Origin of the sequence: Reinekea marina (genome assembly GCF_030409715.1) — a bacterium.
Taxonomy (GTDB): Bacteria; Pseudomonadota; Gammaproteobacteria; order Pseudomonadales; family Natronospirillaceae; genus Reinekea; species Reinekea marina.
Map to the genome: position 1 here is coordinate 722,672 of NZ_JAUFQI010000001.1, position 230,686 is coordinate 953,357.

Here is a 230,686-nt window from a genome sequence, read left to right on the forward strand (position 1 = left end):
GAAGTCATCTTCGAAATGAGGAATTGGACCACCGTATTCGCCATAGTCATCTGAAAAGAACTCCCTTTCGAAACGGTAGTAGTATTGTGTGCCATTGTTAACGGTCTCATCAATATAAACTGAGTAGCTATTATTGGTATCTCCGACCCATTCATATGGACCCTCGAAATTTGTTGAGCGATAAATATCAACCCATGTTGTGTCTTCGTTATAATCCCAGGTTAACTGTACTTTTCCGGATTTTGGGCGAATGTCCAGATTGTTAATACAGGCTTCAGCACCATAAATGTAAACCGTATCTACATCTTGTAACTCACCATCACTCGCCGTAACTTGAGCGACGTAGTCGCCGGGTTCATCGGCAATGAAAGATGTATATCGGTATTCTGGGTCTTCAATAACGGCTAAGCTGCCCTCTGGCTTTTCAATGAGTTCCCATTTAACCGATACGCTGTCACCGTTACTGTCGTAGGTATAGGCACTGATATTGACACGGTCACCTGAGTAAATAGTTTGGTAGGTATCTAAATAAGCATTGACACTCGGCGCAACGTTCGCTGTTGTATAGGTTACCGTGTCTGCATTGCTCCATGCGGTGCCGTCAAACACTCGAAGCTGAATGACATAGTCGCCGTCGTAGCTAGGGCTAAAATACGGCGTCGCTGTATTGGCTTCGTATAGCGTAGGGCGATACCAATAACGCGGTGTGCTGATAATACTCCATTGATATTGCAGGGCATCGCCATCGGCGTCGAACGATTCATTACCGTCTAAGTAATTATTGCTGTAGCGTACTAAGCTGCCATCAGGACCGGCGTTCGCGACGGGAGGCACATTGCCAACGGTGACCGTTGTTCTATCCACATCACTGTTCAATGCGCCATCGCTTACGATAAGCTCGAAAACATAATCGCCTTGTACATCGATATCGAAGAAGGGCCGTGCTGACTTACCGTTGATCAATTTGGCTGTACTCGTAGGGGGCCGACTAATCATCTGCCAGTCGTAAAATAACTGGTCGCCATTCACGTCAAAACTTGATGAACCATCTAGAGTGACACGGTCGCCGACTTGCCCCGACAGTGTTGCTCCAGCATCGGCTACCGGGGCTAGGTTTCCAGCACTCAAGATCACTTGATCTTTGGCGACTCCGCCAGCGTCATCGGTTACGGTTAGCTCCGCAATGTAGACACCTTCTACGTCTACCTCAAAAGATGGCGAACCGGTATCGGGCTCAACCATTTGGGCGCTGCTGCCTTCTGGTTTTGAAACAAAAGACCAAGCGAACTCTAGTAAATCGTTGTCATCGTCGGTGGTGTTTAAACCATTGAGCTGTACGTTTTGCATCAATGTAATCAATTGATCTGGGCCGGCGTCAACGCTTGGTAGTCTGTTGGTTACCGTGATGCTCACTAACTTAGGTAAACTTTCTTCTGTACCGTTATTAACTGAGAGTTCAAAGGTATAGGTTCCCTGTTGATCAATTAAGAAAGTTTGAATGGGGTCTACTGCGTCTGTAAGTTCAATGAGTGAATTGTCTGGTTTATCAACTAATGTCCATTGGTAAGTCAGAGGTAAACCTTCGGATTCGCGGCTGCCTGTCGCATCGAGTGTTAGCGTATCGCCTACTTCGAGTGTTTGTGCATTTCCGGGCACCGCGATTAGATTATAGACATCGAATAGTGCTAAGCCTAAGGTTTTATCTATCCCTGCATTAGTCGTCTTAACGACACAAGCGAATTGACCTGTACTCAGCCCGGCAGCAGTTGAACCAATATAGGCTTCGTTTATTTCATCAAGCGCGGGTATGGTGATCAGCTTGATTCCCGAATCTGTTAATACTTGATTTGTAACATCCAAAATATTCGAAGTTATTTCAACATTGGCTTGGTCTCGAACACTTGAGTTTACAAAAGTCTCATGACAAGTTTGATCATCACCTCTGAGAAGCTCCGGGTGCTGTGCACTGACTGAGCCCGTAACGACTGAGTTGCTGTTCTCTAAAATATTGATTGTATAGCTACTCACACCGACTAAGTTATCGTCTGCATCGTAAAGGTAAATCCAAACCGTGTAGACACCGGGTGCAATATCGTCAAGTTGAAAGCTTTGGTTAATCGTCAGTGACTCGCCCGGTGCGACAGAACTCAATGTCTTTTCATGAGACTCCATAATTTGGCCAGTTGAATTAACCAATAGCACAACAGATCGGCCACCACCAAATATTTCATTTTGAGTTACGTTATTGATCTGGACTGAAACCGGGACGATATCTGTAGCACTAAAATCAACCTGTTCTATGATGATGCCGTTTCCGGCGTTCAAACCAATAGCGGCATCAATATCTAGGGGGTAAAGAACATCGGTTCCGCGTACTACTTGGAAAAGATAATTTGTTTCATTAACAATTTGATCTTCGCGTAGTAATGTTGCCTTCGCCGTATATTCACCCGCAAATTGGCCAGCGGAATTCCAATCCCAATTAATATTGGTTGTGGCACCGCCATCTAGTTGGGGTACATCGATAACAGTCACCGCTAAAGATTCTCCATTGGGTCCTATAATTTCTAATTGCAGCTCGGCATCAAATAGAGTGTCTGACAAGTTTTCTATTTGCGAAGTAATGATTATGTCGCTATTCGGCCCTACATTGTTGGTGTTGGCTGTTAAATTCAGCGCGAACGCCGATGAAGCCACCAAAACTGACTGTGGCCCCAGTGTTTTGACCTTCCTAGCGCTGTGCGGCTTGTTTAAATAAGAAAGGGTTAGTGACTTAGTCACGATGCGTTGCTCACCTTCTCTTGGTGCTAACAATGCTACGTCAAAATCAAACGCTTGAAGCTCACTGGATAACAGTTTATCAAACGACCATGTAATGGTTACATCATCTGGAGTCGACACGATACTGTCAGGCACTTTTGAAAAGCTAGCTTCATTAACGACAATGCGATCACCATTGACCACACTGACGACTTTAACATCGACAAGTGCAGACTCAGAGGGAACCTCAACCGGAATGCTCGTTTGGTTGCCAAAAAGATCTTCGGCGATAAGTGTTGCAGACCCTGGTAATCTGGGATCCATTGTTTTCACGCCAAACGCGAATAAAGGGTAGCGTGAGCTGGTCACGGAACGAATGTCGAGTTCAACATTTTGTGAGCCGTCAGCAAGTTTTAAGGTAACGAAACCAACATCTTTATCGAGTACACCGTTGCCATTTAGATCTTCACCGGGGTCTAAAATATTGTTGAAATTTGCATCTTCACTGCGACCGTCGATCAGGCCATTTCCATTTAGGTCTTCACCTGGGTCTAGAATGCCATTGGCGCTAAGGTCTTCATTGTCCGATACGTAACCTGCCATTTGATGACCGATGTGTCGCAATGAACTGATGTTGGGAGCATAACTATCGGCGCGTGGTGAAATATCCGCGAAGGCTTGACCTGCCGGGTAACCATAAGAGTCGTAAGCATTAAAACCATAGACATAAGCACCAAATGGTTTATCTGCGACCATAGCGTGCTGGCCAATACTCAGTGACAGTTGGCCACCAATATAGTTGCTACCTGGAATCTCGTTGAAGTTTGATATATCGACTAAATTACCATTAAGTAAAAGATTGGTTCCAACCTCAACGACAACGTTAACAAAGTTATTTACAAAACCATCCGCAGGTGTTGTAAATAAGTACTCACTTAAAAATTGTTCAAACGGAACAATGTTCATCATGAATGGATCAGCATTGATGTTATCTGCGCCTTGCCCCATCGCATATTGCGCAACCATAATAGGTTTGCTCGATGACACAGACATAGGGCCGTTGATAACGGCCTCATAAAACTCACCTGCTGCTAATATCGCCACGACCTGCCCGTTCACATCGACAGGCGTATTATCTTCAGACGCCATTACACGAAATACATCTCCTGAAAGGCGTGTTGCAAGTGGGATAAGATCATAATGATAGCCCCAGTTATTCACCGGAATCATGGTCTCTACTAAATAGTCACACCAACCAATTCGGCTATCTCGAGAAGGGACGTCGGCACATTCGTGTGCACCGTAAACGCCTATCGGCAAAGAAGCGCGAATAAAGGTACCCGAAACATCTTCTTCATACGAGCTGAGCTGAAAGGTTTGGCCTTTATTCAAGGTGATCTGTTGAAGTTCATGAGCTAAAAAGCTTGAGTTGATGTCAACACTTGGAATTATTTGAACTTGGGTATTGTCTTCGGTCGCGACAATGACAAGTTCTGAATCTAATCGCCAGTTATTTCGATTAAGAGGGTAGTAGCTCAGTATGTAATATTCGCGACCCAATACATCGTTTGGTAGTGCGGTAAAACCGTCTGTGGTGAATTTGACCTCATTCATACCATAGACAGAAATGTCTTGAGAGGATTCAACAAACACACCTAGATCTTTAATCTCACCCGAACCTAAGCGGTTTGCTGCTTGAGGTAAAGCGAGCGTGCCGACTTCACCTGCTAACACCTGTAGCGTTTCTTCAATGGCTAAACCTGGGATGGTCACTTTTACTTCTGTGTTTTCTTGCGCTGAGAAAAACAGTGTTGGTATACCTGAGCCTTCGTAGTTAGTCGGAAACGCGATTGTAAAATCTTTACCCAGTACATCATTGGCAAGGCTCAACATAGGTGTTGTCGCTAGTGCAAGGGTCGTTATTGCTGTATTACGCTGAGAATTATTCACCGAAGTACTCCTTTCCTTCTAACTGAATATTAACCGTGATTGCCTTTTCTTGATTTGGGTAGACAAGGTCGTCACTCAAAGATTGTGTTACGTCGATACGAATTGAAGGTGATGCCAGTAAGGGCTCACTCAAAACTTTATGTTGAATGCCATTAAGCGTTGATACGACTTCCAGTTGATGACTACCTTCGGTAAGAATCAAGACATCTATTGGCGGTAAATTGAGTGTTAGCTTTTGCGTGTTTAGATGCCACTCCTCCCTCAACAACTCAGATTTAGCAATGATAGAACCGCTCGGATCTATTATTTGATAATAAACGGTCAGGTTGCCATCCGTGTTTGATCCGTTGGTTAGCTCAATGGTGGGCTCAAAAAGTGTGAGTTCACCCACATCCAATGTATTTCCGACATGCAATAGGTTACTTGTTTGGATATTGTGGGTTGCTTCAATGACAACGTCCTTAAATACCTCATGTAACACCAAGCTATTCGGACCGACGCCGGAATTAGCCGTTAATAAACGATAGGCTGCCTGATAAGTGTCAGCTAAAAGGTTTTGAGATTCCCAACGGAGCTGAGAGGTGACTGAGCTATTAGCAGGCACCATAATACCGGTGTCTTGTACTACATTGCCCGTTTCATCTAACCCCCGTGTATAGGTCATCATTTCATTGTCTTGGTTAAACAAATTAAATTCGAGATGTACAAACTTGTCGGTCGCGGTGTTATTTACTAAGACAACATTTTCGATTACTTCTTGATAAGCACTAAATTCTAAAAAGTCCAAGTCTGAACGGTCTATAGACACGCCAACACCTGTAGAAAGCGCTAACCCAACATCGAACTGATGCGCGATAGGGCGGTCTAATTGAATTAAATGCGATTGCCGCGCATACCCAGAAGCGGCAACGATGATTGATTGCTCACCTAAGGCTAAGTTTTCCAGTACATAGTGACCAAACTCATCGGTGATTGCCGTTTGTTGACTGACTTGGCTCGCGATGAGTGCACCTGATAGAGGCGCAAGTGTCGTTGAATCAATAATACGGCCGAATAGCTTAGGGCTAGGTAATTGTTCTTCTAATAAGATATCTCCAAGCGCAACATTAGACCCCGGCGTAATTTGTATTGGGCGTACAAAATCAAAGTAGCCTGGTGCTGAAATATTTAGGTTGTAGGTACCGGGAATCAGCCCATCAAGAAGAATTTCGTGTTCAGATGCTGAGTTCCAAACATAGAGTGGAGCATCAAGGCTATCCACTAGCTCTGCTGTTGCACCCAATACCGGTTGTTGAGTAGATTCACTTAAGAGTAGGGCCGTGAGAGTCGATGTTCGCATATCAACGGCATCATCTTGTAATAATTCTACTTGTAGAGCTGAACGGTTTCCGGCAAATAATTCTACACTTCCCGATTCAGTTAAGTAGCCATTCCTTTCAACAGAGATGTGGACTGTTTCAGTTCCAAACTGATCAAAAGCTACAATGCCAGTTGCATTGGTTGTTAAAGATATCGATTGAGAGCCACTCACTGAAACCGAAGAGCCTTCGATAGGGCTTCCACTATTTCGGTCAAGGACGGTAACGATAAACTCTGAGTTAGTCGGTAAATTTTCTTGTGGTTCATGTGAGTCATCTACTGTCCCAGCCTCATCAGCCCCTGCAGGTTGCAACACGACATTTAGGTTGAAGTTATGGCCCATGACAATGGAAACTTGACTCGCAACAACGTTGTATCCCACTTTTGAAATTGTAAAGGTTAAATTCCCTTTGACATTAAACACTTTGGATACATGGCCATAACCGCCTGTTGATAGATGGATTGATTCAGAGTTGCCGCTAAAATCGCCACGAATCGCTGCATACTTAACGGGGTCTCCATTCACATCAACAACATTAAAAAGTACGCTAGATGTAGAGGGTGTTCCCGCTAAGGGGTCTGCACCTGGGTTGCTATTAGGTTTCAATGATGGGTTAAAGCTAAGCGTGCGACCTGCTACGGCTTCGGCTTGCGCAGATACTACTTGATAGCCTTCACGATTTACTCGAATAGATAAAGCGCCTGGTACAATATTTGGAATTTGGTAGTAGCCATTTGCATCAGTCAACACTTCCGTATTATGTGCGCCCGAAATGGTAACCTTAGCACCGCTTATAGCCGCATTGGATGTAGAGTCGAGAACCTTACCCATCAGTATTGCAGTAGTGGGAACGGCACTCATTTGAACTTCCGCAAGGGTACGGGTTGTATTTGGAACTACTGTAATATTTGAAATTATTTTTTGCTCATAGCCTTCAGCGCTTACAACTAAGTTATAGATTCCGCCTTCGATATTATTAAAAATAAAGTTTCCGTCGCTTCCATCTAGGCTATAAGTATTGAGAGGAGACTCTAGAATTGCACTAAAGCTTTGAATGGATCCGGAGCTGTCTCTGTCGACAATAGTACCCAGGATAACAGTAGGTACTGTTGATAATATCGCATCAGCAGCATCGGCGTTTAACGCTTGAATGGCCAGTGCCGTTTCATAAACTTTGCCTGCCCAACTGCCATCAGAATTTTGCTGTTGCTTTAAGCGTGATAAATAGGGTGTCATCGTCAATGGATCTGGATAGGTTGGAAAAATTGCATTGATGGCGGTAGCGCTGGTTGCTATATCTGACCATAAACCTGTAGAGCCGTTCACTTGGGATAAAATGTATTGCCTAGCTTGAAAGACGGCGGTGGTCGCATCTTGTTGTGTTAATCCGCGAGCCATCCATAAGGTTTCTGTCACCGATGCGGTTAGATATACCGATGGAATACCATCACTGTATCGCCATGCACCATCTGACCCTTGCATTGAAATCAGGAAGCTTAAACCTTGATTTAAAGCATTGTTATCAATATTACCTGAGACAAGCAACGCTGTAACTGCGTGAGCAGTGTCGACAACAGTAGATTCCGAGTTAGGGCCGCTACCAAAGCCACCATCGTAATTTTGGCGCTGTAACACGATGTTGACTTGCTCGCTTACATCAAGACCCGCTCGAACTTTAATGGAAATAGCTTTAGCTAAACTAATGGTATCGTTGGCACTAGTATCTACAAAAACCTGAATACTTGAGCTCTCTAGCGATTTTAAATTATTGTCTAACGACACCATGGCTGCGTAGGTAGAATCAATCGGGGAAACCATTTCATTGGTCGTTGCATAGAAGCCAACACCATCTATTTGCTGTTCTAACCAACTAAGCCCGTTGTCAACCTCTGTAGCAGAAAAAACCAATGTTGGTATAGACATCAACATCAGCAATGACAGGCGAGCAAGTTTGGCAAATATTTTTTTGGGTGTCATAAAAAGCTCCTTTTGAAACATCCCGATTTAAGTGGTGAATACCCGTACCACAATGCTAGTTTGAAGTTCGACGCACACGGTAAAGAGCGGCTATGCCAAGTAGAAACAGTGCAAAAGATGCAGGCTCGGGTACTTCACTGGGTGCAGCGACATCCACGTTGGAGACATAGGTTAAAAACCCGTTGAAAAAATACTCTTCATTGCTGTTCTCATCAAAATGGCGTAGCCCGCCAATGTTTGATTCACTTACTTGAAAGGTCAGCTCGAAAAATTCACCGATGTCTAATTTTTCTAGAAAAAAGCCTAATGAGAAGGCAACATCATCTTCAGTACCTTCTAGCGCGTTGGTGTTGTCGCCTTTTGCATAGTCGAGCATGTTCCAAACTAGATCTCCCGAGGTGTTACCAGGCTCATCAATTTCCCAGCTAACAGCTTCGGTATTGCCTAGATACTCACCGGACTCATTAGAAAATGAATTGTCGTACTGGCTTAACTCCGCATCCCAAAATACCGAGGTATGCATACCAAATATTGATTCTGAACCGTTGTTTGTGACGGTCCATGCGAATGAACCTAAATTGTTACTGTCTAAATTATTTTCAAATTCGACGGTAAGGCCATAATCACTAAAATCGGAATAGTCATAACCAATTTCATCGTGCTCGAGAACAGTGCCGATAGAGTCAGAATAGTTAAATAAAGCCAGTTCTTGAATATCAATGATTGCAGCGCTAACAGTACCAGAGAGTAAAGTGGTGATTAATATTGTCGAGGGGGCTAAATATTTCATGTGTGATCTATCCTAGATGCATTTATCAACTCTGGACTTTATCAGCTGAACATAGAAAAAACTAACACCCTTAGAATGAACATTTGGAATAAAAAAGACAGGATTCTGAGCATTAGTAAAAAAAATCGACACTTGATAATAAATATGAAAACTTGGATTTTTCTCTTTTTGAAGGATAAATCATGGGTAAAGATAATGGGGGTGTTTTTTGAGTGTCGAATTAATTTACATTTTTGGCTTTGATTTAATGTTTTTTGTCTAAGAAGACTCATAGATTAAAAAATAGTATTTTTTTAATATTTGCGACGTAGTTCAAATATGGGTGTGACCTTTTTCCTTGTTTTCATCGTGTTTGGCGACTTCCAGTTTGCTCCATGTAGATGCGTTCGATGTAATGCCCACTAGCCGTCCTTCTTTAGTGATCATGGCACTTTTATAACAAAAACTTCTTCGTTACTAACCTGAATGGTTTAATTCAATATATGCACCATAAATTTTACAATTGCCAGAAGAAAAGCTCCTACAATCAATGAGAAATAGGTAAATGCTTTATTAAAAGTATCAGTTGATAACATCGAAAATCGATGATGAAACGGGCAGTAGTGAACAGTCTTTGATGCTTCTAGTCTTTGTTTAACTCTTTTAAATTCACTTAAATTTTCAGTGCGTATTCGCTTTGCTAAGCCAATTCTATTTGAGCGCACTTCAACACCATCTACCACATAACTATAGACAGCACCGATGGTATATATGGTTGAACCCGATCGAATGTCGCTTGGTTTTGTATGAGTTGAGACAGTTAAGTCTTTGATTGATACAGTGGGCCAGTACTTTGTCCAAGCATTTAGTAAAAGGTAAATCGCGGCTTGAATGATAAGAAGAACACAGGTTATGGTGAAGGCTAATGTCATATTAGTTTTCTCAGTGCCACAGATTTGGAGCGATTAAAAATAGAAGCGGACCTAAAAGGATGAAGGTCCAAAACTGATATTTTAGTGTGTTGAAGTCGTTGCTAGGGGCATTACTTTCTATGTTCAGCTTTGAATAGTACGGGTGTTTGTGCAGTAGAAAAAAACTTGCGAGTGGTTTATCAAAAATCAGTATCACAACCGTTGCAAAGCTGGCTGGAATGACTGCTGTAGTAAACCCATGCGCTATTAACGCCGGTATAGCCAACAGCATAGGGAACACTAACGCGCACAGCCAGCGCTCAGTAAGATCAGGCATATTGTTTGATACTTTCATTGAGCGATATATGAAACCATGAGCGATAAATAGCAAAATGAATATAGAGAACAATAGCGCGAACCCTATGTGCTGGAAAGGGCTGATAAGTTCCTGAAAAAGTATAGGCGAAACGAGGTAGTGGGTTAATGTGAGCAGTGCAAAAAGGGTCGCGACGATAAGCAATGTAAAACATCCTTAATGTTGGATACTTTACTAATATCACGAAAGCGTGTGCTTCACTATAGATTCAAAGGAAAAATGTGAGAGGAGTCGGGCTTTGGGAAGTCAGTGAGCTCAATCCCTTGAACTCACTCGCAGCTTGAAGCTTGCAGCTAATAAACAAAGCTTAATCAGCCAAATCCGCAAACAACGGCGTAGATAAGTAGCGTTCACCGAAAGATGGAATAATAACCACAATCAGCTTACCCGCATTTTCTTCACGCTTGGCAACTTCTAAGGCACTCCAAACGGCGGCGCCAGATGAAATACCGACTAATAAGCCTTCTTTGCTGGCCATCGCTCTTGCGGTAGCGAAGGCATCTTCATTACTGACTTGTATCGTTTCATCCAGTATCGATACATTTAAGTTTTTAGGAATAAAACCAGCGCCGATGCCTTGAATAGGGTGTGGCCCTTTTGCGCCGCCTGAAATAACCGGTGACGCGGCTGGCTCAACGGCTATGGCTTTGAATTCAGGCTTTTTCGCTTTAAGTGTTTCTGCAACACCCGATACGGTTCCGCCGGTGCCAACCCCTGCGACTAAAATATCAGCTTTGCCATCGGTGTCGCGCCAAATTTCTTCAGCGGTGGTGCTGGCATGAATCGCAGGGTTGGCTGGGTTTTCAAATTGTTGTGGCAAGAAAAACTTAGACGGGTCTGCATCGGCAATTTCTTTTGCTTTCGAAATAGCGCCACCCATGCCATCGGGGCCAGGGGTCAGAACTAATTCAGCACCGTAAGCTCTTAATAACATGCGACGTTCTTTCGACATGGTTTCTGGCATGGTGAGTAAGCACTTGTAGCCTTTTGAGGCTGCGACCATGGCCAGTGCGATGCCAGTGTTGCCAGAAGTTGGCTCAACAATGGTCATGCCTGCTTTTAAAACGCCTCGCTCTTCCGCGTCGGCGATCATGGCAGCGCCAATACGATCTTTTACAGACTTACCTGGGTTAAAAAACTCAAGCTTCACAACGACTTCAGCTTGGCAACCTTCGGTTAAACGATTGAGTTTCACTAAGGGGGTATTGCCGATTAAATCAGTAACATTGTTTGCAATATTCATGTTCGCTCCTTTTTTGAATGTACCCAGTATATCGATCGCGTTGCGCTCTGTTTAATATCAATATGAACTACACAACAACCGAACAGTTATGAACCCGGTGTGCTTAGGCATCGTCTTTTGCTTTTAACCCGCAGCCCTTAGCCCGAAGTCCGGCGTCAAAAACCGCACCCAGTCTCCCAATTACCCTTGCTCGGTCGCTGTTCGCGCATCCCTGCGCCGCTAAGCTTCGGCATCCATGCCTCAGATTTCCGATCAAGGGTAATGGCGAGCCTAGGTGCTAACCGTGGAACCGTTTTTGTTTTTTGTTTAAACCCGCAGCCCGTAGCCCGCAGCTTAAAACCGCTCACAGCCAAAAACCGCCCCCAGTCTCCCAATTACCCTTGCTCGGTCGCTGTTCGCACCCCTGCGCCGCTAAGCTTCGCCATCCATGCCTCAAATTACCGAGCAAGGCTAATTGCGAGCCTAGGTGCTAACCAAGTTACCGTTTTGTTTTTTTGTTTAAACCCGCAGCCCGTAGCTCGCAGCCAAAAACCGTTCTTTTTCACTCACAACTTGCAGCTCCAAACTCAACACTTTCCCCTATTAATTCAAACGTCCATTCATCTTCTATCCATGTTGCCTTAACCCAACCTTCCAAATCTGTCTTCGCGTCGAGTTGAACGGGTTCTTGATCGCAGTTTTCAAACAGCCCAAGTGTGCCTTCTGTTACCCATAGAATCACTGGGCTTTCAGGTTGCACATCAACGTCAGCGGTTATTTCATACACACTGTCAGGCATCATGAGTGTTTCTAAGGGTTGGGCGTTACCGGTCGATTTAATTGCTTTCGCTTTTGCTTCGACGGGTGCGCTTTGGTAAACGGAATCACTTTCGATTTGATCGCCAGCGATTGCACGCTCGGTGTTCATTTCACCTGCTTGGTTAGCTACCGAAGGCGCGCTGGCGTTCGGTAAGCTTTGGGTTGCCGTTACGAACGCCATGTCTTCATTAAGTTGCTCGCGATTTGGAACGATGAGCACAACGGTCATGACACTGGCAAAGGCTATGGGTACGGCGAACTGCCAGCGAATAAATTTTTTCGCTTTTTGGTGTTTAATTTTTTGCTGCAATTGCGCATGCAATTCAGCCGGTAAGGTGTGGTTTGCTTTACGCTGTTGGTAAAGTTGTTCTAGGGTGACTTTTTTAGGGGAATCGTGTTTCATGCCATCACCTCTAAGCGTTCTTTCAGCGTTTTACGGGCAAATCGAATTCGGCTTTTGATGGTTTCGAATCCGTCGCCTGTTATTGTGCTTATGTCTTCTAGTGCAAAGCCTTCCAGCTGTAACATGAGCGCTTCACGTTGTGCAAAGGGTAATACCATTAAGGCTTCATCGAAGGCTTGTTGTAATCCTTCTCGTTCCAGCACTGAAAAATTATCGTCGTGATCATCGGTTGAAACCTCATCTTCTTCAATGGGTTGCCATTCCCATCGGGCGAGGCGTCTTAACTCATCTATTAAACCGTTACGGCCTAAGGTAAACAGCCAAGTACGAAACTTGGCGGTTTTGCGTTGATACGCATTTGGTTTTTCGATAACTTTTAACCAAGTGTGTTGCGATACATCTTCTGCTAAAAACGCATCGGCTAAGGTGAGTAAGAAGTGATACAAAGCATCACCGTGTCGGCTGATTAACGCTTCCATTAATTCGGGGTGCCTGCTGTGTATGTACTGCAATAACAGCTCAGCATCGCTTAAGTGGGTGGCGTTCGAAAACGGGTTCTTCGATTGCCACCAGTGTTTTAATGGGTTGGCGAGACTCATTGATTTCCTTGTACGCTTTGTGCATTTTTAACTAACTGTAGCAGTTGTTGGCGGTATCCCCAACGGTCATTCTCTAAGCCAGTTTTAACCAACGCTTCGGTATCTGCATAAGTGAAGTTTTGAACGTACGGGCTGTGGCGAAGCTGTTCTGCAAAACCAGCGACTCCAGTGACGAACGTCATGGTCGTTGAGCTTTGAGTAACCGTACGTTCTACCGGGATGTTCATCAACTCGCTGTGGCTGTTACTTGGCAGTTTGTAACGTACTTTTACAAAAGCCAGCTCATTTGAATCAGGCAATGATTTCGCTGTTTCGGTTGTGTTATATCGAAGCGGGTCGTTAAACCGAAACTCGCTGTGTGCTGGAACAACTTCGTACAGCGCGGTGACTGTATGGCCGGAACCCATTTCACCTGCGTCTATTTTATCGTTGTTAAAGTCTTCGCGCTGAAGCTGACGATTGTCATAGCCAATTAAGCGATACTCAGCGACATTGGCGGGGTTAAATTCAACTTGAATTTTGACATCTTTCGCGACCGTTTGCAGCGTTGCGGTGAGTTGCTCTGAGAATATTTTTCGTGCTTCTTGATAGCTATCAATGTAGTAGGCAACACCGTTACCGTGGTTACTGAGCTCTTCCATTAAGTGATCATTGTAATTGCCAGTACCAAAGCCGAGCACGTTTAAAAAGACACCGCTCTCGCGCTTAGATTCAATCAAGTCTTTTAGGCTGTCTATGCCAACGGTACCGACATTAAAGTCGCCATCGGTGCCTATGATGACTCGGTTAATGGAATCTTTATCAAAATTCGCTTGCGCCAGTTCATAAGCTAAATGAATGCCTGCGCTGCCGTGCGTGCTGCCGCCTGACCGAAGTTGGTTGATCGCGTTGATGATGGTTTGCTTTTGATCGCCCGCAGTCGGCTCAAGCGCCACGCCCGAATCACCAGCATACACCGCAATAGACACGCGGTCTTGAGGCCGTAATTGATCGACCAATAAGTTAAACGAGCGTTGCATCAGTGGCAGTTTGTCGGGGTCACCCATGCTGCCAGAGACGTCCAATAAAAAGACCAGGTTCAATGGCGGTAAGTCGGCCATATTGCTCTTATAGGCTTGTAACGATACGCGCATCAATTGGGTATGTTCATTCCAGGGTGTTGTAGTGAGCTCGGTTTCAATGGCGATGGGTTCTTGTAAGCTGGTGGGTGCTTTCAAACCGTAATCAAAATAATTGATAAATTCTTCAACGCGAATCGCGTCGGTTGGCGGCAAAGAACCGTGCTCTAAAAAACGGCGGGCATTGGTGTAGCTGGCGGTATCGACATCAGTTGAAAAGGTGCTAACAGGGTCATCGGCGACTATTTTGATGGGCGATAGTTTGGCATTGGCGTATTTTTCATTGTTCTGAACGGGCAGCCCCATGTCATTGTCGATTATGCTTCGCCCGTGTAACGCGGGTTCTACTAATGTAGTGACAGAGTCAGCGACGGAATCAGATTCGTATACCAAGGAATGTACTTTTTTGATGGCCTTGTGATTGGTCGCAGCGGGTGCGGTTGATTTAACTTCGGTTAATTCGGAAGGCGCTTTGTAAGGCTCGGCCATGGTTATATCGTTATGTGAGGTTCGTGCGCCGCAAGCTGAGATAATGGCGATAGTCAATAGGCTGAGTGGGGTCGATAGCTTCATAATTAAGTCTCATTGTGGGGTTGGTATGACTTAAACGGCTCAGCATGGGAAAAGGGGTAAATATTGTTCATATTTTTTTTGGTTAATAATCCACCTAAAAACTACAGCGCATGGTATATTGCGCGCCCGAAAAAATTGGCTTGCCCGAATTGACCGAGTGCGCCTTATTATTGAATTGAGATAAAGGTAGCACCATGTCAGACAAGTTTTTCTTCAAAGGTCGTCAAGAATCACGTCAACACCACACTCAGCTTGGTTATCAAACCAACCCTAGCCAGAAAATAGGCAGTAAGAAGTACCCATTAAACTTGGTGGTGACATCTGAAGAGCGTCAGCATGAGTTGGCTCATGTGGTGACCGAGGCCGGTTTATACGCGCAAATAATCTTAGATCGCAATGAAGGTGCGGTTGAATCCATTACCGAATTAACCACGGCGCTCAACAAAGTTGAAACGGTCGTGTTAGATAAGGTACCTGAGCGCAACGAACCTTGTCTTTGTGGCAGTGGCAAAAAATACAAAAAGTGTTGTGGCTAAGTTAGGCGCTTAAAGGCCGCTTAGCGCGGCTAACTCCCTTGAATGCTCCGTTTACGTTATTTTCACTAAGTTAGAGCCGTTTGTGATACACTGCGGCCGATCTACACATCTCCAACGTTTTCACATCTTTCCATCTTGCAGCACAGTTTCTCACTCTGCGTAAGAAGTACGTTCCCATAGCAACACTTTGTTACTGACGTAACACCCTGTTTCTAGTTACTCATTTCAACTTTTTGTTCGACTTTGCAAGTCACGCGGCTGCCTGTCGCTTTTAAATTTTTGCCTTGCTGATATAAAAAGTTGTCACACCTTAGGCCTATTATGACGATTAAAAACGATCCGGTTCAACCAACCATTTTGTCTTATGTTAAGGATCTGCCAAACCTATGTTCGTTAGCGGGTTTGCTCTGTACATTGCTGGCAATATACTACGCTATTTTAGGTGTCTATTCAGCCGCGATGATCGGCATGGTTTGGGCGGTTGGCTTTGATTGGGCTGACGGTTTAGTGGCACGAAAAATGAAAGGCCGAACTGGAAACGACAGCGCGTTTGGTGGTCAGCTTGATGTCTTAATCGACATTGTCAGTTATGGCGTGGCACCAGCCGTGTTGGTGATGAGCTATGGTCAGTTTAATCCAATTTATCTAATTGCCGCCTTTATCATGGTGTCGGCTGCAGCCATTCGGTTAAGTTATTTTAGCCTCTATGGCTTGGCCGGTGGTAAAAAATACACAGGCTTAGCACTTGATAACAACAGTTTAATTTTCGTCTTTGTTTTTGCGTTTGAACGTGCATTTCAACACGCGGTTTTTGCAGTCGTGTTGTTTATGACGGGTGTGATACTCGCTGGCTTAAACGTTTCCCAAATTAAAACCCCAAAACTGTCGGGTAATCCTCGGCACGTTTATATACTTGCTGGCTATACGCTGGTGATCTCTTTGTTCTATGGCTGGCAATTACTGTGAGTAACCGCTCATCAAGTGTTTGCCTCGCCGCTATGTTTCTATTTTTTCGGAGTTAACTTCACAATGATTGTATATACCGTTGGCACATTCGATTTACTGCACGTAGGTCATTTAGCCTTGTTGAAATTTTGTAAAACTTTAGGTGATACAGTGATTGTGGGCGTGGCCTCCGACAGCGTGGTGAATTCATACAAACCCAATGTTCCGGTTATTCCGTTAGACCAACGTCGAGAAATGTTAGAAGCCTTAGATTGCGTCAGCCAAGTGCAGCCTTATTACGAGCTTGAGTATGTAACGGCCTGCATGGATTTAAATGTTGATATATTTGTGATTGGCGAAGACTGGGGCAAGAAACCGCATAACTTAGCCGTTGAAGATTATTTGAAGTCTCAAGGCAAGCAGGTCATTCAGATACATTACAATCCAAGAACGTCTTCGACTCAAATTAAACGCAATGTGATGTCACAAATTCATCGTAAGCAGCAAGTTGAGTTAGCAAGTTAATTCGATCAGCAAAGAAAATGTTTAGGTAAGTTTGTTTGAATTTAACTGCGCTCCCCTAATGTGAGGGAGCGCAATTAAATAGAATTTTCAGACTAATCAAAACAGACGTATTTACACCAATTCCTCTTGCAGTAAATTCGCGTACACGCCTTGCTGTTTGACCAGTTCCTCATGTGACCCGCGCTCGACAATTTCGCCCGCTTCCAAAACCAAAATCTGATCCGATTCTCGAATTGTGCTTAAGCGGTGGGCAATAGCAACAACGGTGCGTTCCTCAAAAACACGTTCGAGGGCTTTTTGGATTAAGCTCTCGGTGACCGAGTCGATAGAACTGGTGGCTTCATCAAGTAATATCAACTGGGCGTTATTGGTCATGGCACGTGCGAATGAAATCAGCTGTTTTTGGCCTGCACTGAGTTGGTCGCCACCACTTTGTAAGTGAGTGGCATAGCCATTAGGTAAGCTTTCTATAAATTCATGAGCGTAAACGTACTTGGCGGCTTCCTCAACGGCGGGTTGATCGACTTTTGCTAATCCAATATTAAAGCTGACATCTTGATCAAACAAGAAAACATCTTGCTGCATCATTGAGAACAGTGATTCTAATTTCAACTTGGGTATACGGGCTAGCTCTAGTCCGTTAACTAAAACATGGCCTTCGTACCCTTCGTAGGTTTTTGTCAGTAATCGCATGATGGTCGACTTACCCGAACCCGTGCTGCCCACAAGCGCCAATTGTTGGCCTTGGTTCAAAGTAAAACTGACATTTTTCAATACATAAGGGTCACCCGCTTTGTAGCGAAATGAGACATCATTAAACTCGATGCTTTCGAATGTATCCAGCTTGCTGCCTAGCTCAGCGTCACTGTATAAATCGTGCTCAGCTTCTTCTAACGGCTCGCTGAAGAGTTCATCCAAATGTTCAAAGGCCGCGAACGATCTTTGAATCGCGGTGATCTGGCCAGTAAAGTCTCGAATCGGCACAAATATTTTTTCTAAGGTGTTAATGAACGCAATGACCACACCTATACCGACAGCGCTGCTAAGCACTAAATTTGAACCAGACCAAATTATTAACGCCATGGCAATGGTAGTGATCCCGGCGATGATCGAGAATAGTGCGGCATCCCAGCCATTGGCTTTAACTTGAGCGTGTAAAAATTCATCGGTCAGTTGAGTGTATTTATTTTCTACTTCTTGCTCGGCGGCATATAACTGAACGGTGCTGATACCACGAATACATTCTTGTAAATAACCGGTCGAACGCGCTAAAGACGAACGCGTAATCTGGTATAAGGTGCGCAACTTGTTTCGCACGTACTGGGTAATCATTAATATTGGCGGGAACAGGACTAAAATAACCGTTGCCAGTTGCCAGTTAATGACATACAAAAAGATTAACAGCCCAATGGTGTTGATCGAATCTTTTATGATGCCTAAAACACCGAGTACAAAACTATCGCCTATCGATTCAAGATCGCTGGTTAATCGCGAAAGCGTCATGCCGGTGGGTGTTTTATCAAAGTACGATCTCGGCAGTTTTATGATGCGGGCGATGAGTGCCTGGCGAATATCAAAAATAGTGCGTTGCCCCACCAAGCGTAAACTGTAGCTGTATACGGCATCGCTGATGTAGTTCATGATCAAAACACCGGTCATGTACAGCAACATCAATGGCAGTTGACTCAAATCACCTTGAGCTATTTGCTCATCGATAATTTTTATCATAAGCCAAGGGAACAATAGGTTGGCCGCAACACTAAATGGCATTGAGCTTAAACCTATAATAATGAGGTGTTTATACTTAGCCGCAAAGTGCCAGAAGCCGGTCAGAATTTGCCAGTCGGTTTTTATTAATGTGCTCATGCGCTGGCCTCCTGATCGTTTTGTTGCAGTTCCCAAGTTTGTTGATAGTAACTTGAAGTTTTTAATAGTTCTGAGTGTGTTCCCCGAGCGATAATTTCACCCTCTTTTAAAACGAGTATTTCATCCATTTCCTGCAATGCCGATACTCGGTGTGATACAACGACTAAACTGCGATCAACCAACTTACTGCTCAATTCACTCATTATTGCGCGTTCTGTATCGTAATCGACAGCCGATAAGACGTTGTCTAAAATAAGAATGTCTGCCGGGGTGTAAAGTGCACGCGCAATGCTAACGCGTTGTTTTTGACCGCCAGAAAGCATAATGCCTTTTTCACCGACCATGGTATTGCCTTGCTCAGCAAAGCGCTCTACATCGCTGCTCAATTGTGCTGCTGCAATGGCTTCTTCCACGCTTAGCGTCGGTGCGTTTGCATTGTGTTCGGAGCCGAATTTAACGTTCTCGTTTAACGTTGCTGAAAAGAGATAAGGGTCTTGGGTAATGGTTCGGACCTGCTTGTGCCAATCGTGTCGAGACCAGTCGGTAATATCGTGCTCCCCATAAATTAGCATGCCTGGTTCTAAATCGTACAAGTGGTTTAAGCAATTAACTAAGGTGGTTTTCCCAGAACCGACCGATCCTAAAATACCCAGCTTTTTACCCTGAGGTAATTCAAAGCTGATGTTCTTAAGTGTCGGCTCGTCAGACTCGCTGTTCGGATAACGGTAAGATAAATTGTTCACCTTCAAGGTTGAACGTTGTATGGCATTGCTGTCGGCTTCGGATAAACGTTTTAAATTTGTAGGGTCAATCTTACTGTTTAATATTGTCATTACACTTTCGATACTGACCATGCCCATTTGGATCACGCTGAGAATTCGTCCTAGACCACCGAAAGGTACTGCTAGCATGACGGAATAAGATAAAAAGGCGGTAATTTCGCCTACGGTGAGCTCTGCGTTTAAGACCATGACGGCACCTAAACCTAAGATTAAAATTTTCATCATTTGGTTCGCGTAATCGAGTACGGGCATAATGAAAACTTGAATGCGTTGAATTTTAACTGTGATGTCGAGCAATTCTTGATTCGCTTGTGCAATTTCATTTTGCACCCAAGGGCCCATATGCTCAGCTTTAATGACATCCATGCCAGATAAAAAGTGCACCAGTTGCTCGCTTAACCCTTGCAGGCTGTGCATTCGATCGGTCCAAAGTTTGCGCATTTTTACAAAGCCAATTCGATAAATAGCAAAGGCAAAGATGATGGGTAAAAATGAATAGACTGTGAGCGAAGGAGAAATTCGCCACATATAAAATGGCGTAAATGAAAGTGCAAAAATAATGTTGAACAGCTGCATAAAGCCAATGCCAAAAAATAACCGGATGCCGCTGATATCGTTGTTAATGATTGAGATTAATTTACCGCTGTTATTCGCACTGTGAAAACTGTCTGTTAAACGATTCAATTTTGCGAATAAATCGTTTTTAAGTTGAGCTTCAACAAACCGCCCAGGGTTTAAGCCAAACATACGAGAAAGCGTTCGTATGACAATTAGCACTAAAGATGCACCAATGATCATCCATACAGATGACATTAAAGCGTCTTGGTTATCAGCTACATTGGCCATTAGTAAATCGATGGCCGTTTTAACCATTAAAGGGATTTCAACTTGTAACCAGTTAACCAGCAAAATAAATAGAATGGCCAAACTGTAAGACAGGCGGTTTTGCCAAAAGTAGTGCCAAATGAGGTGGGCTTTCGATTGCGGTGCGTCTAACTGCATGAATTCTCCGAGGAAGGTTTTCAGCCCGTTAGTATCGGGGCTAGTTGGGTGAATTGAAAGGCAGTTGCGATTATTTTTTTAAGGTCATAAGCAATATTTTGCCTATTGTCGTTTACAGCTAAGCCAATCTTTGCTCAAAAAGCGTCGAAAACTCATAGTAGATCGGTTCTTTAGTATTCTGACGGCGCATTTAAGGGCAATACAGGGCGGTTGCAATTATCGGCATAGGCTTTGCAGTAGTCGATCGACCCAGATGCGCTTGCATCAAACACGACACTATAAAAATAATTGATCGGAGTAATGGTATGAAATTAAAAACAAAACTAGCGGTTTCCGCGGCGGTATTGGTTTCTTTCACAGCACCACAGGTATTTGCAGATACCCAGTGGAATGTATCGCTTTGGGGTAAGCGCCGCGCCTTCACGGAGCACGTTGAGAAATTAGCCGAGCTTGTATCTGCGAAAACCAATGGTGAGTTCACGTTAAATATTTCTTACGGTGGCTTATCTAAGAATAAAGAAAATTTAGACGGCATCTCTTTTGGTGCCTTTGAAATGGCCCAGTTCTGTGCGGGTTATCATCCCGACAAAAACCCATCAATTACGGTACTAGAGCTGCCATTTATGGGCGTTTCTACGCTTGAGCAAGAAATTGCCGTGTCAAAAGCGGTCTATAACCATCCTGCGGTCGTTAAAGACTTAGCTCGCTGGAATGCAAAACTATTAATGCCTTCGCCATTGCCGCAGTACAACATTGCAGGTGTCGGCGATGCGCCACAGTCATTGGCAGATTTTAAAGGGCTACGTATTCGTGCGACGGGCGGCATTGGGGAAGCCTTAACCATTGCCGGTGCCGTTCCAACGTCTATGTCAGCGACAGAAGTGCGTCAAGCGTTAGATTCAGGCGTTATTAATGCCGCATCGTTTGCACCGCATGCTCATATGTCTTTTGGTACCGTTGAATCGGCCGATTGGTGGACCACCAATCTAAACCCAGGCACGGTAAACTGCCCAGTGGTTGTAAATGTTGATTCATTAGCCGATTTAAAACCCGCACATCGCGATGCGTTGTTAGGGTCAGTTGATGAAGCCTTGAATCATTATGTTGATTACTACAACAACCAAACTATGGCCGCATGGGGACCAAAATTAGATGAAAAAGGTATTGAGCGCGTAACCTTGACCGAAGCTGAATTGAAGACCTTTAAAGACAAAGCCGCAGGTCCTGTGCACCAAGCTTGGATTGACAGCATGAATAAGAAAAAGCTGCCAGCACAAGAGTTGTACGATTTAGTATTAGACACGTTGAAGTAAAAGTCCTGCCATTGCGCCTCATTTTTGTGAGGCGCCTTTCATTAGAGGGTTTGATATGTCAGGTTCGGCAACGGTACTTGAAGATAGCAGTACACTGAGTAAGGCAGACCGCTGGTTATTTAAATTAGAAAGTCTGTTTACCTTATTCGGTGGAATTACCATTTTATTTTTAGTGGCTTTGGCGGTCATGAATATCTTAGGACGATGGTTGTTTAATATCCCCGTCTCCGGTTACGTAGATTGGGTAGAGCAAGCCATGGCTATTTTTGCGTTTGTGGGCATAGCCTATTGTCAGCGATTAGGTGGCCATATCCGCATGGATATACTGCTCAGTGTCATGAAAGGGCGCTTGCTCTGGATTGCCGAGTGGGTGTCGGTTTTATTTATGTTATTGATAACGTCAGTGTTGATATACGGAAGCTATCTTCACTTTTATCGCGCGTTTTCTAATGGCGACAGCTCTATGGATATTGGCTTGCCGATTTGGCCCGCCAAATTGATCGTGCCAGTGGCGCTTACGTTCTTAGCCATTCGCCTGGTGTTTCAATTGTGGGCTTACAGCGTGGCCATTATTCGTGCTTCTGAATCACCCGTGGCGGTGCCTTTAATCGAAGATGCCGCAACGCAAGCTGCGCGAGAAGCCGAAAGCTTAGACGGAGGCGCATCATGATTGAATTTATGATGAACGCTGAGCCGTTGCAAATAGGCGTGATTGTTTCAGTCGTGATGCTTGTCTTTGTTTTGCTGGGTGTTCGAGTGGCCTTTGCCACAGCCGGAGCAGGCTTTATCGGATTGGTGTGGATATTTTCGGCCAAGATGGGCTTTGAGCGTGGCTTTATGGTAGCGGTTAAAATGGCCGGAACGGTGCCGCATTCGAAAGCAACTACGTTGTCGTTATCGCTCATTCCTACTTTCATTTTAATTGGTTATTTGGCTTATCACGCAGGCCTAACCAAAGCCTTATTTGAGGCCGCTAAACGCTGGGTGGGTTGGTTGCCGGGTGGTTTAGGTGTGGCAACGGTATTTTCTACCGCAGGCTTTGCGGCGGTTTCAGGCGCATCGGTTGCAACATCGGCCGTGTTTGCTCGAATCGCAATTCCTGAAATGCTCAAGCTTGGTTACGACAAACGATTTGCCGCGGGTGTCGTTGCAGCTGGGGGTACTTTAGCTTCGTTGATTCCGCCTTCGGCCATTTTGGTCATTTACGCTATTATCGTAGAGCAAGATGTAGGTACCTTGCTGATGGCTGGCTTTATTCCTGGCATAGTGTCGGCACTTATTTATGCGGGCTTAGTGGTCTTTTTAGCCGTTTGGAAAAAAGACTTAGGGCCACCGGTAAAAGGCTTTACCTGGAAGCAGCGCTTAGAAGTGCTTCCGGGTTCGTTCCCCATATTTTTTGTGGTGTTCATCATCATGATTTGTATTTACGGCGGGGTAGGCACACCGACTGAAGCTGGCGCGCTAGGTGCTTTGGTCATTTTAGCCATGGCGCTCTATAAAGGTATGCGTTGGCCTAGTTTGAAAGGCGCATTAATGGAGTCGGCTAAGTTGACGGTGATGATCTTTACCATCATCTGGGGAGTCTTAATATATGTTCGCTTTTTAGGCTTTGCCGATTTACCCAATGCATTCTCTGACTGGATTGCAGGGATTGATCAAAACCCATTCATCACATTACTTTTTATACTCATGGCCTACGCTGTGTTGGGTATGTTTATGGATGCGATAGGCATGTTACTGCTCACCTTGCCGGTGGTGTTTCCAGCGGTCATCGCTTTAAACGGGGGGGAGATGGTTACGGCTGCAGATTCAGCTTTTGGTGTGTCGGCGGCTGGGTGCGCCATTTGGTTCGGTATCATCGTAGTGAAAATGGCTGAACTGTGCCTCATTACACCTCCGATAGGCCTGAACTGTTTTGTGGTAGCCGGGGTGCGAAAAGACATTTCAGTGCAAGATGTTTTTAGAGGAGCAACGCCATTCTTTGTGGCCGATGTCATCACCATTGCGGTGCTGATTATGTTCCCAAGTATTGTGCTTTGGTTACCTTCTTTAATTTAACCTATTAACACTAGGGCTGCGCACGCAGCCTTAGTTTATTCTAAAAAATCTTCTCGTTTTAAATCATATTTTTGCATTTTTTGGTTCAACGTTCTTCTCGGTAAATCAAGTACGTCCATCACCGCTTTAATATTACCCTTGTGATGTTTTAATTCTTCTGCGATGAGCATTTTTTCAACATATTCTAAGCGCTGAGAAAGCGAGCTGTCTGGATTGCTTGTTAACGCAGCCTTGTTGCCTACTTGCAGTAATTCTTGCAATGAAATACCACTGATGTTGTGTGTTAACAGATACCGCTCTGCGGTATTTTTGAGCTCTCGTACATTGCCTGGCCAATCGTGGAGTTCCAGTGTAAGTTGATCGTCTAATTGAAGATCGGGCGCTGTCATGTTGTTTGATTGCGCCGCAAGGTTCAGGAAATGTTGAAACAGCAATACGATGTCTTCTTTACGTTCACGCAGCGGTGGAATGTGTAATTCAGAAACCAGCAAACGGTAATATAAATCTTCACGAAACTCACCTTCAGCGGCGGCCGCTTTTAGGTCTTTTTTAGTTGCGGCAATTACGCGAACATCTAAAGCCTTTGGTTTATGAGAGCCTAAGCGAGTCACCTCCCGTTCTTGTAATACGCGCAAAATCTTAACCTGAAAATACATCGGCATACTTTCAATTTCATCTAAAAGCAATGTACCGCCATTCGCGTATTCAAATTTACCCACATGACGCTTGTTCGCGCCGGTAAATGCGCCGGCTTCGTGGCCAAATAATTCAGATTCGATCAAGTTTTCAGGAATAGCGGAAACATTAATGGGCACAAATTCGTGGTCTTTTCTTACGCTGTATTTGTGAAGGCACTGCGCAACAAGTTCTTTACCTGTGCCGGTTTCGCCGTGAATGACAACATCGGCATTAACTTGCGCCAACATACTCACCTGCTTACGCAGCAGTTTAATGGCAGACGAATGACCAATGATGTCCTTCTCTATACCTGATAGTTGTTCTAAGTGATCGTGACTTTGTTGGGTCTTCATGGCCACCTGCCTTTGACGGCAAGCTGTTTTAATGAGCTCAACTAATCGTTCGGGTTTATAAGGTTTTTCTACAAAATCGTAAGCACCGGCCTTCATTGCTTCAACCGCGAGTGCAATGCCGCCATGTCCGGTTATAAGAATAAAGGGAATGTCGGCTGGAACTCGTTGTAGAAACTCCATGCCATCCAATTCAGGCATTTTAACATCACTGACTATGACGCCGGGGTAATGTTCATCGATATTCACAAGTGCGTCTAAGGCACTGCTGAAGGTTTGAACATGAATGTCAGCGAGATCTAACCATTGTTCAAGTGATTCTCGAATGGCTGGATCATCGTCGACAATGATGGCGTGATATTCTTGGTCTTTCGATGACATCTTTAAACCCTTATCGTGTCAACTTAATCGTAAATTGAGTGCCGGACTCTACTTGGCTATCTACCGTCAGTTGTCCACCCATATCTGATACCAAACTATAACTGATGGCGAGCCCTAGCCCTAAGCCTTCATCAATTTGTTTGGCTGAGTAAAAGGGTTCAAAAATATGCGGTAGCTCTTCTTGGCTTAGGCCGATGCCATTATCTTCTACAACTAATAAAACTGAATCAGAATATGATCCCTTGATCGTTATTTGAGGGTGATTGACTTTAGCTACGGCATCAATGGCATTGCTCAATAAGTTCACTAAAACTTGCTCGAGCATCATGCTATTACCTCGAGCGCAGAATTGCTCGTCAACGTTGATTACGAGATCGACCTTGGCCTGCGCAAGCTTAGAGGCTAAAACATCTTGAGCATAATGAATGGCGGGTAATAGTTTAATATTCGACAACCCCGTGTTTCGTTTCCCTGACACCATTCTAAGTTGTCGGCTTATATACGATAGCCGATCAATTAGGCCGCTGATCTTTTTCAAATTCGATAAAACCTTTTCAGGCTGATTGCGTTGAATCAGTAATTCACTGCTAGCGGCATAGCTCGACAGAGCCGTAATGGGTTGGTTAATTTCATGTGCAATCGCAGAAGACATTCGTCCGAGTGATGCCAAGCGCTGCGAATGGTTGAGCTCTTTTTCGGCGGCACGTAATTCATTCGTCCGATCATGTACCCGCTGTTCTAATTCGTCATTGTTTTTAACCAGTTCATACTGAGCTTGCTTCAACTCACTCACATCGTGAATGGTGATTAGGTAGTCTGAGGGGTCAGATAATCCAATGGCACTAGAAGAAACCAATATAGGAAAAGTACTGCCATCAGAACGAATGCCCGTGGCATCTATGGCCTCTAACGAGGCATGCACGCCTCGCCAACCTTTAATGAGCTGTTTGATGTCGGGCAATGCATTGGTTTTTAGTCTAAATAGCCGCTGAGCTTGAGGGTTTACAAAGGTTGTTTTGCCATCGTGGGTTAGGTTGATCAATCCGGCATCGGTGCCTTCGATAATGGCGCGTTGATGAGACTCGCGTTGTGCAATTAACGTAGCCAACTTTGCTTGAGATTGTGCGTTTTTTACCCGCTCACGAATCCAAAGTATCGCGATGATCAATATTAAATACGCAAATACGATGGAATAAACAGACCGAGCAACCGCGGTTTCTATTTGTTGTGTGGCATACAGCCAGTTAATGTGCCAATTCACTCCTGGCATTTGCTGGCGAAATAAAACTTGGTTGCCGGTTAATGGCAGCGATACTATCGCCGTGCCATCGTTACGTTGCTGTGATTCCAATATACCGATCTCGTGATCACCGTATTGCTTAGTCTCTACCAAATGTTGGCTTTCTTGTAGGCTTAAAGGGCGTAACCCTTGGTACAGCCATCGAGAATCGTATGATAAAAAGATAATGTCTCGCTCGTCACTGATCCAAATCTTTTCACCCGATTGCGACCAGTTTGCTTCGAGTGCATCGAAGTTAATTTTGACCACAACAGAGCCAATAATTTCCAAATCTACAATCACCGGTTCGGCAAAAAATAACCCCGCCTTTCCAGTTGTAGCGCCCACGGCAAAATAGAAACCTTGCTCACCTTTAGCCGCCGATTGATAATAAGGTCGAAATGAATAATTTTGACCGACAAAGCTTGTTTTAGTGAGATAATTTGATGCGCCAATGGTAGTGCCTGCGCTGTCTAAGACAAATATTTCATCGGCACCAGAGCGATTATTGATATTGCTGAGTAACGAAGAGGTCGTAGTATCAGCCGAAGCAGACAATAGGGCTTTTTGAATCCGTGGATCGTTGGCAAGTACAGCCGGCAAGTACTCAAAGCGCTGAATGCTGGCTTGCAGAGCATTTTGATAAACCGATAAACGTTGGCTCGCTTTCTCTTGAATCGAGGCCATTTCTAACGCGTAAAATTGCTTGTTTGCAAACAGTAGTAAGCCAATCAGCACAAAAAAACTGATCACTAAGAACGCGATCATTTTAATGTTGGGGTGCAAGGTTTTTTGTTGCCAATTTGCCACGGTAATAATCAAGTTATGAGATAAGACCACCTTAGCAAAGGTGGCCTTATCTTACTATCACCTTATCGTGCTAAGACGCCGCTTGTTTGCGAGAAAAGCGGGATTTAATCCAGTTTAGGAATCGTTGCTGTTGATGATTCATACTTTCGATGTAAGTCAGTAGGCAAGGAATGACCAGTAATACTAACACGGTGCCATAGGCAATACCGAAGGCGAGAGATGCGGCCATGCTTTGCACTAATTGCGCTTGTATTGAGCTAGATAGAAGTAACGGAATGAGCCCACCGACGGTAGTAATCGAGGTGAGCATAACCGCTCGTAATCGTTGACAGCTGGCTTCAATAATCGCGGGCTTCATATCCATACCTTCTTCACGCAATTCTTGGAAGCGATTAATCAAAATGATCGAGTCATTAATGATAATTCCACTAAGCCCAAATAATCCAAAGAAAGATAAAAAGGTGAGGTTCATACCCAGTAGCCAGTGGCCAAATATCGCGCCCGTTAAGCCAAAAGGAATAGCCGACATAACAGCAATAGGCCAAGTGTAACTGCTAAATACCCAAACTAAAATGAAATAGACTAAACCGAGACTGGCAAACGCAGCCAGCGTTAAATTGCCGATCATTTCTTCTATATCCCGAGCGCTGCCTTGTATTTCAGCTTGTAAACCATATTGGTCAATAATCGGTTGAACTTCATCGGCTAATAGCTGGTTTGAAATCTCGCTGGCGTTGGCTTCTTCATCCAATAACGCTGCGCTGACGCGTACACCCAATTGCCCATTTACATGGAACATCGTGCCCAACCCTTTACGGATAGTGCTGTCAGCAATATCTCCAAAGCGAACATAGTCATTGTTCGGTGTTACAATTGGAATGTCTTCCAGACCCGCACTCGACTGATAAAGAGACTTAGGTAAACTAACAATAATATTAATGCTGGCATCGTGTTGAGTCAGTTTATCGGCTTGACTGCCCACAAGCGCTTGGCGCAACTGAGTCGCGACACTGGCTTCTGTTAACCCTGCAGACTTACCCGCCGAGTTGAGCTGAAAGATAATTTCATCGTCGCCATTGGGGAGATCGTCTGTGATGTCACTTAGGTAGTTGTAGGTTTCAAGTCGACGCTTGAGCTGTTCGGTCGCATCGACTAAGTCATCTAGTGAGCGACCCGCTAAGAAAAAGCTTACGCGGCTTCCGCCCGATGCAGACGAGCTGTCCTGCTTAATCGAGACATAACTGACTTCTGGTCCTATATCAATATGTTCCCCCCATTCTTTTAAGAAGTCAGCATTTGAAACAGGGCGATTATCGCGATCCACTAATTTGGCCTGCAGCTGTGTAAAGCCTTCACCGGCACTGGAAATTTCATAGACCTGAAGAACAATAGATTCACCTTCAACGGCAAATTTTTGATCGGCTGTTTCGATGGCACTGTGCAATGCTTGAGTATATTGATCAACGGTTTGCTGAGACACATCATCATGGAATTCGATATAAGCGGTGACCATATTATCTTCAACATCGAGTTCTGGTGAGAATGGCACGGCGCCAGTAATTGGCATTGCATAAGCAATCACGCACAGCGCAAAAGCCACGGCCACACTGATCGCGCGGTTATGGATTGCCGCGGTGACAAAGGGTCGGTAGTATTTTTCTCTGAAGGTTTCAAAGCCATTATCCATTTTCACGCGAAAGGCGCTGCGCACTTTCTTACGCTTAGACAAACTGTGATTAAGATGAGCGGGTAATATTAAAAAGCACTCGATCAACGAAGCCACAATCACTGAAATAATGACCACAGGCACTGGGCGCAACATTTCGCCAAAAGGCCCCGGTAACAACAGTAAAGGGAAAAAGGCCGCAATGGTTGTTAATGAACTTGCAATAATAGGAGAAAACATTCGCTTGGCCGCAATTAATGCCGCTTCATTGGCTGTTTTACCTTTTTCCATCTGAGTAACGGTTTCTTCACCGACCACAATGGCATCGTCGACGATGATGCCTAGCGCCATTAAAAATGCAAAAACTGACAAAAAGTTAATGGTGCCGCCGGTGCCAAACAAAAGCATAAAGGTACCCGCGATAGAAATTGGAATGCCAAGGGCACTCCACCAGGCGACTTGTCGGTTTAAAAAGAAAAACAAAATTACGATAACGAGAAGTAGCCCTACTAATCCATTGCTGATTAGCATATCTAAGTTACCCTGGACGACCTCAGATAGATCCCACCAAACGGTAATGTCGACGCCTTCAGGTAAATTGGGTCTCACTTCGCCTAACCAGTTTTGAATGATGTCACTGGTTTCAAGGCTGTCAATTTCTTCTGAACGAGAAATGAGCAGTCTAACGGATGCACGGTTCTCTAAAATATAGCGTCGCGTGCCTTCGGTATTCACTCGCTGTACGTCGCTAAAGGTATAAATGGGGGTTGAGCCCGCGCCACTGATTGACGACAGTGCGTTCACACTGTTTATTTCGTTATCTGTCGTCACTGAAATATTGGTAGCGCTCGACGATAATGACCCCGCAGGGCTGTTTGCGTTTGCCACGGCTATTGTTTGAGAGAGTCCATTAATACTGGTGTTTTGCTGGATCAAATTAGAGGCATTGGCTTCAACCCGAATTTCTTCGACGGGAAACCCAGCCACGTTGACGTGCGCAATGCCGCGACTTAATAGATCGTTCTTAAACTGTTGCACCAGTGGTCTAAGTTCGTTAACTGGACCATCGGTACTGATTAAGATCGAAAAAACATCTTCATTAAACTCATCGATACTCGCGCTGGGTTTTTCAGCACCTTCTGGAAGGTCAAAGTTTGTGATGTAACGGTTAACTTCTTCAACCGCGTCGTTAGGGTCGATGTTCATTTTGTAACGCAAATATATGCGACTAAAACCGGCATCAGACCAACTCCAGGCTTCCTCGACGCCTTTAAGGTTTAATAAACCCGATTCCAATGGAGTCGTTAAGGTAGATTCAACGGTACGACTGCTGGTATCTGGCCATGAGGTTGTAACCTGAACACCTGGAATCGTTAAATCAGGCATAAGCTGGGTATGCAATTGCTTTAAAGCCACCATTCCAGCAATAACAACCATGATCATGATTAGGTTAGCGGCGACCCTGTGCTGGCTAAAATATGCGAGTAGACCTTTGTCGTCTATTTTCCTCATGATTCGTCTGCCTCGCTTTCAGTTTCAGGTACGGGCTCTGGCTCTGGGTCTACGCCTCTTTCGAAAATCTTCAAGCCCGTGGTTGGGTTATTGAGGCGCGTAACTAGAATGCGTTGCTTGCTGGCTATGGACTGTGTGGGCGTTACTATAAGCCAATCTTGACTGTTTTCACGTACACGCCCTTGTAATGTTACTTCAATGGGTTTCAGCTTTTGTTCTTCATCAATGCTGTAAATCCATTTGTCTTGAAAAAGGGCACTGACCGGAACTTTAAAGGCGTTTTCGACACTGGGTTTGTGTAACGTAACATCGACTACTTCACCGACAATCCAATTTTCATCGTCGTCAATATCAAACCAACTTACTAACCCAGCTGAACCTGGCTGCACTTGAGTGTGACCATTGTTAAAACGAATATTCGAGTCTCGACCATTGCTTTCGATTCGGCCTGTGAGTTGTTGCCGCATTGCCGCTAGTGTGATGGGTAAGTTTACTTTCACTCGCATGTCATCGTGTGACACAAATTTTAAAAGCGCACTGCCTGGAGACACCAATTGATTCGCTTTAGCATGCAGCGCGGCTACCTGGCCATTAAAAGGCGCAACAATGGTGGCTTTATTAGCTTGTCGTTGGGCACTTTTTAGCGCTAAGTTTAGTTTTGTTTGCTGCAATAAAAGTTGCTGTCTATTGATCGGCGCGTTACTTAAGGTTTGTTGTGCTTGCTTTACCAAATAATTTTGGCGAGACACTTGTTGCTTTAAATCCGCCAACGTTTGCGCAGATGCGCCAACGGCTTTTTGCTGTTTGTATTTGTCATTTAGAAGTGAAAGCTGATCTTGTTCTAACTGCAGAGCTTCACGGTTCAACGCCTGTTGCGCTTCGAACAGTTGAATTTGCGCTGCAATATCCGCCGCATTCGCTTGAGCTTGGGCTAAAGATTGTTGTACATCAAAATCATCTAATTGAACTAAAACGACACCGGCGTCTACAACATCGCCACTGTTGATGGGTGTTTCTAGTACGCTGGCTGAAATTTCGGAAACAATGTCAAGTTGTTGGCTGGGCTCTATCTGACCGATTAAGCGAATTTCAGGCTGATAACTCGCTAAATCTAAGGAGATGGTTTGAACCGATGTGGTGGCTTCGGGTTTCGGAGCCTCCATTTCTGTCGCTTGCCCTGAGGCACCCATGACGCTAATTACACCTGCGGTCACTAGGCCGATTCCCACCAGAGATAAGCCCGTTTGCCAAATTTTCATATCATTCCCTTTGTTATATTTAGAAAGCCACCTAATATGAAAGTCTGACCGGAATATTATTAGTGCCTATGGTCATAATTTTCATCTATTCAAGGTGTTTTTTTTAGAAAAACAAACATTGTTAAGTTAAGAAATTTTGAGCTCAGCCGATAATTAGCTCTAATCGGAAAAAATGAAGGAAGGTAAGATGCGATCAGGTCAATTGTTCAACATTGTGAATCGTTACGATCAATATGTCATGAACAGTTTAATGGGCGTTTTGGCGGCTAATTTTGCGTTGGCAGTCGTATTGGGCGCATTAAATAGCGCCTTAGGTGTCGCTGTCGTTATTGGACTCCTGCTGGCCGTAGGGCCTGTATTGCTGCAAAAAATCAGCCCGTTCTCAACCCTTACCCAGTCGGCGATGGCTTTTTCGTATATGTCATTTGTAACGTTGCAGGTTCACTTGTCTAAGGGATTAATAGAAGTACATTTTGGCTACTTCATCATGCTCGCAATTTTATATGCTTACCAAAAAGTAACGCCCTTAATTGTGGGCGCTGCAGTAGCTGCGCTTTACCATATTGGCATTGCTATCATGCAACTCGGCGGTGGTGGTATTTATATATCTCAACCAACGAATGTTTTGTTAAACAATGGGATACCCTTGTTTATTTTTGTGCACGCAGCCTATCTTGTCGCGGAGACAGCGGTTTTATGTTACATGGCGCATATTACACAGCCAATGATACTGACGGCGCAGAAAATTATTCGTAGCAATGAGCTAATGCTCAAAGCCAATGGTGATATAGACCTTACGGTTGAGATCGATGATGAAGGCAATGAGCTAGTGGCCCAATACTCGCAGCTCATTCATTCCGTGAAGGATGTTATCCACAGCGCAACGGACACGTCTTTAGTAATGAGCGACAGTTTACGAGTATTAGAATCATCTTATGCTGATGTTCGCCGTGGCATGGCCGATCAAGAAAAACAATTAAATATTATCTTGGAATCTACTGGGCAGGTTACCGAAGCTGCAAAGTCGTTATCTGAAGTTTCGAGCTTTGTGAAAGATAAAGCCAGTGAGTTAACCCAACTGAAAAATGAGAGTATTCAAACGGTTCATCAATCTGCTGAAAAAACCGCGTTGAGTTCGAAGCACATTACCGAAACCAGTGAGACGATGTCAAAAGTAGACCAAGACACAACACTGATTTCAGGAATGGTTGAGTCTATTCAGAGTATCGCCGAACAAACTAATTTATTAGCTCTGAATGCAGCGATTGAGGCAGCCAGAGCGGGTGAACAAGGGCGTGGCTTTGCCGTAGTCGCCGATGAAGTAAGAGCGTTAGCAACCCGCACGCACCAAGCGACTGAAGAAATTAATGGTCTTATTCAAAACTTAACTCAAGGTGCCAGTGGCTCTATGGTGACTATGAAGTTGACGGTCGATGAAATTGAAAGCAGTCAAGCGTTAAACCATACTGCGACGGAGCAAATGTCTACGCTGGGCACCCAGATAGATGAAATTGCGCAAAGAACAATGAACATTGCCAGTGCTGTCTCAACCCAAACCGAGATTAATCAAGGCATTGATTCTCAAGTGCATGCCATTACAGACGCCGCGATTTCAATGGCGCAAAGTATCGCTTTATGCAGTGACCAGCTGTCTGATGTTTCGCAACGATTTGAAGCCTTAAATGAAAGCATTCAAAAGTTTAAAACCTAGTACATGGATGATATTTGGCGCACTGCTTTGGGGTGTGCTGGTGGTGTTTTTACTGTTTCAGTTTATCTCGGACCGATTGATCAGTTTTGACGAGAATCAAGTGATTCACCGCCAATTTACGACCGTAGAGGCCTACTTAGATGCGGTAGGTGCTGCTTTTGAGTATACAAACGATGGTCAAATTCAAATTATACGCGTTGAAGAGCAAGGATGTGTCTGTAATGGCGCCTCGGTTGGGCATTGGGCGCAAGTAAAACAGCAATATTCCGAGGTTTCCTTTCAAGACATGTCAGTGCGTTCTCTATCAGATGCACAACAAGCGTTAGTACCCGCGACGCCCATGGCGGTTATATTCGATACAGATGGCACGCTTATGTATGCCGGCCCTTTTAGTGATGCAAATTACTGCAATTCTGATAACAGCTTCATAGATGCCTATTTAAATGAATCGCTTAAGCAGCGGTTTTCACCCTTGGGCGCTGTCGGCTGCTACTGTAAAAACAGCAGAGTGCCTTTTGAATCAAGATGACCGCCCACTTCAGAGTGATCTGAACTAGACTGCTTTGTGTACATTAACTTAAGTTAACAGCCTTCGAAGAACACAATCATGGAAACAACCATTAAAATCGGTATCAGTAGCTGCCTTCTAGGCGAAAAAGTCCGCTTTGATTCGGGCCATAAACTGAATAAATACGCGACGGATGTATTAGGGCAATATTTTGAATTTGTTCCATTTTGCCCTGAAGTAAGTATTGGGCTGCCTATTCCACGCGCTCCGATCCGATTAATAGCAAAAGACGGGGATATTCGTTGTGTGGGCGTCAAAGACGATACGATCGATGTAACGGATGAGCTGAAAGCCAAAGCCGATGAACAAGTACATTGGCATCAAGACTTATGTGGTTACATCTTAAAACACAGTTCACCCAGTTGTGGCATGGAGCGTGTGAAAGTGTATACCAATGCTATGCCGACTAAGACCGGCGTTGGTATTTACGCTAAGCAATTGCTTAAAAACTTCCCTAACTTACCGGTTGAAGAAGAAGGGCGATTGGAAGACCCTCATCTACGTGAAAACTTTATTCAGCGTGTGTTTGTTTACTCTCGTTGGCGTGCACTTATTGCGGGTGATTTTTCGATTGGCCAATTACAAAAGTTCCATGCTCAGCATAAGTATATTTTTATGAGCCATGATCAAGTAGGCGCTAAAGCGTTAGGGGCGATATTAGCCAATACAAAAGACTTTGCGCTAGAGGAAGTTGCCGAACAATATGTCACGTCGATGATGCAATTGTTGAAAAAAATGGCGCCTCGTAAGGGCCATGTGAATACGTTGAAGCACATTCAGGGCTATTTAAAACGGTCGCTCGATACTGAAGACAAGCAGGAGCTGAATGACATTGTTGAGCAGTATCGACAAGGCTTGGTGCCGCTCATTGTGCCAGTAACCTTATTGCGCCATCATTTTCGTCGGCATCCACATGACTATATTGATCAGTCTTATTATTTGGCACCACACCCTAACGAATTGATGTTATTGAATCGTATATGAAAACAGTCACAGTGAATGATAGTTTCCAAACAAACTACCAATACCAACTTGTGGCGCCTATCGGGGAAAATTTTGACTCCGATTTCAAGCCGGAGCTGACGCCTCAAGAAATGTTGGCGTTGGGGGTATTTGGAGGTAAATATATTAATGAATGCGTTGATGAGTTTCCGGCTCAATGGTTCAAAGAGGCAAAGCTAGCGCCGCTGCGAAAGGATCCTTCGCTCAACTTTTTTGAAATCGATGCCTCACAACCCTTGGCCGAATGGCAAAGAAAGGGCTGGATACATGATCAAGACCCGCGTGGGTGGTTCCAATGGTATTGTCGTTACTACATGGGGCGAAGAACCGACGATGATGCTCGACAAATTAAGCGCTGGCGTGCATTTAGTCGCCACGCGGGCGCTGTTCGTAAAAATTGTCAGCCTTATGACCACGATTGCCGTCGTAAGCAGCGCCAAGCATTACTGCACTGGGCTTACGATTCCAGAGCCATGTAGTAAGTTGTGACTTCCGGCCTATCTTGAATTTCTCAGTTTAGCCTCAAAATAAGCGTTAGAATTATATTCGTTAATCGAGAAGGGTTTAAAATGCTAAGAACGTTGTTGTTTGTGGGTACTAACATTGCCATTGTGGTGGTGCTAGGAGCCTTTTTAAATATCGTTTTGCCTATGTTTGGGGTGTCTTTAGGTGATACCTCTGGGTTGTTGATTTTGTGCTTAGTATTTGGCTTTGGTGGCAGCTTCATCTCTTTGATGTTGTCTAAGTGGATGGCCGTTAAAGCAACCGGTGCTAAAGTCATTAGCCAGCCCAATTCTCAAATGGAGCGTTGGTTGGTTCAGACGGTTGAGCGGTTGTCGAAACAATCGAACATTCCTATGCCTGAAGTGGCTATTTTCCCTAGTAACAGCATTAATGCCTTTGCGACGGGTGCGAGCAAAAATAAGTCATTGGTGGCAGTTTCAACTGGGTTGCTTCAGCAAATGAGCCAAGATGAGCAAGAAGCCGTCATTGCCCACGAAATTGGTCACATTGCGAATGGAGACATGGTCACCATGGCCCTAATTCAAGGGGTGTTGAATACCTTCGTCATGTTTTTCGCGCGCATTATCGCTGGTGCAATCAGCAGTTTCGTCGCACGTGGCGAAGATGGCCGTGGCTTAGGGTTTATTGCTCATATCGCCGTAGTCTTTATTCTAGAGATGATTCTAGGTGTGCTAGCCAGCATCATTCAAATGTGGTTCTCTAGACAACGAGAGTTCAGAGCCGATGCCGCCTCAGCAAAATTGGTCGGCGCACCCAAGATGATTGCCGCATTAGAGCGTTTAAAGCAATCGGCAGAACCTGAGTTAGATGGGCAACTAGTCGCCTTCGGTATTCATGGCAAACGTTCAGAAGTGTTTGCCTCACACCCGAGCCTAGAGCGCAGAATCGCCGCACTACAATCTAGATAAAGCTACACCCGCAAAACCCGCCGACAAAGCGGGTTTTGCTCAAAGCAAAGACGCGATTGTTCTAATGTTTTGACCTTACTCGAAGCTTGAAGCTAAGAACTTGCAGCTTATCTCCCGCAGCCCAGCAAGCCTCACCCGCTTCGGCTGCGCGTTCCACTTCCGCGGGTCGCTGTTCGTGCATCCTGCACCGCTAAACTTCGCCATCCATGGCTCAGATGCCCGCTGCAGTGAAACCCACCCCCAAAGCTAATTTTTCCCACCAAGCTTAAGTAAGAGCGTTCGAAGCAAAGCGAAGACGCGAATGTTCTAATGTTTTGACCTTACTCGAAGCTTGAAGCTAAAAACTTGCAGCTTATCTCCCGCAGCCCAGCACAAGCCTCACCCGCTTCGGTTGCGCGTTCCACTTCCGCGGGTCGCTGTTCGTGCATCCTGCACCGCTAAACTTCGCCATCCATGGCTCAGATGCCCGCTGCAGTGAAACCCACCCCCAAAGCTAATTTTTCCCACCAAGCTTAAGTAAGAGCGTTCGAAGCAAAGCGAAGACGCGATTGTTGAAATGTTTTGACCTAACTTGCAGCTTGAAGCTAAAAACTGGCAGCTTATCTTTCACAACCCGCAGCCCAAAACTGCCACTAAAAACCACCCACCGCTTTTTGCACCTGACAACTGAACGGTGATTCCGTTAGCATAGGCTATATTAATAATGATAATAGTAATGCGAAGGTTGTGTGTTTATGTCTATAGCGAGTCGCTTAAGCAATGTCTTGGAAGCTGAACCGTTCGATGTTTTAGGGGTGTTCGATGTTGGTGAGGGTTGGCTGATCCGAGCTTTTGTTCCTGATGCTGAGACGATGGAGGTTTTTTCTCTCGATGGCCAATCGCTATTAATGCCTATGAAGCAAGTCGACAGTCGCGGCGTGTTTGAGTGCACTGTAAAGTCTGAGCATAAGCCTTTGTACAGTTTGGCGGTTTCTTCGGGGGGGCATTCTTGGCGCGTGGTCGATGCTTATCAGTTTCGTGATCGAGCTATGACAGATTTCACGTGCGATTCTGCAACTCTGTATAAAAATATGGGCGCGCACCGTTGCCATGTGGATACTTCTGAAGGGCAGGTCGAAGGTGTCCGTTTTGCCGTTTACGCGCCCAATGCACGTGCGGTCAGTGTGATCGGTGAATTTAATAACTACGATGGGCGTCGGCACCCAATGCAAAGTAGTGATGACGGCATTTGGCGGCTGTTTGTGCCTGGCTTACAAGCGGGCGATACCTATAAGTTTGAACTTAAAGATGCTCGCGAGCATGTGCTGCCTCATAAATCGGACCCTTATAACTTTTACTGCGGCCAGCACCCACATTTTAATTCGATTGTCTTTGATCATGATGTTTACCAGTGGCAAGACCAAGCTTGGCAAAATCGGCCGTTTGAGCAGCCTAATAAGTCGCCTATTTCCACTTATGAAGTGCATATAGGGTCTTGGCGACATAAAGATGGTCAGCCTTTAAGTTATCGCGAGCTAGCGCAAGCGCTGATTCCTTATTTAGTCGATATGAATTATACCCATGTCGAATTCGTGCCGGTCAGTGAGCATCCATTTGATGGCAGTTGGGGTTATCAGCCTTTGGGTTTGTTTGCGCCAACGAGCCGATTTGGTACGCCCGATGATTTCAAATTCTTTGTTGATCAATGCCACCAACATAATATTGCCGTGTTGGTCGATTGGGTGCCAGCGCATTTTCCCGCTGACCCTCATGGCTTAGGATTATTTGATGGAACCCCGTTATATGAATACGCCGATCCTCGGCGTGGATGGCATCCTGATTGGAATTCTCATATCTATGATTATGGTCGTTTTACGGTTCGTGATTTTCTCATTTCTTCCGCTGTTATTTGGCTCGATTATTTTCATGTTGACGGTATTCGAGTGGATGCCGTTGCTTCGATGTTGTACTTGGATTATTCGCGAAACGAAGGCGAGTGGATCCCTAATGTAGATGGCGGCAATCACAATTACGAAGCCATAGAATTTATCAAGCGTTTTAACGAAACCATTTACGGTCGCTACCCGAACGCTATTACCATTGCCGAAGAGTCGACCGCGTTTGATGGTGTTACTCGGCCTGTTTATGCGGGTGGGTTAGGGTTTGGCTTTAAGTGGAATATGGGTTGGATGAATGATTCACTTAACTACATGCAGCGAGACCCAATACACCGTTGCTATCATCACAACGACCTAACTTTCTCGCTGGTATATTCATTCAATGAAAATTTCGTCTTGCCGCTGTCTCACGATGAAGTCGTGCATGGTAAGGGCTCTTTGATAACCAAAATGCCGGGTGATGATTGGCAGAAATTTGCAAATTTAAGAGCTTACTATGGGTTTATGTATGCGCACCCTGGTAAAAAACTAAATTTTATGGGCAATGAAATCGCTCAACGCATCGAATGGAATCACCGTGGAGCACTTGAATGGCAAAGCCTTGAAGACGATCGGCATAAAGGTATTCAAAGCCTGATCAAAGATTTAAACCGATTATACAAAGAAGAATCGGCGTTGCATCAAGGCGACAGCGATGCATCGAGTTTTAGATGGATAAATCACGATGATTCGCAAAACTGTATTTTTAGTTTTATTCGCTACAGCGATGACGAAGATTTTGTCGTTGTTGTTTCAAATATGATGCCTTCACCCCATAGCCACTACCGAATCGGGGTACCGATGAGCGGCTGTTATCAGCTATTGCTTAACACCGATTCCCATTTTTATGGCGGCAGTAATTATGATGCAGGGTCTGAGTTTTATAGTATCGAAGACCCGACCAGTGGTTTGCCGCATGCTATTGATATTAAAATACCACCGCTAGCAACGGTGTTTATTAAACGAGTTTCATCTGACAACGATTAGCGATTGAATAGGGTTAATTTTTTATGATCACGCGTATTCAAGGAAACGCTGAATGCTTGCCAGGGCGCTCCACCCCGTTGGGTGTTCAAGTGACCCATCACGGAGTTAATTTTGCGGTGCACAGCCCTGAAGCCGAAAAGGTTGAGCTGTGTTTTTTTAATGAACATGATGAACAGATTTTTGCAAAGACAATGCCAGCGCGCACGGGCGATGTTTGGCATATATTTGTACCAGAAGCAAAGCCTGGGCAACGCTATGGCTATCGGGTTTATGGCGAGTTTAACCCTCAACAGGGGCGTTGGTTTAATCCGCATAAGGTGATGATAGATCCATACGCTCAGGAAATAAGTGCGCCCATTCACTATGATAATGCGATGTTGGCCTATCAGATAACGGCGCCCAATCAACTTACTCTGTGTGAACAAGATAACGCGCATTGTATTCCCAAAGCTATCGTGCCTCGGGATACGTTTTTTCACTGGACGGCTGATAAACCCGATCAAGAATGGCGCGATGTCATAATTTATGAAATGCATGTTAAGGGCTTTAGCCAATTAAACGAGGCGGTGCCGGAATCCATTCGTGGTACCTATTTAGGCGTTGCCCACAGCGCCAGTATTTCGCATTTGAAGAAATTAGGGGTTACTTGCGTTGAGTTGCTACCTTGTTTTGCCTTCATGTCAGAGCCACGATTATCGGAGCTTGGCTTAACCAATTACTGGGGTTATAACCCAGCTTTATTTTTAGCTCCTGAACCAAGATACGCTAAACAAGACGCGGTTAATGAGTTTAAAGAAATGGTTAATGCGTTGCATGAAGCGGGAATCGAAGTCATTTTAGATGTGGTCTATAACCATACCGCTGAAGGAGGCTATTTAGGTCCTTCTATTGCAAATAAAGGGTTGCATGCCAAAACATTTTATCGACACCAGGCGGGCGATTTTAGCCAATACATTGATAACTCTGGCTGTGGCAATTCCGTCAACTCTGATCACCCTTATAGTTTGCAGCTCATTTTAGACAGCATGCGTCATTGGGTCAGTGAATATAAAATAGATGGCTTTCGATTCGATTTGGCGGCTAGCTTAGGTCGAGAATCCGAAGCGTTTTCCAGCAATGCCGCATTTTTTAAAACCATTCAACAAGACCCAACCTTAGCCCGTGTAAAGTTGATCGCTGAGCCTTGGGATATTGCCCCAGGCGGTTATCAGTTGGGGCAATTTCCACAGCAGTGGTATGAATGCAACGATCAATTTAGAGATACCGTTCGGCGGTTTTGGAAAGGTGACCTTGGGGAAACAGCGGAGTTTGCTACTCGATTAATGGGCTCACATGATGTTTTCCAAAAAGGAGCAGCGCATACCACCTCTTCGATCAATTATGTCACCTATCACGATGGCTTTACGTTGCATGATTTAGTGAGTTACAACCAACGTCATAACTTAGCCAATCTAGAGAAAAATAAAGACGGTCATGGAGATAACCTAAGTTGTAACTACGGTGTCGAAGGCGAAACCGACGATTCTGTAATCAATGCGCTTCGCGCGAAACAAAAACGAAACTTTATCGCCACGTTAATGTTGTCGCAAGGGGCTATCCATCTATTGGGCGGAGACGAATTAGGGCGAACTCAACAGGGTAATAATAACGCCTATTGCCAGGATAATGAGATCAGTTGGTTTAATTGGGCACGGCGAGATTTAAAATTAGAAGCCTTTGTTCAGCAGATGATCGCGTTGCGTAAAAGCAGCTATCTATTTAATCGATTGGTGCTCAGTGACCAAGCAAAAGGTGAGTCGCCATTCAGTACCGATGAGGTGCATTGGTTACGGTCCGATGGTCATTTTTTAACGCAAGACGATTGGCATGACGTTAATTTACAATGCTTCGGTTTACTTATTTCAAACAGCGTAAAAAGTATTGAAAGTGATTTAAAGCATTGTGCCGAGTGTTATCTTATTTTGTTTAACGCCAGTGGACAAGACTTGGATTTTCATGTGCCTTCGGCTGGCGGTATAGAGTGGAACTTGTTATGCGATACTGCTCGTAATAATGGTTTACTGCCTGAAGAAACGCACCCCGCTAAATTACATTACTTAATGCAAGCGCAAAGTGTGGTGGTATTAGGAAAGGTAAAAAGCTGAACATAAAAAGGGGCTCCAAAGGAGCCCAAAAGATCGAGGAGTACAAAACCTCAAGAGAGGCTTGTTGCTAGCTGTAAGCCTCCGCTAGCACGAGTACAGCAAATCGAATTAGATTGAGAGTAGAAACTCTTCTCTTGCACCACGCTCTCGTTCAAATGCTTTATCGAAGAGAGAGGCTTGTTGCTTTGAAATAGGTGTCCAAGTGGCATCCGGCCAGCTTTTTTTCATTTCTTCTAACGCGGGAACGTAAGAAATTTCGCCATCTTTATTGATCGCTCCCCATGCAACCATGGTCGATGATTGAATGACTGAAGTTATTACTCCCAGTGACGGACGATAACCAGGATTCTTGCTGATAAACTTAAATACTTGGCTCATTGCATTTCCCATAACCTGCGCTCCTTTTTTGTTTTTGCCTGTTTGAAAAGGAATATAAGCGGAAGAATCGGCAAGCAACAGGATTATCTGCAAAGTATCATTTTATGATACTAAAGGTCGCAACATACTATCTTTTTCTGGATCAAGAGGTGAATCGGCAGGAATTGATCTCAGCCTTGGAAAGGGGTTAGGCTTGTTCTTGAGAGACAGGAAAGGTCAATGTTGCCTGCAAACCGCCTTGAGTCGATTCACTCAAGTCAAGCTGCCCATTTAACCAACGTTCCGCGTAGTGTTGTACCACGTTAAGGCCGGTACCAAGGTTTTCGTTGGGCTTTGACGTGACAAAAAGCTTGCTGACTTCATTAAGTTGGCTGCTTTCTAAGCCAATACCGTTATCGTCAATGGTGACAGTGAGTAAACCGCCTTGTGAGGATAATTTAATGGATATTTGGCCGCCCGTAGTACTTTCTAAGCCATGATATAAGGCATTACTCATCAACTCCTTTACTAACTGTGTCAGCAGTATTAATGGAATCGTAACCAAAAGCTCAGGCTGATCAGCCTTTACAATGAGTGAATGCGTGGTTTTATCAAACAGAGGTTGAAACTGTGATTGCCAATACTTGGCTACCGCGGCGCAGCTCACCGTTTGCCGTTTATCATTCGTAGTGGCGTGAACACGAGCATCAACAAAGCGAAAAATACGAGACAATCGATTCGCCGATGATTTAGCTGTATCTAATAAATCTATGTTCGCGGCATCAAACTGTTTAGGTGACAGCAGCGAGATAAAGTTTACTAAATTTCCAATATAACGAGTACTCATCGGGACGAGGCCGATTAACTTTTCAGCTAATATCATGCTCTCGCTGGAATGTTCGATATGAGTATCTAACCGTGCCAGTTTGCTTTGTGTTTCAGGTTGCGGTTGGTCTTTTACCGCTAGCGACTTGAGGGTGCTATTGAGCGTATCTTCAATTTTAGCGCGAATAATGAGCTGCCCAAGTACAGTTGAAAAGGTTTCCAGAACTTCAAATTCTTCTTGGCTTATGTCTTTACCATTCACTAAATTATCTACGAACAGCCAACCGAACAGCTCTTTCTCGGAGCTGACCATCGCTTGTACGTGCCAACCAACCCCTTGGGCTTCCCCCATATCATTGAGAGATTTATTTCGTATTAAGCGAATACTCTCGCTTGAATCTAGCATGAGGTGGTCATCGGTAATGGGGTAGCGCAGGCCATGTTCATTTCGAAGCTTTCCATGGGCGTCTATGCCCCAAGTCCCAACTTGTTCTTGGGTTTGAGCATCGAAAAGAAGAAACCCTGCTCTATCGAACCCAAGCGTACCCTTAACGGCTTTAATAGACAGCCTGAGCAAATCATCTAAATCTTTAGCGTTAGACAGTTGAGCATAAGCTTTATTTAATTTGCGCAAATAGGACATAAACTTTTATACGCCTTAGCCGATAAACCAGTTAATAAAGATGGAGTGTGCTGGCTCTGACAATTGTGACCAGCAAGTTGCCAATGTGCCGACACTTTACTACGCTTTGAATCAATATCACAGTAAGGGGTTTCGAATGTCTACAACCGAAATGTGGGTCGTTGTTCAACTCAACGGCGAGCCGTTGGCGTTTCCGGCTACGTTGATTAAAGAAGTCGTTCCATGGCAGCCGTTAAGCCCTGTACCAAGCCATGCGGTCGGCGTAATGGGGCTTATTAGCCTACGAGGTGAAACCTTAGCCGTAATCGATGTGTTGCAAATGCAAGGCAACGAAGGCATTGCTGAACCCAGTTTTATGCTGGTTCTCGATTTCCCGGAGTCTAGAGTTGGCATGGCCGTCGATAAAGTAGAAGGGGTGCATTACTTTAACATTGAAGAAATGGACACCAATATGGCCGGTGGCTATGTTCAGGGCACCGTTACCCGAGAAGATAGACTCTACCAATTGGTAAATTCTGTCGCTCTTGAGCAAATGATGGCGCAATTCACCGACGTTGCAACCCTAGCCAACGGCAGCTATTAACTACCCAGCATGAGCGTTGGTTCGTTATTTATTTAGAAACTCGGTAAAACACGAACCAATCTGCACGTTGTTTGCACATTTGTGCGTTAAACTTGGCGCACTTCTATTTTCCTAATGGGTTGATTGTGTTTTATTCACTTCGAACCAAGTTGTTTCTTAGTATTTTATTTATTAATACGCTGCTAATTGCAACCGTACTGTGGTTGAACAGTACAAGCTTTAACCAAAACTTCGCTGACTACGTTAATAAGCAAGAGGCAAGGCGATTACAGCCGTTGCTAGAATCTCTGGCGGCATATAATCAGCGTAATCAAGGCTGGCAAGCGCTGCAAAACAACCCTAAGCAATGGGTTGCTTTAATTAACCTGAGCTATCCAACACTCATGAATGATCGTCGCCGCTTTAGTCCTCGGCCGCCATACTTAGAAAGGCTGCTGCTGAAATCAGAACAGGGTGAGTTAATTGTGGGCCGAGAAGACCCAAACAAACGCTTTGTATGGGTTCCGATCACTAATGATGCATCGGACACCCTTGGTTACATCGGGTACCAGCCGAATGAGCGTCTCGATGCACAAGTCGACAATATCTTCCGGGCCCAATATAAAGAGCAAATACGCTGGATCGCCGTTGCACTATTAATAACCTCGGCGGTGTTCGCCATTTTTATCTCAGGTGTCATTGCACGTCCACTTCGTAAAGTGTCCACCGCGTTAGCCGAAATGGCGGCGGGGAATTATCATCAAACAATCACTCACAATAGCCAAGATGAATTAGGGCAGTTAGCACAAGATGTGAAGCAGCTGGCGGACACGCTACAAGAGAATCAAAAGTCTCGCTCGCAATGGGTTACCGACATCGCCCATGAATTAAGAACCCCAATTGCCGTGTTGCTTGCCGACATAGAGTCTGCCCAAGATGGCATACGCGAAACCAACGAAGATTGGCTTAAAAGCCTACAATGGCAAGCCGAGCGTATGGGGCGCTTGGTGAATGACTTAAATGAGCTGTCGGGCTCTGAGGTTGGCGCTTTGCAATACAAAAAAGCACCGGTCGATTTAAAACAACTTATGTTTGCCAGCCTGGAGCAATATAGCTCTCGGCTAAACGAGTCGAACATTAAACTGAGCATGAGCACAAAAGGAAAAAATTTCTTAGCGTTTATTGATGAGCAACGTATTGAGCAATTGTTTTCTAATTTAATGCAAAATACATTGCGCTACACCGACTCACCTGGCCAGTTGTCGCTCCAGTTGTTAGAACAAGACTCGATGCTATTGCTGACATGGTCGGACTCTAGCCCGGGCGTTGCAGAGACTGAATTCCCTAAGTTGTTTGATCGGCTTTACCGCGTCGATAGTTCTAGAAACCGAAAGACCGGTGGGTCTGGCTTAGGTTTGGCCATTGTGAAAAATATTGTTCATGCGCATCAAGGTACGGTGGTTGCCAAAAGTAGTGAATTGGGTGGTGTAACGATAGAGTTAACCCTACCTAAAGCTATTCAGGAGTAGTGATGGCACAAATACTCATTGTTGAAGATGAAGAGCGGTTAGCCGCTTTAGAGCGAGATTATTTTAAACAGGCGCATTATGATGTCGTTGTGCAGCACCGTGGTGATGATGCTGAGCAGTGGTTAAAGCACAATCAGCCTGATCTAATTGTGCTTGATTTAATGCTACCTGGGCTGGATGGCATTAGCCTGTGTAAAAAAATACGGGCCAATTCAAGCGTCCCTATCATCATGACGACGGCAAAGGTCGAAGAAATTGATCGTCTGCTCGGGCTTGAATTGGGCGCAGATGATTATCTGTGTAAACCTTTCTCATTAAGAGAGCTGGTGGCTCGCACGAAGGTGATTTTAAAACGAGTTCAACCCAATGAGATAGAACCCCCTCCTAAAACCAAACTGTGGCTCAATACGCAAACAGCACAGGTGAGTTTTGCTGAAAAAGCCAGTGAGCTCACTATTGTTGAGTTGAATTTATTGAGTGCATTAATGGACCGAAGCGGTCATATTTTATCTCGTGATCAACTGATCGATCGAATATACAAAGATCAACGGGTTGTCAGTGATCGAACCATAGATAGCCACATTAAAAAACTTCGCAAAAAACTCAATGAATTAGACCCTGAACACGATTACATTCACTCCGTATATGGAGCCGGGTATCGGTTTGATCCAAAGTAATTGTCATTAAAGTGTCATTGCACATTTCCTCCATATTGTTTGCACCTTGTGCGAATAAAGTATCTTCCAAGCAATACGAAGATTCCCCTCTTCAATGCTGATACAACCTAAACTTGGAGATACAACGATGACAAAAAAACTACTTGCAGGGTTATTAACCGTAACCATGTTAACTACCGCAGGCCTTTCGATGGCTAACAGTGGAAGCGCAGACCAAAACGGTGACAAGCGTGCCAAGCATTCGCAAATGCTAGGTAAAACGGTCAAGTTAGATTATATATTCGGTCAGTTAAATTTAACCGAAGAAACGCAAGCCAGTGTTACAGAGGTGCTTAAAACCTTTCAAGAATCTCAACGTGAGCTTATGAAAGCACAGCGTGAAGCAATGAAAGAGAGCGATAGTAAGCAAAGCCAAGAAGAAATGGCCGCGCTTCGTGAAGCCAAAAAGGCCGAGTTAAGAATCGCATTAACCGATCAATTAAACACTGTATTATCGCCAGAGCAATCTGAAGCGTTAGTTGATTACCTCGAAGCACATTCGAACCCAGCAAAGTTCGCCAAACAGCGACATAAAAAGCAATAAAACATTCTACCTAGTTAAAAGCGCCTCTGTGGCGCTTTTTTTCATTCTGATAAATTACCGCTCATCATCTGCGCGTTTTGGTCGATTACCCTATATAATGGTTATTCACATCTCATTTGGAGCTATTTGTGACGTCTAAAGCCAACTATTCTCAGGGGTTGCTGCTGTTTAGCTTAAAGAATAAGCGTCAATTTGCACTTGGAACCTTAAAAATTCGGGAGCTTGTGCCTTATCGGCCAGTGACACCTCTCATGAACTCGGCACCAGGAATAAAAGGGGCGCTCACCATTCGCGACCAGACGATTTCGGTCGTGGATATGGCTGAGGTCATCGGTTTAGGTGCCCTAACAGAAAGCCAGCTCAAAAGTGCCTACATTGTGGTGACCGATTGTCAGCGTAAGGTTGTTGGATTTATCGTCAGCGAGATAGAAAAAATCGTCGAAACGAACTGGCGAGCCATAAAACAGCCCGATGCGTTGTTGGGTAAAAATGTCTTTATTACCGGCACCGTCGAAGTGGAAGATAAGCTGGTTCAGTTAATGGATGTTGAACTGTTACTGAATAAAATTTACCCACCAGATCCGCAAGCGGCGATGGCCGTTGTGACTGATATTCAACGGGAAAAATTAAAACCGATGAACATCTTAGTCGTTGACGACTCAGCAACCGCTCGACGGCAATTGACCGATGTACTGAGCCTGCTGAATGTACCTTTCCATGTCACGAATGATGGCCAAAAAGCACTCGATTACATGAATACACAGGCCGCGGTAGGTCACCCCGTAAATTTATTGGTATCCGATATCGAAATGCCAGGTTTAGACGGGTATGAATTGGCTTTCGAAGTGCGCAGTACACAAGCATTGGCCGAGGCTTATATTATTTTGCACTCATCGCTGTCGAGTTCAATTAGTGTCAGCCAGGCAACCCAAGTAGGTGCGAATGAAGCATTGACTAAATTTGATGCGCAGGAGCTGGTGCTCTCTTTGATGCGTGGCGTAGAATTTTTTCAGAACAATTAGCGAATAAATCCCATATTTGTGTGTAAGAGTTCGCCATTGAAAGCAAGTGGTGAACTTTATGATTTTAATGATCAAAAAAACCACTAAAGAATAAATGTCCTTTAGGTTTATCAATGTTGGCGCTGGGTTACATTGCCGCGACAACAACAATAACCATAGGACACGCCATGACGTTAATAAAAGTTCAAAAAATAGCCTGCGGGCTCATGTTATTTATCCTCAGCAGTTCTGCTTTACATGCTGCAAACTTTAAGGCGCATTGTCGAGATAGATCGCCAGAGTTGATCCCCACGAGAATGGCTTGTATTGGTCCTGTTGCCGATGTTGTGCAAACGGCGCTGCAACGTATGGGGCATCAAATTAAGTGGGAGCATAAAACTTGGGATGAAACCATTGAAATTGCTGAAACTGGCGGCGTAGATTTGCTACTGCGACATTCAATGAGCGCAGAACGTAAGCAGTTTTTAGATGAGGTGGCTTATGGTTATGAAGTGAGAGAAGTTTTCTATTACTTATCGCCGAGTTATGCAGGGGATGTCCGAAATAAAGCAGAATTGAATAAACTCAGGGTTGGCGCTTTAGAAGGCAGCATCTATTCGGCAGAATTTGCTGAAAACTCTACAGTGACGAAGGTTGAGTTTTCAAACACTAACGATTTAATTGAGGCTTTAGAATCAGGCTCTGTCGATGCCGTAGTCACTTCATCGGCTCATGACATGGATAGGATACACATTGTGCCGCAAGCTAGAAGAGCGAGTTATATAGAGAACTTCTATAATGGACGATATGTCAGTATTCCTAAGGCCTCGAAGCGTTCTAAGTACTTCGAAGAATTTAAGCAAACGATTGAAGCCATGGCGAAATCGGGCGAAGTGACCGAAATTTTTAATCGCTATGGTTTAAAAGCACCCGATCAAATTAATTAAGGAAAGTACCAGCAGGCGGTTTACAATAGCGGTCTGCTGGGTTTTCCAAACTAATCGCGGAAATTATTAAACTGTAAGTCTTGTTCAATTTTTTCTTCACGCAGCATAGCCATAACGCCTTGTAGGTCGTCACGTTTTTTTCCTTCTACGCGAACTTTATCGCCTTGAATGGAAGCCTTTACTTTCGCGCCTTTCTCTTTAATCAGTTTTACAATGTTACGTGCTGTTGGTTGCTCTAAGCCATTTTTAAACTTCATATTGAGCGTAAAAGTTTTACCGACATGGACAGGCTCATCTTCAACCTCAGCAAAAGCTGCACTGATGCCGCGTTTAACACAGTTCTTAGCGGCGATTTCTTCAAGCTGACGTACTTGGAAATCGGATTCGCACTTTAACGTAATGGTATCATCACCGACCAATTCTATACTGGCTTCAACGCCTCTAAAATCGAAACGAGTGGCGAGTTCACGGTTAGCGTTGTCGGCGGCATTGCGTAATTCTTCTTTGTCGACTTCAGAAACAATATCAAACGTTGGCATGGGTCATCCTTAATAACTGGTTTAATTGAGACAAGCTTAAGAGGAAGTGCTTTCAGGAGCAACATCATCGTGCTTTGCAATGGCTTGGCGACATTCGCGCTCGGCGCGTTCTAACTCTATTAAGGTTTGCTCTAAGTCGCGCTTTTGCTGCAAAAGCGTTTCTTTGTGTCCGGTCAGCGTTTCCAAGTACACCTGTAATTGCGGCAATTTGTCATTCGGTGTTTCATAAAGTGTTACTAAGTGCACAATTTCATCCAAGCTGAAGCCCAGCCGCTTACCGCGCAGTATTAGCTTTAGTCTCGCTTTATCTCGTTTATGGTAAATACGCCTCTGACCTTGTCGAGTAGGCGTCACTAGCCCTTTATCTTCATAAAATCGAATGGTGCGCGTCGTAATGCCAAATTCATCGGCCAAATCGCGAATACTAAAGGTGTCATCTTGAGTGTGTTGGGTCATAAGGCTCGTTACAGCGGTCTCTGTTAATCGGGTGTTGTTCTGTTGCGAATTATTTACTGAGTAGTCTCAGCCGTCATTGGCTAACAAGTTGACGCTAACGTAAACGAAAGCTAGTCTATCACGCAAGTGGCTTGGTCAAATTATCTGTAAAACACTGAAAAAGTGACAAAAAATTACAAAAACTGGCTTAAAAGCAAGTTTTAACAATCGTTCAATCGGCTAAGCCAGCCAACAATTATAACAATAATGGCGGGAACACCTACTTCTTTAAGCGAGGGCAATCCCTTCGCCGCTGAGATTTTCCGCTTTTTAGGTCACCTAATAATCAAACAACACCAAGCTTACCCAGCTATTCGTGTTCAGATCGGAGAAATGTATGAGTGATGTGCACCCTTTACGCGTCGTAACCGCTGCTAGCCTATTTGATGGCCACGATGCTGCGATCAATGTTATGCGTCGGTTAATCCAAGACCGCGGTTGCGAAGTAATTCACCTGGGCCATAACCGCAGTGTTGATGACATTGTTAAAGCCGCACTGCAAGAAGATGCCGATGCGATTGCGATCAGCTCATACCAAGGCGGTCATTGCGAATTTTTTAAATACCTCGTTGATCTGCTGAAAGAAGCCGGCGCGGAACACGTCACTATTATTGGCGGCGGCGGCGGTACCATTACCTTAGAAGAAATTGCCGAATTACATGAATACGGTGTTTCCCGGATTTATCACCCGACTGACGGCATGAAAATGGGTCTGGTTGGGATGATCGACGATGCGGTCGATATTTGTAAAAAAGCTAAGCAAGAACGCGCCGAAGCATTATCGTCGAAGGCTCATGTCAGCCTCAAACAAGCCCGAGCGTTGACATTGATCGAACAAGAGCAAACGAAGGCAAGCCATGACCAGCGCGGTTGTCCTACCATTGGCCTGACGGGCACAGGCGGAGCCGGTAAATCGAGTCTTACCGATGAATTAGTGTTGCGATTTGCCACTACTTTTCCAGATCGTAAGTTCGCCGTATTAGCGGTTGATCCTACTCGTCGTCGAACGGGCGGAGCATTATTAGGGGATCGGATTCGAATGAACAGCATTCGCCAGCCCAATGTCTTTTTCCGCAGCATGGCGACGCGCAGGCAGCATCTATCCACTAACGAAGTTCTGAACGACGTCATTACCGAAATGAGTCACCAAGGCTTTGATTTGATCTTTGTGGAAACGGCAGGCATAGGTCAGAGTGATTCTGCCATTGTAGATTTAGTTGATTTGCCCGGCTATGTAATGACGCCAGAATACGGCGCGGCGAGTCAGTTAGAAAAAATTGACATGATTGATTTAGCCGATTGGATAGTGATTAATAAATTCGACCGTAAAGGTGCAGAAGACGCTCTGCGAGATGTGCGCAAGCAGTGGCGCCGTAATCGCAATGAGTTCAGTGCAGACGATAGTGAAGTCCCTGTTTTTGCAACCATTGCCAGCCATTTCTTAGACCCTGGTGTTAATGGGTTATTTAATGCCCTGTGCCAACAAGTTTCGACAAAATCTGAGCAGCCATGGCCGGCCAACTTGCCTGCCGGCCAACCTAAAAGCCATGTGTTAATTCCTGGTAAGCAACAACGCTACTTAGCTGAAATTGCCGAACTAGGGCGGTCTAAAAATGAGCACGTTAAGCATCAAGCTGCCATTGCAGCACAAGCGGAACATCTTTTTGAGAGTTTAAAGGCACTGGGCGTTGAGGTAAGTGACCCCTTACAAACCCTATCTACGGATAGCTTAGACAGCGCATTTAAACCGTTAGTTGAAAAGTATAACGAGCAAATAAAAGCACTCGATCAAGAAAGTAAAGATGCCATAGCCGGCTGGTCTGAAAAAATGACCGGTGTCAGCGCACCAACCTATCAATATCAAGTTCGCAATAAAACGATCGAAGGTGATAATTATCGGCAGAGCTTAAGTCAAAACCCAGTTCCGAAAGTAGTGGCGAACACCAAAAACGATTGGGGTGAGCGAGTTAAGTTTACCGGCCAAGAAAATTTACCGGGTCATTTCCCGTATACAGCGGGCGTGTATCCGTACCGACGTGAAGGTGAAGACCCTACACGCATGTTTGCCGGTGAAGGGACACCAGAGCGAACGAACCGCCGCTTTCATTATCTTTCGCTCGGTCAACCCGCTGCACGATTATCGACGGCTTTTGATTCTGTGACGCTCTATGGTGAAGACCCAAATATCCGACCCGATATATATGGCAAAGTAGGCAACAGTGGAGTATCGATTGCCACTTTAGATGATATGAAAAAGCTGTATTCAGGCTTTGATTTGTGCGCGCCATCGACCTCTGTTTCGATGACAATTAACGGCCCCGCCCCTGTTATTTTGGCTATGTTTTTAAACACGGCGATTGATCAGCAAGTAGAGCTCTATTTAAAAGAAAACGACCAATGGGACTCCGCGCAACAAAAAATTCAGCAGCTTACGGGTCAGCTTCCTCCGCAGTATCATGGCGATTTACCAGAGGGCCACAACGGCTTAGGGCTTGGCTTGCTAGGCGTAACGGGTGACTTGTTGTTAGATGCCGACACCTATAAGGGCATCAAACAACAAACGCTTCAAAAAGTCCGCGGTACTGTTCAAGCGGATATTTTGAAAGAAGACCAAGCACAAAATACCTGCATATTTTCAACAGAGTTTGCTTTGCACCTAATGGGTGATGTTCAAGAGTGGTTTATTCAAGAAGGGGTAAGAAACTTCTACTCGGTCAGCGTCAGCGGTTACCATATAGCAGAAGCGGGAGCTAACCCGATCACTCAGTTGGCTTTTACTTTGGCTAATGGCTTCACCTTGGTCGAGTATTACCGCGCGCGTGGCTTAGACGTAAATGATTTTGCACCGAACCTGAGCTTTTTCTTCAGTAATGGGATGGATCCAGAATATGCGGTGATTGGTCGAGTGGCTCGCAGAATATGGGCCCGAGCCATGCGCGACCGATATGGTGCGAATGCACGCTCACAGATGATGAAATACCATATTCAAACGTCAGGGCGTTCGCTGCACGCGCAAGAAATTCAATTCAACGATATACGAACGACACTCCAAGCCATGTACGCGTTGTTTGATAACTGCAACAGCTTGCATACCAACGCATTCGATGAAGCGATAACAACGCCTACAGAAGAGAGCGTACGACGTGCAGTGGCCATTCAGTTAATTATTAATAAAGAACTGGGCTTGAACCAAATAGAAAACCCTCTGCAAGGCTCCTTTGCTATTGAATACCTAACAGACTTGGTTGAAGAAGCTGTGTTTGCTGAGTTTGAGCGTTTAAGTGAGCGTGGTGGGGTATTAGGTGCTATGGATACCATGTATCAGCGCAGTAAAATCCAAGATGAATCCATGTTGTATGAACACAAAAAGCACTCAGGTGAGCTGCCATTAATCGGTGTAAATACTTTCAAAGGCAAAGAAACTGAGCAAGATGAACCAATCGAGCTGGCTCGATCCAGTACCGAGGAAAAAGACCAGCAAATTGTCGAGTTAGAAAAGTTCCATCAGCTGCATGAGCAACAAGCACAGCAAGCATTACAAACTTTGCAAGAAAGTGCCAAGCAACAAGAGAACTTATTTGACCAGTTAATGAGTACCGTGAAATTTGCCAGTCTTGGGCAAATTAGCCATGCTTTGTATGAAGTTGGCGGGGAGTACCGGCGTAACGTTTAGTTCTAGTGTTATCCCTTGTCGGACGAGTAATCTCGCTCGGCAAGGGATTGCTCAATTTCATCTCGCAGCTCAGTAACCAGGGCAATCTCTTCCTCACTGAAACCGTTTGGTTTGGGCATTAATCCGGAAAAATTCAGTGTTCCAAACACTTCGCCTTCTGGGCTGAGTATGGGTAAGCCAATGTAGGCTTCGAGTTGCATCGCAGTATAAATAGGGTGTAGCACCATACTTCGAATGCGCCCGACATGCGCGTAGCTGATGAGCTTCTGCTGAGCGATCACTTCTTTGCAATAAGTCTCTTGAATAAGATATTGATTACCACTTTGAATGGTATTGATGTATGAAAAAGTTTGCGCCACTGTATAGTGTGCACCCTCTATTTGGCTAATGATCCCGACATCAGTATTCAATAGGTTATTCAATTGCTCCAGCTTTTGTTGGTAGTCCTGTTTTAATGACATGAGAAAATTCAACTGATCATTTGCCCTTAAGCCTAGTTCAGTTTGAAGGCATGTCCATTTATTTTTGTCAGAATAAAGAGCAAATATAGTTACCTTTGTCAGGTTGTTGAATACTAACTAAAAGCGCATGATGGTTATACATTTAGCAAGTTTATAGGCTTAATATGACTAGAACTGTACTTTCTTTAGAAGAGATCCATCCTGCCATTCATTCGAAATTGGGTGGTGGGCACGACGCCGTTTTAAATCAAGTGAAGCAGGCGATAGCGAGTAATAAAGTAGTTGTAATCGGAATGAAGATAAACCCCTTTGTAAAAAAAGCTCGAAAGTTATTATCGGAGCAGGGAATAGAGTTCACCTATTTAGAATACGGAAGCTATTTTGCACAATGGCATCCTAGGTTAGCCATTAAAATGTGGACTGGCTTTAAAACCTACCCACAAGTGTTTGTGAATGGCACTTTGGTGGGTGGGTACAGTGATGTTAAAAAATTGGTCGATACAGGTGAACTGGCTAAGCTGCTTGGCAGCACAGCCCAAGCCTGAATGTGATAAAGATCACAAAAACATACACGGATGCTGAAATGCATCTTAAAATAGGAGCTGGTTCGCTAGAGAGATAATGAAATAGGCTATAGGGCGTGGTAATTTTACGGTACTTAAAGGGTAATTAGATACCGAAATCAGTATAAAAGGAACTCGCTGTGAAAACGCCACTCTATACCGCTATAGCCGTTGCGGCTTTAACTGCTTGCCAAACTCAATCAGTAGATACCACACCAAAAGTGACTGTCGCGCAAGTCAACGCAGAATATTCTATTAATGGAACATTAGTCCCAGACTTTAACGGTACGCAGGTCGTATATACGCAAGCCGATAAGCGCAGTATTCGCGACACCATAAAATTTAAAAACTTTCTAATGAAATGGGCTAACTCTGAAGAAGCCGATATTGCGCGAATTGATTTAAACAAAGCCTATAAAGTGAATTATAAAAAGAAAGAATACAGTGAGTGTGCACTGAGTGGCTGCCAAGAACAATCTATTCTCGATCAGTTTGAGCAATCTGAAGAAGAAACCGAAGACTATCAAGATTACGAAGAGCTAGGCTGCCAAGTGGAGCTAGTGACCAATGACTTTGACGTGACGAAAACTGGCAAACAACGCAAGATCAACGGCTTTGATGTTAGTAATTACCAAGTCATGTGGAAAACCGAATACCAAGATTCTACGGGTGCAAAAGATATAAATCTAATCAGTTTCGATTTTTGGACAACAAACCCCGATGCAAACATACATGAGGTTTGGAGTGTTCATGGTCAATTCCAAGATGCCATTGCGCAAAAAGCCGCAAACGACCCATTAGTTCGTATCTTAGGACCGAAAGGCTACAAAGCGCTCGCGGCTTTTACCGGTGATACCAATAATCAGGAGAACCAGTTTGGCGGTATCGTCGGCAAAAAACTTGCGCAAGTAGAAGGTTACCCCATTTCAATTAAGTTAGAATGGCTGCGTGACTCCAAAGCGTGTCAGGCCGAGAAGCAAGCCTATCAAGAAACGCTTAACTTAGATGAAGGTATAGAAGGTGTTGGTAAGCAATTGCTGGGTAATTTAGCTAAAAAAGGCACCGATAAATTGTTAGAAAGCTGGCAAAGCAAACCTTTAGTGCGATACGTCTATGAAATTAAATCGGTTGCTATGACCAATGTGCACGAAAGTAACTTCTCTGTTCCTTCCGATTACGATTTAGTTGATCGGCAATAAAATTGTTCAAAACCCGGAGGTGCCGACTTCCGGGTTTATTCATGCCTACTCTGGTAGCTTAAGTACCAAAATATCTCTCACAATAGATTCGCTCATACGGTGCGGTGCGGTAAACGCTTGTGCTTTAAATCCATGATTTTCAAAACATTCAATTAACTCAGCGCGTTTAGGAATATAGCTGTTGAATGCCAGCACAATGGCACCGTTTTTCTTTAGTGCTTTCTTCCAGCCAGGGATACATTCATCAATAACCGCGAGCGGGTTTCGAGTTTTGTCAGTCGTAAAGTGCTGCACGCCATAGGGCAAATCGCTGATAATTAAATCAAATTTTTCGCTTTTTATCAGAGTGGCGGCATCGCGACTGTCACCGTTAATAATCCGCATTTTTTGGTCATTGGTGGAAAACTCTAAAAATTTTCCCAGCCCTTTTTTGTTAGCTTTACCAATAAAGCCTTCAAGTATTTTATGTTTTTGACGATGCAGCTTGGTCCACTTTTTTAGGCTCTGTTTTATATCGTCAACGGCTTTAACATCTTGCTCAATACCTTTTGCATTTAACCCGTAGCGGAGCGCCCACAGCAAGGTCGTGCCGCGACCACACATAGGATCGAGAATGTTTATCGGCTGGTTTTGAGTGGGTAGGTTTGCTAAGCCAACATTAAGTAACAGTTGAGTCAGGTGTTCATTCGTTTTGCCGCGGTATTTTGAACCAAACACAAAGTCGTCATGCAATTGAAAATCTGCTTCACAATCGAGAGGAATGAGTTGGTCGGCTTCAACTTGAAACACACCTTGCACAAATGACAATCGTATGGCTTGTTTCAATTGTACTTCGGAAAGGTTCGCGTGGAAAAAATGAAATGGGCCGACAGGTTTGTGCTCTATAGCCTCGTCGCCAATGACCGCTTGAAACTCAGCCTGAGCAACGCTCAGTGTGTCCTTAAAATAGGCACCTTGAGCTTGTGGGTTGATGAGTAAAGCGTATCTAATCAATGTAGGGTTCCTTATGCGGTAATTAAGCGCCGATCAAATAAAGAACCCAGTATAACCTGTATGGTCAGATTGGTTAACCGAGGAGCTTTCGAAAAGGGTACCACATCTGTTTAAAGTAACCGCGAGGCAATGGTTTGGTAGTGCCATACTTGGCAGGCCAAACCCCTTTTGGCATGTGATAAGTCCCAAAAACCCAGTCAAACAACGTTGTGTGAGCCGCATAGTTGGTATCAATGGCAGGCTCCTCGGAGCTGTGGTGCCAGTGGTGGAATTGCGGCGTAACTAGGATGTATTTCAACACCCCCCAGTGAATTTTCATGTTGCAATGGATCACAATGGCTTGAATTGCGGCAATGATCACGTAGATATCGAGCGCGACTTTACTTGCGCCTAGCAAGTGCAGTACAACCAAGACCAAAGATCTTTCTACAAGTGTATGAACAATATGAGAACGGGAACCAGCTAACCAATCCATTGTTTCAACGGAATGATGCACAGCATGAAAAGGCCAAAGCTTTTTATGTTCATGAAACAATCGGTGTTCCCAGTACAGTACGAAATCTGCGCAGATAACCAACAAAAGTACTTGCAGCGCTAGAGGCAGGGCCAATACCCAATTATGTAAGGTTGGGTTGGCGACCCAGTCAAAAGAACTGACCACAAAGTTTCCAAACAATAGGAAGACTGAGATAAGTAAATGGTTAACGCAAAAATAGAAAAAATCTGTTTTCCATTCGTCACGTAAAACAACCTGATCTCGATATTTTGGAAACAGTTTTTCTAATGAGGTGAAAATAAAGAACGAGCCCAGCAAGGCAATGACCAGCCAATCCACACCAATGGCCAGTGGAAAGGGCTCTGTTGATCCAGAAGGTGAAACATTGGCGGCCAAGGCAAAGGCAATTAAGGTCAAAGAGACACCTGCAAAGCCTAAACGCTTCTTTTTGTTGATTATAAAATTGGTTAATCCAAACCCCAGTGACAGCCACATGCCGTATTTGAGTATGTATTGTAAGTCACCGATGTTATATATGGCTCGCAATTCTGCTGTCGTTAAATAGGAGGGGAAAAGGTAGGCCAACACCGCAAGTAGGCTAGAAAACCCCAATAATAATGAGAAATATCCACCGAGCCGGCCATTTTCTAGGCGAAGTTCTTTATCGGGTCTGGGGGTAACCTGGCGCTTCTTATACTGATACATATGTTTCTACTCCGATGGTCGATGTCTTATCGTATTTCAATAGTCACGCCATATGCCATAAAAATTATAAAAGTATCACTATAGTGACTATTGGTATCAATATAGTCAACTACTGGGGTTTCATTTAACATGGCGTATAATTACTGAACACGATTAGAGAGGCTCGTTTCATGCATTTCGATCTTATGTCACTAGAAAAACAGCAAGTATACCGCTTATTGACTCATACCATAGTTCCCCGGCCGGTGGCTTGGATACTGACAGAAAACGAAGATGGCAGTTTAAATATGGCCCCTTTTTCATATTTTAATGTTATTGCGAGTGACCCAGCATTAGTCATGATTTCGGTAGGGCAGAAGCGCGATGGTACAAAAAAAGATACTTGGCGAAATATTGAAGAACGTCAATTTTGCACCATTCACATTGCGAATACCGAGTTGATGCCGCAAGTAAATGAAACCGCTCGTGGTTTAGCCGAAGGGGATTCAGAGTTGAATCAAATAGAACATGAATTGGTGGCCGAAGAAAGTTTCACGTTACCTAGGCTGAAGTCTGCACCGGTCGCTATGTCTTGTAAGCTGCACGATATTCACTTAGTAGGGAACGGTCCTCAAGCTGTAATCTATTTGTCGGTAAAGCATATTTTTGTTAAAGACACCTTGTTAACCGATGCCCCATTTACCGTAGATGCTCACAAACTAGACCCCATCTCACGATTAGGCGGAGAAGATTACGCCAGCTTGGGAGAAATCACTACCCTAAAACGCCCGACTTAAATCAAAATTGTTAAGTGTTGTTCGTGCTGTCGTTTGAACCCACTTCACGAAAACGGCTAGGGCTAAGGCCAACTTCTTTTTTGAATCGGTTTGAAAAATTAAAGGCATCTGAAAAGCCCACTCGTTGAGCGAGTTCATTTAACGGCCAGTCGGTCAACGTTAGCAGCTGTTTTGCTCGATCAATACGCAACGAGCGAATAATCTGCTTAGGGCTTTTGCCAAATCGCTCCTTGCAGAGCCGATATAAGTGAGGTTCTGAATAATAGGTTAGTTGCGCAATGTCATTGACCGTCCAAGGTTTATGCAAAGACTGATTCACGGATCTAAAGGCCGCGCTAAGACGATCATCTTTTTCTAAGGTAAGAGAGTTTAAATTGCTCTCAATGTAGCGGGCCAGCTGGTGAAAGCTCTGATCTCTAAACGAGGCCTCAATTTCCCGCTCTTGGTTTATAACGTGACATAAATAGAAAATATTTAGGGCTTGAGAGGTCGGTCGAATCTCAGGTTGATCCGGCATTAATGTTTGCCAATCTAACTTCTCGGGTAACAGTATCCAGCACATGTCCCAATGGTCGTCGTTAATTTCAAATCGGTAATTTGTTTGCGCCGGTAATACAGTCATTGTACCTGGTTGAATAACGGCTTCGGTTGTTTCAGTGGTTAACTTACCTTGCCCCGAAGAGGTGAATAAAAGGGTGTGTAAATTCAACTGAGACCGTTCGATGACATAAGGCGGTTTTAAATGGGCGATTCCGGCCATATGAATGTTATGCAAGGACATTTCTGGCAACTCATCACTGGTCAAAAAAATCTCAAAACACTCTTTGCCAATTTCTAACTTGTTCGAAAATTTCATGAACGTGTCAGCTTCTCAATATTAATATGATAGTTTTGAACATGCTAATAATAGTTGCAGCCATAGCGTTTGACCAGCATGAGATTAGAATTCTGAGACTTTATTTATGTAGAACAACACCATGGCTCTCTCTTTACGACGACAAATTCTAAAATTGGCTCTTCCCGTAGCCATGCAAAGTGTACTGATATCGCTGCTGGGCATGTCAGATGTTTTTATGGTCGCAAATTTAGGCTCGGCGTCTGTCGCGGCAATTGGTATTGGTGCGAAAATACATTTTGTTCTGGTGATGGTTATGGCCAGCCTAGGCTCCGCCATTTCTGTACTGGTCGCCCAGTATTTCGGTCGAGGGAAAACAGACTCCGCACGCAGTATTTTATTGTTAGGCATGGTTTCTGGATTATTTTTAATGCTGCCAGTGGGTTTACTTTTTTTGACGGCTTCTGAATCTGTACTGAGTTTAATGAGTCATGATGCCAGTATGATTTCTAAAGGCGCTTCCTATTTAAGAATTACTGTACCGTTACTGTTCTTTACGCATATCATCATTGCATACGAAAGTGCATTGCGCGCGCAAGGTGAAACGTTACTGCCGTTAATCCTTGCGGCTGTGGCGATAGTTATTAACATTATTTTGAACTATGTTTTGATTCATGGGGTTTGGCTGTTTCCTTCATTGGGCTCAGACGGCGTCGCCATTGCCAGCGATATTGCGAGAGGGCTTCAAGTACTGCTATTTTTTGGGTTTTTGGCGGTGCGAAACCATTCCCTGTCTTTAACCTCCCTTATTTCAGCGCGTAAGGAGGTTCATCAATACAGTAAAAAGTTTTTTATGACGGCATGGCCATTAACGTTGAATTTTACTGTGTGGGGTTTTGGGTCGTTTATCTACCATGCTATTGCCGCAACGCAAGGAACCGACGCATTGGCTTCATTGAGTTTAGTCAGCCCAATTGAAGGTTTGTATCATTCATTGTTTTTTGGTTTTGTTACCGCGTGCGCAGTGCTCATAGGGCAAAATTTAGGGCAAGATAAGTTTGAAATGGCCAAACACCTTGCAAAGCAATTCGTAATCTGGACGCCAATTGGGTCTTTATTTGTTGGTGTCGCAATTTTGCTGTCCAGCCCTTTCTTTTTACCGTTACTGATAGACCCTAACGAGTCTTTGTATCAGCTTGCCGTTCAATTGCTGTGGGTTATGTGTTTAACGTTTTGGCTCAAAGTATTGAACATGACCATCATTATAGGGGTTCTTAGGGCCGGTGGGGATAGCAAATACATGGTGGGTGTCGATATGGTCGCTATGTACATGCTAGGTATACCTGCCGCCTTGTTAGCCGCTTATTACTTAGAGTTAAGTTACGTATGGGTTTATGCCATGGTGCTCGTGGAAGAATTAGCAAAAGCCGTTTTAGTGAGTAAACGTGCGTTTAAAGGGATTTGGATTAAAAACCTAAGTGATTAAAATAACCTTCAAGGCATACCCAGGGTATGCCTTAAGTTTGCCACTATTAATTCTCCAGTTAATCAGTTTCATTGTGTTGGAGTAAAAACTTTTCAGTTTTCTGGTGCCTTAATGCATAGCTAATGCTGCGTTGCAAAAGCTGAGCGTTAATGTCGGCTTTGTCGAGAATATCGTAAACACCCAATTCAATCGATTTCTCTCGAATAATGTCATCTAAATACCCTGACAATAAAATAAAAGCCAATTCCTTATTTTTGTCACTTAGTCCGGCGACTAAATCGAGCCCGGTATGGGCATCGAGTTTGTAATCGGCCAGGCAAACATCGAAATGCTCTTTCGCCAGTAGTTCTCGACCCATCTGGAAACTACTGGCGATGGTCAATTCGTATTTATAAGGATCAAAAGTTTCCTTATTTAACATACGGGTGATCATTTCAACATCAACCTCATCATCATCGACCACTAGAACATGAATGGTATCTTCTTTTGCCATTAAAGCTCGGTTGTTCTGAGTCGCCTTTAACTCTTCTAAATAGGCTTCTAGCTTACTTTCTAAACGTTGGATATCGGTAATGTCGGTAATGGCAATTACACAGCCAAAGGTTACACCATGTTCGTCTGTATAAGGCGAGATATTGATCAGCTTAACTCGCCCTTTTTTAGTAGCAACGGTCGTTTCAATCGGTTCTCCACTGTTACACACTTTGGATATATCGGTTAAGAAGTTATCGTAAATAAGAGAATGTGAAATATGGTGAAACGGGCGACCGACATCGGTCGGTAAAAGAAAAATATCATCGGACGATTCTTGAGTGAACTTTCGAATTAGTAATGCATCATCTAAAAAGATAAAACCGAGTTTTGCTGAGCGGATGATGTTCTCAGTATCTAAATTGGCCTGAATCGTTGCTTCGATTTTCTCTTGGTATTCAGAGTTAACCGAATAGAGTTCTTCGTTAACCGATTGTAATTCTTCGTTAGTACTCTGCAGCTCTTCATTGGCTGCCATTAACTCTTCGTTAGAAGACTGGAGCTCTTCATTAGTTGTTTGAAGCTCTTCGACGGTAACTTGCAAGTGCTCTTGTTTCTTCTTGAGAGCGTCTTCTAAATCTTTAATCAACTGCTGACTGTAGCGTTGTTCGGCGTAGTTGGCATCGCTGCCTTCAGCGTCAGGGCTTGAAAACTCTCCAACCAGCTCAAAAAGCAATACATAATAAATTTGTGCCGACTTGCTATTGCTAATGTATAGAACTCGCAAGTTCGTATGGCGAATATCGCCATGCTCATCAACAAACTGAATATTTTCATATTGCACGTTGTGGGCTTTAGATTGGGCTCGGTATACGGCCGTAGTCACAGCGGTCGATAAACTATCGTTGATTAAATCGCTCAAATTAGCGCTGAACTTACCTGACCGAATTTTTTGAGTAAAGTGGGCCACCTCCCCGAATACATGCAGAACACTCATGTCTTCCGATAAAATGATGGCCGGAGGAGCATAATTTTCGATAATCGATTCATATACTTGCGTGTAACTCGAGGGGCGTTGGCTCTTTTGGAAAGTAGAAATGAGCTGATTTACACTCGGGCTGGCTCCGTTACTTTCCGGAATACTCATCAATGATGGGATTGTGTTGGTTATTAACCTTGCCGAGGTTGTTTTCTGGTAAATCTTAGTTCGATCATTGACTACATCAAAGTTACCAGACATTTCACCCAACGACTCAGAGCTGCCTAAAAATAAATAACCATATTGATTCAGTGCAAAATGTAACATGGCAATAATGCGTTTTTGTGCCTTTGGCTGAAAATAAATCAGTGCATTTCGGCAGGTGGCGAGTTGGCAGTTAGAAAAAGGAGGGTCCGATAACAGATTGTGAGTGGCAAATACCACCTTCTGTCGAATAGAAGGCAATATTTGGTAGTACTCATCGTGCTGGATAAAGTATCGGTTGATTCGCTCTTCGCTCATGTCACTCGCAATGTTGTGCGAGTAATGGCCTAAGCTAGCATCGGCGATAGCATCTGGGTCTACATCGGTGGCGAATATGCGTACGGTTTTGTTGAGCCCTAATCGCTCGAGTGCTTCTTCAATAAGGATCGCGATAGAATAGGCTTCTTCACCGGTAGAGCAGCAAGCCACCCAGATGCGAATAATATCGTCAGTTGTGTGATTCTTTAGAATCTCAGGAATAACCGTTTCTTCAAGCGCAATAAAGGCTTCAGAATCTCGAAAGAATCGAGTAACGCCGATCAACATGTCTTTGGCAAGGGTTTGTAATTCTCTAGGATTTTTTAACAAAAACGCATAGTAATCAGTAATGTTGTCTAAACTGTTAATGCCCATTCGTCGCTCGATGCGCCGTAAAATTGTTTTGCCTTTATACAGCGTGAAATCGATGTCGCTTTTAATTTTTAACAGATCATATATTTCTTTTAATGCATGCTCGGCACGTTCTGTATCGGTCTCTAAGACGGATTTTTCACCCGATACAACCGTATGATTGGTGTAGCTGGTTAATTTTCCGATGATCTCTTGAACATCGCAAATGATGTCGTAAAAACCAGTCTTTATAGCGCTGATCGGCATACCATCGAATGCTGCATTCGTGGGCTCTTGTACCATAACAAGGCCACCAACCTCTTTTATTGCTTGAATGCCGCGCGAACCATCACTGCCGGTGCCCGATAAAATAATCGCGATTGAGCGATGTTGTTGGTCTTCAGCGAGGGCTCGAAAAAAAGCATCAATAGGGTAGTGAGCGCCTTTACTGTCGAGTTGTTCAACCAAAAGTACTTTGCCTTCCGATAACATGACGTTTGTACGTGCGGGGGCCAAATAGATTTTATTGGGCTCTATTTCCATCTCGTCTGTCATTAATAAGATGGGTAACTCGGTATGGCGAGACAGTAATTCAGGCATCATCGATTTAAAATCAGGAGAAAGATGCTGAACAATGACGTAAGCATTGCCAGAATCTAACGATATGTTTTTAACACAGGCTTGGAGAGCCTCTAAGCCGCCAGCAGAGGCACCAATGCCAACATAATAGTCTGGCCGAGAGTCATTCGACATGTTTCTTTCCTAATTATAAATTTATGCTTATTGTTTGATTTTATCGGGTATATCTTTCGCGGCAAGTGGTTTACTGAACAAATACCCTTGATAAGTGTGGCAGTCTCGTTCTTTTAAACACTCTAAAATTTCATCACTGTCTACTCCTTCTGCGACAACTTTTAACTTAAACGCTTCTGCTAACGCTAAGACAGAATCGGTGATGGCGATGTCTTCTTCATCATACGGTAAATCTTTAATAAAGCTGCGGTCAATCTTTATTACGCTAATGGGGTATTTTTTTAAATGGCTCAAAGAAGCGTAGCCTGTGCCGAAATCATCAAGGGCAATACCAATGTTCGCCTCATGAAAGGCTTCTAAAGTGGCTTTTACTTCCAGGTTATCTTGCAATAGAGCAGTCTCCGTAATTTCTATGGTGACATTTTTACCGCTTAGACGTGCTGAGACCATTGAGTTTTTAACACTTTGAAGAAATTGTGAGTCGCGAAATTGCCGTGGACTCACATTAACGGACATTACCGCATCTTCTGAGACTAATTTAGCGTCTATCCATTCTCGTAACTGCATAAAGCATGAGTGCGCTATCCAGCGCCCTACGGGAGCTATGAGTCCTATTTCTTCTAACAAAGGGATAAACTCATCGGGTGCAATAAGGCCCTTTTCGGGGTGGTTCCATCGAATTAATGCCTCAAAGCCGACCACCACATTATCACTGACGGATAGCTGCGGTTGGTAGTAAACTTCAAACTCTCCAAGGTTCAGCGCTCTGTGTAAGCTGTTTCCTAGCTCGAGTCGTCGTTTAGAAACTAAATCTAGGTCAGGTGTATAGTATTGAAAATTATTGCGCCCTTCGGCTTTGGCTCTATAAAGCGCTATATCGGCTTGTTTTAATAGTGATGCGCAAGTGCTCTTTTGGCCTGCGACGGAAAAGCAGATTCCAATACTGGTTGAAATAAAGACTTCTTGGTTATCTATTTCAAAGGGCTCACGTAACGCTTTTAAGATTTTTATCGCAATAATGGAGGCTACTTCAGCCTCTGCGATGCGTTCCAATAAGACGATAAATTCATCACCGCCTATTCGGGCTAGTAAATCTTCTTCACGCAAAATATCGCTGACTCGTTTTGCGACTTCAATAAGCAGCCTATCTCCAGCTTCGTGTCCCATTGAGTCGTTGATATTTTTAAAGCCATCTAAATCTAAACTGAGCAGTGCAACGGCACCGCGACGCTGTTTATGGCTTATCGCGTGCTCTAATCGCTCTAGCAGCAATGTTCTATTGGCGAGTCGAGTCAAGGGGTCTCTTTCGGCGAGGTCTCTTAGCTTGGTTTCAGAGTGATGATAATAGGTGTTGTCGATGATAGACGCGAGAAAACCATCGACATTGCCATTTATGTCTAATAAAGGCCGCGCGTGAAAAATAATCCAACGTTCAGTGCCGTTAGGGCATTCATATTGCAGCTCTCTTTTAAACACTTTGTGGTTTAATAGAGATTTATGTAGGTCGGCTATGTTGGCTTCTGCATTAATTCCTTGAAATATATGTGTCCAGTTGAGTCCGACGGTCTGCTCTTCTTCAATAGAGGTTATCTCAAGCCATTGCTTATTAACATAGCTGGTATGCCAGTATTGATCGGTTTGTAATATACCCATGGGCGCTAAATCTGTGAGCGCTCTGAATCTTTGCAGCTCGCCTTCTAACTGGTTTTGAATCTCGTTAATCTCGGCAAGATTTTTTAATAAAACTAATATGCAAGGTTGGTGGTTCTCTCTAATAGGGACAATGGAAGCCTGCAAAACAACAGTTTGCCCAGCACGAGTGACGCCTTTAATTTGGATGTTGTGGTTTGTGCGTTTTTGATTCGTGTGTGCCTGTACAGAAAAGGTTCTCAGCGCATGCTCATTAGGGTAACTTTCAGGTAAAAGGTTTATAACTGATTTACCAAGCAAATCATGTGCTTCAAAACCGAATATTTGTTCGCTGGCCGGGTTAATTCTTAAGATGTTTAATTTAGAGTCGAGTACTAAAATTCCGCTGGGCGAAAGCTGTTCAATGATGGAATAATTCTCACGAGCACTTTCATCCTCTTTGATGGGCCTAATGTTCGAATGGCTTAAGTTTTCGCGTGTTTCAATAATGCGCAGCATATTGAGTAAGCTCGATAGTAATGGCCAAATGCGCTTGTTCAACTCAATGCGGTATGGCTCAGCACTGTTGCACAGAACTATGAGTGCCTTGGGCTTTCCGCCATCTGAAACAGGAATACTGATCATGCCGTCTATCGCTTGCCAACCGGCTGAAGAAGGAAAATTGCCTATCGTGGTTTTATCGAATACCGCCGCTTGAGTACTCATGTAAATTCGATAAAACTCTTTAGATTTCGAATCAATGGGTAAACGAAAATCAGATAACCTAAAGTCTAAGTCAGTATCGGGAGCTTCAGTGTTATCTTCTGGGTTATGAAAAACACAGCGACACTCAAAGTAAGGCTTCATCTGTTCATCAAAAGCCAACTCAAGTACAAAGGCGAGCGGGGAGTGAGTCAGATGAGAAAGTTCTCTTAACGCAAGGCGATAGGCATTATTTTTCTTTTGAACTTTTTGTCCAATACTTTGCATGCGATTAACCGCATCGCGAAGCTCGGTATCTTTTCGCCGTTTAACACTAGTTGCACTTTGACTATCAGATTTAGCTGACATGACAAATGACTCTTGACGGTGTGATGTCCATACCTGTATGTATCCTTGATACTGCAAACCCAACGGTTTAAATTGACGAATTGCGAAACGCCTTTAAGAAATTTAATAGAAAATACGAGAAAATCAAATAAATAGCGCATTTTGTAAGCTAAACTAGAGCAAAAGGTATGTAAAATTAGCGCTAAGGAGACTGCTAGGAATGAACGCCATTTCGGCTGCTAAAACAAAGAAACCCATATTACTCGTTGACGATGACGATATAGACGTCATGAGCTTGGAAAGGCAGTTTAAAAAACTGGCGATTACCAACCCGTTAGTCCGCAAAAAAAACGGCATAGAAGCCATTAACTATCTTCATGATGAAGGCTTAGAAATTGAATTTGCGGCTATATTAGTTGATATAAACATGCCGAAGAAAAATGGCTTGGAATTTTTATCAGACTTGCGCCGTGAACTGCCAGACAAAGCCCGAAATGTGTATATATTCACCACATCAGACTCCCTTGCCGAACAAAGTACTGCCGAAGCCTTGCATGTATCGGGCTTTGTGTATAAACAGGACATCGCTCAAGGTTTAAAAGGTATTAATTTTGATGATTAGCCCCCCTGGATTGCTTAAACCTAAAGCCAGTGTTGCCGCAGTCTTGCTGTTAGCTGTTTCAGTTTTTTTTACAGTAATGTACGGTTATAGTGTTTACCAACAGGCTGAACAAGAAGCGATAAACGATACCAGCCTATACGCCCAATCGGCGGCACGTGAACTGCGGCAATACTTTGATAAATACACTTCAGATGTGCGTATGTTGGCGAATTCTCCGTTGGTCGCCGATATTGTCGCTGGACAGGCCTATTTCTCTAACAATCCAAATGATGGTGAAAATAACCAACGGCTGGCACGGATCTTTAAAGCTTACATGGGGTCTAATGAGCAAGTTGTGCAAGCACGATTAATAGGCTTGGCTAACGACGGTCAAGAAATTGTGCGTGTGAATCGGCTTAATGGAAAGCTAACAATCGTTGAAGACGACTTATTGCAGTCCAAAGCAAAACGAGGTTACTTTCAAGATATAAGCAAACTAAGCCCCGGTGAAATTTATATCTCGGATATTGAGCTAAATCGCGATTTTGGTGCTTTAACGACGCCACTTCAACCCGTTGTACGCATTGGGGTTCCTCTTTTTACTAAAACAGGTGAGCTTTTTGGCGTTTTGTTGTTGAATGTGGATATGACCATGCGGCTCGATCAAATGGCCAAAGCAGTAGAGACTCATGGCAGTAGCATTCAAATATTATTAATGAATTCAGCCGGAGATTATATAGCACACCCGATAAGTTCTAAAAACTTTGGCTTTGAATTTGGCGTTCCTCAAAAATTTTCAGATGATTATCAAGCGCATTCCGATCTTCAAGTGGTGAGTACATCTACTGAACTTACACGATATTTCATAACGACTGAAAAAATTGAATTAAATCAACAAGACCGTTTTTTGCAGGTAGCGGCAATGACGGCAGTGCGACCAATTGTCATCAAAACCCTAATGTCTGCGATTTATTTAGAAGTTTTGATATTGGTGGTCATCACAGCCTTCATGATTTACCTCATTTACTCAAGTCGATACATGAAACTTGAACAAAAACAGTTGGCACTGAAATCGGAACTTGAATTTGATCTGATTTTTCGAGAAATGATCGAGACAGCCCCTTACGCAAAAATATTAATAAATGAAAAAGGATTGATTGAGCTAGTTAACATAGAGGCTGAGAAAATGTTTGGCTATAAGCGATCAGAGTTGCTGGGTCAAAACATAGATATGCTAATGCCCAAAGATGATCTAGACAGACTGAAAGAACAAAGACAACAGTATCTCGGAATACCATCGCATGGGAAACTCTCCACTGAAATGGCCTATAAAGCAGTGAAACAAGATGGAACCGAGTTTCCCATTGAAATTAGTTTAACCTCCATGGTGACCCCTCAAGGGAGAAAGATTCAAGCAACCATTGTGGATATTTCAGAGCGAGAAAAATTTATTGCTGAACTAAGTCGCCAGAACGAAGAATTGAACCAATTTGCTTATGTCGCCTCTCACGATTTAAAAGCACCACTGAGGGGTATTGATCAAATTGCTTCTTGGTTAGAAGAAGACTTAATGGACAATGTTAGCGCTGATTCACAAAAGCACTTGAAGCTAATGCGTTCAAGAATAAATCGCATGGAAAGTTTACTGGCTGGATTGTTGCAATATGCTCGCGCCGGCAGTGTATTGGGTGAGCTTGAGTCAATCGATTTACATAAGCTTGTGACAGAAGATTTTCACATGATAAACCCGACACAACGGTTTACATTAAAAGTGAAAAATCCGTTACCAACATTAACAACCTCAAAGCCATTAATTGACATAGTGTTTCGAAATTTAATGTCTAATGCAATGAAACACCATGATCGACCTAAAGGTAGAATAACCATTGATTGGCGTAAAAAAGGCGCTTTCTATCAATTTGAAGTCTGTGATGATGGCCCAGGAATACCTGAAGAGTTTCGTGATAGGGTCTTTGGGTTATTTCAAACATTGAAGCCAAGAGATGAAGTCGAAGGCAGTGGAATGGGCTTATCTATTGTTAAAAAGACCATTGAAACCATTGGAGGTGAAATTACTATTGGCGATTGTGACCCTTGCGGAGCGATGATTACTTTTACTTGGCCTATAGAATTAAAGCAAGAACCTGAATCACCCGCCGCCTAAACTAGGCAGCGGGTGGGATTGATAGTTACACTTTAAAGCCCGAAGATACATCATCAACGTTTTCAGCCAAACGGTTCACTTCAACGAACTGGCTTTGAGTTTCCTCAGTTCCCTGTTGAATTTCTTCTGAACTGTTTGCTATGTCTGAAACGGCTTTGGTTATATCGGTAGCAACGGCCGACTGTTCATTGGCCGAAGTGGCAACCATCGTATTCATTTCAGTCAATTGACCAATAGAATTTGTGGTCGACTCAACCAACGTCTTAATGGTATTCATCGCTTCAATAACCGCACTTCGGCTCTCGATAGTCGTAGACATTTCTTCAGAAGATCGCTTAGAGCTGTCGCTGAGCTTGTCCAGTATTTCTCCAATTTCTACGGTACTTTGTTGGCTGCGTTGGGCAAGTGTGCGTACTTCATCGGCTACTACCGCAAAGCCTCGGCCTTGTTCGCCTGCGCGAGCGGCCTCAATTGCCGCGTTTAAAGCAAGTAAGTTAGTTTGCTCAGAAATACTTTGAATAACACCCAGTGCTTGGTGAATACCTTGAACATTCTCGACCAATTCGCTGACCGAACTATCTACGTTATTTAGTACCGTACTTAAATCACTGATACGATCCGTAGAAGTGTTTACCTGTACGAGTACTTCATTGATTTCAGAATGAACTGTTTCCGCAATATGGCTGGTGTTTTCAGCGTTGCTGGCAATTTCTGACGCCGTAGCACTCATTTCCTCAATAGCTGCCGCAACTTGCAACGTATTCTCGCGTTGGCTTTCTACTTCGACAGAGAGTTGTTTCTGCTTAGAGCCTGCCGCAACAGACATTGATTTCAATTCGGTACTGGCCGCTTTTAAGTTTTTAATGTCTTCGGCCAAACTACCTATAAAGGTGTTAAAGCTCGAAGCAATATGGTCTAACTCAGAAATGCCACGCATTGGTAATGTCATGGTTAAATCACCTCGACCACTGGCAAGACCATCGACCGACTCAGATAGCTTATCAAGCGAAGAAGAAATGGTGCGAATCGCCAGCGTGGCTAATACTGCGGTAATCGCAATCACTAAGAAAATACTGAAAGTTGTTTTAGATACACTCGATTGCTGTGCATCGGATAAATCACCATTAATGTTGTTAAGTACGCCTTCAACAGAATCGAAGTACAAGCCAAGACCAATAAACATATTCCATTTGTCGATGCCACTGATGTAAGAAAATTTAGGGCTAGGCTCATCTTCACCCGGCTTGGGAAAGTGGTAAGTATAAAAATTTTCTTTATTGCCCTTGGCGATGTCGACCATGTCTCGGATCAAATATTGCTGAGTTTGGTCTTGTAAATCCCAATAATTATTTCCTAACCCAGCGTCAGATGGGCCAAGTAGTAGTCGGTTGCCTGTGTAATCGTAACCAAATATGTAGCCAACTCCTTCATCAAAAACAAAGTTCTTAAGAAGTTCGATACCTTCTTCTTTTCCAGAATCTCCAGGCATAGCAATGTATGGCTCAAGTAGTGCATTCGCACTGTGAAGCAAAGACTTTAATCGATTTCGCTCGGCATCCATGATGGCGTTTTCGGTCGTACCAAGCACATTCACACCGAGTTGCTTAATTGAACTTGAAGACAAATAAATTGCGGTTATGGCAATTATTAACAGAGGAAGCAATGCCAGTGCATAGATTCTCATTTTGATAGACTTAAACATAGCGTACCCAATTGGTTTCTAAAGGAGGTAGTTCAGTTATCGGCCGAACTCAGTAATTACTTTAGTTGCCAGTTTGGAGTTGCTCCACTTTTTATTTAAAAAAAGCCGTGCAATATTGAGTCTTTAGCATTAATAAGCTAAAAGCTCGGTATTGCTCGTACTAAAGGATGGCTTAAAAAGGGAGCATAAAATAAGTTTACTTTGAAAGTGCCGAACGGCGTTCTCTCAAGGAATCGATTATGAGGGTTTTTATGGCGGGCAGATCACACATCTCTAGCGATTTCACTTTCACGTGGCGCATGTTCTTGCCAGTGCCTTCTAATAAAGACGCAGGGTCTTCTAAGTGAGCGCCTTGGTAAAAACCTAAGTTCACCCAAGATTTGTGCGGCAAAATGTAACAATATCCTTCACTCATTTTTTTAGCGCCAACGCCATAGGTCGCTGCTCGATCTCCCATGCGCACGACTTCGCAAGCAGATGGGTCGATCGATAAAATTAATGCTTTAAGTTTTTTAGCAATAGGCTTGAGAGGCGCTTCGGTGATGATTAATAAATCATCGAAATTATCATTGTTGTTTTTCATGGAACCACTCGCTTGTTAAAGTGTCTTCAGTTTAGGCTAAGACCTAGGGCGATATTAGCAAGCGACTATAAGATTGAATAGTTTTCATGGTTGGGTGAAATTCGTTGAATTTCAATTGTACTGTATAGCCCTGCACTTTAAGGTAAGGCTACACAGCATCTTTATTTAATCTATAGGCTCAAATAGAGTGGACATTTCAGCAAATGAATTTTATTGCAATTCACCGTCTGAATTGTATTTGGCGATAAATACATCACTTGTGCCAATACGAACATTTCCATTTAAACCAACAAATGACTCTCCCGTGACAAAAACATTTCCATAGTTATCTACTTTGATATCGTAGCCATAGGTGGATCCTCCGGAGGCCCCAAATTGTCGGGTCCAAAGTGTCTGACCAATTGAGGTGAGTTTTGAGATAAAGGCATCACCAGTGCCACCATAACTATTACCCGATAGGCTGCTATAGGTGTCGCCTACAATATACATATTTCCACTTGAATCGAGAAAAGCACTTTCAGCACCACTTTGAGCGTTCGGTTCACCATATAGTGCGGTCCACTGCCTTGTAAAGTTAGTATCGAACTCAACAAAGAAAGTATCTTTGATACCTTTAATGGATTGGCTATGAAGTGTTCCAGTCCCAGAAGTATTTCCGACCACTATGAGGTGGCCATCCGAGTCTGTGAGCAAGTCTGTAACGTATAAATCTAGTTGCTCAGCCCCAAACAACTCTGTCGTCTTCTGCGATAAATTTGCATTTAGTTTAGTTATGAAGGCATTGAACCCGGTTCCTGTCATTGAGACGTTGTCAAAACTAGCGCTTGTGCGCCCAGCGATAAAGACATTTAGATTACTGTCTACCGCAATTCCTCCGGGAATTAACTGTTCATTCGTACCAACTGAAAATATTGCCTTATTTAAATCGCCAGTAATGGGGTCTAATTTTGCGACAAACATCTTTGAAGTTTTATTGTCGGGCTGAATTGAACCAGCAACATAAATAAACCCATCTTCATCTAGTACCAATTCGTTAACTTCGGAAACGGTTGATGATTCACCAGTAAACTGAGTCCACTGCCATTCACCATGCTTATCAAACTTGGATATAAAAGCGTCAGAGTCACCCACTAAGGATTCTCCACCAAGGCTACCGGTGGTGAATCCTGCAATATACAGATTGTCATCGTTGTCGATGGTTAAGGAAGAAGGGAAGGTATCACCCTCGCCGCCATGAAGTATGGTTTGAAGACGCTCCCCTAAGGAGCTGTATTTGATTAAAAAAGCATCGTTATGAGCCGTGCCGAGGTTCCCGTTTAAATCACCATCAGTGCTGCCTGCTACCCAGATATTACCTTGGCTGTCGGTTGCTAGTGCGGATCCGCCTGTTTTCGACTCAATCACACCGTTGAGCTTTATGCCTTGCCAGCGATCCGTTGTAAATGAAAACACACTGGCAGGAAGTGAATGGCCTTTAGCACTTTTTATGGTGCCAGCCATAGTCACAGTATAGGTTGTGCCTTCTAAAAGTGGATTCTCTGGCGTAAAGGTGACCGTCTTTTTATCCGCACTGTAGGTAAAATTACCAAGAGTTTCTGGGTCTAAAGATAGGGTAGAGGAGTTGATTGTTGTTGTGTCCATAGCAACGGAAAACTCAACTGAAATAGGACCATGAGTAGGTTGATTGGTCGAATTGTATTCAGGGCTTACGGATACTATCCTGGGAATATCTGAATTATTTTGTTGATTCTCAATTACGTTGCAGCTCATCAACAGAATCGTGACGGTAAAGGCCAGTACTCTATACATCATGATGTAAATCCTATGTTTATTTTTTGTGCGGATTCGTTTTCGATCCGAGGGTATAAATTTATTGTTGGTATTATATCGTTCGAAGCTGAACAGAAGCTTATTTTTTGGGTTTTTTCAGTAGTAAGGTAAAGATAATGAGTCTCCTAATGATAGGTTGGTCTATTTGACCAATCTATCATTAAATAAATGGTGCAGGTTTATTGTGAGTGAGAAAAAGAAATAAAGCGGTGATGGTTTGGGTAACTAACCGCTCTGAACGCTATAAAAGTGAGTGAACTTAGTTCTCTGTTTCAACCGCCGTCTCAATATCAGCCAAGTTCCCCTTATCTTCTAACCACTTCTTACGATCACCCGAACGTTTTTTTGCTAACAGCATATCCATAATTTCCATGGTGTCGCTTTGGTCTGTTTCTTCAATGGTGAGACGAACTAAACGACGGGTATTAGGGTCCATCGTGGTTTCACGTAGTTGCATTGGGTTCATTTCACCCAAGCCTTTAAATCGCTGAATTTGTACTTTGCCACGTTTTTTCTCGGCTTCTATGCGATTTAGAATGCCAATGCGTTCGTCATCATCTAAAGCGTAAAAAACTTCTTTGCCGATATCAATTCGAAACAGCGGTGGCATCGCTACGTACACATGCCCAGTTTCGACCAGCTTTTTAAAGTGTTTAACGAACAACGCACACAGTAAGGTGGCAATGTGGAGACCGTCAGAGTCGGCATCGGCTAATATGCAAATTTTACCGTAACGTAAGCCTTCGATATTATCTGAATCTGGGTCTACCCCTAATGCAACGGCAATATCGTGAACTTCTTGGCTGGCTAAAATTTCGCTGCTGTCGACTTCCCAGGTGTTTAAGATCTTACCACGCAGCGGCATGATTGCCTGAGTCACTCTATCGCGTGCTTGTTTGGCGGAGCCGCCTGCTGAGTCACCTTCCACTAAGAAGAGTTCGCCGGCCATAGCATCGTTGCCGGAACAATCGGCCAATTTACCAGGCAGTGCAGGACCACTGGTAACTTTTTTACGAGCGACTTTTTTGGCCTTGCGCATACGTGCATTGGCATTAGAAATACACAGCTCGGCTAGCAGTTCGGCAACGTCGGTGTGTTGGTTCAACCACAATGCAAAGCTGTCTTTCACTACACCAGAAATAAAGGCGGATGCCTGACGTGACGATAAACGCTCTTTGGTTTGGCCCGCAAACTGAGGGTCTTGCATTTTAAAAGATAAAACGTGAGAACATTTATCCCAAATATCCTCTGGGCTTAATTTTACGCCGCGAGGTAGTAAATTACGATACTCGCAGAACTCACGCATGGCATCCAATAAACCTTGGCGTAAGCCATTAACGTGCGTACCACCTTGCGCTGTTGGAATAAGGTTTACATAGCTTTCGCCAATGCCTTCTCCACCTTCCGGTAGCCATTGTATGGCCCAATCAACGGCTTCTGTTTCACTGCTAAATGAGCCAGTGAAAGGCTCTTTGGGTAGGGTTTCGTAAAATTTGGTTGCACTTGTGAGGTAATCTTTTAAGCCATCTTCGTAAAACCAGGTATCGGTTTCGTCTTTTTCTTCATTGAAGAAATTGATGGTTAGGCCAGGGCATAAAACGGCCTTGGCGCGTAAAATGTGTTTTAAGCGGCTGGCTAAAAACTTGCCTGTATCAAAATAAGATTCATCCGGTTTAAAGCGAAGCGTAGTGCCGGTTTCTTTTTTAGCGCACTTCCCAATCACTTCCATATCGGTGGCTTTATCGCCGTTTTGAAAGCCCATGCGATGAATGGCGCCGTCTCGCTTTACGGTGACTTCTAAGACTGTTGATAATGCGTTGACCACAGAAACGCCGACACCGTGCAAACCGCCTGAAAACTGGTAGTTTTTGCCAGAGAACTTACCGCCTGAATGGAGTCGAGTTAAAATAAGCTCAACACCAGGAATACCGTGCTCTGGGTGAATATCAACCGGCATGCCGCGGCCGTTATCGGTTACGCTGAGCGAGTTATCTTTATAAAGCGTCACGTCTATTTGATTAGCAAAGCCACCTAAGGCTTCATCCACGGAGTTGTCGATCACCTCTTGCGCCAAGTGATTTGGACGAGTGGTGTCGGTGTACATGCCCGGACGTTTACGAACAGGGTCTAATCCGCTGAGAACTTCAATGGCTTCAGCTGAGTAGTTGTTCTTGCTCATGTGACGAGTGCCTCTTAAAAAAACCGAATAAAATCAAGGGGGTTAGGATAACGGAAAAGAGAGCGGCAGGCTATTACTTGGAAAGAGGTTAGGTGTTACCTACTAATAGCCTTGCTGGGTGTAATCTATTTTGAAATCGACGCCTTCGATGCGTGAGATGCTTGTCTCTATATCGCCGTTAGGGTGCAGTGTTAAACATCGGTAGCCTGGCCCGGATGAATCAATACCAAAATCTTTGCTTTTTGGTAAAAATTGAACACAGGTAGATGGGGTTGAAATGTATCGAAAGCCGTTAAACATAACATCACTGGCTTGATGCACATGGCCGCAAACAATGGCGCGTATATTCTTATAAGGCGCGATTAATTGTTGAAATTCTTCTGAGTTTTTCACTCCAATTTTGTCGATCCACTGACTGCCCATCGAAATAGGGTGGTGATGAAATGCAATGAGAATGTGTTTATCGTGGTGCTGATCAAGCGCCGTCTTTAAAATATCTAATTGGTCTTGTGCAAGATTGCCATAGACTTTGCGAGCTACGACAGAATCGAGCATTACAATAACCCAATCGCCAAGCTCAGTAACGGTTTGAGCGTAATCGGTACCCTTTGCTACCGTGGCCATGTTGTCTCGATTATCGTGATTGCCTGGAATCCAACGCATGGGAGCATTGAGCGGTGCAACAAACGATACGAAGTTTTCGTAAGCGCCAACACTGCTGTCTTGAGCAATATCGCCCGTGGCTAAAATGAGATCGATATGGTCCACTTCTTCTTGAACGCGCTCAACAATTAGCTTTAGGCTGTCTTCTGTATTCATGCCAAGCAAGGTTCCATCGGCTTTGGCGTGAAGATGTGGGTCCGTAATTTGGACCAGCGAGAGCGCTCTTTCCATTGCGGTCATTATTCCATGTACGTGAAAAAAAACTGTTATACACAATCAGTGTAGACGATGTCATTAAATGCGGGCAAATACCAGCACAATTCGTGACCTAGTCAACATTTATGCGTCAATTTTTTAACTTTCTGTGGGTTTAACTTGGCGACCACTGCTTTTGACTGAGTCCATGGCTGAGCAGGTGGCTTAGCCATTCTCCTAAAAAGTGGTTGGCCTGGGCTTTTTCATCAATTTGGTACATTTGGTTATTGGGGTATCGGTACACACCGGCCAGTTGCTGGCCCTGGCTTAGCGTGACGACTTCGGCCATTCGTGCATCGTCATACAATCTTACAATAAGCTCTACCGACTTGGCCTGCAAAGGCATGTAATCGAGTGTTTTGGTGAGCTTAATTGTGGTGGTGTATTTAAACCGCTCAAGTACATCAACGTCTACCTTAATAAAGCCATTTTGTGCATCTTGCCAGCTGTAGTGATAGCTCGGTTCAGTAGCATCGCCTAACAAGCGCTGAATGCGCACAAAGTTGGCTTCACACATGGCGGCGTGTCGAGCGACATCGGGTACGTATTTTTTCATAACCACTGTTGCTTTAAACGTTCTTTGTTCAACATAAACCATTGGCAAGCAATGATGCTGGCGGCGTTGTTAATGGTGCCGTTAGCTAGCCATGCTAAGCCTTCATCTATAGAGGGCGTTACAACACGAATATCTTCACTTTCCTCATCTAGCCCATGAATGCCGTAGGCGTCGCGGCTATCTACCTCGGCAACGTATAAGTGAATTCGCTCATTGGTGCCACCAGGGGAAGGGTAGTATTGAGTAATGAGCTCCATTCTGCCTAGCTCTACTCCGGCCTCTTCTTGAGCTTCGCGGCGCCCAACTTCTTCAGGCGATTCGTCTTTATCTATTAGACCGGCCACCAATTCAATGAGCCAAGGATTATCGCCTTGCATGGCTCCAACTCGAAACTGTTCAACAAAAACAAACTTATCGGCGTTGAAATCTACCAGCAGTACGCAAACAGCATCGGGTCTCACTAACAACTCGCGTTTAATTTCTTGCTCGGTACCATCGAAGCGTTGATGGCTTACGGTTAGGCTATCCATAGTGTAAAAGCCTTGGTGAAGTGATTTACGAGCTTTTATCTTGTATTTAAACTGGTCAGTGTCGCGCTGCATCGATAACCTTGCTGTACTGTTGAGTTAGAAGCGTAATTTTAGCAAAAGTTTGGTGAGCTTGCTTGTGACGCATTGGGTCTGAGTAGATCCACATTTCGTGCACAAGCGTAAATAGTGTGCGATAGGGCTGTTATTATGACTTTTGGGTCTTCAGTATAGGGCTATATTCGCCAACAATGCTCCACCATAATGATACTATTAACTCATCTAACTTTGAGAACTTCGCATGCAGACTAAACAATGGATCGCTTGTCTAAGCTTTGTAGCCGCCACAGGTGCTGCCAGTGCCTCCCAATCTATAATCGATACTTATAAACAAGCTCTAGAAAACGATACAGGGCTTGAAATCACGCGCTTACAAGAGCAACTTGCGCAAGAACAGGTGTCCAGCGGTTTAGCTAATTTATTGCCGTCTGTTTCCGCGTCGGCCTCTTATGGCGTGAACAGTGAAAATGGGGAAGATGCTTTTACGCCTTATTTTGGTGTTCAATCGATTGGCGCGGGTGTTTCTCTGAATCAAAATTTGTTTAATTTGGCGGCTTTTAGCGCCTATGATGCACTTAAAGTAAACGCATCGGCGGCAGAAATCGCCACAAAACTGAAAGAGCAGGAACTCATTGTTGATGTCGCTCAAAATTACATCAGTGTAATGCGAGCTCAAGATGCACTTGAAGTAGCTAAGGCGCAAGTAGAAGCCGTAGAGCGCCAATACGATCAAACCAACCAGCGCTATGAAGTTGGCTTAGTCACAATCACCGATGTACTTGACGCAAGTGCCGCTTTAGATCAATCCAAAGTGGCGCTGATTCGTGCCGAAGCGCAATACGATATCGCCATGCAAACGGTTTCTATTTCTACCGGTGCCGATTTCGAAGGTGCAAAGAAGTTATCCGATGCGATGCCAATAAAAGCACCTGCTATTGAAGGCATGCAAAGTTGGATCGACTTCGCAATTGAAAATCACCCGTCCATATTAAAAGCCAAGAAAGATATGGAAAATGGCGAGTTAGCATTGCGCGCAACTAAACAAACCAAACTCCCTTCACTCACGGGTTCAATTTCTGTGAATTATAACGATTCATTTGGAGATGACATTGCAACCGATTACAGCGATGAAACTCATTGGAGTGCGAGCTACGGTTTAAGAATCAGCGTGCCGTTATACACCGGTGGATCTACCGAAGCCGACATCGCCATGAAAGGAATTCAAAATAATATTGCCGAGCAAAGCCTTATTGCGCAGCAGCGTGCTAAGCAGGTGATGGTCGGTAACTATTACCGAACAGTTCGTGCTGACGCGTTAAATGTTGAAGCTCAGCGACAAGCACTTAAATCTCGTGAGAGTGCCCTGCAAGCCACCGAAGTGGGTTACGATGTAGGAACACGAAACATCGTAGAAGTGCTCAATGCTCAGTTGGCGGTTTTCAATGCCCAAAACGCTTTGAATAATTCACGATACGATTACGTGTTAAATCTTTTGCAGTTAAAAAATGAAGCGGGCCAATTATCGATAGCCGATTTAGAAGAGATTGAAAAATTCTTGATCGATTAATTTTAGATTGAAATCAAAAAGCCCTATTAAGGGCTTTTTTTGTGTCTGTTCGTTTTAAAAAGTGGTCTGAATAGATTGCCAATAGTCACGATAAAGTTGAATGGATTCATCGGCCGATATTGGGTTAAATACTACGGTGGCCCCTTGGGTTAATTGTGCCAGTTTATCTAGATCGGCACTGATTACCGCGCCCAGTTTTGGGTAGCCGCCAATGGTTTGCCTATCACGCATCATTACTATGGGTTGGCCTTCACCCGTAATTTGGATAGAGCCTTTGGCAATGCCTTCAGAGTATAGCTCGCGAATAGACGTTGGCACTTTTTCGCCTTCTAAACGAAACCCCATACGATCAATTTGTTTGCTGAGTTTATAAGGTTGGCGGGTAAAAACAGCTAAGGCTTCTTCGCTAAAATGCTTAGCTTGGTAGCCTTTAACAAACCTAAGTTCAACATGCGGCTTCATTGAAGGTTGCTGCAAGTAAGGCAACGATTTTGTCGTGGTGTGATAGCTTTCATGACCTTCTAAGACTTGGCCTTTGGTAATGGGTTTGCCCATTTCTTCACGAACCACCGTAGCGGAACTGTCAAACCAAACCGGCGCAAGAAAACCACCACTAACGGCTAAATAAGCTCGGGCACCCAACGCGGCAAAGCCAATATTTAGTTGATCGTTTTTCTTAAGGTGCAGTGTTTTCCACATGGGTTGTGGTTTGTTGTTCACGGTTATAGGGCAAAAGGCACCGGCTAAGGCAATAGAGCAAGCTGCAAGGCATTTTAGAGAGAGCCCACCTAAGGTGATTTCTAAGGCGGTTTTATCGATATCATTATCGACCAACTGATTGGCAATGGCAAAGCTTCGAGCATCCATTGGGCCGCCTTCGGTTAAGCCTTTGGCCATATGGCCGTAACGCCCTAAATCTTGATACGTTGTCAGCGGTCCGGCTTGGATCACGGTGAATAAGTTCATAACGTGCCGCCCAATTCAATAAACTCCTCTTTGCTTATCGCCATAAACTGTACTTGATCACCCACTTGGTATGGCATGCAAGGATCGGTATTTGGATCAAATAAAACACTGGGGCAGCGCCCGATAATGTTCCAGCCTCCCGGTGTAGCAAAAGGATAGATAGCCGTTTGCTGATCGGCTATAGCAACAGAGCCAGCTGGAATAATTGCGCGTGGCGAAGGCAAACGAGGCATGGCAATGTGAGCTTCAACTTCACCTAAATAGGCAAAGCCCGGTGCAAAGCCAATGGCAAATACATCGTAGATTTTTTGGCAGTGGGCGGTTATCACGGCCTCAGGTTTTATGCTGTGAAACTTAGCAATTCGTTCAAGATCGAGTGCGACCTCTTCGCCATAGTAAACCGGCATGCGAACTAATTTACCGCTCAGTTGTGGGCTATGGTAATCCTTTAGTGAAGGGATCAGCTCCTTTACTTTTTGTCCAACCTGCCGGTGGTTTGTTTGTAAAGGGTTAAACGAAATCAGAATGGACGTGTAAGAAGGTACGAGGTCAACTAAAGAAGCGCCTAAGCTCAAGCGAATAAGATCGCACAGTGACTGTAATCGGCGAATAGAAGCACGGCTGGGTGAATAGGTTACGTACAATATAACCGAATTTTCAGAGGCTACTTCAAGTCTCATCGTTGACTAGCGCTCTAATTTTTTGAATCTGTTTTATTGCTGTTGGGTTGTCACCATGAACGCACAGTGAATCCATTGGCAAAGAAAGTGTCTGCCCGCCATGGGTTGTAATGGTTTTTTTGTGAATCATGTTCGTCACCTGGTCGAGCATCTCGTCTTCTGAAAGTAAAGCGCCTTCTTGCGTGCGGGGCATCAATAGACCGTTATCGGTATAGGCTCGGTCGGCGAATACTTCAAACAATAACGGCACGCCAATATAGAGGGCTTGTTTACTGTGCTCGGCATGATTAGTGGTACTCATGATCATCAGCTGCAAGTCACTTGGGTAATCGGCTACGGCTTGCATTATTGCGGTTAATAACTCGGGGTTCGCCATCATGTCGTTATATAAAGCGCCATGAGGTTTTACAAAACGAAGCGTTAACCCTTGGCATTTGGCCATACCTTCGAGCGCCGCAATTTGGTAGTGCAGTAACGGAGCAACGTCAGGTAGCGCGATAGCCATGCTACGTCGCCCAAAGCCAGCTAAATCTGGGTAAGCAGGGTGTGCACCCACGCAAACATCGTGCTGCTTTGCTAGGTTAAGCGTTTTAGAGATGGTTATCGGGTCGCCAGCATGAAAGCCGCAGGCCACATTAGCCATATCAATATAAGGCATTACTTGGGCTTCGTCGCTCAGTTGCCATTGACCAAAACTTTCACCTAAGTCGCAATTAAGCTGCAAAAAAAGCCTCCAAGGAAGAAATCTAAAAGGTATTAATCAACAGTATAGGTCGGTGCAACAAGCTCATCGATCAAACCTTCGCGAATGGCTTTATTCGAAATGCGCAATTCATTAATGTTGAAACAGTGAAAAAGCCGATTCAAAATAATATAGCCTGCGCCAAACACTGCAATTCTACGAGGATTTAATTCTAATAGATGTGACAGTTGGTGCTGGTTTTCGGCTTGCGTTAATACCGGCAGTAACCGGTCTAGTTGCTCGCGGCGAATGATGCCTTCTTCGGCAATGCCTAAATTGTGCATTGCCCAACTGACCGATTTAATCGTACCGGAAGAGCCCATAGCATCTTCCCATTCGAGGCCATCAAACCGATGCGCGATGGTATTGATTTGCTGGTCTACATACTCGATGCATTTATTCAGTTGATCTTGTGGCAGCTTATCGTAATTTAAAAAACGTGACGTTAAGGTCACGCAGCCTAACTCTAAACTGGCGACAACTTTTGGGTCGCGGCCTTCGCCATAAATCATTTCGGTGCTTCCACCGCCAATATCGATGACAAAACGTTTTTGCTCTGGCTGCCCTTGAGAAACACCACGATAGATATATCGGGCCTCGTCTTCGCCGCTTAAAATACGAATGTCGTGCCCTAACGTAGCTTTTGCGAGTTCAAAGAAGTTATTTTCAGGGTCTAAATTACGAAATGCACTGGTACCAACGGCAGAAACCGCTATAGAGGGAAAGGTTTGTAGGTGGTCGTGAAAATGGGATAAACACCGAAGTGCACGAGATTTGGTTTCGTGGTTCACTTTTCCACCGTCAACGCCAGCCGCCAGACGTACAAGTTCCCGCCGGCAATCTACAGACGTAAGACCATGATTCTCGTTTTTCATGATAACGAGATGGAAGCTGTTTGAGCCCAGGTCTACTGCGGCAAAGTACTGTGGTGCATTCATCAGATATTTTCTTTTTTGTTGACGTCAAATATAGCGTCAATTGGCGATGAGTGCCAGTTTAAGGTGCAATAGTCATCTGTTGTGTGAGCCACGCACGAAAAACGGTCATGGCGCGACTTAACTCGCCATTTTTACGATAGACCAAATAAAAAGACTTAGGTAATTCCAGACTCAGCTCGATAGGCACCAATAAAGTGCCTCGTTTGATTTCTTCGGAGATCAGGTTAGGGTCCGTCAGGGCAATGCCCATGCCATTCCGAGCGGCCTGCGCCGTTAACATGCCGCTGCTCATGTTCATCAGCCGATGCACCGGGTTAAACTCTAACTTGGAAAGCTTAAACCAACTGCGCCATTCATCTGGACGGTCTTTAACTTGCAACAGTCGATACTTCAGTAAATCTCTGGGTTCTTTTATTGGGTGCTGCGCTAAAAAGCTCGGCGAGCATACTGGCACTAATACCGAAGATCGTAAATGTTGGCATTCAATGTCGGGCCAATCGCCATTGCCAAAATACACCGCCATATCTATATCGCTGTTGTTGAGCTCTTGGTTGGTACCTGAGTTTGATATATCGAGTTCAATTTCGGGGTGGCGCTGGGTAAAGTCGGCTAATCGAGGCATTAACCAGCGATCTAAAAATGCCGGAACCACAGAAAGCTTGAGCTCTTCTACGGTATTGGCCGACACCAGCTTATCGGTGGCCATTTCAATGCTTTTAATCGCATGAGAAATAGCAATCAAATAGTCTTTGCCAGAAGGGGTTAGATCGATTCGTCTAACCTTTCGTTCAAACAGATCAGTTCCTAAAAATTCTTCCAGGCTTTTAACTTGGTGGCTGATGGCCGAAGGGGTAACGTATAATTCACGTGCAGCCCCTTGAAAGCTGCCGGTACGACCTGCGGCTTCAAAGGCTTTTAATGCATTTAATGGGGGTAAGCGATTAATGGCCATGTTATAGGTTAGAAAATCTCATCTATTTATTAAATTTCTCATTTGCGAAAAGCCTAGCAGACTTCTAAACTGATGGTCATTACTTAATCGTTGTCTTTGATCAGCCACCGCCCATTTGGGTGCACTGGCTGATTGTTTTAACGCCTCTTCGCTAAATCCAATTTAACGCTTTCATCCCAACTAAACCAATACTGGTGGTTATTAAGCTGATCACTGTAGAAAAGGCTATGATGCTGGCCGCCATATTTGCATTACCCCCCATGGCTCGCACCATCATGTAACTGGCTGCAGCGGTAGGTGTTGCCATCATTAAATACATGACCCCTAATTCTAACCCTCTAAAGCCAAAGTAATAGCCAATTAATACCGACGAATAGGGTATGAGCACTAATTTAAAAGAGGTGGCAATTAACGTGACTCGCCCCGAAGATACAAACCCGCTCCAAGATAAACTTGCGCCAATGCATAGAAGTGCCAGTGGTAGCGTCAATTGAGCTAAATACTCACCAGAGCTGATCACAAAGTTTGGCACGCTAACGCCAGAGCTGCGCCAGGCAAATGCAATAAAGATGGCAATGATTAATGGGTTCTTAATTAAGTTCAGCGCTGTAGACTGAATGTTAGAGCTATCGCCTGGTTGATACGCCCACCTGTTCAACGTAATTACGGCTAAAATATTATAAACCAAGGTAATGCCCGCCAAATATAGCGATGCAAGCGCGCTGGCTTCTTGACCGAAAGCGCTTAAACAATAGGCTAAGCCAAGAATACCCATGTTGCCTCGAAAAGAACCTTGAACAAAAACACCTCGTTCATCGCGGTGTTTGGTAACCCAATAGGTGATTAATGACAGCACCATAAACCAGCCTAAACTCATGGCCGCCGCAAACCCAATGATGGGACCACCGCTGGCTAAAGAAGCATCGGTTTGAATAATATTGATGAACAGTAAGCAAGGCAGGGTTACTTTAAAAACTAAGCTCGAGCCAGCTTGTGTAAAGGCTTCGTTGATCCAGCCAAGGCGCTTAAACCAAACACCAAGCATTATAACGATGGCAATGGGTAAAGATATTTCGATCGAAAAGAGTAGATACTCGAGCACGTAGATAATCTCTGAAGACAGTAATGAGAAATGCTGCGGCATAAAAAACCGCGCAAGATACGTTAAAGGGTATCAGAGCGCGGAACAGGAGTAATCTAAAAAATTAAAGCTTTTCGAGATCGGCTTCAATTTCTTTGATTTTCGACGTGACCACTTTTTCTAGATGACGTAAATCAGCCAAAATTTTAGTTTTCGTATCGACTTCAGGTTGAATTTCTTTCTTAGCAACTTGATCTAACTCTTCAATTACGTAGCGCAAAGTTGGCGCTATTTCAGAGGTTGCATTGTATTTGTTGCTGCCACTGTCTACTTTGACGCGCTTTTGTTGGCGAGGGTATTTAAATTTTTCGCTGCGCGCGAACATGTCGCCTTTTTCGCGTCGGTAGTAAACTTTTAGTACATCGTGGCTGCCCTCAGTACGCACGGTGTATTTTTCGATAGAATCGACCGCCGTTATACCAATGGCTTTAAGGTTTTTATACATAGGTTATCCTGCTTATGCAAAATGAAGTGAATGTTGTCAGGTTAGACCAATTTTGAGCGCATTCCAATGCTTAGCACGCTTCACTAGAACTTTAATTTTAGTGGGTTGTAACCTTGGCCTTACGGTGGTCGCATTTAAGTTAACTTAGGTAGCTTTTACATGAAAATTCACGTCAGATTAGTCGAGTTGCAGCTGTATATGCCAAATATTGGCAGTCAGGCCGATGTCCAAAAAGGATTGGGGCGTTTAAAGCATCATCTAAAAGGCCAGTCACAGGTTGCCTGCAGTGTTGCGCCTTATCAAGAACCAGACCGAGTTACATTAGCACTCACCATCACTGGGTATCAGAAAACCAACGTCGAGCAAGAATCCCAGCGTCTTCTAGAATGGATTGATAGTTCTTTAGAGGGCCAAACCTTGAGCTCACAGATGGTTTGGCTATAGTTAAAGATATTAAATATTATCGAACCATGTTAATTTTTCATCTACGCTATGACAGACCCTTGTCTTTAAGAAGTTCAAATGGCGCAGAACGCGATCACTAGCTCGGAGAGTAAGCAGTGCTAAATTTGTATTGGATACCGTTACTAACCTTTATAGGCAGCTTAGCTCCCTTAGTTACTCAAAAATTTGGTCGCAATGCCTGTGCTAGTGCAACCAGCTTTTTCCCGTTAATAGCCATAGCCATCGTTATTTCAAATATCGGTACCGTGTTTTCTGGGGAGACGCTTCGGTTTAGTGCTCAATGGGTGCCCGCCTTAGGGTTAGACTTAGCGTTTCGTTTAGATGGCTTGGCCATGTTGTTTGCCCTATTAATATTAGGCATCGGTTTGCTGGTGATTTTATATGCCCGCTACTATTTATCTGACAAAGACAATATGGGTCAGTTTTACGCCTACCTTTTGTTATTTATGACCGCCATGCTTGGTATTGTGCTTTCTAATAACTTGCTGCAACTGTGGTTTTTCTGGGAGCTCACCAGCATTAGCTCCTTTTTGCTTATTGGGTATTGGCATCATAAATCTGAAGCTCGTAAAGGGGCTCGAATGGCGCTTGCGGTTACTGGTGCCGGTGGGTTAGCCCTGCTTGGTGGCGTTATTTTAATCGGTCAAACCGTCGGTTCTTTCAGTTTAGATGCGGTTCTAGCCAGCGGTGACTTACTGCGTAATAGTGACCATTACATGGTCATGCTGGTGCTGGTCTTACTTGGTGCGTTTACGAAATCTGCCCAATTTCCGTTCCATTTTTGGCTGCCGCACGCCATGTCGGCTCCGACGCCGGTCAGTGCCTATTTGCATTCGGCCACCATGGTTAAAGCAGGCATATTTTTGCTGGCTCGATTATACCCAGTACTTTCTGGTACAGAGGCTTGGTTCTTAATTGTAACTCTGACCGGGTTAATGACCTTATTAGTTGGCGCGTACGTCGCATTGTTTAAACATGATCTGAAGGGTTTGTTAGCTTATTCAACGGTCAGCCACTTAGGTTTAATCACCTTGTTGCTCGGGTTAGGCTCTGAGCTGGCCGCCATTGCCGCGGTGTTCCATATTATTAACCACGCCATATTTAAAGCCTCTTTATTTATGGCGGCCGGCATTATTGATCACGAAACTGGCACGCGTGATATGCGCATTCTATCAGGCTTATGGCGCTACATGCCGCATACCGCCACCTTGGCGATGGTGGCTTCTGCTTCAATGGCGGGCGTACCGTTGTTGAATGGTTTTTTATCAAAAGAGATGTTTTTTGCCGAAACCATACACCAAACCACTATTGGCTCTTTGAGTTGGATGATCCCAGTTTTTTCAACCATAGGTGCGGCGTTGGCCGTGGCCTATTCGCTGCGATTTATTCACGATGTGTTTTTTGGTGATGATATTAAAGACATTGCCAATGTGCCACACGAACCACCCCGTTATATGCGCGTACCTGTAGAAGTGCTGGTGGTGTTGTGCCTAATTGTTGGTATTTTCCCAGACTTCTTTATAGGCGGTATTTTAAAAGCGGCCTCTTCAGCCGTTCTTGGTGGCGCATACCCAGCCGACTTCCACGTAAGCTTATGGCACGGCTTTAACCTTCCACTACTAATGAGTGCCATAGCAATGGTTGGCGGCTTAGCGTTGTATATGAATCGTGAGCGTTTGTTTAGTTTTCAGTCGCGATTTCCGGAACGCAATGCCAGTGAAGTATTTGATGCCGGCGTTAAACAGTTAAGAGATTACTTCAGAATATTTATTAATTGGTTTGAAAATGGCTCGCTGCAACGTGGGTTGTTTTTCATATTGCTCGTTGCTTTAGCTATGACGATTGTGCCGCTTACTTCTCTGACAACAACCGCCGGTTTACGACCACACTTACCGATGAATACTGTGATGGTGTCGGGCGCTATTTTGCTGTGTGTTTCTGCGGTAGCAACAGTTGCTTGGCATCATATTCGTTTGTTAGCGCTATTGCTCTTGTCGGTTGTCGGGCTCATTGTTTCTGTTACATTTGCATTATACTCCGCTCCCGATTTAGCCTTGACTCAACTTTCGGTAGAAGTGGTGACCATCGTGTTATTGCTTTTAGCGTTACACTTTTTACCTCAGGTGATCATGAATTACTCTTCACCCAGTCGTATTGTGCGAGACTTATCGTTGTCGGTGCTAATTGGTGGTGTAGTGGGTACGGTAAACTATGCATTGATGACTCGCTCAACAGAAACAATCTCTTGGTTCTTTACCGAAAATGCTAAAACTGGTGGCGGCGGTACAAATATCGTCAACGTTATTTTGGTCGATTTCCGTGGTTTTGATACGTTAGGCGAAATTACCGTTTTAGGGATTGCAGCACTTGGCATCTATAAGCTCATTGCCGGAATGCGTATTGCCATGCCTGCCGCCAGTGCCGATGGTATTCCGTGGTCTTCCGATAAAAACCCATTAATGTTTTCAGTAATCTCGCAGGCTTTATTGCCGCTGGCAATTATGGTGTCTTTGTACATTTTCCTTCGTGGGCATAACTTACCTGGCGGCGGTTTTATAGCCGGTTTAATTACGGCCATTGCAATTATTCAGCAATACATAGCGCACGGTACTCAGTGGATGCATGATCGCATTAAAATTAATTATTTAACCTTTATCAGTAGTGGATTATTGATAGCACTAACGACGGGTCTTGGCCCTATTTTGTTAGGAAAAACCTATTTAACCAGCTGGCACGATTACGTTGCCTTTCCATTAATAGGAAAAGTAGAGCTGGCCAGCGCCATGTTATTTGATTTGGGTGTGTATTTAACAGTCATAGGAGCCGTGATGTTAATTCTGGCAAATCTAGGTGGCTTAACCACCTCGAACCGCATACGTGAAGAAGGAGAGAGCTAATGGAATTGGTGTTTTCTTTTTGCGTAGGCATTTTAACCAGTTGTGGCGTTTACTTGTTGTTACGCGGATCAACCTTCTCGGTCGTAGTCGGTTTAACATTATTGTCTTATGCCGTGAATTTATTCTTATTTTCCAGCGGTGGGTTAGCCGTTAATTCTGCGCCCATTTTAGGCCAAAATGAAAATGTAACCGATCCACTGCCGCAAGCGTTAGTATTGACCGCAATTGTAATCGGCTTTGCTATGACCGCATTTGCCGTTATTTTGGCCATACGTGCACGCGGAGATTTAGGCAACGACCATGTAGATGGCAACCCGCCAGAGCTACCCGATCGATACCGTGAGGGCCACCATTAATGGATCATATTTCAATACTTCCAGTAATTGTGCCCGCCATTTTGGGCGTGATCATGCTTATGCCTAGCTTGGCAAAAAGTATGATGCTGCAACGGTGGTTAGGGTTTATTGGTGTCGTGGCGTTGGTCGTTATTTCTGTGTTGCTGCTCAAAACCGTATCACATGAAACCCAAGTGTATGTGCTCGGTGGTTGGCAGCCTCCGTTTGGAATCATTTTGCTGGCCGATAGACTATCCGCTTTGTTAGTCGCCTTAACGTCATTTTTAGCGTTGTGTGCACTAATGTACAGTACGGCAAAAGACGACAGTACCGGTCGCTTTTTCTATCCATTATTTATGTTCCAGCTTATGGGTATAAACGGAGCTTTTTTAACGGGCGATGCGTTTAACCTGTTTGTATTTTTCGAAGTACTTCTTATTGCATCTTATGCGCTGTTGTTACACGGCGGCGGTAAAGCTAAAACAGCGGCCAGCGTTCACTATGTATTAACTAACTTGGTGGGGTCAGCATTCTTTTTATTAGCGCTTGGTACCTTGTATGGAACCCTGGGCACTTTAAACATTGCCGACATGGCCGCGAGAATGCCTTATTTAACGGCCGAGCAGCAAACCTTGGCAAAAGCCGGTGGGTTATTGCTGCTGTTAGTATTCGGTATTAAATCGGCAATGTTACCGTTACAGTTTTGGCTGACACAAACTTATTCAGCCGCATCAGCACCTGTCGCTGCGCTGTTCGCTATCATGACTAAGGTGGGTATTTATAGTATTTACCGGGTATTCGGTTCTGTTTTTGGCGAGCAAGCGGGTGATTTAGCTTTTATGGCATCGGCGTGGATATGGCCAATGGCCATCGGCACAATTATTCTCGGTGCCATTGGCGTATTGGCGGCCCCTTCTTTAAGAATGCTAACTTCAAATGTCGTGTTGATTTCGGCTGGCACCTTGTTGCTCAGTTTTGTAATTAACGAAGGGCAGTCTTTATCGGCGGGCCTGTATTACTTGATTCATTCTACATTGGTCACAGGCGCGCTGTTTTTAATCGCCGATCAAATAGCTGTGCAACGAGGGGCGGCTCAAGATCGCTTTGTTGTATCAAAGCCAATGAATCAAGCACCATTGTTGAGCGGATTATATATGTTATGCGCCATTGCTGCCGTGGGGTTACCTCCGCTGTCTGGCTTTATTGGTAAAGCTTACATATTAGCTTCTGTGAAAAACAGTACTGAACAAGTTTGGGTGTGGGGCTCGGTACTGGTCGCAAGTTTAATGGCGCTGATTGCATTTGGTCGCGCGGGTACGGCCATGTTTTGGCATTTATCTGGCAATAAACCAGGCAAAGAAAAAGCAACACCTATACAAATAGCGGCCATTGCACTGTTGCTTTTGGCAACACCCTTGTTGACCATATTTGCAGGTCCTGTGACCGAGTTTACCGAACAGGCCGCTGCCGACTTATATTCGAGCAGTGCCGTAATTCAGCAAGTCATTGAAAACAGTGAAGGAGTGTCACATGGTCATTAGATACAATCGGCAACGGCCGAGCTTCTTCAATTTTATTTTCTTGTTTGTTATTTGGATACTGCTAACCGGCAGTTACTCGTTAGGTAATGTGTTGTTGGCCGTGGTGTTGTCTATTGCTATTCCGGCGGTCGTTGGTGGTTTTCAGCGTGAAGGCTTGCGGGTACGCAAGCATAGAAAAGCATTTCAGTATTTCTTGATCATGTTATCCGACATTGTCTTGTCTAATTTTGTTGTGGCAAAGCAAGTGCTAGGTAAAACGTCTGCATTGAAACCAGGCTTTATTGCTATTCCGCTAGATATGAAAGAAGCGCTGCCAATTACCTTATTTGCCAGCACCATTTCATTAACGCCTGGCACCGTGAGTACCGAGCTTTCAGCCGATAGAAAAACGCTCTATGTGCATGCGCTGCACATTGAAGATGAACAAGAACTCATCGCTTCAATAAAAAAACGCTACGAAGCCCGGTTAAAGGAGATCTTCGAATGTTAAGTATGGTGGTTATGTTTGTAGGCGCAGTGGTGGGTGTAGCCCTGTTGTTAAACTTATGGCGTTTTATGAAAGGCCCGCACATATTAGATCGCATTATCGCGCTTGATACGATGTACATTAATGCCATCGCGTTGATTGTGTTGCTAGGGTTGTACATGGGGTCGCCGTTGTATTATGAAGGTGCGCTTTTTATTGCTATGTTAGGGTTTGTCAGTACCTCGGCTGTGTGTAAGTTTTTATTACGTGGCGACATCATTGAGTAAAGGTAATTAAGATATGAACGAAATTATAGCCTCGATATTCTTACTAATAGGTGGCGCGTTTTTATTGATCGGCTCTGTGGGTTTATCCAAGCTGCCCGATTTCTACATGCGATTACATGCTCCGACTAAGGCCAGTACTTTAGGTATAGGCGCCATTCTAATTGGCTCAATCGTGTTTTTTTTTGGGCAAGTATCGGGGATAACCGTTAAGGAAATACTGATCACGTTATTCTTGTTTTTAACCGCGCCTATTACCGCGCACATGTTATCTAAAACTGCATTACACACTAAAATTCCACCGACCGAAGGTACGATAAACGCCGACCTTTTCGATAAAATGCGTGAACGTGAATCAAAATAAGCTCAACTGATTTTTATCTTCTTCTTTAAATCTTACACCTAAGCCCATCAACCTAACGGGTTGATGGTTATTATCGAGCGCCGATAATAGCAACGCTTGATAGCTTTCTGAGTCGAGAGGTAAGCAACGCTCAATGGTTGTTTGCTTAAAATCGGCGTATTTAATTTTCATGAATAAACTTCGAATACCTAAATCGGACTTCTTGGCTAGCCGCTTAGACAGTGAATCATACAGTTCTGGGAGTTTATTAAGGCAAGCGCCTAGGGTTGATAAATTAGCGCTAAAGGTATGTTCTATGCTGAGTGATTTTCGCGTTCTATCATTGCTAACGGGGCGGTTGTCGATTCCTCGACTGAGTTCATATAAGCGTAAACCGCTTTTGCCAAACTTATTCACTAATTCAGTGATTGAATGCTGGTGAATATCGCCGCACGTTTCCACGCCAAACTGTTTTAAGCGTTCTGCCGATTTAGCGCCTACGCCAAATATTTTTTTAACCGGAAGCTGGTGCACAAATCTTTCAACATGGTTAGGGCTAATGGTAAAAGAGCCATTGGGTTTATTCCAATCGGAGGCCACCTTGGCTAAAAACTTGTTCGGGGCAATTCCAGCCGATACCGTAATACCCACCTCTTTAAATATCTGTTGTCGTATATGCTCAGCCAATAGGGTAGCGCTGCCAGAAAATAGCTCGGAGCCAGTGACATCCATGAAGGCTTCATCGAGAGATAAAGGCTCTATAGTATCGGTATATTGCAAGAAAATGTCGTGAATGCGCTCAGAAGCTTCACGGTATACATCGAATCGAGAGGGTTGCAGAATAACATCGGGGCATAATTTTACCGCTTGATGCGTAGGCATTGCAGAATGAAGCCCAAAAGCCCGAGCTTCATAATTACAAGTAGATAACACCCCACGCATACTGCGACCGCCCACCGCAACGGGTTTGCCCCTTAAATGCGGGAAGTCTCGCTCTTCTACAGCAGCGTAAAAGCAGTCGCAATCTATGTGAATTATTTTTCGTTGCATTGTGGCACTAGGCTGTATGTTTAACCAGTAGTCTAGCACAGTCATTTAAAATAACCAGACACTGGTTAATTCCTGCTTTGTTCCGAACCTAAGTGCCCGTAAATAACGAAAAAGCAGTCTTTAAAAGGCGGCTACTGTGTCTTTCACACTGTATTTACCCTTTTCATTCACATCAACGGTTCCCATAGCAATGCTTGGGTCGTGTGTGAAAAACAATTTGCCTTCTCGAGCGTTTAAGTCGGCAAGTAAACGGCGTTTTTCATCGATCAAAATTTCAGGGTATCGGTCATAGCCCATGCTCAGGGGTACGTGTACCCAAGCCGTTCCAGGTATGAGGTCTGCGGCAAAAACAACGGCGCCAATTTCACTGTCTATTTCAGTTAGCAGCATGCCTGGTGTGTGGCCATCGCTGTAATGAAAACGAAATGCGTCGCCTAAGAGTTCACAGCGTGTTCCTTGCACTCGGTGTAATTTTCCAGAGGTTTCTAACAAACTGTTTAAGTGCGGAATAAATGAAGCGCGATCACGTGGGTGAGGGGTTATCGCGCGTTGCCAAGCGGCTTCGCTGACGACAACATGAGCATTAGTGAATACGAGCTTTGGTTCTTCGCCCTCTTTATACGCCGTTAGCATGCCACCGGCATGATCGAAATGCATGTGGCTTAACACAATAATATCGATATCTTCTGGCGCTAATCCATGTTCGGCCAAAGAATCGAGAAGCACATGATTCGGCTCTTGAACACCAAAACGATCTTTCATCTCAGGAGAGAAAAACGCGCCCACGCCGGTTTCAAATAAGATGTTTTTACCTTCGTGTTGTACCAATAAGCATCGGCACTGCAAATGAATGCGATTAAGGTCGTCACAGTCGTACCAGCGTTGCCACATGGCTTTTGGGGCGTTGCCGAACATTGCGCCGCCGTCTAGCTTTTGAGAGTTTCCGAGAAGGGATGTTAATTTCATGGTGAAACCTAATTATTAGTTTTATCGTTTAACCATAGAGCGGCCGATTAAATTGTTAAAGGGGTAAGGGAGTTTGAAAACGGTTTTGGCTGTCAAGAATTCGAAACAAAGGCCGTAAGCAGCACCGTAGATAGATGCTGCGGTTTTCTAAGCACTATTTTTTATCTTGTAAGCGCCGCTTAGCTTCTTCGAATATTTTTATTTTGGTGGGTTCTTCAGCGCTTTCCTCAGGAAAAAGCTTTGCTTCGATTCGCTCTAATGCGTCGGCAATTCGGTTCAGTGCCGAATCACTATTGTCGACAGAGACAGTACCTTGAGACGCCTTACTAGAAGTGTGGTTGCCATGAGATTCAGGCATTTCATCACTGGACACTAATAGTTCATCGCGAATTTCTTCGATGTCTTCAATTTGCAGCTTTTTACGGTCTTCAGCAAAAGCGCACAATAGCAACCCATCCGATATTTTGTTAATTAACCGAGGTATCCCCTCAGAATGCTCGTGAATAGCGCTTACCACATCATCCGTAAAAAGGTTCGTCTCATTAAAGCCGGCAACAGCCAAGCGATGATAAATATAATGCTTAGTATCTTCTGGCGATAAGCCTTCTAAATGGAAGAAGAGCTTTACCCGTTGAGTGAGCTGAGGTATATCAGAGATGTGCTTTTTAAGCTCAGGCTGGCCTAATAGTATTACTCGCAATATCGGACCATCAGGTCCTTCCATGCCTGCAAGCATGCGGATATCTTCAAGGTTCTCATGGCTTAAGTTTTGCGCTTCGTCAATGGCCAATAATACTGGCTTGCCTCTCGCTGCCATTTGCTTAAAGTAATCGTTAATCGCAAAAAGCATGGTCACTTTGTTAGGCTCGGCTACTTTTAGTGCGGCCTGTTGCATAATTACCTGGAATAAATCATCGCCTTGTAAATTGGTGTAGGCAATGTGAAACAGCTGAACACTGTCTTTTAAATCAGAAATGGTTTTCTTGAGCAGAGTCGTTTTTCCTGAACCAATCTCACCGCTGATGACCACGAATCCTTCAGGGCTCCAAACAGCCGAATCCATAAACACAAAGGCGCGCGAATGTTGGCGGCTCATGTAAAGGAAGTCTTCCTCAGGCGCCATTCTAAAAGGGTGGCGTTTAAATCCAAAGTGGTCGAGATACATAATGTGTTCCTATTTTTTACTTATAAGCGCCAAAGAGGTACAGCATGCTCGGCAAACTCAAGTTTATTCATAATGCATTTGATGTCAAAAACACCCGCCTGTGGCTTTAAGATGTTTTTAAGCGTTTTTGCAGTAAGCGCTTTGTATTCTTCATGTGCAACGGCAACTACAACGCCAGATAGATCACCTAACGCTTCAAATGGGGACAAAGATAGACCATATACATGTTCGGTATCTTTAACGTTGGCATAAGGGTCGCAGGTTACCACCTCTACGCCCCAACTTTCTAAGCCTTTGATCACATCAATAACTTTTGAATTACGAATATCAGGGCAATTCTCTTTAAATGTGACACCTAAAATCGCAACTTTTGCACCCTTAACGGCTTGCTCGTTCGCGATGAGTTGCTTGACTATTTGCCCGGCCAAATACTCACCCATGCCATCGTTAATACGACGACCTGCTAAAATGACATCAGGGTGGTACCCAAGCTTTTCGGCCTTGTGAGTAAGGTAATAAGGGTCAACACCAATACAGTGGCCGCCGACTAATCCAGGGCGGAAAGGTAAAAAATTCCACTTGGTTCCAGCAGCTTCTAAAACCTCTAAGGTATCAATATTCATGTGATTAAAAATGATCGCCAATTCATTCATTAGCGCAATGTTTAAGTCTCGTTGGGTGTTTTCGATCACCTTGGCTGCTTCAGCTACTTTAATGCTGTTCGCTCGATGAACCCCTGCAGTGACAACAGACTCATAAACCTGAGCCACAATTTCAAGTATGTCTGGCGTTTGGCCCGACACAATCTTGGTAATATTGGTAAAAGTTCTTTCTTTATCGCCAGGATTAATACGCTCTGGTGAATAGCCCACAAAGAAATCTACACCACAGGTCAACCCGGAAGTGCGTTCTAGTACGGGAACACAGTCCTCCTCTGTTGTACCAGGGTAAACCGTCGATTCGTATACAACGATATCGCCAGGTTTTAGATGTGGTCCAATGGTTTCAGAGGCTTTTATTAAAGGGGTTAGATCGGGTTGCTTTGAATCATTAATGGGCGTTGGAACACCCACAATATGAAAGTCGGCTTTGGCAAGGTCGGCTGGGTTGGCAGTAAATAATACGTTGGCCGAGGCTAACTCACTTGGCGCAACCTCTTTTGTACTGTCTGAGCCAGCTTTTAACTCGGCAATACGAGCTTCGTTAATATCGAAGCCAACGGAAAAGGATTGTTTACCAAAGGCTACCGCTACAGGTAAGCCAACGTATCCTAAGCCAATGACCGAAACGGTTCTTCCATGTTGTGCTGTCATTCATTGTCCTTTGCTTTTAAACGAGCTTAATTAACCCGCTGTCTATATTAGTAAAAGTTTCTCGCTGCTCGAAGCTTGTAAGGCTGTCGCTCATAGTGCTGAACTGGAAGTCGTCTATTAAACGTTCTAATCGAGCTTCGCATTTATCTAAATTGGTGTAATGCCGAAACCTAGAAAACCAACTGGCGTTTTCGAAGCGAGGCTGGTCAGGATCGAGCTCCCACGGGTGTAAATAGAATATTTTGGGCGACGTTCCGTTATTACTGGCCATATGAAAAAGTTTTTTAAATACAAAATAGGGGAACTGTCTAAAGTAGCCGCCACCTGCCGCAGGTATAGAAAGCCCGAGGGCGTTTGCGGTGGTAATTGGAAATTCCGTTAATGTTTTGCCCGTTTTGAGCTTAATTTGATACGGATGCGTGGGGGTATCGGGTATGCCGTAGTTATCATGATAAATAGGGAAAATACTCGAATCCCACGTAAAGCCTAGCTCAGAGAGAATGTCGAGTGCCCAAAGCGATTTTTTAGTAATAGAATAGCTAGCGGCTCTATACCCTAAAACGGGTTGCTGAATAATGTCTTCTAAAATGGCTTTCGATTTGTAAGTTTCTTCTCGGAAAACGGATTGGGATTGGCTGTAAATTAGTTGATGGCTGTAACCGTGCGAGGCTATTTCGTGGCCTTGACTAGCAATTCGTTTAACTAAATCAGGCTCTCGTTCGGCGACCCAACCCAATACAAAAAATGTCGATTTTATACCTTTGCGTTCAAAAATATCGAGAAGCCGGTGGGTGTTGTTCACCACACGGGAGGGCATGTTATCCCATTGGGAAGGCTTGATCGTTTTTGCAAACGCAGCGACGTGGAAATAATCTTCTACATCAATAGACATGGCATGAACAATTGTCTGGCCGGCATCCTTGGCTTTTTGCATTTTTACATCCTGTAACATAATGGCTGATCTTGTACGATCACGATTCGTCGTGAAATCGATTAGATTGAACAGAATTCTACTCTGTTTTAACCGTAAATGCATGCGCTAGATGGCAATTTGGGCTTGTAGTTTTGTCCTCTTCGGCGCAAAATATGACCATCTTCAGTCTGGAAGATAAAAAGTGGCGGGATAGCCTCGGAAATTCACAGCAAGGATAGCGACAGTGTCATATATACGGATTCGAAAACACTACCTTCATTTGCCCTACATACTGTTAGGGGCGTTTGAATTCGGCATCCTTTTCCTAAGTTTTTATTTTTTAGAAAATCTTCAGCAAGCATTCAATATTTCTCCAGCATCCCATGTTGAGTACAGCCCAGCTTTAGCCCTTATTTATGCCATCATTTTGAGTTGCGGTTCGTTGGCCATGGGGGTCTATTTAGCCTTAATGCGCGAAGGCTTTTTGGCGATGTTTTTTCGTACGTTGGTTGCATATTGTTTCTTAGGCGCACTGGCACTTACCATTTTGGCAGAAATATGGCCTTATTTTTATGTGGGTGGCAACAACCTCTTTTGGGTTGTAATGCTTTCAACCGGCTTCACGTTAGCTTCGCGGCATTTCTTTAGTAAATTGGTCAACTCAGATCAGCTAACCCGAAAAATTGTGGTCATCGGAACCGGCGCATCGGCTAGACAATTACAGCGAGATTATGAAAAAGATAAGGCTACTTTAGGCGTTAAAGTTATAGGCTATATAGGCTCAGGTCAAAGTGACGTAGCCAGTCAATACTGTTTAGAAAAACCAACCGATTGGCTGTCTTTTTGCCGTGAAAATCGAATCTCTGAAATAGTAGTAGCTCAAGAAGAGCGTCGTAAGTCTGATGGGGTCGTGTTTCCTTTAGAAGAACTTATTCGCTGCAAGCTGGGCGGTATAGACGTGATCAACGCCGTAGGCTTCTACGAACGTGAATTCAACCAAGTTAAGTTGAGCTTACTGAGTCCATCATGGATCATTTTTGCCGATGGTTTTACGGTATCTAAAACGCGCGATTTCGCAAAACGGCTCTTCGATATCTTTATCAGTGTTGCGCTTGGCATCGTGTTACTTCCATTTGTTCTGTTTGCTGCATTTCTCGTTTTTATTGAAACAGGCCGCCCCATACTTTATTCACAAGTACGTGTCGGGCAACATGGAAAATTATTTAAAATATACAAAATTCGTTCAATGCGCCAAGATGCAGAGAAAGGCGGTAAAGCCGTGTGGGCCAGTGCAAATGACTCCCGCATTACCAAAGTAGGTGCTTTTATTCGCAATACACGCTTAGATGAAATACCTCAAATATATAACGTATTAAAAGGTGAGATGAGCTTTGTTGGGCCACGTCCAGAGCGCCCAGAATTTGTGGCCGAATTAAATGAATCGATACCATTTTACTCACATAGACATGCCGTCAAACCTGGTTTAATGGGTTGGGCGCAACTTAATTACCCTTATGGTGCTTCTGTTGAAGATGCCAGAGGAAAACTTGAATACGATTTATATTATTCAAAAAACCACAGCTTTATGATGGATTTTTTAATCATGATCCAAACCATAGAAGTAGTATTGCTTGGCAAAGGAGTGCATTGATTTATGAAACGCTATTCACTGGTTAAGGTGTTAAGCATTGTATTAACCCTATTGGTTGTCGGTTGTGCATCGAGTGGTTCAATTAAAGGCCAGGCACCTGAGCTTACCTATAAAAAGCAGCCGTATGTAATCGGTATAGGCGATGTTCTAATGGTTGATGTTTGGCGAAACGCCGAATTGAGCCGAACGGCTGTTGTACGCCCCGATGGCTTTATCACCATGCCGTTAATGGGTGATGTTCGTTCAGAGGGCCGAACGCCAGCTGAATTGGCGGCTATTATGAGTTCGGCGCTTAAAAAAGTAATTAAAAATCCAGAAGTGACGGTTTCGGTAACACAGCCTGTTAGTACGGCGTATCAGTTTCGGGTAAGGGCAATGGGCCAAGTTAATCAGCCAGTGTCTATTGCTTATGTAGAGGGCATGACTGTAATGGATTTAGTGTTAGCGGCCGGTGGTGTTAGCCCGTTTGGTGCTGCGAACCGCTCAGTATTAAACAGACTCACTGAAAAGGGCTATAAAGAGTACGAAATCAGGGTGCGTGACATTTTAGAAAAAGGAGATGTTACAACTAACTACCTGTTGCAACCCGGTGATTTAATAACCATTCCTGAAAAGAGTATTTGGCGAGGTGAGTTTTAATGGATCCTACTAATATCAAAGAAGTGCTGCATGCATTTAAAGTAGAGCTTCTTAAGTACCGATATTTTGTGGTTGCCGCATTTATTTTTATTTCATCCGTTTCGCTTGCGTTGGGGTTTCTAGCGCCGAAAAGTTATACCTCTAAAGTAATATTATATGCCGATGTAACGAATATTATTGGCAACTTACTCGATGGCAAAGCAGAAATTACTAAAATCGATCGTTCGAAAGAAGCGCGCGATATAATTTTTACTGATCGTATCTTGCGCACAGTGGCGACGAACGCAGGGTTAGAAAACCCAGATCGCCAAATAGCGCATTTACGAAATACCATGCGCATTACCGCAAACAACGATTACGTAACCGTGCAGTATTCATCCAGCTCGCCTGATGTGGCCTTTAATGTGATTGATGCCACGACACAAGCATTTGTCGCTGAAACAGCTCGAAAAAAACGTGAAGAATCTTCTAGCGCTTATGAGTTCATTAACGCACAAGTAGAAACCTACAAAAGCCAATTAGAAGCCGCCGAGCAAAAGCTAAAAGAGTTCAGCTCTAAAAATATTGAAATTACGGAAGCCGGTGTGGCTAACCAAGTATCGAAATATAAAAACGATATTCAGATATTAGAATTTGAAATTCAAGATTTAACGGCAAGATTAGAAAGCTACGAATCTGAATTGGCTGTTGAGCCTGAATTTTTGGCAATCGAACGAGAACGCCCCCAAAGCTTTGAAGAGCGTCAGCTAGAGAACTACGAGCAACGTTTATCAGAGTTACGCCTAAGTTATTTAGACACACACCCAGACATTGTAAGTATTCAAGATCAAATCGCGGCCTTGAGAGCTCAAATTGCTAATCAAAAGAAAGAAAACGCAGCCAACAAAGAGTATGCAAACGTTGAAAACCCTGCGTTTACAACCTTAAAAGAGCTCATTAGTAAAACACGCGCCGATTTAACCGCCGCTAAGCAACGTTTAAACAGTAACCAACGACTGCTGCAGGGCTCTTTAGCCAACGCAGAAACAGTTGCAGCAAAGCAGGCAACCTTTAAAGAATTAACTCGTGATTACGCCGTAACCAAAGATGTATATGAAGATATGTTGAAACGTCGTGAAAGTGCGCGCCTTACCATGACACTCGATATAGAAGGTCAAGGTGTTACTTATAAAATTCATGAGCCAGCGTCGTATCCACTCCATTCTGATGGTTTGCAAACAATTCACTTTGCTGCATTAGGTCCAATTTTGGGTTTCTTAGCGCCATTAGGTGTGATCGGAGTAATGATATTTTTAGATTCAAAAGTAAGATCCGCCACCTTTATGGCCGATAACTTACCTTCGCACATACAGTTAATGACCACGATACCAATGTACAACAATACACTCACAGAGTTGGCGAGCTTAAAGTCTTTGCTAATTTTAGGGGCTATTATTGTGGCCTTTATGGGGATTTATGTAGGCGCGTTTGTCGCGGTACCTTCATTGGGTCTTTTAAATGGTTGATCTGTGTATGAACATTATTTGGAGTAAACATGGATAGCAATAAGCTATTTAAGGCGTACGAGAAAAACAAGGCCAGTCGTCAAGAGCAAGCAGAGACGAAGCCCGCGCCTACAAAAGTTAAAGAAAGCAGTAAATTAGAAGTTGCATTGAAAGAAGTGCAAAATGCCGATCGTTTGTTCGAAAGCAAAGGCTCGGTACAAGACATTCGTAACCCAAACCCGATGTTGGTAAGTGAAATGCGCCGTAAAAAATTAGTCTACTCTGGTATGAAGAATCGAGCGGTTCTTAACGCTTTTCGTGAGCTTAGAATTAAACTAATTGGCAATGGTGATTCTGGCAATATCGCTGTGATGATGAGTTCAGTTGACACAAATGACGCCACCATTGTAACCGCATTGAACTTAGCGATATCTTTTGCGCTCGATGTAAAGTCTTCTGCATTGTTGGTCGATTGTAATCCTTACGGCACCGATTTAGCCGATTTAGTTTCATCTGATCTGCACACGGGCATTACCGATTACATGCAAAGTGATGCCATTAAAATAGAAGATATTATTTACCCATCAGGGATAGACAGAGTCAATGTTATTCCAGCAGGCAACAACCCAGCTTCGGCGGTTGAGCAATTCTCTTCACAAGAAATGCAAAATCTTTTGTATGAATTACGCAACCGATACCCAGAGCGCTTTATAGTTATAAATGCGCCACCCGTATTAGTGAGCAGCGAAGCCCGAGTATTAACTAAATATGTAGATCACACAGTGCTGACTGTGCCATACGGTAAGGCCAATTTAGATAGCATCGAAGATTCAGTTGAAGCGCTTGGCGCAGAAAATGTATCTGGCGTGGTTTATCAACAATAAGGTCTCCGCGATGGGCGCATATGTGAAACTGTTGCCAATAACACTACTGCTAACAATGGCCGCACCTATAGCTTTTTCGCAAGCTGAATGGGGTGCCTCTATTGCGGGGCAAGTCAATAGCGGAGACCCGATAACGTCTCGAATTACGCCAACGGTTACTTTTAATTATGTGCACTCAAAGGTTGCCCTGCAAAGCAGTGCTTCTACGGCACTTGAATCTGCTAACGATTTTATACCAGACAGCTGGCAAAGTAATAATCAGTTGCTTTGGCGTACAGAATCTAATCGTTTAAGCGGCATGCTGGGTTATGCGCACTCAGAAGCCGAAAGCGCAGAGTCTAGTACTGTTACGATAACCGACAACGCCTCGGGCCAAGTCAGTTTAAATATTCCACAATCGCCAACCCTAAGGCACCAGTTTTCAGTGTCTTCTTTATATCGAGAGATCAATCAATCGATAGAAAGCAGCGGCTCCTCACAAGTGAGTGATCGCAGTGAAACCTATAGTTATTCATTAATTCTTGCGGCTAGCCCAAGAGTTTCTTGGCAGGGGGGCGCGCAATGGCGAGCGTCTACTTCAGGCCAACGTGTGGCGAGTGTTAATGCCAGCCGAACATTTCAAACGCCAAACTACTCTATTAATATAGCGGGTGCATTTAACCAGACAGAGATAGAAGACACCACGGCTGAATCATTTACAGGAAGCGCAGCGTATTTATATTCTCATTCCAAATTTACCTTCAACACTGCAGTAAGCCGTAGTATTACCGATACTATTGATGTGTTTACCATTGCAGGGTTAGATAGAACTTTTGAGCAGGTGCAATATGTGCAAGCCGATCAAATACAATTTGGTTTAACAAATATTAAACCAACCGACTCTATTACATTGGCCATGAATTACTCTATAGGGCAAACCAACAGCCTAATTGAGATTGAATCGTTCAGCCAAGATACCGATGTATCGTTTGAGCAATGGTCTGCGCAATCTACCTTCAGCTTTGCTAATAATGCTCAAGTTACACTTCAAGTATCGGACAGCAAACAAGAAGAGTCTCACAGCCAATCATTAACAGCCTCTATACAAAAAGTACTTGGAAGCCATTGGACAACCTCAGCAAGCCTACGAGAAGATCTGCTAAACGATACCGATCTATCTTGGGTACTTTCATTAAACTATCGCCTGTAACTTTGAGTGACCATTGTGAAACAAGACCCGTTTTTCGCTCAAATAGACCCAATTACGTTATTCCAAACGCAAGCCTGGCAACAATCTTGGTTAGAAACCTGGCACAGTGAGCTTCAACACAATACAAAGCTTATAGTCCTGGACGAAGCACAAGCCTATGTGCATAGGCACAAAATAAAGGGCCTACTGCCTGTTGAAACGTTGCATCCATTCAGCCAAGGGTGTGCAGAATTGGCTTCAATACGCAGTGAGTACTTTAATCCTAATGGCATTAACCGTAGTGCCGAAGCCGCATTAAAAACAATGTTAGCCAGCCCATGCAGTGAGTTGGTTTTAAAAGATGTTCCACTTTCTGCTCCTTGGTTAGAAGGTTTTTATAAAACCGCGCAGCAAAAAAATAAGCGGGTGTTTCAACGCGAAGTTGATATAGCTTATTCGGTGAATACGCTCGACACAGACTTTGAAACTTATATCGCGTCTCTAGGCAGTAATACTCGCTTAAAGCTATTTAACCGCCGTAAGCGATTGCAATCAACCCATACCGTCAGTGTTGAGAACATGTGGCCAAACGTAGATGGCTTTATCGAACTGCTGAATAAGTTTCATAGAGACCGTTGGTACAAGCCTTGTTATAAAGGTAAAAACCTAGCCTTCATAAAAGCCTTATTGCCTAAACTGCATGAAGAAGGACACCGTGTTAACTTATCGGTATTAAAAGCCGATGAACAGCCGGTTTCTGTATTATTGGATATCTCCGTAGGTAACCGAACTTATAACCTGCAAGGCGGTTTTATTGAAGATTTCTTGAAGGGTGTGTCTTTGGGCACGCTGCATTTTGGGTACTCTATAGAGCAAGCCTTTTTGCAATGCAATACTCATACCTATGATTTCATGGCTGGCGAAGGTAAAAACTCGAATTACAAAGTAAAATTTGCCAACCAACAATGCGACATGGTGAGCTTAACTATTGTAAACAACTCATTGTTAGCCATGCTCTATAAACTAAAAGGTGATAAGCATGCACGCCTACATCCAAGCCTATAAAAATTTTGGACTTAAAGCCTTACTAACCGAAATTGCGAACTCAGTTTTGAGTAAAGTGGGTATCATTAAAATAGAAAAAATTTTTACTCTGCCATGCCAGCAAGTTCAGGTTAATATAGAAACCGCCATCTGTATTAATCAGGTGAGCTTTGATGAATTAGAGTCATTAAGGCAAGCGCAAGAAATATCGATCTCACCGAGTGATTCCGAGCGTGTAAAAAACAATAAAGTACTGTGCTTCATAGCACGTAAAAATGAACAACTGGTAGGTATAGACTGGTTTGCTATAGAACCCTATCAACATAGCCCCGGGGTTATGGCTTGTTTTAATGAACGGTGGGTGTGTGAATATGGTTTGTGGTTGCACCCTTCCTGTCGAGGCCAAGGGGTAAGAAGATTAATTCTTAATGCTGCCATGCCGATGATTCACGAACGTGGTAAAGAAGGGATCGTGGTGGGTATCTTTTGGAATAACTTCGCCTCTATCCGGTCAAGCAAGAAATTAGGCTATAAACCCAAAGGGTTAAGTTACTGGAACGAGCATTCACAACAAGGTCGCAAAGCCAGTTCGGCGCAAGACTATTGGCTACAACGTAACTAGGCGTTTCTATAAATGGGCTTTTGGCGTTTCAAAATTGCCCAAATGGCCTTGGCAGAAAACTTAAAAAAGGTTTTTAAACCAATGATTCTATAAGCACGCCATAAAAGCTTCGGCTTTAAAAGTGAGATAGCGCTTCTAAATACACCATAAAAATCATTGAAATACCATTGAATAAACGCATTGTTGTGATGCTCTAAAAAGGCATCATCCCGCCCCCATACTTTTTCCATTACATACAAACGCGACAGCATGGTTTCTTCGGCACTAATATTGGTTGCACGAACAACGCCAGGCGAATGCTGTAAAACTAAGGAAGCATCTATAAAGGCAATACTCCCTTTTTGGCAGCACCTGGAACTGAACAGCCAGCTTTGGTTTCTTTTCAAACCAACCTCAAAAATATTGCCAGCAATTAGGTGTTTATTAACAGACAGCGCAGAGAGCGACATATGATCGGCAAGTAGCTGATCATAGTAGAGGTTACCCTCATAGATAGTTGGTAGGTTGTTTTTAGGTTTCATAGGGGTGAGAGCTGTTCGTAAATCACGCTTGTGCGAAGACCAACGGCTAACTCCATTAGGCTTTAGGTTATTATCGTCTGTTCCATCATAAAAATTTGAAAATGTCGCAATTAGAGTAGGGTTTGCAGCATAGGCACGGCGATGTGCCGCTAAATGCCCATCTAGCCACTCGTCATCGTCGTCTAAAAAAGCTATAAAATTGCAGTTTGCCTTGCTTAGACCAATGTTACGGGCAGAGGAAACCCCGCCATTTTGGGCAAGTACGTAATTTAGCTGTGGTTGCTGAAGGCAATAATTTTGAATGCTTTGATAGCTAACAGTAGACCCATCATTAATAAGCCATAACTCGTCACCCTCAAGCATATTCGCTTGCGCGCTTTTTATGGCACGCATAGCGAGTTCTGGGCGGTTGTAGCTTGGAATAATAATAGATAGGTTAATAGTCGCCATTTTCGTTACTTCAACTTTATTGTTTTACATATTGGCAAAGAAAAAATTTGATATTTGTTCTTAAGCTTAAACAGATATTAAGTGAAATGCGCCCTAAACGAAAACTGCCAATCAAGTTTTTACGCAGAATTACAATATTTGGCTTTACACATGAATCTGATGAAGAATATGCTTGAGCCTAGCCTATAAGCATCCGATGTTTAATGGTATTTAAGGAGTAGTAATGTTTAAAGTGGCCCTAGTTTCAGACTGCGCTGTTATTATGGCTGAAGAGTTAGCCAAACAAAATCTACTAGCGCTTGTTGTAGGGTTATCTCCAGACGATTCAAACATTAGGGGTCTAAAAAAAACCGTTATTGGGCATTTAAAAAAATGGTTTGAACCTCACAGCTCAACAAAAGCCGTGGCAAAAACATACGGAATCCCATACCTGCACTTCCCATTCACCAATCAGGAAAACCTAGCCAATTGGATAAAGGATGCGGACATCGATTTTTTAGTCACCTTTAGTGCTCCTATCTTAGAGCAGCCTGTAATCAAGGCTGTTAAAGTCGCTGCATTAAATGCGCACTCTGCGTTGCTTCCCAATTACGCAGGTGGAAACCCATTTTTATGGCAAGTGATAGATGGCGCTGATCAAATTGGTATAACAATTCATAGGCTAAACGAAAAGGTCGATGAAGGTAGCATTTTGTTTCAAAAAGCCATTCCGATGCCTGTTAAACAAGAAAAACACTCCTTGATAAAAGTAACAGATCTTCTTGCGGCTAAGGGAATTCACACTATTATCGAAGGGTATAAAAACAACGGGAACCTAGCAGAGTTAGACGTAGAGCCAGCATTAGGTACCAAAGCGCCTAATTTACAACGTAAAAACTTGAAAGTCCGGTTTGATTGGATGGAGGGCGACGTAGAAGTTTTGTTCAGGATAGTTAAATATTTGGGGAAATGGCCAATAGAAATCGCAGAACCGAAAGGTGTATACCGTTTTCTACCATTAAAAGCGGTATATTATAAAAAGGTCGACGCAAATGAAACACTTGGGCTCGAAGTGTCTAAATCAGGGTTGAAATATGGCGTATCGAGTGGGTTTATTATGTTGCAACCCATATATAATCCAATAGAGATTCTTAGACATGCTAAAGAAGCGCGGCGTATTAAACGTGGCGAATTAAAAGAGCAGTATCTTTAATTTGCCACTATTGACTGGCTGCCCTATTACTTATGAACTATATAATCCCCAATAATAAGTTTATCTAACCCAGTGGAAAAAAAGCATCTTAGAGCATGAACAGGAGACTCTACAATAGGCTCGCCCATAATATTAAAACTGGTATTTAATATAACGGGTATACCAGAAAGTCGGCCAAATTCATTGATCATTTTATGGTATTTCGGGTTAGTGTCTTCGTGAACCGTTTGTAGACGTGCACTCCCATCTACATGAGTAATGGCGGGTATTCTATCTCGCATTTCAGGGAGAACATTGCAAACTTTCAACATAAACGGATCATCGACAGTAATGTCAAAATACTTGTGCTTGTGCTCTGTTGGGCAAGAAGGTGCAAACGGCCTATAAGCTTCACGGTGTTTTACTTCTGCATTTATTTTATCTTTCATTCCCGGCAAAGAAGGGTCGGCAATTATGCTACGGCTGCCAAGTGATCTTGGTCCTATTTCCATTCTACCTTGAAACCAGCCTAAAATATTTCCGTCACGAAGTAATTTTGCCGTATCTGAGCAGACATCATTCGATTTTTCATAGCTTACTTTTGCAGATTTTAGAAGTGCTTCAATATATTCATTTGAATACTCGGTACCCAAATACGGGCTGTTGTGATGTACTCTTTCCGAGTGACCTAAAATTTTATTATAGCAATAGTAGGCTGCGCCAATACAGGTGCCATTGTCGCCTGCACCAGGCATAACATAAACGTCTTTAAAGCGTGTCTCGCGAACAATGCGACCATTTACAACGCTATTCAAAGCAACACCCCCTGCAATGACTAGGTAATCGGCGGATGTCTTTTCTTCCAATATCTTACACATTTGAAGTATTTTTTCTTCTAATACAGATTGGAATGCCGCAGCTATATCATTGTGACGAGTTTCAAATGGCTCTTTTGGACCTCTAGGTTTTCCAAAGGTATCAATAAACTTTTGATTAAAACGTTGATGCCCTTGGTTTTGATAGCTGAAGTAACTTAAATCTACTTGAATTTTCCCTTCGCTTGTCACTGAAACAAGTTTATTTACAGCATCAAAGTATGGATTTGGATCACCGAATGGGGCGAGCCCCATTGTTTTACCCTCATCGTAGTTTGGTTGAAAGCCGCAAAACTGAGTGACAGCTTCATAAAAAGAGCCTAAAGAATGTGGGAAATGGCTTTCAGAAAAAATTTCAATATCACTGCCGCTCGCATACCCCAGCATCGCGGTTGACCATTCCCCTGAACCATCTATCGATAGTAGTGCAGCCTTCTCATAGGGTGAAACAAAATAGCTGCCAGCAACGTGAGATAAATGATGCTCTATAAAATGAACGCTAGGTTTCTTGTGCACTTGTTTCCAATGCTGATTAAACCAACGATTATAGGTAGATTGTTTAGCATAAATACCCCAAAGCTCATGCTTAATAAATGGTTTGGCACTTGTTGTAAGTGAAACCGCATAAGCCAGTTTTTTAAACAGATCTTTGTAGGGAGAAATAGATAAGGCAATATGATCAATATCTTCATATGTTAAGTTAGCAACTTCTAAGCACTTCTCAATTGCATTTTGAGGAAACTGGTAAGTATGTTTTTGACGTGTTAAACGCTCTTCTTCAAGCGCTACGATTAACTCTCCATCTTTAACTATACAAGCCGATGTATCATGAAAGAAGTAATTAATGCCTAGAATAATCATACTTTACCCTCCTCAGTTATTGTTTAATTATTATTTTAACGGTGGTACCCAGCTTTCACAGGTTTGCAATGCCAAATAGTTATCCCACTTTTCCCCGCCTGTGTTTTTAAGGCGTTCGTGTAATCGACTGAGTTTCAACATTCTGTGTATTCGTTGGTAGCGGGCAAGTTCACGCATTGTGTTTATGTTGTTATCTATAAGTTCGAGCTTCCGTTTTTCTAACTGTACCAGATCTATCATCTCTTCTTGTGTTGCCAGCCACTGCAATATATTTTTCTTTTCTTGCGCTAGAGTTTGGTGATACTGCTCAGTTTTTGGATTACTCAATTGCGGCCAGTTTAATAACAATGCAGGCATTAATGCTTCGCGCTTATTGCGTATAGTAGAAAATGTGCTTCTTAACTCACTATAAACTGCATCGGCTTTCAGTTGTGCCGCTTTTAACTTCTTTGCCGATTCCTGGTAAAAAGCGTTGGTCATTGGCTCGCTGTCAAAATCGAACCCTAAAATAGCGGCGGTTTGGTTGTATTGATTACTTGCTGCTGGGTTTATTGTCGATGCCCAACGTTCGCTCCAGTGTTCAATTGCTAGTAAATAGTCTTCACTGGTGGAGCGTGGAATATCGGAGCTATTTCCGTAACGGTAGGCATAGGTATGTGCTTCGTTTAATGAAACAACGCCATCTTCATTTATATCTACCGGTTGAGTCACTGGAGTACCGTTGCGATTTGATCCCGTCAGGGCTGCGTAAAAATAAGAAGCATAATCTCGGTAGTCTTCTGTATTGACGCTTTCTGTGCAGCCTTCTGAAAGCTGGTCATCGGCTACCGCAGTAAATCCGCACACAGCCGCGCCTTCGCTTAGACCCTGCTTAGGGTTTAAGTTTTTAAACGCTAAGCGGTTAAAGCCACCTGAATAGCATTGTGGTAATACGTATCGAACCGTACTTTCGGAGTGTGCTTTTGCCATGGCTTGAGCCATATCAGATACAGATAACTCTGTATTATTCCAAAGGTACAAGAAGTTGTTCTTGCCGCCCTCGGCGCGACCACCATGCCCGCTATAAGTTAAAAACAGGCTGTCATTGGCGTTTAGTTGGCTAATCTGCTCGTTGAGCGTATTTAATAAGGGTTCTTTTTCCGTTGTGCGGTTGTTGTCACTGCCTATCAGAGCTGGCCGAAAACGAATGTTTGCGTCGTTCGCAGAGCCAAATAATATATCGATTAAATCGGTTTGATAATGGCTTTGCGAAACGGCATAACTGATTTCGTTGGCGTTGTTTTGATTACTGCCAAACTGAGTAATAACTTGATCGAAGTTGCCATTCTTGAGTACATCATCAAACCAAATTACGTTAGATTCAATCGAAAACTGAGAGTTTTCTGGGTTTGGACCGCCGCCAAATAAAAACGCATTATCGGCTGCCAAAGCAACGTGAGCATAGAGTGGCGTAATACAAAGCGCGGCAAGAGTAAGAGCTTTCACAGGCGAACACCTCGTATAAAGAGTAAGTTGAGTAACCAGCTGATATAAAATACAAGCAATAATGAAACGTTGAACTGCAACAAATAATAAACCAGTGCTAAGCTAGCCACTAGCATTAAACGTCCAAATAATTTGTTTACGGTATACAGTGCATGGGTAAACAGAGTACTAAAAAACATTATTAAAAATAGTCGCAATCCGTTTTCAACTAAATTCAGCAATATTTCTTTTTTAGACTCGTAAGCGAGCTGCATTAAAAATTCTTGGCTGCCTAACAATGTATCCAAACTAAGCAAGCCTGCCATACAAAGGCTAGTGAAAATACCACTGAGGATGAAAATTTTTATAGGTTGTAGAGTTTGCGGTTTCATTTAACGGCCTTGTTTCTGACTTTGTTTGCAATTGGTCTTAACTTATCTTTAATGTGTGCCCACCAATAGTCGCATTTGCTTCCAAACGTGTTGTTATAAAAAGTTAGCCAATGAACCGTTTGGGTTAATGGGTGCCAACGATCTGCCCAGCTAGGACCAGTGACTAAATTAACTTCGTTGATAGGGCTATGGGCAATGAAAGCCAAGGTTTCAGCTAATAATAGGTTACCAGGTGCGTATTGATGGAATTTCGCATTGTATCCAATTTTTACCATACTCAAACGATTCTGAGTTCGCAAAGCAAACTGCCCTGCAATATATTCATTGTTGGTGTTGCATAAGCAAATAAAGCAGTCACCTGTCTCATTAAAAGCGTTTGCCACTTGCTTGTAAAAGGCACTGAGGGCTGCGCTTTTACGGATGCTTGTGTTTTCACCGGGCTGGCCTTTCCAGCTGCTGTCTTCAATAGCTAAAAACACATCTAGGCTATTTGGTAAAGGGCAAGCGTGCTCAAAAGTAGGCTCGGAGACATCATTAGTTAACTTTCGGCTAAGGCGATTTATGTTTTTTAGGTGCTTTTTAGATAATTTTGCCAATGCTTTGGCATCGCTCACATTAAAGAAAGTATTTTTTAAATAAGGGTCATTGTGAGTTAGGCCGCTGTACTGCTCGTAGAGTTGGTACATAGCTGAGGTTTTAAGCACTGGGCGAACACTAAAACGTTTCCAATGTTGAAATTCAGCGCTGAAAAAACCAAACAATGCGTGCAGCCATTGGATGTTTAAGTGATTTTGATTCAATGTAACATCGAATAAATCTATTTGAGAATGAGACGGCAAAGATACTATACCAGTCTGCTCATTGTGTTCTATAGGCACAACCGATATCAGGCTATCGTCATGGTAGCCTACAACCCATTGCATAGTTGGCAATAGATGTGTTTTTAACGCAAAGTGCCAGCGCCAATCGTGGTAAAAATTGGCATCAATACAATCGGCTTGCAAACTTTGCCATTGCGCAATTAAAGGCGATTGTTGAGTTAGCTGTGAAACGATTTTAAATGAATAAGACATGGATAAAGGTGGTTCGCCGTTAAGGTTTATCGCGCAATAAAACCAGGCTTTTGCCTCGCTCTATCCAGCTGCAATATTGTTTGAAATCGGTCATCGAATGCGGAAACGCAAATCGCTTTAACGAAAAATTATCTATGTTGCTGCGGCGTTTAAAATCTATGTAACCCGGCTCTGCGGAAAGCGCTGAGGTAAAGCCAGCGTTAATGGCCATCTGCTTTTCACGCATACCAAAATCTATATTAGGGCGCCCAGTAGGGTAACAGAACACAGGGCAAGGGTTGCTTAATTCTTCTTGCACACGTTGCCAGCTTCGTTCAATTTCTTTCTTAGCGGAGTCGCCGTCTAGTTGAGAAAGTACATTGTGCGCGCAGGTATGTGCACCAAAACTCACGTATTTTGATTCAGCTTGCTTAGCTTGCTGCCATGTCATTGGCTTATAAGGTTCTGGAGCCGTGGCGGGCACGTCTACTTTTAAGCTGCTGGCTAAGTGCTGAACCGATTTATTGGTTTCCCCAATAGAATAGGATTTTAAATGCCAACGAACTTGCCGAATAAAGAGCCTTTTTTCATGGTTGGAGCTTAAGTTAACGCTAAAGGGGGTGCCGGCTAAAATTACGTTAGCCTTTTTTAGTTGAGTGTTACGCACAATGTATTCGAGCTTGTAATCCCACGACCAGCTTTGTTTATCGAGCATGTCTGTGGCAATAAACAAGGTTACGGGTATTTGGTGTTTTTCGAATATTGGCAGGGCAACTTCGGCTTGCTCTGCAAAACCATCGTCTAGTGTAAACGCAACGGAGTTTTTAGGTATAGGCTTGTTGTTTACGATGGCTTCGCTCAATTGAGCTATAGAAATACCTTGGTAACCCTGTTTTTTTATATATAGGAGAGCTTCTTCAATGCTTTGAGCGGAATGACCAATAATGCCAAGGTTTTTGTCTTCTATGCGGTGTAGCATAAAAATAGGTACGTATTGGGCACGCAGGGGAGACATTAGCGCGCAAATAGGGCGGCTAGCCAGTATCCGTACTGTCAGGTCCGTGAGTGTTTTCCGTAACATTTCAACCATCGGTTCTATTTAATCCTAAGTGCTAACTTTGTCACAAAAACGCGCCAATTTGAAGCGATAAACAAGCAATAACATTTTTTATTATAAGAACGCAGTTACTAAGGTAAATTTCGTATGACAAGCGGACCAATTAAATTGGCTACCCACACCGGAAGGCGTTTCCACACAGCTATCAGAAGCTTAAATTTGGGGTTATCTGGGTTGGTTTGAGCAACATAGCCGCCTTCATCAGATGTGTAATACCAATAGTGAGCAACAGGCTTGGCCCCCCACTGCTTTTTAAACTTGTAGGTACCTGCATCAATGGTTGAGCGACCAAAATCAAAATATTGATAATTTTGGCTAATGGCATGGCCCAAAATTTGGCGATACATCCACATATTAATGTTCATACTGTTTGCAGGCTTAATGGTAGAAGCCCAAGGGATCTCAAGCATAGTGCGATGCGCCGTTAAAAAGGCCGAGCCTACCGGCAGCTTGTTAACATACACCACGACTAACGTAGCTTGTTTACCTAATTGCTTTAACAAGGTTTCGAACCAATGTTTAGAATATACGGGGGTGCCTAAATCTCTCATGTTCCGCGCAAAAACGCGGTAGAAATCGTCTAATAAATTTAGGTGGCCAAACGACACTGTTGGGTTGTTTTCGTTGGCTTTATTAAATTGCGCCCTAACTTTACTGCCTACTTGCTTATCGAGCTGATCAGTTGAGCTTGGCAGCGCTAAAATCATCGATGCTTTTTTATCGGTAAACGGTAAATTGGCATTAGCGACTGTGGTACGAATTTCCGCATGGCTGGCTTGGATTTCATGCAGCAATGGCTTGCTAGCAAGCATTAGAGCCTCAAACACATTACGGTAATCGGTAAGGGGGCCGCCATAATTAAAATAAGGCGTCGATACCAAAAAGGTGCCAAATAACTTACTGCTGAGCTTAGTGAGTGGTAAGCCGCCAATAATTGTGCCGCCACTTTTAGCAACCAGTATGCGCGTTTTGTGTTTAAAAGCTGCTTCTATAGATTCAAAAATAGCCGGTTGATGGCACAAAGAGGTATGCTTGGTCGTATTACAAAAGGCCTGCCACAAATGCCATTCGTTTTTAGGCAGCTCAACAATGCTAAATTCTTCAGAAAATTCAGAGCTTAATGCGCTGAATTGCTCTGGCAAGACCCCTTTATTGTTTTCAGCCTGTGTTGGGCTTTGTTTTGCAATGTTCAGCTTTGCAACGGCGGCTTTATATTGCGCTTCAGCATCGGCTATTTCTTGGCTGATGGCCTGCATTTGAGCTTTAAGGCTAGCCAACTGCTCTGGGTTATTTTTAGCGTTTTTGAATTGGCTAGAAACAGCCCCTTTGCTTTTTTTAAGCGATTTAATGTGCGATTTCAAACTGGCAGGGCTGGGCTTCATCCGTTAATACCTAAGGTGAAACACTTAACGAGAAGCAAAGTGTTTAATCAATCCATGATTAGTGGCGTACAAGCTAAATTTTAGTAAACTAGCGGCATTATACCGACAACGCTTTCTAAAAAGAAGCGCACACAGTGATGGAACACATTATGAAACCCCAAATTAGGCCCTCTATGGCGATATTGCTGTATTTGCTGGCCATTATTGTTATTGCCTTTAGTTTTTTCTTTAACACCTTGCTTTCATTGCATACAAAATGGACGCAATGGGATGAGGCTTATTCGCATGGTTACCCATTATTTTTAATTGCGCTTTACTATTGCTGCGCACAGTTGGTGAGCGCCAAACAGCAATGGCGTGGACATTTAGCATACAGTTTAGTTTCAATCATACCGGCGGTTATTTGGGCTTATGGTGAGGCGACTCAGTTACAAGTGTTGCAGCAAATAGCCCTGCCTATGGCTATTTTTACCTTAGCGCTACCCTTAGTGGGCATGAAAATTGGTTTACGTATAATCCCTGTTTTTTTGCTAATGTCTTTAGCGATACCAGTGTGGGATGTTGTGAACCCCATTTTGAGAGCATTGACGACAGAGGCAGCCACCTTTTTAGTGCGCCTTGTAGGTATAACGGCCTACATTGATGGATTTTCTTTTACTTTGCCTTACGGCACCGTGGTTATTGCGGGTGGTTGTTCTGGGCTGGCGTTTTTTATGATGGCGCTGAGTTTATCGGGCATCAATGCGTTTTATCGTAGGCTTACGTTAAAGTACGCGGTTCTTAGCATTGCCTTACTCGTTACTTTATCGGTTGTAGGTAATTGGTTGCGCGTTACAGCGCTGATTATGATCGCCTATTATTCTAAAATGCAGCACAGCCTGGTGTACGAACACGGCAGCTTCGGCTGGTGGATATTTGCGGGTATTTTCTTTCTGTATTTATGGCTTATACGTAACTACGCAGAGCAGCCCGCAAAAGCGGCTTCAGCACAAGAGGTTAGCCACCTAAAAAATGCTCGACCAGTTTGGGCACTTACCTTGGCCGTTGTATTTATGGCCGCCTTACCCATTTACATGGTCGTGCAAAGTGCTAAAGCAACGCAGGCGCAACCTACCAACAGCATGACTAATAACTATGATGACCAAATTTGGCTGCCTAACTACAGTGGCTTTGATGCCCAAGCCCACACATCTTTAATGCTAGCTAACACTCAATGGCAGGCTTCACAGTTGTTGTACACAACTCAAGAACAAGGCAAAGAACTGGTCAGTAGCGATAACCGCATGGCAACCGAAAACGCAAAGTTAATACATGATGTTATAACGGCCGAAGGCAACAAGCTTAACCTAGATGTCATACAAACCGGCAACCGTTCGCGCATAGTTGTGTGGGCATATAAGCTGGGTAGCCAGCTAAAAACATCGGCATTTTCTGCAAAACATGCACAGTTTATAGAAGTGTTGCGTGGCAACCCCAGTGCCGAGCTGGTGTATTTAACCAAAACCTGCCAACAAGCTAGATGTGAAGCGGAAAAACAAATGCTGCAAGCAAACCTAGCTCAATGGGTGACTGTATTTTAAGCCCGGCTACCCCGCCAACCGCGCTAAAAATTTAAGGCGTGTATTGCTGGCATCTTCATGTATGCCAATGCGAGTTAACTCATGCAACTTGAGTGATGACACATGGTTAATACCATTTTGCGTGGTAACCGCGGCGGTATAGTGCTGCTTTACTAGGCTTAAAGCTTGTTCATTGTAATCGCCATTTGGGAAGCAGAACAGTTCGATATCTTTATTCAGCTTGCTGGCCAGTGTTTCTTTGCTGGTGGCAATTTCGGTGGTTAGGGCGGCGTCGCCCAGCCCTTTATTTAGCCGTTGATGCGTACAAGTATGGCTTTCTACTTGCAAAAAACCCGAAGCCTCACACTCTTGGAGTTCATCCCATGTCATTAAAGCGCGTTGCGAGTTAGTTTCTAAAATGTGTTGCCAATTAATAGCGTTCAGGGCGGTAAAAATTTCAGCTTCGGAATGTTGTTTCAATTGGTTTATGCATTGTGCATTGCGCTCGCGAGAAAAAGCATGCTGGCTGGCTTCAAAGGCAGGCTGCAATAAGGCTTGCTGCGCTAATTCCGGGGCTTTAATGGCAATAAGTTCACTGATGATATTAGGCCAAAAACGGAACGGTGTACCTATTTTGTCGGCTACAGCAAATAACGTGCTGGGTACATTATGTTTTTTTAAAATAGGCAGAGCATACTCGTAGTTATCGGCCCAACCATCATCAAAGGTGATGGCGCATGCCTTGTTGGGCAAGGGTTCATTAGCGCCATGCTGCTTTACCCAGTTGTTTAGGTTTACAAGAGTAAAGTGTTTTTTGAGTTCTATTATTTGTTGCTCAAACGTTTCGGGAGTAACAATCATTCCCGGTTCTTCAAGTGCAAAGCGTGGATCAGCCTTGGGTAAAATGCGATGGTACATAAGCACCCAAAGGCGGGGAGCTTCGCGCTGCTTGGTGTGCTCACCGTAGCTGGCTTTTACCCAGTTACGCGCAAATTTTGCGGTGGCTTTAAGTGCATTGACCATACCCAATTAACCCCGCAGTTCTTTAATATAGTGTTTAAGTTCAAACCAAGCTGGCTTTAAATCGCCAAGGCGGTTTACTTCGTGGCGTTGGTTGAACAGCCTCGGCCATATAAATTGCCCGATACGCTTCAGTTTTTTAGCAGTAGAGTTTGGCCGTTTTAAAAATATATATAAGCTATCGACATCGCCTAAAAGCCACCGAAGGCGCTGACCTATTTTATAAGGCGCTTCTTTTATTGCTGGCTCGTTAAAAAAATGTTGAGTTAACAGCGCCGGGAAGTTCACCCCAGCATCTATTGCCAACTGTAAAGACCCCCAAAAGCGAGTGTTCACTTCCATTAAATAGGCCTTGCCTTCTGGGCTAATACGGAACTCTACCATGGCAACCCCATGCCAATTAACTTGAGTGAGCAGCTTTTCGGAGGCTTCTTTAAGGTGTTCAGGCACTGCCACGCTTTGGCAAAGAACCGAAACCCCGCCTTCGGGTGGCTTTTCTCGTATGCGCTGGTGGGCAAAATACCTAACGGGTATACCGTGGTTATATAAACAGAATACGCCAGCGCCATGGCCGGGTATAAATTCTTGCAGCATAAACGGATGATGGGCTAGGTAGGTATCTTCTTCTAATACTTTGGCCAAATCGGCTTCCGATTTTAAAATTCGAACAGTGGTGCTCACCCATTGGTTATTGGCGTATATTTTTGATTTAGCAGGTTTAAGAACAATAGGGTAAGTAACCTGCTGAACGTTCAGTGCTTGGCTGTTTTCAAAAAACTGTGTGTTGGGCACGCTCACCCCAGCGGCTTGTGCTTGGCGCACCAAATTAGCTTTATCGGCTAGCTCCATTACCGTTGCATAACGGGCAAAAGCCATGGGCAGTTGCTGCGTACTGTAGTTTTGCATCAGCAATAATTGGCTAGTAACCTCAGTAACCGGCAAAATAAGGTCAAACTGGCCGTTCAAACAGTGTTGCTCTACCCATTGAATAAAAGCAGTAGGGGATTCTTTAGAACAAGGTATTTGAAGGTAGCTGTGCGAATATTTCGATTGGCCTGCAAGCGCCATAGGCGCGGCATCGGCCGTGGTGATATGCACATTAGGCAACTGCCCTACCGCACGTGTAACAGCCAACGCACTGCGTTGAGCGGCATCCAAGACCAAAATTTTGCGCATAGTCGATTCCATTCGAGAACATAGTAAGTAACAACAGGGGTATTCTACACCAAGCCATGCTTAAAATGCAGCAACCAACAGACCTAAGCGCATAGACACAGCAAGCCAGTGTGGGTAAAATGCATCCACTTCTTTTATTACTGGATCAACGGAATGACCAGCACAGCAACACCACCTACCATACTGCATGTAATAGACACCACCGGGCCGGGTGGGGCCGAGACTGTTTTCTTAAACCTTGCTGAAAAAATGCAGATAGATGGCTACCGCAACTTAGCATTAATTAAAGGGCCTGGCTGGGTTCAAAATCAATTAGAGCAGCGCGGCATACCGTTTAAAGTTATTAAGCCATTTGGTTTTTTGTCGATCCCTTATTACCGCGCTCTATTAAAATTCGTAAAGAGCGAAAATATAAAATTTGTACAAGCCCACCTGTTAGGTTCAGCGCTTAGCTTTTCTATAGTTAGCTTAATAACTCGTATACCCGTTGTGGCTACTTTGCACGGCCAAGTAGATGTTAACCCCAACGAGCGTTTTATGGTGGTTAAGCGCTGGTTGTTAAAAAAAGGCTTACGCAAAGTAGTAGCTGTAAGCGGCCAATTGGCCGATTACTTAGCCCAACGTAAACTATTCGCGCGTGATCAGCTAAGTGTTATACACAACGGAATAGATGTAGCTCGCTACCAAGTAGAAATAACCAATGAGCTAAAACAACGGTTCAACCTTCCTGACAATGCAACATTAGTGGGCAGCATTGGAAACATTCGCCCAGCCAAAGATTACCCAACCCTAATTGCAGCCGCCAAAATAGTTATAACGCAAAACCCCGATACGCATTTTCTTATTGCTGGGCATGCTAAACAAGCATTGCAAAGCCAACTTGAAACACAAGTTCAAGAGCTTGGCCTAACAAACCACATTCACTTTTTAGGCTTTTTAGATAACACCCCCGGTTTTTTAGCGCAATTAAATGTGTTTGTGCTTTCTTCCGAAAAAGAAGGGTTTTCAATTTCTACGTTAGAAGCCATGGCCGCTAAAATCCCAATTGTTGCTACGCGTTGTGGTGGCCCTGAAGAAATACTAGAGCAAGGCATAACAGGAACCCTGGTAGATATAAAAAGCCCTGCACAACTTGCTCAGGCCATTTTAACTTCACCTACCAGAAGCAATGCTCAAGTAAAGCAGGCTTTTAAAGTGGTGCAAGAAAAATTTAGCGAACAAATATTAACAAACAAATATCAACAATTGTGTGCAAGCCAATTATAACTTCGGAGAAACTCACTAAGTGAAAATTTGGCTACCCAAATTTATAGAAAACTTTATAAATGATCATTTCGGTTCTAAAAAGGGGCTGTTAAAACTGTGTTACCACAATGTATTAGCGGCTTTTGGTTGCTACAGAAAATACTCAATTGAAAACCTAAGCATTGTGCCAGAGCGCTACGTTTTTGTATGTGCAGGAAATATTTGCCGCAGCCCTTTAGGAGAGGTGGTTGCAAAAAGCATGGGAATGCAAGCGATATCCTTCGGGTTAGATACGCGCGGTGGCGATAAAGCAGACCCGAGAGCAATTGAATACGCGGAAACGTTAAACTTAAGCTTAGCCGAACACATAACTACAAAAACCGAAAGCTATAACCCACAGCCAGGTGATGTAATAGTAGCTATGGAACCTAAGCATATTGCAATGTATAAAAATACTAATTTAAAACAACCCATTATATTGCTTGGCATGCATGGGAAAGGTAAAAAGCCATTTATTCACGACCCCTATTGCACAACTGATCTCTATTTTAAGAAAGTTGAGTATTTAGTGGTAGAAAAAACGAAAGCATTGGTGAACCATGGCCAGAACTAAGCCCGAAGATTTTAAAGTAGAGGACTTCTACTTTTTAAAAATAAAAAATATGTGGCGATATTTTTGGAGTGAACATCCTGCTTTTTGGTGTATTTGTGGGTATTTGTTTATTGAGTATTTTCGGCCACAGTCTATTTACCCAGCTATTGATATTTTGCCTTGGGCACAGCTATTTTTACTGGGTGCTTTGGGGTTTAGTTTTCTTGACAAAAAAAGCAAAATTCAATGGACACAGACACATACTTGGCTAGTACTATTTTCACTACAGATATACATATCATTCATATTTGCATATAACATCTCAATATCTATTGAGCAGCATATTCAATATACCCAATGGGTTATAGTTTTTTTCTTGATCGTGTCGATTATTACTTCAAAGGAAAGATATTATATCTTCATTGTTATCTTCTTCATGTGTTCGCTAAAGCTTTCAATAGGAACAGCCAAGATCTGGGCATTTCGGGGGTTTGCATTTACAGATTATGGTATCAATGGGCCTCAAGGTTACTTTCAAAACTCAGGAGAGCTAGCAATCCAAATGTTAATTCTTGTTAGTCTATCTGTTTATTTAGCTAGGTATATGTGGGTGTTTAGTAATCGATTAGAAAAGTTAATTCTTAGTCTAGCTATAATAACACCAATTTTAACCATAGTTGGTGCAAGCAGTAGAGGTAGCCAAATTGCACTAGGACTTATGATAATTGTTTTTTTTAACAAAAATATTTTCAAAATTAAGGTACTTTTAATCTTCGTAATCTTGATGTTTTCTATATTTCAATTCTTACCGGAAGAGCAAATTGATCGCTTTAAGTCCATGGGCGGTGATGGAACATCAACTCAACGAATACTTTACTGGCAGAATGGAATCGAGATGATAAAACAGCATCCGTTTACTGGTATAGGATTCTTTAACTTTCCTGCCTACTTTACGGACTATTACCCTCAAGACATAAACTTTATAAATCATAAGGGTGAAAGAGTTGCTGAGCTACCGCACAATATATTCATTCAAATTGGTACTGACGGTGGAGTTTTAGCGTTAATTTTCTATTTTCTAATATTAAAGAGTGTGAAAATTAAGATTAAGAAAGTGGATGATAATTTATGTTCTCAAATATACAAGGGACTTTTAATGGGCTTGTTTGGATTTTTAGTTGCTGGGCAGTTTGTTAGTGTCGCCTATTATCCGTTTATGTGGGTGTCTGTTACGTTGTTAGTAGCTTTAAAACTAAACTTTAGTAAAACAGAGTCTAAAACTAATATATCTATTCAATAGGAGCAATTTGTGAAGATTTTATGGCTTAGCCATCAGTTGCCTTACCCTCCTAAAGGAGGTGGGTACCAGCGATCCTTCAATATGATAAAGGAGGTCGGCAAAAAACATGATGTTGACTTTATCTCATTAGCAGCAAAATCTGCATTAACAGATAGCTTTGGTGATGTAAAAGTAGGTATAGACATGGCATCAAAGGAGATTGGAAAGTATGTCAATATAGTATCCATCTCGATAATTGGCAGTGTTAATAGGACCGAAAACGCAAAATTTCTTGCGTTGAAATCTATTTTCTCAAGAAAGACTTATGATGAAAATTATTATTCAAGTGAAGAATTTTCAATAGCATTAAAGAATAAATTAAGTGAGGTTAAATACGATTTAATATACGTAGATACTATAGGGCTAATGCCTCTATTGGGCAAAATTAATTCACCAGTAATATTAAACCACCATAATATAGAGTCTTTAATGTTGGAACGCAGACGACTTAAAGAATCAAATATATTTAAGAAAATAGTCTTTTATATTGAATCTCGTAAGATGAAGCAATTAGAACGTGAATACATTGGTAGCGTAAATGCCAATATAACCTGCTCTGAATTAGATGAAAGTCGATTAAATAATATATTGAACTGCACTACATACTGTATTCCAAATGGGGTAGATACCAGTTATTTTAGAAGGCGAACTGAATATAAACCGAAAACAGCTAAAGGCTTGATATTTATTGGTGGTCTAGGTTGGTATCCAAATGCTGATGCTATGAAGTATTTTGCTACAAGCATTTACCCTGAAATTAAAAAAGAGTTTGGTGATATTGTCATAGATATTATTGGGCGAGGTAACCTTTCAGAGCTTGATGCGTTGGCAAGTCGTGATACTAATTTTAGGGTACACGGGTTTGTAGACGATATATTGGCTCCTATGGAAAATGCTGAAGCTTACATTTGCCCAATCCGAGATGGTGGGGGCACTAAGCTGAAAGTATTGGATGCCTTAGCAATGGGCATCCCCTTGATTGCACATCCAATCGCATGTGAAGGCATCGATGTTGAAAATGGAAAGAATGTTCTGTTCGCAAAAACACCTAAACAGTATTGTGAACAACTCGCTAAATTAAAAAGTAGTAGCGAGTTGGCAGAAAGGTTGTCTAGAGAAGGGCAGATTCTCATCAATAAGAAATATAGCTACCATATAATTGGTGAGAACATTAATTCGTTGTTTAAGAAAATTTTTAATGAAGCCTCACGTGCTCGTTGAACTTAGATGCAAGAGGGTGGTTGGAAAGTGAAAAACCTATTTAAATATCTACCTAATTATATTCAAAACACCATAGTTTCGAATTATGGTGTTTATCAAACTAATATAAGATATAAAAGGAACTTAGGTAAACCATACAGTGACATCTACTCCAATAATACAGTTGAAGACGAAGAAAAAATTAACATACTATTGAGGTCGATAGTAAAGCATGCCGTAGAAACGGTTCCTTTTTATAAAAAAATATACCGTTTAGACCCATTCAAAATCGAAAATTTTACTAAAGATGATTTGGTTAATGCGTTTCCAGTGATTAATAAGGAAATTGTCCAAGAAAACTTAAATGATTTTATTTCAGAAGATTATAAAATGAATTCCTTAATTGAAATGCGAACCAGTGGTACTACTGGATCGCCTGGCAGGTACTTCGCCTCTAAAGGTGATAGGGCAAGGAATTACTTCTTTTTTAGAAATATATTAAAATCTCTAGGCGCGGATTACAATTCTAAAAGCTGTACAATAGCAGCTAGACCAATCGGAGGTATAAAGCCGAAACAAATCTCTAATATGGATTATTATAATAATACTTTATATCTTTCGAGCTTTAAGTTTAATAAAGACACTATTAAGTACTACATAGAGGCGTTAAATAAATTTAAACCAATATACATAGATAGCTTTCCGTCCTCAATTCACTCGATTGTTTTGTTAGCTGAAGCCCAAGGTCTGAAATTAAACTTTAAATTAAGATTCCTAATTCTATCGTCCGAGACAATATCAGAGAAACACAGAATAGCTATTAGGCGGTTTTTTAAAGACCCTATACTGATTGACCAGTATGGTAGTGTTGAAATGGTAGCAAGCTTATGGAGAGCAGATAGAGCCCCATTTCATCTGGATTCCTACTATTCAATCCCAGAGTTTTTAGATGCCGAGAATGGAGCTTTTAACTTTATTTCAACTTCACTAATTAGAAAAGCCATGCCACTAATAAGATATGATACTAATGATCTGGTGCATTTAAATAAGAAAGAAGAAGTAGTAGAGATAATAGGGCGTGTTGAGGATACGATAGTTACACCTAATGGAAATAGAGTGCAAAGGTTTGATTCTATATATAAAGGAATAGAAGGAATAAATGAGGGGCAGGTAGTTCAAGTTAGAACTGATTTAATTGAGGTTAGAATAGTTGTAACGAGTAAATTTAATTCAAATGATGAACTTCAAATTAAGAAAAATACTGAATATTACCTCCAAGACAAAGTAGAAGTTAAGGTAAAATGTGTGAGTGAAATACCTCGTACTAAAAGTGGAAAATTTAAAGCAGTTGTATCGTTATAAGGTCTTCAATATGACACTCGTAATTCACGTTTTACTAAAGATTTTTGACACTATCTTATCTTTGATTCTAAGGCTATATAAAAATGTTAGTATAGGGAGTGGGTTTAGAGCTAAAGGTATACCACTGTTAAATGCTTGGGACGGAGGAGAGATTGTTATTGGCAACAATGTTCAGCTAAATTCTAGAAACCGCGGCTATCATGTGAGTATGTATTCGCCCGTTAAATTATTCGCTGAATCAAATAATACCCTTATTCGAATTGGAGATAGGACAAGAATTCATGGGTCTTGCATTCATGCAATAAAAAGAATCGAAATTGGAAAAAACTGTTTAATCGCAGCTAATTGCCAAATAATGGACAGCAGTGGTCATGAGTTATGTTTAGAAAACCCTGAAGATCGAATAAATTCTAAAGGAAAAGGAAAAGCGATCTTTATCCACGATAACGTTTGGTTGGGGACGGGTTGTATTATAATGCCTGGCGTAACAATAGGGGCTGGGACGGTAGTTAGCGCAAATAGTGTGGTCATCAGGGATTTACCACCTGGCGTTGTTGCTGCGGGAAATCCTGCGAGGGTCATTAAAGAAATAGTGCATGTATAATTGTATTATTGACGTACACGGTTAGATTTAAAACCTATCACGCCGAAGAATTGACTTAATATGTTTAGTTGGTTGAATTCAATTAAAAAGTAATTCAAATTAGGATACTCATCACAATTTTCATCTATTCAACTATAAAAAATTTCAATTAGTACTAGTCTTCAACCACAATTTTGATAAATAGGTAGTGAGCTACTATGAAAACGCAAATTATATTGTCTACATTTTTAGTAGCATCCTTAGTAAATGCTGAGCAATCGATCATAGGCAATGCAGATTTTATCTTAGAAGATAACTTCGAAAGCCTTACAGAGAGTAGTTTCTGGACATCTGATGCATGGGCAGACCGGGCAGCGAATTGCCCAGGTAGTTCTGAATATGGTAAGTCCTTGGTCTTTACTTATGCTCCTGACCGACCTGAAGAAGGTTCTGGTTGGTCAGAACAGCGATTTGAAATACCTTTAAATGCGGTGCAAATTGAAATGGAGTATGATTTGTTTGTTCCAGCCAATTATGTCAAAGCTCCAGGAAACCATAAAAATTTCGTGTTTTGGTCTGGTACTTATGGAATGTCTTCAGGAAATCTAGCGCTAGTTAGTGAGTCATGGCCTACTGATGGCGGCAGTACACCTTCATTGTCTATAGGGCTTGACGGCAATGTTTACGGTCATACAATGAACAATAACGATGATAATTTATATGTAGATGGTTTAGGTGGTTGGATAAACGTACACGTTTATATTGAGCTTGCAGACGCTGAAGATGATTTCGGAGTTTTCGACATTTCTAAAAATGGGAATTTAATTAACGGTACATCACATCCAAATGTTGAGGAAAATTGGGGCGCACCGATTATAAGTGAACAAGTCTCATACTCTAGTCGTGGTAATTATTTAAAATATGGGTACTTATTAGGTTGGGCGAATGGAGGGTTTAGCGAGGTAACTCAGTTTTGTATTGATAATTTTAAATTTAAAGCTAATTCTACTATAAAGGCAACGGAAGGCGTCCCTGAGATAAGTTACCGGCCATTGCTACCTGGAGTCGAGAAGCAAATAAGTAATGACTAGTTCTTTATTTGCCTTACCGGCATTATGATTTAAGTAGGAAATTGAAATAGCTAGTTGCCTCTTGTTTTGACCATATCCCTAATTTTACAAGAGGCCATTTGCCAACCTGGTTAATATTGACCGCTGAAGCACGGTGAAATCTAGCAGGTATCGTTTTAGTGTCCAGTGAGGCGAGAACAATAGCCCTATGAAAGCCTCCACCTCCTATTATAAACCTACTTTCATTATCATCAGTCAAAAACGTAGTGCCAATTAGGCCTAATGATCGATCATACCCATTGATTTTAATATTTTTATAAAGGGATGTAAGTCGATTAAACTCTAACCTTCCTTTTCTAATATTAACGGGGCCTGAGAAAGCCCACCCATCTTCAGGAAAGCGGAGTTGAGGCGCGCCGTGTTCTGCATTATCTTTATTATTCCACCACCGACCATCGTGATCTACTTCTTCTGGTGTTAACGATGACCATGGAGATAGAAACATATAGTGTGGTGGTAGTGTTTTTAATTCTTTAGGAGCGTTGTTAAATCCCTTAAACATTTCTGCAGCACTTTTCGGTTGCCAACTATTATAGAAGTCACACAAAATTGAATCTTCATACTTTAGATTAGGATTCTTTTCAAATTCTCTTAGTGTTTCTACAAATGGATTCCAATCGCTTTTTGAAAAGCCAATTCCTGTATGATGGGTGCAAAGTTCAGTAGGGCAGTAGAAACCTGCTTCTTTACCGCCTTGGGTGAATAGTAGTGCTTCCTCTGGGTCATCAAACATTTGCTCAATTGGTTTTGGAGCATCTTTCTTTCTTAGTTCTAAGTCGAATACAGACAAGGCACCATTTATAATATTTTTAGAGACTTTTTTGATCATCAATTCTAAAGGCCTCCTTGCTTTTCGGCTTCAACTGCTCTAAGCAATGATTGGAACTCAATTGAGCTGTCTTCAAGGTCCTTGTAGGTCCCGCTATCTTTTACGGCACCGTCTTTAAATACTAAAATTTTATTTGCTTTCTCAACGGTAGATAACCTATGTGCTATCATAATAACCGTTCTAGATTGTGCAAGGGCGTGAATATCCCTCATTATCTGCCTTTCAGTTCTATTGTCTAAGGCACTGGTGGCTTCGTCGAAGACAAGTATTGCAGGGTCTTTATAAAGTGCACGAGCAATACCGATTCTCTGCTTTTGCCCGCCACTTAATCTAGAGCCTCTTTCGCCGAGAATAAAGTCGAAGTTGCTTTCACATTCGCAAATAAAGTCATAGATATTAGCCATCTTAGCCGCCTGTACCAAGCGATTTTCATCTATTTCATTTTCTGGAATACCAAGCGCTATATTTTCCCGAATTGATGCGTCTAGTATAAAAATTTCTTGCGCAACATAGCCTATTTGGCTTCGCCATGCCTTTATATTTGTTTTATCTAAATCTGTAGCACCTACTGTAATTTTACCATTTGTTGGCAGCATTAACCCAAGTAGTAGGTCTATAGCAGTGCTTTTCCCTGCACCAGATGTACCTACCAATGCAGTTACTTGATTCTGTGCTATGCTAAAAGAACAGTTTTTTAATGCATACTTATCGGTGCTCGGATATTTATATTCTACGTCTGAAAATAAAACTTCGCCTTTTGGTGCTAGCTCACTACCGAGTTCTTTTAAAGGGCTGTAATGGTTTTTACTCTTAGTAATCTCTCTGTCTAAATCTAAAACTACTGAGCCGTTTGCTTTAATTTGTGAAATCGACTTATAGATTGACTGGGCAGCGGGAAGAAGTTTATAGCCTGCCATGGCATACAAACTAATTATTCCAAGAGCTTCACTCGCTGTTCCCGAGGTTAATAGTATGTATATTGCTAGTGCTAGAATTGAAGCAAATATCACCGTCTCGACTATAAATTTCGGTAAGTCTCCTGAAAGTACAATATACGATGATGCGGCGAGCCCTTTTTCAGTGACTGTTTTAACATTGTCTAAGTAAAAGTTCTCATTGCCTTTAAGCTTTACTTCTTTTATTCCACCTATACTTTCATCTAGTAATTTCAGCTTTTGTCTATTTAACTTTGATACTAACTTTCCGCTTTTTACGATCTTTGATCTTATCGTTTTGAAAATTAATAAATATAAAAGTGATACGATAGCGGTTGCCATTAACGATATTTTGATATCAATAATGAGCAGTCCTATAATGATAATAGCTGCAATAAAAACTTGAGATATTAAGGTAAAGATTGGTTGAATAACCATGTACACCATTCTTGGTACTTCTTGGGTTAGCTGAGAGACTAATCGACTACTATTATTCATGGCAAAGAATGTATAGTCATTACTTAGATAGCTTTTATATACGGTGCTTTGTACATGTAAGCCTAATTTAATTGATATTTGTATTAGTTTCCAAAGGCTATATGCGGCAGTAGAATTACCTATTATTAGCAATGCTACTACGGCTAATGCATATATAACTATAAACTGAGTCAGAGAAGTAAATTCATACAACGAATAGAGGTATGAAAGTAATGCGTTGGTATTTAGGGATTCCGGATTACTGACTAATGTAATGAATGGAGCGAGTGATGCGATACTTATAACTTGAAGCAATGCCGTCGTTAAAAATAAGAATTGAAGTAAAATAATTTTCTTTCTATTCTCGCGCCCAACTAGTCTGATAAGTGCTTTAAAAAGCATACTACAGCACCTCTAATTTGTTGATTTTATGATTCGATTTTTTTGTTATTGCATTAGAAATTTTCATAATTTGATTTTTCTTTGAAAACAGATTGATTGCACGTGCTCTAGAAGCGAGGCTATGAGATTGGTGCTTTTGGGGATTGTTCGCATACTCTGTAATTAATTGTGAGAGTTGAGTGTGATTTCCTGGTTGAATATATTCACCGCACTCGCCTGGTACAATAGTTTCTTTTAAACCCTGTAGCTCTGACACAATAACAGGAAGCCCAGACGCCATCATTTCTACACTAGACATTGTAAATGAATCCCACCCGGTAGATGCTATTGCCCCTAAAAAAGACGATCTCATTAGTTCTGCTATGTCATTCCTATAGCCTGCAAAAGTTACATGGTCTATGGCATTAGAGTTTTGGAGCAAGCTTAAATATGGTTCACTTTCAGTTCCCTTATTTCCACAAATAAGAAGATGAAAATTTATAAGATTGTTGCTTCTTTCTAGCTCTAGCATAGCATTTATAAGTACTCTTACACCCTTTCTTTCTTCCATGTGCCCAGAATAAAAGATAATGCGCCTATTGCTTGGGATATTGAATAAGGTATGGGCATAAGTGCTATCTTTTTTGGGGTAATATATTGAAGTATCAACGCCAAGTGGTATTACAGCGGTGTGTTTCTTTGGCACTCCTCTTCCATGTGTTGCGGTTTTTAACATTGAGTTGGATTCAAAAATAAACAGATTTGGAGCGTGTTTTCTTCTGAATATCCATTCGAACCTTTTATAAGCTAATTTTAATCCGGAATTAATTGAGCTCATACTGGCACCCCAATATGAAATTACATTGCTAATTCCAATTTTTCGAGCAGTAGTTCCAATGATTGAAGGGTAGGGAAGATCGAACGCTAAAACAGTCTCAATAGAATATTCTTTGTGTAGCGATTCAAGTTTTTGTGCGTCCTCGTATGATTGATACTCTAGCTTAAATACACGTTCCTGCGGCTCGTTTAAAGATTTATATGACCAAAGAATATTTTCATTACTATAGCCCGCTAAAAGTGCTGCTTGCTTAAATGTTTCTTCTAGTGGTCCTATTGCGTAACCGGTATTTTGTTCACAGTGAAGCATTATTAGTATTGAGGAATTGGACATATTTTTTTGCCAAAAAGTCGAATGATTAATTAAGATATTTAAATTATAAATTGCTCGTTTATATCTATGTCAGTACAGTGCGAAGGTTCCATTTGCACATCCAATTGCATTAACATTAATAGGACTGCTAGTTGTATCGCGGCCGGTCGATGTTACTTGACTTATGAGTGATTCATCTTGAATAGGCAAGGATAGTGCTTTGATCAATGATTTAAGCTGGGTTACTAGTTTAGTACCCAACGCCAACGCCTCCAATGCCACCATAGGCATCCCCTCATGATCCGAACACATCACCACCGCATCTAACGAATTAATATAACTTGGCACATCATCACGGTGGCCATGGAAAGTCACAATATCGTTTATGTCTAATTCTGTTGCATGTTCTTTTAATTGCGCTTCCAATGGCCCATTACCAACTACATGAAAGTGGTAGTCGGTGTGGTTATCTTTTTTGAATAGGGCGGCGGTTTCTAAGAATATGTCTACACGCTTTACGGGTACTAAGCGGCCTATTATGCCTATGTGTTTTTTGTTGGGCTCGGCTTTTTTAAACTCGGTAATGCCGGCTTTGGCTTTGAGCTCTTCTACATCTACGCCGTTCATCACTACTTTAATTTTATGCTCTGGGAAGGTGCCGATCAGTTTGGTTTTTAAATCATCTGATACCGCTATGATTACATCTTGAAAGTGGTTGCCTACCCAGTTATCAAATTTGCGTAGTAGCTGGGTTTTGAAGCCGCCGCTGAATTCGGGTGCGCCGTGCACAGTGCGTACGCAACGGGCTTTTACGCTGGTACTGTTGGCCAGGGCGCCGAGTATGTTTTCTTTTTGGCGGTGGGTGTGAATAACATCGGGCTTGAGCTGTTTTATATGCTTGCGCAGGGATAAAAATATTTGCCAGCTTGAAAGCTTTTGTTCGCTTAAAACGGTTACAGGAATGTTGTAGCCACGTAGGCGGTTGGCCAGCTCGCCTTCATTGAGAAGCACGGCCGATACATCGCACAAGGGCTTTAGGTGTTTAAGTAGTGTGGCGGCTTGAGCTTCGGCGCCGGCCCATAAATCACCTGAAATAACATGAAGCACTCGCTTCTGGTGCGTTGGGCTAGAAATAGTCATGTAAACAACATCCGTGTTTATATATAATCGGGCTATTATGCCTTATGAAGGGGTCTTATGGGTACCCTTTATCGTTGGTTTTGTTCAGTAAAATGGAGTTTACTTTTATGGTTATCTTATTTTGGGTGTTGCTTGTTTGCTCGCTCTACAGTTACTTTCTATACCCTCTCGTATTGCATGTTCTCAGTAAGGCAGTTGCTCAACCTGCTTTGGTTACCGATAGCAACGCACCGCATTTTTACTCTCTCATTGTTACCGTTTATAACGAAAAGCATCGTATACGGCAAAAGCTCGAAAACCTACTGGCGTTAGAATTTAACGCTGAACAATACGAGCTTATTATTGCCTCCGATTCGAGCGATGACGGTACTGATGAAATTGTAAAAGAATATGCCGATAAAGGCGTAACGTTGGTGCGCGCCACCGAGCGTTTGGGTAAAGAAAACGCCCAATTAACGGCCATCAAAGCCGCAAAGGGCTCGGTCTTGGTGTTTTCAGATGTGGCCACCATTATGGAGCCAAATGCTTTAACCAAGCTCGATGCTCATTTCCAAAATGCTGATATTGGCGCTGTTTCTAGTGAAGATCGGTTTGTGTCTAAATCGGGCGAGGTAGCCGGTGAAGGCGCATACGTTAAATATGAAATGTGGCTGCGTAATAAAGAAAGCAAGCTGGCTGGGCTTGTTGGGTTAAGTGGCTCCTTTTTTGCCGCTCGCGCTGAAATTTGTACCGATTGGGATATTCACTCCCCATCCGATTTTAACACCGCCCTTAATTGTGCTCGGGCAGGTAAGCAAAGCATTTCAGCGCCCGATGTACTGGGCTTTTATGAAGATTTAAAAGACCCCTCTAAAGAATACGCCCGTAAAGTGCGTACCGTATTACGCGGCATAACAGGGCTTAGCCGCCATTTAGATGTGTTAAACCCGTTCAAATTTGGGTTGTTCTCCTTGCAGGTGTTTAGCCATAAGCTTATGCGTTGGGGGGTGCCATGGTTTTTAATGGCGTTGCTCGTGGTTACTTCGCTTGTGGTGCATTTGGGTTGGGTCTACCAACTGGCGCTCATTGGCCAGGTGTTGTTTTACGTAACGGCTTTGTTGGCTCACCTTAGCCCTAAATTACAAAGCATCGGGCCTATTAAGTTGGTCTACTTTTTTGTGCAGGTGAACATTGCGTTAATGGAATCCATGCTTAAGTTTGCAACCGGCACACGGATGACTACCTGGAAGCCTTCGGCACGATGATCTTGCAAACGCTACCGCCAGCCGGGAATCCTATTATTACTCAGTTAAGTTCGGCTGCACCTGAAACCGAGCTCAACTGGCCAGGCTATAATTTACAGTGGTTACAATCGGGTACAGCGGCCTTGGCTTTTGCGTTGCTACATAAAAAGGCCGCGTTTAAACATATAGAGCAGCCAGAAGTGATTGTGCCAGCCTATTGCTGCCCCGATTTACTCTCCGCCGCGCAATTTGCTGGGTATGTGCCCGTTGTTGTTGATATAAACCCAAACGATCCAAGCTATAACCTAGAAGCCTTAGAGAAAGCGGTAAACGCTAATACCTTGGCGGTGATTGTCATCAACTTTATGGGTATTAAAGAGCGTTTAGCCCAGTTAATAGACGTGGTTGCCCCCTTTTCACAAGTTTCGATGATTGAAGATAACGCTCAGTGGTTCCCGGTAACACCATCTGAGGCGCAGTTCGAAGGCGATTACGTGTGCTTTTCGTTTGGCCGAGGAAAGGCGGTGAGTTTGTTGGGTGGCGGGCTAGTGGCTTTGAAAGAAAGCTTGCCTCAACACACCGTTGCGGTAAACAAAGCGCAGGTTAATACTAAAAAGTGGCTGTTAAAGGCAAATATTATTAATCGTCTTTCTAACCCATTCGTTTATAACTTGCTGACCAAACTTTCATTTTTAAACATTGGGGCTACGCGTTTCCATGAGCTTTTCGAGTTATCGGGCTTTCCCTTTGAGTCTTTGCAGGTTTTAAACGCAAACCTACATGCCTACCAACAACGTGCTTCTGAAGCCGAACCCATTTTAGATGACGCGTTGGCTCAACTGAATGTGTTGCAGCCTATTAACAGTCAACGAAGAGGGCGGTTATTACGCTACCCTGTGCTGTGTGAATCGGCCGAGCAACGCAACGCCCTGTATGAAGCATTGATAAGTTATGGTGCTAGTAAAATGTACACAACGGCTTTGCCTCAGGTACAAGGCGTGCAGCCAGCAATGTGGCAAGGTGATGGCCATTATGAACATGCGCGGCACTTTGCGCAGTGTTTTTTAACCTTGCCTGTGCACGCGGGCGTTACAGAAAAACACGCCCGTGCGATGGCAAAAATTATTGCGCAGCATTCATAAGCCATAGGCGCCGTTAAGCGCCTAAAATTTGCGCCTTGTGCTGTTGCAGCTCGGTATTGTTTGGGTCTATTTTAATTGCTTTGTTTATGGTTTCTAATGCCTGTTTTTTATCGCCTTTAAGGTGCAGTATCCACGCTAAAGTATCTAAAACGTTGGGCGAATTCGGCGCTAGCTGTGCCGCTTTATTCGCATAACCAAGTGCACGTTCCACTTTATCTTCTTTTAAAAGCCAGGCTAAATTATTTAGCGCTGTAACCGATTGCGGGTTGTTTGCCAGTGCTTGTTCATAAGAGGCAATGGCTTCTACATGTTGCCCTTTTTCTAAGTAGTTGTTGGCAATAAGCACATGCGCTTTATCGTTGTTTGGTTCTACCGATATTAAGCGTTGCAGCTCTTTTTCTACTTCGGTCGGGAGTTCCGATTGTAAGAAGTACAAATAGGCATTCAGTAACGCGCCGTTGGGCTGCTCTTGCCAAACGCTGTCTATGTATTCAAACGCTTTGACTTTGCCTTCTAATTTTTCTATTAGCTGGCTTTTAACGGCAACGGCCGAATAATTGCGGCTGTTAATATCGAGCAGTGCATTAATGCGATTTAAAGCGGCCTCTCCATCACCGGCACTAAACTCAAATTGTGTGGCCAGTAGGGTAAGTTGTGTACTGCTTGGAATAATTTTTAACGCGTCATCAATATGCTTCAGGGCGCTTGGCCAATCTTGTTGTTCTGCCGACGCTAACGCTTGGCCGCGAAGTATATTGGCTTGCATCTCTTTGGCATAAGGGTGATCGGTATTTTTATACAAATTTGCAACGGCGTTGGCTTGATCCATATTTTTACCGTTTACATAAAGTTCAACCAATACCGAATGCAGCGGTAGGGCAATGTCTTTGTTTTGATTCGCTTGGTCCGACAACCATTTAGCTAATTCGCCATAAGATTTTTGCCGAGAAGCATTTTGAACTAAAGCTTGTAAATAGTTTGGGTTGCCTGGGTTCACCTGCAATGCTTTTAACCAATAGTATGCGGCTAAATCGTACTGCTCGGCTTGCTGGTGCATGCCACCTAATGCGTTTAAGGCGTTTTCGTTTGTCGGTGCAATTTTTACCAGTTCTTTTAAGCGTGCAATGGCTTCGTTTAGGTTGCCCATTTTGTAGTCGGTCATGGCGACTAACCAAAGGCTAGCTTGGTCTTTTGGGAATTGGTTGTATAGGCTATCACGCACACGTACGGCTTCACCTTGTTGTTTACTTTCGAGTAAGGTAGCCAAGTAATACCCAGTGGTAGACCAATCATCGGGTGCTTTCGCAAACGATTGTCTTAAATGCCCTAAGGCTAAATCGTATTGATCTTGTTCTACGTAATATTGTGCTAGTAATAAATGTAATCGCGTTCGGCTAGGCTCTAACTGCAATGCTTTGCTAACAGCCGCTAACCCCTGGCGAGCTTCGCCGCTGTTTATCGAAATAATGCCATACAGCGCGAGCAGGGTAGAGTCATCGGGTCTTACTAGTAATGCTCGTTCTAATACATCGAGCGCTTCTTTAGATTTTCCTTGTTCCGATTGTGCCAGCGCGGTAGCACGTATAATGGAAACCGGTGCGGTTTCGGCATCTAAATTCTCACTAAGGAGCGATTCACCGGTTGCAATATCGCCTTCTTCAAGGTGAATTAAGCCCAGTAATAATGCGGCTTGCTGGTTGTTTGGGAACTGTGTGAGAATATCTTCAAACGCGTTTTTGGCGGCGGCTAAATCGCCTTGGCTCGCCGCGGCTAAGGCATCTTTATATTGTTGTTTAGCGGCAAAGGCTTCTGGGTTCGCTTCGCGAATAATCTTCTGGTAAACAAACGCTTCGGTTGAACGGCCCAGTGCGGTTAAGGTAGTAGACAGTAGTTCTAGTACTTGAATTCGCTCTTGCAATAATACGTCGGTTTCTGGCAATTGAATTAACGCTTCCGTTAAATAGCTTTCGGCGTTTTCTAATTGGTTGTCTTCATAGGCTAACTTTGCTTTGTAATATAAGGCTTGGGCATCATTGCTATTTTTAGCCAAACTAAAGTCTACCCATTGTTGGGCTTCGGCAAATTGCTGGTTTTGAATAAGTACGTTAATAAACTCATACATGGCCGCCTTAGGAGCGTTTGGTTTTTTTACAAGGGCGCGTAAATCTTTAAACGCGGCATCTTGCTCGCCCGATAAGTAATCAACCATGGCATTCAAATAATCTAATTGCAGTTGTGTATCGGCTTGGTTACCTATTTCATTTAACACCTTGCTTGCCGATACAAATTTGCCTTGCTTTAACAACGCATCGGCGAGCAGTAAATTTAATGCATGGTTTTTATTGGCCACTTCAGAGAGTAAAGCTTCAGCTTCTAATACACTGCCAATTTTTATCAGCACTTCGGCATAACGCTGAATGTGCTCTAGATTTTCAGGCTCGGCTTGCATTGCGTTACGAATTTCAATCAGCGTTGCACGGTATTGGCCTTGCTTTTCATAGGCTTCACTGCGCTTAATAAAGCCATCGGCTTTTTCAGCCGATTGCTCAGAGTTACAGGCGCTTATTACCAAGGTACTGGCAAGGGTGATAGCAAGCGCTAAGTTCCTAAAATACATGAATCGTTCCTTCTAAGTATTATCGATGGTGAAGTTATATTTCTTCATCATGTCGTAAAGGGTGGGGCGGGTAACGCCAAGTAATTTGGCCGCGGCCGTTACATTTTGCTGGCTAATTTCTAAGGCTGAAGAAATCGCCGAAACCTCGGCTTGTTTACGGGCTTCTTTTAAATTAATTAAATCTACAGTGGGTGTTTCGCTCTCTACTGAAAGATCTAGATCGAACGCTGAAATTGATTTTCCATCGCACAACACCAGTGCCCGCTTCACTTTATTTTCGAGCTCACGAATATTACCTGGCCAATCGTGTTGGCGAATGGCTTCGAGCGCATCGTCGCTTATTTTAAGAGATTTTTGTGCGTAGTTTCCAGCATGCTTGGTGACTAACTTTTTAGCAATTAAGCACGCATCGGAACCTCGCTCTCGCAACGGCGGTAGGTTTACTTCTATTTCGCAAATTCGGTAATATAGGTCTTCTCGGAATGTGCCATCTTTTACCATGGCCTCTAAGTTTTTGTTGGTGGCGCAAATCACTCGTAAATCTACAGCGATCTCTTTACGACCACCCACACGCTCAATGGTGCGTTGTTGTAAAAAACGTAACAGCTTGGCTTGCAGTTGTAATGGCATGTCGCCTATTTCATCGAGAAACAGGGTGCCGCCTTGCGCTTGCTCTACTTTACCAATGGTTTGTTTTGCCGCCCCGGTAAACGCACCTTTTTCATAACCAAATAGCTCGCTTTCCATTAGGTTTTCAGGAACAGCCGCGCAGTTAATGGCAACAAACTCATGTTCACTTTGGCGGCTATTGGCATGAATAGCTCGTGCGAATACTTCTTTACCTGTTCCACTTTCGCCTAAAATGGTCGCGGTAATGTTAGAGCTGGCAATCTTTAAGGCCATTCTGCATATATTGGCCATTTTTGTATCGCTGGTTATAACGCCCTGCAGTGGCTCAATTTCGGGTGAGGTTTGTTGGTTTTCCCACTCCAGTTTGGCAAGTCGAAACGCCTGACTCACTACGTTATCGAGCATATCGGTGTCGACAGGTTTTAAGTAAAAATCGAACGCGCCCAATTCTATAGAGCGCAGTGCGTTGCTGTGATCATTTTTGCCGGTTAGTACAATAATTTTAGTGGCCGGCTTAAGGCTTAATATTTCACGTATACACTTAAACCCTTCGGTTACGCCTTCTTCATCGGGGGGTAAGCCTAAATCTTGTATCACCACACTGGGCTCATATAAACGCACGGCGGCTATGGCTTCGGTTAACGTACTGGCGGTTACGATGGTCGATTCGAAGTCATCGAAGTGCCATTTTAATTGGCGTTGCAAGCCTTCGTCATCTTCAATAATTAATATTGTTTTATCAAATTCACTCATGGTTTTGCTCCTGCAAAGGTAACGGTAAAGCAGCTGCCTTTGTTTAATTCACTTTGAACATCCAGTGTTGCATTTATGTGTTCTAAATAGCTTTTGGTAAGGTGGGCGCCAATGCCCATGCCATTTTCACTTTTTGTGGTTTGAAATGGCTTAAATAAAACGTCTTGAATAAATTGTGGGGTCATCCCTTCACCACTGTCGGTAATGGTGATTTTATTTTGGCTCACTACAACATTAACGGGTTGATCTTCTTGAGAGGCTTCTTGAGCGTTACGCACTAAATTTTTAAGTGACAACGTCAGCTTTTGCTTATCGGCATTCACTGTACAGTCGGCCTCTATAGTAAGCGTGGGTATGGGTTTTTTATCGGAACAAGATTCAACCACCTCGGTCATTATTTCATTTAAACTGAGTGATTCATTGTTAAGTAAGCTGGTAGGATTGAATTTTTGAATTAGATTACGCATACGTATCACAGAGTTATCAACTGTTTTAATCATGTCGCTGATAAAAGCCGGGTTGTCTCGATGTTTTTCAGCGTTTTTACCGATTAACGCTAACTGAGCAATCACATTGTTTACATCGTGCATAATAAAAGAAGATAAGCGATCGTAAGTTTCTAGCTGTTTTGCTTCTAAAATTTGGCTTTCTTGTTGGTGCAACAAAATGTGGCTAGAAAGCTGTGTTGAAAGGTTGGTCATTAAATCTCGATCTTCGTAGGTCACATCTACATTAACGAGCGGCCGCTCAATTATGATGAACCCTATAAGTTTCATTTGAACTATTAAAGGCGTAATGGCCCAAATTTGTTCGCTTTCAAGGGCCCAATCGGGCAGTAGTGCGTTGTTTTCAGCCATACTAGGCGTGCGAGATTGTGGCACAAAGATCCAATTGTCTTTTAGCATGGCTTTTACAAAGGGTTCATCTACCGCCACTTCACTAACGGGTAGGTTAAAAGACAAATTGCTAGTTTTTAAAGCGACGGTTTGACCGTTATTGATCCAAATGGCTCCGCGTTTAGCCTTTAACGCGGAGCATAAAATACGCAGTAGTTTTGAATAGTATTCCTCTGAATCACCAGAGTTGAGTGAGCTCAGCTTACGAATGGCCGATAACCACTCTAGGCGGTAGTCGTACTTTAAAGAAAAGAAGTTTTTGCTAACAAATACATCAAATTGCTGGCGAAACTGCTTAGAGATGAGCAATGCAAAAATTATTGCTACGCCCATTACAAGGAATACGGTAAAGATGTAACTGGCTAAAAAGCCTTGTTGTTGAATATAAAAGCTGCCCAAAGACGCCAATATAACTAAAACAACAGAGGTCAGTGCGGCTGATGAGAAAAACGCCGCCGGGCGAGATACCGTAAATATGGCTCGGTTTGATGTATGTTGTTTGAATATTAGGCTGCCAATACTGAGTGCAATAGAAGCCACCAAAGCTAAGGCCGCACGCGCTTGCCAAACAAACGCGGGAATAGATCCATTGACCAGTTGGTTGCCATAAACAAACAGATCAAACGTAAAAACCATGGTTAAACATAAACCAAGTAGCTTTAAATACCGGTGAGTATTTAGGTTGCGAATGACCTGCTCGGTAAGTACTAACCCTGATATCGCCAAAAACAAAAAGCACAGCGTAAGTAAGGTGTTGGCATGTGTACCTGGAAACAGTATTTGAAGCGCCGTTAAAATATTCACGACGATAACTGAAACCGCCAATACTTTAAGAGGGGTTGGCCACAACCGTAAAACGGCGCGCTTGCGGATAAAAATACCCAGGGTGATAACCCAAAGGGTATAGCGTAGATATTCAGCAATGAGTAGTTGAGTAGGGTTTACCGATTCGCTGAGATAGCTGAAGAATAAGGCTGCAGCCCAAATGAGCTGCCCAAAAAGCCCAATTAAAAGGATACCCTTCCAAAAGTCTTTGATCGCTTGGTACAGCGTTATGCTGCACAGTATTAAGGTTGCTAGGCAAGCAGATAAGAATGCTGATTGGCTAACCGTTAAATAGTCCATTGCTACGGTCTCATTACAAAAACGAATAACGTTTAATCCATGTATCAGCCGAGTATAACTTACCTAATGGTTATGATCATCAAGAGTGACGACTTTTTTTACACTAAGTTATTAGCGGAGGAGAGGGGTGGTACATAGGTGTTTTATTTCGCTACTACAAAGTCACTGTATATTCCGTTGGTATCAAATACAGCCACCTCAAAAACGTATTGATCTGGGTAAGGTACTTCTGGAATCACTAATTGGGTTTGGGAATTGCCTTGAACAACAATGGTGGTGTAACTGGAATCTTTCACGTGCTTGTAACGAATTTCATAGCCGCCAATTTCGTCGCGGGGCATGGGCTCGCCGTTCGCTCTTTCTATAGGCGCTTGCCAGTACAAGGTGACATCACCCCCATTTGCGCCAAATGCCGAAACATCACACCCCGTTAAGGCTGCTGCCAATAGCAATGTAACAAACAGATTAATGAACGAAACTTTCACTTGATAAAAACCCTATGTCGCTTACCTAAAAAAGATGAACAGAGGTAACAAAAAAACCAGTTACCCTAGGTAAGTATGCACAGTTACCTTGTAATTACTGTGATAATAAGGGATTTAAAGAGGATTGTTGAATTATTTTTCTAAATTGTGACAAGATAAAAACTAAAGATGTGATGCACTGCAGGTTTTTCTGAGTGCATCCTAGAAGGCTTTGTCCAAATTAGTTGGCCATTGCCACAACAAAATCAGAATAAATGCCATCGGTGTCAAAAACCGCTACTTCAAACTGGTAGTCTTCGGCGTTTTCTAAGTCTAAAAAGGTGTATTGATCTTCTAATCCATCAATAACCACGTTGGTGTATGTCTCATCGCTTTCTAGCTTATAACGAATCTCGTATCCACCTACTTCTAGCATGTCCATAGATTGGCCATTCACACGCTCAACCGGAGCAGACCAGTATAAAGTGACAGTGCCTGTTGTATTGGTCGGTGTTTCTTCATCTACTGGTACAGTTGGCTCAGTATCTGGAGTGGTATTAGAGGTAGGGTCAGTTACCGCAACCGTTTCATTGTCTGTTGCAGCATTTCCTTGCGCAGTTAATCCTTCAACTTGGCAGCCTGTTAGTGCAACTGTAAGTAACGTGGCTATTAATGTAAGTTGAGTTTTCATAATGCTTTACCTAGTGGTTCTTCGTTTGATTGATAAAGCTATGGTATGGATTTGTTGCTTTCTAACGTGTGACAGGGTTCAAACCGTACTTTTCATTGCGAATTCACGTCATTTGTCTAAATTTTGACTTTAAATTTAATGGGTAGTGTTGAAAAAATGGCGAATACGGTGTTCGAAGATGGTCATTTTAGGTAGGAAAATTAGAAGTTTGCTTTTTGACGCGATAAAGAGCGAATTTCCTGCAAGGTTTTAGGTCATTAAAGTATTTCCAGCAAATAGAGCAGGCCGCTACACTAGGTGTTCTAAAATAAGAGGGTGGATAGTGCTGTCAGTAAAATATTGACAAAACCAAGCTTGCACTCACCTAAACTAGCTCTACAATGCTGCAACATCAAAATTTATCGCTGTATCAAGTTAGGAGAATGGAATGGACGTCAGTGTCGTCGTATTAGCCGCAGGACAAGGCTCTCGAATGAAATCTTCATTGCCAAAGGTATTGCATACCTTAGCGGGCAAACCTTTATGTGACCATGTGGTTAACACTGCGCGTCAATTTTCAAATGACATCAACATAGTAGTTGGCCACGGTGCAAGCCTTGTAGAGAGCTACTTTGCTGAGCAAGATGTCAAATTTTGTACTCAGGCAGAACAATTAGGTACCGGCCATGCCGTTGCTCAGGCGTTGCCAAATTTACCTAAAACTGGTGTGGTACTTGTATTGTATGGCGATGTTCCGTTGACAAAAGCCGCCACTTTAAAAGCATTAATGGAGCAGGTTTCCGATAAAAGCATGGGATTGCTATCGGTCATAGTTTCCGACCCAACCGGCTATGGCCGCATTGTGCGCGATGAAAATGACAAAGTAAGTGCCATTGTAGAGCACAAAGATGCTAACCAAGTTCAGCTTGCTATTAATGAAGTAAACAGCGGCATTATTGCGGTACCCGCTTGGACGTTACATGAATGGCTACCAAAATTGAGCAATAACAACGCTCAAGGTGAATACTATTTAACAGACCTTATCGAAATGGCTGTGCAGCAAGGCATTGAAGTAAAAACCGTACACCCTGATCACGAAGAAGAAACCTTAGGTGTTAATAATCGCATGCAACTGGCCCAGTTAGAACGCTGGCACCAGCAGCAGCAGGCAGAAGCCTTAATGACCGAAGGTGTAACACTAAGAGACCCTTTGCGGTTGGATATTCGTGGTGTGCTAAATGCTGGGCAAGATTGCATTATAGATGTGAACTGTGTGTTCGAAGGTAAGGTTACCTTAGGTGCAAACGTTCAAATAGGCCCAAACTGCGTGATTAAAAATGCCACCATTGGTGCGGGTACGGTTATTGAAGCCAATACCGTTATAGACGACGCCATTATTGGCGAAAGTGCCAACATTGGTCCGTTTGCGCGTATTCGCCCAGGCACAGAAATGGCCAATGGCACCAAGGTGGGCAACTTTGTTGAAACCAAAAAAGCAAAAATTGGCGAAGGCAGCAAAGTGAATCACTTAAGCTATATTGGCGATACCGAAATAGGCGAGCACTCTAACGTCGGCGCCGGCACCATTACCTGCAATTACGATGGTGTGAATAAATTCAAAACCCAGATTGGTTCAAATGCCTTTGTGGGGTCTAACTCAACCTTAGTTGCGCCTGTTGTCATTGAAAGTGGTGCATTTATTGGTGCGGGTTCTGTAATAACTAAAACGGCCGCGGCCGATCAATTAACAGTAGGGCGTGCGCGTCAAGTGTCGCTAAGTCATTGGCAGAAGCCAACTAAGCAAGCGAAATAAATTTAAATAAGGACATAAAAGTATGTGTGGAATTGTTGGCGCTGTTGCGCAACGTGATGTAGTAGAGATCTTAGTCGAAGGTCTTCGTCGTTTAGAATATCGTGGCTACGATTCAGCCGGTGTGGCCATTATTGATGGTGATCAGTTAAACCGTGTTCGCCGCGTAGGTAAAGTTAGTGAGCTTTCCAATGCCATTGCTGAAACACCTGTTCTAGGCGGTACAGGTATTGCGCACACCCGTTGGGCAACGCACGGCGAGCCGAATGAAAAAAATGCACACCCGCACGTTTCAGGTGAGAACATTGCGGTAGTGCACAATGGTATTATTGAAAACCACGGTCCATTGCGTAAACGATTGCAAGAAGAAGGCTATGTGTTTGCTTCAGATACCGATACCGAAGTGATTGCTCACTTAATTGAATTAGAGCTAAAAACCTCCGATTCATTACTGGAAGCGGTTCAAAAAACACGTAAACAATTAGAAGGTGCCTACGGTACTGTAGTTATCGATCGTCGTGACCCATCACGCATGGTCGTGGCTCGTTCTGGCTCGCCATTGGTTGTTGGTTTAGGCATTGGCGAAAACTTTATTGCGTCTGACCAATTAGCGTTGTTGCCCGTGACACAAAACTTTATGTACCTTGAAGAAGGCGATGTTGCAGAAATTACCCGCCAAACAGTACGCATTGTTGATATCAACGATAAAGAAGTGACCCGTGAAGCTAAAGTCAGTGATGTAACGCACGATGCTGGCGACAAAGGTCCGTTCAAACATTTCATGATGAAAGAAATTCATGAACAGCCCGAAGCCATTACCAATTCTTTAGAAGGCCGCATTACCGAAACAGGCGTTGTTACAGAAACCTTCGGCGCTGGTGCTAATGAATTGTTATCGGGTATTGAGCATGTACAAATTGTGGCCTGTGGTACCTCTTATAACTCAGGTATGGTGGCGCGTTATTGGTTTGAAGAAATTGCCGGTGTTACTTGCCAAGTAGAGATTGCCTCTGAGTACCGTTACCGTACTTCTGTGGTACCCAAAAATGCATTGTTCATTACTTTGTCTCAATCGGGTGAAACCGCCGATACGTTGGCCGCATTAACTAAAGCTAAAACGCAAGGTTACGCTTCAACATTAAGTATTTGTAACGTGCCAGGTTCGAGCTTAGTACGTGAATCTGATTTAGCTTTCATGATGCGCGCCGGTGTAGAAATTGGTGTGGCCTCTAGTAAAGCATTCACCGTGCAGCTGGTGGGTTTAATGTTGTTGGTGTTAAGCATTGCTAAGCACCGTGGCGTAGATGAAGCCATTATTGCCAACATTGTTAAAGGATTGCGTGAATTGCCGGGGCAAATTCAACAATCGCTATCGCTAGAGCCGGTCATTGAAGCCTTGGCAGAAGACTTTGCCGATAAGCACCACGCATTATTCTTAGGCCGTGGTTCGCAATACCCAATCGCAATGGAAGGTGCGTTAAAGCTAAAAGAAATTAGCTACATTCACGCCGAAGCCTACGCCGCAGGTGAACTAAAGCACGGACCGTTAGCACTAATAGACAGCGATATGCCGGTTATTGTGGTTGCACCTAATAACGACCTTCTAGAAAAACTCAGCAGCAATATGGAAGAAGTGCGCGCACGCGGTGGCCAGTTGTATGTATTCGCCGACAAAAACGCTCACTTTGAAGCAGGTGAAGGGCTAAAGCTCATCGAGCTAGATCACATAGACGATGCCTTAGCTCCAATTCTGTATACCATACCGTTGCAGTTACTCAGCTACTACGTCGCCATCATTAAAGGCACCGATGTAGATCAGCCGAGAAACTTAGCGAAATCAGTAACGGTGGAGTAAGTTAAAAAGCTTTTAGCGTCTTCACCCACTTCGCAGTGAAGACGCTTTTCAAACTACGCTAAACCTTCCTTCGTCGCGCAACACCTAACCCTGCTATGCCTTATGCCAGCAAGCCAAACTTGGGTGGTATTTGATTTGTTTCTGGCTTAACACCCATTCGGTAAAAACAGCGTTAATTAATTTGATTCTTTGTTTGCGTACATGTCCTGATCGGCTCGATGGATCACATCAGCTAATCCGTTGTCGGTTTGTTCTAACCAGCCAATACCCATGCTAACACTTAATATAATGGGCTCGACCTCATTGGTTTGAATGGGGTGGTTTCTGAGCTGCTCTAGCAAGCGGTTCCGAATGGCGTCGGCCACGTCTTCGTTTGCATCTGGCAGTAATAATACAAATTCATCGCCCCCCAGCCTAGCGGCTAAATCACCTGCGCGAATGCAATCTAATAAAATAGCTGAAAGCGTTCTTAAGCATTGATCGCCAAAGTGGTGGCCATGCAGGTCATTGATCGGTTTAAACTGATCAACATCAATCATAATTACACCGAGTGATCTTTTGTGTCTTAATGCTTGCTCAACTGATTTTGACCCAACGTCTTCAAACCAGCGTCTGTTGGCTAAATTAGTCAGTGGGTCTGTTCGGGCTTGCTCAGTCAATAGTATTTCAAGTTCTTTGCGTTTGTTCAGCTCTGCAATACGTTGCTGATTTAAATGATAAATTCGAGTGGCGATTACCGTAGAAACAACACTAATGGCTGCCAAGGCAAGCAGTGTGTAGCCCACCCATTTAGGCGCTTGTTCGGCGGGCTGAAACAGAAAGGGTTTTAAATCTTTGGTCTCATTTACTAGACCTGTTGCAGTGAATAGGGTTGCAATATTATTTAAGCGGCTTTGGCTGATATAGCCAATTTCAATCATCTCATCTTCTAATAGGTTATTAATGGTTTGTGCTTCAAATGTAAGCGCGAGCCGAGATTTATCGGTGCTATAGTTTTCTAGAATATCACTGATGACTTCTTCAGAGTTTGCTGCCGCGTATTGCCAGCCTTTTAGCAAGGCTTGTTTCATGGCCACGACAGTCTCAGGGTTTTCATCTGCAAAGGCTCGACTGGTAAATAAAGAGTCGCCGTAGTAATCAATGCCATATTCATTGGGCGAAAATATTTGATAATCGAGACCCACTTGAACAGCTAAAAAAGGCTCGGTCGAGAGATATGAGGTAGAGGCATGAATTTCGGGTGTGCTCCCAGGAATTAAACTGCGAATATTGCCTGTGTGGGGGACTAAATTAATTTTGTTTATGTCGACGCCCTGCGCTAATAAAAAAGCCATCAACTCGTCGGCGTGAACTTCCCCCATTAAGGTTTTGCCTTCTAGGTCTTTGATGGTATTAATGCCAGCTTTGTTGCGGGCCAGAATAGCAAAAGGAGTGTGCTGGAAAATAGCGGCCACCATGACAACAGGTTTACCCTCTAAATAGGCAACCAACAGTGAGGAGTTACCCACACCAAACTCGGCTTGGCCAGCTAAAACCTCGTCTACTGGGTCTAAACTAGGGCCGCCTTCGATTAGGGTAACGTTTAACCCGGCATCTTCAAAATACCCTTGAGATATAGCGGCATAAAAGCCCGCAAACTGATATTGGTGCAGCCATTTTAATTGCACTCGAACATTGGTCAGTGGATCAGCACTTACAACGCCCATTAAAAACAACATACAAAACGATAGTCGTGTTCTTTGCCTCGTAAATAAGCACTGTAAAAATGGGGCGATTAAAAACATTAGCGCCATAAAATAGCGATCCAATAAGGTTAAATCGCAGTATAGCGCAAAATTGGTAAGTTATGATGGGCACAGGGTAGCCAAGGTCTTCATTTTAACAGTGGTCCAATATACATGTACCTAAAATGGTATACAAAATGGTCTAAGCTCTTAAGTATGGGCAGACTAGGGACCGCGCAGCATGGACTTCTTAAGTACAAATTTTATGCCTCATGGGCAATGTTATTTTTGGCAACCAACCTTGTTGTTGTCTCACGTAATGGCCGATTTAGTCATCTCAGCTTCATACTTCTCGATTCCGATCGCTATTTGGATCTTCATTAAAAAGAGACCCGATATTGAGTTTCGGCGAGTGCTGTCTTTGTTTGCAGCTTTTATTTTGTTGTGTGGCATTACGCACCTTTATAACGTTTATGTTGTATGGGTAGGGAGCTATGGTGTTCAAGCCATTTTAAAATCGATGACGGCATTGGTCTCTTTCACGACGGCAATATATATATTTAAACTATTGCCAAATGCCATAGCGTTACCTACGCGAGATGAGTGGGAAGCCATGAAGGTATCGGCAATAGAAAAGCGTTATAAAGACGAATCCGAATCGTTCTTTTCTGTTATTGCCGATAGCCTGCACGATGGCATCGTCGTCTGTGATCGGAAGCTCAAGGTGGTTATGGCAAACGCTGCGGCGAACCGAATTTTCTTAAATGGCCAGGGCAGTTTAGTCGGTCACGAAGTAGCTGAGTTAATTCCCGATTCAGTGCATCATCATGATGCGTTTGCTGAGCAGTTCTTTTCAATGCCACATGAATATCAGCACCCTATGGCTCATGGCCGAACGATTAAAGCAAAATCTTTTGGTGGTGATGAAATTGATATAAGAGTAAAGCTCTCACAGTTTGAGTATTTTGATGAATCAATGGTGGCCGTTTCTGTAGAGCAAAATGAACAGAATGAGTCGAGTGAGCAGAATGAAAAATATCAACGCACGATGCGAGCACTGGCCTCAGTGAGTGATGGTGCTTGGGAATGGAATATAAAGACGGATGAAGTATGGTGGAATGCTAAGCATGCTGAGTTAATTGGGGTTGATGTTAACGCAAAGCCCAGTGTTGAGTTATGGCTCAACCATATCCACATGGAGGATCGTAAACGTGTACTCGAATACATAAATGATTCAATTAAGCGCAGTGGGGACTATCAAATTGAATATTTAGGGTTAACGCCGGAAGGTAATTACAATTGGTTTAGAAGCCGAGGAAAAGTGTACCAATTTAATAATGAGTCGGTGTTTATGTCGGGTATGTTGTCTAACATTCAGCATACGCATCAGCTTCAGGCCGAGTTAGACAATAAAACCGAGTTTTTAAATAGAGTGATCGATTCTACGGTAGCCAATCTGTTTGTATTTAACGTGAATGCCAACAGAATTACCTATGTAAATAAAACGCTGAGTAAAACGCTGGGTTATATTGTTGAAATGCTTGCCCATATTAAAAACCCATTTGAGCTTATTCATCCGCAAGATAGACAACCCCTGAAAATCCATGTTCAAAACGTTTTAAGAAAGCCAGAAGTTAGCCACGAAATAGTGGTAAGAGTACGCCATAAAAATGGCCAATGGGTTTGGTGTTATTGTGAAAATAAAGTCAATGATGTTGATACAACGGGGCGGCCTAATTCATTTTTAGGTGCTTTTATTGATATCAGTGATTTAAAAGAGAAAGAGCAGGCTATTCAAGCGTGGGCCGCCGATTTTTATTCTATTTTTAACCAAGCGGCCGTTGGCATTGCATTAGTGTCGTTAGAGGGAACTTTTAAACGGGTTAATGAAAAGTTATGCGAAATGTGGGGTTATCCTGAAGCGGTTTTGTTGAAAAAGTCGTTTTTAGAAATTACTTACCCAGACGATCTAGAAACAGACTTAAAGCACGTGAATGCCTTGTTAGCCGGTGAATACGATTCTTACACGTTAGAGAAGCGCTACATCTCGGCAGATGGTGCCATCTTTTGGGCATTGCTTACAGTGAAACTAGTGAGAGACAGCGAAGGCAAGGCCTCTCATTTTATATCGGTTATAGAAGATATTGATTCAATGAAAGAAACAGAGCGAGCCCTCAGTGAATCGAATAAAGCTCTAGAGATTTTTGCTTTTACCGCATCACACGATTTACAAGAGCCCTTGAGGAAAATCAAAACCTTTTCAGGTCTGCTCCAGGAGCGACTAAAGGGTAAGTTAGACGAACCCGAGGCCCAGTTTGAGCTAGGGCGTTTATCTGGCGCGGCAAATAGGATGAGTAAACTTATTACCAGTATTCTAGAGCTCTCTAGAGCCTCACAAGTTCAACTCGATATTCAGGAAACGAGCCTTAGCGAGTTATTTTTGTTGGTTGAGAATCAACTCGACTTGTCTTCTGAAGACTTAGACTATAGTTACACAGTAGAAGGCGATATTGGCTTTTATGCCGATGCCATACAAATGGCGCGCGTATTTCAGAATTTAATGGTGAATGCCATTAAATATAAGTACGAGAGTCGTCCAGTTAACATAAAGGTTCATGGGCGTTTAGAAAACAATAGGGCCATAATTTTGTTCTCGGATGATGGGCCGGGCGTACCTGAAGATGCCTTGATACATATATTTTCACCCTTTAAACGGCTTGTGGGTAAAGAAAAAGAAGGTTCAGGCATGGGGCTCGCTATTTGTCGCCAAATTGTTCAAAAGCACCAAGGGTCTATCCATGCATTATCCGGCCAAGGCCCAGGCTTGACGATTGAAATTAGCCTACCGGCCAAACCGCGAGGGTTAAACGGATGAGTAATGATTTAATAGTGATCGTTGTTGTAGAAGATGATCCGGATGACCAATACCTGATCCAAAAAGCATTATCGAGCGTAGAATTGGACTTGGATATTCGATTTATTGGCAATGGGCTCGAAGCCGTGCAATTTTTTGAAAGCTCAATAGCCAAGGCAGACGTAGCCAACAGCCTTGTTCTACTCGATTTAAATTTACCCGGGGCTTCAGGTTTAGAGGTGCTTAAGTCAATAAAGTCAGATCCAGAATACCAGCCGTTGCCAGTCGTCATTTTAACCACGTCTGAATTCGATGCCGAAAAACAATCCGCTAAAGCGCTAGGCGCTAGTGATTACATTGTAAAGCCTGATGACATAAATCGTTTCAAAGAAGTGTTGAGTCACGTTATTAAGGCCTATGTAAAAAACGGGGAAACTGAATGATCAATAATATTAAGTTATTGAGTGTCGAAGATGATCCTGATGATGTATACATCTTACAATCTATGTTAGAAAAAGATAAACATACGGTATTTAACTTTACTCATGTAAAAACCATGCACGCCGCGAGCAAAGCGCTCATTAGCGAAAAATTTGATGCAGCCTTGTTAGATTTAGGCTTACCCGACAGCCATGGACCAGAGTCTATTCGTCTCCTTGCGCAGCAGTTCCCTGAGCTCCCTATTATTGTGGTGACCGACCACGATTCGGTAGAGCTGGAAGAAAAGCTAATAGACTTAGGCGCCGAAGACTTCATTTCGAAACGAGATTTAACGAATGGTCTGTTATCACGCGTCATTCGACTTTCAATAGAGCGTAAGCAGCTTCAACTACGAATCGAAAGAAGTGCTCTGATCGATGATTTAACGGGTTTATACAATCGGCAAAGTTTTTATCAGCACTTAAGTGCGGGTATAGCGCAAGCGAATCGCAGCGAGTTTAAAATTGCAGTCTTTTTTATTGATTTAGATAAATTCAAACACATTAATGATGAATATGGCCACCGTGTAGGTGATCAAGCGCTTAAGCAATTCAGTGATTTTATCAAATTGAACTCAAGGGAATCGGATATCGCAGCACGTATAGGTGGAGATGAATTTGCCATTGCGATTTTTAATTATGAATCAACAGAAGATTTAGAGCGTTACTTTGACCGATTGTTTTCTGAGCAGCCTATTGAAATATCTGCACAAAAGAATGACAAAGACTTTAAATTTGATCTGAATTTTTCAACCGGTATATGCGAGTGGACACCCGGTGATTCTGTTGATAAGTTAATAGAATCAGCCGATACCGATATGTATCGGACCAAACGACATAAATCAGAATAGTACTTCGCTGTCTACTTCTGTGGCTCACTTGTTGGGCTAATAACCGGTTAGAGATTGATTAAGATGACACGAGAATATGACCTCATATTAATGGGGGCGACCAGCTTTGTAGGTCAAATAACCTATAGACGATTAGCTGAGTATATCCACCAAAAAGATCCAACCTTAACTTTTGCGATAGCGGGCCGCTCCACTGAAAAACTAGCTTCAGTGCAACGAGATGTGTCGCAACGGCTCAATCTGAAGCTCGATACCCCAATGATAACGGTTAACTCGATGAACGCAGCCGATATGAAGCGGGTTGCTCAGTCTGCGAAAGTTGTTATTTCTACCGTGGGGCCATTCGATCAATATGGTGAACAGTTAGTAAAAGCCTGTGCCGAAAATGGCACTCATTACTGCGATTTAACCGGTGAGCCTAACTTCATTGCTGATATGTTAGAGAGGTATGAAGCTACTGCCCAAAACAGTGGAGCCTGTATTGTTCATTGTTGTGGCTTTGACTCACTGCCTTCCGATTTAGGGGCTTATTATTTGCAGCAACAAGCAAAAGCACTCTTTGGTGAGCCGTGCCAAGAAATTGATATGCGGGTTAATCGCATGGCGGGCACGCTTTCTGGCGGCACCATGGCGAGTATGATTAATATCGTGAAAAAAGCCAAAGACGATAAAGCGCTGCGAAAAACGTTAATGAACCCATATGCATTGGCACCTGACCTGAAAAAAGTTAAGCAAAAGTTTTTTAACAAGGTTGTACAAGATAAGGTTAAACCGGGTTGGCTTGCTCCGTTTATGATGGCCAGCATTAACACCAAAATAGTGTTAAGAACCGCGATGCAACGCCCAGATTTATTTCCAGAAAATTTCCTATACAGCGAGGCCATGCACATGGGTGACGGGCCTGGTGGTAAAAAGCGAGCAAAACGGATGGCGCTAGGCTTAGGGGTCGTAGCCATAGGTGCCGCCATTGCGCCAGCGCGATGGGTACTAGAAAAGTTTGTACTGCCGAAGCCAGGCACCGGCCCTTCTGAACAAGCGCAGATTGATGGCTTTTTTACCATTGTGCATTACGGCACAACCGCCAAGGGTGAAAAAATTGCAGTAGAAGTACATGGTGATCAAGATCCTGGTTATGGATCTACCGCAAAAATGCTTACGCAAGCCGCGGTGGTGTTAGCCAAAGAATTGCCCAGTGACCAAGCCGGTGGTTTTTGGACACCGGCCGCTATTATGGCCGAGTCGCTTATTCCACGGCTAAGTACACACGCTGGCGTATCGATAAAAACCATCGATTAGGCGGGTTTGTCTAGCGACTCTTGTTCTGCATTCGAATTTGCACACACCGGCCTCATCATCAAAGCCGGCTGTGTGAGCTGCATTTATAGTTGAGCTGCTTTCAGATGCGACCCATTGGCAGCAGTGGCAGGGAAAAATGCCCGTTCTTTATAATCATGAATCCTTGCATTAATTATTTAAAATACAGGCACACTGGTACACCCTCAACTTGAGCAATTTCAATGGGCATGTCATACAGTGTTGATAGACAATCGCTGTTGATCACTTGTGCTGGTGAACCTGCTTTAAAGAGCTCGCCTTGCTTCAAGGCAATAATGTGGTCGCTGTAATAACTGGCGAAATTGATATCGTGCAATACCACGACGATACTTTTATCGAGCGCGTAGCACGCTTGCTTAAGGTGCTTCATAATGCTGCCACTGTGCTTCATATCGAGATTATTAAGTGGCTCGTCAAGGAAAAGGTAGGGCGTGTCTTGTGCCCATACCATGGCAATAAAGGCTCGTTGTCGTTGACCACCCGACAATTGATCGAGGTATCGGTCTTGAATGTCTGATAGCTGAAAATAGTGAATCGTTTCATTGATGACAACCCAATCTTCAGGCGAAGGGCGACCTCGGTGATAGGGAAAGCGACCAAAGCAGACTAAGTCCTTCACTGAAATTCGCGCGCCAATTTGGTTGTCTTGTTTTAGGTATGCCAACTGCTTGGCAAGCGTCTCCCTTGGTAAAGATTCTAACGATTGCCCATTAAAGCTGACCACGCCATTGGTTGCCTTTATTTGCGCGCTGGCCACTGATAATAATGACGATTTGCCAGCACCATTAGGACCAATGATTGAAGTGATGCCTTTATTGGGTATGTCGGTTGATAGTTTCGACAATACTTGAGTATCGCCATAGCGCAGTGAAATGTTGTCCAATCTAATCATGTTTTTTCTCTATACATTATCAGCGCCAAAAAGCATAAGCCGCCGAACAGTTCGATAATAATGCTTAATTGCATGCTAAAGTCGAAAACGTGTTGCAGTAAAAAATCGCCCACTACGAGAATGGCGATACCCAGTAAAGCCGCCATGGGTAAAAGCCAGCGGTGGTGGTAGCAAGGTGTTAATCGATAAGCCAAATGCGCCACGAGAAGTCCAAAGAATGTAATCGGCCCGACAAGAGCAGTGGATACGCTGATTAATACCGTGACAATCATGAGAATTTCTTTCGTCATTCTTGGAATGTTAATGCCCAAGTTGGTTGCACAATGGCGGCCGAGTAGCATCACATCCAACGTGGCGTGTTTTCGCCAAATATAAATTGAGCTGAATGTAATGACGCAAATGGAGATCACCAGCATAGTTGAGTCGATGCGACTAAAGCTTGCAAACAAATTGTCTTGTAACACCGTAAATTCCGTTGGGTCGAGCATCCGGAAAATTAAGCCGCTGGCGCTGCCAAATAGAATACCCAAGACGATACCGGCCAGTAATAAAAACTGTAGAGACTGCTGATTGCCTTTGAAAAATATTCGATAAAGTAGCGCCGTACACGCCACCATAGCACTGGTTTCTAGTAGCCATTTTAGGTAAGGGTTAAGCGTGTTGAAGCCAATCACGCCTAAGCTGACAACCAACAAAGCTTGAATGAGCCCGTACAATGAATCGAAACCCATGATGCCAGGCGTTAAGATTCGGTTTTCCGTCATGGTTTGAAACAGCACCGTAGAAATAGAAATCGCCGCACCCACTATAACCAGTGTGATGAGTTTTTTACTGCGATACTTAAGGGTGAATTCTAGGCTGGCTTTCATATCCCAGGTTAAGTAGAGAGCAAATGCGATGGCAAGTAATGCCAGCAGAATAGAAACCCTGACCACAGGCGATTGAAGCATCGAGCGGTTTGTTTGAAGTGTGTTATGCATTTTTTCGATTAGCTTTTATAAGAATGGTAAGGAAAATATTGCTTCCCACGACACCCATGATGACGCCGACAGGCATTTCATAAGGGAATCTAATTAAACGAGCAGTGATATCGCAGACCAGCACCAGACCAGCGCCCAATAAGGCAATCCACGGCAGCGATTTTTTAAGATTGTCGCCTATGATTGCACTGATTAGGTTAGGAATGACCAAGCCTAAAAACGGAATAACGCCGGCAATAACAACGGTGATGCCTGAGATTAATGAGACTATGAGAACGCCCCAGCTTAGATACCACTTATAATTGAGGCCTAGGTTTTGTGAATAACTTTTGCCGAGACCAACCAATGTGAATTGATTAGCCGTGATGTAGGCGAGTAGGCAAAGCCCAGCACTGATCCAAAGCAATTCGTAACGACCTTTAAGGATCATCGAAAAGTCACCTTGCACCCATGTCCATATGGCTTGAACCAGATCGTGTTGAAAGGCAATGAACATCACCACGGATGAAATGATGCCCCCATAAATGATGCCAACTAATGGAACAATAACATTTGAGCGTAGCTTGATGCGACTCAGCAAAAACAAAAAACTTGCAGAGCCAAACACGGAGAATAAGGAAGCAACGATCAGTTTTAAGGTCACACTGGTTTGAGGAGCAAAAATGATAAGCAGTAAAACACCTAGTGTCGCCCATTCAACGGTTCCTGTCGTGGTTGGCTCTACAAATTTATTACGCGCTAAGATTTGCATGATAACCCCCGCGACAGCGAGTGACATGCCAGTTAGAAGTACGGCAATTGTTCTGGGAATGCGCGTCTGAAACAGTAAGCTCCAATTGCTCTCTTGTGCAGTGATATCTATGACGCCGATAAATAAACTGGCTACCGCAAGCGCAGCAACCAGTAACAAGGCTAAACCGAATCGAATCATATGAGGCTTAATTCACTATGGCTTTATGTAACTGCGATACTGCTGAATCAACGGCTGTGAGCCCATAAGCCACCAAGTACCAAGACACGCCATCCACGTAGATAATATTTTGCTGCTTATGAACATCCATCGATTTAATGATGTCATTGTCTAGCAACGCTTGGGCGCTCCCTTGCGCAGTACCAATGGCGGCATCTCTATCGAGTACGATCAACCAGTCTGGGTCGGCGTCTTTAATGAACTCAAATGAAATGGGCTCGCCGTGAGTCGCTTCTTCCACATTGTCTACAGCTGGAATTAACCCTAAATCATCGTGAACCCAACCATAGCGAGAGCCAGGACCAAAGGCAGAAATTTTACCGCCCGAAGTTAGAACAAACAGTGCCTTCCCTGCATTCGGAGCAGCTTGCTGAATATCACGCACTTTAGCTTTAATAGCATCGAGCTTTACTTTCGCTTCGGCTTCTTTATCGACCATTTTCGCTAACGATTCGGTCATGCTGTAAAACTGCTGCAAGTAGTTTTCGCCCCAAACAGAAGAGTCAAAGGTGGGAGCAAACTCTGAAAACTGCTCTTTAAATGCTGCGGTTCTAGGTCCAAGTACAATGACATCGGGTTCAAGTGAGGCCGTCATTTCTACATCGGGTTCAAAAAAGCTGCCCACATTGGCGTATTGATCGTCTTTAAATTTTGATAAGTAGCCAATGGTATGGGGTTTTGTAACGCCGATAACTTTTACACCTAGGGTATCGAAGGTATCTAGTGGGGCAAGGCCAAAAGTAACGATTTTCTCAGGTGTTTTGTCCATTTCAAACTTACCTTGAGCGTCCACCAGTGTACCAGCAACGGCATAGGTCATAAGCGCAAAACAGCCTAAGATTAGGGCTTTCGGGTATTTAAGCATGGTAGCTTCCTTTTTGTGAGTTAAGCGGGATGCGTAATATATGAGAATGATTCTTGTTTGTAAATAAGAATTTATATTGTTTGATGAGTGGTTTGAGTGTCGGTTTTATTTACAATTAAGGTGTTAAAAAATGTTAAGGCGGTCACAGAACGCCTAGTTTTCGCAGGTTCAAGACATTGGCCTAGTTATTGCTGTGTTAAAGAGAAATGACCGAATTTAATTAAAAGGATGTAACCATGAAACTAAAGCTCTTCATAAGCGCCTTCTCTATGTTTCTTTTAATCGTAGGCTCTGCTCAGGCAAATCTTATGAAAGGAGAGGGTGGCACAAGTAAATCACTTGTATCGGTTTCTCAGAGCAAGAGTGATTCTGCTAAAGATATCTTAAGCTTACAGTCTAGTTCAGAGAGCAAGACGAATAAGCCTAGTATCTCTAAGGAGTCAGGCAGCAACCAAGGCGTTCTATTTTTTATGAACAGCCAAGTGAACGAAGGCGGTAAAATTCCTGAATTGCCTATCCAGCAAATTCAGTTCAATGATGACTTGGTTATTATTCCAGAGCCACAAGATGACATTGTTGCTGAAGTACCAGAGCCAGCTACTTTCGGGTTACTTGCTTTAGGCTTAACAGGTTTAGTGGCTTCGCGTCGTAAGCGTAGCGCTTAATCGCGTACCAAATTTTAAAAAAGGGCTCCCTAGAGCCCTTTTTTTTGCCTTTAAAAAAATAGACAAATACACTATTTAATTAAAAGATTCATTCGTTCTTGAATTGTTAAGCCCCTTTAGAATCAGTGTATTTTGCCGTTGACGAACTCATTCTGAGCGCCTAGTGTTACCGGGCTAATTTGTTTAAGGGACGCATCTTTATTTTATGAGAGCATTATCGTTGTCATTCGCAATGGCTTTTGTATGTTTGCAAATGCTTTCAATCGCTGGCGCAGATGAATCTGGACCAAGTTATACTTTTGGTGTGGGCATTGCGCCCATTTATGTAGAAGAGCGCGTTAAAAGTGATTACTTAATAGGTGGTCTTACGGTGCTTCCTATTCATACTCAAATATCAACGGGCTACACCCTCAATTCAGAGTATAGGATTGCACTGAAACTATCGAATGATTGGTATCTCGATGAGCAATCTAGGTTGGTTTCAAGCGGGTTATTGGCGGCAACGGTTCGCTATTCTCCAAATGACTTTCATAGTGTTTATATGCAGGCTGGCGCTGGTTTAGCGCTTAAAAATAGACTATCGACAGCAGAGATGAATCAAGGGTTTGGATTTCTATTGGGTGCAGGTAAGCTTTTAACTGGTAAAATTTCATTAGAGCTAACTATGCGACACCTTTCTTTTAATGAGCTGCAAGTTGATCCTAGCCCAGGAGTATCTGAAGATATTTCTTCATTACAGCTTAGTTTAGTGATGCTGACTTTTTAAGGAGCTTTTAAACATTGGATGTAAACTGCAAGCTGAGAATGGTTCGCCCACTTTGTTTATTATTAATCCTTTTTTCTTTTTACAGTTGCGCTTCACTTGGGTCAAAATCTAACAGTGACAAAGTAGCAAAACTGTCGGGTGAAGACTTCGTTTTGTCTTTAGCATCAGAATCTGTAGATTTTGTTCAGTTAAAGCAATCAAATGAAGCAGGTACATTAATGGCGCTCGTGCCATCGGCCGATAAAGCGATGATTACTAAATTGCATCAAGGGAATCGGAGCTTAACTCAGGTTTTGCAGGTGACAGACCCCAGTCGATCCATTGCTACCAGTTTGGCTAAGCATTACCAAAAAAACTATAATTTGCGGTTTGTTGCCAAAGGGACCATCAAAAATATTGACCCTGACTTTCTTCAGCGCGCCCTTAAAAAAGGGCGGTATGTTTTAGATATTAGGGTTATTGCGCTGAAGTTACTGCCAGATACTAGCCGCACTAGGTTTTACCCTATGGCGGCTTTACAGCTTTCTATTATTGATTCGCAAAAAGCCAAAATAATTGTAGAAGACACTTGTTCGTTCTCAGATCCTAATAGTCTTCAGCGTTTATCGGCTTTCTCAGCCGCCAATGGCAAACTGCTCAGCAGTTTTTTATTAAAGCATGCTAACGACTGTTTAAATTATTTCGCGATTGGCAAACCTATGCCAAACCAAACGTCGTTGCCTTCATCTTCAAAACCCACTAATACTGTAGCCTTTCAAAACAGGTCAAAAGGCGGGCTGTTCGATAGCCAAACTACTACCGCGACTTATCAATTAGGGGCATCTTACAAGTTGGCAAAAGATGCTTTTGATCAAGACTTAAATCTACAAGGGTATAATGTGAGTGGGCAGTGGGTTAAGCCCATGTCAGCCGATGCAGGGCTACTGTTTAAAATAGGAGTCGCTGCTTATCAACAGGAGTCATGGCCAAAATGGTCTAATGCCATTTATGTAGCCGATCTTGGTTTAGGTGCCTCATTTGAATCTAGAAAATTTAATAATGTGCATTATAGCTTGCTAGGCATAATGAAAATCGGTCAGTTTCGGCAAAAGCTCATTTCCATAAGCACCAACAGTTTAGGCATTGAAGGGCAAGTGGCGAAAGTCTTCTTTGATTCGATAGTGCTCTCAGCTCAATATGGCTTAGATAAGCATTTTGGACAAACCAAAGCCTCTAATGCATGGGGGCATACATTCGGCGTGTCGGCAGGCTTTAAGCATTGAGCTTTTTGTTAAAACCTATAGCGAATTGGTTTTAATCGCTCCCAATATCATGTCGATTTTATTTACACATCCGAGAGTCTATAACGCTGAAGTCCACCGCAGATGGGCAGTATTAAAGGGATTTCACTTGATGGCATATATTTTGCTTTGTGTGTGCAATTGACATATTAATATTTAGGGAACACAAAGTGAAATTGCTACCTGGCATTATAGCTCTACCATTATTTTCATTGTTTGTCGGTTCGGCGCACGCCTATTTAATTAGTGATGGGTCTGAAGTCGGTCAATTAGATACTTTTTTAGGTTCTGGGTTAACCAAAAATTCAAATCCAGAGACTGAAATAGCTGAGTTTGATAGTTTAGGACTGTCCTTAGAATATCAAGGGAATAAGACTGAGTCTGTTGAGCTTCATGCAGTTGTCGATGATGCCTTAGGTGAAGACTTTTGGGCGTTTTCACTTAGTTCTGGACCGGGGTATTACATAATTAAGAATGCCAATGGTAAAAAAACCGGTAAGAACGTGTTGTTGTTTGAAAATAACTCATCATACGATTGGGCTGTGGTTCGCTGGAGCGATCTTGAAGAAATTCAGGTAGGTGACGATTTAGTAGTTAGCCATGTCACAGAATTTAACAGTATTATTGAAGTGCCTGAACCAGCTACCTTTGGAATGTTAGCGTTAGGAGTAGCAGGGTTGTTAGGTGCACGTCGTAAACGAACTGCGTAATATTACAAGTTGCAAAAAGGGGCTCTAGATGAGCCCCTTTTTTATGCCAGTTTGAATGACAATACTATAAGCAACTTAGCGTATATTAATCGCACTTGGCTTTAAACATTGAGCTTTGCAACTAGATCTTTAGGAACACTTGGTCGGCCTCTTTCGTTTACGCCAGTACCTAATATTACAGCCTCTAAACACAGTGCATTGTCTCGCTTTCGGTATATCGATTGATTAAACTGAAACCGCACTCTGTCTTTCATCGAAAAGTTAATGCCTACATAGAACTCATCACCACTGGTGAGAGATTGTTTGTAATCTAACTCGGCTCGCACAACCACTAAGTTAAGCCCTTTTTTAGATAACTCTATAAAGTCTACTCCCTTTGATAATAAGAACTCATGGCGGGCATGCTCAAGATACTGTTGATATACCGCATTATTTACAATGCCTTGCGCATCGCATTCGTAATCGCGTACTTTAAAATGTTCTTGAAATTGAAAAGTCATAACTTGCTTCCTTTTTCTGAGCCTTCTTCTAAATCGTTTTGATTAAGTCGACTCGATAAACCTGCCCAGCGGTGAACTTGGTTGGTAATACCTTGCTTCCAAACCGCTGAACTGGCAACAAGCGTGAAAGCATTTTTGGCTCGTGTTAATCCTGTGTAAATTAGCTCTCGTGTTACAATAGCCGAAGCTGCATCGGGTAACACCATGGCGACGTGAGAGAATTCAGAGCCTTGTGTCTTGTGAATAGTCATGGCAAAAACTGTTTCGTGGCTTGGCAGTCGTCCTGGGGCTACCGCTCGATACCCTTCAAGTGACTCAAACCATACCATCAGTTGGCCACTTTCGTTCGGCCATACTAAGCCAATATCACCGTTGAATAATTTTAAACCATAGTGGTTTTGCGTCACCATAATCGGTTGCCCTTTGTAGAACGGTTGGCGATTGATATTCAATTGTTTGCTAATTGTTTCGTTGATTGCTTCAACGCCTTGTTCGCCTTCTCTGTGTGCACATAAAATTCTAAACTGCTTGAGTTGCAAGAAAGCATCGCTAAGGCTCCTTTGGCTTGGCAAGTCTCGGTAATATTCTGCGGTCCACTGTTTAAGGGCTTTATCAAGTGGTGTGCTTAGCCATTCTAAGTCGGTCTGTGTTTCAAATAACGTGATACCTGGTTGCGGTTGACCATTTAAAATGGCTTTCGCCAATTTACCAATGCCACTGCCGCCGTCGAATCGGCGGCTTCGTTTCAATTCGGTAAGATCATCCCTAAAGGTCGATGCTTGAGCGCTAATTTCAGAGGTTTCTATTCCAAACTGAGCTAAAGCTTTGACCCGTTCAGGACTATAACCAGGGTGCGGTCTTTCGATTAAATCGGTCAACACACTGCCCGCTGCCACCGAAGGGAGTTGATCGGCATCGCCTAAGAATATGACTTGTGTGGAGGGCTTTATCGCGCGCACCAATCGGGCCATCAGCGGCAAGTCAATCATGGATGCTTCGTCGATCAATAAAATATCGGCGTTTATCGGATTATTCTCATCATGTTTAAAGTGAATCGAATTAGGGATCACTCCTAATAGCCGGTGAATTGTCGTTGCTTCATCGGGAATGGCCTCACCGACAAACAAATCTAGAGACATGCTTTGTTTAGCTTCGCGAATAGATTCAGCTAAGCGTTGTGCTGCTTTCCCAGTGGGGGCGGCAAGCTGTATGAGTGGCATCGAGGGCGATATAGCCACCAATGTCGCTAAAATTCGAGTCACTGTATAGGTTTTTCCAGTACCTGGTCCGCCTGTAATTAGGCTCACCTGAGAGAATAAGGCGTTTATTGCAGCCGCTCGCTGCCAGTCGATCTCGGCTGACGGCGCAAAAAAATCATTGAGGTACTGTCGTGCAGTGGCTGCTTGTTTTGAATCTAAGGTAATGCGTTGATTGTGGCGCTTAAAGAAATTCAATACCTCCGTTTCAAACTGGAAATATCGACGTAGGTAAAGTCGTTGGTTGTGCAGAATTATAGGCGATTGGCTGTTTGGATCTAAATTGAATTCCGAAAGAGCGGCCATCCAATCATCGGTGGCTGGAAACGGTTGAAAGCCAAAAGATTCCATTTCATTAAAAGGCGATTCCTGTAAACAGTCTTTTAGCGACAAGCAGGTATGTCCCTGTTGCAATGCAAAACTGGTCGCTAATACCGATTGCATGAGTAATTGGCTGTTGGTGGCGTTGTGCCACTGGCAAACACGTTTGGCTAATGCGATATCAATGGGTTGAAACGGCATCGACTGATTGTTCATCATGATGCGGCTCCTTCGTGATTTTTTTGCTCAAACACGTCATCCAGCTGTTTTAAAGTAGCAAAAGACAATGGATCGAAATAAACACCTGTATTGCCTTGAGGGCTCATACCTCGTAAATACAAGTAGTAAACGCCACCAAAGTGTTGTTCAAAATTGTAATTTGGTAAACGCAACGCTAAATAACGGTGCAACGCTAAGGAGTAGAGTAAGTACTGAACATCGTAAAATGCATTTTGTACATTTTCTTTCATGGCATCATGAGAGTAGTCAGTTAGAGCGTCTCCTAAATGCGTTGACTTATAATCGGCGACATAGAATTTTCCTTGATGTTCAAAAATCAAATCAATAAATCCGTGCATCATTCCTTTGAGTTTATGGCGATCAGGCAGAGTTACTGGGTAACCACGACAAGCTGAAACAATGTTTGCGAGCTGTTGTACAGGCGCGCCGTGCATTGGAAAATAAAACTCACTTTCTCGCAACGTTTTATTTTTGGGCAGCTCGGCCAGAGACCCTCCTTGTGTTAGGGGAGTCTGAAGCATTTCTCGAAACCATCGTTCAAATTCGTCTTGGCTAAAAGTGTCAGCCAAACTGCTGTAGCGTTCCTTAGCTTGAATATAGAGAGCTTCTATATTGGGGTTTACAAAATCGGCATGTTCAAAGGCATCGTGTAGTAAATTGCCGGCTTCTGCGCCCTTGGTAAGTCGAAATCGTAGCGGTAAATCTTCTGGTCGCGTTTCAATCTTTTCAAGATCGTCTCTATCGGGGGTGCTATGCCCGCTGTGATTAACATGACGGGTCAGGGCAGAGAAAGAACTTAACCACCAGTCTCTTTCAATGCGGCCAAAGAATTCGCTTGCTGTAACGATAGGCGGTTGATCAATCTCGTTAATGTTGGCTGTTTCAATTTCTGATTCGCGAATCGTTAACATACTAGAATGCGGCTCAAGACACGCTTTTTGTTTTATTTCTTCTGGGTTAAATTCAGCGCATCGCAATGTATGCGCTATTGGTGAATCGGTAAAAGATTTGAATGGCGCCGTGCAAATGTAAAGCCGATTTATTGCGCGAGTGGCCGCAACGTAAAATAGACGAATTTGTTCGGCCTGTTCTTCCTCTTGAGCTAAGACTTTCTCATTATCGCTAGGATTGGCCGTTAAAATGGTCTTTAGTGAGTTTCTATCGTGCAGTCTTGATAGCGCCGGTGGGGTATTTCGCTTGCCAAAATAGCTGGCAAATGGAATAAATACAATCGGGTACTCGAGCCCTTTTGAGCCATGCATGGTGACAATTTTAATAAGGTTGTCATCACTTTCTAGGCGCAACTGCTGTTCAAATGCTGCGCTTTCTTGGTCTCTGGCCTGCTTAAACCAATGTAACAATGCATCGGGCGTTTTGTATTGGCTACTTTCTTTTTGCAGTAGCTCTGCCAAATGAATCATGTTTGTTAACTGTCTATCGGTATTGCTATTACTGGCTTTGAAATGGCTTTGTAGAATTGACAGCAACATGCTCATTAGCCCACGATGCTGCCAATCTTCACGCCATTGTTCAAATTTCAACTGCCATAGCGCCCATTGGTGCTCATTGTGCTGTATGTTATCCAGCTCTTTGGTGGATAACGCAATCCAGTGGCTCGCCAATGCTCGAATAAATAACCGGTCGTTTTCAAACTGCCAAATGCCAGACAGTAAATGAAATAAAGCCGTGGATTCAGCTGTGTGTAAAACATTGGTGCGAGCGCTGAGATAAACCGAAGTTAAGCCAGCGGCTTGTAATTTTTGTTGTAATAATTCCGCTTCAGAATAGCCACGAACGAGCAATGCGATGTCGCCTGGAAGCACATTTTTGTTGGCAATGTGAGTGCCTTGGATGAGGTTTACGATTTCGTTGACACACCAGTCGGCGATCACTTTTTGAAAGTCTTTAGGGACGCTCTTATTATTACTGGGTTCGATATTAACCCATTGAACTGGGCTGCGTGACGCACTGTCACTGGCTTCGGGTAACGCTTTCCCTTCTGGGGCGCGAACCTCGCGATATTCAATTCCAAATCCAAATGTTTGATCGGGCATCTCAGGTATGTCAGACAGAAAAATTTGATTACATCCGGCAATAACTGAAGGGCTGGATCGATAGTTTGTGTTCATTGTCCATCGGTGGTCTACCTGTTTACCCGCTTGTAAATAAGCGAATACGTCTCCGCCGCGAAAACCGTAAATAGCTTGCTTAGGATCGCCGATCATACAAATAAACGCGTCAGGGCTGTTCTTGTAAATTTGCTGCAATAAGGTGTACTGATCGGGGTCGGTATCTTGGAATTCATCTATCAATGCGGCAGGGAATTGCTCCTTAAGTGCTAACGATAAAGCTTCACCGTTTTCACCCAGTAGTCCTTGTTTCAACTGAATAATAAGGTCATTGAAATCGAGCTGGTCGAGTCTTACTTTATTTTTGTTGATGTGATCCTTTATGTAGTCGACACCCGATAGCGCTATAAGCAGTTGCTCAACTTTTTCATTGGTTTGCAGTGCGGTGACTAATGCAAGTGAATGAGGCAGAGCGGCGAGTTTCTTTTTAGCTTTAAAGCAGCGCAAGAACGTGTCTTTGGCAAAGTGAGCCTGCGCAGGGTCCAAGGCTTGCTCCGCTATGGCATTAAGCTGGGTAAAATCTTCAAGGTTTTGAGTTTTGGTTTCGGCTTTCGCCGTGCTTTTAGTAATGTTTAGAGTTTCGAAGGCCTGTTGCTCTTCAGGCCAGGCCTTTTTAAATGCATCTAATAATGGTTTTAACTCAACACGGTTGGGTTTAGGGATTTGATCTGTCGCGTTTATGGCGTTTTGCCAATATTTTATAAAACTCTCAGGGGTGGGCCATTGCTCATAGAGCGTTTCAAAGCGTGTATCTGCTTGGAATTCTCTGTAAAAATCTTGTGTGGCGGCTATGGTCAGTTCGCTTGAATCGGCTTCCATATTTGCGTTGAAACTGATACCGCTAAAAAAAGCGTGTTGAGTCAAAGCGCGTTTGCAAAAACCATGAATAGTATATATCGCGGCTTCATCGAGTTGTAAGATGGCCGTTTCTAATTTTAATTTGGCTTGGTGTTCTGACACCTTGGCACTTAATGCCCGTATGTCTTTATCGTCGCTGGTGGTCCAAGTGCTGTGGGTAAGCCTTAGAAAATGATTAAGACGATTACGCAGCTCGGCCGTGGCCGCTTTGGTAAAGGTCATTACCAGTATTTGATCAACGTTGAGATCTTTTTCGATTAATAAGCGAAGGTAAATGCGTAAGATGTTATGTGTTTTACCTGTACCGGCACTGGCCTCTATAAGGTGAGAGCCCTGTAATGGAATACAGGTGCTGTCTAATGTTTGCATTATAGCTCCTCACTTGTTGTAGGTTCGGCGGATTCTAGGTTCATACTGGTGATTTTAATGAGCTCACTATAAACATCATTTAGCTGTTGTTCGGTATCTTGGAAGTTAGGACATTCTTTCCAAAAGTGCGCAATGTAAGGGTCAAAGGCAAATCCTTGATCGTTGAAACTATGTTGCCAGCTGTCTTTGTAACTCTTTTCATTGAATTTATCACGGCACAGCATTAGCGCTAGATCGGCGTTGATAAACAAAGCTTGTTGTTGCCCTAGCTTAATGAATTCAAATAAAGCAGCTAACAGCGCTTTAGGAGGGTTTGGCAGTGCCGCGCATTCTATGACTTCATAGGTTTCTTTCGGTCCGCGGTAAACGCCGGTGCTGGTAGTGGGCGTTATGCAATTGGCGAGTAAGTGATGTAGCCACAATGTTGCAATATCTTTGCCTTTGCAGTTAGCTAAGCGCCAAAACAACAGTTGTTTATCTTCAGTTATAGGTAAACTCGCGCTTACCGTGATATTGCCTAATTCCATTGTGATAAAAGTTTCTTCAACGGTATGGGCTTTTAAATTTTGAAGCCGCTGTGCAAACGTAATTGCCTGCGCTTGCCAGTGCTCAATTTCTTGAGGCACTAAGGAGTGAGTAGGCAATTCACTCGACGCCAGTTTAACTTGATAAATGCTTGGTGATTCGTCGTCACTGCCTTTTATCGCTTTCGCAATGGTGTGTGCTTGTATCGAATATCGATCGAGGTGCGTTAAACTAAACGGCTCATTATCTTCTAAGGCATCATTGTTGTATTGCTGCAAATATAACCCTAAGCGTTGTTCACAGAAATACTTCGCTGGATGCGTGAAAAACCGGATCCATTCGCTTAGCTCCCATTCCTTTTTAAGATCGGCTTCAGGCAGTGGCGTATTGTCGTTGTGACTTTGAGATTGGTTGACGAGTGCAATCCAATTAGGATCGAACGATGCGAACCTGCCTTGGTAGTTGCGCCAGTGATAGGGCTGTAAGGGTAATTGGTGAATGTTTGAAGGTTGAAATTCATAACCTTTTTGCAGGTAGTCAAGTAACTCATCAAGCACTAGTGATGGCGGTAAAGGCTCGTTCTTATTGATATCAAACCCTTGATAACTTAAATAAAGCGATTGCCGTGCAGATAATAGGGCTTCTAAAAATAAATAACGATCGTCGCCTCGTCTTGAGCGATCGCCCAGCCGCGGTGGCGTTTGTGCCATGAGATCGAACCCCATTGGCGGACGCGTTCTTGGAAATTCTCCATCGTTTAAACCGAGTATCGCCACTACTTTAAAAGGAATTGAGCGCATGGGCACCATTGAACAAACGGTGATTTGCCCGGTCATAAATTGGCTGCCTGTTTGTTCTGCACTTGCGAAGGCGTTCTCTAGCACATTGCGTACGACACTTAATGGAATGAGCTCTTGGTCAAGATTAGCTTTGTTGGCAAACTCGGTAAAATCGTTGACGGCGCTGAGTATGTAGTAGTTACTGCGCGCGAAAGCATCATCACTGGAGAGTAATGCAATTTGAAGTTGCTCAAGTAAATAGTGTTGCCATTGAGAAGGGGTTCTGGCCTTTACGAGCTCGCTACGGGCGCTTTGCAGTTGCTCAATTATATGAACTAATCTCCCCAGCAGTAAGGCTTGCTCACCTTCGACATGAGGGAGCAAAACTGTGTCATTTACGTAGGTTATTTCATCGGCGTAAGCAAAACCTAGCAGCAGTCTGTCTAAACCTTGCTTCCAGGTAAAATGGTCAGTTTGGTCTCCGTTGACCCACTGCTCTTTATGCTCAGCATTAAGTCCCCAATGAATGTGCGCGTGCTCTAACCACTGTTGAATAATGGTGATATCGTTTGGGTTGAGCTCAAATTTATCGGCGATTGCGGGCACCCTTAACCAGCTCATCAGCTGATTAACTTCAAAGCGGGCATCGGGCAGCTGTAAAAGCTGCAAAAAGGCCGCGACGGTAGGGTCGGCATCTTTTAAATTTCGGTCGGCGATTGAGCAAGGTAGCGGAGGCACGGAGTCATCTAAATGAGCAAAGCTACGAGCAAATACGGCCTGAACAAAAGGTGCATAGTCTTCCACGTTGGGGCACATGACTAACACATCTTTTGGGGTAAGCTCCGGATCATTGTTAAACTGATGTAATAGCCAATCGTGTAATCCTTGCACCTCACGCAGTGCGCTGTGGCCGCTGGCAATGGTAATGCTGTCATCAACACATTCAGGCTTAGGCGCATTCCGTGCGTCTTCTAATGTTAAGATATCTCGCTGTAAATGGCCGAGAAAATTTTCGCAGGTGGGTTCACTAAAGGCAGGTACATCGATTTGTGCTTTTTCTGACAGCATGCGGACAAAGGTTTGGCCTTGGCGACCCAAGCTCGACAGCAATGGGTTGCCCACTTCACTATGTTGAGGTGCTTCAGTAGTCGATTCAGTATTAATCCATTTAGCACGTGCCTTAGCTTGTTGTTTTTCAGATACCAGTCCATCCCAGTAATCGTCGCTTGGGTTTAAATAGAGTAGGTGAATATCGACCTTGGCTTTGTCGGCGATGTCGGTTAAAAACTCTAACCAAATTGGCGCGAGCGCATTAATGCCAAACAAGTAAAAGTGGCTGGGCAGTGACCCTACGGGTTGCTCTATTTTTGCACTGGCGGCTTTCATGAGTCTCAATGGGTGATTGGGGTTTTGCGCAACAAGCTGCTGCCAAAGATACGCTTGCCAGTGGGGAGTTTCACCTGCTTCCCATTGCTCTATCCAATCGGGGCGGAACATTAGGTACTGTTCGAATACATCGGCTATCTGTTCGCTGAGCTGAAAGCGGCGATTGTCTTGTGCACTGAAGTGTTGTTTTTGCCAGTATCGAGTAGGCTCGCTCATCATGGGCTCATTGATGGTGAGGTCGCTGCCGAGTAATTTATAAATGCGCCAAGCTAAAATTTCACGGCTATATACGGAGCGGTCAGGTACCACATCTGGCCCGAGAATAGTTCGTATTAAATCCCAAAAATATCTAACGGGCAGTGGGTATTCGGCATTCATACACAGTTGTCGCTCGGGCAAGTTGGCGAGTGACATGCTTAACCAATGTTGCATACCAGGGTGCTGCACTAAAATGGTATCGGGTTGCAAGGTGTGTTCATGAGGTACTTTCAATAGCTGATCGAGCACCAACACAAGGTTTTCGAGCTTATTGGAAGGATAGGTATAAAGCATTTTGACACCCGCAACGTAAAACCAAAAGTGTACCATACGAGCAGAGCGTGTCACCGCCACAAAAGCGAGCCCACCTCCAAACTAAAAAAGTAGGAGCGTTCGAAGCAAAGCGAAGACGCGAATGTTTTAAGGTTTTACCCGCAGCCCAAAACACGCAGCCCGCATTCAACTATCGCTTCCGCAACGATTCATCCTTGAGCGGTCGCTGTTCGTGCATCCATGCACCGCTAAACTTCGCCTTCCTGGCTCAGATTCCCACTCAATGATAAATCGCCACGAAAACGAGCGCACCACCAAACCAAAAAGTAGGATCGTTCAAAGCAAAGCGAAGACGCGAATGTTTTAAGGTTTTACCCGCAGCCCAAAACACGCAGCCCGCAGCCCGCATTCATCTATCGCTTCCGCAACGATTCATCCTTGAGCGGTCGCTGTTCGTGCATCCATGCACCGCTAAACTTCGCCTTCCTGGCTCAGATTCCCACTCAATGATAAATCGCCACAAAAGCGAGCCCACCCCCAAACTAAAAAAGTAGGAGCGTTCAAAGCAAAGCGAAGACGCGAATGTTTTAAGGTTTTACCCGCAGCCAAAAACACGCAGCCCGCAGCCTTTTATTTTCTAAAAATAACCCTTCGTTTTTTGTTGCCAAATAATCTCAACTTGTTATTCTAAACATCGTTAGCTATTGCTAACTTTTTAACCAAACTTGTTTCGCGTTTATGGAGCGTCCACATGAAAAATATGCATCGGAATTTTAATGCATTGTGGCTGACCACTGAAAATGGTCAGGGCTCTGTATCGACTGAAAATAATTCAGCGAATACGCGATTCATTTAGCTGCCACGCTAAACCGAACCGCGAATAAAAGCGGTTTGGTGTCTAAGTTTTCCTACAAAACATTCGAAATACAAATCACTTTTATTTAGCGGTTCATTATTAATCTCAATTGGAGAAATAAAATGAACTTACTATTAGCTTTTGCACGAATAAAAGGTGTTTTCAATATTGTTCAACGCCCTCAAAAAAACATAGGCGATTTTAATGCGCATATGAGAAAAGATTTGGGGCTTTGCAATGTTCATCAAGAAACACAATCTCAAACCAATGCAACTACCCATTTGGAACTAGTTGGACACGGCATTCTTACGAGAGGACCCTAAGTCATAATAAATATAAGGTGGCCGCCACAAAAAAAAGGCCGCCACCTTTTTTAAAGGTTTAACACGCAGCCCGCAGCTCGCATTCATCTATCGCTTCCGCAACGATTCATCGTTGAGCGGTCGCTGTTCGTGCATCCATGCACCGATAAACTTCGCCTTTCTGGCTCAGGTTCCCAATTAATGATGAATCGCCACAAAAGCGAGCCCACCCCCAAACTAAAAAAGTAGGAGCGTTCAAAGCAAAGCGAAGACGCGAATGTTTTAAGGTTTTACCCGCAGCCCCAAACCCGCAGCCCGCAGCAATCTTTACCCCCAAACACCGTCCCTCCATTGCATTCCAAAAACTCAACCACCTACAATCTTGGCTTGCAGCTTGCAGCTTGCAGCTTGCAGCTTGCAGCTTGCAGCTTGCAGCTTGCAGCTTGCAGCTTGAAACTCGCATTTTCCACTACCCCCCCTTTTCAACCCTCGCTCAACCATCGGTTTGTTTAGGGGTTCTTTATACTGTTTTGGCTGGGCTAGGTTGAATCGAAGAAACGCTGTCTCGCATTGAAGCCATGCTCCACTAATAAAAATAACGATGGAGTGACAATATGAAATTATCTTTCCGCAGGCTGGCATTGGTTTGTTCGATGTCGGTCACCTTGGCCTTTACGGGCTGTTTTCCTGAGGACCATTACTTAGATCGTGATGTCCGTGACGATGTCTTTTATTTTGTGATGCCTGATCGCTTTGAAAATGGTGATTTAAGTAACGATTTAGGCGGCCTGAGTGGCGATAAAATGATCCATGGCTTTGATCTGTTTGATAAAGGTATGTATCACGGTGGTGATATGGCGGGGCTTGAGGCGCGCCTCGATTACCTTAAAGATTTAGGCATAACGGCCATTTGGATGACGCCAATTCTTAAAAACCAAGCTATGCAGGGCGATAGTGCGGCTTATCATGGCTATTGGACGCTTGATTTCACTCAAATTGATCCACACTTGGGCTCTAACGAAGATCTTCAGTCGCTCATCGATGCGGCACACGATCGTAATATGAAGGTGTTTTTTGACATCATTACCAACCATACGGCCGATGTTATTAAGTACGAAGAATGTCATAACCCGGATGGTACTAGTAATGGTGAACCCTGCAGTTACGTGTCACTTGAAGAAAAGGCGGCAGGCAATGGCTTAACGCCGTTTATTCCTGCGGGAATGGAAGATGCTAAAGTTCCTGCCTGGTTAAATGACCCGAAGTACTATAACAACCAAGGTGATTCTACTTTCTCGGGTGAGAACTCAGAGTATGGTGATTTCAGCGGTTTGGATGATATTGATACGCGTCAGCCAGAAGTAGTGGCGGGTATGATCGATATTTTCAAAAACATTGTTTCAGATTTTAAGCCGGACGGCTTTCGCATTGATACCGTTAAACACGTGAATCTTGAATTTTGGCAGGAATTTTCACCCGCAATTTTAGAGCATGCTCACAGTGAAGGGATTCCTAACTTCTTTATGTTTGGCGAAGTTTATGATGGCAACCCACAGTACTTAAGTACGTTTACGACGGTCGGTAAATTGCAATCGGTGTTGGATTTCGGCATTCAAGGTGCGGCCAGTTCTGTGTTTGCAGGTAATGGTGGCTCTCAAGCGCTTGCTGATTTATTTGCGCAAGACGATGTGTACACCGATGCCGATTCTGATGCGTCGCTTTTGATGAATTTTGGTGGCAATCACGATATGGGTCGCATTGGTATGTTTATTCAAAACAGCCAGCCTAATGCCAGCGAGGAAGAAAAGTTAGCTCGAGCTAAGTTATTTAATGCATTTATGTTTTTCGCGCGCGGTATTCCAGTGATTTACTATGGCGATGAACAAGGCTTTACCGGTGATGGTGGCGATAAAGATGCTCGGGAAGATATGTTCCCTTCTAGTGTTGCTTCTTACAATGACAATAATCTAATTGGTACTTCGGCCAGCGTGGCGGATGATAACTTCGACCCGTCTCATCCACTCTACGAATCAATCGCAAGTTATGCGGATATCTATAAGCAACATGACGGCCTGCGCTATGGCTCACATGTCAATCGCTATGCTGAAAGCGATGGCGGCTTGTATGCATTTTCTAGAATTGACGATCGAAGCAGAGAATACTTGGTTATTTTTAACGCGAGCAATACAGATCGCCTGCTTACACTTCAGGCCAGTGCTGCTAAGTATTTTCCAGTGGTCGGATCTGAGAAGTTAAAACGAGATAAAGCCGGAAACATTGAAGTTCATATAGGTGCGTTCGATTTCGCCATATACAAAGCCAATCAGGCTGCAAAAACATCACCTCGTTCTGAGTTTGACATTGTAGGTGCGGAGCCTGGTTCTGCAGTGGCTGGACGCGTTGATATTGCCTTAAGTTTGGCGCAGCCACTGTCTGTTCTGCCAACTTATGAAGCGAACTTTGAAGTGTCTTACGATCAAGGTCAAACCTTTCATCATTTAGCGACGGACAAAACAGCGCCATACCAACTGATGTGGCCAACGCAAGACCTAGCGGATGGCACTCAAGTGGTGTTGAAAGCGAGTTTAGATAATGGGCGGGGTAAGGTCACAACCAATGAAATATCTCTAGTCATTGATTCTCGAGTGCCCGAAACGGTAACGGTTGATTATGAAAATGGGAATGAACGCAGCCGCTTGTATGTTGCGAATCAACAAGGCACTTTGCAGGGTCCTATTGTTAATTCTGGCAATGGCTTTTCTTTTGCTTGGGATGAAAGCAGTGACCAAAATTTGCTGTATTTTGTTGATAAGTCGGGAGATCAATTTGAAATTGATGCGCCGATTTTAATTGACCGTGCAACCATTGTCAGATTGTCCACTGAAAATTCTGAAGGGCAGTTAGATGCGTCTATTTTCGTGAATAACCAAGGCGAGTTAAGTCAGTCCGATAATGATGTGGGTGGTGTTGCTGCTGAATTAAAACTGATCAGCGATGCTCCTGCGCCTTACGGCAGCGATCTAAACGTTCGAGGTGGCTTGAATAGCTGGGGAGCCGATGCGATGGCTTATGTGGGTAACCAAACCTATAAACTAACCCGTTTCGTAGAAAAAGGTGATGTTGAGTTTAAATTTGCCGACAGTAATTGGTCGCCTGTGAATATTGGCGGACCGGTCAGCCAAAATGGATTATTGCTTGGATCAAACCCTGGTAACCTTGTTCATCACTTTGATGAAGCGACGGCATATAGCTTCTATCTTGTCTCAACTGAGTACCAAGGCAGCCCAGTTATTTTGCACTTTATCGAAAAGGAGATCGGACCTGTCGGTGAAACCATTTTCATCAAAGGCGATATGAATGGCTGGAGTAACGAAAACCCATTTACCTATCTTGGTGGCGATCAATACCAAGCCAGTATGACGCTTGCGCCAGGGCAGTATGGCTTTAAATTGGCGAATGAAAGCTGGTCATGGGAGCGAGTCATTGCTGATGGTATTGTTGATTTGGATGTGGCTGAACCTGTTCAACCCACGGGAGCTAACATTAGCCTCACGTTAGATCAGCTTGCCGATGTCACCTTCACGTATGTGTTTGATGAGTCTTTGACGGTTACCGCTAAAATTGCTGGCGATTTAGAGCCAAGCTTTTCTGTTTATTTCCAAAAGCCCGCCCATTGGGGGGAGACTATTAACTTGTACCATTGGAATTCATCGCCAGCACCGGCCACTCAATGGCCAGGCGAGCCTATGATTTCTCTTGGTGATAGCTGGTATCAATACACCTTTGCCGATGGTGTTACTTCGGCCAACCTCATTTTTAATGATGGCTCGGGTAACCAAACGGCAGACTTGATGCGTGAAGCAGAAGGTTGCTATAGCCTTGATACCGGTTGGGTAGATTCTTGCAATCACCCTTAGTTGAATGTTCTAGCGCTGTATGATTTTTGAACGACAAGCCCGCTGAGCGGGCTTTTTTATTGCTGCTCTTATCAAAAATATCAGCTAGAATGATGGGACACTTTAATGAATTAAGTGCTTGTGGATACAAATATGACGAAGCAGTCGCAATGGCTGTTACAAAATAAAGTAACTTTTTTACTGTCAAATGGCTATTTTTCGGTAATCAGCAGTATTGTCTTAGTACTGGCGTTTAGCTATGCCAAATGGGACATGGTAGTTCAAAGCACGGCCTTGAAAGCTTGGTTGGTGCTTGGTTTAATTTTAGCTGCAACTCGGTTAACTCACTTGAGAGTATTTAAAGCTCAAAAAGGTGATGTGAATTACCTGTTTTGGTTGCGAAGCTATCGGGTGTTAACCTTCTTATCAAGCTTACTTTATGTTGCTTTAGTCTATCTTTTCTTCGGAGCTGTTTCGCCAACGTTCCAAGTGGTGATCATGTTTATCGTCGTGGGTGTTACATCTGCTGCGGTTGCTACGCATGGCGTCGATCGAATGACATTCCGTTTGTTTTCTCACACCATATTGTTAAGCACAATGGTCATTTTACTTATTCAGCCCGAGCGCGACTTCAACATTATGTCTGGGTTAATGATTCTATTTGTACTGGTCGTCGAGCGTGCTTCTCAGCAAACGGCCGATACTATGTATAAGAATTTTGAATTAACCTATTCGATGAAGTATCGAGCAACGCACGACCCTTTGGTTGGCCTTTACAATCGCAGCGAGTTAGAGCATCAGTTTGAGCAGCAATTTATAACAAGCCCTCATGGCATCGCGTTATTATTTATCGATTTAGATAATTTTAAATCTCTGAACGATACCCTCGGCCATGCGGCAGGAGACGAAGCGTTAAAAACAGTCGCCAATGCCATTCGTACTCAGATACGCAGCGATGATGTTGCGGCTCGTTTAGGTGGGGATGAGTATGTCGTGTTGTTAGCGTTAGATGATGTTTCTATAGCCGAGCGTATAGCCAGTGCCATTTGTAAAGATATTGAGCAATCGTGTGATTACGATAACCGAATAAATAAAGTCACTAGCAGCATTGGACTGGCCTTTAAAGCCGATTCGGCTATTGGCTTTTCGCGTTTATTGCGCGAAGCGGATATTGCATGCTATGAAAGTAAATCACTCGGAAAAAACCGCGTCACTACACGAATTATTGAATAAATGGATCAGGCTTAGTAAACGTTGTTGCCTGATCCATTTTGCATTTATAGCTGGAACGGATAAATGTTTCCGACACCTGTAATTCGAGTTAACTCATCTAAAGCATTTCTGCTTTCAATCAACAGTTTAGGGTCGGCTAAATCCGCTTGCGTTAAACGATCTCGGTAGTATGTGTCTACCCATTCATTTAATTGCCCATAAAGCGTATCGGTTAGCAATACCCCTTGATGCATGGCTTGATACTCTTGCTCAGTCAATGCTATTCGAAGGCGCAAGCAAGCAGGACCGCCGCCATTTTGCATCGACTGCTTTAAGTCATACACTTGAATGTCGTTAATTGGATTGGTTGTCATGGCGGCCAATTTATCCAAATAGTCGGACACGGCTTTTATTTCACGACACTCACCAGGAACGACCAGTGTCATGCTGCCATCGTCTTGGCTGAGTAGTTGGCTGTTAAACAAATATGATTTAACGGCATCCGATAAACTGACTTCACTGGTCGGTACGCATACCGCTATCAGAGACGTACCTATTAACTTGTCATCCAGCTCTTTTAATACGTTGTCGGTATCGACAAAAGCCTGCTCGTGGTAAAACAGAACATTGCGATTACCTACAGCAATAACATCGTTGTGAAAAACACCTGCATCGATGGTTTCTGGACGTTGTTGAGCAAAGACCGTATTACTGTCATTCAAGCCATGTAAGCGAGCAATGGCTTGGCTGGCTTCTAGTGTTTGGCGAGCCGGGAAATCTTTTGGGGCCGGGTGCGATTCATTAAAGGCTTGCTGGCCATACACGAAAAACTCTACGCCAGGGCCACCGTATTCGGCACAAAAACGAGTATGGTTGGCCGCACCTTCGTCTCCGAATGCCGCCATCGCTGGTAATGCTGGGTGGTGTGCAAAATGATCATCGCTGTTAAAAATAGCGCTCAACATTCGCGTGGTTGTTTCATGTTCTATAGAACGATGAAACTTTGCATTTAAATTTGCCGCGGTAAAATGTACTTTACCATCGGCAGTGTCACCACTGGGAGAAATTGTGCCAGCATTCGCCGTCCACATGCACGAAGCCGAAGACACGGCGCTTAAAATAGCGGGGTTCTCTTTGGCCACTTTTTCTAAAATAGCCGCATCTGTACCGGTATAGCCTAAGCCTTTGAGCGTCCAAATTGCAGGACGTTCGTGAGGGAGCAATATACCTTGCTTAAAGCCAGCATCGGCTAAGGCTTTCATCTTTTTTAAACCTTGCTTCGCCGCCTCTTTTGGGTTTGAAGCCGCAGCCGTATTCGACTTTGAAGCAATGTTCCCGTAAGACAGCCCAGCATAGTTATGTGTTGGGCCGACTAAACCGTCTAGGTTAAGTTCAAATGATTTCATATCGTCATTCCTGGAGGCAGAGCGCCTGGTTTCGCAATGGTTTCACTTTCCATTGAAGCCACTGGATACGAGCAGTAGTCAGCAGCATAGTAAGCACTGGCACGGTGATTACCGGATGCACCAACGCCACCAAATGGAGCCGACGAACTAGCGCCAGTGATGGGCTTATTCCAATTGACAATACCGGCTCGTGATTCTTCGAAGAACCACTCGTAGCGTTCGCGGCTGTTCGTTAATATGCCGGCCGATAAGCCGTAGCGAGTATTGTTGGCGATCGCCAATGCTTGGTCAAAATCGTCAAAGCGATATACCGACAACAGTGGACCAAAATACTCAGTATCGGGCACATCTGTTGCGTTAGTTAAATCGATGATAGCCGGTGACAATAAAGCCGTACCTTCTTGAATGCGCTTCATTTCAAGCAAACTTTTACCGCCTTTGGCAATTAAGTTTGCCTGCGCAGCAAGCAGTTGGTCTGCGGCTTGTAACGAAACAACTGAGCCCATGTAAGGCTGATCTTCTTGATCGAAAGCACCAACCTTTAGTGCAGCCGTTGCGGTAATTAATTTTTCTAAAAAGGCATCCCCTTTTTCGCCAGCTGGAATTAACAATCGACGAGCACAGGTGCAACGTTGGCCAGCTGAAATAAACGCTGAAAATAATACATGGTGCAACGCGCCGTCTTCGTCGATGTCGTTGTCAACAATGAGTGGATTATTACCGCCCATTTCCAGCGCTAAAATTTTCCCTGTGTTTCCAGCGTAGTTTTTGTGGATAATTTCACCCGTGGTAGAAGAGCCTGTGAAGAATAATCCATCAATGCCGATGTGGTTGGCTAAGGCTATGCCTGTTTCGGCCGCGCCCTGCACCAAGTTGATGACACCTGCTGGTAAACCAGCTTGTTCCCATAGCTTAACCGTCTCTTGGGCCATTTTAGGCGTTTGTTCGCTAGGTTTAAATACCACTGTATTACCTGCAATAACGGCAGGAACAATATGGCCATTCGGCAAATGCCCTGGAAAGTTGTAAGGACCAAATACACCCACAACGCCATGCGGTTTATGGCGAAGTACGGCCGCGCCATCGGGCAGCTCTGTGGTTTTAGTACCCGTACGTTCGTTATAAGCATTCACCGAAATTTCTATTTTGCCGACCATCGCACCAATTTCCGTACGTGATTCCCATAACGGCTTACCCGTTTCACTGCCGATGACAAAAGCCAATCGCTCAGTATTTTCTTTTAACAGCGCGGCAAATTTGCGGCAAATTTCAATGCGCGCCTCTAAAGGTTGTTTTTTCCAAGTGGTAAAAGCCTTTCGAGCACTGGCTACAGCATTATCGACATCTTGTGCGGTAGCGCTTTGGCCTTGCCAAACCGATGCTTGCGTTACTGGGTTCAGTGAGTCAAAAGATTGGCCTTGGCCTTGTTGCCACTTACCGTCTATGTATAGGCTTGCTTCAGTCATTATTTATTCTCCGTTGGTCGCAACGAAACAGCTCGAACTTGGCTGCCTTCTTGAACGTTTAAAATGTTTGCTTGCGCCTTACTCAGTACAATGGAACCGTCACTGGCGGCCGCTTTATTAATTAATATGACACGGTAATCTTCGAACCCTCGATTACTGACTAAGAGCAAGCCATGCTTGTCGGTTAAGTCAGCTTCTGGAGCGTTTTCAGAAAGCGCGACATTAAATAGTTTGCTTTCTTTTACGGCTCGAATGTCTTTAATTTTTGCCGAAACGCTTGGTCCGGCATCAAAAATGTCGACATAGTTATTAAATTCAAACCCTTCGGACATCAGCATCGCTAAGGCAGGCTCCGTCTGGGGGTGCACTTTGCCAATGGTTTCTTGTGCGGCCTGAGAGAGCATAGGTACGTAAATTGGAAACTTGGGCATGAGTTCAGCAATAAACGCTTTGTTGCCTAAACCGGTTAAATAGTCGGCGTCAGAAAATTCCATTTGGAAGAAATGACGACCTAAACTTTCCCAAAAGGGAGAGTTGCCGTTTTCATCACTGTACCCACGCATCTCAGCGATGATGCTCTCGCCAAATAACTCTGGGAAATCCGCTAAGAACATATAGCGGCTGCGCGATAAAAGTTGCCCGTTTTGGTTACCACGGTATTCAGGCATTAAAAACAAGGTAGCAATTTCAGAGCTGCCGGTAAGGTCATTACTGAGATACAGCGTTTGCGTAACTTTATGAACACCAATGTCACTTGAAGCATGTACCGACTTACCCACATGGTAGTTGTACCAAACTTCGTCATGGCCAATCGCGGCTTCGAGCGCGCAAATACCTGCCATAGCATTGGTCTTTTCATCCATCAATGCGAATAAGTATTGGCGGTCATGCACTGGACGCGTTTTATCAAATGAGGTGAGCGAACGTTCCAACTTAGCCTGCATTTTTTGCTTGTTGTCAGGTAGGGAGGTAACACCAACACCTGAATTTTTAGCCAGTATGCATAAATTGTCCAGATCATCCGGTTGTACGGGGCGAATATACATAGTGTTAACTCCTTACAACGGTGAATAAGAAATAGAATCGCCTTCTTGCACATTAAGTGCTTCGGCAATTTCTAATGGAATGCGAATGGTTTCACCAATGCCATCGACCAGCGTGCCAATGGTGCAACGGAAATCACTCGCTGACTGGTTGCTGATTAAGTATTTTAGACCGCCGATCACGTTGGACGGCTTTGCTTTTTTACTTTTTAAGGTACGCATGGTGTATGACTGGTGTAGGTTACCCGTTAGCACTGGGCCGCCATCAAATGGATCAATGAATTTTGATTGGCTAAACCCTTCACGGTACAACAATTGGCAAGTTCGATTTGCGGCTTCGTGATTCTTAGCAATGTTGGCGCGTGCTTCGTCTGGTAATAACGGCACGTAAACCGGGTGCTGCGGAATTAGCTCAGACATAAACGTTTTAGATTTAACCGAGCAGTAGTAATCTGCTGTTAAAAAGTCTAAATCGAAAAACTTACGACCCACGGCATCCCAAAAAGCGCAGTCGCCTTTCTCATTAAATATACCCTGAATCTCAACAATGACTTCAGAATTAAATCGCTCTTGCTGAGCCGCAATATAAAGTAGCCGCGCCCGTGACAGCAGTTCGAATGCATCGGTATCTTTTAACGAAGGCGTTATCGTAAACGATTGCAGTAGTGTTTTACCGGTCAGTTCATGCGATAAAAATAAAATTGGCACACGTGAACTGATGTCTAAATGGTGAGAGGCATGCACTACTTCATCTAATCGATAGTTAAAAAATGGGTATCCACTGCCTGCGTGGGTATCAATGCCACAAGTGCCGTGCAACTCATTTGTTTCGGTATCTTCAAGTGCAAAAAGAAATGAAGCGGGTTTATCAGGGTCACCGCTGCCGCCAAACGCATCGTCTGATCGGCTGATTTTTTCTGACAGCTTATCGCGGTCTTTCGGTAAGGTTGTTACCCGGGCATCGGTTTCATTTAATAACCGCTCTATGCTAGGTAGATCGACAAAGGTCGATGGGCGAACAACTAACATAACCTGTCCTCTCAATGGTCGCTAGTGAAAACAAAGGCCGCTGAATCAGTGTGACACTCATTCGCGACCCCTTTTATAAGCTAGCTTTTCGGTTTATTGGTTAACAATTTTCTCAACAGCTTTTTCGAAGCGCGCTAAGCCTTCCTCGATATCCGCATCTGGGATGATCAAGCTTGGCGTGAATCGAATCACGTTAGGGCCTGCCACCAACATCATTAAGCCTTCTTCAAGCGCCGCGTTGACGAAATCTTTCGCTTTACCCGCTAGATCGTCGTTCAGTTCGGCACCGATCAGTAAACCCATGCCACGAATATCTTTGAAGACACCGTGCTTTTCATTAATGCCCGCTAAAGCACTTTTAATTTTTTCAGCTTTGGCTGTCACTTGGTCTAGCACGCCATCGGCTAAAACAACATCTAATACCGCTAAAGACACTGAACAAGCTAAGGGGTTGCCACCGTAAGTAGAACCGTGAGTACCAAAAGCTAAGCTGCCGGCTACTTTATCGGTACAAATCATTGCGCCAATTGGGAAGCCGCCACCTAAGGCTTTAGCCGTAGTCAGTACATCTGGCACTACGCCATAGGCTTGGTATGCGTACAGGTGACCGGTACGGCCAACACCTGTTTGAACTTCATCAAAGATCAACAAAGCGTCGTGTTCATCACACAAGGCTCTTAATCCTTCGAGGTATTCTTGAGTGGCTGGTGTAATGCCACCTTCACCTTGGATAGGCTCTACAATTACCGCGGCCGTCTTATCTGAAATTTGAGCCTTCATGGCGGCTAAGTCATTGTAAGGAACGTGACTGATACCACCTGGAGTTGGCTCGAAACCTTCTTTGTATTTCGCTTGGCCGCCAGCAGACACGGTAAACAAGGTACGCCCATGGAAAGAATTAAGCGTAGAGATAATTTCGTGCTTTTCAGGACCTGACTTTAAGAACGCATGGCGACGGCCCAGCTTTAGCGCCGCTTCATTGGCTTCTGCGCCAGAGTTGCAGAAAAATACTTTGTCGGCAAAGGTGTTATCGGTAATTTTTTGAGCCAGTTCAATAGCGGGCTCGTTCGTCATTACATTCGATAGGTGCCAAAGCTTTTGTCCTTGAGTTGTTAATGCTTCTACAAGGGCTGGATGTGCATGTCCGAGAGCACTCACTGCGATACCGCCAGCAAAGTCAACAAATTCACGACCTTCTTGGTCCCAAATGCGAGAGCCTTCGCCTTTTACTGGAATTACTTTACCGGGTACGTAGTTAGGTACCATTACGTCATCAAATTGCGCGCGAGTTACTTTAGTCATGATCGGTTCTCTTGCTGTTGTGTTTTTGAGGCATTCTTTTAAATGCTGATGCCTCTATTCTAAGAAAAAGTGCTGATTTAGCATTACGGTATGGCGACAGAACCTTATAGGCTAATGCCGCAAATGTGCGCGAATGTGCAAAGATTGGTCGCTATTTTTCAATTTGCATCTTTTGGTTCAGGCTACGATCTTCTGACGGCGTCAACCCATATTGATTACGATAAGCGGTTGAGAAGTGTGCGCCAGAGGAAAATCCACAGCTTAGACCTATGTCGGCAATACTTTCTGCACAGCTAAATAGGCGTTTTCGTGCACGTTCTAAACGAATTTGTAGATAATAGCGACTAGGTACGGCATTTAAGTGCTTTTTGAAGAGTCGCTCTAGCTGTCGCCGACTGATCTTAACGTGGTAGGCGATGTCATCGGTGGTCAGGGGTTCTTCGATGTTGTTTTCCATCAATTCAAGCGCTTCGCCCAGTTTTGGCTGTTCTGTACGTGTGCGTTCACTCAGAATCTGAGGAATGCTGTCTGTTGGCAAGCCTAAGCGTTCATTCACAAAATGTTTAGAAATGGCCTCGGCCGTTTCGGCACTGACTGTTTTTGCAATCCACATCAGCATTAAATCTAGACTCGAACTTCCGCCTCGACAGGTTAGGCGGTCACGATCAATGCAATACTGTTCATTAGCGAGCATGATCGATTTATGTTCTTTCAATAATTGCTCATAAGATATCCAGTGAACGACGCCACGAAATCCGTTCAGTAGCCCTGCTTTTGCTAACGAATAACTGCCCGAAGCCAACCCTCCAATAGCGCTGTTGGCGGCCTTATCGATTATAAAAGAGTCTAAGCCAGGAGTAGCAGGGTGGCGAGCTGGCGAGGTGCCACACACGATCCATAAATCGGCATTGGGAGCATCGGCGAGTGAATACAGTGTATCAACTCGGTTACCAAGGCTCGACACAGTTTTATTGTCGTGTAGCGCCACGGTGAATGTCTCAAACGCTGTTTCGCCCATCAGCTCATTGCACATCAATAAGGGCTCCATGGCAGAGACATAGGTCATTGAGGAATAGCCAGGTAATAAAATAAAACCTATGGATTGAGACAAAGCGCCAGCTCCTTGATTATTCGAATGTGCCCTTACGGACAATGGTTTGATTTTTCATAAGCCATTGACCCATGGCCATAACGGAGTTTATTTCAAACGAGTGAGCATCGAGCAAGAGTAAATCTGCGTCTGCACCAAGCCTTAATTGCCCCTTATGGGGTAACTTTAGCACTTTTGCCGGATTTAGGGTGACCGTTTTAAGGGCGGTCTCCAGTTCGATGTTTTCAATAAGCACGGCATCTTTCAATTCATCATGCAAAGCCGTCATGGCGCCAACTTTTAAGCTGACAAGTTCACCTTGACTGTTAAATTCCGGTAAGCTGGCATGGCCGTCGGTACTGAACGTGATTCGATTTTCATCCGCGCCGGATTGCAGCGCTTGCTTTAAAGCATGGGCACACTTAACTTCGCCGCTGGCGAGAATCTCAGGCGTTGAACTGGCGGTAAAATCAATAACGCCGCCAGCTTTATTAAACCGAATACCTTGATCTAACAAGGCGGCACTGCGATTGATATGAGTCGGATAGAACTGTTTAATAGGGATATCCGTGTGCTCGGCTACCTCAAACAGTCGGGCTAGATGATCTTCTCCAGGGCCGACATGTACTAACACGATGCCTGCTTTGTTAGAACACATGCCACCAACCCGTGCTTGCGAAGCGACACTGGCCAGCTCACGCCAAGTAATTTGGCTACCACGATGATCAGCGATGGCAATTTCACCAATGCCAATGCATTCATCAATAAGCATAATGTCTTTCTGAACAGACCCAGTGAGGGTTTTAACAGGGAAATGGTAGTTGCCCGTATAAAAGTAAGCGCTTAAACCTTCTTCTTTTAGGCTTTTTACTTTAGCGACCAGTTCTTCATGACTGCGAAAAATAGCATCAGTACCTAATGCACCAGTCACCGTTGTTACGCCACCCTTGATGGCGTGCGATAAATTCATTTCAGGAGTACGCGATGCAAAACCTCCTTCGCCACCACCACCGGTGATATGAGTGAGGCTGTCTACAAAACCCGGGCAAACCAGTTGACCCTGTGCATCAAGGGTTTCTATGGGTAGGTTGGTGTCAAGCTCTATGGCTTCGGCAATAGCACTTATGCGACCATGACTGATCAGGATATCTTGCACTCCTAATGGCTCGGGTGCATATAGGTTGGCATTACGAATCAAAATAAAAGACATCAAATACAACTTTTCAGGTGAATAGCGAAATAATAACAGCCTAACTCGTTCAGCCAAGCCAATTTAACGCCTACGACGCGATTGTATAAAGGCGCAGTGATTGCCTGATATTAGGCTTTCTGTGTCAATTGATGTTCTTTAACAATTGCTTTCAAGTCATCGGCATTAGCTCGATCACAAAACACGCCCGAAACGCCCCAAGACAACAGCTTATGCAGCGTGACGGTGTCATTCACGGTATAGCAATATAATGGCATTGCTTCAGAGAGTGTTAACGCCAGCTCTTGGCTGAGATGACTTTGATCGCAATGCAATGACGCAGCCTTTAAAGTCGACGTAATTTCAAGGGCATTGCTAGGCACCTTTTCAAATAATACGCCTATGTTAATAACATCGGATAATGAGCGCAGGTGCGAAAGCGCAGGAATCGAAAAGCTGCTGATTAATATCCGATCGAACATCTCTGTATAGCTCTGCAGTTCTGCCCATATCAAATCGACTTGGCGCTGAGTGTCTAGATCTGGGTTGATCTTAATTTCTAAATTTAAGCCTACGCCGGTTTTGCGTACTAAAGCGAGCATGTCTTCGCAAAATAGTAAGGGCTCACCCGCGAATTCATCACTGAACCAGCGGCCAGCATCTATTTTTTTTAGGGCGTCTTTGTTTAATTTGGCCAGCTTAATGTCGGGTTGTTTGAACAGTCGGCAATCGGGATCATGCATCATAACCAGCGATTCATCACCCGCCATTGTCACGTCTAGTTCTATCCACTCGATGCCATTGTCGACCGCGCTCTGAATACTAGCTGCGGTGTTTTCTGGGGCTAACGAGGGTAGCCCGCGATGTCCGATAAGTGCCGGCAGAGGCGCTAAGTTCATAGGGTTTCCTTTTCTATTTTAACGGAGTCCAGTGGTTGTTAGTCAGTGACGTTAAGACGTGATCGCACCATACGCCATCAACCATTAAATAATTTTTAGCGATGCCTTCTTTTTCAAAGCCAAGCTTTTCTAAAACACGCGCACTGGCTAAATTGTGAGGCTGATAATTCGCCATTAAACGATGCAAGTGTAAATGGTTAAATGCGTAATCGATAGTGGCTTTCAATGCTTCGGTCATGAAACCTTGGCGTTGTAAGTTCTCAGCTAAATTATAACCAATATAAGCGGCTTGAAATGCGCCACGGACAATATTTGAAACGCCAATGGTGCCAATAACCTTGTGTTGCTGTATGAGCATTAAGCGCAGTTCTGTGCCTTGTAACGTGTTGTGTTTCCAAGAGGCTAACATATCTGAAATTTGCGCGGGCGAGGTTCTAGCCGGACCGCCACTGTTACGTAAATGCTCGGCTTCGTTCAGGTAGTATTGAATGATCGTTGCTTCATCGACACGATCAAAAGATTCTAACTGTAAGCGTGGCGTCGTTAAAACAGTAGACATTTCAGTAACCTAACCTATAAAGTAAATCCGTTAGTCTACACTGTCTAAAACAATAAAGTGGAGTAAAGAATATGATCGAGTTAGCAAATGTCAGTATCTGGGTAATTGTCATTGCCGCCGTCATTCAAATGGCAGGTGGAGCAATGTGGTACGGACCCTTGTTTGGGAAGGCTTGGATGAAAGGCATGGGGATTGACCCTAACGACAAAGAGTTAATGGCGGAAATGCAAAAAAGCGCAGGCCCTGCTTATGGCGCGTCTTTAGTATTTGCGATTATTTTTGGTTACGCCATCGACTTATTATTTAACCACATACCTATTGCATCACTTACGATTGCAATTTTCTGGACACTGCTTTTATATGTCGCTTTTACCTTTGCTAATACCATTAAAGGTGTTTTGTGGGGTGAAATTAGTAAATCCGTTTTCATCATCAATACGGGTTTTGAGGTCGTGTTTTTCCTAATCGTGGGCGTTTGTGCTTACCTGATGTAAGAGTCATTACAAGCTATAGTGCAGCGCAATGCTCACTATAGCCGCACGTGATAGGAAAAAGATCTAAAACTGTGGCATGTTAGAGTATTCAAACCAAGAGGAATGCGACATGTGGTGTACTCCGGATTTATGTGATGAAAACCCTAACGATGTATTCGTGTTACCGCCGATGTTTCAATCTTTCGGCGGTAAAAAGGCGTTTTGCGGCAAGGTGGTTACCGTAAAGTGCTTTGAAGATAATTCCCGAGTAAAAGAGTTAGCAGCAACCGATGGTCAAGGCTGCGTTATGGTCGTTGATGGCGGCGGGTCGACTCGAGCAGCACTCATAGGTGATTTGATTGCCGAAAATGCCGTTAAGAATGGCTGGCAGGGCATTATTATTAATGGTTGCTGCCGAGATGTGCACGAGTTAAAAACGATGAATTTTGGGGTGTTTGCAATAGCTACTTTCCCCGTTAAATCAACCCGCAAAGGGGCTGGAGAAATAAACACAGACATTGACATAGCTGGCGTCAAAATTAGCAGCTCAATGTGGGTGTATGCTGATGAAACGGGTGTGGTCGTGGCAAATAAGAATTTATTAAACGCTTAACTATGTTTGGCGTTGCGCTATGACAACGCCGGTTATTATGAACCCTAAGCCCAAAAAGCTTTGTAGTTGAAGCGGTTCCTTCAAAATTGCCGAAATTAAAAACAAACTGATAAAAGGAGAGATAAATATCAGTGTACCAATGCGCGCACTGTTGTTGGTATGTTTTAATGCCAGCTGCCAAAACACAAACGCTAAACCCATTTCAAATAGCCCCACATAGGCGATGGCGGTTAGCCCTTGCCAATGCCATTGCATTTCAATAGTCGGCCAAAACAATATCAGCAAACTGAGAACAGGTAAGCTGATTAAAAAGTTGTGAAACAAAGCGATGATAGGGTCTTTTTTCGATTTAGTATTCAATAACCAATAGCCAGCCCAAAGCAGAGTAGACAATAATGCTAAGGCCAAACCAATGGGGTCTAAATGGCCGGTCACGTTTTTGCCTGCCATAGAAATAATCACTACGCCGGCGTATCCTAGCACCAGTCCCAGTAAATCCCGACGATTCAATCTATGCCCTAAAATGGGCACGCTGAGTAAGGACAGGGTGATCGCCCAAGTATAATTGACAGGCTGGGCAACTTGCGCCGGCAGCCGATCATAGGCTTCAAATAAAATTAAGTAGTAGAAAACTGGATTAATGAGCCCTAGTAAAAAGGTATTAAGATTGAGCTGGGCTAATTGCTTTAACGCCAGTGACAGTTTGCCCTGACATTGCAAAATAACCGCCAAAACAATCACTGAAACCAGCGCTGCACCGAACAGTAAAATAATGGGTGGAACATAATTTAATGCAATCTTGAAGGCCGACGCAACGGTGGACCAAAGCAAAACAGCCGTTAACCCGAAGGCAACGGCTTTTGATTCTGACGGTAAATTTTTTAACATTGTCTAAAATAAAACTTCCACAAACCAACCGCCAGAAAGCTTATCGACATTGGCGGTATTGTCCAGCCATTTCCAAGTAAGCATCCAGCCTAAATTTATGCCTTTCGAGTTGGTTTTTAGGTTCACGGTCGTTTGTACATAATCTTCAGAAGTGAAGGTTCTATCGGTACAGTTGCTGCACTGGTTCGTTAGAGCAGCGGTATAGGGTTGCGCATCTACATAGTAAATATGATTTTCTAAAGCAAAATCTCCGTGCTTCCATAAACGCACTCCCATGCCGACGCCCGTAGTTTGGTAGCTGAGGCTGCTGTTTGTCACTTCGCCACTCAGTTTGCCTATGCCGACAGTGTCTTCACCAGAGAAGGCGACAAATCCAAGACGGTTATCGGCCCAAACGCCGATGCCAAAACGCCCACTGCTGATAGCGGTGGTATCGAAATCGGCGGCATCGTTACCATCCCAAGTATAAGAAAGGCTGACATCAAATTTAGAGTCTGGTTTCTTGGGCGTATCTAGTGGCTCTTTTGGGGGGTTGGGCTGTTCGTTTGAAGTGGGTGGTGCCGAATGGCTCCTTATAACATTGACATCGGAAGTTTGATTGGCTGCAACAATATCAAAATAGAAGTTGCCATCTGCTGTAGTGGTATAGCGACCATCTTGATATTGATCACGTTGACGCCCTTCAAAATCGACATAGATGGCACGTATATCAGATAAATTGCCATGTGACTGCCCAAGTTGAGACATTAGATCGCGTCGAGCTTGGTCGGCTAGGCGGTTCCAGCAGGTTCGAGCTCGGGCTTCATCGATGCATTGTGCGCTGTATTGTGCAGAGATGAATTGCTCGGTACCGATAAGTTGATGAACCGGCGCCACTTCAAGGCTTTGCCAAACTGAGGTGACTTCGCAAATGGTCGTATTGGCGTCGCGTTTACGGCGGCTTTGCGTTTGTTCGATCAATTCCAGCTGTAAATTTGGTTGCTCAAAAAAAACCGATTCTTCAAACTGTAAATAAGCTTCTTCTCGAGCTTGGTTAAACGCCTGAGCACAAGCCGCGTCCGGCAAGTTTCCTTCGCTGCTGGCTTTTACGGTCGTTGTAAATGTAGAGTCTTGCGCAAAGAGCGCACCTGACTGACTCGTTAAAAGTACAGTAATAGCCGCATTAATGGATATAAGAGTGAGTCGGTTAACCATATTTTCGTCCTAGAAAAGCGTAATGTCACTAGATTATCAAAGAAACCTGAACCTAAGCTGAGTGCCGAAAGTCCTTTCTTCCCAATAATGGCTCATTATAAGCAAAGATTATCGATTCTTTCTAAGGTTGATCTAACATTGATGCCTATGATTGTGAGGTAGGTCGCTTTTAGTGGCAAATAAGCACCCGCTGGAGTTTTTAAAAATTGGTCTATACTCCGAAAAAGCCATCATTTTTTGGCTACTAATAAACTTATGACTCAAGAGTTTTGGCGCGCGAACGATACAGTCATAGCGCCCACCCGAAAAAGGCTTTCGCAACATGAATCCAGTTAAATTGTATATCCGATTTTTCACACCCGTTGAGCAGCGTAATAGCGAAGACGGCCATATTGTGAATACATTGCTTTTATTTTATTGCTTTTGTGGTTGGATAATTGGCCTATACAGCTTTTTAAAATGGGGCAAAATTGGCGTGTCTGGCTTGGTTGTGACGTCTATTGCAACCTTAATAGGGGCGTTAGTTGCCAGTGTGATGGTGAAGATGCGAATTAACGCTCAATTCGCGATTCATGCCTTGGTAGGCGGCGTCAGTATTCATGTGTTTAATCTTATATACTCTACCGGTGGCCTTAGCTCGCCGCACATATTGTGGCTTGTGACCATAATGGTTGTTATTTACTTAGTCGGAAACTCAAAAAACAGCTTCGGTTGGTCGAGCCTGAATTTTCTATTTTTATGCTATCTGCAATACGCAGCGCTTAATGGCATTGATTTACACGCCGTGACAATGGAAGAAAAAGCCATGCGTACTGAGATTATCAGTGGCTATTTATTGCCTATTATCATTGCTTGGGTGGCGCAAGGCTATAACTTGTTTTTACGGACGCAATCGATTCAAACCGCGAAAGAGGCTCAACGTGAAATTGAAGATGCCAGCCATGCACTGGAGGCTAATGCGCAGTCAATGAGTAATATTTTAGAGCGCACGGCACAAAGTGTTCGGCAGCTAACCGCAGGTGCCTCAAACTTAAAAAAGCTACAGCAAGCGGTTTCAGAGCAATCGAAAATGATCGAAGAAAAGGCGCACCTGTTAGCAAATTCATCGGCTCACATCAGTGAAGGCATGAGCCAAATGACGGGCTCTCTCGACACTGAGCAAGCCCTAGTGAATACCATTCGTAAAGATTCTTCCTCGGTTAAGCAGCTGACGGAAGAAAGCGGGCAAACCACGCACGACGTAGTTACCGCCATTGAAGAGATTAAGAAAAATAACGATGCTATTGATGCTGCAACGCGAATGATTAATGATATAGCGGCTCAAACCAATTTGCTCGCACTCAATGCCGCAATTGAGGCCGCAAGAGCGGGAGAGGCTGGGCGCGGGTTTGCGGTTGTAGCAGATGAAGTTCGAAGCTTGTCTCATCGCTCAAATATGTCAGCCGACGAAATCCAAGAATTGCTTAAAAAGAGTTCTGCCGGTGTAGACAGAGGCGTGAGTACGTCGGCCAACGCTCGTGATAAATTAAAATTAGTCAGCGAACAAATCGGCGCGATAGATGATGCCATTCAAGGTCTTTCAGAGCAGGTTACTTTGCAAAACGGAGAAGTGCTGAGCATGGCAAGAGCGGCTCACGATTTGGTTGAAATCAGTGACGACCAATCTCGCTTTGCGACTGAGCTGGCCTCGAGTCAATCCTTGTTGTCTGAGCAAGTTCAAGAGTTGCAATCAATCGCTCAAGAGCTGTCACAGTTGTCTAACTAAGTTAAACGCATTACCAACCCGCTCAGCTCGGTGCAGATATTTGCCGAGCTAAGTAGCTCGCGTAATTATCCGTCATCCCTGCGATGGTATCGACCATGCGCTGATAAATTTCGTATTGGCTCATGTTATCTGTTGGGGCTTCCCCCCCCATTAAATCAAAGACGCGCTTAGTTCGGTAAGTTAAAGCCGAGCGGTCTCGTTTTTGATGGAACTCAAATCCTGCCCCAATATAAGTTTCTAGCAAGGTTGATAAAACCGCGTAGGCACCAATTTCGGTTTCGGTTTTTTGAACATCCATAAACACTTTATTGATGGCTAAGTTCTTCGCTCTTTTGATGCCCTCTCTAATAGTGTCGGGGCAGGCTGAAATTAAATCGCCCTTAAAAGTACCACTTAAGATTTCATCCATATGTTTAACAAAGGTTTCCACGACCGCATCCACAATGCAGCCAATAGTAGCGCTTCTTAAAGCGGACAATTGGCGTCCTGAAGATACGTTGAGGCTGTCTTCAAAATTAAGCGATTGAGTACCTTGGATCGCTTGAAAAATATCACGTACTTCGGCAAATTCGATAATTTGCAATTCAACGGCGTCTTCTAAATCTATTAATGCGTAGCAAATATCGTCGGAAGCCTCCATTAAATAACTTAACGGATGTCGAGCGAATTTATTTCCTTCTAACGCGACCAATCCTAATTTATTGGCTAATTCTTGCAGAATGCGATGTTCGCTTTGAAAACAACTGAACTTGCCTTTTTTGCCCGACTCGCTAGCAGGCCAAGGATACTTTAACGAAGCGCCCAAGGTTGGGTAAGTGAGCCTTAGCCCGCCATTGTTTAAATGATATTCCACCTGACTTAAAATTCTAAAGCCTTGGGCGTTGCCTTCGAATTGCTGTAAATCGAGCTTTTGCAGATCGGTTAGACCCGATAAATAGGCGCTGTTGTCAGGCCTTTTAAACCAATCTTGAATGGCGTATTCGCCTGCATGGCCAAAGGGTGGGTTGCCAATGTCATGCGCTAAGCAAGCGGCCTGAACTATTATGCCAAGATCATCTGGCGCAATCCATTCGGGCAGATCGTTCTTTATTTCTTCGGCCACCCGAATGCCTAAACTGCGGCCTACACTGCCTACTTCCATAGAGTGGATTAAACGGTTATGAATATGGTCGTATTTTGCCAAAGGGTGCACCTGGGTTTTGCCGCCCAGCTTGCGAAAGGCACCTGAAAATACAATGCGATCGTGATCTTTATGGAAGTGGCTGCGACCAAACTCATCTTTCGACAATGCTTTATGCCCATGGCGTTCAGTTGTAAGTAGTTTGTGCCATTCCATTTTAGTCATCGTATAAACCCATTCATCGAGAGGTGTTAGATCATAAAAGGTTAAAGGCACTAGGTAAAATCTAATGTGGCTGGTGGGCGGTTATTTTAGCTAACTCACGAGCTTTGCAGATTCAAGCGGTTGTAGTTAACTTGTTTTCTGTATGAATAACCAGTATAAATGCCTGAAAACATGACAGGTCGATGAAGCTAACGTGGCAAAAGTAAAAACTCAATTTGTATGTACAGAATGCGGGGCCGATTCCAGTAAATGGCAAGGTCAATGTGGCGAATGTAAGGCATGGAACACGCTAAAAGAATTTCGCGAGTCTAAAACACCTGCCGGCCGTCCTAATTTCAATCAAGATGAGCGTTTCCAAGGCTATGCGGGGGCGAAATCAAACATTCAGACCTTGTCTGAAGTGAGCTTAGATGAGCAATCGCGCATTGTTACCGGTTTTGGGGAGTTTGATCGCGTTTTAGGCGGTGGCTTGGTAAATGGCAGTGCGGTTCTCATTGGTGGGCACCCAGGCGCGGGTAAAAGTACGTTGTTGTTGCAAACTTTGTGTCACTTAGCGAAGCAGTTGCCAGTGCTGTATGTCACTGGCGAAGAGTCGGCCCAGCAAATCGCCTTACGTGCGCAGCGGCTTAATTTACCGCGCGATGACATAAAAATTCTGTCAGAAACTAACGTCGAAAATATAACCGAAACCGCCAAATCTATCGGACCTAAGATATTAGTCATTGATTCCATCCAGGTAATGCATGCCCCTGGCGTTGAATCGGCACCAGGAAGTGTGTCTCAAGTGCGTGAATCTGCGGCCTGGCTTACTCGTTTTGCGAAGCAAACGGGAACCATATTAATTTTGGTCGGGCATGTGACTAAAGATGGTTCTTTAGCGGGTCCGAAGGTATTGGAGCATATGATTGATGCATCGGTGATGCTAGAAAGCTCTGGCGATTCACGTTTTCGCACATTGAGAGCCATAAAAAACCGTTTTGGCGCAGTAAATGAGTTGGGCGTATTTGCCATGCTCGATGTCGGGCTGAAAGAGGTGAAAAACCCCAGCTCGATTTTTTTGAATCGAAGTGATGAAGCCTCGAGTGGCAGCATTGTAACCGTAGTTTGGGAAGGCACAAGACCCATGCTGATTGAGTTTCAAGCGCTAGTCGATGGTACGAGTATGGGGCACCCGCGCCGAGTTGCCGTGGGTTTAGACGCAAATAGGTTGAACATGATGTTGGCGATTTTAAATCGTCATGGTGGAGTCTTTACGGGCGACCAAGACGTTTTTATCAATGTGGTCGGGGGAGTTCGAGTGAATGAAACGGCCGCCGATTTAGCCAGTATCTTATCAATTCTTTCCAGTTTGAAAGATCGGCCATTGCCTAATGATTGGGTCGTTTTCGGTGAGTTAGGATTAAATGGAGAAGTGCGGCCGGTTCCAAATGGTCAAGAGCGTATCGTTGAGGCCGCGAAACACGGATTTAATCGAGCGATCGTTCCAATTGGGAATAAGCCGAAAAAAGCCATCGAAAATATTGAAGTGATTGGCGTTAAGACGCTTGATGAAGCCTTACAACTTTTAAGAGATGCCTGAATAAGCCCGCCAGCCTATCTAAGGTTGGCGGAAGCCTGATTCGATCAGTGCGTTAAAGCCTGTAGGTACGGCGCCCCTTTTTTATGATCAGCAATAATGTCAGCCAGCGATTGCCCTTGCTTGTTTTGAGCATTCACATTTCGGCCTGCTTCAATAAAGCGATCCACAAAGACCTCAAATACGTCGGCATTCATTCGGGTGTAAGCGCGATATAAGCATTGAAAATCCACGTCAGTGTCATCCAACGGCTGAAAATTTAGGTAATCCTGAAGCTGCTCTTCGCTCCATTGTTCGTCTTCTATGCGCTTTTTATCTTTTTTCATGAAATAATCCAGTAAATTCCTTATAAAACAGGCATATACTAGTGCTCCAGTGCTTTAGTGTGAAATGAACAAATGGCATAGTGCCATTTACAATGAGTATAAGCGTTTGGTTCAGTTTGCATTCAGCGCTTGATGTTAACAATTAGGGTTTATGAAGCATCCATTTTTTATTATTATTTTTTTGAGTCTCATGCTAGCCCAAACAGCGGTCGGCGAAAGTGTGCCTAAAGCCTCCATATGGGATGTCAGCGTTTCTCCATTTAACTGGTCGTTACAAAACGAGTTGCGAACCACCGTTAATGGCTATCGAGAAACACTCAAAGGCACGGGCTTAGAGTTAGGCTATTCGCGCATTATTGCAGCTGAAAAAAAACGCATGCAACAAATGTTAAATAGCCGCGGTTACTACCACGCTGTCATAACTGAATATCGACCCAAAGATGCGCGAAAGCCAACCTACTCGATTGAATTAGGTCGCCGTTATGTTATTCAGAAAATAGCCGTACGAGGTAATTTTCAGCCCTTTAATGATCAATGGAGAATACTAAAGGTTGGAGATGAGTTAGATGCCGTCAGCGTAATGCAACAACAGGCCGCACTGCAAAAACTGATTAAACGTTCGTTTTGTTATTACAATGTTTCCGTAGGCCATCGGGTGGTTCTAAATGAAGAGAACTTCACGGCCACACTGGTGTTTACGACGAAAGTATCTGAGCCTGAGATATTTTCACAAGTAAGCTTTGTCGGCTCTGAGCAAGTCGACGTAGAGTTTTTAAGACGATCCTCAGGTATTCGTCGCGGGCAATGCTTTCAACAAAAAACGGTCGATCAATCGGTGATAGCCTTGTTTGATACTGGCTTATTTAACCAGGTTAAACCTAATGTTACGCAAGTTGATAACGGCGTTGCGGTGCAATATGAGCTATCGCCTAGAGAACCGAGAACGCTAAAGGCTTCGATTGGTTATCGAAGTGACGACGGCTTTGGTGTGACAGGTCTTTGGCAACACCGAAATATAATGGGTGCAGGTCAAGGCTTTACGGCCGATGCTGTGATTCAATCGGCTCGGCAAACGGTAGGTGCGACGATCACCATTCCAAGCTTTTTTGATTTCCGAAATAAATTTACGTGGCGAAATGAAGTTCAGCATTTACTCGAAGACGAAGTTGAATCTCTTCGTTATTCGAGCACGGCGACGCTTAAACGCAAAGCTTCTTTAGTCGACACCTTTGAATACGGTGTGGGCTACAGTGAGTTAACTGAGCAAGCAGAAGATGAGCGCTTGTTTCGTCAAATTCGGTTGCCGACGAGTTATCGTTACGATGATGTCGCCAACCCATTCTCACCCAAAAAGGGGAAGCGCTGGAACGTTTCCTTAGAACCCGTGTTAGAAGTAACAGACAATTACGCAGCGTTTCTTAAAACAGGATTAGGTGGGCAAACCTTTTTTTCAGCGACGCCCCGTTTAGTATTAGCGAACCGGCTACGCTGGGATGCTCTATGGACAGGCGGTGTGCTCGAAACAACGTTCAATGATGTGCCTTTTACTGAGCGGTTGACCGCCGGTGGCGGATCCTCATTACGGGGTTATCGATACCAGTCAATCACGGCGTTAGATTCCGACTACGGTGGTAAGCATCGTATTACCTCTAATAATGAACTGAGATTAACGCTTACAGAAAGCTGGGGGCTAGTGGCTTTTTATGACCTAGCACGAGTATCGACGGAGTTTGATGCACCTCTAAACGAGAACCTTTTCCAAAGTTACGGAGCGGGTGTACGTTACCTAACTCGATTCGCACCGATACGATTTGATCTGGCTTTTCCTGCAAACCCGCGTGCCAGCGATGAACCTTTTCTGGTGTATGTCAGCCTAGGGCAGGCATTCTAATGGCTATACATGTACGCAAAATTGCAAAGCGCAGTTGGATACTGGCGTTAAGAGTCATGGCTTTACTTCTGATCATTGTGGGGATAGCTGTCGGTTTATTGGTTGGAACAGAAGCAGGTCGAATCAGTTTGGCGCATCAAGCGGTCAAGTTTTATGGTGTTTATTCTAATGATGACATCCGCATTGGTGGCGTTGAGAGTTCATCGCCAGGGCAATGGTTTGTCAGGTCGGCCAACTGGGCTCCTTATGCGTCAGATTTGCAAGTGTCTGTGCAAGAACTGTCTTTGCGATGGAACTGGCGCTTTGCTTTTAATAACCGTTGGTGGTTGCCTGAGTTGTCTATTGAAAAATTAGACGTGACGATGCCAAATAACCAAACGGTTTCCGACAGCTCAGAAAGCAACATTCAAACCTATGCCAACCTCTGGCAAAAACTTCCGTCTTTTAGGCTTGAGCAAGTATTGGTGAACCAGCTCACTATCAATCGAACCAACTATCCGAGTTTAAAAGTATCGGTTAACGCGCAAGCTGATATCAATTGGGGGGTTGTACCTGCCAGGTTGATTGTATCGGTTTCTGATCACAATTCTTCGAATGAACTAGCCTTGCAGCTGGATGCGGAAGGGGTCGATCAATTTCGAGCCAAAGGCGCGATTGATGCTGAATCGGGTTCTAGTTGGGCAAAGTGGCTTAACTGGAGTCTTGATCAAAATTTAACGGCAAACTGGGACTTGCTCGCAGATTATTCAACGGGCAATCAGCTGACCATCGATATTGGCGATTCAACACTGCCCTGGCAAAAACACCAACTGAATGCAAAAGGCCGGTTAGTTTATTTTATTGAGCAACAGCAGTTTAATTTTGAACAGTTGGTTATGCATTTAGATTCTCAGCCCGCCATCATAAATGGTTGGATCAATCAGTCAGAGTCTGAATTGGACATCGCAGTGGATCAATGGAGCTTAACGCCCTTTATGCGATATTTTGGTGTGCCTCAATCGAAAGGTGAGGTGACGGGTGATTTGCAATGGTATGGCGGTTGGCGAACTCCCAGGGTAAATGGCCAGATCGATATGCAGGGGAGTTGGTATGGCATACCTGTTGCGAGCACGTTGGTGAGTGAAGCCACTTCCTCTGGGATCAGAATTGAGCAAGCGGATGTGACTGCGGGTAAAAATAATATAGCGCTTCAAGGTGAGGTTGATTGGCGCGATGATAAAATTTCACTTGTGTACCAAACAAATATTAAGCGCGGTCCTTTTATTAACCGGTTGCTTGAAAAAATACCCGCGTCAATTGACTTTAATGGCGACTTAGATGGAACCGTTTCAGGTAAGGTATTTGAGCCTGTAATTGAGTACTCAGGTAAAACTCAGCTCACCTATTTGGGCAAGCGTTATCAAGCAGCGCTAAGCGGGAGAGTAAGCCAAAAACAGCTGGTGGTTGATGAATACGCATTATTCGGTGAATTAGCGCATTTTAATGGCCAAGGCCAATATGACTTTTTCTCTCAGCAATGGCAATCTGACTTAACCATTGTCGAAGTAGACAGCCGGTTACTTGATCTTATTTCGGTGCAGCTGCCGATAGAATGGCACGCAGTTCTGTCTGGGAAATTCGCTGCGAAAAGTTCAGGCAACTCATTCAATGTAGAAGGTAATGCCAGCTTACAAGGTCTCTACGAACAAGAGCCTATGAACGCCCAACTTAGCGTTAGCCAATTCAATCACCAATCCATTGCATTTTCGCGAGCCAATCTCCGTATTGGTGATTCTTACATTCAAGGGAAAGGTTCCGCTAACTGGTTTGAGCCTAAATGGGATCTTGATATTGAGCATGAAAACCTAAACTTAGCCTTGATACAGCCGTGGATATCTCAGTGGCCTGAAAGCTTGTCTTCATTAGCCGCAAATTTCACAGGGCGCACTCGCCTAACGAATGTTTGGAACCAGCCAATCATTCAAACCACCTCCGACGTAAGCGGGCAGTGGTATGGGCAGCCGTTAAGTGTTCAATTAAAAGTTGAGCCAAAGTCTCTTAATTCCTGGCAGTTAAACATAGAAAAGGGTCGCTGGTATGACAGTCAATTTGCGTATCAAGGTGAACTGGATGCCTATAACCTAAGGTTGCTCGGTGATCTAAACATCGAGCTATGGCCATTGACGAGTTTTATAGTGTTCAACAAAAACGTCTTAGGTCGAAGCGTTGAAGTTCCTCGAGAGCTGTCAGGCGATTTTAAAGCCGAACTTGCCATTGATGGCTCATTAGAAGAATACTTTTTACAAGGAGAAGCTGGTTTCGAAGGTGCTTTCCAAAACCAGCCCTTGGATACCCAAGTTAAACTATCTTCCTTAACACCGGTGAAGGTCATCATTGATGGGCTTAGCAGTTCGTGGGGAACCAACCGAGCAGAGTTATCGGGCTTTTATAATTTTAACGACGCCCAATACCAATTAACACTCGATGCAAGCATGGCCCAAGTTGAGCCATTAGCCGAACTTTTTGCGCCGTTTATTGTTAATGAAACGGTTAGATCGAGTATTCAAAGTTGGAATGGACAACTCGACACTCAATTGCAGGCTAAGCATGAACAAGGTGTTGTACACATAGATGGGCAACTTAAGAGTCAAGGACAGTGGTTTGACTCGGACTACCAGATACAATGGCAAGGGCAGGGTCGGTTAAACGAATTATTAAATCAAACGTTAAATGCCACCTGGGGGGACGCTCGTTTGGTGGCGAATGTTGACTTAATCGCTGAGCAACTCACCGGAGAGGTCTCGGTGGAGAATTTGTCGCTTCAGCAATTAAAGCGTGTACTACCACAAGTACCCGTTGATTTAACTGGCGTAATCGATACCAGTTTAGACGTGTCAGGAACATTGAAAGAGCCTTCCTTAGCTCTGTCTGGAGGCGGCAAAGGAAAATGGAACAGTACAGTAAAAGAGCATCGTTGGAATGCTCGTATTGAAGGAGCGTGGCAAAAATCTCGTTGGGTGCTGTCGCAAGGAAGTTTGAATGTAGACGGTGGAGGCGAAGTAAAGGTCTCTGCACAAGGGCAAGGCAATGAAGGCGAGATCAGGGTGAAAGCCGAGGTACCACAGACCAATTACTGGGTGGCTGATACAGAACTGGGTCCTGGAAAAGCAAACTTTGACTTAACGTTGCAAGGCGATTTGCGCCGCCCCGCCATTGAAATGGATGCGGCATGGCACGCTCAAATATGGCCGCTCGCTTTAACCTCTAAAATTCGAACCAGTGAAGAGCGCCTCCAAGTTTCAGGGGCTGTTGTCAGTGACGGTCTGAACCGCATTAAAATGAACGCTAATTTGCCGCTCCGTACATGGTCTGATTGGAATTCAAATTGGCATGAAATTCCTTTTGGCTTTGACATTGCCATACATTCGCCTCTTTCCGTATTGGATCCATTTTTTGTCGATCGCCCGAACCAGTCTCTCAGTGGATTACTGGCTGGTCAGTTCAGTTTTAACGGCTCGTTCGATGACCCAGATTGGGAAGGTAAGGTTGAGTGGCGCGATGGAAAATTTGAAAACATTACGTCGGGGACTTTGTTAAACGATCTTGACCTTACCTTTTTAGCTCAAAAGTCTACTCTTGTCTTATTAGGTTTTGCTAATGACGGGCGAGACGGTTTGCTCGAAATAAACGGAGGGGTTGAGTTCGATCCTCAACCGAATGAAATTTTCAAACATGCATTTGATGTTAGCTTCAAAGCGTTCAATGCCAATATGATCAGTGATTCTCAAATTGACGCGACCATGACTGGGGGCGTATCGGTGACAGGTCAGTATCATGACTTGTTGGTGTCGGGTTCTTTTGATGTATCACCTCTTAACTTACAAACTGAGACCTTTTTATTGGATGGCGTGCCACAGCTAAATATTGTTGATTCCATAGAAGAGGAAGAAGAGGTTGAAGCCCCTCGACCAATATATTGGCCTGCAGGGCGATGGGATGTGGGCTTAACGGCTTCCAATCGAGCTAATTTATACGGTCAAGGGATCAGCGCTGAATTAGCAGGCAGTTTAGAGCTACTTGGCGAATTTAGTGAACCTAATATTTCTGGTCGCTTTAATGTGATTCGCGGAACCTACTCGGCGTTGGGTAAGGTTTTTTCGGTTACTGGTGGGTCGGTACAAATTCAAAATAATCAGTTGGTTTTTAATGTCGAAGCGAACTATAACGAGTCAGGCTTAAACGTACTTTTAATGATTGCGGGCACTCAGGATGAGCTGACATTAGAGTTACAATCGATCCCAGCTTTAGATAAGAATGAGCTGCTAGCGCAGTTAGTGTTTGGCGAAAGTATTGAGAATATCAGTGAGTTTCAAGCGATCCAATTGGCCTACTTAGTGAACAATATCCGCACTGGCACAACCAGTTTCGATATTATTGGGAGCACGCGTCAAGAGCTTACATTAGATTCTTTAATCATTGACCCTCAAACCGATGAAGAAGGGAATTTAGGGGTAAATGTCCGCGCAGGAAAATACCTTAACAATTATTTGTATTTAGAAGTGGAACAAAACGTGGGCTCTGAAGAGGGCTTGCGCAGCAGTTTACAATTACAAGTGACTCCAAATACCTATTTAGAATTATTTGCTGAAGAGTCTTTAGGGACTGGCGGCGCAGAGCTTAAGTGGAGTATTGACTACTAGCCACTAAGACGGACCTTTAACAACACAAACGTCTGAACTGGCTTGAGCCGCAACAATGGCGGCCGTGGATCCCAGTGAATTTAAACCCAGTAAACCCCCTCCTCGATGTGCACCCACCAAAACGCAATCGGCTTTCTTTGCCTGAGCAAATTCTATGATCGCCTTACTGGGTTTGCCTACCCCAACTTCGGCAAACGTTCGATCCGTATTTTCCAATATTTTGGTGGATATAAACTGCTGCAGTTGAGTTCGCAATTCTTCAAGGCTACTTTTATCGGTGGTCACGGCAGCGACGGTTAAAAAGTAAATGCTGGCTTGGCTGTTCTGTAGAAAGAACATAGCACGATCCAAAATTCGTTCACTGGACTCTGGCGCGCTTAGGTCAATCGGTGCGACAATAATGGAATACATGTAAGTGCCCTTGCAATTTTTACTTACCCAAAAGTTTAGCTGTTATCGTTAAATCTGCCAGTATTGGCGCGATCATCGTTAATATAGGAGGTCAATTGTCTGTCTTTTTAAAGCTCACTTGGTTTTTCCGGCAGGAGTGGCGTCGCTATAGCTTAGCGGTCATTGCGCTCATTGGTGTGGGTGGCGCAACCATGATACCGCCTTGGGTCATTGGTAAAATAGTCGATGCCATTGCCGATGGTTCTCTTACCAAGACTTCACTGCAACAACAGGTTTTCATCATTCTAGGCGCAGCCTTATTTAGCTATGGTTTACGAGTTCTGTGGCGCATCGCATTATTTGGTGCAAGCTATACGTTAGCGAACCAACTTCGGCAAACAATTTTTGCTCACCTTACTTTGCAAGCGCCTGAATTTTTTGATCGGCTAAAGACTGGAGATCTAATGGCTCGCGCCACTAATGATATTCAGGCCGTTGAAATGACTGCAGGTGAAGCCGTTTTAGCGTTGTTTGATGGCGCCTTTACCGGTCTGTTGGTTTTAATCATGATGACGGTGTTTATTTCTTGGCCATTAACCATTATTGCATTAGGACCATGGCCAATCGTGGGCTTTTTTATGTGGCGATATGGCAAGCAATTGCATCAATCGTTTAAAGACGCCCAGGCTCGATTCAGTGATTTGAACGATTCAGTTCAAGAAAGTATCTCAGCATTACGGTTAACTCGAGCCATGGGGCGAGAGACCATAGAGTGCGAGCAATTCAATAACATTGCCGCTTCCGCAAATGAGGCCAATCAACGCGTCGCGAAGATAGACAGTAAGTACGATCCAACGATCCAGTTAGGCATTGGATTTTCATTCTTTTTGAGCATTGCCGGTGGCGCTTATTTTATCCATCAAGGCGAGCTTACGTTAGGGCAGCTGACTAGTTTTACCTTATACCTTGGTTTTATGATTTGGCCAATGTTTGCAATCGGTTGGCTTCTCAATTTAGTAGAGCGTGGCAGTGCCGCCTACGAGCGAATTGATCAGCTGCTCAATAGCCAGCCTACTATTAAAGATAACGGAACACAGAATCAATCAATTGAGCCGTCATTAACCTTTGAAATTGAACAATTTTCTTATCCAGAAAGCCAAGCATCGGTTCTCAAAGATATAGAATTTCAAGTTCCTTCTGGATCGCTAGTCGGCATTGTCGGGCCAGTGGGAGCCGGTAAAAGTACGTTATTGCATTTGTTAATGCGTATGCAGCAAGTGCCGATGAGTGCGATCACACTAGGCGGTGTAGATATCAATGATTTAACCTTAAATAACTTACGGCGACACATTGCCGTTGTTCCACAAACGCCGTTTCTATTTTCAATGACGATTGCTCAAAATATAGCACTGGCAAAGCCGAGTGCTACGATGCAAGAGATTGAGTCGGTTGCAAAAATCGCCCAAGTGCATGAAGACATTTTAGGCTTTCCGCAAGGCTACCTCACTGAAGTGGGCGAGCGGGGCGTCACGCTTTCAGGCGGTCAAAAACAACGCCTTGCCATTGCACGTGCACTCATTTTAGATGCCCCCGTTTTGGTATTAGATGATGCCTTATCGGCGGTTGATATAAAAACAGAGCAGCAAATTTTGAGTCACCTAAAGCAAGCGCGTCAAGGTAAAACAACCTTAGTTGTTTGTCATCGTCTCTCGGCCGTAGAACAGGCGAATCATGTCATTGTGATGGAGAGCGGCCGTATCATAGAGCAAGGGCAGCATCGGGAGCTGATCCAACAACAGGGTTGGTACGCCAAAACCTACGACTACCAGCAACTTGAACATGTTGTCGAGGAAGGACGATGAAGCAAACGTTTTTTTCATTATTAACTTATGCCACGGTATATAAAAAAATGCTTTGGCAAGCCTTTGTTTTATTGTTGGTAGCAACCTCGGCCAGTGTCATGGGTCCTTATTTAATTAAAGTGTTTATTGACAATTATTTAACACCGGCGAATTGGAATTTTTATGAAATAATGGTGCTGGCGCTCGTTTATATTGCCTCACAACTTATTGGCGCCGCTACCTTTTATGCACAGGCATTACGTTTTAATAAAATTGCGCTAAACGTGGTTCAAACGCTTCGAGAGCAGGTGTTTGCTCATGTGATCTCATTGCCTATGTCCTATTTTGATAAAGCCGCCACGGGCAGTTTGATCAGCAGGATTACCAACGATACCGAAGCGATTAAAGATTTATACGTGAATGTCATCTCAAGTTTTGCTCAGAATATTGTCCGTATCTTGGGTATTTTAGTGGGAATGGCGTTGTTGGATATTCGGTTGGTATGGCTGTGTGCTATTTTAGTGCCGACGGTTATGGTGATCATGTTTGTTTACCAAAAGCTCTCCACGCCCATTTTTATGCAAGTCAGGTCACTGCTCAGCGATATCAACGCCCGCATTAATGAAGGCATTCAAGGCATGGCGATTATTCAGTTGAGTAATCAGCAAAGTGATTTTACTCGCGCGTTCGAAAAAACCAGTACAGACCATTACAAAGCAAAGGTTAAAAATGTCGTCATCGATGGTTTTTTATTGCGAGCTCTTATCGATTTAATCTATTTGTTGCTATTGGGCGGCCTACTTTATGGGTTTGGTCTTATAGAACTGAACGCACTGGGTACAGTAAAAGTAGGTGTTGTTTACGCATTTATTAATTACTTAGGAAACGTAACCGAACCATTGTTAGACATGACCTCGAAGCTGAACATGGCGCAGCAAGCTTTGGTGTCTGCATCTCGTGTGTTTGCGTTGTTGGCTGAGCCTTTGTCGGTCGATCAGTCTAAAGATTCACTTCAAATTAAAAATACCCACCTAGAGTTTGATATTCCGAGCTTTAGTTATGATGGTGAAAAAACCGTATTAAGCGGGATTAAATTTGAGGTGCCGCCTGGCAATTTCATCGGCTTAGTTGGTCATACCGGTTCCGGTAAGAGTACCTTGATGTCATTGTTGATGGGTTTCTATCCGCTCACCAGCGGTGCAATTAAGGTGGGTGAACATGCCATAACAGCGTTGAGCAAAACGCAAAGAGCCTTGGCCATTGGGTTTGTGCAGCAAGACCCTTTTATTTTTACAGGCTCAATTAAAGATAATATTCGATTAGAACTGAGTGTATCCGATGATGAAGTTGTTGCAGCCGCTCAGCAAGCACATTTGCACGATGCGATCATCAGTATGCCAAATGGCTACGATACACAGTTAACCGAACGAGGCTCCAATTTGAGTACCGGTCAGCGGCAGTTATTGAGTTTGGCGCGAACACTCATCCGCAAGCCTAAAATATTAATTTTGGATGAAGCGACCGCAAATATTGATAGCCACACAGAAGCTTTAATTCAGAGCTCGCTCATGGCATTACGAGGTAAAGTAACGCTTATTGCCATTGCGCATCGGTTAAGCACGGTAAAAGAAGCCGATTGTCTTTTTGTATTACATCAGGGGCAGATACAGCAGTCGGGGTCTCATCAAGAATTAATGCAGCAAGAAGGTTTATACAAACACCTATATGAGCTGCAACTGAGGTCAGACCCAACGCAAGGGTAACGCTTTTATGGTGTTGGTTTTTCAACGGCGTTTACTTCACCGCCTGACGCATTATTGCGTAACCAACCCCATATTCGGCGAGTACTACGGTCTATTGGCGCGGCGCCATAACTTTGCTGACGCAATGCATCGTGTATTTGTGTGAAGTTAGTCAATTTAGCTCGATTAACCGCAGCAAGGCGCTGCTGGGCTTGCCGGTGTGCGAACTCCGAATTCGCCATGTATAAATCTAAAACAGGAATATCGAGCTGTGATAAATTGCTGGGCACATCATCTGGGTGAGTCACCACATCGACTAGAATAAGGGCGTAACCGGTTTCTTCTTCCTCCGATAATCGCTCCGCTAAATAACGACTGGCCCAATAACCACCGTCGCCATAGCCTAAAATCGCAATATTCAATAAGCCTTCATTGTTCAACTGGCGAATGCCGGTGGCAATACGTTCTAATACTCTAGCTTGCCATTGTTCATCGGTTTCTGGGGGTGCTTCTGCGTTCGCATTTTCGTTAACTGCAAGGCGACCTAAGGCTTCGCCTTGAGGGGTGGGTAGATCGAGAGACAGTGTTGTCCACCCAACGCTGGGCATGAACTGCCGCGTTTGTTGAAGTAAAAACGGCCAATCGGCCGTTTGTCCTTTATCGTGCAGAATCAATAAACCGCCCTTTGGGTCGGCCGTTTCTTGCTCTAGCGTTAACGCGTAAAATTTTTCGAGCTCGTTCTCCAGCAAAACTACCTGCTCACCTTTGAGTGCGCGTTCGTAATAGGTGGCTAAATCTTGGGCTTTGAGGAGTTTAGGCGTGGGTATGATTCCTTGCGCCATGCCCAGTTGCATCGCATTAAGCAACAAGAATAAAACACTGCCACAAAAAAACTGTTGGAGATTGTTCATACTAAATTGACCTTAAGATTCTAACCAATAGAATAGGCGCTCCCATCGACCCGAGGCAAACCTAAAATGACCGATTTCGTAATAGCCCCATCTATTCTCTCTGCTGACTTTGCTCGCTTAGGCGAGGAGGTTGATAACGTCATCGCTGCAGGTGCCGATTGGGTTCACTTTGATGTAATGGACAACCATTATGTCCCTAATTTAACGATCGGCCCAATGGTCTGCAAGGCATTGCGCAACTATGGTGTAACGGCACCAATCGATGTTCACTTGATGGTCTCTCCAGTAGATCGGCTGATTGGCGATTTTATTGAGGCCGGAGCCAGCTTAATTACCTTTCATCCTGAGGCGAGTGACCACGTTGATCGTTCGTTGCAATTAATTAAAGACGGTGGCTGTAAAGCGGGGTTAGTGTTTAATCCAGCGACACCTTTACATTACTTAGACTACGTTCTAGAAAAGATAGACGTCATTTTAATTATGTCGGTTAACCCTGGTTTTGGTGGGCAATCGTTTTTGCCAAGCGCTTTAGAAAAGCTCAAAGAAGCCCGCAAGTTAATCGATCAGTCAGGGCGAGATATTCGCTTAGAAGTGGATGGCGGCGTTAAGATCGACAATATTCGAGAAATTGCCGAAGCGGGAGCAGACAGTTTTGTTGCTGGCTCTGCTATTTTTAATACAGACGATTACCAAGCAACGATCAGCGCCATGCGAGCTGAGCTTGCCCAAGTAAAGTAAATACAGAGCCGTTGTCGGTGGCAAATGCATCGCAGGCCACCAATCTCCAATAAAAAACTACCTAAATAGGGGTTACTTTGAAAGAATTGTTAGTGTTTGACCTGGACGGAACCTTATTGGATGGTGATGAGCGCCTTACCGATACCACCCGTAAAGCCTTAGGCGAATTAGATCGTCTTGGGATTAATTGGACCGTAGCAACCGGTCGTATGCCGCACGGTGCGTTAGAGTCATTACCAAACATTCATTTTAAGCACCCTCAGGTCTATAAAAATGGCGTGTTGTTGTGGGATTTGAACGAAGATAAGGTGATCTCTAAAATACCGATGGCCGCGCATGAAGTGGAAGAAGTCTGCGCTCGCTTAAAAAGCCAAGGTATTAATCCATGGCTAAATACGATTGATCATGAAGACAACATTGGCGCCATCATCTCAGCTATCACGACGCCACGCGAAATTGAATGGTCAGGTTATTTAAAAGAACAGGGCATCGTCGTACAAGAAAATCTTGAATTGTCGAACATTAAGGATCATGTTTTAAACATTTTTGCGGCCACCGAAAACGCTAATGTCTTGGGCATGGCTGAAGCCTGTGCCGACATTGAAGGCGTGTCTGTGTTTGCCGGCCACGATATGTATAAATCGGGCTCTTATTGGTTAGACATTCATCACAGCGCTGGTACTAAAGGTGACGCGGTGAAAATAGTTCAAGAGCAACTCGGCGCAGAAAAAATCATTTGTTTTGGTGATTCCGACAATGACTTCTCCATGTTTGAAATCGCCGATGAAAGTTATGCCATGGGGCAGGGCTTGGCCGAATTGAAAGCCATGGCAACGGCGACAATAGGACCGAACAGCGAAGATTCAATTGCCCATTTCTTGGCTGACCGTTACGGCTTTTCACTCGACTAAACGCCAGTTTCAATGGCGTATTCACTCATCTGTTACAGAATTGAGTCTTTAATTGAAATGTCGTTGCGCCTTTCGAAAGGGCAAGATAGTTTAGCCGAAACAGTTGGATCATTTACTGAGGAAATCGCTTGGACAAGTTAGTATTACGTTCGCATTTAGCTCTATTGTTGGGCATGTTGTTGTGGGGCAGTAGTTTCATTGCCTTAAAAGTAGCGGTAACCGCCATGTCACCCATGGTGGTTGTGTTTATGCGGATGTCTATAGGGGCTATGGCGTTCTTAGTTATGTGGCCCTGGCTAAGGCATGGTTTTAACTATCAAAAAGGCGATTGGAAATTTTTGTTGTCGATGGCCCTCTTTGAGCCTTGCTTGTACTTTATTTTTGAAGCCCAAGCCTTGCAATACACCAGCGCAGGTCAGGCAGGTATGGTGACGGCCATGCTGCCTTTGATGGTAGCCGCGGGTGCGTTTTTCTTTTTAAAGGAGCAAACGAATTTACGCCAATGGATTGGTTTTGTCATCGCGGTATCGGGTGTCATTTGGATGACAATGACGGGTGAAGACAGCGAACAGGCACCTAACGCAATCCTCGGTAATTTTTTAGAGTTTTTAGCCATGTGTACCGCCGTGGGCTATACCTTGCTGATTAAACATTTAGTCGCTCGATACTCTGCCTTTGTATTAACGGCGTTGCAAAGTTTTGCAGGTGCACTCTTCTTTTTACCGATTGCACTGGCTTCCCCTTGGCCCGAAAGTATTTCGATTTCTATCGTTGGGGTTTTACTGTATTTGGGTTTGGTGGTAACGATAGGGGCATACGGTTTATACAACTATTCAATGACGCACCTAAAGGCCACCACCGCGGCGGGCTACGCTAATTTACTGCCTGTTTTTACGTTAATATTCTCGATGTTGTTGTTAGGTGAGCGCTTAACCCTAAGCCAATGGATTGCCATTGCCATTGTTTTTGTGGGCGTTGCATTAAGCCAAGAGCGAAAGCCGAAGATATCAAAGAAAGTGCCACCTGCCGTCACTGGCTAGAACATTGTAAAGACCAAACTGCCGCCTAGGGTCACATTGGCCTTAGGTCTGTTGCTTAAATGTTGAACTGAGTCGCGGACAGCGGTTACTTAAGCTATTAGAGTAATTAGCCTTTACTTTAATTGTGTCATTGGTATGAAACCTTTCATTGTTGCGTTTGTTGTACTTTGCCTCAGTGCTTGCTTTCCTAAAGCCGAGAATGATTTAGGGCAATCAGATAATAACCCAGACGATACAGATACCGTCGGTGGGGCCGCATCTCTAGTGTTAAAAACAGCCGATTTATTAAACAGCGATTACCCGCTTGCCGTGCATGCGACAGTGATTGCCTCGGCTGGAGCTCAATATGAAATATCGCTTAATGGTCAATTGGTGGAGGCTGGGAACATGCCTGCCGAGCCGAAACCCCAAGGGCCTTTTTCAGGCCTAAACGATGGCAATAATGAACGTTGGGTATATTTTGTTATCAGTGAGCCAGGGCAACACAGTATCGAATTGACGGAAACCCTTAACGGAGAAGTAGAAACAGATAGTGTCAGCCTAACACTGGGCAGTGACTGTGATGAAAACGATGATTTTTTTAATGATGAACCGGCTATCCAGTCGGCAGACTTTAGCTGTACAGGCAGTGGTTGCCATAATGGTACGGCGTTTCCAATTGACCTAACCAACTTTGATACTCTGGCAGAAACCGATATTTTTGGTCGAGATGCCTACATGAATTTTGCCCATATGCCGGCACAGGCTGATGTAACGCCTTATGCAACGGGTGGAAAGCTCATTCACACAGGAGATGTTAAGTGGACGCAAAATTCAGCAACGCATATGCGAATGATGGAAGTCGCCTTTAGAGCTTATTCTTCTTTTACTTGCCCATAGCTTAGTGATTTTTACCTGCAAAGGTATCAATCCAAAGTTGTTCAACTTTGGTCCTTGCCCAGGGCGTTTTCCGTAAAAATTTCAAACTGGAGTTTAAGCTTGGGTTATCTGTAAAGCATTTGATGTTAATGCGGCTTCCCAAGCCTTGCCAATCATAATATTCGTGCAATTCAATCAGAATGGCTTTTAATGTTTTGCCATGCAGAGGGTCTTTTTGTGCGCCTTCGCTCATTTAAGCGGCCTTTGTTTGCGCCTGAGCGCGTTGATGTAAGATTAAAAATACGAGTGGAATTAATGCCAATGGCAACGTTGCTAATAATAATGGTCGCCAGCCTAATTGATACAGTAGCCACCCCGCCCCCAATGAAGCTAAAGCCTGAGTTCCGAATACTAAAAATTCGTTGACTGCTTGTATTCTAAATCGTTCGGGTCCATCTGAAATGCGACCCAATAATGTAGTACCACTGATAAACAGTAGGTTCCAACCAACGCCCAACAACAGAAGAGCCCCCCAGTAATGCATGGCGTGATATCCAGCTAACCCTAACAAGGCCATCGCGATGTAAATAAAAACACCTACGACAATGAATTTAACATAGCCAAATAGAGCCAATAATTTGCCTGTAAATAATGAGGGAACAAACATCGCCAAAATATGGCTTTGCAATACCCATTTGGTGGTTTGTAAATCATGACCATGATGCGACATTGATAAGGGCGCTGCGGTCATTACTAAGCTCATTACGCTGTATGAAATAGCCGCCGTTGCAAATGCAAGTAATAAAGTGGGGTTTAACCAAGCAATGTCTGATACAAGGGCTGTTTGCTTCTCTTCTTGTGATACGGGCTTTTCGCTCTGATAAGAAGTGGCAATGATCAGTGCAGCAATGAGTAGAAAAGCCATTAGGATCACAAAAGAGCCCGTAAAGGGAATCGCAAAAAGATCGCGACCGAATGCTCCTGCCTCAGGACCCGCTACCGCCGCAAAAATACCACCTATGAGTACCCAGGAGGCGGCTTGAGACTTCTTCTCCATTGGTACGAGCTCCATGGCGGCAAAGCGAAATTGATGAACAAACGCCATGTTTGTTCCTGTCATAAAACAGCCGGTAACAAACAGAATAAATGATTGTAGATATAAGCCGGCTAAACACAGCAATGTAGCCGCGCCGCCCAGCGCAAAACCTACTAGAAAGCCTTTTTTACGACCTATTTTTTGCATCAACATGGCCGCCGGTGCTGTAGACAGCGCAGTAGCTACCACAATAATAGAGATGGGTAATGTAGCTAATCTAGGATCAGGAGCTAACTCTTGCCCAATGAGCCCACCCACTAAAATGATTAAGGGTGTAGAGCACATGGCAAAAGCATAAGCTGCAATAAGCGCGATCATGGGTGGCATTGCGCACTCCATCTATTGGGAAACAGCGCAAAAGCTTACCTTATTAGGCCTATCCTGCCTATTAAATATGACAGGCTAGCAAAAGTGTGGATTGAGTGAACAAGGTGTAAAGATCTTTGGCCAAAATTAGCATAACTAATTTAGAGGCTTCAATTGCAACCTGAGCTTGGTTGGGCGAAATTGTGAAGAATAATCACAAATAGAGAGAAATAAGTGTGCAACCCTTTTCCATACTCGATTTATTCAAAGTAGGTATCGGTCCGTCTTCTTCTCATACATTGGGTCCGATGCGAGCTGCAGAACGCTTCGCTCAAAAACTGAGCACCGATGCTTTGTTAACGCAAGTGGTGCAAATTAGAGTGAGCTTATATGGTTCCTTAGCTCTAACAGGCGTTGGCCACAGCACTGATAAAGCCGTTATTTTGGGGCTATCTGGATTGGATGCAAGCACCGTCGACCCGAATGAAGCTGAGCTGACTTTTCAGAAAGTAAAAGCCTCGCAAGAATTACGGTTAAACGGTGAAAAAAATATTCGTTTTGATCCAAATGAGTCGATTCGCTTTTTTGGCGATATATTTCTTCCAGAACACCCGAATGGCTTGCGGTTTTGTGCCCTCGATGAACATGGCATTGAATTGGAAGAGCAAACTTGGTATTCGGTTGGCGGCGGCGCTATCGCTAATGAGCTTGCTAAAGACGCAGAGCATCGCGATTTATTACAAGAGTTTGCGGATGAACGCCCGTACCCCTTTGTTAATGCTAAAGAGCTCATGGAACATTGTGTTAACAATCAGCTTTCAATAGCCGAGGTTGCACAATTAAACGAGGCGGCATTACAGGGCGGTAAAGATGCCGTTACGGATTGGGTTGAATCAATCGTCTCGACAATGACTGCCTGTATGAATAGAGGGCTCACATTAGAAGGACCATTACCCGGTGGTATCAATGTTCAACGGCGCGCGAAGCGCATGGCTGATCAATTGAAATCAAAAGAGGTAGATGAATTTAGTGTGATGGATTGGGTCAGTGTATATGCCCTGGCGGTGAATGAAGAAAACGCCGCCGGTGGGCGAGTTGTGACCGCACCGACTAATGGCTCTGCAGGAGTGATTCCGGCCGTACTGTTGTATTTAGAAAACCATAGAGATGGGCTCCCAAGCAACTGGCACAGTACCTTCTTGCTAACGTGCGCCGTGATAGGTTGGCTGTATAAGCGCAATGCTTCTATTTCGGCCGCTGAAATGGGCTGCCAAGGTGAAATTGGGGTGGCCAGTTCAATGGCTGCTGCGGGTATGGCGGCAATATTGGGCGGTACGCCTGAACAAGTAGAGCATGCGGCTGAAATTGCGATGGAGCATCATTTGGGCATGACATGCGATCCAATAGCGGGCCTTGTACAAGTGCCTTGCATTGAGCGTAACGCATTTGGTGCCATCAAGGCCATTCAGGCTGCTCGATTGTCGTTATCAGAACCTGGAGATCACTGTGTATCGCTCGATGAATGCATCGAAACCATGCGACAAACGGGTGAAGATATGGTCTCTAAATACAAAGAAACCGCACAAGGCGGTCTCGCTGTAAACGTTGTGGTCTGTTAGATCGAGTGCTTTAATTTGGTGCATAATGCGGCGTGCGAAAGGCGTCGTAAAAGGCCCGTATTTAATTCTGCGTTCTTAAAAATTTAAGCTAAAGTTTATAAGCAAGACTCTTAGATTATAAAACGTAGCCAATATGTCTAAAAATCGGTGGAACCGACTCAACCCTCTTGCAAGAGTTATCGTGCTGCGCGCTGGTGTGTTCGTAGTATCTATGGCCGTTTTAAGCTATTTAAGTTGGTTCCTCTATTCAACATCTAAGCAGCTCGAAGCCCTTGAGCTCGAAAACAACCTCCAAATTTATGCCGAAAGACTGCACTTGCAAATAGACAGTGCGATTGAAAGTGCCGCAATTTTACGATCCTTGGTTATTTCAGGCGATCTTAACGAACAGCGATTTTACCCATTAGCAAACGAACTATCGAAACAGATTGAAGGCGTGTTTTCACTGCAATTGGCGCCTAATGGTGTAGTAGAATACGTGTATCCCTATGATGAAAACGAAAAGGCTTTAGGCCATAACTTGCTTGAAGATGAGTTGATAGCCTCGATCATTTCTGACTCTATAGCTAAGAAAAAAATTGTTCTGGACGGGCCCAAGCCGATAATTCAAGGCGGTAAAGGACTGATAGTGCGACTGCCTATTTTTAAGGACAGTCACTTTTGGGGTTTTTCTATTGCCTTACTTCGCTTTCCAGAAATGCTTGAGCCGGTTAAGTTACACAACTTAATCAAACAAGGTTATCAATACGAATTGTTCAGTATTGACCCGTGGGGAGCATCAACAAGCTTATTAGATAAACACCAGCGACATGAATTTTCAAAACAACAAACCATACAACTTAGATTATCTGGGCAACAATGGTTGTTGGCTATAAAGCCAGTGAACCCGCACATGTTGCTAAAAAACTTAGGTATTTATTTGGTGCTCTCGGCACTATTTTCAGTCTTATTAGTTGAGTTAGTTGCAAAGCGCTATTTATTACAAATGCATAAAAAGAACTTGCAAAGATTAGTTGATGATAAAACCGATCAGTTAGTCGTTAGAGAGCAGAGTCTAATGCAAGCGCAATCGGTAGCTCAAATTGGCAGCTGGGAATTCAGTATAGGTTCAGGCTATCGTATCTACTCTGAGCAAGCTCAGCAAATTTTAAACCTTGAAAGCCCTGAGTGTTTCAATAGCGAGTATCAAGCGTTGATTTACTCTAAGTATCAACCTCGATTTCAACAAATTTTAAATTATCGGGGAGAAGGGCGCTTAAGTATTGACTATAAAATTCATTTAAAGACCAATCAGATTTGGATTCGTGAAGTCGTAGAGTACAGTGCTGAAAGAAATAAGCTGGTAGGTACTATTCAAAACATTAGCAAAGAAGTTAAGGATCAAGAGTTAATTTGGCAACACGCCAATGTTGATACCTTAACGGGGTTGCCAAATGCTCACTACTTGCACAAAAAAATGGTTGACCTGATTTCATTGAAAGCAGGCACCAACAGAAGTTTCGCGGTACTGGTGGTAGATTTAGATGGTTTTAAACGAGTTAACGACAGTTTAAGTTCTAAAGCGGGCGATGAAATTTTAATTCAATTTTCTGATCGCCTTAGCCGCTGCGTTATTAATGAAGGCTTTATTGCTCGATACAGTGCCGATGAATTTGTGATTGTAGCCCCCGATTCCTCTGAGGCCAGTGCAGCTGAAATCATTCCTGGGTTAATTCAAAAAGAAATGCAGATGCCCTTTAGTGTTACTGAAGGTACTCGTTTCATGACATCGAGTATCGGAATTTCCTGTTGGCCGGAAGATTCACTCACTGCATTAGGCTTGATTCAGCTTGCCGAAATAGCACTGCACGAAATTAAAGCTAAAGATAGAGGTCTTACTGCACGATACCGACCATCGATGCTTGAACGGTCGCAGCAGCAAGCGGCTATAGAAGGGGATTTGCGCCAAGCCATTATAAACAATGAATTGAGTATGGTTTACCAACCCATTGTCGATGTGAATACTCACACCGTGGTTTCAATGGAGGCTTTAATCCGTTGGAAGCATCCTGAAAAAGGTTTTATTCCACCCGATCAATTTATTCCCATTGCAGAATCGTCAGGCATCATGATCTTACTAGGCCGGTGGATCATTAATCAGGTGGCGATAGATTGCCAGTTTTTAAAAGGTACTGAGCTAGAAGGTGTACGAGTTGCGATTAATATTTCGCGTATTCAATTTGTCGACGACAGTTTCTCGGATTATTTGCAATCGTGTTTAGTAGAGCAGTTCCCGAAAAACCAAAAGTTGACGCTGGAAGTTACTGAATCAACGCTTCATAACGATGCTGAGCATTCGGTGAATACAGTCAAAGAATTATTGGATGAAAATATCCAGTTTGCATTAGATGACTTTGGTACAGGCTACTCTTCATTTATCAGCCTAAAAGAGTTCCACGTTGATAATGTAAAAATAGATCGCTCATTTATCAGCCGCTGCGATGAAGTAAAAGATGACGAAACCTTAGTGAAAGCCATTATTGAAATGGCGCATACGATGGGCTTTAGCGTGACCGCTGAGGGGGTTGAAAATGAAGCTCAATTAATGAAACTACAGGAATTAAAATGTGATTTCATTCAAGGCTATTTTTTCAGTAAGCCCTTGCCAATCGAACAAGTGATCAAGCAAGGGAGCTGGTATGGAGAGAAGTTAAGTTAGTTCCAAGGATCCATTTCCATAATGGAAGGTTTAGGGATTTCTTTTAAATCAATATCCGTTGTTATATTTGCACCGTTGTTTTCTTTTTCGGCTAACAGTAATGTAATGAATTCTTCGAAGTATCCTTTTTCTTCACTAGGTATTGATGATGCAAATGAAAACCCGGTATGCTCGCTTGTAAATGGATAGGTCAAAATTTCTTTCCCTTCAGTAGGGGTGTCAATTTTAGCTAAAATTTTTGATTCATCTTCCGCAACTAATTCAAACTCAGAATAAGCGTCACTATTGGAGTCCCCGTGGCAGCTTAGGCAATAGTCACCTAGGATTGCGTTGATGTATGTATTGTAATAAGTAAAACTTGATATCGTTCCAGGAACTGCAATATCTTCGTACAAGAATTCATAGTTTCTAGTAGTACCATTAGGTTGGACAACTTGGAGCTCAAGTTGGAAGTTGTACAAGCCAGGGTCTGAAATATTTAAGCGGTAATCAGTTCCAGTATCAGTATCATAAAAAAAAGAGGTGTCTAAACTGGTACGTCCATTTTGTAAAAAGTCAGGGGTACCAGAGTCTCCGTTCGGCATGAACTTTCGACTTGATGTTCCTTGATTATATGTAAAGCTGGCACTGCTCGTTGCGATTTTATTGAGCTCCGTAAAATCTATCGACACATAGGCTTCCCAGTCTTCAATATCATCTTCTGTGTTTGCATCGGTATCGTTATAGACAACCGTTAGCTCTGGCTGAGACACCACATCGACTTTTTCCCAAGTATCCATTGGATCCCAATGGCTATCACCATAGCGACTGTTAGTTTCGGGTCCACAAGCCGTCATAGCTGCGGTCGTTAGGAAGATAAGCGGGTAGGCACTTTTTATATACAGCATAGTGGCGTTTTTTTAGTCAATTAATGAGTACTCACCATTCTATGAGAGTTGAAGTCGTTATAAATTGAACTTGATCGCGAAATTGAACCTAAAACCAACGAGGGATGTGACCAAAAGGGTCAGTCTTCAGAATTACTAGGTACTTTGAACAGGCAAATGAGCAACTAACTAGGGCAAAGAAAATAACGAAGAAAGGAACCTGAAAAACATTCACAGAATCTGTGGATAACTTTGGGTATAACCCTTGAGCACTTTATTCAAACGCCCGTAGATACGGGCTTAGTGCTCATTGGCGATTTTTCGCTCCATTGCTATGCAGCCCCCTGCCTATAAGGGGGTTGAAAGAAAGGCAAGCTTTTTTTTAAGGATTATAGGCTTGACATTGGCGAATTTCGGGCAATATCTAATGTGTGAATAACCAACTGCCGTGGAACACCTTTTTTTATCGGCCGCGGTAAAAGTCAAGAAGATTTTTACTGTTTTTTTAGCTTCTTTAAGCATTTCACATTACACTCTGGCGCTGTTCGAGATATAAGAGAGATACGCCCTATGCATTGCCCATTTTGCAACGCGCAAGACACCAAAGTCATCGATTCCAGATTAGTTGCAGAAGGTGACCAGGTGCGACGTCGCCGTGAGTGTGTATCTTGCGGAGAACGTTACACCACCTATGAAACGGCCGAGCTAGTTATGCCTAAAATTATAAAGCATAACGGTAATCGTGAATCTTTTGATGAGGATAAACTAAGAGCTGGATTACAACGCGCCCTAGAGAAACGCCCTGTATCGGTTGAAAGCGTAGAAGCGTCATTAATGCGAATCAAGCAAGCCTTAAGGGCAACAGGCGAGCGCGAGTTAGCCTCGCGGAAATTGGGTGATTTCGTCATGGATGAATTAAAAGATTTAGACCAAGTGGCCTATGTTCGATTTGCGTCGGTTTATCGCAGCTTCCAAGACTTGAGCGAATTTCGCAGTGAAATCGATCGGTTGGAGAGCCAAGAATAGATGTCAGTTGGCAATAAAGATGCATTTTGGATGGCCAAAGCGATTGGTTTGGCTAAAAAAGGCCGTTTTACCACCACACCGAACCCAAATGTTGGCTGCGTTATTGTTAAGAATGGTGAAATAATTGGTCAGGGCTACCACTATAAAGCAGGGGAGCCGCATGCGGAGGTGCATGCCTTGGCTGAAGCAGGCAAAAACGCGCAAGGTGCAACGGCTTACGTAACGTTAGAACCCTGCAGTCATACAGGCAAAACCCCGCCATGTGCGCAAGCATTAATTGAAGCCAAGGTCGCAAGAGTAGTCTGCGCGATGACCGACCCTAATCCGCAAGTGGCCGGGTCGGGTTTCAATCAGTTAAAGTCTCAAGGAATTGAGGTGGAAGTCGGCGTTCTTGCTGGCGAAGCTGAAGCGATCAATCGAGGATTTTTAAAGAGAATGAGGGCTAAAAGCCCTTTCGTTCAGGTTAAAATGGCCTCCAGTCTTGATGGTGGAACCGCCATGGCGAATGGCGAAAGCCAGTGGATTACTGGGCGTGAGGCACGTCAAGACGTTCAGCGCTACCGAGCGCAAGCGTGCGCTATCGTAACAGGGGTGGGGACCGTGCAGGCAGATGATCCGAGCCTGAATGTTCGCCTAACCGGTGATTCTCGGCAACCCGATAGAATTATCCTCGACTCAACACTCACCACGCCATTTACGGCAAACCTGTTTACCTTGCCCGGTAAAACCATCATCGTTCACAGCAGTCAGAGCAGTGAACGAATTGCATCTTTTAAGGCTAAAGATCTGGAACTGGTGTATTTGCCTCAATCTAACGGTAAAAGAGGAGTCTCACTGGAGGCTTTTATGACCTGGGCTGGTGAGCGTTACAATCATTTGTGGGTTGAGGCCGGTGCAACGTTAGCGGGTGCTTTTATCACTGAACATTATGCTGATGAAGTGGTATTATACCAAGCGCCTGTTTTCTTGGGTGCGACGGCACGGCCAGTCATCAAAGAAGAACTTGCAAACCTAGCGGATAAGCTACAATTCAAAGTACTTGATCAGCGGTTTGTGGGCCAAGATGTGCGCTGGGTGTTAAAGCCCATTGCTCAGTAAAAATCTTGAATTTATCGAATTCGGCCACACTATTTGGCTGATAAATCGCAACAAATCATCAGGTCCATCACGCATTTAAGAGGCTTTTTGTGGCTTTAAATAGTATTGAAGAAATTATTGAAGATATTCGCCACGGCAAAATGGTGATTTTGCTCGATGACGAAGATCGTGAAAACGAAGGCGACCTAATCGTCGCGGCCGAAAAGGTGACTCCAGAAATCATTAATTTTATGGCTACCAAAGCGCGTGGCCTTATTTGCTTAACCCTAACAGGTGAGCGATGTGATTTCTTAGGATTACCGCCAATGGTTAAAAGTAATCAGGCCGCCCATAGCACGCCTTTTACTGTATCTATTGAGGCATCCGAAGGTGTGACAACGGGAATATCGGCGGCCGACCGTGCTAAAACGATTTTAGACGCGGTCAATCCGCAGGGCAAACCCGAAGACATCGTACAACCGGGTCATATTTTCCCGCTGCGAGCCCAACCTGGTGGCGTGCTCAGTCGTGCTGGCCACACTGAAGCGGGTTGTGATTTGGCGAGAATGGCGGGGTTGTTACCTGCGGCGGCGATCGTTGAAATTATGAACGATGATGGAACCATGGCACGCTTGCCCGATTTAATTCCGTTTGCGAAAGAACATGGACTTAAAATAGGTACCATTGCTGACTTAATTCACTACCGAATTCTCAATGAACGCACCATCGAAGAAGTTAAAACACAAACCTTAGAAACCAAAGCGGGAGTGTTTGAAGTTAAGGCCTATCAAGATCATTTGTCGGGCGGTACGCACTTAGCGCTTACAAAAGGTGCGCCTTTTAAAGCGGAAGATCCTACCTTAGTTCGAGTGCACGTGACTTCTACCTTGAAAGATTTGTTGGGCGTTAAAAGCGACGAGCACAAAAGTTGGTCTTTAGAAGCTGCTTTAGAGCAAGTGAGTGCAGAAGGTGCTGGGGTGGTGGTATTGCTCGATGTTCAGGAATCTGTCGATATCGAAACTGAAATGCAGCTAGCGTCAGGTAGTGCCAATAAACAGAAGAACCCGAATGTCGATAAATACGGCACCTATAATACGGTGGGTACCGGGTCTCAAATTTTAAGGGAGCTTGGCATTGGTAAAATGCGACTAATGAGTTCTCCGATTCGTTTTGGCGGAATTTCAGGGTTCGACCTTGAAGTCGTCGAATACATAGAACCGAAATAATATAACGTTGGGCGTAAATGCGCCTTACGACCAATATAGGATTAGAAAATGTCTATTAAAGTAATTGAAGGTGATTTCTCTGCAAACCAAGGGCAATACGCTATTGTGGTGACGCGTTGGAATAGTTTTGTTGTTGATCATTTGCAGGCGGGTGCCATTGATGCGCTTAAGCGTCATGGTATAAAAGAAGATCAAATCACAATTGTTAAAGCACCGGGTGCTTATGAGTTGCCGCTAGTGTGTCAACGCCTAGCAGATAAAGGCGATTATGATGCCATTATTGCTTTGGGCGCGGTAATTCGAGGTGGAACACCTCACTTTGATTATGTGGCGGGTGAAGCCGCAGGTGGTTTAAACAGTGTTGCGTTAACTATGGATATTCCGGTTGTGTTTGGCGTATTAACGGTTGATTCAATTGAGCAAGCCATTGAGCGCAGTGGTACCAAAGCGGGTAACAAAGGTGCAGAAGCCGCTGAAGTGGCCTTAGAAATGGTAAATCTTTGTGAAAACATTGGCCGTCCCGTGGTGGAGCAATAAATGACCAATCAAAAACCTAACGCAAACCAGCGTCGTAAAGCACGTAAATTGGCTTTGCAGGCTTTGTATCAGTGGCATGTAGCTGAGTCTCCTATTCATCAAATTGAGGCTGAGTTTTTAGTCGACAATGATATGAGTAAGGTCGATAAAGAGTATTTTTGCGATGTACTGCGTGGCGTTCCCGCACGTAAATCAGAGCTCGATGAGCACATTGAGAAGTACATTGATCGTAACTTGAAAGACTTAACGCCAGTTGAGTTAGCCATTTTACGCATGGGTACCTTTGAACTAGTGTCTCGCATTGATGTGCCTTACAAGGTTATCATCAACGAAGGCGTAGAGCTTTCAAAAGCCTTCGGGGCGAATGAAGCTCACCGCTTCGTCAACGGCATCCTAGACAAACTAGCCCAAGACCTACGCATCGCCGAAGTTAAGGCGAAGTAAGGGCGTGAACGGTGCCTTTTGGGCATCCGCTTGCTGCGGGCTACGAGCTGCGGGTTTAACCACTTCCGCTTGTGGCCTCTGCTGTTAAGTGTTTTGTCTCTACCCGCGGCTCGAAGCCCGCAGCCTAAAACAGTGGCTATTCCCGCTTTGGCGGCGGGTTCCACTTCCGTGGGTCGCTGTTCGCGCATCCAGTACCGCTAAACTTCGGCATCCATGCCTCAGATGCCCACTCCAGCGAAACCCACCACCAAAGCTAACCATCAGCTCTAAGTTCAAGTAGGTGTGTTCGTAGCAAAGCGAAGACACGAAGTAGGGTGCCACGAGTCAGGCTTTTGGGCTCCGGTATTAATTTAAGCCGTTCATAACAACTCGCTGCGCTCAAACAGTCATTCACTTTTAAATTAACACCCTCACCCAAGCCCAACTCTAATGCTGCTGTAAAATGTTTTAGTCAAACCCGCAGCTCGAAGCCCGCAGCCTAAAACAGTGGCTATTCCCGCTTTGGCGGCGCGTTCCACTTCCGCGGGTCGCTGTTCGCGCATCCAGTACCGCTAAACTTCGGCATCCATGCCTCAGATGCCCACTCCAGCGAAACCCACCACCAAAGCTAACCATCAGCTCTAAGTTCAAGTAGGTGTGTTCGTAGCAAAGCGAAGACACGAAGTAGGGTGCCACAAGTCAGGCTTTTGGGCTCCGGTATTAATTTAAGCCGTTCATAACAACTCGCTGCGCTCAAACAGTCATTCACTTTTAAATTAACACCCTCACCCAAGCCCAACTCTAATGCTGCTGTAAAATGTTTTAGTCAAACCCGCAGCTCGAAGCCCGCAGCCTAAAACAGTGGCTATTCCCGCTTTGGCGGCGCGTTCCACTTCCGCGGGTCGCTGTTCGCGCATCCAGTACCGCTAAACTTCGGCATCCATGCCTCAGATGCCCACTCCAGCGAAACCCACCACCAAAGCTAACCATCAGCTCTAAGTTCAAGTAGGTGTGTTCGTAGCAAAGCGAAGACACGAAGTAGGGTGCCACGAGTCAGGCTTTTGGGCTCCGGTATTAATTTAAGCCGTTCATATCAACTCGCTGCGCTCAAACAGTCATTCACTTTTAAATTAACCCCCTCACCCAAGCCCAACTCTAATACAGCTTTTAAGTGTTTTGACCTTACCCGCAGCTCGAAGCCCGCAGCCTAAAACACTGATGTTATCTTACTTGCAGCTTGAAGCTTGCAGCTTGCAGCTTATAACCGTCCAATTAAAAAAACCTAAAAACTCCCCGGTAACAAATGCTTTCGACCAATATTTCTAAGCTCCCTTTCGCCACACAATGCCATGGTGATATCGAGCTCTTTATGAACAATTTCTAAGGTTTTGGTCACGCCCTGTTCACCCATTGCGCCGAGACCGTATAAAAATGGACGCCCGATGTAGGTGCCTTTTGCACCTAATGCAATGGCTTTGAGTACGTCTTGACCGCTTCGAATACCGCCGTCTACGTGCACTTCAATCTGGTCGCCGACAGCGTCGACGATATCTTTTAATTGCGAGATGGATGAAGGGGCACCGTCGAGCTGTCGGCCTCCATGATTCGAAACTATTATGGCGTCGGCCCCCGTTTCTTCAGCGAGCTTGGCATCTTCAGTATCTAAAATGCCTTTTAGAATTAATTTTCCGCCCCACTTTTTCTTGATCCATTCTACATCTTTCCAGTTCAGTTGAGGGTCAAACTGCTCGGCTGTCCAGCTAAAGAGTGAGTCCAGATTACTAACCCCTTCGGCGTGACCAATAATGTTACGAAACCCTTTTCGTTTAGTGGCTAGCATTCTCATAGCCCATAGAGGTTTCGCTGCAATTTGGGTTAAACCTTTGATCGATTTATAGGGTGCAGTTGATAAGCCATTGCGAACGTCTTTGTGGCGTTGGCCCAGTATTTGTAAATCGAGTGTGAGTACCAGTGCACTGCATTTTGCGGCTTTCGCCCGATCAATCAGGCTCTCTAAAAACCGCTTGTCTTTCATAACATACAATTGAAACCAAAATGGAGCTTGCGTGTGTTCGGCTACATCTTCAATAGAACAAATACTCATGGTTGACAGTGTGAAGGGGACGCCAAACTTTTCAGCCGCTTTTGCCGCATGAATTTCACCATCGGCTCTTTGCATGCCCGCCAGCCCGGTGGGTGCCAGTGCAACTGGCATGAAGGTGTTATTGCCTACCATGGGCATTGCTGTGGAGCGGTTTGTCATGTCAACGGCGACACGTTGGCGAAGTTTAATTTTTTGAAAGTCACTTTCGTTGGCTCTATAGGTTGATTCTGTCCAAGAACCAGAGTCGGCGTAGTCATAAAACATTCTTGGGACGCGCTTTTCTGCCAGTTTTCTTAAATCTTCAATCGTGCACACGGTCATTTCAATGGCCTCGCTCTGTTGTTAGGTTGTCTTATCTTTAAAATCGCCTATTGGTTAATTTTTGGCAAATTGTTTCTATCATGTGCTCTCAACGGACTTGCTAAATGGCTTGAAACCTTTGCATTTGCGGGCTCATTGGCTTTTGCAATTGGTCTTACCAATTCCTTTGTTGATGTTTTGAAGGTTAATTTGAACGGCGTTGTAGAATTTTTTATCGCTTTGCAATAGGCTAATTTTATCTTTTCTTTAGGCTTTATTATGAAAACGGCTTTGTTTGCAGTGTTTTTGATGCTTTTTTTAGCCACGGGCATCATTACTTTATTAGGATTGATCCATAAAGTTCGGATTGAAAAAACGTACTTGAACAAGTTGTTTTTTGCGTTGATATTAGAGCTTTCTGGGGCGGTGATCTATTTGTTTACTGAAACCGAGTTTTTTGAAGTCACTGCAACACCACCTACGCCTGTTTCAGAAATTCATTCTCTAGCGGATGAGCTGTCGCAGCGTTTTCCCGATGAGTCGGTGTCTTCAATCGAAGCAAGACTGCGCCTTTACGATGGTATAGAAAGCGCCCTAGAAGACTCGAATGCTGAAATAGATAAATTATCGACAGAACTCAGTGTACTGGCGCAAGAGCAGATGAATTTGGAGCAAGAGCTGGAGTTGCGAGTTAACCAAATTAAATTGTTGAACAGCGAAATAAAAGCGCGCCAAGAGGCGATGGCAAAGCTAACAAAGTTAGAAAAGCAGTTCTTAGTGAAGATGGCGGAGCTTAACAGTCGGATTAGTGAGTGGGGTGCTTCGATCAACTTTCGTTGGCAGCCAGAAGAGAAGCGTGAGGTAGCGCTGATGTTGCAAGAGGCATTCAAAGAAATTGGTTTTATGGAGGCGAATGAATTGCCCAATGATGATCCGATGACGGCGCACGCTATTTTGGAGCGATACCAAAAGAAGAAACGTTTTAAAGAAGTCGGCTTTTTAACGCCTCAAGTGGTAGCGTTTATTGTTCAAGATTATTTATCGCCCGGTCTCGTTCGCTAATAAATAGGCAATCTACAGCCAAAAAAAAACCAGCCGAGGCTGGTTTTTTGCATTAGCTGTAAAATTAAGCCGCTTTAAGCGCTTTAACTTTAGCATTTAGACGACTCATAGTACGACTCGCCTTGCCTTTGCTGATGATGCCTTTACGTGCCATGCCATCTAAAACTGGCTGTGCCGTTAGAAGTGCTTTGTTTGCTTCTTCGTATTTGCCCGCTTCAATCTGAGCGACTACTTTTTTAACGTAGGTACGAACCATTGAACGCATGCTTGCATTACGTGCGCGACGGACCACAGCCTGACGAGCGCGCTTACGAGAACCAGCAGAATTTGCCACAGGATGCTCCTTAAGTATTTAGTGTTTGATGATAAATTTCGAGGGCGCGATTCTATTGATTCGCTATGCCAATGTCAACGGAATCTACCAGTTATATGTTGCATTGTGTAATTTGACGGTGTTTTGCATCGTTTAGGCAGCCGGATACCAAGGGTGAGCAGCTTGCGGGATGATTACGTTCGCTAGTACACTTCGCGACGTGTTCCATTCTATGATATTTAATAATTGAATCAACCAGTAAAAAAATCTTTGCTTAAAAGCTCGGCTATTGTAGGCATTGCAACCATGTTGTCGCGCTTTTTAGGTTTGGCGCGCGATATTGTTTTTGCGGCGTTGTTTGGCACCGGTGGCGCGCAAGATGCCTTTATGGTGGCGTTTAAAGTCCCTAATTTCCTACGGCGGCTGTTTGCCGAAGGGGCATTTAATCAAGCATTCATCCCTGTATTGTCTGAATATAAGCAAGCCGAAGGCGATGACAGCGTTCAAAAGCTGGTTACCGCTGTGCAAATATATTTAGGCGGTGTGGTTGGGCTGGTTACACTAATGGCGATGATTGGCTCGCCCGTTGTGGCATGGTTGTTTGCGGCGGGGTACCACGATGAGCCTGAAAAACTAGCCCTCGTATCAGATTTCCTAAAGCTCACTTTCCCGTATTTATGGTTTATATCGCTGACAGCACTTGGGTCTTCTGTGTTAAACAGTTATGGCCATTTCACGGCTCCAGCGCTTGCGCCTGTATTACTAAATATCTGTTTAATTGGCAGTGCACTGGTTCTGTCGCCTCTATTTGAAGTGCCTCAAACGGGCGTCGGTATAGGTGTTATTTTAGCGGGGCTTACTCAATTGCTTTTTATTATGCCTGCGCTCTATAAAACGGGTGTTTGGAAGCCTTTTAGTTGGCATCGACAGCACCCTGGCGTTAAGAAGATACAGCTGCTTATGCTTCCAGCCTTATTTGGTGTGTCGGTGAGTCAGATCAACTTACTGCTCGACACTGTGCTGGCAACCTTTTTACAAGACGCCTCGGTAAGCTGGTTGTATTACTCCGATCGGTTGATGGAGTTGCCGTTAGGGATATTCGGAATCGCCATTGCGACAGTACTTCTACCCAGCCTGTCATCTTTACGCGGCGAGCATGATACGGGCAAATTTACATCAACACTGGCCTGGGCCATGGTGCTGGTGTTAATGCTGGGGCTTCCAGCGGCCGCCGCTTTATATGTATTGCCGAATGAATTACTCACCCTTTTATTTCAAGTCGGAAAGTTCACCGTAGAAGATGTGGCGCAAAGTGCTTCGAGCTTAATGGCCTATGCCCTTGGCTTGCCTGCGTTTATGTTAATTAAAGTATTAGCACCGGCCTTTTTTGCTCGGCAAGATACCAAAACACCCGTAAAGGTGGGTATTCAGGCTATGGTGTGGAACATGGTTTTTAATCTCATACTGTTTTACCCGTTAGGGCATGTTGGTTTGGCATTGGCTACCTCATTGTCGGCTTGGTTGAACGCTGCCTTATTAGCGAAGCATTTGAAGAGTTTGGGGCAGTTACCCAGCCGTTCGTTGTTATTAAAACCTATTGCAAAGGTGGTGACTGCGACTATGGTCATGTCTGTGGTGTTATTGCTTGTGCTTCGGTTGCCCATGTTCATTATGCCTGAAGCGATTCTAGGGCGAATGGGCGTGGTGGCGTCTTTGATCGCCATGGGTGGTGGGTCGTATTTTGTCGCGCTTTATCTTTTGGGCGTGCGAGTAAAGCACTTACGCCACGCCTAGCTTATTAAATTTATTTAACTTATAAGGTCTTAAATGAATCTTTATATTTTTGCTGACAGTGATGAGCTGGAAGATTTTGCTGAACCCTTAGCCAGCAGTATTGCTGCTTGGGCCGAGCCTAAAACGAATTCAACCGCTGTTCATCGAGGAGAAGGTACTGGCTTAGAGCCTGTTACTGATCGTGAAATTGAACTCGGCCTAGAGATTACGCTATCGAAGCCTGAAAAACTCAAAGAGCCGTTGAATTTCTTATACAAATTAGCTCAAGAGCATAAGTGTGAGTTTGTGGTCGGTTTGATTGAAGAAAACGACTATCGAGATGTCTGTTATTTCGGTTTTGAAGAAGGTCGGCCCGATTTGTTTGAAATAGCGAATTATTTGTCTGTCTAAGAGTTATCAGGCCGCGTCAGTAAAAGACAATGCCTGATCTTTTCGGTATACTGCGCGACCGATTTCATTAGACCGAAGACCCATGCACGTCTCACGATTACCCGTAAATCCACTATCTGCAGCGGCCGTTACCATTGGAAGCTTTGACGGCGTTCATCTTGGGCACCAAAAAATCGTGTCTCGCCTAACACGTTATGCGCAATTGCATGGAATTAAGTCGGTTGTTGTTACGTTTGAGCCACAGCCAAAAGAACACATTAATCCTGCGACCGCACCCGCGCGACTCTCTTCGTTAGCTGATAAGGCGCGACGATTAAAGGCGCTTGGGGTCGATCATCTTGTTGTACTGCCCTTTAACGAATCGTTGCGCACCCTAACCGCCGATGAATTTGTTCGCCAGATCTTGATAAAGCGTTTAAATACCCAATGGTTACAGGTGGGTGACGATTTTAGGTTTGGTGCAGATCGTAAAGGCGATAGCCAGTTTTTAACGCAGTACGATTTCGACGTTTACGAAATGACCTCGCATTGCGCTAAAGATGGTGGGCGCATCAGCAGCACTCGAATTCGAGATGCGCTAAGCCAAGCTGATTTTAAATTAGCCGAAGAAATGCTGGGCGAGCCATATTCGCTCTCTGGTCGTGTAATCTATGGCAGGCAAATTGGCCGAACCATCGGTGTGCCTACCGCTAACATGCTACTGTCACACAGCAAATTAGCAACACAGGGTGTGTTTGCGGTTCAGACCACCATTGATGGAAAGTCTTATCAAGGTGTGGCGAATTTAGGACCTAAGCCCACGGTGGGGGATACCCGAAATTGGCTTGAAAGCCACCTATTTGATTTTAATGGCGAGATTTATGGCGCCCGCATCACTGTTGCACTCGTTAAACGGCTGCGCGGTGTTCAAACTTTTGATAATCTTGATGCCCTGAAACAACAAATTCAGAACGATATTGATGCCGCGAAGGCTTATTTTTCGCAACCAACGGAAGTGAATCTCACAAATGACTGATTACAAAGCCACATTAAACTTGCCGCACACCGATTTTCCGATGCGCGGAGACCTAGCGAAACGCGAACCGAAGATGCTGCAAAATTGGGAAACCAACGGTATTTACCAGCAGATTCGCGCTGCCAGTGAAGGTCGTAAAAAGTTTATTTTGCATGATGGCCCTCCCTACGCAAATGGGTCGCTTCACCTTGGTCACGCGTTCAATAAAATTTTAAAAGATATGATCATCAAGTCTAAAAGCTTGATCGGTTTTGATGCCCCATACGTACCAGGCTGGGATTGTCACGGCTTGCCAATTGAACACAAAGTTGAAGGCAAAATCGGTCGTGCTGGCGATAAAGTTGATTTTAAAGAGTTCCGTGCAGAGTGTCGGCGTTACGCGCATACGCAAGTAGACGGACAACGCGAAGAATTTAAGCGCATGGGTGTGTTTGGTGATTGGGCCAACCCATACTTAACGATGAACTTCGAAACTGAAGCCAACATCATACGAGCGTTGGGTAAGATCGCCGAAAGCGGTCACTTAGTGCGTGGTTATAAACCCGTGTATTGGAGTGTTGTTGGTGGTTCGGCATTGGCTGAAGCCGAAGTTGAATATCAAGATAAAACCTCATTCAGCATTGATGTGGCCTACCCTGCAAAAGATGACGGCGCATTGCTAAAGGCTATTGGCACCGATAAAGGTGAAGGCGCTGTGCAAGCCGTGATCTGGACGACCACTCCTTGGACGTTGCCCGCATCATTGGCCATTTCAGTTGGTGAAGAGGTTGATTACGTTTTATTACAAACCAACGTAAATGGTAAGCCAACACGTTTGGTTGTTGCCGAGGCGTTATTGGAAGCCTTTTTAGAGCGTACTGAATTAGACAATTTAGGTGTACTTGCTCACTTCCAAGGTGAAGTGTTGGATAAGCAAGTATTCACTCACCCATTCTATGATCGTGAAATACCTGCTTTATTAGGTGACCATGTCACGACTGATGCGGGTACAGGTTGCGTACACACCGCACCCGATCACGGTATGGAAGATTTCGTGGTTTGTAACAAATACGGCATCGAAACCATCAATCCGCTCGATGACAAAGGCATTTATCGCGCCAATGTAGAGTTATTCGCAGGTCAACATGTGTATAAAGTGGACCCTGTTGTGATTGAAACGGTCAAAGAAAAAGGCCAGCTATTAAGTGAGTCTAAGCTACGCCACAGTTATGCCCATTGCTGGCGCACTAAAACACCGTTGATCTACCGTGCAACACCGCAGTGGTTTATCAGCATGGAAGGCAATGGCTTAAAAGACCAAGCCATGGAAGCCATTAAAGGTGTTCGTTGGGTGCCGGGTTGGGGACAAAATCGAATCGAAGCCATGGTTGGGCAATCACCCGATTGGTGTATCTCGCGCCAGCGTACTTGGGGCACACCCATAACCTTTGTTATCCACAAAGAAACCGGTGAGTTGCACCCAGAGCTACCAAAAATAATCGAAGCCGTTGCCCAAGAAGTCGAAAAAGTGGGTATGGATGCTTGGTATGATTTTGATCTATCTACGGTGATCAGTGATGCCGACCAATACGAAAAAACATCCGATACATTAGATGTGTGGTTCGATTCTGGCGTTACACACTCTACCGTTTTAGAAAAGCGTGAAGAGCTTGGCCAATACCCGGCTGATATGTACTTAGAAGGGTCAGATCAGCACCGTGGATGGTTCCAATCGTCACTAAAAACAGCCGTTGCTATCAACGGTACCGCTCCCTATAAGCAAGTACTTACTCACGGTTTCGTTGTTGATGAGAAAGGCTACAAAATGTCTAAATCTCTTGGCAATGGCATGGAGCCGCAGGAAGTCTTTAACCAGTTTGGTGCCGACATTTTGCGTTTATGGGTGGCTTCTACCGATTACTCGGGCGATATGGCTTTCTCGAAAGATATTTTAAAGCGCACCGCCGATTCCTATCGTCGTATCCGTAATACGGCGCGATTCATGGTGTCTAACCTTAATGGCTTTGACCCTGCTACCAACAGCGTAGCAGTCGAAGACATGTTGGCGATTGATAAGTGGGCGTTAGATCGTGCCTTAACGGTACAGAATGAATTGGCCGATTTGCTAGATAACTACCACTTTGTTCAAGCAGTGCAAAAAATCCACCACTTCTGTGCCATTGATATGGGTGGTTTCTACTTAGACATCATTAAAGATCGTCAGTACACCACACAAGAAGATTCATTGGCGCGTCGCTCAGCACAAACGGCGATGTACCATGTGTTGCAAGCCATGGTCCGTTGGATTGCGCCAATCTTGAGCTTTACCGCAGAAGAGTTATGGCCATTTATTCCTGGTCAAGATAAAGCCACGGTGTTTACCGAAACCTTGTATACCGGGCTAAGCGCGTTTAAAGCTGATGAAGCGTTAGACGCTGGCTATTGGCAGCAAGTTCAACAGGCCAAAATTGGTGTGAACAAGGTGTTGGAAGAGGCGCGTAAAGAAGGCGTGATAGGCGGCTCGTTAACGGCCGAAGTGACGTTGTTCTGTGAGCCTGAGTTGTTGGCGGCATTAAGTAAACTGGGTGATGAATTACGATTCGTGACGCTCACCAGTGGCGCGCAGCTCGCTCCATTAGACAGCGCAACCGACACCGCATTAGAAACTGAATTAGCCGGATTAAAAGTGCAGGTTGTTAAATCGGCCCATGAAAAGTGTGGCCGCTGCTGGCACCAGCGTGAAGATGTGGGGTCGAATGAAGACCACCCTGAATTATGTGGCCGCTGTGTTGATAACGTAGCAGGTTCAGGTGAAGTACGCCATTTCGCTTAGTTTATTATTAAAAGTGGTGCTCATTCGAGGCGCCGCTTTTCTGATTATATTGGATGTTTTATATGCAAGTTCACGATCATTCGAAAGTAACGTTACATTTTTCATTGAATTTAGAAGATGGCCAAACGGTCGACAGTACCTACGAAGCCGATCCAGCAACTCTGAGTATTGGTGATGGTAGCCTTCCTGAAGGCTTTGAAAAGCATTTATTAGGCATGGCCGCCGGTGAAACCAAAGCCGTAGTAGTGCCACCTGAAGAAGCTTTTGGTCAACCCAACCCAGCGAACATTCAGCGCTTTAAAAAAGAACAGTTTGCGCAAACAGGTGAGCTTGAAATAGGCATGATGATGTCGTTTAAAGATGCCGGTGATAACGAACTTCCGGGAATGATCAGTGAAATTAACGGCGATGTAGTTATGGTCGATTTCAATCATCCGTTGGCCGGCAAACCGTTGAATTTTAAAGTGGATGTAATTGCCGTAGAGGATGCTAACGGTGGACATTAAGCTCGCCAACCCACGTGGCTTTTGTGCCGGCGTAGATCGCGCCATTGATATTGTAAACCGCGCATTAGAGGTGCACGGAGCGCCACTTTATGTTCGCCACGAAGTAGTGCATAACAAGTTTGTTGTAGAAGACTTAAAAAGCCGTGGCGCTATTTTTGTCGATGAGCTTGAAGAAGTGCCTGACGATAATTGGGTGATTTTTTCCGCGCACGGTGTATCACAAGCGGTTCGCAAAGAAGCCGAAGCGCGTGGTTTGAGAGTTTATGACGCTACTTGCCCTTTGGTGACCAAGGTGCACCTTGAGGTAACCCGTTACTCAAATGATGGTATGGAGTGCATTCTGATTGGTCACCGTGGCCACCCAGAAGTAGAAGGCACCATGGGTCAGTTTGATGAAAAAAATGGCGGCCAAATTTATTTAGTCGAAGATGAAGAAGATGTGGCCTCGTTAACCGTCGCAAACCCAAATAAGTTGGCTTATGTGACCCAAACGACGCTGTCGATGGATGACACGGCGAAAATTATCGATGCCCTAAGGGTTAAGTTTCCGAACATTCAAGGCCCAAGAAAAGACGATATTTGCTATGCCACTCAAAATCGCCAAGATGCGGTGAAAGTGCTGGCCAATGAATGCGATGTGGTCATCGTTGTGGGCTCTCCAAACTCATCTAACAGTAACCGTTTGCGAGAGCTTGCCGAGCGTATGGGTTGTCAGGCTTACCTGGTCGATACCGTTGAACAGTTAGAGGCGAAGTGGTTCGATAATGCGACTCGCATTGGCGTAACTGCGGGTGCATCGGCTCCAGATATATTGGTGAAACAAGTGATCGAAGGCTTAGTCTCTATGGGGGCTGATTCACCGATCGAGCTTGATGGCGTAGAAGAAAACATTACCTTTTCTATTCCCAAAGAACTGCGTTTAAACCCAATAGATTAGTCATCTACAACGCTAATCTATGACCTAGTTAGCAAAACCTCCCAGCTAAGTACCACTTATCAGATAGAACAGACCGCTCATCCACTTGGGCGGTTACTCTTCAGAATGACGCCTACAATGCATGTATATAAAAATCTGAGAGGCATGTATGAAGCGACAACACGGCTTTACATTAGTGGAACTGCTGGTCACCTTGATCATTATCGCCATAGTAGCGATGTTTGGTGCGCCTTCTTTCCGTAACGTCATGGTCAACTCCCAAATCGACTCAAATTTAAACTCTGTACGCTCATCGCTTATTTATGCACGCTCAGAAGCTGTGTCTAAGTCTCGCTTCATTACCGTTTGCATGAGTGCTGATGGTCAAACCTGTGTGAACGCAGGCGCGGCAGATTGGGGCACTGCAGGCTGGATCGTTTGGCATGATCGAGATAACGATGGTGTCTTTGAAGATAATGCTAACGCTGACCTGTGTGAGCTCGACCTTGATGATTGTATTTTAAGGGTATTTGGACCACTTGAAGGTGATAGCACTATGGTTGAGGCGAACGGGTTATATCGAGTTGTTTTTTCACCTCAAGGCCAGTTAAACATACCGGCGGCTGGTGGCGTAGAATTTAGTATGCAAATCAGCAATTGCGGCGAAGGGCAAGAGCGTGACATTACTATTTCCCGAGTAGGACGAACGACAACAAGCCAAGGAGATGCGTGTGATGCTTAAAAGTCAAACCGGTGCCACTATGATTGAAATTTTAGTGGCGGTATTAATTATCTCTATCGGCCTACTGGGTATCGCAGGCACCCAAACCCTGGGTTTAGCCAATTCACAAAGTGCGTTACACCGAAGCTACGCCGCTCAATTGTCAAATGAATTGGCCGATGCCATGCGCCTTAGCCCTAATAATTTAGCCGCCTATGACGGTTTTGCTACCGATCCAAATGCAAACGTTGCACTAAATGCCAATTGTACCGATTCTGGCCAAGGCTGTAACGCAGCAGCCATGGCGACTGAGTTTTTAAATGCCTGGGAACAACGCATAGAGGCTAATTTGCCAGATGGGCGTGCAAATATAACCCTGACCGATGATTTATATGTGGTAGAAATTGAATGGAAAGACTTGCGAACTAATCAAGCTCGTCAGGATGACTTAGCCCAGGGCCTTACAGCTGCTGAAATTGCAGCAGGGGAGCAAGAATACATCACCTTCACAACGAGTTTTCAGCTATGAATAGAATTAAGCAAGCAGGTTTAACCCTAGTCGAACTGCTCATCGCTGTTGCGCTAAGTGCGGTCATCATCATTGGCTTAACTCAAGTGTTTTTATCGAACCGCGAAGCCTTCAACTTATCGGAATCAATGGCGCGAGTACAAGAAAACGGCCGTTTCGCAATGAATGTAATAACCGAGGCAATTCGTTCTTCAGGAAACTATGGGTGCATTCCATGGTACAGCCCTGAAATTGACAATATTCATAGGCAAGTGACTAATAACGAAATTAATAGCTTTAATGCAGTCACTACCGTTACCCAAGAAGGTGCTGGTGTCGTGAATGGGATAAACGCACCAGATCAACTCGATGTATTAAGAATAGTGGGTGATCCTGTTCCGATTCAGTCTATTGATTACGCCACAAATTTAATTACGACCGATTGGGCTATTGATGATGTTGCCGAAAACGATTTATTACTCGTTAGTAATTGCTTAGTGGGTGATTACATTCGAGCCGGTGCTAATACAGCGGGCACCATAATTGAAGATGGAACCGGTAATTTAAGAGAAGGTTTGTATGACCGCGCCGATCAAGAAAATACCGTCGTAAAAGTAGAGCGTTTGTCTTTTTCTGTTGATGCCGAAGGTGATCTGAACCTCACCACCAATCTTGGTAGTCCTAATGCACCCCCTGTAACTGAGCTTGTTGGCGGAATCGAAAACCTACAGTTTCGCTATGGTGTCGATTTAGATGACAACTTTGTACCCGACTACATTGATGATTATGCAAACATTCCTGCCGCGGATAGAGCAAATATTATAGCCATTGAAGTGAATTTGTTAGTGGGCTCTCTTGTTAATGATGCGTCTGTTGTGAATGTAGTTTCCGAGCCTCAAACCTTTAACTTTGCCGGTGGTGTATTCCAAGCGCCAGATAGACGGTTGTACCGTCCGTTTCAAACACTAGTCACCATTCGAAATAGGGTGAAATAATATGAATGTGTCGAATATTCGTCTATCGAATCACCAAGTTAAGTCGCCAAAACAACAGAGCGGTGCCGTACTCATTGTTGCGTTGAGTCTATTAGTGATTTTAACCATTTTAGGTATTTCAGTTATGGAATCTTCTGTAATTGAAGAAAAAATGGCCGGAAATAACTTAGATTATAACTTGGCATTTCAATCCGCTGAATCGGCCTTAAGGGAAGGTGAGCAGTGGATAGCTCAACAAAGCGCTCGACCTGACACCGTTGCAGCAGCAGCGCCAGGTGCGGTGCTGAATTTAAATGCACTGGGCAATGCATGGTGGCGAAATGTGAATACTGCCTGGTGGAATACGGCTGGAAATAGCAATGTTTTTAACCCGGCAGATCCGCCCAATGGTGTCGATACCATGGAGGATGAGCTAGCTTTTCTTCCAAGGTATGTAATAGAAGAATACGACATCGTCTGCGATGGCGCTGTCAATGATCCAAATGCATCTGCGTGCAAGGTCATCTATCGAATAACCGCACGTGCCTGGGGCAGATCGCCTTCATCAACCGTACTGCTTCAGTCACTTTACGCTAAGAGGTTTTAACGATGAAAGAATTTATGAAACACCAAAGAACGTTGCGTTTTAGTTTAGTTCCTTTAGCGCTTTCAA

224 protein-coding genes and 2 pseudogenes (2 of these 226 cut by a window edge) are annotated in these 230,686 nt (G+C 43.9%); 110 read left to right on the plus strand and 116 right to left on the minus strand.

Going from position 1 to position 230,686, the window contains the following annotated elements:
* The 7 genes from QWZ13_RS03910 to QWZ13_RS03940 all read right to left on the minus strand — a co-directional run.
* Positions 1-4,710, minus strand: the 5' portion of a protein-coding gene (locus QWZ13_RS03910; protein ID WP_290280604.1) for a PKD domain-containing protein. 309 nt of this gene lie to the left of the window's left edge; the window shows 4,710 of its 5,019 coding nt (coding positions 1-4,710); the start codon lies at positions 4,708-4,710; its stop codon lies beyond the left edge, outside the window.
* Complete coding sequence (locus QWZ13_RS03915) at positions 4,703-8,047, minus strand: carboxypeptidase regulatory-like domain-containing protein (RefSeq protein ID WP_290280605.1); 3,345 nt, start codon at positions 8,045-8,047, stop codon at positions 4,703-4,705. Before QWZ13_RS03915 ends, QWZ13_RS03910 begins: the two co-directional genes overlap by 8 nt.
* A 55-nt stretch (positions 8,048-8,102) precedes the next feature.
* Positions 8,103-8,837 (minus strand): PEP-CTERM sorting domain-containing protein, encoded by a 735-nt coding sequence (locus QWZ13_RS03920; RefSeq protein WP_290280606.1) that lies wholly within the window; start codon positions 8,835-8,837, stop codon positions 8,103-8,105.
* Positions 8,838-9,307: 470 nt separating this feature from the next.
* A complete protein-coding gene (locus QWZ13_RS03925) occupies positions 9,308-9,748 on the minus strand; it encodes a hypothetical protein (RefSeq protein ID WP_290280607.1) in 441 nt (146 codons plus the stop codon).
* A 10-nt stretch (positions 9,749-9,758) separates the two neighbouring features.
* Positions 9,759-10,247 carry a hypothetical protein gene (locus QWZ13_RS03930; protein WP_290280608.1) on the minus strand — a complete coding sequence of 163 codons (489 nt, stop codon included), beginning with the start codon at positions 10,245-10,247 and terminating at the stop codon, positions 9,759-9,761.
* Positions 10,248-10,410: 163 nt separating this feature from the next.
* Complete coding sequence (cysK, locus tag QWZ13_RS03935) at positions 10,411-11,346, minus strand: cysteine synthase A (RefSeq protein WP_290280609.1); 936 nt, start codon at positions 11,344-11,346, stop codon at positions 10,411-10,413.
* Positions 11,347-11,449: 103 nt separating this feature from the next.
* On the minus strand, positions 11,450-11,602 hold the full coding sequence (locus QWZ13_RS03940; protein WP_290280610.1) for a hypothetical protein: 153 nt from the start codon (positions 11,600-11,602) through the stop codon (positions 11,450-11,452).
* Positions 11,603-11,607: 5 nt separating this feature from the next.
* On the opposite strand from QWZ13_RS03940, the gene QWZ13_RS03945 reads away from it, so the two are divergent.
* Positions 11,608-11,970: a hypothetical protein gene (locus QWZ13_RS03945; protein ID WP_290280611.1), complete on the plus strand. Its 363-nt coding sequence runs from the start codon at positions 11,608-11,610 to the stop codon at positions 11,968-11,970.
* On the opposite strand, the gene QWZ13_RS03950 is transcribed toward QWZ13_RS03945, so the two are convergent.
* The 3 genes from QWZ13_RS03950 to QWZ13_RS03960 are packed head-to-tail and all read right to left on the minus strand — an operon-like array spanning position 11,888 to position 14,837.
* Positions 11,888-12,547, minus strand: coding sequence for a hypothetical protein (locus QWZ13_RS03950; RefSeq protein WP_290280612.1), 660 nt, complete (start codon positions 12,545-12,547; stop codon positions 11,888-11,890). The genes QWZ13_RS03945 and QWZ13_RS03950 overlap by 83 nt on opposite strands.
* Positions 12,544-13,146, minus strand: coding sequence for a sigma-70 family RNA polymerase sigma factor (locus tag QWZ13_RS03955; RefSeq protein ID WP_290280613.1), 603 nt, complete (start codon positions 13,144-13,146; stop codon positions 12,544-12,546). The genes QWZ13_RS03950 and QWZ13_RS03955 overlap by 4 nt, the downstream gene beginning before the upstream one ends.
* Positions 13,143-14,837: a vWA domain-containing protein gene (locus QWZ13_RS03960; RefSeq protein ID WP_290280614.1), complete on the minus strand. Its 1,695-nt coding sequence runs from the start codon at positions 14,835-14,837 to the stop codon at positions 13,143-13,145. The genes QWZ13_RS03955 and QWZ13_RS03960 overlap by 4 nt, the downstream gene beginning before the upstream one ends.
* 194 nt (positions 14,838-15,031) lie before the next feature.
* Here QWZ13_RS03960 and QWZ13_RS03965 point away from each other — a divergent pair, with 194 nt between their 5' ends.
* The 3 genes from QWZ13_RS03965 to QWZ13_RS03975 all read left to right on the plus strand — a co-directional run bounded on the left by QWZ13_RS03965 (position 15,032) and on the right by QWZ13_RS03975 (position 16,843).
* Positions 15,032-15,373, plus strand: coding sequence for a PBPRA1643 family SWIM/SEC-C metal-binding motif protein (locus QWZ13_RS03965; RefSeq protein WP_290280615.1), 342 nt, complete (start codon positions 15,032-15,034; stop codon positions 15,371-15,373).
* A 321-nt stretch (positions 15,374-15,694) separates the two neighbouring features.
* Positions 15,695-16,339: a CDP-alcohol phosphatidyltransferase family protein gene (locus tag QWZ13_RS03970; RefSeq protein WP_290280616.1), complete on the plus strand. Its 645-nt coding sequence runs from the start codon at positions 15,695-15,697 to the stop codon at positions 16,337-16,339.
* A 15-nt stretch (positions 16,340-16,354) separates the two neighbouring features.
* Entirely contained in the window at positions 16,355-16,843 is a 489-nt protein-coding gene (locus tag QWZ13_RS03975; RefSeq protein WP_290280617.1) for an FAD synthase family protein, read from the plus strand.
* Positions 16,844-16,954: 111 nt separating this feature from the next.
* Here the strand turns inward: QWZ13_RS03975 and QWZ13_RS03980 are convergent, their stop codons facing one another.
* Positions 16,955-18,745 carry an ABC transporter ATP-binding protein gene (locus QWZ13_RS03980; protein WP_290280618.1) on the minus strand — a complete coding sequence of 597 codons (1,791 nt, stop codon included), beginning with the start codon at positions 18,743-18,745 and terminating at the stop codon, positions 16,955-16,957.
* Positions 18,706-20,493 (minus strand): ABC transporter ATP-binding protein, encoded by a 1,788-nt coding sequence (locus tag QWZ13_RS03985; RefSeq protein WP_290280620.1) that lies wholly within the window; start codon positions 20,491-20,493, stop codon positions 18,706-18,708. Before QWZ13_RS03985 ends, QWZ13_RS03980 begins: the two co-directional genes overlap by 40 nt.
* Before the next feature lie 305 nt (positions 20,494-20,798).
* Here QWZ13_RS03985 and QWZ13_RS03990 point away from each other — a divergent pair, with 305 nt between their 5' ends.
* The 3 genes from QWZ13_RS03990 to QWZ13_RS04000 are packed head-to-tail and all read left to right on the plus strand — an operon-like array spanning position 20,799 to position 23,864.
* A complete protein-coding gene (locus QWZ13_RS03990) occupies positions 20,799-21,806 on the plus strand; it encodes a C4-dicarboxylate TRAP transporter substrate-binding protein (RefSeq protein ID WP_290280621.1) in 1,008 nt (335 codons plus the stop codon).
* A 55-nt stretch (positions 21,807-21,861) separates the two neighbouring features.
* Positions 21,862-22,476, plus strand: coding sequence for a TRAP transporter small permease subunit (locus QWZ13_RS03995; protein WP_216000435.1), 615 nt, complete (start codon positions 21,862-21,864; stop codon positions 22,474-22,476).
* Positions 22,473-23,864, plus strand: coding sequence for a TRAP transporter large permease (locus QWZ13_RS04000; RefSeq protein WP_216000434.1), 1,392 nt, complete (start codon positions 22,473-22,475; stop codon positions 23,862-23,864). Before QWZ13_RS03995 ends, QWZ13_RS04000 begins: the two co-directional genes overlap by 4 nt.
* Before the next feature lie 35 nt (positions 23,865-23,899).
* Here QWZ13_RS04000 and QWZ13_RS04005 read toward each other — a convergent pair whose 3' ends face one another.
* The 4 genes from QWZ13_RS04005 to QWZ13_RS04020 are packed head-to-tail and all read right to left on the minus strand — an operon-like array spanning position 23,900 to position 31,799.
* Positions 23,900-25,273 carry a sigma-54-dependent transcriptional regulator gene (locus QWZ13_RS04005; protein WP_290280622.1) on the minus strand — a complete coding sequence of 458 codons (1,374 nt, stop codon included), beginning with the start codon at positions 25,271-25,273 and terminating at the stop codon, positions 23,900-23,902.
* A 10-nt stretch (positions 25,274-25,283) separates the two neighbouring features.
* Entirely contained in the window at positions 25,284-27,392 is a 2,109-nt protein-coding gene (locus tag QWZ13_RS04010) for an ATP-binding protein (protein ID WP_290280623.1), read from the minus strand.
* Between the two features lie 40 nt (positions 27,393-27,432).
* Positions 27,433-30,540 (minus strand): efflux RND transporter permease subunit, encoded by a 3,108-nt coding sequence (locus QWZ13_RS04015; RefSeq protein WP_290280624.1) that lies wholly within the window; start codon positions 30,538-30,540, stop codon positions 27,433-27,435.
* Positions 30,537-31,799: an efflux RND transporter periplasmic adaptor subunit gene (locus QWZ13_RS04020; protein WP_290280625.1), complete on the minus strand. Its 1,263-nt coding sequence runs from the start codon at positions 31,797-31,799 to the stop codon at positions 30,537-30,539. Before QWZ13_RS04020 ends, QWZ13_RS04015 begins: the two co-directional genes overlap by 4 nt.
* A gap of 172 nt (positions 31,800-31,971) precedes the next feature.
* Here QWZ13_RS04020 and QWZ13_RS04025 point away from each other — a divergent pair, with 172 nt between their 5' ends.
* The 5 genes from QWZ13_RS04025 (at position 31,972) to htpX (ending at position 36,513) form a co-directional block, all read left to right on the plus strand.
* The gene (locus QWZ13_RS04025) at positions 31,972-33,510 is read left to right on the plus strand and encodes a methyl-accepting chemotaxis protein (protein WP_290280626.1); all 1,539 of its coding nucleotides are present in this window, start codon (positions 31,972-31,974) and stop codon (positions 33,508-33,510) included.
* Positions 33,482-34,039: a DUF6436 domain-containing protein gene (locus QWZ13_RS04030; RefSeq protein WP_290280627.1), complete on the plus strand. Its 558-nt coding sequence runs from the start codon at positions 33,482-33,484 to the stop codon at positions 34,037-34,039. Before QWZ13_RS04025 ends, QWZ13_RS04030 begins: the two co-directional genes overlap by 29 nt.
* Before the next feature lie 78 nt (positions 34,040-34,117).
* Positions 34,118-35,062 (plus strand): YbgA family protein, encoded by a 945-nt coding sequence (locus tag QWZ13_RS04035; protein ID WP_290280628.1) that lies wholly within the window; start codon positions 34,118-34,120, stop codon positions 35,060-35,062.
* Positions 35,059-35,559 carry a hypothetical protein gene (locus tag QWZ13_RS04040; protein ID WP_290280629.1) on the plus strand — a complete coding sequence of 167 codons (501 nt, stop codon included), beginning with the start codon at positions 35,059-35,061 and terminating at the stop codon, positions 35,557-35,559. The genes QWZ13_RS04035 and QWZ13_RS04040 overlap by 4 nt, the downstream gene beginning before the upstream one ends.
* Before the next feature lie 90 nt (positions 35,560-35,649).
* Positions 35,650-36,513, plus strand: a complete 864-nt coding sequence (htpX, locus tag QWZ13_RS04045) for a protease HtpX (protein WP_216000425.1) — start codon at positions 35,650-35,652, stop codon at positions 36,511-36,513.
* A 493-nt stretch (positions 36,514-37,006) separates the two neighbouring features.
* Here htpX and QWZ13_RS04050 read toward each other — a convergent pair whose 3' ends face one another.
* Positions 37,007-37,156, minus strand: a complete 150-nt coding sequence (locus tag QWZ13_RS04050; protein ID WP_290280630.1) for a hypothetical protein — start codon at positions 37,154-37,156, stop codon at positions 37,007-37,009.
* A gap of 91 nt (positions 37,157-37,247) precedes the next feature.
* On the opposite strand from QWZ13_RS04050, the gene glgB reads away from it, so the two are divergent.
* Together glgB and glgX are read left to right on the plus strand one after the other, a co-directional pair.
* Complete coding sequence (gene glgB / locus QWZ13_RS04055) at positions 37,248-39,416, plus strand: 1,4-alpha-glucan branching protein GlgB (RefSeq protein WP_290280631.1); 2,169 nt, start codon at positions 37,248-37,250, stop codon at positions 39,414-39,416.
* Positions 39,417-39,439: 23 nt separating this feature from the next.
* Positions 39,440-41,560: a glycogen debranching protein GlgX gene (gene glgX / locus QWZ13_RS04060; protein ID WP_290280632.1), complete on the plus strand. Its 2,121-nt coding sequence runs from the start codon at positions 39,440-39,442 to the stop codon at positions 41,558-41,560.
* Positions 41,561-41,668: 108 nt separating this feature from the next.
* On the opposite strand, the gene QWZ13_RS04065 is transcribed toward glgX, so the two are convergent.
* Both QWZ13_RS04065 and QWZ13_RS04070 read right to left on the minus strand, forming a co-directional pair.
* On the minus strand, positions 41,669-41,950 hold the full coding sequence (locus tag QWZ13_RS04065; protein ID WP_290280633.1) for a hypothetical protein: 282 nt from the start codon (positions 41,948-41,950) through the stop codon (positions 41,669-41,671).
* Between the two features lie 175 nt (positions 41,951-42,125).
* Positions 42,126-43,385: a sensor histidine kinase gene (locus QWZ13_RS04070; protein ID WP_290280634.1), complete on the minus strand. Its 1,260-nt coding sequence runs from the start codon at positions 43,383-43,385 to the stop codon at positions 42,126-42,128.
* A 40-nt stretch (positions 43,386-43,425) separates the two neighbouring features.
* On the opposite strand from QWZ13_RS04070, the gene QWZ13_RS04075 reads away from it, so the two are divergent.
* The 6 genes from QWZ13_RS04075 (at position 43,426) to QWZ13_RS04100 (ending at position 48,684) form a co-directional block, all read left to right on the plus strand.
* On the plus strand, positions 43,426-43,968 hold the full coding sequence (locus QWZ13_RS04075) for a chemotaxis protein CheW (protein WP_290280635.1): 543 nt from the start codon (positions 43,426-43,428) through the stop codon (positions 43,966-43,968).
* A gap of 92 nt (positions 43,969-44,060) precedes the next feature.
* Complete coding sequence (locus tag QWZ13_RS04080; RefSeq protein ID WP_290280636.1) at positions 44,061-45,476, plus strand: ATP-binding protein; 1,416 nt, start codon at positions 44,061-44,063, stop codon at positions 45,474-45,476.
* 2 nt (positions 45,477-45,478) lie between these two features.
* Complete coding sequence (locus QWZ13_RS04085) at positions 45,479-46,153, plus strand: response regulator (protein WP_290280637.1); 675 nt, start codon at positions 45,479-45,481, stop codon at positions 46,151-46,153.
* 94 nt (positions 46,154-46,247) lie between these two features.
* Positions 46,248-46,736 (plus strand): hypothetical protein, encoded by a 489-nt coding sequence (locus QWZ13_RS04090; RefSeq protein WP_290280638.1) that lies wholly within the window; start codon positions 46,248-46,250, stop codon positions 46,734-46,736.
* A 128-nt stretch (positions 46,737-46,864) separates the two neighbouring features.
* Positions 46,865-47,758, plus strand: a complete 894-nt coding sequence (locus QWZ13_RS04095) for a chemotaxis protein (RefSeq protein WP_290280639.1) — start codon at positions 46,865-46,867, stop codon at positions 47,756-47,758.
* A 113-nt stretch (positions 47,759-47,871) separates the two neighbouring features.
* Positions 47,872-48,684 (plus strand): substrate-binding periplasmic protein, encoded by an 813-nt coding sequence (locus QWZ13_RS04100; protein WP_290280640.1) that lies wholly within the window; start codon positions 47,872-47,874, stop codon positions 48,682-48,684.
* Between the two features lie 50 nt (positions 48,685-48,734).
* Here QWZ13_RS04100 and QWZ13_RS04105 read toward each other — a convergent pair whose 3' ends face one another.
* Both QWZ13_RS04105 and QWZ13_RS04110 read right to left on the minus strand, forming a co-directional pair.
* Positions 48,735-49,223 (minus strand): YajQ family cyclic di-GMP-binding protein, encoded by a 489-nt coding sequence (locus QWZ13_RS04105; protein WP_216000414.1) that lies wholly within the window; start codon positions 49,221-49,223, stop codon positions 48,735-48,737.
* Between the two features lie 36 nt (positions 49,224-49,259).
* Complete coding sequence (locus tag QWZ13_RS04110; RefSeq protein WP_216000413.1) at positions 49,260-49,679, minus strand: MerR family transcriptional regulator; 420 nt, start codon at positions 49,677-49,679, stop codon at positions 49,260-49,262.
* A 246-nt stretch (positions 49,680-49,925) separates the two neighbouring features.
* Here QWZ13_RS04110 and QWZ13_RS04115 point away from each other — a divergent pair, with 246 nt between their 5' ends.
* Positions 49,926-50,063 (plus strand): hypothetical protein, encoded by a 138-nt coding sequence (locus tag QWZ13_RS04115; RefSeq protein WP_290280641.1) that lies wholly within the window; start codon positions 49,926-49,928, stop codon positions 50,061-50,063.
* Positions 50,056-53,391 (plus strand): methylmalonyl-CoA mutase family protein, encoded by a 3,336-nt coding sequence (locus QWZ13_RS04120; protein WP_290280642.1) that lies wholly within the window; start codon positions 50,056-50,058, stop codon positions 53,389-53,391. Before QWZ13_RS04115 ends, QWZ13_RS04120 begins: the two co-directional genes overlap by 8 nt.
* An 8-nt stretch (positions 53,392-53,399) precedes the next feature.
* On the opposite strand, the gene QWZ13_RS04125 is transcribed toward QWZ13_RS04120, so the two are convergent.
* On the minus strand, positions 53,400-53,852 hold the full coding sequence (locus QWZ13_RS04125; protein WP_290280643.1) for a GAF domain-containing protein: 453 nt from the start codon (positions 53,850-53,852) through the stop codon (positions 53,400-53,402).
* Between the two features lie 164 nt (positions 53,853-54,016).
* On the opposite strand from QWZ13_RS04125, the gene QWZ13_RS04130 reads away from it, so the two are divergent.
* A complete protein-coding gene (locus QWZ13_RS04130) occupies positions 54,017-54,397 on the plus strand; it encodes a glutaredoxin domain-containing protein (protein ID WP_290280644.1) in 381 nt (126 codons plus the stop codon).
* Between the two features lie 45 nt (positions 54,398-54,442).
* On the opposite strand, the gene QWZ13_RS04135 is transcribed toward QWZ13_RS04130, so the two are convergent.
* Positions 54,443-54,568: a hypothetical protein gene (locus QWZ13_RS04135; RefSeq protein WP_290280645.1), complete on the minus strand. Its 126-nt coding sequence runs from the start codon at positions 54,566-54,568 to the stop codon at positions 54,443-54,445.
* Here QWZ13_RS04135 and QWZ13_RS04140 point away from each other — a divergent pair.
* Positions 54,556-55,614 carry a hypothetical protein gene (locus QWZ13_RS04140; RefSeq protein WP_290280646.1) on the plus strand — a complete coding sequence of 353 codons (1,059 nt, stop codon included), beginning with the start codon at positions 54,556-54,558 and terminating at the stop codon, positions 55,612-55,614. The two genes, QWZ13_RS04135 and QWZ13_RS04140, sit on opposite strands and share 13 nt — an antisense overlap.
* Positions 55,615-55,659: 45 nt before the next feature.
* Here QWZ13_RS04140 and QWZ13_RS04145 read toward each other — a convergent pair whose 3' ends face one another.
* Positions 55,660-56,607, minus strand: coding sequence for a TRM11 family SAM-dependent methyltransferase (locus tag QWZ13_RS04145; protein WP_290280647.1), 948 nt, complete (start codon positions 56,605-56,607; stop codon positions 55,660-55,662).
* Positions 56,608-56,680: 73 nt separating this feature from the next.
* Entirely contained in the window at positions 56,681-57,808 is a 1,128-nt protein-coding gene (locus QWZ13_RS04150) for a sterol desaturase family protein (protein WP_290280648.1), read from the minus strand.
* 170 nt (positions 57,809-57,978) lie between these two features.
* On the opposite strand from QWZ13_RS04150, the gene QWZ13_RS04155 reads away from it, so the two are divergent.
* Positions 57,979-58,584 (plus strand): flavin reductase family protein, encoded by a 606-nt coding sequence (locus QWZ13_RS04155; RefSeq protein ID WP_290280649.1) that lies wholly within the window; start codon positions 57,979-57,981, stop codon positions 58,582-58,584.
* Positions 58,585-58,594: 10 nt separating this feature from the next.
* Here the strand turns inward: QWZ13_RS04155 and QWZ13_RS04160 are convergent, their stop codons facing one another.
* Entirely contained in the window at positions 58,595-59,440 is an 846-nt protein-coding gene (locus QWZ13_RS04160; RefSeq protein ID WP_290280650.1) for an AraC family transcriptional regulator, read from the minus strand.
* Between the two features lie 121 nt (positions 59,441-59,561).
* Between QWZ13_RS04160 and QWZ13_RS04165 the strand changes: the two genes are divergently transcribed.
* Positions 59,562-60,905: an MATE family efflux transporter gene (locus tag QWZ13_RS04165; protein ID WP_290280651.1), complete on the plus strand. Its 1,344-nt coding sequence runs from the start codon at positions 59,562-59,564 to the stop codon at positions 60,903-60,905.
* 58 nt (positions 60,906-60,963) lie between these two features.
* On the opposite strand, the gene QWZ13_RS04170 is transcribed toward QWZ13_RS04165, so the two are convergent.
* Genes QWZ13_RS04170 through QWZ13_RS04180 form a run of 3 tightly spaced genes read right to left on the minus strand, consistent with a single transcriptional unit; the run spans position 60,964 to position 66,738 of the window.
* Positions 60,964-63,945 carry a chemotaxis protein CheB gene (locus tag QWZ13_RS04170; RefSeq protein WP_290283265.1) on the minus strand — a complete coding sequence of 994 codons (2,982 nt, stop codon included), beginning with the start codon at positions 63,943-63,945 and terminating at the stop codon, positions 60,964-60,966.
* A complete protein-coding gene (locus QWZ13_RS04175; RefSeq protein ID WP_290280652.1) occupies positions 63,921-64,046 on the minus strand; it encodes a hypothetical protein in 126 nt (41 codons plus the stop codon). The genes QWZ13_RS04170 and QWZ13_RS04175 overlap by 25 nt, the downstream gene beginning before the upstream one ends.
* Positions 64,009-66,738 (minus strand): sensor domain-containing protein, encoded by a 2,730-nt coding sequence (locus QWZ13_RS04180; RefSeq protein ID WP_290280653.1) that lies wholly within the window; start codon positions 66,736-66,738, stop codon positions 64,009-64,011. Before QWZ13_RS04180 ends, QWZ13_RS04175 begins: the two co-directional genes overlap by 38 nt.
* Positions 66,739-66,880: 142 nt before the next feature.
* On the opposite strand from QWZ13_RS04180, the gene QWZ13_RS04185 reads away from it, so the two are divergent.
* Both QWZ13_RS04185 and QWZ13_RS04190 read left to right on the plus strand, forming a co-directional pair.
* Positions 66,881-67,282 carry a response regulator gene (locus QWZ13_RS04185; protein WP_290280654.1) on the plus strand — a complete coding sequence of 134 codons (402 nt, stop codon included), beginning with the start codon at positions 66,881-66,883 and terminating at the stop codon, positions 67,280-67,282.
* Entirely contained in the window at positions 67,275-69,425 is a 2,151-nt protein-coding gene (locus QWZ13_RS04190; protein ID WP_290283266.1) for a sensor histidine kinase, read from the plus strand. The genes QWZ13_RS04185 and QWZ13_RS04190 overlap by 8 nt, the downstream gene beginning before the upstream one ends.
* 25 nt (positions 69,426-69,450) lie before the next feature.
* On the opposite strand, the gene QWZ13_RS04195 is transcribed toward QWZ13_RS04190, so the two are convergent.
* The 8 genes from QWZ13_RS04195 to QWZ13_RS04230 form a co-directional block, all read right to left on the minus strand.
* A complete protein-coding gene (locus tag QWZ13_RS04195; RefSeq protein ID WP_290280655.1) occupies positions 69,451-71,127 on the minus strand; it encodes a methyl-accepting chemotaxis protein in 1,677 nt (558 codons plus the stop codon).
* Between the two features lie 196 nt (positions 71,128-71,323).
* On the minus strand, positions 71,324-71,710 hold the full coding sequence (locus tag QWZ13_RS04200) for a DUF1801 domain-containing protein (protein WP_290280656.1): 387 nt from the start codon (positions 71,708-71,710) through the stop codon (positions 71,324-71,326).
* 210 nt (positions 71,711-71,920) lie between these two features.
* Entirely contained in the window at positions 71,921-73,522 is a 1,602-nt protein-coding gene (locus QWZ13_RS04205) for an SBBP repeat-containing protein (RefSeq protein WP_290280657.1), read from the minus strand.
* A gap of 277 nt (positions 73,523-73,799) precedes the next feature.
* Positions 73,800-75,719 carry a DNA topoisomerase IV subunit B gene (gene parE / locus QWZ13_RS04210; RefSeq protein WP_290280658.1) on the minus strand — a complete coding sequence of 640 codons (1,920 nt, stop codon included), beginning with the start codon at positions 75,717-75,719 and terminating at the stop codon, positions 73,800-73,802.
* Between the two features lie 102 nt (positions 75,720-75,821).
* Positions 75,822-76,586 carry a 3',5'-cyclic-AMP phosphodiesterase gene (gene cpdA / locus QWZ13_RS04215; protein ID WP_290283267.1) on the minus strand — a complete coding sequence of 255 codons (765 nt, stop codon included), beginning with the start codon at positions 76,584-76,586 and terminating at the stop codon, positions 75,822-75,824.
* A complete protein-coding gene (locus tag QWZ13_RS04220; protein WP_290280659.1) occupies positions 76,504-76,677 on the minus strand; it encodes a hypothetical protein in 174 nt (57 codons plus the stop codon). The genes cpdA and QWZ13_RS04220 overlap by 83 nt, the downstream gene beginning before the upstream one ends.
* A gap of 75 nt (positions 76,678-76,752) precedes the next feature.
* Positions 76,753-77,235: a DUF1249 domain-containing protein gene (locus QWZ13_RS04225; protein WP_290283268.1), complete on the minus strand. Its 483-nt coding sequence runs from the start codon at positions 77,233-77,235 to the stop codon at positions 76,753-76,755.
* Complete coding sequence (locus QWZ13_RS04230; RefSeq protein ID WP_290280660.1) at positions 77,190-77,795, minus strand: NUDIX domain-containing protein; 606 nt, start codon at positions 77,793-77,795, stop codon at positions 77,190-77,192. Before QWZ13_RS04230 ends, QWZ13_RS04225 begins: the two co-directional genes overlap by 46 nt.
* Before the next feature lie 226 nt (positions 77,796-78,021).
* On the opposite strand from QWZ13_RS04230, the gene QWZ13_RS04235 reads away from it, so the two are divergent.
* A complete protein-coding gene (locus tag QWZ13_RS04235) occupies positions 78,022-79,347 on the plus strand; it encodes a TolC family outer membrane protein (protein WP_290280661.1) in 1,326 nt (441 codons plus the stop codon).
* Positions 79,348-79,401: 54 nt separating this feature from the next.
* Here the strand turns inward: QWZ13_RS04235 and QWZ13_RS04240 are convergent, their stop codons facing one another.
* The 8 genes from QWZ13_RS04240 to QWZ13_RS04275 all read right to left on the minus strand — a co-directional run bounded on the left by QWZ13_RS04240 (position 79,402) and on the right by QWZ13_RS04275 (position 85,211).
* Entirely contained in the window at positions 79,402-80,244 is an 843-nt protein-coding gene (locus QWZ13_RS04240) for a 5-oxoprolinase subunit C family protein (protein WP_290283269.1), read from the minus strand.
* The gene (locus QWZ13_RS04245; RefSeq protein ID WP_290280662.1) at positions 80,171-80,332 is read right to left on the minus strand and encodes a hypothetical protein; all 162 of its coding nucleotides are present in this window, start codon (positions 80,330-80,332) and stop codon (positions 80,171-80,173) included. The genes QWZ13_RS04240 and QWZ13_RS04245 overlap by 74 nt, the downstream gene beginning before the upstream one ends.
* Positions 80,310-80,993: a 5-oxoprolinase subunit PxpB gene (gene pxpB, locus QWZ13_RS04250; protein WP_290280663.1), complete on the minus strand. Its 684-nt coding sequence runs from the start codon at positions 80,991-80,993 to the stop codon at positions 80,310-80,312. Before pxpB ends, QWZ13_RS04245 begins: the two co-directional genes overlap by 23 nt.
* On the minus strand, positions 80,983-81,717 hold the full coding sequence (locus QWZ13_RS04255) for a 5-oxoprolinase subunit PxpA (protein ID WP_290280664.1): 735 nt from the start codon (positions 81,715-81,717) through the stop codon (positions 80,983-80,985). Before QWZ13_RS04255 ends, pxpB begins: the two co-directional genes overlap by 11 nt.
* Before the next feature lie 32 nt (positions 81,718-81,749).
* Positions 81,750-82,673, minus strand: coding sequence for a Ppx/GppA phosphatase family protein (locus QWZ13_RS04260; RefSeq protein ID WP_290280665.1), 924 nt, complete (start codon positions 82,671-82,673; stop codon positions 81,750-81,752).
* A gap of 58 nt (positions 82,674-82,731) precedes the next feature.
* Positions 82,732-83,625, minus strand: a complete 894-nt coding sequence (gcvA, locus tag QWZ13_RS04265) for a transcriptional regulator GcvA (protein ID WP_290280666.1) — start codon at positions 83,623-83,625, stop codon at positions 82,732-82,734.
* Positions 83,626-83,776: 151 nt separating this feature from the next.
* Complete coding sequence (locus tag QWZ13_RS04270) at positions 83,777-84,769, minus strand: AEC family transporter (RefSeq protein WP_290280667.1); 993 nt, start codon at positions 84,767-84,769, stop codon at positions 83,777-83,779.
* Between the two features lie 61 nt (positions 84,770-84,830).
* Positions 84,831-85,211 (minus strand): DUF3461 family protein, encoded by a 381-nt coding sequence (locus QWZ13_RS04275; protein WP_216000386.1) that lies wholly within the window; start codon positions 85,209-85,211, stop codon positions 84,831-84,833.
* A gap of 159 nt (positions 85,212-85,370) precedes the next feature.
* Between QWZ13_RS04275 and QWZ13_RS04280 the strand changes: the two genes are divergently transcribed.
* From QWZ13_RS04280 to QWZ13_RS04310, 7 genes are all read left to right on the plus strand, one after another.
* Entirely contained in the window at positions 85,371-85,655 is a 285-nt protein-coding gene (locus QWZ13_RS04280; protein WP_290280668.1) for a hypothetical protein, read from the plus strand.
* 116 nt (positions 85,656-85,771) lie between these two features.
* Entirely contained in the window at positions 85,772-88,573 is a 2,802-nt protein-coding gene (locus tag QWZ13_RS04285; RefSeq protein WP_290280669.1) for a monovalent cation/H+ antiporter subunit A, read from the plus strand.
* Positions 88,573-88,929, plus strand: a complete 357-nt coding sequence (locus QWZ13_RS04290) for a Na+/H+ antiporter subunit C (protein WP_216000383.1) — start codon at positions 88,573-88,575, stop codon at positions 88,927-88,929. Before QWZ13_RS04285 ends, QWZ13_RS04290 begins: the two co-directional genes overlap by 1 nt.
* The gene (locus QWZ13_RS04295; protein WP_290280670.1) at positions 88,929-90,449 is read left to right on the plus strand and encodes a monovalent cation/H+ antiporter subunit D; all 1,521 of its coding nucleotides are present in this window, start codon (positions 88,929-88,931) and stop codon (positions 90,447-90,449) included. The genes QWZ13_RS04290 and QWZ13_RS04295 overlap by 1 nt, the downstream gene beginning before the upstream one ends.
* The gene (locus tag QWZ13_RS04300; RefSeq protein WP_290280671.1) at positions 90,439-90,939 is read left to right on the plus strand and encodes a Na+/H+ antiporter subunit E; all 501 of its coding nucleotides are present in this window, start codon (positions 90,439-90,441) and stop codon (positions 90,937-90,939) included. The genes QWZ13_RS04295 and QWZ13_RS04300 overlap by 11 nt, the downstream gene beginning before the upstream one ends.
* Entirely contained in the window at positions 90,933-91,202 is a 270-nt protein-coding gene (locus QWZ13_RS04305; RefSeq protein WP_216000380.1) for a K+/H+ antiporter subunit F, read from the plus strand. Before QWZ13_RS04300 ends, QWZ13_RS04305 begins: the two co-directional genes overlap by 7 nt.
* A gap of 13 nt (positions 91,203-91,215) precedes the next feature.
* Positions 91,216-91,563 (plus strand): Na+/H+ antiporter subunit G, encoded by a 348-nt coding sequence (locus QWZ13_RS04310; RefSeq protein WP_290280672.1) that lies wholly within the window; start codon positions 91,216-91,218, stop codon positions 91,561-91,563.
* Here the strand turns inward: QWZ13_RS04310 and dinB are convergent.
* The 5 genes from dinB to QWZ13_RS04335 form a co-directional block, all read right to left on the minus strand.
* The gene (dinB, locus tag QWZ13_RS04315) at positions 91,555-92,637 is read right to left on the minus strand and encodes a DNA polymerase IV (protein WP_290280673.1); all 1,083 of its coding nucleotides are present in this window, start codon (positions 92,635-92,637) and stop codon (positions 91,555-91,557) included. The two genes, QWZ13_RS04310 and dinB, sit on opposite strands and share 9 nt — an antisense overlap.
* A gap of 75 nt (positions 92,638-92,712) precedes the next feature.
* Positions 92,713-93,558 carry an MBL fold metallo-hydrolase gene (locus QWZ13_RS04320; RefSeq protein ID WP_290280674.1) on the minus strand — a complete coding sequence of 282 codons (846 nt, stop codon included), beginning with the start codon at positions 93,556-93,558 and terminating at the stop codon, positions 92,713-92,715.
* 154 nt (positions 93,559-93,712) lie between these two features.
* Positions 93,713-94,723 (minus strand): ExeA family protein, encoded by a 1,011-nt coding sequence (locus QWZ13_RS04325; protein ID WP_290280675.1) that lies wholly within the window; start codon positions 94,721-94,723, stop codon positions 93,713-93,715.
* A gap of 20 nt (positions 94,724-94,743) precedes the next feature.
* Positions 94,744-96,036, minus strand: coding sequence for a nucleotide sugar dehydrogenase (locus tag QWZ13_RS04330; protein ID WP_290280676.1), 1,293 nt, complete (start codon positions 96,034-96,036; stop codon positions 94,744-94,746).
* A gap of 16 nt (positions 96,037-96,052) precedes the next feature.
* Positions 96,053-97,072 (minus strand): XrtA system polysaccharide deacetylase, encoded by a 1,020-nt coding sequence (locus QWZ13_RS04335; RefSeq protein ID WP_290280677.1) that lies wholly within the window; start codon positions 97,070-97,072, stop codon positions 96,053-96,055.
* A gap of 121 nt (positions 97,073-97,193) precedes the next feature.
* On the opposite strand from QWZ13_RS04335, the gene QWZ13_RS04340 reads away from it, so the two are divergent.
* From QWZ13_RS04340 to QWZ13_RS04370, 7 genes are read left to right on the plus strand one after another with little or no spacing between them, the layout of a single operon-like run.
* Positions 97,194-98,600 carry a TIGR03013 family XrtA/PEP-CTERM system glycosyltransferase gene (locus QWZ13_RS04340; RefSeq protein ID WP_290280678.1) on the plus strand — a complete coding sequence of 469 codons (1,407 nt, stop codon included), beginning with the start codon at positions 97,194-97,196 and terminating at the stop codon, positions 98,598-98,600.
* Between the two features lie 3 nt (positions 98,601-98,603).
* Complete coding sequence (locus tag QWZ13_RS04345) at positions 98,604-99,239, plus strand: XrtA/PEP-CTERM system exopolysaccharide export protein (RefSeq protein ID WP_290280679.1); 636 nt, start codon at positions 98,604-98,606, stop codon at positions 99,237-99,239.
* Positions 99,239-100,744 (plus strand): hypothetical protein, encoded by a 1,506-nt coding sequence (locus QWZ13_RS04350; protein WP_290280680.1) that lies wholly within the window; start codon positions 99,239-99,241, stop codon positions 100,742-100,744. Before QWZ13_RS04345 ends, QWZ13_RS04350 begins: the two co-directional genes overlap by 1 nt.
* A 29-nt stretch (positions 100,745-100,773) precedes the next feature.
* On the plus strand, positions 100,774-101,607 hold the full coding sequence (locus QWZ13_RS04355) for a P-loop NTPase family protein (protein ID WP_290280681.1): 834 nt from the start codon (positions 100,774-100,776) through the stop codon (positions 101,605-101,607).
* Positions 101,558-102,796 (plus strand): hypothetical protein, encoded by a 1,239-nt coding sequence (locus tag QWZ13_RS04360; protein WP_290280682.1) that lies wholly within the window; start codon positions 101,558-101,560, stop codon positions 102,794-102,796. The genes QWZ13_RS04355 and QWZ13_RS04360 overlap by 50 nt, the downstream gene beginning before the upstream one ends.
* A gap of 6 nt (positions 102,797-102,802) precedes the next feature.
* Positions 102,803-103,840 (plus strand): GNAT family N-acetyltransferase, encoded by a 1,038-nt coding sequence (locus QWZ13_RS04365; protein ID WP_290280683.1) that lies wholly within the window; start codon positions 102,803-102,805, stop codon positions 103,838-103,840.
* Complete coding sequence (locus tag QWZ13_RS04370; RefSeq protein ID WP_290280684.1) at positions 103,815-104,441, plus strand: GNAT family N-acetyltransferase; 627 nt, start codon at positions 103,815-103,817, stop codon at positions 104,439-104,441. The genes QWZ13_RS04365 and QWZ13_RS04370 overlap by 26 nt, the downstream gene beginning before the upstream one ends.
* On the opposite strand, the gene QWZ13_RS04375 is transcribed toward QWZ13_RS04370, so the two are convergent.
* A complete protein-coding gene (locus tag QWZ13_RS04375; RefSeq protein ID WP_290280685.1) occupies positions 104,438-105,412 on the minus strand; it encodes a glycosyltransferase family 2 protein in 975 nt (324 codons plus the stop codon). The two genes, QWZ13_RS04370 and QWZ13_RS04375, sit on opposite strands and share 4 nt — an antisense overlap.
* Positions 105,413-105,459: 47 nt before the next feature.
* Here QWZ13_RS04375 and QWZ13_RS04380 point away from each other — a divergent pair, with 47 nt between their 5' ends.
* A complete protein-coding gene (locus tag QWZ13_RS04380) occupies positions 105,460-105,588 on the plus strand; it encodes a hypothetical protein (protein ID WP_290280686.1) in 129 nt (42 codons plus the stop codon).
* Between the two features lie 47 nt (positions 105,589-105,635).
* Complete coding sequence (locus tag QWZ13_RS04385) at positions 105,636-106,604, plus strand: formyltransferase family protein (RefSeq protein ID WP_290280687.1); 969 nt, start codon at positions 105,636-105,638, stop codon at positions 106,602-106,604.
* A 26-nt stretch (positions 106,605-106,630) separates the two neighbouring features.
* Here QWZ13_RS04385 and QWZ13_RS04390 read toward each other — a convergent pair whose 3' ends face one another.
* The 6 genes from QWZ13_RS04390 to QWZ13_RS04415 all read right to left on the minus strand — a co-directional run bounded on the left by QWZ13_RS04390 (position 106,631) and on the right by QWZ13_RS04415 (position 113,726).
* Positions 106,631-108,319: a carbamoyltransferase family protein gene (locus QWZ13_RS04390; protein ID WP_290280688.1), complete on the minus strand. Its 1,689-nt coding sequence runs from the start codon at positions 108,317-108,319 to the stop codon at positions 106,631-106,633.
* 30 nt (positions 108,320-108,349) lie between these two features.
* Positions 108,350-109,804, minus strand: coding sequence for a caspase family protein (locus QWZ13_RS04395; protein ID WP_290280689.1), 1,455 nt, complete (start codon positions 109,802-109,804; stop codon positions 108,350-108,352).
* On the minus strand, positions 109,801-110,175 hold the full coding sequence (locus QWZ13_RS04400) for a hypothetical protein (RefSeq protein WP_290280690.1): 375 nt from the start codon (positions 110,173-110,175) through the stop codon (positions 109,801-109,803). Before QWZ13_RS04400 ends, QWZ13_RS04395 begins: the two co-directional genes overlap by 4 nt.
* Positions 110,172-111,248 carry a GNAT family N-acetyltransferase gene (locus QWZ13_RS04405; protein WP_290280691.1) on the minus strand — a complete coding sequence of 359 codons (1,077 nt, stop codon included), beginning with the start codon at positions 111,246-111,248 and terminating at the stop codon, positions 110,172-110,174. The genes QWZ13_RS04400 and QWZ13_RS04405 overlap by 4 nt, the downstream gene beginning before the upstream one ends.
* Before the next feature lie 19 nt (positions 111,249-111,267).
* Positions 111,268-112,317, minus strand: coding sequence for a polysaccharide deacetylase family protein (locus QWZ13_RS04410; protein ID WP_290280692.1), 1,050 nt, complete (start codon positions 112,315-112,317; stop codon positions 111,268-111,270).
* A 98-nt stretch (positions 112,318-112,415) separates the two neighbouring features.
* Positions 112,416-113,726, minus strand: coding sequence for a FemAB family XrtA/PEP-CTERM system-associated protein (locus tag QWZ13_RS04415; protein WP_290280693.1), 1,311 nt, complete (start codon positions 113,724-113,726; stop codon positions 112,416-112,418).
* 149 nt (positions 113,727-113,875) lie between these two features.
* Here QWZ13_RS04415 and QWZ13_RS04420 point away from each other — a divergent pair, with 149 nt between their 5' ends.
* Positions 113,876-115,306, plus strand: coding sequence for an archaeosortase/exosortase family protein (locus tag QWZ13_RS04420; protein ID WP_290280694.1), 1,431 nt, complete (start codon positions 113,876-113,878; stop codon positions 115,304-115,306).
* A 6-nt stretch (positions 115,307-115,312) separates the two neighbouring features.
* Here the strand turns inward: QWZ13_RS04420 and QWZ13_RS04425 are convergent, their stop codons facing one another.
* Genes QWZ13_RS04425 through QWZ13_RS04440 form a run of 4 tightly spaced genes read right to left on the minus strand, consistent with a single transcriptional unit; the run spans position 115,313 to position 117,670 of the window.
* Complete coding sequence (locus tag QWZ13_RS04425) at positions 115,313-116,308, minus strand: polysaccharide deacetylase family protein (RefSeq protein ID WP_290280695.1); 996 nt, start codon at positions 116,306-116,308, stop codon at positions 115,313-115,315.
* Positions 116,309-116,314: 6 nt separating this feature from the next.
* Complete coding sequence (locus QWZ13_RS04430; RefSeq protein ID WP_290283270.1) at positions 116,315-117,469, minus strand: carboxylate--amine ligase; 1,155 nt, start codon at positions 117,467-117,469, stop codon at positions 116,315-116,317.
* Complete coding sequence (locus QWZ13_RS04435) at positions 117,405-117,539, minus strand: hypothetical protein (RefSeq protein ID WP_290280696.1); 135 nt, start codon at positions 117,537-117,539, stop codon at positions 117,405-117,407. Before QWZ13_RS04435 ends, QWZ13_RS04430 begins: the two co-directional genes overlap by 65 nt.
* Positions 117,540-117,541: 2 nt before the next feature.
* Positions 117,542-117,670, minus strand: a complete 129-nt coding sequence (locus tag QWZ13_RS04440) for a hypothetical protein (protein ID WP_290280697.1) — start codon at positions 117,668-117,670, stop codon at positions 117,542-117,544.
* Here QWZ13_RS04440 and QWZ13_RS04445 point away from each other — a divergent pair.
* The 9 genes and pseudogenes from QWZ13_RS04445 to QWZ13_RS04480 all read left to right on the plus strand — a co-directional run bounded on the left by QWZ13_RS04445 (position 117,635) and on the right by QWZ13_RS04480 (position 124,893).
* Complete coding sequence (locus QWZ13_RS04445) at positions 117,635-118,747, plus strand: glycosyltransferase (RefSeq protein ID WP_290280698.1); 1,113 nt, start codon at positions 117,635-117,637, stop codon at positions 118,745-118,747. The two genes, QWZ13_RS04440 and QWZ13_RS04445, sit on opposite strands and share 36 nt — an antisense overlap.
* Positions 118,748-118,766: 19 nt before the next feature.
* Positions 118,767-119,339, plus strand: coding sequence for an arsenate-mycothiol transferase ArsC (locus QWZ13_RS04450; RefSeq protein WP_290280699.1), 573 nt, complete (start codon positions 118,767-118,769; stop codon positions 119,337-119,339).
* 68 nt (positions 119,340-119,407) lie between these two features.
* Complete coding sequence (locus tag QWZ13_RS04455; protein ID WP_290280700.1) at positions 119,408-119,590, plus strand: hypothetical protein; 183 nt, start codon at positions 119,408-119,410, stop codon at positions 119,588-119,590.
* A 332-nt stretch (positions 119,591-119,922) separates the two neighbouring features.
* Positions 119,923-120,336: pseudogene (locus QWZ13_RS19900) on the plus strand (O-antigen ligase family protein); the annotation flags it as partial.
* Positions 120,337-120,474: 138 nt separating this feature from the next.
* Positions 120,475-120,618, plus strand: a complete 144-nt coding sequence (locus tag QWZ13_RS04460) for a hypothetical protein (RefSeq protein WP_290280701.1) — start codon at positions 120,475-120,477, stop codon at positions 120,616-120,618.
* A gap of 627 nt (positions 120,619-121,245) precedes the next feature.
* Positions 121,246-121,878, plus strand: coding sequence for a glycosyltransferase family 4 protein (locus QWZ13_RS04465; protein WP_290280702.1), 633 nt, complete (start codon positions 121,246-121,248; stop codon positions 121,876-121,878).
* A gap of 6 nt (positions 121,879-121,884) precedes the next feature.
* Positions 121,885-123,219 carry a phenylacetate--CoA ligase family protein gene (locus tag QWZ13_RS04470; RefSeq protein ID WP_290280703.1) on the plus strand — a complete coding sequence of 445 codons (1,335 nt, stop codon included), beginning with the start codon at positions 121,885-121,887 and terminating at the stop codon, positions 123,217-123,219.
* 61 nt (positions 123,220-123,280) lie between these two features.
* Positions 123,281-123,823, plus strand: coding sequence for an acyltransferase (locus QWZ13_RS04475; RefSeq protein ID WP_290280704.1), 543 nt, complete (start codon positions 123,281-123,283; stop codon positions 123,821-123,823).
* 674 nt (positions 123,824-124,497) lie between these two features.
* Positions 124,498-124,893: a hypothetical protein gene (locus QWZ13_RS04480; protein WP_290280705.1), complete on the plus strand. Its 396-nt coding sequence runs from the start codon at positions 124,498-124,500 to the stop codon at positions 124,891-124,893.
* A 22-nt stretch (positions 124,894-124,915) separates the two neighbouring features.
* Here QWZ13_RS04480 and QWZ13_RS04485 read toward each other — a convergent pair whose 3' ends face one another.
* On the minus strand, positions 124,916-125,761 hold the full coding sequence (locus tag QWZ13_RS04485; RefSeq protein WP_290280706.1) for a hypothetical protein: 846 nt from the start codon (positions 125,759-125,761) through the stop codon (positions 124,916-124,918).
* A gap of 5 nt (positions 125,762-125,766) precedes the next feature.
* Complete coding sequence (locus tag QWZ13_RS04490) at positions 125,767-126,414, minus strand: ATP-binding cassette domain-containing protein (RefSeq protein ID WP_290280707.1); 648 nt, start codon at positions 126,412-126,414, stop codon at positions 125,767-125,769.
* Positions 126,415-126,436: 22 nt separating this feature from the next.
* Between QWZ13_RS04490 and QWZ13_RS04495 the strand changes: the two genes are divergently transcribed.
* Positions 126,437-126,559, plus strand: a complete 123-nt coding sequence (locus QWZ13_RS04495; RefSeq protein ID WP_290280708.1) for a hypothetical protein — start codon at positions 126,437-126,439, stop codon at positions 126,557-126,559.
* A gap of 117 nt (positions 126,560-126,676) precedes the next feature.
* On the plus strand, positions 126,677-126,868 hold the full coding sequence (locus tag QWZ13_RS04500; RefSeq protein WP_290280709.1) for a hypothetical protein: 192 nt from the start codon (positions 126,677-126,679) through the stop codon (positions 126,866-126,868).
* A gap of 8 nt (positions 126,869-126,876) precedes the next feature.
* Here the strand turns inward: QWZ13_RS04500 and QWZ13_RS19905 are convergent.
* The 3 genes and pseudogenes from QWZ13_RS19905 to QWZ13_RS04510 form a co-directional block, all read right to left on the minus strand.
* Positions 126,877-127,575, minus strand: a pseudogene (locus QWZ13_RS19905) (ABC transporter transmembrane domain-containing protein); the annotation flags it as partial.
* 1 nt (position 127,576) lies between these two features.
* Entirely contained in the window at positions 127,577-128,725 is a 1,149-nt protein-coding gene (locus QWZ13_RS04505) for a glycosyltransferase family 4 protein (RefSeq protein ID WP_290280710.1), read from the minus strand.
* Positions 128,726-128,794: 69 nt separating this feature from the next.
* Positions 128,795-129,844 carry a glycosyltransferase gene (locus QWZ13_RS04510; protein ID WP_290280711.1) on the minus strand — a complete coding sequence of 350 codons (1,050 nt, stop codon included), beginning with the start codon at positions 129,842-129,844 and terminating at the stop codon, positions 128,795-128,797.
* 44 nt (positions 129,845-129,888) lie between these two features.
* On the opposite strand from QWZ13_RS04510, the gene QWZ13_RS04515 reads away from it, so the two are divergent.
* Complete coding sequence (locus QWZ13_RS04515) at positions 129,889-131,088, plus strand: glycosyltransferase family 2 protein (protein WP_290280712.1); 1,200 nt, start codon at positions 129,889-129,891, stop codon at positions 131,086-131,088.
* Positions 131,085-132,209: a DegT/DnrJ/EryC1/StrS family aminotransferase gene (locus QWZ13_RS04520; RefSeq protein ID WP_290280713.1), complete on the plus strand. Its 1,125-nt coding sequence runs from the start codon at positions 131,085-131,087 to the stop codon at positions 132,207-132,209. Before QWZ13_RS04515 ends, QWZ13_RS04520 begins: the two co-directional genes overlap by 4 nt.
* 13 nt (positions 132,210-132,222) lie before the next feature.
* Here the strand turns inward: QWZ13_RS04520 and QWZ13_RS04525 are convergent, their stop codons facing one another.
* The 5 genes from QWZ13_RS04525 to QWZ13_RS04545 form a co-directional block, all read right to left on the minus strand.
* A complete protein-coding gene (locus QWZ13_RS04525) occupies positions 132,223-134,826 on the minus strand; it encodes a tetratricopeptide repeat protein (protein ID WP_290280714.1) in 2,604 nt (867 codons plus the stop codon).
* A gap of 12 nt (positions 134,827-134,838) precedes the next feature.
* Positions 134,839-136,209 (minus strand): PEP-CTERM-box response regulator transcription factor, encoded by a 1,371-nt coding sequence (prsR, locus tag QWZ13_RS04530; protein WP_290280715.1) that lies wholly within the window; start codon positions 136,207-136,209, stop codon positions 134,839-134,841.
* Entirely contained in the window at positions 136,206-138,230 is a 2,025-nt protein-coding gene (gene prsK, locus QWZ13_RS04535; protein ID WP_290280716.1) for an XrtA/PEP-CTERM system histidine kinase PrsK, read from the minus strand. The genes prsR and prsK overlap by 4 nt, the downstream gene beginning before the upstream one ends.
* A gap of 143 nt (positions 138,231-138,373) precedes the next feature.
* Positions 138,374-138,715 (minus strand): fibronectin type III domain-containing protein, encoded by a 342-nt coding sequence (locus QWZ13_RS04540; RefSeq protein ID WP_290280717.1) that lies wholly within the window; start codon positions 138,713-138,715, stop codon positions 138,374-138,376.
* Positions 138,716-138,935: 220 nt separating this feature from the next.
* On the minus strand, positions 138,936-139,385 hold the full coding sequence (locus QWZ13_RS04545) for a hypothetical protein (protein WP_216000340.1): 450 nt from the start codon (positions 139,383-139,385) through the stop codon (positions 138,936-138,938).
* A 315-nt stretch (positions 139,386-139,700) separates the two neighbouring features.
* Here QWZ13_RS04545 and QWZ13_RS04550 point away from each other — a divergent pair, with 315 nt between their 5' ends.
* Genes QWZ13_RS04550 through glmS form a run of 3 tightly spaced genes read left to right on the plus strand, consistent with a single transcriptional unit; the run spans position 139,701 to position 143,029 of the window.
* Positions 139,701-139,913, plus strand: a complete 213-nt coding sequence (locus QWZ13_RS04550) for a hypothetical protein (protein WP_290280719.1) — start codon at positions 139,701-139,703, stop codon at positions 139,911-139,913.
* Positions 139,813-141,177: a bifunctional UDP-N-acetylglucosamine diphosphorylase/glucosamine-1-phosphate N-acetyltransferase GlmU gene (glmU, locus tag QWZ13_RS04555; RefSeq protein ID WP_290280720.1), complete on the plus strand. Its 1,365-nt coding sequence runs from the start codon at positions 139,813-139,815 to the stop codon at positions 141,175-141,177. The genes QWZ13_RS04550 and glmU overlap by 101 nt, the downstream gene beginning before the upstream one ends.
* Before the next feature lie 22 nt (positions 141,178-141,199).
* On the plus strand, positions 141,200-143,029 hold the full coding sequence (gene glmS / locus QWZ13_RS04560; protein WP_290280721.1) for a glutamine--fructose-6-phosphate transaminase (isomerizing): 1,830 nt from the start codon (positions 141,200-141,202) through the stop codon (positions 143,027-143,029).
* 176 nt (positions 143,030-143,205) lie between these two features.
* On the opposite strand, the gene QWZ13_RS04565 is transcribed toward glmS, so the two are convergent.
* Together QWZ13_RS04565 and QWZ13_RS04570 are read right to left on the minus strand one after the other, a co-directional pair.
* The gene (locus tag QWZ13_RS04565; protein ID WP_290280722.1) at positions 143,206-144,735 is read right to left on the minus strand and encodes a GGDEF domain-containing protein; all 1,530 of its coding nucleotides are present in this window, start codon (positions 144,733-144,735) and stop codon (positions 143,206-143,208) included.
* Positions 144,716-144,886, minus strand: coding sequence for a hypothetical protein (locus QWZ13_RS04570; protein ID WP_290280723.1), 171 nt, complete (start codon positions 144,884-144,886; stop codon positions 144,716-144,718). Before QWZ13_RS04570 ends, QWZ13_RS04565 begins: the two co-directional genes overlap by 20 nt.
* Before the next feature lie 108 nt (positions 144,887-144,994).
* Between QWZ13_RS04570 and QWZ13_RS04575 the strand changes: the two genes are divergently transcribed.
* The 4 genes from QWZ13_RS04575 to QWZ13_RS04590 all read left to right on the plus strand — a co-directional run bounded on the left by QWZ13_RS04575 (position 144,995) and on the right by QWZ13_RS04590 (position 150,233).
* Positions 144,995-147,628, plus strand: a complete 2,634-nt coding sequence (locus tag QWZ13_RS04575; RefSeq protein ID WP_290280724.1) for a PAS domain S-box protein — start codon at positions 144,995-144,997, stop codon at positions 147,626-147,628.
* Positions 147,625-148,050: a response regulator gene (locus QWZ13_RS04580; protein ID WP_290280725.1), complete on the plus strand. Its 426-nt coding sequence runs from the start codon at positions 147,625-147,627 to the stop codon at positions 148,048-148,050. Before QWZ13_RS04575 ends, QWZ13_RS04580 begins: the two co-directional genes overlap by 4 nt.
* On the plus strand, positions 148,047-148,937 hold the full coding sequence (locus QWZ13_RS04585; protein WP_290280726.1) for a GGDEF domain-containing protein: 891 nt from the start codon (positions 148,047-148,049) through the stop codon (positions 148,935-148,937). The genes QWZ13_RS04580 and QWZ13_RS04585 overlap by 4 nt, the downstream gene beginning before the upstream one ends.
* Positions 148,938-149,000: 63 nt before the next feature.
* The gene (locus QWZ13_RS04590) at positions 149,001-150,233 is read left to right on the plus strand and encodes a saccharopine dehydrogenase family protein (RefSeq protein WP_290280727.1); all 1,233 of its coding nucleotides are present in this window, start codon (positions 149,001-149,003) and stop codon (positions 150,231-150,233) included.
* Between the two features lie 172 nt (positions 150,234-150,405).
* Here the strand turns inward: QWZ13_RS04590 and QWZ13_RS04595 are convergent, their stop codons facing one another.
* The 4 genes from QWZ13_RS04595 to QWZ13_RS04610 are packed head-to-tail and all read right to left on the minus strand — an operon-like array spanning position 150,406 to position 153,979.
* Positions 150,406-151,164, minus strand: a complete 759-nt coding sequence (locus QWZ13_RS04595; RefSeq protein ID WP_290280728.1) for an iron ABC transporter ATP-binding protein — start codon at positions 151,162-151,164, stop codon at positions 150,406-150,408.
* A complete protein-coding gene (locus QWZ13_RS04600; RefSeq protein WP_290280729.1) occupies positions 151,161-152,144 on the minus strand; it encodes an iron chelate uptake ABC transporter family permease subunit in 984 nt (327 codons plus the stop codon). The genes QWZ13_RS04595 and QWZ13_RS04600 overlap by 4 nt, the downstream gene beginning before the upstream one ends.
* Positions 152,137-153,075 (minus strand): ABC transporter permease, encoded by a 939-nt coding sequence (locus QWZ13_RS04605; RefSeq protein WP_290280731.1) that lies wholly within the window; start codon positions 153,073-153,075, stop codon positions 152,137-152,139. The genes QWZ13_RS04600 and QWZ13_RS04605 overlap by 8 nt, the downstream gene beginning before the upstream one ends.
* A 7-nt stretch (positions 153,076-153,082) precedes the next feature.
* Positions 153,083-153,979 carry a siderophore ABC transporter substrate-binding protein gene (locus tag QWZ13_RS04610; protein WP_290280732.1) on the minus strand — a complete coding sequence of 299 codons (897 nt, stop codon included), beginning with the start codon at positions 153,977-153,979 and terminating at the stop codon, positions 153,083-153,085.
* Between the two features lie 236 nt (positions 153,980-154,215).
* Between QWZ13_RS04610 and QWZ13_RS04615 the strand changes: the two genes are divergently transcribed.
* The 5 genes from QWZ13_RS04615 (at position 154,216) to QWZ13_RS04635 (ending at position 157,400) form a co-directional block, all read left to right on the plus strand.
* A complete protein-coding gene (locus tag QWZ13_RS04615; protein ID WP_290280733.1) occupies positions 154,216-154,644 on the plus strand; it encodes a PEP-CTERM sorting domain-containing protein in 429 nt (142 codons plus the stop codon).
* Between the two features lie 205 nt (positions 154,645-154,849).
* Positions 154,850-155,410, plus strand: coding sequence for a hypothetical protein (locus QWZ13_RS04620; protein ID WP_290280734.1), 561 nt, complete (start codon positions 154,850-154,852; stop codon positions 155,408-155,410).
* A gap of 14 nt (positions 155,411-155,424) precedes the next feature.
* A complete protein-coding gene (locus tag QWZ13_RS04625) occupies positions 155,425-156,672 on the plus strand; it encodes a hypothetical protein (protein WP_290280735.1) in 1,248 nt (415 codons plus the stop codon).
* Positions 156,626-156,835 carry a hypothetical protein gene (locus QWZ13_RS04630; RefSeq protein WP_290280736.1) on the plus strand — a complete coding sequence of 70 codons (210 nt, stop codon included), beginning with the start codon at positions 156,626-156,628 and terminating at the stop codon, positions 156,833-156,835. The genes QWZ13_RS04625 and QWZ13_RS04630 overlap by 47 nt, the downstream gene beginning before the upstream one ends.
* Positions 156,836-156,860: 25 nt before the next feature.
* Positions 156,861-157,400, plus strand: a complete 540-nt coding sequence (locus QWZ13_RS04635; protein ID WP_290280737.1) for a PEP-CTERM sorting domain-containing protein — start codon at positions 156,861-156,863, stop codon at positions 157,398-157,400.
* A 101-nt stretch (positions 157,401-157,501) separates the two neighbouring features.
* On the opposite strand, the gene QWZ13_RS04640 is transcribed toward QWZ13_RS04635, so the two are convergent.
* Genes QWZ13_RS04640 through recC form a run of 4 tightly spaced genes read right to left on the minus strand, consistent with a single transcriptional unit; the run spans position 157,502 to position 166,375 of the window.
* Positions 157,502-157,900 (minus strand): acyl-CoA thioesterase, encoded by a 399-nt coding sequence (locus tag QWZ13_RS04640; RefSeq protein ID WP_290280738.1) that lies wholly within the window; start codon positions 157,898-157,900, stop codon positions 157,502-157,504.
* Positions 157,897-159,696: an exodeoxyribonuclease V subunit alpha gene (gene recD / locus QWZ13_RS04645; RefSeq protein WP_290280739.1), complete on the minus strand. Its 1,800-nt coding sequence runs from the start codon at positions 159,694-159,696 to the stop codon at positions 157,897-157,899. The genes QWZ13_RS04640 and recD overlap by 4 nt, the downstream gene beginning before the upstream one ends.
* On the minus strand, positions 159,693-163,073 hold the full coding sequence (recB, locus tag QWZ13_RS04650; protein WP_290280740.1) for an exodeoxyribonuclease V subunit beta: 3,381 nt from the start codon (positions 163,071-163,073) through the stop codon (positions 159,693-159,695). Before recB ends, recD begins: the two co-directional genes overlap by 4 nt.
* Entirely contained in the window at positions 163,073-166,375 is a 3,303-nt protein-coding gene (gene recC / locus QWZ13_RS04655; protein WP_290280741.1) for an exodeoxyribonuclease V subunit gamma, read from the minus strand. Before recC ends, recB begins: the two co-directional genes overlap by 1 nt.
* Here recC and QWZ13_RS04660 point away from each other — a divergent pair.
* Positions 166,363-166,581, plus strand: coding sequence for a hypothetical protein (locus QWZ13_RS04660; protein ID WP_290280742.1), 219 nt, complete (start codon positions 166,363-166,365; stop codon positions 166,579-166,581). The genes recC and QWZ13_RS04660 overlap by 13 nt on opposite strands.
* Here QWZ13_RS04660 and QWZ13_RS04665 read toward each other — a convergent pair.
* The 4 genes from QWZ13_RS04665 to QWZ13_RS04680 form a co-directional block, all read right to left on the minus strand.
* Complete coding sequence (locus QWZ13_RS04665) at positions 166,575-166,703, minus strand: hypothetical protein (protein WP_290280743.1); 129 nt, start codon at positions 166,701-166,703, stop codon at positions 166,575-166,577. The genes QWZ13_RS04660 and QWZ13_RS04665 overlap by 7 nt on opposite strands.
* 734 nt (positions 166,704-167,437) lie before the next feature.
* The gene (locus QWZ13_RS04670) at positions 167,438-167,560 is read right to left on the minus strand and encodes a hypothetical protein (protein WP_290280744.1); all 123 of its coding nucleotides are present in this window, start codon (positions 167,558-167,560) and stop codon (positions 167,438-167,440) included.
* A 19-nt stretch (positions 167,561-167,579) separates the two neighbouring features.
* Complete coding sequence (locus QWZ13_RS04675; RefSeq protein WP_290280745.1) at positions 167,580-167,915, minus strand: hypothetical protein; 336 nt, start codon at positions 167,913-167,915, stop codon at positions 167,580-167,582.
* The gene (locus QWZ13_RS04680) at positions 167,819-168,094 is read right to left on the minus strand and encodes a hypothetical protein (RefSeq protein WP_290280746.1); all 276 of its coding nucleotides are present in this window, start codon (positions 168,092-168,094) and stop codon (positions 167,819-167,821) included. Before QWZ13_RS04680 ends, QWZ13_RS04675 begins: the two co-directional genes overlap by 97 nt.
* Between QWZ13_RS04680 and QWZ13_RS04685 the strand changes: the two genes are divergently transcribed.
* Positions 168,067-171,369 (plus strand): alpha-amylase family glycosyl hydrolase, encoded by a 3,303-nt coding sequence (locus QWZ13_RS04685; protein WP_290280747.1) that lies wholly within the window; start codon positions 168,067-168,069, stop codon positions 171,367-171,369. The two genes, QWZ13_RS04680 and QWZ13_RS04685, sit on opposite strands and share 28 nt — an antisense overlap.
* On the opposite strand, the gene QWZ13_RS04690 is transcribed toward QWZ13_RS04685, so the two are convergent.
* Entirely contained in the window at positions 171,269-171,499 is a 231-nt protein-coding gene (locus QWZ13_RS04690; protein ID WP_290280748.1) for a hypothetical protein, read from the minus strand. The two genes, QWZ13_RS04685 and QWZ13_RS04690, sit on opposite strands and share 101 nt — an antisense overlap.
* Before the next feature lie 2 nt (positions 171,500-171,501).
* On the opposite strand from QWZ13_RS04690, the gene QWZ13_RS04695 reads away from it, so the two are divergent.
* The gene (locus QWZ13_RS04695) at positions 171,502-172,581 is read left to right on the plus strand and encodes a GGDEF domain-containing protein (RefSeq protein ID WP_216000319.1); all 1,080 of its coding nucleotides are present in this window, start codon (positions 171,502-171,504) and stop codon (positions 172,579-172,581) included.
* 44 nt (positions 172,582-172,625) lie between these two features.
* On the opposite strand, the gene astB is transcribed toward QWZ13_RS04695, so the two are convergent.
* From astB to QWZ13_RS04740, 9 genes are all read right to left on the minus strand, one after another.
* Positions 172,626-173,966 (minus strand): N-succinylarginine dihydrolase, encoded by a 1,341-nt coding sequence (gene astB / locus QWZ13_RS04700; protein ID WP_290280749.1) that lies wholly within the window; start codon positions 173,964-173,966, stop codon positions 172,626-172,628.
* A complete protein-coding gene (gene astD / locus QWZ13_RS04705; protein WP_290280750.1) occupies positions 173,963-175,432 on the minus strand; it encodes a succinylglutamate-semialdehyde dehydrogenase in 1,470 nt (489 codons plus the stop codon). The genes astB and astD overlap by 4 nt, the downstream gene beginning before the upstream one ends.
* Positions 175,432-176,478 carry an arginine N-succinyltransferase gene (gene astA / locus QWZ13_RS04710; protein ID WP_290280751.1) on the minus strand — a complete coding sequence of 349 codons (1,047 nt, stop codon included), beginning with the start codon at positions 176,476-176,478 and terminating at the stop codon, positions 175,432-175,434. Before astA ends, astD begins: the two co-directional genes overlap by 1 nt.
* Before the next feature lie 12 nt (positions 176,479-176,490).
* Positions 176,491-177,504, minus strand: a complete 1,014-nt coding sequence (locus QWZ13_RS04715) for an arginine N-succinyltransferase (RefSeq protein ID WP_216000315.1) — start codon at positions 177,502-177,504, stop codon at positions 176,491-176,493.
* Between the two features lie 93 nt (positions 177,505-177,597).
* On the minus strand, positions 177,598-178,806 hold the full coding sequence (locus QWZ13_RS04720) for an aspartate aminotransferase family protein (RefSeq protein WP_290280752.1): 1,209 nt from the start codon (positions 178,804-178,806) through the stop codon (positions 177,598-177,600).
* A gap of 151 nt (positions 178,807-178,957) precedes the next feature.
* Positions 178,958-179,959, minus strand: coding sequence for a GlxA family transcriptional regulator (locus QWZ13_RS04725; RefSeq protein ID WP_290280753.1), 1,002 nt, complete (start codon positions 179,957-179,959; stop codon positions 178,958-178,960).
* Positions 179,934-181,163, minus strand: a complete 1,230-nt coding sequence (gene iadA, locus QWZ13_RS04730) for a beta-aspartyl-peptidase (protein WP_290280754.1) — start codon at positions 181,161-181,163, stop codon at positions 179,934-179,936. The genes QWZ13_RS04725 and iadA overlap by 26 nt, the downstream gene beginning before the upstream one ends.
* 53 nt (positions 181,164-181,216) lie before the next feature.
* Positions 181,217-181,984, minus strand: a complete 768-nt coding sequence (locus QWZ13_RS04735; RefSeq protein WP_290280755.1) for a glycerophosphodiester phosphodiesterase family protein — start codon at positions 181,982-181,984, stop codon at positions 181,217-181,219.
* Positions 181,985-181,997: 13 nt separating this feature from the next.
* Complete coding sequence (locus QWZ13_RS04740; RefSeq protein ID WP_290280756.1) at positions 181,998-182,543, minus strand: GNAT family N-acetyltransferase; 546 nt, start codon at positions 182,541-182,543, stop codon at positions 181,998-182,000.
* A 71-nt stretch (positions 182,544-182,614) separates the two neighbouring features.
* Here QWZ13_RS04740 and QWZ13_RS04745 point away from each other — a divergent pair, with 71 nt between their 5' ends.
* Both QWZ13_RS04745 and rraA read left to right on the plus strand, forming a co-directional pair.
* Positions 182,615-183,037 (plus strand): DUF1761 domain-containing protein, encoded by a 423-nt coding sequence (locus tag QWZ13_RS04745; RefSeq protein ID WP_290280757.1) that lies wholly within the window; start codon positions 182,615-182,617, stop codon positions 183,035-183,037.
* A gap of 76 nt (positions 183,038-183,113) precedes the next feature.
* The gene (rraA, locus tag QWZ13_RS04750) at positions 183,114-183,629 is read left to right on the plus strand and encodes a ribonuclease E activity regulator RraA (protein WP_290280759.1); all 516 of its coding nucleotides are present in this window, start codon (positions 183,114-183,116) and stop codon (positions 183,627-183,629) included.
* Here rraA and QWZ13_RS04755 read toward each other — a convergent pair whose 3' ends face one another.
* The 3 genes from QWZ13_RS04755 to QWZ13_RS04765 form a co-directional block, all read right to left on the minus strand.
* A complete protein-coding gene (locus QWZ13_RS04755) occupies positions 183,630-184,517 on the minus strand; it encodes a DMT family transporter (protein WP_290280760.1) in 888 nt (295 codons plus the stop codon).
* A 3-nt stretch (positions 184,518-184,520) separates the two neighbouring features.
* Positions 184,521-185,711 carry a hypothetical protein gene (locus QWZ13_RS04760; protein WP_290280761.1) on the minus strand — a complete coding sequence of 397 codons (1,191 nt, stop codon included), beginning with the start codon at positions 185,709-185,711 and terminating at the stop codon, positions 184,521-184,523.
* 132 nt (positions 185,712-185,843) lie between these two features.
* Positions 185,844-186,035 carry a hypothetical protein gene (locus tag QWZ13_RS04765; protein ID WP_290280762.1) on the minus strand — a complete coding sequence of 64 codons (192 nt, stop codon included), beginning with the start codon at positions 186,033-186,035 and terminating at the stop codon, positions 185,844-185,846.
* Between QWZ13_RS04765 and QWZ13_RS04770 the strand changes: the two genes are divergently transcribed.
* Positions 186,034-187,476, plus strand: a complete 1,443-nt coding sequence (locus QWZ13_RS04770) for a methyl-accepting chemotaxis protein (RefSeq protein ID WP_290280763.1) — start codon at positions 186,034-186,036, stop codon at positions 187,474-187,476. The genes QWZ13_RS04765 and QWZ13_RS04770 overlap by 2 nt on opposite strands.
* 22 nt (positions 187,477-187,498) lie before the next feature.
* On the opposite strand, the gene QWZ13_RS04775 is transcribed toward QWZ13_RS04770, so the two are convergent.
* On the minus strand, positions 187,499-188,872 hold the full coding sequence (locus QWZ13_RS04775; protein WP_353958969.1) for a deoxyguanosinetriphosphate triphosphohydrolase: 1,374 nt from the start codon (positions 188,870-188,872) through the stop codon (positions 187,499-187,501).
* Between the two features lie 142 nt (positions 188,873-189,014).
* Here QWZ13_RS04775 and radA point away from each other — a divergent pair, with 142 nt between their 5' ends.
* Positions 189,015-190,400 carry a DNA repair protein RadA gene (radA, locus tag QWZ13_RS04780; protein WP_216000303.1) on the plus strand — a complete coding sequence of 462 codons (1,386 nt, stop codon included), beginning with the start codon at positions 189,015-189,017 and terminating at the stop codon, positions 190,398-190,400.
* A gap of 44 nt (positions 190,401-190,444) precedes the next feature.
* Here radA and QWZ13_RS04785 read toward each other — a convergent pair whose 3' ends face one another.
* A complete protein-coding gene (locus QWZ13_RS04785) occupies positions 190,445-190,723 on the minus strand; it encodes a PA4642 family protein (RefSeq protein ID WP_216000302.1) in 279 nt (92 codons plus the stop codon).
* On the minus strand, positions 190,710-190,865 hold the full coding sequence (locus tag QWZ13_RS04790) for a hypothetical protein (RefSeq protein ID WP_290280764.1): 156 nt from the start codon (positions 190,863-190,865) through the stop codon (positions 190,710-190,712). The genes QWZ13_RS04785 and QWZ13_RS04790 overlap by 14 nt, the downstream gene beginning before the upstream one ends.
* Positions 190,866-190,913: 48 nt before the next feature.
* Between QWZ13_RS04790 and QWZ13_RS04795 the strand changes: the two genes are divergently transcribed.
* On the plus strand, positions 190,914-192,614 hold the full coding sequence (locus tag QWZ13_RS04795) for an autotransporter assembly complex protein TamA (RefSeq protein WP_290280765.1): 1,701 nt from the start codon (positions 190,914-190,916) through the stop codon (positions 192,612-192,614).
* Positions 192,614-197,293 (plus strand): translocation/assembly module TamB domain-containing protein, encoded by a 4,680-nt coding sequence (locus QWZ13_RS04800; protein ID WP_290280766.1) that lies wholly within the window; start codon positions 192,614-192,616, stop codon positions 197,291-197,293. Before QWZ13_RS04795 ends, QWZ13_RS04800 begins: the two co-directional genes overlap by 1 nt.
* A gap of 3 nt (positions 197,294-197,296) precedes the next feature.
* Here the strand turns inward: QWZ13_RS04800 and QWZ13_RS04805 are convergent, their stop codons facing one another.
* Entirely contained in the window at positions 197,297-197,704 is a 408-nt protein-coding gene (locus QWZ13_RS04805; protein WP_290280767.1) for a universal stress protein, read from the minus strand.
* A 95-nt stretch (positions 197,705-197,799) separates the two neighbouring features.
* Between QWZ13_RS04805 and QWZ13_RS04810 the strand changes: the two genes are divergently transcribed.
* Positions 197,800-199,545: an ABC transporter transmembrane domain-containing protein gene (locus QWZ13_RS04810; protein ID WP_290280768.1), complete on the plus strand. Its 1,746-nt coding sequence runs from the start codon at positions 197,800-197,802 to the stop codon at positions 199,543-199,545.
* On the plus strand, positions 199,542-201,287 hold the full coding sequence (locus QWZ13_RS04815) for an ABC transporter ATP-binding protein (RefSeq protein WP_290280769.1): 1,746 nt from the start codon (positions 199,542-199,544) through the stop codon (positions 201,285-201,287). Before QWZ13_RS04810 ends, QWZ13_RS04815 begins: the two co-directional genes overlap by 4 nt.
* A 5-nt stretch (positions 201,288-201,292) precedes the next feature.
* Here the strand turns inward: QWZ13_RS04815 and QWZ13_RS04820 are convergent, their stop codons facing one another.
* Complete coding sequence (locus tag QWZ13_RS04820) at positions 201,293-202,177, minus strand: DUF3530 family protein (RefSeq protein ID WP_290280770.1); 885 nt, start codon at positions 202,175-202,177, stop codon at positions 201,293-201,295.
* A 66-nt stretch (positions 202,178-202,243) separates the two neighbouring features.
* Between QWZ13_RS04820 and rpe the strand changes: the two genes are divergently transcribed.
* The 5 genes from rpe (at position 202,244) to QWZ13_RS04845 (ending at position 205,745) form a co-directional block, all read left to right on the plus strand.
* Complete coding sequence (gene rpe / locus QWZ13_RS04825) at positions 202,244-202,915, plus strand: ribulose-phosphate 3-epimerase (protein WP_290280771.1); 672 nt, start codon at positions 202,244-202,246, stop codon at positions 202,913-202,915.
* 77 nt (positions 202,916-202,992) lie between these two features.
* Complete coding sequence (locus tag QWZ13_RS04830) at positions 202,993-203,826, plus strand: HAD family hydrolase (RefSeq protein ID WP_290280772.1); 834 nt, start codon at positions 202,993-202,995, stop codon at positions 203,824-203,826.
* Between the two features lie 12 nt (positions 203,827-203,838).
* Positions 203,839-203,967 (plus strand): hypothetical protein, encoded by a 129-nt coding sequence (locus QWZ13_RS04835; protein WP_290280773.1) that lies wholly within the window; start codon positions 203,839-203,841, stop codon positions 203,965-203,967.
* On the plus strand, positions 203,955-204,866 hold the full coding sequence (locus QWZ13_RS04840) for a DMT family transporter (RefSeq protein ID WP_290280774.1): 912 nt from the start codon (positions 203,955-203,957) through the stop codon (positions 204,864-204,866). Before QWZ13_RS04835 ends, QWZ13_RS04840 begins: the two co-directional genes overlap by 13 nt.
* Before the next feature lie 135 nt (positions 204,867-205,001).
* Complete coding sequence (locus QWZ13_RS04845; RefSeq protein ID WP_290280775.1) at positions 205,002-205,745, plus strand: hypothetical protein; 744 nt, start codon at positions 205,002-205,004, stop codon at positions 205,743-205,745.
* Between the two features lies 1 nt (position 205,746).
* On the opposite strand, the gene QWZ13_RS04850 is transcribed toward QWZ13_RS04845, so the two are convergent.
* Both QWZ13_RS04850 and QWZ13_RS04855 read right to left on the minus strand, forming a co-directional pair.
* Positions 205,747-205,977, minus strand: a complete 231-nt coding sequence (locus QWZ13_RS04850; RefSeq protein ID WP_290280776.1) for a VF530 family protein — start codon at positions 205,975-205,977, stop codon at positions 205,747-205,749.
* Positions 205,978-207,147, minus strand: a complete 1,170-nt coding sequence (locus tag QWZ13_RS04855) for an MFS transporter (RefSeq protein WP_290280777.1) — start codon at positions 207,145-207,147, stop codon at positions 205,978-205,980.
* 215 nt (positions 207,148-207,362) lie between these two features.
* Between QWZ13_RS04855 and QWZ13_RS04860 the strand changes: the two genes are divergently transcribed.
* Together QWZ13_RS04860 and QWZ13_RS04865 are read left to right on the plus strand one after the other, a co-directional pair.
* Positions 207,363-208,745, plus strand: coding sequence for an L-serine ammonia-lyase (locus tag QWZ13_RS04860; protein WP_290280778.1), 1,383 nt, complete (start codon positions 207,363-207,365; stop codon positions 208,743-208,745).
* A 133-nt stretch (positions 208,746-208,878) separates the two neighbouring features.
* Positions 208,879-211,443, plus strand: a complete 2,565-nt coding sequence (locus QWZ13_RS04865) for a bifunctional diguanylate cyclase/phosphodiesterase (RefSeq protein ID WP_290280779.1) — start codon at positions 208,879-208,881, stop codon at positions 211,441-211,443.
* On the opposite strand, the gene QWZ13_RS04870 is transcribed toward QWZ13_RS04865, so the two are convergent.
* The 3 genes from QWZ13_RS04870 to QWZ13_RS04880 all read right to left on the minus strand — a co-directional run bounded on the left by QWZ13_RS04870 (position 211,440) and on the right by QWZ13_RS04880 (position 212,795).
* Entirely contained in the window at positions 211,440-212,222 is a 783-nt protein-coding gene (locus tag QWZ13_RS04870) for a hypothetical protein (RefSeq protein ID WP_290280780.1), read from the minus strand. The two genes, QWZ13_RS04865 and QWZ13_RS04870, sit on opposite strands and share 4 nt — an antisense overlap.
* 196 nt (positions 212,223-212,418) lie before the next feature.
* Entirely contained in the window at positions 212,419-212,544 is a 126-nt protein-coding gene (locus tag QWZ13_RS04875) for a hypothetical protein (RefSeq protein WP_290280781.1), read from the minus strand.
* A gap of 113 nt (positions 212,545-212,657) precedes the next feature.
* Positions 212,658-212,795 (minus strand): hypothetical protein, encoded by a 138-nt coding sequence (locus QWZ13_RS04880; protein WP_290280782.1) that lies wholly within the window; start codon positions 212,793-212,795, stop codon positions 212,658-212,660.
* An 84-nt stretch (positions 212,796-212,879) separates the two neighbouring features.
* Here QWZ13_RS04880 and nrdR point away from each other — a divergent pair, with 84 nt between their 5' ends.
* The 5 genes from nrdR (at position 212,880) to nusB (ending at position 216,619) form a co-directional block, all read left to right on the plus strand.
* Positions 212,880-213,335: a transcriptional regulator NrdR gene (gene nrdR / locus QWZ13_RS04885; RefSeq protein ID WP_216000286.1), complete on the plus strand. Its 456-nt coding sequence runs from the start codon at positions 212,880-212,882 to the stop codon at positions 213,333-213,335.
* A complete protein-coding gene (gene ribD, locus QWZ13_RS04890) occupies positions 213,336-214,433 on the plus strand; it encodes a bifunctional diaminohydroxyphosphoribosylaminopyrimidine deaminase/5-amino-6-(5-phosphoribosylamino)uracil reductase RibD (protein WP_290280783.1) in 1,098 nt (365 codons plus the stop codon).
* A gap of 89 nt (positions 214,434-214,522) precedes the next feature.
* Positions 214,523-215,638 carry a bifunctional 3,4-dihydroxy-2-butanone-4-phosphate synthase/GTP cyclohydrolase II gene (gene ribBA, locus QWZ13_RS04895; protein WP_290280784.1) on the plus strand — a complete coding sequence of 372 codons (1,116 nt, stop codon included), beginning with the start codon at positions 214,523-214,525 and terminating at the stop codon, positions 215,636-215,638.
* A 48-nt stretch (positions 215,639-215,686) separates the two neighbouring features.
* Positions 215,687-216,175 carry a 6,7-dimethyl-8-ribityllumazine synthase gene (gene ribH / locus QWZ13_RS04900; RefSeq protein ID WP_216000283.1) on the plus strand — a complete coding sequence of 163 codons (489 nt, stop codon included), beginning with the start codon at positions 215,687-215,689 and terminating at the stop codon, positions 216,173-216,175.
* Positions 216,176-216,619, plus strand: coding sequence for a transcription antitermination factor NusB (gene nusB / locus QWZ13_RS04905; protein ID WP_216000282.1), 444 nt, complete (start codon positions 216,176-216,178; stop codon positions 216,617-216,619).
* On the opposite strand, the gene QWZ13_RS04910 is transcribed toward nusB, so the two are convergent.
* Genes QWZ13_RS04910 through QWZ13_RS04935 form a run of 6 tightly spaced genes read right to left on the minus strand, consistent with a single transcriptional unit; the run spans position 216,547 to position 217,648 of the window.
* Positions 216,547-216,807: a hypothetical protein gene (locus QWZ13_RS04910; RefSeq protein ID WP_290280785.1), complete on the minus strand. Its 261-nt coding sequence runs from the start codon at positions 216,805-216,807 to the stop codon at positions 216,547-216,549. The two genes, nusB and QWZ13_RS04910, sit on opposite strands and share 73 nt — an antisense overlap.
* Entirely contained in the window at positions 216,719-216,925 is a 207-nt protein-coding gene (locus QWZ13_RS04915) for a hypothetical protein (RefSeq protein ID WP_290280786.1), read from the minus strand. The genes QWZ13_RS04910 and QWZ13_RS04915 overlap by 89 nt, the downstream gene beginning before the upstream one ends.
* The gene (locus QWZ13_RS04920) at positions 216,873-217,037 is read right to left on the minus strand and encodes a hypothetical protein (RefSeq protein WP_290280787.1); all 165 of its coding nucleotides are present in this window, start codon (positions 217,035-217,037) and stop codon (positions 216,873-216,875) included. Before QWZ13_RS04920 ends, QWZ13_RS04915 begins: the two co-directional genes overlap by 53 nt.
* Positions 217,038-217,066: 29 nt before the next feature.
* Positions 217,067-217,279: a hypothetical protein gene (locus QWZ13_RS04925; protein WP_290280788.1), complete on the minus strand. Its 213-nt coding sequence runs from the start codon at positions 217,277-217,279 to the stop codon at positions 217,067-217,069.
* Positions 217,227-217,391 carry a hypothetical protein gene (locus QWZ13_RS04930; protein ID WP_290280789.1) on the minus strand — a complete coding sequence of 55 codons (165 nt, stop codon included), beginning with the start codon at positions 217,389-217,391 and terminating at the stop codon, positions 217,227-217,229. The genes QWZ13_RS04925 and QWZ13_RS04930 overlap by 53 nt, the downstream gene beginning before the upstream one ends.
* 29 nt (positions 217,392-217,420) lie before the next feature.
* A complete protein-coding gene (locus tag QWZ13_RS04935) occupies positions 217,421-217,648 on the minus strand; it encodes a hypothetical protein (protein ID WP_290280790.1) in 228 nt (75 codons plus the stop codon).
* A 126-nt stretch (positions 217,649-217,774) separates the two neighbouring features.
* Between QWZ13_RS04935 and QWZ13_RS04940 the strand changes: the two genes are divergently transcribed.
* Positions 217,775-217,924: a hypothetical protein gene (locus QWZ13_RS04940; protein WP_290280791.1), complete on the plus strand. Its 150-nt coding sequence runs from the start codon at positions 217,775-217,777 to the stop codon at positions 217,922-217,924.
* Here the strand turns inward: QWZ13_RS04940 and QWZ13_RS04945 are convergent.
* The gene (locus QWZ13_RS04945; protein WP_290280792.1) at positions 217,881-219,023 is read right to left on the minus strand and encodes an alpha-hydroxy acid oxidase; all 1,143 of its coding nucleotides are present in this window, start codon (positions 219,021-219,023) and stop codon (positions 217,881-217,883) included. The two genes, QWZ13_RS04940 and QWZ13_RS04945, sit on opposite strands and share 44 nt — an antisense overlap.
* 18 nt (positions 219,024-219,041) lie before the next feature.
* Here QWZ13_RS04945 and QWZ13_RS04950 point away from each other — a divergent pair, with 18 nt between their 5' ends.
* Positions 219,042-219,251, plus strand: a complete 210-nt coding sequence (locus tag QWZ13_RS04950) for a hypothetical protein (RefSeq protein WP_290280793.1) — start codon at positions 219,042-219,044, stop codon at positions 219,249-219,251.
* 30 nt (positions 219,252-219,281) lie between these two features.
* Complete coding sequence (locus QWZ13_RS04955) at positions 219,282-220,064, plus strand: coiled-coil domain-containing protein (protein WP_290280794.1); 783 nt, start codon at positions 219,282-219,284, stop codon at positions 220,062-220,064.
* A gap of 64 nt (positions 220,065-220,128) precedes the next feature.
* On the opposite strand, the gene rpsT is transcribed toward QWZ13_RS04955, so the two are convergent.
* Positions 220,129-220,398, minus strand: a complete 270-nt coding sequence (gene rpsT / locus QWZ13_RS04960) for a 30S ribosomal protein S20 (protein ID WP_216000278.1) — start codon at positions 220,396-220,398, stop codon at positions 220,129-220,131.
* A 225-nt stretch (positions 220,399-220,623) separates the two neighbouring features.
* Between rpsT and murJ the strand changes: the two genes are divergently transcribed.
* The 13 genes from murJ to QWZ13_RS05025 form a co-directional block, all read left to right on the plus strand.
* A complete protein-coding gene (murJ, locus tag QWZ13_RS04965) occupies positions 220,624-222,171 on the plus strand; it encodes a murein biosynthesis integral membrane protein MurJ (protein WP_290280795.1) in 1,548 nt (515 codons plus the stop codon).
* 33 nt (positions 222,172-222,204) lie between these two features.
* A complete protein-coding gene (locus QWZ13_RS04970) occupies positions 222,205-222,561 on the plus strand; it encodes a hypothetical protein (RefSeq protein ID WP_290280796.1) in 357 nt (118 codons plus the stop codon).
* A gap of 82 nt (positions 222,562-222,643) precedes the next feature.
* Entirely contained in the window at positions 222,644-223,576 is a 933-nt protein-coding gene (gene ribF, locus QWZ13_RS04975) for a bifunctional riboflavin kinase/FAD synthetase (RefSeq protein WP_290280797.1), read from the plus strand.
* Entirely contained in the window at positions 223,569-226,388 is a 2,820-nt protein-coding gene (gene ileS, locus QWZ13_RS04980; protein ID WP_290280798.1) for an isoleucine--tRNA ligase, read from the plus strand. The genes ribF and ileS overlap by 8 nt, the downstream gene beginning before the upstream one ends.
* Positions 226,366-226,563 (plus strand): hypothetical protein, encoded by a 198-nt coding sequence (locus QWZ13_RS04985; RefSeq protein ID WP_290280799.1) that lies wholly within the window; start codon positions 226,366-226,368, stop codon positions 226,561-226,563. The genes ileS and QWZ13_RS04985 overlap by 23 nt, the downstream gene beginning before the upstream one ends.
* Positions 226,493-226,894 carry an FKBP-type peptidyl-prolyl cis-trans isomerase gene (fkpB, locus tag QWZ13_RS04990; RefSeq protein ID WP_290283272.1) on the plus strand — a complete coding sequence of 134 codons (402 nt, stop codon included), beginning with the start codon at positions 226,493-226,495 and terminating at the stop codon, positions 226,892-226,894. Before QWZ13_RS04985 ends, fkpB begins: the two co-directional genes overlap by 71 nt.
* Entirely contained in the window at positions 226,875-227,831 is a 957-nt protein-coding gene (ispH, locus tag QWZ13_RS04995; protein ID WP_290280800.1) for a 4-hydroxy-3-methylbut-2-enyl diphosphate reductase, read from the plus strand. The genes fkpB and ispH overlap by 20 nt, the downstream gene beginning before the upstream one ends.
* A 105-nt stretch (positions 227,832-227,936) precedes the next feature.
* Complete coding sequence (locus QWZ13_RS05000; RefSeq protein ID WP_290280801.1) at positions 227,937-228,074, plus strand: hypothetical protein; 138 nt, start codon at positions 227,937-227,939, stop codon at positions 228,072-228,074.
* Positions 228,013-228,552 (plus strand): GspH/FimT family pseudopilin, encoded by a 540-nt coding sequence (locus QWZ13_RS05005; protein ID WP_290283273.1) that lies wholly within the window; start codon positions 228,013-228,015, stop codon positions 228,550-228,552. The genes QWZ13_RS05000 and QWZ13_RS05005 overlap by 62 nt, the downstream gene beginning before the upstream one ends.
* Positions 228,545-229,060 carry a type IV pilus modification protein PilV gene (gene pilV / locus QWZ13_RS05010; protein ID WP_290283274.1) on the plus strand — a complete coding sequence of 172 codons (516 nt, stop codon included), beginning with the start codon at positions 228,545-228,547 and terminating at the stop codon, positions 229,058-229,060. The genes QWZ13_RS05005 and pilV overlap by 8 nt, the downstream gene beginning before the upstream one ends.
* Positions 229,057-230,034 (plus strand): PilW family protein, encoded by a 978-nt coding sequence (locus QWZ13_RS05015; RefSeq protein ID WP_290280802.1) that lies wholly within the window; start codon positions 229,057-229,059, stop codon positions 230,032-230,034. Before pilV ends, QWZ13_RS05015 begins: the two co-directional genes overlap by 4 nt.
* Position 230,035: 1 nt before the next feature.
* On the plus strand, positions 230,036-230,620 hold the full coding sequence (locus tag QWZ13_RS05020; protein WP_290280803.1) for a pilus assembly PilX family protein: 585 nt from the start codon (positions 230,036-230,038) through the stop codon (positions 230,618-230,620).
* Between the two features lie 2 nt (positions 230,621-230,622).
* On the plus strand, positions 230,623-230,686 hold the start of the coding sequence (locus tag QWZ13_RS05025) for a pilus assembly protein (RefSeq protein ID WP_290280804.1). 3,614 nt of this gene lie beyond the right edge of the window; 64 of the gene's 3,678 nt are visible here — the first part of the coding sequence; it begins with the start codon at positions 230,623-230,625; its stop codon lies off the right edge, out of view.

Coding starts and splice junctions, on each gene's coding strand:
- QWZ13_RS03915 (WP_290280605.1), bottom strand. CDS start 8,047: ATGACACCCAAAAAAATATTTGCCAAACTTGCTCGCCTGTCATTGCTG.
- QWZ13_RS03920 (WP_290280606.1), bottom strand. CDS start 8,837: ATGAAATATTTAGCCCCCTCGACAATATTAATCACCACTTTACTCTCT.
- QWZ13_RS03925 (WP_290280607.1), bottom strand. CDS start 9,748: ATGACATTAGCCTTCACCATAACCTGTGTTCTTCTTATCATTCAAGCC.
- cysK (WP_290280609.1), bottom strand. CDS start 11,346: ATGAATATTGCAAACAATGTTACTGATTTAATCGGCAATACCCCCTTA.
- QWZ13_RS03945 (WP_290280611.1), top strand. CDS start 11,608: ATGGCGAGCCTAGGTGCTAACCGTGGAACCGTTTTTGTTTTTTGTTTA.
- QWZ13_RS03950 (WP_290280612.1), bottom strand. CDS start 12,547: ATGAAACACGATTCCCCTAAAAAAGTCACCCTAGAACAACTTTACCAA.
- QWZ13_RS03955 (WP_290280613.1), bottom strand. CDS start 13,146: ATGAGTCTCGCCAACCCATTAAAACACTGGTGGCAATCGAAGAACCCG.
- QWZ13_RS03960 (WP_290280614.1), bottom strand. CDS start 14,837: ATGAAGCTATCGACCCCACTCAGCCTATTGACTATCGCCATTATCTCA.
- QWZ13_RS03965 (WP_290280615.1), top strand. CDS start 15,032: ATGTCAGACAAGTTTTTCTTCAAAGGTCGTCAAGAATCACGTCAACAC.
- QWZ13_RS03970 (WP_290280616.1), top strand. CDS start 15,695: ATGACGATTAAAAACGATCCGGTTCAACCAACCATTTTGTCTTATGTT.
- QWZ13_RS03985 (WP_290280620.1), bottom strand. CDS start 20,493: ATGCAGTTAGACGCACCGCAATCGAAAGCCCACCTCATTTGGCACTAC.
- QWZ13_RS03990 (WP_290280621.1), top strand. CDS start 20,799: ATGAAATTAAAAACAAAACTAGCGGTTTCCGCGGCGGTATTGGTTTCT.
- QWZ13_RS03995 (WP_216000435.1), top strand. CDS start 21,862: ATGTCAGGTTCGGCAACGGTACTTGAAGATAGCAGTACACTGAGTAAG.
- QWZ13_RS04000 (WP_216000434.1), top strand. CDS start 22,473: ATGATTGAATTTATGATGAACGCTGAGCCGTTGCAAATAGGCGTGATT.
- QWZ13_RS04005 (WP_290280622.1), bottom strand. CDS start 25,273: ATGTCATCGAAAGACCAAGAATATCACGCCATCATTGTCGACGATGAT.
- QWZ13_RS04015 (WP_290280624.1), bottom strand. CDS start 30,540: ATGAGGAAAATAGACGACAAAGGTCTACTCGCATATTTTAGCCAGCAC.
- QWZ13_RS04020 (WP_290280625.1), bottom strand. CDS start 31,799: ATGAAAATTTGGCAAACGGGCTTATCTCTGGTGGGAATCGGCCTAGTG.
- QWZ13_RS04025 (WP_290280626.1), top strand. CDS start 31,972: ATGAAGGAAGGTAAGATGCGATCAGGTCAATTGTTCAACATTGTGAAT.
- QWZ13_RS04030 (WP_290280627.1), top strand. CDS start 33,482: ATGAAAGCATTCAAAAGTTTAAAACCTAGTACATGGATGATATTTGGC.
- QWZ13_RS04035 (WP_290280628.1), top strand. CDS start 34,118: ATGGAAACAACCATTAAAATCGGTATCAGTAGCTGCCTTCTAGGCGAA.
- QWZ13_RS04040 (WP_290280629.1), top strand. CDS start 35,059: ATGAAAACAGTCACAGTGAATGATAGTTTCCAAACAAACTACCAATAC.
- htpX (WP_216000425.1), top strand. CDS start 35,650: ATGCTAAGAACGTTGTTGTTTGTGGGTACTAACATTGCCATTGTGGTG.
- glgB (WP_290280631.1), top strand. CDS start 37,248: ATGTCTATAGCGAGTCGCTTAAGCAATGTCTTGGAAGCTGAACCGTTC.
- glgX (WP_290280632.1), top strand. CDS start 39,440: ATGATCACGCGTATTCAAGGAAACGCTGAATGCTTGCCAGGGCGCTCC.
- QWZ13_RS04065 (WP_290280633.1), bottom strand. CDS start 41,950: ATGGGAAATGCAATGAGCCAAGTATTTAAGTTTATCAGCAAGAATCCT.
- QWZ13_RS04070 (WP_290280634.1), bottom strand. CDS start 43,385: ATGTCCTATTTGCGCAAATTAAATAAAGCTTATGCTCAACTGTCTAAC.
- QWZ13_RS04075 (WP_290280635.1), top strand. CDS start 43,426: ATGGAGTGTGCTGGCTCTGACAATTGTGACCAGCAAGTTGCCAATGTG.
- QWZ13_RS04085 (WP_290280637.1), top strand. CDS start 45,479: ATGGCACAAATACTCATTGTTGAAGATGAAGAGCGGTTAGCCGCTTTA.
- QWZ13_RS04090 (WP_290280638.1), top strand. CDS start 46,248: ATGCTGATACAACCTAAACTTGGAGATACAACGATGACAAAAAAACTA.
- QWZ13_RS04100 (WP_290280640.1), top strand. CDS start 47,872: ATGTTGGCGCTGGGTTACATTGCCGCGACAACAACAATAACCATAGGA.
- QWZ13_RS04105 (WP_216000414.1), bottom strand. CDS start 49,223: ATGCCAACGTTTGATATTGTTTCTGAAGTCGACAAAGAAGAATTACGC.
- QWZ13_RS04110 (WP_216000413.1), bottom strand. CDS start 49,679: ATGACCCAACACACTCAAGATGACACCTTTAGTATTCGCGATTTGGCC.
- QWZ13_RS04115 (WP_290280641.1), top strand. CDS start 49,926: ATGGCGGGAACACCTACTTCTTTAAGCGAGGGCAATCCCTTCGCCGCT.
- QWZ13_RS04120 (WP_290280642.1), top strand. CDS start 50,056: ATGAGTGATGTGCACCCTTTACGCGTCGTAACCGCTGCTAGCCTATTT.
- QWZ13_RS04125 (WP_290280643.1), bottom strand. CDS start 53,852: ATGTCATTAAAACAGGACTACCAACAAAAGCTGGAGCAATTGAATAAC.
- QWZ13_RS04130 (WP_290280644.1), top strand. CDS start 54,017: ATGACTAGAACTGTACTTTCTTTAGAAGAGATCCATCCTGCCATTCAT.
- QWZ13_RS04150 (WP_290280648.1), bottom strand. CDS start 57,808: ATGTATCAGTATAAGAAGCGCCAGGTTACCCCCAGACCCGATAAAGAA.
- QWZ13_RS04155 (WP_290280649.1), top strand. CDS start 57,979: ATGCATTTCGATCTTATGTCACTAGAAAAACAGCAAGTATACCGCTTA.
- QWZ13_RS04160 (WP_290280650.1), bottom strand. CDS start 59,440: ATGAAATTTTCGAACAAGTTAGAAATTGGCAAAGAGTGTTTTGAGATT.
- QWZ13_RS04165 (WP_290280651.1), top strand. CDS start 59,562: ATGGCTCTCTCTTTACGACGACAAATTCTAAAATTGGCTCTTCCCGTA.
- QWZ13_RS04185 (WP_290280654.1), top strand. CDS start 66,881: ATGAACGCCATTTCGGCTGCTAAAACAAAGAAACCCATATTACTCGTT.
- QWZ13_RS04190 (WP_290283266.1), top strand. CDS start 67,275: ATGATTAGCCCCCCTGGATTGCTTAAACCTAAAGCCAGTGTTGCCGCA.
- QWZ13_RS04195 (WP_290280655.1), bottom strand. CDS start 71,127: ATGTTTAAGTCTATCAAAATGAGAATCTATGCACTGGCATTGCTTCCT.
- QWZ13_RS04200 (WP_290280656.1), bottom strand. CDS start 71,710: ATGAAAAACAACAATGATAATTTCGATGATTTATTAATCATCACCGAA.
- QWZ13_RS04205 (WP_290280657.1), bottom strand. CDS start 73,522: ATGATGTATAGAGTACTGGCCTTTACCGTCACGATTCTGTTGATGAGC.
- parE (WP_290280658.1), bottom strand. CDS start 75,719: ATGAGCAAGAACAACTACTCAGCTGAAGCCATTGAAGTTCTCAGCGGA.
- QWZ13_RS04220 (WP_290280659.1), bottom strand. CDS start 76,677: ATGACATCGTCTACACTGATTGTGTATAACAGTTTTTTTTCACGTACA.
- QWZ13_RS04225 (WP_290283268.1), bottom strand. CDS start 77,235: ATGGTTTATGTTGAACAAAGAACGTTTAAAGCAACAGTGGTTATGAAA.
- QWZ13_RS04230 (WP_290280660.1), bottom strand. CDS start 77,795: ATGCAGCGCGACACTGACCAGTTTAAATACAAGATAAAAGCTCGTAAA.
- QWZ13_RS04235 (WP_290280661.1), top strand. CDS start 78,022: ATGCAGACTAAACAATGGATCGCTTGTCTAAGCTTTGTAGCCGCCACA.
- QWZ13_RS04240 (WP_290283269.1), bottom strand. CDS start 80,244: ATGGCCAAAGGCTTAACCGAAGGCGGCCCAATGGATGCTCGAAGCTTT.
- pxpB (WP_290280663.1), bottom strand. CDS start 80,993: ATGAGACTTGAAGTAGCCTCTGAAAATTCGGTTATATTGTACGTAACC.
- QWZ13_RS04260 (WP_290280665.1), bottom strand. CDS start 82,673: ATGAATGCACCACAGTACTTTGCCGCAGTAGACCTGGGCTCAAACAGC.
- gcvA (WP_290280666.1), bottom strand. CDS start 83,625: ATGGCCATTAATCGCTTACCCCCATTAAATGCATTAAAAGCCTTTGAA.
- QWZ13_RS04270 (WP_290280667.1), bottom strand. CDS start 84,769: ATGCCGCAGCATTTCTCATTACTGTCTTCAGAGATTATCTACGTGCTC.
- QWZ13_RS04275 (WP_216000386.1), bottom strand. CDS start 85,211: ATGTATAAAAACCTTAAAGCCATTGGTATAACGGCGGTCGATTCTATC.
- QWZ13_RS04280 (WP_290280668.1), top strand. CDS start 85,371: ATGAAAATTCACGTCAGATTAGTCGAGTTGCAGCTGTATATGCCAAAT.
- QWZ13_RS04290 (WP_216000383.1), top strand. CDS start 88,573: ATGGAATTGGTGTTTTCTTTTTGCGTAGGCATTTTAACCAGTTGTGGC.
- QWZ13_RS04295 (WP_290280670.1), top strand. CDS start 88,929: ATGGATCATATTTCAATACTTCCAGTAATTGTGCCCGCCATTTTGGGC.
- QWZ13_RS04300 (WP_290280671.1), top strand. CDS start 90,439: ATGGTCATTAGATACAATCGGCAACGGCCGAGCTTCTTCAATTTTATT.
- QWZ13_RS04305 (WP_216000380.1), top strand. CDS start 90,933: ATGTTAAGTATGGTGGTTATGTTTGTAGGCGCAGTGGTGGGTGTAGCC.
- QWZ13_RS04310 (WP_290280672.1), top strand. CDS start 91,216: ATGAACGAAATTATAGCCTCGATATTCTTACTAATAGGTGGCGCGTTT.
- dinB (WP_290280673.1), bottom strand. CDS start 92,637: ATGACTGTGCTAGACTACTGGTTAAACATACAGCCTAGTGCCACAATG.
- QWZ13_RS04320 (WP_290280674.1), bottom strand. CDS start 93,558: ATGAAATTAACATCCCTTCTCGGAAACTCTCAAAAGCTAGACGGCGGC.
- QWZ13_RS04325 (WP_290280675.1), bottom strand. CDS start 94,723: ATGTATCTCGACCACTTTGGATTTAAACGCCACCCTTTTAGAATGGCG.
- QWZ13_RS04330 (WP_290280676.1), bottom strand. CDS start 96,036: ATGACAGCACAACATGGAAGAACCGTTTCGGTCATTGGCTTAGGATAC.
- QWZ13_RS04335 (WP_290280677.1), bottom strand. CDS start 97,072: ATGCATTTACGGTTAAAACAGAGTAGAATTCTGTTCAATCTAATCGAT.
- QWZ13_RS04345 (WP_290280679.1), top strand. CDS start 98,604: ATGAAACGCTATTCACTGGTTAAGGTGTTAAGCATTGTATTAACCCTA.
- QWZ13_RS04350 (WP_290280680.1), top strand. CDS start 99,239: ATGGATCCTACTAATATCAAAGAAGTGCTGCATGCATTTAAAGTAGAG.
- QWZ13_RS04355 (WP_290280681.1), top strand. CDS start 100,774: ATGGATAGCAATAAGCTATTTAAGGCGTACGAGAAAAACAAGGCCAGT.
- QWZ13_RS04370 (WP_290280684.1), top strand. CDS start 103,815: ATGCACGCCTACATCCAAGCCTATAAAAATTTTGGACTTAAAGCCTTA.
- QWZ13_RS04375 (WP_290280685.1), bottom strand. CDS start 105,412: ATGGCGACTATTAACCTATCTATTATTATTCCAAGCTACAACCGCCCA.
- QWZ13_RS04385 (WP_290280687.1), top strand. CDS start 105,636: ATGTTTAAAGTGGCCCTAGTTTCAGACTGCGCTGTTATTATGGCTGAA.
- QWZ13_RS04390 (WP_290280688.1), bottom strand. CDS start 108,319: ATGATTATTCTAGGCATTAATTACTTCTTTCATGATACATCGGCTTGT.
- QWZ13_RS04400 (WP_290280690.1), bottom strand. CDS start 110,175: ATGAAACCGCAAACTCTACAACCTATAAAAATTTTCATCCTCAGTGGT.
- QWZ13_RS04405 (WP_290280691.1), bottom strand. CDS start 111,248: ATGTCTTATTCATTTAAAATCGTTTCACAGCTAACTCAACAATCGCCT.
- QWZ13_RS04410 (WP_290280692.1), bottom strand. CDS start 112,317: ATGGTTGAAATGTTACGGAAAACACTCACGGACCTGACAGTACGGATA.
- QWZ13_RS04415 (WP_290280693.1), bottom strand. CDS start 113,726: ATGAAGCCCAGCCCTGCCAGTTTGAAATCGCACATTAAATCGCTTAAA.
- QWZ13_RS04420 (WP_290280694.1), top strand. CDS start 113,876: ATGAAACCCCAAATTAGGCCCTCTATGGCGATATTGCTGTATTTGCTG.
- QWZ13_RS04425 (WP_290280695.1), bottom strand. CDS start 116,308: ATGGTCAATGCACTTAAAGCCACCGCAAAATTTGCGCGTAACTGGGTA.
- QWZ13_RS04435 (WP_290280696.1), bottom strand. CDS start 117,539: ATGGCTTGGTGTAGAATACCCCTGTTGTTACTTACTATGTTCTCGAAT.
- QWZ13_RS04445 (WP_290280698.1), top strand. CDS start 117,635: ATGACCAGCACAGCAACACCACCTACCATACTGCATGTAATAGACACC.
- QWZ13_RS04440 (WP_290280697.1), bottom strand. CDS start 117,670: ATGCAGTATGGTAGGTGGTGTTGCTGTGCTGGTCATTCCGTTGATCCA.
- QWZ13_RS04460 (WP_290280701.1), top strand. CDS start 120,475: ATGGGCTTGTTTGGATTTTTAGTTGCTGGGCAGTTTGTTAGTGTCGCC.
- QWZ13_RS04470 (WP_290280703.1), top strand. CDS start 121,885: ATGCAAGAGGGTGGTTGGAAAGTGAAAAACCTATTTAAATATCTACCT.
- QWZ13_RS04480 (WP_290280705.1), top strand. CDS start 124,498: ATGAACAATAACGATGATAATTTATATGTAGATGGTTTAGGTGGTTGG.
- QWZ13_RS04485 (WP_290280706.1), bottom strand. CDS start 125,761: ATGATCAAAAAAGTCTCTAAAAATATTATAAATGGTGCCTTGTCTGTA.
- QWZ13_RS04495 (WP_290280708.1), top strand. CDS start 126,437: ATGCTAAAAGAACAGTTTTTTAATGCATACTTATCGGTGCTCGGATAT.
- QWZ13_RS04500 (WP_290280709.1), top strand. CDS start 126,677: ATGGCATACAAACTAATTATTCCAAGAGCTTCACTCGCTGTTCCCGAG.
- QWZ13_RS04505 (WP_290280710.1), bottom strand. CDS start 128,725: ATGTCCAATTCCTCAATACTAATAATGCTTCACTGTGAACAAAATACC.
- QWZ13_RS04510 (WP_290280711.1), bottom strand. CDS start 129,844: ATGACTATTTCTAGCCCAACGCACCAGAAGCGAGTGCTTCATGTTATT.
- QWZ13_RS04515 (WP_290280712.1), top strand. CDS start 129,889: ATGAAGGGGTCTTATGGGTACCCTTTATCGTTGGTTTTGTTCAGTAAA.
- QWZ13_RS04520 (WP_290280713.1), top strand. CDS start 131,085: ATGATCTTGCAAACGCTACCGCCAGCCGGGAATCCTATTATTACTCAG.
- QWZ13_RS04525 (WP_290280714.1), bottom strand. CDS start 134,826: ATGTATTTTAGGAACTTAGCGCTTGCTATCACCCTTGCCAGTACCTTG.
- prsR (WP_290280715.1), bottom strand. CDS start 136,209: ATGAGTGAATTTGATAAAACAATATTAATTATTGAAGATGACGAAGGC.
- prsK (WP_290280716.1), bottom strand. CDS start 138,230: ATGGACTATTTAACGGTTAGCCAATCAGCATTCTTATCTGCTTGCCTA.
- QWZ13_RS04545 (WP_216000340.1), bottom strand. CDS start 139,385: ATGAAAACTCAACTTACATTAATAGCCACGTTACTTACAGTTGCACTA.
- glmU (WP_290280720.1), top strand. CDS start 139,813: ATGGACGTCAGTGTCGTCGTATTAGCCGCAGGACAAGGCTCTCGAATG.
- glmS (WP_290280721.1), top strand. CDS start 141,200: ATGTGTGGAATTGTTGGCGCTGTTGCGCAACGTGATGTAGTAGAGATC.
- QWZ13_RS04565 (WP_290280722.1), bottom strand. CDS start 144,735: ATGGGCGTTGTAAGTGCTGATCCACTGACCAATGTTCGAGTGCAATTA.
- QWZ13_RS04575 (WP_290280724.1), top strand. CDS start 144,995: ATGGACTTCTTAAGTACAAATTTTATGCCTCATGGGCAATGTTATTTT.
- QWZ13_RS04580 (WP_290280725.1), top strand. CDS start 147,625: ATGAGTAATGATTTAATAGTGATCGTTGTTGTAGAAGATGATCCGGAT.
- QWZ13_RS04585 (WP_290280726.1), top strand. CDS start 148,047: ATGATCAATAATATTAAGTTATTGAGTGTCGAAGATGATCCTGATGAT.
- QWZ13_RS04590 (WP_290280727.1), top strand. CDS start 149,001: ATGACACGAGAATATGACCTCATATTAATGGGGGCGACCAGCTTTGTA.
- QWZ13_RS04595 (WP_290280728.1), bottom strand. CDS start 151,164: ATGATTAGATTGGACAACATTTCACTGCGCTATGGCGATACTCAAGTA.
- QWZ13_RS04600 (WP_290280729.1), bottom strand. CDS start 152,144: ATGCATAACACACTTCAAACAAACCGCTCGATGCTTCAATCGCCTGTG.
- QWZ13_RS04605 (WP_290280731.1), bottom strand. CDS start 153,075: ATGATTCGATTCGGTTTAGCCTTGTTACTGGTTGCTGCGCTTGCGGTA.
- QWZ13_RS04610 (WP_290280732.1), bottom strand. CDS start 153,979: ATGCTTAAATACCCGAAAGCCCTAATCTTAGGCTGTTTTGCGCTTATG.
- QWZ13_RS04615 (WP_290280733.1), top strand. CDS start 154,216: ATGAAACTAAAGCTCTTCATAAGCGCCTTCTCTATGTTTCTTTTAATC.
- QWZ13_RS04620 (WP_290280734.1), top strand. CDS start 154,850: ATGAGAGCATTATCGTTGTCATTCGCAATGGCTTTTGTATGTTTGCAA.
- QWZ13_RS04630 (WP_290280736.1), top strand. CDS start 156,626: ATGCATGGGGGCATACATTCGGCGTGTCGGCAGGCTTTAAGCATTGAG.
- QWZ13_RS04640 (WP_290280738.1), bottom strand. CDS start 157,900: ATGACTTTTCAATTTCAAGAACATTTTAAAGTACGCGATTACGAATGC.
- recD (WP_290280739.1), bottom strand. CDS start 159,696: ATGATGAACAATCAGTCGATGCCGTTTCAACCCATTGATATCGCATTA.
- recB (WP_290280740.1), bottom strand. CDS start 163,073: ATGCAAACATTAGACAGCACCTGTATTCCATTACAGGGCTCTCACCTT.
- QWZ13_RS04665 (WP_290280743.1), bottom strand. CDS start 166,703: ATGCGGGCTGCGGGCTGCGTGTTTTGGGCTGCGGGTAAAACCTTAAAA.
- QWZ13_RS04670 (WP_290280744.1), bottom strand. CDS start 167,560: ATGAATGCGAGCTGCGGGCTGCGTGTTAAACCTTTAAAAAAGGTGGCG.
- QWZ13_RS04675 (WP_290280745.1), bottom strand. CDS start 167,915: ATGCGAGTTTCAAGCTGCAAGCTGCAAGCTGCAAGCTGCAAGCTGCAA.
- QWZ13_RS04685 (WP_290280747.1), top strand. CDS start 168,067: ATGAAATTATCTTTCCGCAGGCTGGCATTGGTTTGTTCGATGTCGGTC.
- QWZ13_RS04680 (WP_290280746.1), bottom strand. CDS start 168,094: ATGCCAGCCTGCGGAAAGATAATTTCATATTGTCACTCCATCGTTATT.
- QWZ13_RS04695 (WP_216000319.1), top strand. CDS start 171,502: ATGACGAAGCAGTCGCAATGGCTGTTACAAAATAAAGTAACTTTTTTA.
- astB (WP_290280749.1), bottom strand. CDS start 173,966: ATGAAATCATTTGAACTTAACCTAGACGGTTTAGTCGGCCCAACACAT.
- astD (WP_290280750.1), bottom strand. CDS start 175,432: ATGACTGAAGCAAGCCTATACATAGACGGTAAGTGGCAACAAGGCCAA.
- astA (WP_290280751.1), bottom strand. CDS start 176,478: ATGTATATTCGCCCCGTACAACCGGATGATCTGGACAATTTATGCATA.
- QWZ13_RS04715 (WP_216000315.1), bottom strand. CDS start 177,504: ATGTTAGTTGTTCGCCCATCGACCTTTGTCGATCTACCTAGCATAGAG.
- QWZ13_RS04720 (WP_290280752.1), bottom strand. CDS start 178,806: ATGACTAAAGTAACTCGCGCGCAATTTGATGACGTAATGGTACCTAAC.
- QWZ13_RS04735 (WP_290280755.1), bottom strand. CDS start 181,984: ATGAACTTAGCGCCTCTGCCGGCACTTATCGGACATCGCGGGCTACCC.
- QWZ13_RS04740 (WP_290280756.1), bottom strand. CDS start 182,543: ATGTCTACTGTTTTAACGACGCCACGCTTACAGTTAGAATCTTTTGAT.
- QWZ13_RS04745 (WP_290280757.1), top strand. CDS start 182,615: ATGATCGAGTTAGCAAATGTCAGTATCTGGGTAATTGTCATTGCCGCC.
- rraA (WP_290280759.1), top strand. CDS start 183,114: ATGTTAGAGTATTCAAACCAAGAGGAATGCGACATGTGGTGTACTCCG.
- QWZ13_RS04755 (WP_290280760.1), bottom strand. CDS start 184,517: ATGTTAAAAAATTTACCGTCAGAATCAAAAGCCGTTGCCTTCGGGTTA.
- QWZ13_RS04760 (WP_290280761.1), bottom strand. CDS start 185,711: ATGGTTAACCGACTCACTCTTATATCCATTAATGCGGCTATTACTGTA.
- QWZ13_RS04770 (WP_290280763.1), top strand. CDS start 186,034: ATGAATCCAGTTAAATTGTATATCCGATTTTTCACACCCGTTGAGCAG.
- QWZ13_RS04765 (WP_290280762.1), bottom strand. CDS start 186,035: ATGTTGCGAAAGCCTTTTTCGGGTGGGCGCTATGACTGTATCGTTCGC.
- QWZ13_RS04785 (WP_216000302.1), bottom strand. CDS start 190,723: ATGAAAAAAGATAAAAAGCGCATAGAAGACGAACAATGGAGCGAAGAG.
- QWZ13_RS04795 (WP_290280765.1), top strand. CDS start 190,914: ATGCTAGCCCAAACAGCGGTCGGCGAAAGTGTGCCTAAAGCCTCCATA.
- QWZ13_RS04800 (WP_290280766.1), top strand. CDS start 192,614: ATGGCTATACATGTACGCAAAATTGCAAAGCGCAGTTGGATACTGGCG.
- QWZ13_RS04805 (WP_290280767.1), bottom strand. CDS start 197,704: ATGTATTCCATTATTGTCGCACCGATTGACCTAAGCGCGCCAGAGTCC.
- QWZ13_RS04815 (WP_290280769.1), top strand. CDS start 199,542: ATGAAGCAAACGTTTTTTTCATTATTAACTTATGCCACGGTATATAAA.
- QWZ13_RS04820 (WP_290280770.1), bottom strand. CDS start 202,177: ATGAACAATCTCCAACAGTTTTTTTGTGGCAGTGTTTTATTCTTGTTG.
- rpe (WP_290280771.1), top strand. CDS start 202,244: ATGACCGATTTCGTAATAGCCCCATCTATTCTCTCTGCTGACTTTGCT.
- QWZ13_RS04835 (WP_290280773.1), top strand. CDS start 203,839: ATGGCGTATTCACTCATCTGTTACAGAATTGAGTCTTTAATTGAAATG.
- QWZ13_RS04845 (WP_290280775.1), top strand. CDS start 205,002: ATGAAACCTTTCATTGTTGCGTTTGTTGTACTTTGCCTCAGTGCTTGC.
- QWZ13_RS04850 (WP_290280776.1), bottom strand. CDS start 205,977: ATGAGCGAAGGCGCACAAAAAGACCCTCTGCATGGCAAAACATTAAAA.
- QWZ13_RS04855 (WP_290280777.1), bottom strand. CDS start 207,147: ATGCCACCCATGATCGCGCTTATTGCAGCTTATGCTTTTGCCATGTGC.
- QWZ13_RS04865 (WP_290280779.1), top strand. CDS start 208,879: ATGTCTAAAAATCGGTGGAACCGACTCAACCCTCTTGCAAGAGTTATC.
- QWZ13_RS04870 (WP_290280780.1), bottom strand. CDS start 212,222: ATGGATACTTGGGAAAAAGTCGATGTGGTGTCTCAGCCAGAGCTAACG.
- nrdR (WP_216000286.1), top strand. CDS start 212,880: ATGCATTGCCCATTTTGCAACGCGCAAGACACCAAAGTCATCGATTCC.
- ribD (WP_290280783.1), top strand. CDS start 213,336: ATGTCAGTTGGCAATAAAGATGCATTTTGGATGGCCAAAGCGATTGGT.
- ribH (WP_216000283.1), top strand. CDS start 215,687: ATGTCTATTAAAGTAATTGAAGGTGATTTCTCTGCAAACCAAGGGCAA.
- nusB (WP_216000282.1), top strand. CDS start 216,176: ATGACCAATCAAAAACCTAACGCAAACCAGCGTCGTAAAGCACGTAAA.
- QWZ13_RS04910 (WP_290280785.1), bottom strand. CDS start 216,807: ATGCGCGAACAGCGACCCACGGAAGTGGAACCCGCCGCCAAAGCGGGA.
- QWZ13_RS04945 (WP_290280792.1), bottom strand. CDS start 219,023: ATGACCGTGTGCACGATTGAAGATTTAAGAAAACTGGCAGAAAAGCGC.
- QWZ13_RS04955 (WP_290280794.1), top strand. CDS start 219,282: ATGAAAACGGCTTTGTTTGCAGTGTTTTTGATGCTTTTTTTAGCCACG.
- QWZ13_RS04970 (WP_290280796.1), top strand. CDS start 222,205: ATGAATCTTTATATTTTTGCTGACAGTGATGAGCTGGAAGATTTTGCT.
- ribF (WP_290280797.1), top strand. CDS start 222,644: ATGCACGTCTCACGATTACCCGTAAATCCACTATCTGCAGCGGCCGTT.
- ileS (WP_290280798.1), top strand. CDS start 223,569: ATGACTGATTACAAAGCCACATTAAACTTGCCGCACACCGATTTTCCG.
- ispH (WP_290280800.1), top strand. CDS start 226,875: ATGCTAACGGTGGACATTAAGCTCGCCAACCCACGTGGCTTTTGTGCC.
- QWZ13_RS05000 (WP_290280801.1), top strand. CDS start 227,937: ATGACGCCTACAATGCATGTATATAAAAATCTGAGAGGCATGTATGAA.
- pilV (WP_290283274.1), top strand. CDS start 228,545: ATGCTTAAAAGTCAAACCGGTGCCACTATGATTGAAATTTTAGTGGCG.
- QWZ13_RS05015 (WP_290280802.1), top strand. CDS start 229,057: ATGAATAGAATTAAGCAAGCAGGTTTAACCCTAGTCGAACTGCTCATC.
- QWZ13_RS05020 (WP_290280803.1), top strand. CDS start 230,036: ATGAATGTGTCGAATATTCGTCTATCGAATCACCAAGTTAAGTCGCCA.